Annotated in this window: 236 protein-coding genes (2 of these 236 running past the window's edge); 121 read left to right on the top strand and 115 right to left on the bottom strand. The window is 68.0% G+C overall.

Annotation, left to right across the window (positions count from 1 at the left end; genetic code table 11):
* The 7 genes from H074_RS20685 to H074_RS20655 all read right to left on the bottom strand — a co-directional run.
* On the bottom strand, nt 1–560 hold the start of the coding sequence (locus H074_RS20685) for an amidohydrolase family protein (RefSeq protein WP_007032007.1). Its footprint begins 625 nt before the window's first position; the window shows 560 of its 1,185 coding nt (coding positions 1–560); its start codon is at nt 558–560; its stop codon lies off the left edge, out of view.
* Entirely contained in the window at nt 557–1,690 is a 1,134-nt protein-coding gene (locus H074_RS20680; protein WP_007032006.1) for an MAB_1171c family putative transporter, read from the bottom strand. The genes H074_RS20685 and H074_RS20680 overlap by 4 nt, the downstream gene beginning before the upstream one ends.
* The gene (locus H074_RS20675) at nt 1,687–2,208 is read right to left on the bottom strand and encodes a hypothetical protein (protein WP_007032005.1); all 522 of its coding nucleotides are present in this window, start codon (nt 2,206–2,208) and stop codon (nt 1,687–1,689) included. Before H074_RS20675 ends, H074_RS20680 begins: the two co-directional genes overlap by 4 nt.
* Nucleotides 2,205–2,597, bottom strand: a complete 393-nt coding sequence (locus tag H074_RS20670; RefSeq protein ID WP_007032004.1) for a helix-turn-helix domain-containing protein — start codon at nt 2,595–2,597, stop codon at nt 2,205–2,207. The genes H074_RS20675 and H074_RS20670 overlap by 4 nt, the downstream gene beginning before the upstream one ends.
* A 413-nt stretch (nt 2,598–3,010) precedes the next feature.
* Nucleotides 3,011–3,463, bottom strand: coding sequence for a flavodoxin family protein (locus tag H074_RS20665; RefSeq protein ID WP_007032003.1), 453 nt, complete (start codon nt 3,461–3,463; stop codon nt 3,011–3,013).
* A gap of 1 nt (nt 3,464) precedes the next feature.
* A complete protein-coding gene (locus H074_RS20660; protein ID WP_039922968.1) occupies nt 3,465–5,111 on the bottom strand; it encodes a phospho-sugar mutase in 1,647 nt (548 codons plus the stop codon).
* A gap of 62 nt (nt 5,112–5,173) precedes the next feature.
* A complete protein-coding gene (locus H074_RS20655; protein ID WP_235096824.1) occupies nt 5,174–8,719 on the bottom strand; it encodes a WD40 repeat domain-containing protein in 3,546 nt (1,181 codons plus the stop codon).
* Between the two features lie 1,289 nt (nt 8,720–10,008).
* Here H074_RS20655 and H074_RS20650 point away from each other — a divergent pair.
* A complete protein-coding gene (locus tag H074_RS20650; protein ID WP_051071969.1) occupies nt 10,009–10,761 on the top strand; it encodes an AfsR/SARP family transcriptional regulator in 753 nt (250 codons plus the stop codon).
* Between the two features lie 69 nt (nt 10,762–10,830).
* Here the strand turns inward: H074_RS20650 and H074_RS20645 are convergent, their stop codons facing one another.
* Nucleotides 10,831–11,964 (bottom strand): nucleotide disphospho-sugar-binding domain-containing protein, encoded by a 1,134-nt coding sequence (locus H074_RS20645; RefSeq protein WP_007031999.1) that lies wholly within the window; start codon nt 11,962–11,964, stop codon nt 10,831–10,833.
* Between the two features lie 254 nt (nt 11,965–12,218).
* Between H074_RS20645 and H074_RS20640 the strand changes: the two genes are divergently transcribed.
* The 11 genes from H074_RS20640 to H074_RS20590 all read left to right on the top strand — a co-directional run bounded on the left by H074_RS20640 (nt 12,219) and on the right by H074_RS20590 (nt 21,702).
* The gene (locus H074_RS20640) at nt 12,219–13,247 is read left to right on the top strand and encodes a dTDP-glucose 4,6-dehydratase (protein WP_039922966.1); all 1,029 of its coding nucleotides are present in this window, start codon (nt 12,219–12,221) and stop codon (nt 13,245–13,247) included.
* A gap of 51 nt (nt 13,248–13,298) precedes the next feature.
* Complete coding sequence (locus H074_RS20635; protein ID WP_083920465.1) at nt 13,299–14,291, top strand: NAD-dependent epimerase/dehydratase family protein; 993 nt, start codon at nt 13,299–13,301, stop codon at nt 14,289–14,291.
* Nucleotides 14,270–14,869, top strand: coding sequence for a dCTP deaminase (dcd, locus tag H074_RS20630; protein WP_161630690.1), 600 nt, complete (start codon nt 14,270–14,272; stop codon nt 14,867–14,869). Before H074_RS20635 ends, dcd begins: the two co-directional genes overlap by 22 nt.
* Nucleotides 14,866–16,158, top strand: a complete 1,293-nt coding sequence (locus H074_RS20625) for an NAD(P)/FAD-dependent oxidoreductase (RefSeq protein WP_083920463.1) — start codon at nt 14,866–14,868, stop codon at nt 16,156–16,158. Before dcd ends, H074_RS20625 begins: the two co-directional genes overlap by 4 nt.
* A complete protein-coding gene (locus H074_RS20620) occupies nt 16,148–16,849 on the top strand; it encodes an HIT family protein (RefSeq protein WP_007031994.1) in 702 nt (233 codons plus the stop codon). The genes H074_RS20625 and H074_RS20620 overlap by 11 nt, the downstream gene beginning before the upstream one ends.
* 61 nt (nt 16,850–16,910) lie before the next feature.
* Entirely contained in the window at nt 16,911–17,927 is a 1,017-nt protein-coding gene (gene rfbB / locus H074_RS20615; RefSeq protein WP_039922961.1) for a dTDP-glucose 4,6-dehydratase, read from the top strand.
* A gap of 106 nt (nt 17,928–18,033) precedes the next feature.
* Nucleotides 18,034–19,140: a DegT/DnrJ/EryC1/StrS family aminotransferase gene (locus tag H074_RS20610; RefSeq protein ID WP_007031992.1), complete on the top strand. Its 1,107-nt coding sequence runs from the start codon at nt 18,034–18,036 to the stop codon at nt 19,138–19,140.
* A 32-nt stretch (nt 19,141–19,172) separates the two neighbouring features.
* Nucleotides 19,173–19,607: an NUDIX domain-containing protein gene (locus H074_RS38805; RefSeq protein ID WP_007031991.1), complete on the top strand. Its 435-nt coding sequence runs from the start codon at nt 19,173–19,175 to the stop codon at nt 19,605–19,607.
* A 199-nt stretch (nt 19,608–19,806) separates the two neighbouring features.
* A complete protein-coding gene (locus H074_RS20600; RefSeq protein WP_152521464.1) occupies nt 19,807–20,499 on the top strand; it encodes a carbohydrate kinase family protein in 693 nt (230 codons plus the stop codon).
* A 36-nt stretch (nt 20,500–20,535) separates the two neighbouring features.
* On the top strand, nt 20,536–20,859 hold the full coding sequence (locus H074_RS20595) for an antibiotic biosynthesis monooxygenase family protein (protein WP_039922959.1): 324 nt from the start codon (nt 20,536–20,538) through the stop codon (nt 20,857–20,859).
* A gap of 9 nt (nt 20,860–20,868) precedes the next feature.
* Nucleotides 20,869–21,702, top strand: a complete 834-nt coding sequence (locus tag H074_RS20590) for an SAM-dependent methyltransferase (protein ID WP_007031988.1) — start codon at nt 20,869–20,871, stop codon at nt 21,700–21,702.
* A gap of 38 nt (nt 21,703–21,740) precedes the next feature.
* Here the strand turns inward: H074_RS20590 and H074_RS20585 are convergent, their stop codons facing one another.
* From H074_RS20585 to H074_RS20565, 6 genes are read right to left on the bottom strand one after another with little or no spacing between them, the layout of a single operon-like run.
* Entirely contained in the window at nt 21,741–23,558 is a 1,818-nt protein-coding gene (locus H074_RS20585; RefSeq protein WP_007031987.1) for an AfsR/SARP family transcriptional regulator, read from the bottom strand.
* 32 nt (nt 23,559–23,590) lie between these two features.
* Nucleotides 23,591–24,001 (bottom strand): SRPBCC family protein, encoded by a 411-nt coding sequence (locus H074_RS20580; protein WP_235096823.1) that lies wholly within the window; start codon nt 23,999–24,001, stop codon nt 23,591–23,593.
* Entirely contained in the window at nt 23,998–24,318 is a 321-nt protein-coding gene (locus H074_RS39380; RefSeq protein WP_007031985.1) for an acyl carrier protein, read from the bottom strand. Before H074_RS39380 ends, H074_RS20580 begins: the two co-directional genes overlap by 4 nt.
* A 1-nt stretch (nt 24,319) precedes the next feature.
* Nucleotides 24,320–25,546: a ketosynthase chain-length factor gene (locus H074_RS20575; protein ID WP_007031984.1), complete on the bottom strand. Its 1,227-nt coding sequence runs from the start codon at nt 25,544–25,546 to the stop codon at nt 24,320–24,322.
* A complete protein-coding gene (locus H074_RS20570) occupies nt 25,543–26,784 on the bottom strand; it encodes a beta-ketoacyl-[acyl-carrier-protein] synthase family protein (protein WP_007031983.1) in 1,242 nt (413 codons plus the stop codon). The genes H074_RS20575 and H074_RS20570 overlap by 4 nt, the downstream gene beginning before the upstream one ends.
* Nucleotides 26,781–27,206 carry a cupin domain-containing protein gene (locus tag H074_RS20565; RefSeq protein ID WP_083920470.1) on the bottom strand — a complete coding sequence of 142 codons (426 nt, stop codon included), beginning with the start codon at nt 27,204–27,206 and terminating at the stop codon, nt 26,781–26,783. Before H074_RS20565 ends, H074_RS20570 begins: the two co-directional genes overlap by 4 nt.
* A gap of 216 nt (nt 27,207–27,422) precedes the next feature.
* On the opposite strand from H074_RS20565, the gene H074_RS20560 reads away from it, so the two are divergent.
* Nucleotides 27,423–27,728, top strand: coding sequence for a TcmI family type II polyketide cyclase (locus H074_RS20560; protein WP_235096822.1), 306 nt, complete (start codon nt 27,423–27,425; stop codon nt 27,726–27,728).
* Here the strand turns inward: H074_RS20560 and H074_RS20555 are convergent.
* The 6 genes from H074_RS20555 to H074_RS38800 are packed head-to-tail and all read right to left on the bottom strand — an operon-like array spanning nt 27,695 to nt 32,273.
* Nucleotides 27,695–28,567, bottom strand: coding sequence for an LLM class flavin-dependent oxidoreductase (locus H074_RS20555; protein WP_007031980.1), 873 nt, complete (start codon nt 28,565–28,567; stop codon nt 27,695–27,697). The two genes, H074_RS20560 and H074_RS20555, sit on opposite strands and share 34 nt — an antisense overlap.
* Nucleotides 28,568–28,596: 29 nt before the next feature.
* A complete protein-coding gene (locus H074_RS20550; RefSeq protein WP_007031979.1) occupies nt 28,597–29,523 on the bottom strand; it encodes an NADP-dependent oxidoreductase in 927 nt (308 codons plus the stop codon).
* A 51-nt stretch (nt 29,524–29,574) separates the two neighbouring features.
* A complete protein-coding gene (locus H074_RS20545) occupies nt 29,575–29,901 on the bottom strand; it encodes a putative quinol monooxygenase (RefSeq protein ID WP_007031978.1) in 327 nt (108 codons plus the stop codon).
* A 36-nt stretch (nt 29,902–29,937) separates the two neighbouring features.
* On the bottom strand, nt 29,938–30,216 hold the full coding sequence (locus H074_RS20540; RefSeq protein WP_161630689.1) for an antibiotic biosynthesis monooxygenase: 279 nt from the start codon (nt 30,214–30,216) through the stop codon (nt 29,938–29,940).
* Nucleotides 30,217–30,275: 59 nt separating this feature from the next.
* Nucleotides 30,276–31,922: an FAD-dependent monooxygenase gene (locus H074_RS20535; protein ID WP_007031976.1), complete on the bottom strand. Its 1,647-nt coding sequence runs from the start codon at nt 31,920–31,922 to the stop codon at nt 30,276–30,278.
* Nucleotides 31,923–31,946: 24 nt separating this feature from the next.
* On the bottom strand, nt 31,947–32,273 hold the full coding sequence (locus tag H074_RS38800; protein WP_007031975.1) for an antibiotic biosynthesis monooxygenase family protein: 327 nt from the start codon (nt 32,271–32,273) through the stop codon (nt 31,947–31,949).
* 196 nt (nt 32,274–32,469) lie between these two features.
* On the opposite strand from H074_RS38800, the gene H074_RS20525 reads away from it, so the two are divergent.
* The 7 genes from H074_RS20525 (at nt 32,470) to H074_RS20495 (ending at nt 40,209) form a co-directional block, all read left to right on the top strand.
* Nucleotides 32,470–33,483, top strand: coding sequence for a methyltransferase (locus tag H074_RS20525; RefSeq protein WP_007031974.1), 1,014 nt, complete (start codon nt 32,470–32,472; stop codon nt 33,481–33,483).
* 35 nt (nt 33,484–33,518) lie between these two features.
* Entirely contained in the window at nt 33,519–34,685 is a 1,167-nt protein-coding gene (locus H074_RS20520; RefSeq protein WP_007031973.1) for a glycosyltransferase, read from the top strand.
* A gap of 27 nt (nt 34,686–34,712) precedes the next feature.
* Complete coding sequence (locus tag H074_RS20515) at nt 34,713–35,579, top strand: SAM-dependent methyltransferase (RefSeq protein ID WP_007031972.1); 867 nt, start codon at nt 34,713–34,715, stop codon at nt 35,577–35,579.
* A 52-nt stretch (nt 35,580–35,631) separates the two neighbouring features.
* Complete coding sequence (locus tag H074_RS20510; protein ID WP_039922949.1) at nt 35,632–36,879, top strand: NAD(P)/FAD-dependent oxidoreductase; 1,248 nt, start codon at nt 35,632–35,634, stop codon at nt 36,877–36,879.
* Nucleotides 36,880–36,965: 86 nt separating this feature from the next.
* Nucleotides 36,966–38,252, top strand: a complete 1,287-nt coding sequence (locus H074_RS20505; protein ID WP_235096833.1) for an FAD-binding oxidoreductase — start codon at nt 36,966–36,968, stop codon at nt 38,250–38,252.
* A 29-nt stretch (nt 38,253–38,281) separates the two neighbouring features.
* Nucleotides 38,282–39,070, top strand: a complete 789-nt coding sequence (locus tag H074_RS20500; RefSeq protein WP_007031969.1) for a glucose 1-dehydrogenase — start codon at nt 38,282–38,284, stop codon at nt 39,068–39,070.
* Between the two features lie 17 nt (nt 39,071–39,087).
* On the top strand, nt 39,088–40,209 hold the full coding sequence (locus H074_RS20495) for an acyltransferase family protein (protein WP_063705424.1): 1,122 nt from the start codon (nt 39,088–39,090) through the stop codon (nt 40,207–40,209).
* A 394-nt stretch (nt 40,210–40,603) separates the two neighbouring features.
* Here H074_RS20495 and H074_RS20490 read toward each other — a convergent pair whose 3' ends face one another.
* Genes H074_RS20490 through H074_RS20480 form a run of 3 tightly spaced genes read right to left on the bottom strand, consistent with a single transcriptional unit; the run spans nt 40,604 to nt 42,784 of the window.
* The gene (locus H074_RS20490; RefSeq protein ID WP_007031967.1) at nt 40,604–41,389 is read right to left on the bottom strand and encodes a purine-nucleoside phosphorylase; all 786 of its coding nucleotides are present in this window, start codon (nt 41,387–41,389) and stop codon (nt 40,604–40,606) included.
* The gene (locus H074_RS20485) at nt 41,382–41,813 is read right to left on the bottom strand and encodes an ABA4-like family protein (RefSeq protein WP_007031966.1); all 432 of its coding nucleotides are present in this window, start codon (nt 41,811–41,813) and stop codon (nt 41,382–41,384) included. The genes H074_RS20490 and H074_RS20485 overlap by 8 nt, the downstream gene beginning before the upstream one ends.
* Complete coding sequence (locus tag H074_RS20480; RefSeq protein WP_007031965.1) at nt 41,810–42,784, bottom strand: hypothetical protein; 975 nt, start codon at nt 42,782–42,784, stop codon at nt 41,810–41,812. Before H074_RS20480 ends, H074_RS20485 begins: the two co-directional genes overlap by 4 nt.
* 75 nt (nt 42,785–42,859) lie before the next feature.
* Here H074_RS20480 and H074_RS20475 point away from each other — a divergent pair, with 75 nt between their 5' ends.
* Complete coding sequence (locus H074_RS20475) at nt 42,860–43,546, top strand: MerR family transcriptional regulator (protein ID WP_152521462.1); 687 nt, start codon at nt 42,860–42,862, stop codon at nt 43,544–43,546.
* A gap of 240 nt (nt 43,547–43,786) precedes the next feature.
* Here H074_RS20475 and H074_RS20470 read toward each other — a convergent pair whose 3' ends face one another.
* A complete protein-coding gene (locus tag H074_RS20470) occupies nt 43,787–45,553 on the bottom strand; it encodes a serine/threonine-protein kinase (RefSeq protein ID WP_007031963.1) in 1,767 nt (588 codons plus the stop codon).
* 211 nt (nt 45,554–45,764) lie between these two features.
* Here H074_RS20470 and H074_RS20465 point away from each other — a divergent pair, with 211 nt between their 5' ends.
* From H074_RS20465 to H074_RS20440, 6 genes are all read left to right on the top strand, one after another.
* Complete coding sequence (locus tag H074_RS20465; RefSeq protein WP_007031962.1) at nt 45,765–47,645, top strand: methylmalonyl-CoA mutase family protein; 1,881 nt, start codon at nt 45,765–45,767, stop codon at nt 47,643–47,645.
* Nucleotides 47,645–49,822: a methylmalonyl-CoA mutase gene (scpA, locus tag H074_RS20460; protein ID WP_007031961.1), complete on the top strand. Its 2,178-nt coding sequence runs from the start codon at nt 47,645–47,647 to the stop codon at nt 49,820–49,822. The genes H074_RS20465 and scpA overlap by 1 nt, the downstream gene beginning before the upstream one ends.
* Before the next feature lie 3 nt (nt 49,823–49,825).
* Nucleotides 49,826–50,824, top strand: a complete 999-nt coding sequence (meaB, locus tag H074_RS20455; protein WP_007031960.1) for a methylmalonyl Co-A mutase-associated GTPase MeaB — start codon at nt 49,826–49,828, stop codon at nt 50,822–50,824.
* 57 nt (nt 50,825–50,881) lie between these two features.
* A complete protein-coding gene (locus H074_RS20450; RefSeq protein WP_007031959.1) occupies nt 50,882–51,181 on the top strand; it encodes a hypothetical protein in 300 nt (99 codons plus the stop codon).
* A 238-nt stretch (nt 51,182–51,419) separates the two neighbouring features.
* Nucleotides 51,420–52,718 carry an amidohydrolase gene (locus tag H074_RS20445; RefSeq protein WP_083920459.1) on the top strand — a complete coding sequence of 433 codons (1,299 nt, stop codon included), beginning with the start codon at nt 51,420–51,422 and terminating at the stop codon, nt 52,716–52,718.
* Nucleotides 52,719–52,956: 238 nt separating this feature from the next.
* Nucleotides 52,957–53,799: an endonuclease domain-containing protein gene (locus H074_RS20440; RefSeq protein ID WP_051071967.1), complete on the top strand. Its 843-nt coding sequence runs from the start codon at nt 52,957–52,959 to the stop codon at nt 53,797–53,799.
* 42 nt (nt 53,800–53,841) lie between these two features.
* On the opposite strand, the gene H074_RS20435 is transcribed toward H074_RS20440, so the two are convergent.
* A complete protein-coding gene (locus tag H074_RS20435; RefSeq protein ID WP_007031956.1) occupies nt 53,842–54,294 on the bottom strand; it encodes a gamma-glutamylcyclotransferase family protein in 453 nt (150 codons plus the stop codon).
* Between the two features lie 127 nt (nt 54,295–54,421).
* Here H074_RS20435 and H074_RS20430 point away from each other — a divergent pair, with 127 nt between their 5' ends.
* The 5 genes from H074_RS20430 (at nt 54,422) to H074_RS41050 (ending at nt 58,244) form a co-directional block, all read left to right on the top strand.
* Nucleotides 54,422–55,825 (top strand): NAD(P)H-quinone dehydrogenase, encoded by a 1,404-nt coding sequence (locus H074_RS20430; RefSeq protein WP_007031955.1) that lies wholly within the window; start codon nt 54,422–54,424, stop codon nt 55,823–55,825.
* A 104-nt stretch (nt 55,826–55,929) separates the two neighbouring features.
* Nucleotides 55,930–56,370, top strand: a complete 441-nt coding sequence (locus tag H074_RS20425; RefSeq protein WP_007031954.1) for a hypothetical protein — start codon at nt 55,930–55,932, stop codon at nt 56,368–56,370.
* Nucleotides 56,371–56,682: 312 nt separating this feature from the next.
* On the top strand, nt 56,683–57,258 hold the full coding sequence (locus tag H074_RS20420) for a hypothetical protein (RefSeq protein ID WP_007031953.1): 576 nt from the start codon (nt 56,683–56,685) through the stop codon (nt 57,256–57,258).
* A gap of 147 nt (nt 57,259–57,405) precedes the next feature.
* Nucleotides 57,406–58,074 (top strand): class F sortase, encoded by a 669-nt coding sequence (locus tag H074_RS20415; RefSeq protein WP_039923032.1) that lies wholly within the window; start codon nt 57,406–57,408, stop codon nt 58,072–58,074.
* Complete coding sequence (locus H074_RS41050; RefSeq protein WP_167333174.1) at nt 58,071–58,244, top strand: hypothetical protein; 174 nt, start codon at nt 58,071–58,073, stop codon at nt 58,242–58,244. Before H074_RS20415 ends, H074_RS41050 begins: the two co-directional genes overlap by 4 nt.
* A gap of 472 nt (nt 58,245–58,716) precedes the next feature.
* Here H074_RS41050 and glpK read toward each other — a convergent pair whose 3' ends face one another.
* Nucleotides 58,717–60,228, bottom strand: a complete 1,512-nt coding sequence (gene glpK / locus H074_RS20410) for a glycerol kinase GlpK (protein WP_007031951.1) — start codon at nt 60,226–60,228, stop codon at nt 58,717–58,719.
* 13 nt (nt 60,229–60,241) lie between these two features.
* On the bottom strand, nt 60,242–60,997 hold the full coding sequence (locus tag H074_RS20405; RefSeq protein WP_007031950.1) for an MIP/aquaporin family protein: 756 nt from the start codon (nt 60,995–60,997) through the stop codon (nt 60,242–60,244).
* A gap of 249 nt (nt 60,998–61,246) precedes the next feature.
* Here H074_RS20405 and H074_RS20400 point away from each other — a divergent pair, with 249 nt between their 5' ends.
* Nucleotides 61,247–62,986, top strand: coding sequence for a glycerol-3-phosphate dehydrogenase/oxidase (locus H074_RS20400; RefSeq protein WP_007031949.1), 1,740 nt, complete (start codon nt 61,247–61,249; stop codon nt 62,984–62,986).
* Between the two features lie 99 nt (nt 62,987–63,085).
* Nucleotides 63,086–64,549, top strand: coding sequence for an aldehyde dehydrogenase family protein (locus tag H074_RS20395; RefSeq protein ID WP_007031948.1), 1,464 nt, complete (start codon nt 63,086–63,088; stop codon nt 64,547–64,549).
* Nucleotides 64,550–64,648: 99 nt separating this feature from the next.
* On the opposite strand, the gene H074_RS20390 is transcribed toward H074_RS20395, so the two are convergent.
* The 5 genes from H074_RS20390 to H074_RS20370 all read right to left on the bottom strand — a co-directional run bounded on the left by H074_RS20390 (nt 64,649) and on the right by H074_RS20370 (nt 68,353).
* Nucleotides 64,649–65,179, bottom strand: coding sequence for a GNAT family N-acetyltransferase (locus H074_RS20390; RefSeq protein WP_007031947.1), 531 nt, complete (start codon nt 65,177–65,179; stop codon nt 64,649–64,651).
* 21 nt (nt 65,180–65,200) lie between these two features.
* The gene (locus H074_RS20385) at nt 65,201–65,575 is read right to left on the bottom strand and encodes a DUF1707 SHOCT-like domain-containing protein (protein ID WP_007031946.1); all 375 of its coding nucleotides are present in this window, start codon (nt 65,573–65,575) and stop codon (nt 65,201–65,203) included.
* A 41-nt stretch (nt 65,576–65,616) separates the two neighbouring features.
* Nucleotides 65,617–66,081 (bottom strand): DUF1707 SHOCT-like domain-containing protein, encoded by a 465-nt coding sequence (locus H074_RS20380; RefSeq protein ID WP_007031945.1) that lies wholly within the window; start codon nt 66,079–66,081, stop codon nt 65,617–65,619.
* 46 nt (nt 66,082–66,127) lie between these two features.
* Nucleotides 66,128–67,918, bottom strand: a complete 1,791-nt coding sequence (locus H074_RS20375) for an acetyl/propionyl/methylcrotonyl-CoA carboxylase subunit alpha (protein WP_007031944.1) — start codon at nt 67,916–67,918, stop codon at nt 66,128–66,130.
* 150 nt (nt 67,919–68,068) lie between these two features.
* Complete coding sequence (locus tag H074_RS20370) at nt 68,069–68,353, bottom strand: SAV_915 family protein (protein ID WP_007031943.1); 285 nt, start codon at nt 68,351–68,353, stop codon at nt 68,069–68,071.
* 83 nt (nt 68,354–68,436) lie between these two features.
* Between H074_RS20370 and H074_RS20365 the strand changes: the two genes are divergently transcribed.
* Entirely contained in the window at nt 68,437–69,120 is a 684-nt protein-coding gene (locus H074_RS20365) for a hypothetical protein (protein ID WP_007031942.1), read from the top strand.
* A 75-nt stretch (nt 69,121–69,195) separates the two neighbouring features.
* On the opposite strand, the gene H074_RS20360 is transcribed toward H074_RS20365, so the two are convergent.
* Both H074_RS20360 and H074_RS20355 read right to left on the bottom strand, forming a co-directional pair.
* Entirely contained in the window at nt 69,196–70,560 is a 1,365-nt protein-coding gene (locus H074_RS20360) for a dicarboxylate/amino acid:cation symporter (protein ID WP_007031941.1), read from the bottom strand.
* A 100-nt stretch (nt 70,561–70,660) separates the two neighbouring features.
* Entirely contained in the window at nt 70,661–71,287 is a 627-nt protein-coding gene (locus H074_RS20355; protein ID WP_007031940.1) for a Maf family protein, read from the bottom strand.
* 166 nt (nt 71,288–71,453) lie between these two features.
* Between H074_RS20355 and H074_RS20350 the strand changes: the two genes are divergently transcribed.
* Nucleotides 71,454–73,259 (top strand): glycoside hydrolase family 3 protein, encoded by a 1,806-nt coding sequence (locus tag H074_RS20350; protein ID WP_007031939.1) that lies wholly within the window; start codon nt 71,454–71,456, stop codon nt 73,257–73,259.
* A gap of 57 nt (nt 73,260–73,316) precedes the next feature.
* On the opposite strand, the gene H074_RS20345 is transcribed toward H074_RS20350, so the two are convergent.
* From H074_RS20345 to H074_RS20295, 11 genes are all read right to left on the bottom strand, one after another.
* Nucleotides 73,317–74,930, bottom strand: a complete 1,614-nt coding sequence (locus H074_RS20345) for a DHA2 family efflux MFS transporter permease subunit (RefSeq protein WP_083920458.1) — start codon at nt 74,928–74,930, stop codon at nt 73,317–73,319.
* Nucleotides 74,911–75,537, bottom strand: a complete 627-nt coding sequence (locus H074_RS20340) for a PadR family transcriptional regulator (protein WP_007031937.1) — start codon at nt 75,535–75,537, stop codon at nt 74,911–74,913. The genes H074_RS20345 and H074_RS20340 overlap by 20 nt, the downstream gene beginning before the upstream one ends.
* Nucleotides 75,538–75,644: 107 nt before the next feature.
* Entirely contained in the window at nt 75,645–75,965 is a 321-nt protein-coding gene (locus H074_RS20335; RefSeq protein ID WP_007031936.1) for a hypothetical protein, read from the bottom strand.
* Nucleotides 75,962–76,168, bottom strand: a complete 207-nt coding sequence (locus H074_RS20330; protein ID WP_007031935.1) for a DUF397 domain-containing protein — start codon at nt 76,166–76,168, stop codon at nt 75,962–75,964. Before H074_RS20330 ends, H074_RS20335 begins: the two co-directional genes overlap by 4 nt.
* A gap of 197 nt (nt 76,169–76,365) precedes the next feature.
* On the bottom strand, nt 76,366–77,199 hold the full coding sequence (locus tag H074_RS20325) for a helix-turn-helix domain-containing protein (RefSeq protein ID WP_007031934.1): 834 nt from the start codon (nt 77,197–77,199) through the stop codon (nt 76,366–76,368).
* Nucleotides 77,200–77,317: 118 nt separating this feature from the next.
* Complete coding sequence (locus tag H074_RS20320) at nt 77,318–77,536, bottom strand: acyl-CoA carboxylase subunit epsilon (RefSeq protein WP_007031933.1); 219 nt, start codon at nt 77,534–77,536, stop codon at nt 77,318–77,320.
* On the bottom strand, nt 77,533–79,170 hold the full coding sequence (locus H074_RS20315; RefSeq protein ID WP_007031932.1) for an acyl-CoA carboxylase subunit beta: 1,638 nt from the start codon (nt 79,168–79,170) through the stop codon (nt 77,533–77,535). The genes H074_RS20320 and H074_RS20315 overlap by 4 nt, the downstream gene beginning before the upstream one ends.
* Nucleotides 79,171–79,226: 56 nt before the next feature.
* Nucleotides 79,227–79,892 carry a response regulator gene (locus H074_RS20310; protein WP_007031931.1) on the bottom strand — a complete coding sequence of 222 codons (666 nt, stop codon included), beginning with the start codon at nt 79,890–79,892 and terminating at the stop codon, nt 79,227–79,229.
* Nucleotides 79,889–81,040: a sensor histidine kinase gene (locus H074_RS20305; protein WP_007031930.1), complete on the bottom strand. Its 1,152-nt coding sequence runs from the start codon at nt 81,038–81,040 to the stop codon at nt 79,889–79,891. Before H074_RS20305 ends, H074_RS20310 begins: the two co-directional genes overlap by 4 nt.
* Nucleotides 81,041–81,108: 68 nt before the next feature.
* Nucleotides 81,109–81,927: an SRPBCC family protein gene (locus H074_RS20300; protein WP_007031929.1), complete on the bottom strand. Its 819-nt coding sequence runs from the start codon at nt 81,925–81,927 to the stop codon at nt 81,109–81,111.
* Nucleotides 81,928–81,979: 52 nt separating this feature from the next.
* Nucleotides 81,980–82,762: an NAD(P)H-dependent oxidoreductase gene (locus H074_RS20295; RefSeq protein ID WP_007031928.1), complete on the bottom strand. Its 783-nt coding sequence runs from the start codon at nt 82,760–82,762 to the stop codon at nt 81,980–81,982.
* Nucleotides 82,763–82,806: 44 nt separating this feature from the next.
* Here H074_RS20295 and H074_RS20290 point away from each other — a divergent pair, with 44 nt between their 5' ends.
* From H074_RS20290 to H074_RS41615, 5 genes are all read left to right on the top strand, one after another.
* Nucleotides 82,807–83,817, top strand: a complete 1,011-nt coding sequence (locus H074_RS20290; protein ID WP_007031927.1) for a GlxA family transcriptional regulator — start codon at nt 82,807–82,809, stop codon at nt 83,815–83,817.
* 61 nt (nt 83,818–83,878) lie between these two features.
* On the top strand, nt 83,879–84,577 hold the full coding sequence (locus tag H074_RS20285; protein WP_007031926.1) for a lysoplasmalogenase family protein: 699 nt from the start codon (nt 83,879–83,881) through the stop codon (nt 84,575–84,577).
* A gap of 67 nt (nt 84,578–84,644) precedes the next feature.
* A complete protein-coding gene (locus H074_RS20280; RefSeq protein ID WP_007031925.1) occupies nt 84,645–84,962 on the top strand; it encodes an ArsR/SmtB family transcription factor in 318 nt (105 codons plus the stop codon).
* Nucleotides 84,959–86,203, top strand: coding sequence for an SRPBCC domain-containing protein (locus H074_RS41620; protein ID WP_007031924.1), 1,245 nt, complete (start codon nt 84,959–84,961; stop codon nt 86,201–86,203). Before H074_RS20280 ends, H074_RS41620 begins: the two co-directional genes overlap by 4 nt.
* Nucleotides 86,124–87,158, top strand: a complete 1,035-nt coding sequence (locus tag H074_RS41615; RefSeq protein ID WP_007031923.1) for an alpha/beta hydrolase family protein — start codon at nt 86,124–86,126, stop codon at nt 87,156–87,158. Before H074_RS41620 ends, H074_RS41615 begins: the two co-directional genes overlap by 80 nt.
* Nucleotides 87,159–87,245: 87 nt before the next feature.
* Here the strand turns inward: H074_RS41615 and H074_RS20265 are convergent, their stop codons facing one another.
* The 5 genes from H074_RS20265 to H074_RS20245 form a co-directional block, all read right to left on the bottom strand.
* On the bottom strand, nt 87,246–87,683 hold the full coding sequence (locus tag H074_RS20265) for a VOC family protein (RefSeq protein ID WP_007031922.1): 438 nt from the start codon (nt 87,681–87,683) through the stop codon (nt 87,246–87,248).
* 58 nt (nt 87,684–87,741) lie between these two features.
* Nucleotides 87,742–88,392: a LysE/ArgO family amino acid transporter gene (locus tag H074_RS20260; protein ID WP_007031921.1), complete on the bottom strand. Its 651-nt coding sequence runs from the start codon at nt 88,390–88,392 to the stop codon at nt 87,742–87,744.
* A gap of 181 nt (nt 88,393–88,573) precedes the next feature.
* A complete protein-coding gene (gene trxA, locus H074_RS20255; protein ID WP_007031920.1) occupies nt 88,574–88,909 on the bottom strand; it encodes a thioredoxin in 336 nt (111 codons plus the stop codon).
* Nucleotides 88,910–89,305 carry a MerR family transcriptional regulator gene (locus tag H074_RS20250; protein WP_007031919.1) on the bottom strand — a complete coding sequence of 132 codons (396 nt, stop codon included), beginning with the start codon at nt 89,303–89,305 and terminating at the stop codon, nt 88,910–88,912.
* A gap of 42 nt (nt 89,306–89,347) precedes the next feature.
* Nucleotides 89,348–89,743: a nitroreductase/quinone reductase family protein gene (locus H074_RS20245; protein ID WP_007031918.1), complete on the bottom strand. Its 396-nt coding sequence runs from the start codon at nt 89,741–89,743 to the stop codon at nt 89,348–89,350.
* 58 nt (nt 89,744–89,801) lie between these two features.
* On the opposite strand from H074_RS20245, the gene H074_RS20240 reads away from it, so the two are divergent.
* Complete coding sequence (locus H074_RS20240; RefSeq protein WP_007031917.1) at nt 89,802–90,632, top strand: alpha/beta fold hydrolase; 831 nt, start codon at nt 89,802–89,804, stop codon at nt 90,630–90,632.
* Entirely contained in the window at nt 90,629–91,168 is a 540-nt protein-coding gene (locus tag H074_RS20235; protein ID WP_007031916.1) for a histidine phosphatase family protein, read from the top strand. Before H074_RS20240 ends, H074_RS20235 begins: the two co-directional genes overlap by 4 nt.
* A gap of 90 nt (nt 91,169–91,258) precedes the next feature.
* Here H074_RS20235 and H074_RS20230 read toward each other — a convergent pair whose 3' ends face one another.
* The gene (locus tag H074_RS20230) at nt 91,259–92,380 is read right to left on the bottom strand and encodes a C40 family peptidase (protein WP_200865799.1); all 1,122 of its coding nucleotides are present in this window, start codon (nt 92,378–92,380) and stop codon (nt 91,259–91,261) included.
* Between the two features lie 80 nt (nt 92,381–92,460).
* On the opposite strand from H074_RS20230, the gene H074_RS20225 reads away from it, so the two are divergent.
* The 5 genes from H074_RS20225 (at nt 92,461) to H074_RS20205 (ending at nt 96,092) form a co-directional block, all read left to right on the top strand.
* Nucleotides 92,461–93,285, top strand: coding sequence for a biotin--[acetyl-CoA-carboxylase] ligase (locus H074_RS20225; protein WP_007031914.1), 825 nt, complete (start codon nt 92,461–92,463; stop codon nt 93,283–93,285).
* A gap of 97 nt (nt 93,286–93,382) precedes the next feature.
* Nucleotides 93,383–93,967 carry a PH domain-containing protein gene (locus H074_RS20220; RefSeq protein WP_007031913.1) on the top strand — a complete coding sequence of 195 codons (585 nt, stop codon included), beginning with the start codon at nt 93,383–93,385 and terminating at the stop codon, nt 93,965–93,967.
* Complete coding sequence (locus tag H074_RS20215) at nt 93,967–94,899, top strand: hydroxymethylglutaryl-CoA lyase (protein ID WP_007031912.1); 933 nt, start codon at nt 93,967–93,969, stop codon at nt 94,897–94,899. Before H074_RS20220 ends, H074_RS20215 begins: the two co-directional genes overlap by 1 nt.
* Before the next feature lie 120 nt (nt 94,900–95,019).
* Nucleotides 95,020–95,820 carry a TNT domain-containing protein gene (locus H074_RS20210; protein ID WP_039922934.1) on the top strand — a complete coding sequence of 267 codons (801 nt, stop codon included), beginning with the start codon at nt 95,020–95,022 and terminating at the stop codon, nt 95,818–95,820.
* Nucleotides 95,817–96,092, top strand: a complete 276-nt coding sequence (locus H074_RS20205; protein WP_007031910.1) for a hypothetical protein — start codon at nt 95,817–95,819, stop codon at nt 96,090–96,092. Before H074_RS20210 ends, H074_RS20205 begins: the two co-directional genes overlap by 4 nt.
* Before the next feature lies 1 nt (nt 96,093).
* Here H074_RS20205 and hisN read toward each other — a convergent pair whose 3' ends face one another.
* Nucleotides 96,094–96,879, bottom strand: coding sequence for a histidinol-phosphatase (gene hisN, locus H074_RS20200; protein WP_007031909.1), 786 nt, complete (start codon nt 96,877–96,879; stop codon nt 96,094–96,096).
* A 42-nt stretch (nt 96,880–96,921) separates the two neighbouring features.
* On the opposite strand from hisN, the gene H074_RS20195 reads away from it, so the two are divergent.
* From H074_RS20195 to H074_RS20185, 3 genes are all read left to right on the top strand, one after another.
* Complete coding sequence (locus tag H074_RS20195) at nt 96,922–97,626, top strand: response regulator transcription factor (protein WP_007031908.1); 705 nt, start codon at nt 96,922–96,924, stop codon at nt 97,624–97,626.
* A gap of 1 nt (nt 97,627) precedes the next feature.
* Nucleotides 97,628–98,911 carry an ATP-binding protein gene (locus tag H074_RS20190; RefSeq protein WP_007031907.1) on the top strand — a complete coding sequence of 428 codons (1,284 nt, stop codon included), beginning with the start codon at nt 97,628–97,630 and terminating at the stop codon, nt 98,909–98,911.
* A 108-nt stretch (nt 98,912–99,019) separates the two neighbouring features.
* Entirely contained in the window at nt 99,020–99,490 is a 471-nt protein-coding gene (locus tag H074_RS20185) for a hypothetical protein (RefSeq protein WP_007031906.1), read from the top strand.
* Here H074_RS20185 and H074_RS20180 read toward each other — a convergent pair.
* The 8 genes from H074_RS20180 to H074_RS20145 all read right to left on the bottom strand — a co-directional run bounded on the left by H074_RS20180 (nt 99,468) and on the right by H074_RS20145 (nt 107,806).
* Nucleotides 99,468–99,881 (bottom strand): hypothetical protein, encoded by a 414-nt coding sequence (locus H074_RS20180; RefSeq protein ID WP_007031905.1) that lies wholly within the window; start codon nt 99,879–99,881, stop codon nt 99,468–99,470. The genes H074_RS20185 and H074_RS20180 overlap by 23 nt on opposite strands.
* A gap of 4 nt (nt 99,882–99,885) precedes the next feature.
* On the bottom strand, nt 99,886–100,518 hold the full coding sequence (locus tag H074_RS20175) for a helix-turn-helix transcriptional regulator (RefSeq protein ID WP_007031904.1): 633 nt from the start codon (nt 100,516–100,518) through the stop codon (nt 99,886–99,888).
* A gap of 135 nt (nt 100,519–100,653) precedes the next feature.
* A complete protein-coding gene (locus H074_RS20170; protein ID WP_007031903.1) occupies nt 100,654–101,301 on the bottom strand; it encodes a response regulator in 648 nt (215 codons plus the stop codon).
* A gap of 408 nt (nt 101,302–101,709) precedes the next feature.
* The gene (locus tag H074_RS20165) at nt 101,710–102,546 is read right to left on the bottom strand and encodes an NAD(P)H-binding protein (RefSeq protein ID WP_007031902.1); all 837 of its coding nucleotides are present in this window, start codon (nt 102,544–102,546) and stop codon (nt 101,710–101,712) included.
* A gap of 11 nt (nt 102,547–102,557) precedes the next feature.
* Nucleotides 102,558–103,916, bottom strand: a complete 1,359-nt coding sequence (locus H074_RS20160; RefSeq protein WP_007031901.1) for an MDR family MFS transporter — start codon at nt 103,914–103,916, stop codon at nt 102,558–102,560.
* A gap of 246 nt (nt 103,917–104,162) precedes the next feature.
* Nucleotides 104,163–104,702 carry a GtrA family protein gene (locus tag H074_RS20155; RefSeq protein WP_007031900.1) on the bottom strand — a complete coding sequence of 180 codons (540 nt, stop codon included), beginning with the start codon at nt 104,700–104,702 and terminating at the stop codon, nt 104,163–104,165.
* A 358-nt stretch (nt 104,703–105,060) separates the two neighbouring features.
* On the bottom strand, nt 105,061–105,561 hold the full coding sequence (locus H074_RS20150) for a GtrA family protein (protein ID WP_007031899.1): 501 nt from the start codon (nt 105,559–105,561) through the stop codon (nt 105,061–105,063).
* Nucleotides 105,562–105,571: 10 nt separating this feature from the next.
* Complete coding sequence (locus H074_RS20145; protein ID WP_007031898.1) at nt 105,572–107,806, bottom strand: sigma-70 family RNA polymerase sigma factor; 2,235 nt, start codon at nt 107,804–107,806, stop codon at nt 105,572–105,574.
* Nucleotides 107,807–108,063: 257 nt separating this feature from the next.
* Between H074_RS20145 and H074_RS20140 the strand changes: the two genes are divergently transcribed.
* The 10 genes from H074_RS20140 to H074_RS39375 all read left to right on the top strand — a co-directional run bounded on the left by H074_RS20140 (nt 108,064) and on the right by H074_RS39375 (nt 115,888).
* A complete protein-coding gene (locus tag H074_RS20140; protein ID WP_007031897.1) occupies nt 108,064–108,936 on the top strand; it encodes a nucleotidyl cyclase domain-containing protein in 873 nt (290 codons plus the stop codon).
* An 81-nt stretch (nt 108,937–109,017) separates the two neighbouring features.
* On the top strand, nt 109,018–110,391 hold the full coding sequence (locus tag H074_RS20135; protein WP_007031896.1) for a glycosyltransferase 87 family protein: 1,374 nt from the start codon (nt 109,018–109,020) through the stop codon (nt 110,389–110,391).
* Nucleotides 110,366–111,571, top strand: a complete 1,206-nt coding sequence (locus H074_RS20130) for a glycosyltransferase 87 family protein (protein WP_007031895.1) — start codon at nt 110,366–110,368, stop codon at nt 111,569–111,571. Before H074_RS20135 ends, H074_RS20130 begins: the two co-directional genes overlap by 26 nt.
* Nucleotides 111,572–111,624: 53 nt before the next feature.
* Entirely contained in the window at nt 111,625–112,809 is a 1,185-nt protein-coding gene (locus H074_RS20125; protein ID WP_007031894.1) for a 5-(carboxyamino)imidazole ribonucleotide synthase, read from the top strand.
* 10 nt (nt 112,810–112,819) lie between these two features.
* On the top strand, nt 112,820–113,317 hold the full coding sequence (gene purE, locus H074_RS20120) for a 5-(carboxyamino)imidazole ribonucleotide mutase (protein ID WP_007031893.1): 498 nt from the start codon (nt 112,820–112,822) through the stop codon (nt 113,315–113,317).
* A gap of 134 nt (nt 113,318–113,451) precedes the next feature.
* Nucleotides 113,452–113,901: a YbaB/EbfC family nucleoid-associated protein gene (locus tag H074_RS20115; protein WP_039922930.1), complete on the top strand. Its 450-nt coding sequence runs from the start codon at nt 113,452–113,454 to the stop codon at nt 113,899–113,901.
* Nucleotides 113,898–114,206 carry a YbaB/EbfC family nucleoid-associated protein gene (locus H074_RS20110; protein WP_007031891.1) on the top strand — a complete coding sequence of 103 codons (309 nt, stop codon included), beginning with the start codon at nt 113,898–113,900 and terminating at the stop codon, nt 114,204–114,206. Before H074_RS20115 ends, H074_RS20110 begins: the two co-directional genes overlap by 4 nt.
* Nucleotides 114,203–114,556, top strand: coding sequence for a hypothetical protein (locus tag H074_RS40305; RefSeq protein WP_152521461.1), 354 nt, complete (start codon nt 114,203–114,205; stop codon nt 114,554–114,556). Before H074_RS20110 ends, H074_RS40305 begins: the two co-directional genes overlap by 4 nt.
* Entirely contained in the window at nt 114,553–115,272 is a 720-nt protein-coding gene (locus tag H074_RS20100; protein WP_152521460.1) for a WXG100 family type VII secretion target, read from the top strand. Before H074_RS40305 ends, H074_RS20100 begins: the two co-directional genes overlap by 4 nt.
* On the top strand, nt 115,256–115,888 hold the full coding sequence (locus tag H074_RS39375; RefSeq protein ID WP_161630688.1) for a DUF3558 domain-containing protein: 633 nt from the start codon (nt 115,256–115,258) through the stop codon (nt 115,886–115,888). The genes H074_RS20100 and H074_RS39375 overlap by 17 nt, the downstream gene beginning before the upstream one ends.
* Before the next feature lie 15 nt (nt 115,889–115,903).
* On the opposite strand, the gene H074_RS20095 is transcribed toward H074_RS39375, so the two are convergent.
* Nucleotides 115,904–117,553: a class I adenylate-forming enzyme family protein gene (locus H074_RS20095; RefSeq protein ID WP_007031888.1), complete on the bottom strand. Its 1,650-nt coding sequence runs from the start codon at nt 117,551–117,553 to the stop codon at nt 115,904–115,906.
* 105 nt (nt 117,554–117,658) lie between these two features.
* On the opposite strand from H074_RS20095, the gene H074_RS20090 reads away from it, so the two are divergent.
* A complete protein-coding gene (locus H074_RS20090) occupies nt 117,659–118,831 on the top strand; it encodes an acyl-CoA dehydrogenase family protein (protein WP_007031887.1) in 1,173 nt (390 codons plus the stop codon).
* A 172-nt stretch (nt 118,832–119,003) separates the two neighbouring features.
* On the top strand, nt 119,004–119,432 hold the full coding sequence (locus H074_RS20085; protein WP_007031886.1) for a hypothetical protein: 429 nt from the start codon (nt 119,004–119,006) through the stop codon (nt 119,430–119,432).
* On the opposite strand, the gene H074_RS20080 is transcribed toward H074_RS20085, so the two are convergent.
* A complete protein-coding gene (locus H074_RS20080; RefSeq protein WP_007031885.1) occupies nt 119,380–119,838 on the bottom strand; it encodes a hypothetical protein in 459 nt (152 codons plus the stop codon). The genes H074_RS20085 and H074_RS20080 overlap by 53 nt on opposite strands.
* 183 nt (nt 119,839–120,021) lie before the next feature.
* Between H074_RS20080 and H074_RS20075 the strand changes: the two genes are divergently transcribed.
* Complete coding sequence (locus H074_RS20075; RefSeq protein ID WP_007031884.1) at nt 120,022–120,447, top strand: DoxX family protein; 426 nt, start codon at nt 120,022–120,024, stop codon at nt 120,445–120,447.
* Between the two features lie 63 nt (nt 120,448–120,510).
* Here the strand turns inward: H074_RS20075 and H074_RS20070 are convergent, their stop codons facing one another.
* The 3 genes from H074_RS20070 to H074_RS20060 form a co-directional block, all read right to left on the bottom strand.
* Nucleotides 120,511–121,218 carry a TIGR03089 family protein gene (locus tag H074_RS20070; RefSeq protein ID WP_007031883.1) on the bottom strand — a complete coding sequence of 236 codons (708 nt, stop codon included), beginning with the start codon at nt 121,216–121,218 and terminating at the stop codon, nt 120,511–120,513.
* A gap of 9 nt (nt 121,219–121,227) precedes the next feature.
* Nucleotides 121,228–122,553: an LCP family protein gene (locus H074_RS20065; RefSeq protein ID WP_007031882.1), complete on the bottom strand. Its 1,326-nt coding sequence runs from the start codon at nt 122,551–122,553 to the stop codon at nt 121,228–121,230.
* An 88-nt stretch (nt 122,554–122,641) separates the two neighbouring features.
* Nucleotides 122,642–124,180 carry an LCP family protein gene (locus H074_RS20060; RefSeq protein WP_007031881.1) on the bottom strand — a complete coding sequence of 513 codons (1,539 nt, stop codon included), beginning with the start codon at nt 124,178–124,180 and terminating at the stop codon, nt 122,642–122,644.
* Nucleotides 124,181–124,332: 152 nt separating this feature from the next.
* On the opposite strand from H074_RS20060, the gene rfbB (H074_RS20055) reads away from it, so the two are divergent.
* Nucleotides 124,333–125,316: a dTDP-glucose 4,6-dehydratase gene (rfbB, locus tag H074_RS20055; protein WP_007031880.1), complete on the top strand. Its 984-nt coding sequence runs from the start codon at nt 124,333–124,335 to the stop codon at nt 125,314–125,316.
* 4 nt (nt 125,317–125,320) lie between these two features.
* On the top strand, nt 125,321–126,193 hold the full coding sequence (rfbD, locus tag H074_RS20050; protein ID WP_007031879.1) for a dTDP-4-dehydrorhamnose reductase: 873 nt from the start codon (nt 125,321–125,323) through the stop codon (nt 126,191–126,193).
* A gap of 85 nt (nt 126,194–126,278) precedes the next feature.
* Here rfbD and H074_RS20045 read toward each other — a convergent pair whose 3' ends face one another.
* From H074_RS20045 to H074_RS20035, 3 genes are read right to left on the bottom strand one after another with little or no spacing between them, the layout of a single operon-like run.
* Nucleotides 126,279–127,367 carry a glycosyltransferase family 4 protein gene (locus H074_RS20045; protein WP_007031878.1) on the bottom strand — a complete coding sequence of 363 codons (1,089 nt, stop codon included), beginning with the start codon at nt 127,365–127,367 and terminating at the stop codon, nt 126,279–126,281.
* Nucleotides 127,360–129,873: a glycosyltransferase gene (locus H074_RS20040; protein ID WP_007031877.1), complete on the bottom strand. Its 2,514-nt coding sequence runs from the start codon at nt 129,871–129,873 to the stop codon at nt 127,360–127,362. Before H074_RS20040 ends, H074_RS20045 begins: the two co-directional genes overlap by 8 nt.
* A gap of 32 nt (nt 129,874–129,905) precedes the next feature.
* On the bottom strand, nt 129,906–130,844 hold the full coding sequence (locus H074_RS20035) for a glycosyltransferase family 2 protein (protein ID WP_007031876.1): 939 nt from the start codon (nt 130,842–130,844) through the stop codon (nt 129,906–129,908).
* A 19-nt stretch (nt 130,845–130,863) separates the two neighbouring features.
* Here H074_RS20035 and H074_RS20030 point away from each other — a divergent pair, with 19 nt between their 5' ends.
* From H074_RS20030 to H074_RS20015, 4 genes are all read left to right on the top strand, one after another.
* Nucleotides 130,864–131,931 carry a glycosyltransferase family 4 protein gene (locus H074_RS20030; RefSeq protein ID WP_007031875.1) on the top strand — a complete coding sequence of 356 codons (1,068 nt, stop codon included), beginning with the start codon at nt 130,864–130,866 and terminating at the stop codon, nt 131,929–131,931.
* A gap of 102 nt (nt 131,932–132,033) precedes the next feature.
* Complete coding sequence (locus H074_RS20025; protein WP_007031874.1) at nt 132,034–133,179, top strand: glycosyltransferase family 4 protein; 1,146 nt, start codon at nt 132,034–132,036, stop codon at nt 133,177–133,179.
* Between the two features lie 108 nt (nt 133,180–133,287).
* Nucleotides 133,288–134,151: a glycosyltransferase family 2 protein gene (locus tag H074_RS20020; RefSeq protein ID WP_007031873.1), complete on the top strand. Its 864-nt coding sequence runs from the start codon at nt 133,288–133,290 to the stop codon at nt 134,149–134,151.
* A gap of 58 nt (nt 134,152–134,209) precedes the next feature.
* Complete coding sequence (locus H074_RS20015; RefSeq protein WP_007031872.1) at nt 134,210–135,250, top strand: serine hydrolase domain-containing protein; 1,041 nt, start codon at nt 134,210–134,212, stop codon at nt 135,248–135,250.
* Nucleotides 135,251–135,334: 84 nt separating this feature from the next.
* Here H074_RS20015 and H074_RS20010 read toward each other — a convergent pair whose 3' ends face one another.
* Nucleotides 135,335–135,772, bottom strand: a complete 438-nt coding sequence (locus H074_RS20010) for a hypothetical protein (protein WP_007031871.1) — start codon at nt 135,770–135,772, stop codon at nt 135,335–135,337.
* 213 nt (nt 135,773–135,985) lie between these two features.
* The gene (locus H074_RS20005; RefSeq protein ID WP_007031870.1) at nt 135,986–136,438 is read right to left on the bottom strand and encodes an adenylyltransferase/cytidyltransferase family protein; all 453 of its coding nucleotides are present in this window, start codon (nt 136,436–136,438) and stop codon (nt 135,986–135,988) included.
* 110 nt (nt 136,439–136,548) lie between these two features.
* Here H074_RS20005 and H074_RS20000 point away from each other — a divergent pair, with 110 nt between their 5' ends.
* Nucleotides 136,549–137,445, top strand: coding sequence for a DNA-3-methyladenine glycosylase family protein (locus tag H074_RS20000; protein WP_007031869.1), 897 nt, complete (start codon nt 136,549–136,551; stop codon nt 137,443–137,445).
* A gap of 4 nt (nt 137,446–137,449) precedes the next feature.
* Here the strand turns inward: H074_RS20000 and H074_RS19995 are convergent, their stop codons facing one another.
* From H074_RS19995 to H074_RS19965, 7 genes are all read right to left on the bottom strand, one after another.
* On the bottom strand, nt 137,450–137,668 hold the full coding sequence (locus tag H074_RS19995; protein ID WP_039922927.1) for a hypothetical protein: 219 nt from the start codon (nt 137,666–137,668) through the stop codon (nt 137,450–137,452).
* Nucleotides 137,669–137,733: 65 nt separating this feature from the next.
* The gene (locus H074_RS19990; protein WP_007031867.1) at nt 137,734–138,090 is read right to left on the bottom strand and encodes a GntR family transcriptional regulator; all 357 of its coding nucleotides are present in this window, start codon (nt 138,088–138,090) and stop codon (nt 137,734–137,736) included.
* Between the two features lie 20 nt (nt 138,091–138,110).
* The gene (locus tag H074_RS19985) at nt 138,111–138,752 is read right to left on the bottom strand and encodes a hypothetical protein (RefSeq protein ID WP_235096818.1); all 642 of its coding nucleotides are present in this window, start codon (nt 138,750–138,752) and stop codon (nt 138,111–138,113) included.
* Between the two features lie 30 nt (nt 138,753–138,782).
* Nucleotides 138,783–139,328 (bottom strand): NUDIX hydrolase, encoded by a 546-nt coding sequence (locus H074_RS19980; RefSeq protein ID WP_007031865.1) that lies wholly within the window; start codon nt 139,326–139,328, stop codon nt 138,783–138,785.
* The gene (locus tag H074_RS19975) at nt 139,325–140,662 is read right to left on the bottom strand and encodes a coenzyme F420-0:L-glutamate ligase (protein ID WP_039923015.1); all 1,338 of its coding nucleotides are present in this window, start codon (nt 140,660–140,662) and stop codon (nt 139,325–139,327) included. Before H074_RS19975 ends, H074_RS19980 begins: the two co-directional genes overlap by 4 nt.
* 7 nt (nt 140,663–140,669) lie before the next feature.
* The gene (gene cofD, locus H074_RS19970; protein WP_007031863.1) at nt 140,670–141,677 is read right to left on the bottom strand and encodes a 2-phospho-L-lactate transferase; all 1,008 of its coding nucleotides are present in this window, start codon (nt 141,675–141,677) and stop codon (nt 140,670–140,672) included.
* Entirely contained in the window at nt 141,674–142,408 is a 735-nt protein-coding gene (locus tag H074_RS19965) for a GNAT family N-acetyltransferase (protein ID WP_007031862.1), read from the bottom strand. Before H074_RS19965 ends, cofD begins: the two co-directional genes overlap by 4 nt.
* A gap of 53 nt (nt 142,409–142,461) precedes the next feature.
* Here H074_RS19965 and H074_RS19960 point away from each other — a divergent pair, with 53 nt between their 5' ends.
* The 3 genes from H074_RS19960 (at nt 142,462) to dapC (ending at nt 144,171) form a co-directional block, all read left to right on the top strand.
* Nucleotides 142,462–142,653, top strand: a complete 192-nt coding sequence (locus tag H074_RS19960) for a hypothetical protein (protein WP_007031861.1) — start codon at nt 142,462–142,464, stop codon at nt 142,651–142,653.
* Between the two features lie 109 nt (nt 142,654–142,762).
* The gene (gene fdxA / locus H074_RS19955; RefSeq protein WP_007031860.1) at nt 142,763–143,083 is read left to right on the top strand and encodes a ferredoxin; all 321 of its coding nucleotides are present in this window, start codon (nt 142,763–142,765) and stop codon (nt 143,081–143,083) included.
* Complete coding sequence (gene dapC / locus H074_RS19950; protein WP_007031859.1) at nt 143,080–144,171, top strand: succinyldiaminopimelate transaminase; 1,092 nt, start codon at nt 143,080–143,082, stop codon at nt 144,169–144,171. The genes fdxA and dapC overlap by 4 nt, the downstream gene beginning before the upstream one ends.
* An 85-nt stretch (nt 144,172–144,256) precedes the next feature.
* Here the strand turns inward: dapC and H074_RS19945 are convergent, their stop codons facing one another.
* Complete coding sequence (locus H074_RS19945) at nt 144,257–144,865, bottom strand: TetR/AcrR family transcriptional regulator (protein ID WP_007031858.1); 609 nt, start codon at nt 144,863–144,865, stop codon at nt 144,257–144,259.
* Between the two features lie 79 nt (nt 144,866–144,944).
* Here H074_RS19945 and H074_RS19940 point away from each other — a divergent pair, with 79 nt between their 5' ends.
* Entirely contained in the window at nt 144,945–146,348 is a 1,404-nt protein-coding gene (locus H074_RS19940) for an FAD-dependent monooxygenase (RefSeq protein WP_007031857.1), read from the top strand.
* Here the strand turns inward: H074_RS19940 and H074_RS19935 are convergent.
* The 3 genes from H074_RS19935 to H074_RS19925 all read right to left on the bottom strand — a co-directional run bounded on the left by H074_RS19935 (nt 146,324) and on the right by H074_RS19925 (nt 148,965).
* On the bottom strand, nt 146,324–147,295 hold the full coding sequence (locus H074_RS19935) for a CHAD domain-containing protein (RefSeq protein ID WP_007031856.1): 972 nt from the start codon (nt 147,293–147,295) through the stop codon (nt 146,324–146,326). The two genes, H074_RS19940 and H074_RS19935, sit on opposite strands and share 25 nt — an antisense overlap.
* Nucleotides 147,296–147,554: 259 nt before the next feature.
* Nucleotides 147,555–148,541, bottom strand: coding sequence for a 2,3,4,5-tetrahydropyridine-2,6-dicarboxylate N-succinyltransferase (gene dapD, locus H074_RS19930; RefSeq protein WP_007031855.1), 987 nt, complete (start codon nt 148,539–148,541; stop codon nt 147,555–147,557).
* Nucleotides 148,542–148,569: 28 nt separating this feature from the next.
* On the bottom strand, nt 148,570–148,965 hold the full coding sequence (locus H074_RS19925) for a hypothetical protein (RefSeq protein ID WP_007031854.1): 396 nt from the start codon (nt 148,963–148,965) through the stop codon (nt 148,570–148,572).
* A 42-nt stretch (nt 148,966–149,007) separates the two neighbouring features.
* Between H074_RS19925 and dapE the strand changes: the two genes are divergently transcribed.
* Nucleotides 149,008–150,081 carry a succinyl-diaminopimelate desuccinylase gene (dapE, locus tag H074_RS19920; RefSeq protein WP_007031853.1) on the top strand — a complete coding sequence of 358 codons (1,074 nt, stop codon included), beginning with the start codon at nt 149,008–149,010 and terminating at the stop codon, nt 150,079–150,081.
* Here the strand turns inward: dapE and H074_RS19915 are convergent, their stop codons facing one another.
* From H074_RS19915 to H074_RS19890, 6 genes are all read right to left on the bottom strand, one after another.
* On the bottom strand, nt 150,082–150,969 hold the full coding sequence (locus H074_RS19915; RefSeq protein WP_007031852.1) for an aminoglycoside phosphotransferase family protein: 888 nt from the start codon (nt 150,967–150,969) through the stop codon (nt 150,082–150,084).
* On the bottom strand, nt 150,966–152,219 hold the full coding sequence (locus H074_RS19910) for a helix-turn-helix domain-containing protein (RefSeq protein ID WP_007031851.1): 1,254 nt from the start codon (nt 152,217–152,219) through the stop codon (nt 150,966–150,968). The genes H074_RS19915 and H074_RS19910 overlap by 4 nt, the downstream gene beginning before the upstream one ends.
* 120 nt (nt 152,220–152,339) lie before the next feature.
* Entirely contained in the window at nt 152,340–153,395 is a 1,056-nt protein-coding gene (locus H074_RS19905) for a chitinase (protein WP_007031850.1), read from the bottom strand.
* Nucleotides 153,396–153,598: 203 nt separating this feature from the next.
* Nucleotides 153,599–155,197 (bottom strand): M28 family peptidase, encoded by a 1,599-nt coding sequence (locus H074_RS19900; RefSeq protein ID WP_039922924.1) that lies wholly within the window; start codon nt 155,195–155,197, stop codon nt 153,599–153,601.
* A 91-nt stretch (nt 155,198–155,288) separates the two neighbouring features.
* Nucleotides 155,289–157,553: a M4 family metallopeptidase gene (locus tag H074_RS19895; RefSeq protein ID WP_085940976.1), complete on the bottom strand. Its 2,265-nt coding sequence runs from the start codon at nt 157,551–157,553 to the stop codon at nt 155,289–155,291.
* 280 nt (nt 157,554–157,833) lie between these two features.
* On the bottom strand, nt 157,834–159,156 hold the full coding sequence (locus tag H074_RS19890) for a helix-turn-helix domain-containing protein (protein WP_152521459.1): 1,323 nt from the start codon (nt 159,154–159,156) through the stop codon (nt 157,834–157,836).
* A 185-nt stretch (nt 159,157–159,341) separates the two neighbouring features.
* Between H074_RS19890 and H074_RS19885 the strand changes: the two genes are divergently transcribed.
* From H074_RS19885 to H074_RS19875, 3 genes are all read left to right on the top strand, one after another.
* Entirely contained in the window at nt 159,342–161,204 is a 1,863-nt protein-coding gene (locus H074_RS19885) for a glycoside hydrolase family 9 protein (RefSeq protein WP_007031846.1), read from the top strand.
* Between the two features lie 111 nt (nt 161,205–161,315).
* On the top strand, nt 161,316–162,101 hold the full coding sequence (locus H074_RS19880) for an LOG family protein (protein WP_007031845.1): 786 nt from the start codon (nt 161,316–161,318) through the stop codon (nt 162,099–162,101).
* Nucleotides 162,101–162,679 carry an LOG family protein gene (locus tag H074_RS19875; protein ID WP_007031844.1) on the top strand — a complete coding sequence of 193 codons (579 nt, stop codon included), beginning with the start codon at nt 162,101–162,103 and terminating at the stop codon, nt 162,677–162,679. Before H074_RS19880 ends, H074_RS19875 begins: the two co-directional genes overlap by 1 nt.
* A 173-nt stretch (nt 162,680–162,852) precedes the next feature.
* Here H074_RS19875 and H074_RS19870 read toward each other — a convergent pair whose 3' ends face one another.
* Nucleotides 162,853–163,527: a lysophospholipid acyltransferase family protein gene (locus H074_RS19870; protein WP_007031843.1), complete on the bottom strand. Its 675-nt coding sequence runs from the start codon at nt 163,525–163,527 to the stop codon at nt 162,853–162,855.
* 51 nt (nt 163,528–163,578) lie between these two features.
* Between H074_RS19870 and H074_RS19865 the strand changes: the two genes are divergently transcribed.
* Nucleotides 163,579–164,523: a glucosyl-3-phosphoglycerate synthase gene (locus H074_RS19865; protein ID WP_007031842.1), complete on the top strand. Its 945-nt coding sequence runs from the start codon at nt 163,579–163,581 to the stop codon at nt 164,521–164,523.
* Here the strand turns inward: H074_RS19865 and cydC are convergent.
* From cydC to H074_RS19845, 4 genes are read right to left on the bottom strand one after another with little or no spacing between them, the layout of a single operon-like run.
* Nucleotides 164,498–166,078, bottom strand: coding sequence for a thiol reductant ABC exporter subunit CydC (gene cydC / locus H074_RS19860; protein ID WP_007031841.1), 1,581 nt, complete (start codon nt 166,076–166,078; stop codon nt 164,498–164,500). The genes H074_RS19865 and cydC overlap by 26 nt on opposite strands.
* Nucleotides 166,075–167,634 (bottom strand): thiol reductant ABC exporter subunit CydD, encoded by a 1,560-nt coding sequence (gene cydD / locus H074_RS19855; protein ID WP_007031840.1) that lies wholly within the window; start codon nt 167,632–167,634, stop codon nt 166,075–166,077. Before cydD ends, cydC begins: the two co-directional genes overlap by 4 nt.
* A gap of 9 nt (nt 167,635–167,643) precedes the next feature.
* Complete coding sequence (locus H074_RS19850) at nt 167,644–168,636, bottom strand: cytochrome d ubiquinol oxidase subunit II (RefSeq protein ID WP_007031839.1); 993 nt, start codon at nt 168,634–168,636, stop codon at nt 167,644–167,646.
* Between the two features lie 3 nt (nt 168,637–168,639).
* The gene (locus tag H074_RS19845; RefSeq protein ID WP_007031838.1) at nt 168,640–169,818 is read right to left on the bottom strand and encodes a cytochrome ubiquinol oxidase subunit I; all 1,179 of its coding nucleotides are present in this window, start codon (nt 169,816–169,818) and stop codon (nt 168,640–168,642) included.
* Between the two features lie 140 nt (nt 169,819–169,958).
* On the opposite strand from H074_RS19845, the gene H074_RS19840 reads away from it, so the two are divergent.
* Genes H074_RS19840 through H074_RS19810 form a run of 7 tightly spaced genes read left to right on the top strand, consistent with a single transcriptional unit; the run spans nt 169,959 to nt 173,616 of the window.
* On the top strand, nt 169,959–170,276 hold the full coding sequence (locus tag H074_RS19840; protein WP_007031837.1) for a helix-turn-helix transcriptional regulator: 318 nt from the start codon (nt 169,959–169,961) through the stop codon (nt 170,274–170,276).
* Between the two features lie 43 nt (nt 170,277–170,319).
* Nucleotides 170,320–170,985 (top strand): permease prefix domain 1-containing protein, encoded by a 666-nt coding sequence (locus tag H074_RS19835; RefSeq protein WP_007031836.1) that lies wholly within the window; start codon nt 170,320–170,322, stop codon nt 170,983–170,985.
* Nucleotides 170,982–171,638: a permease prefix domain 1-containing protein gene (locus tag H074_RS19830; protein ID WP_007031835.1), complete on the top strand. Its 657-nt coding sequence runs from the start codon at nt 170,982–170,984 to the stop codon at nt 171,636–171,638. The genes H074_RS19835 and H074_RS19830 overlap by 4 nt, the downstream gene beginning before the upstream one ends.
* Nucleotides 171,635–172,309 carry a permease prefix domain 1-containing protein gene (locus tag H074_RS19825; RefSeq protein ID WP_007031834.1) on the top strand — a complete coding sequence of 225 codons (675 nt, stop codon included), beginning with the start codon at nt 171,635–171,637 and terminating at the stop codon, nt 172,307–172,309. Before H074_RS19830 ends, H074_RS19825 begins: the two co-directional genes overlap by 4 nt.
* Nucleotides 172,306–172,608, top strand: a complete 303-nt coding sequence (locus tag H074_RS19820) for a DivIVA domain-containing protein (protein WP_007031833.1) — start codon at nt 172,306–172,308, stop codon at nt 172,606–172,608. Before H074_RS19825 ends, H074_RS19820 begins: the two co-directional genes overlap by 4 nt.
* The gene (locus H074_RS19815; RefSeq protein WP_007031832.1) at nt 172,605–173,054 is read left to right on the top strand and encodes an SRPBCC family protein; all 450 of its coding nucleotides are present in this window, start codon (nt 172,605–172,607) and stop codon (nt 173,052–173,054) included. The genes H074_RS19820 and H074_RS19815 overlap by 4 nt, the downstream gene beginning before the upstream one ends.
* Nucleotides 173,047–173,616, top strand: a complete 570-nt coding sequence (locus tag H074_RS19810; RefSeq protein ID WP_007031831.1) for a DNA-3-methyladenine glycosylase I — start codon at nt 173,047–173,049, stop codon at nt 173,614–173,616. Before H074_RS19815 ends, H074_RS19810 begins: the two co-directional genes overlap by 8 nt.
* 63 nt (nt 173,617–173,679) lie before the next feature.
* Here H074_RS19810 and H074_RS19805 read toward each other — a convergent pair whose 3' ends face one another.
* Complete coding sequence (locus tag H074_RS19805; protein WP_007031830.1) at nt 173,680–174,474, bottom strand: enoyl-CoA hydratase-related protein; 795 nt, start codon at nt 174,472–174,474, stop codon at nt 173,680–173,682.
* 195 nt (nt 174,475–174,669) lie between these two features.
* On the opposite strand from H074_RS19805, the gene H074_RS39370 reads away from it, so the two are divergent.
* The gene (locus H074_RS39370; protein ID WP_005155393.1) at nt 174,670–174,837 is read left to right on the top strand and encodes a DUF3117 domain-containing protein; all 168 of its coding nucleotides are present in this window, start codon (nt 174,670–174,672) and stop codon (nt 174,835–174,837) included.
* Between the two features lie 90 nt (nt 174,838–174,927).
* On the top strand, nt 174,928–176,403 hold the full coding sequence (locus H074_RS19800) for a leucyl aminopeptidase family protein (RefSeq protein ID WP_007031829.1): 1,476 nt from the start codon (nt 174,928–174,930) through the stop codon (nt 176,401–176,403).
* Between the two features lie 8 nt (nt 176,404–176,411).
* Here the strand turns inward: H074_RS19800 and H074_RS19795 are convergent, their stop codons facing one another.
* Together H074_RS19795 and H074_RS19790 are read right to left on the bottom strand one after the other, a co-directional pair.
* Nucleotides 176,412–177,023, bottom strand: coding sequence for a phosphatase PAP2 family protein (locus H074_RS19795; protein ID WP_007031828.1), 612 nt, complete (start codon nt 177,021–177,023; stop codon nt 176,412–176,414).
* Between the two features lie 69 nt (nt 177,024–177,092).
* The gene (locus H074_RS19790; RefSeq protein WP_007031827.1) at nt 177,093–177,977 is read right to left on the bottom strand and encodes a LysR family transcriptional regulator; all 885 of its coding nucleotides are present in this window, start codon (nt 177,975–177,977) and stop codon (nt 177,093–177,095) included.
* 105 nt (nt 177,978–178,082) lie between these two features.
* On the opposite strand from H074_RS19790, the gene H074_RS19785 reads away from it, so the two are divergent.
* Nucleotides 178,083–179,327, top strand: coding sequence for an MFS transporter (locus H074_RS19785; protein ID WP_007031826.1), 1,245 nt, complete (start codon nt 178,083–178,085; stop codon nt 179,325–179,327).
* Between the two features lie 13 nt (nt 179,328–179,340).
* Here H074_RS19785 and H074_RS19780 read toward each other — a convergent pair whose 3' ends face one another.
* Nucleotides 179,341–179,991 carry an O-methyltransferase gene (locus H074_RS19780; RefSeq protein ID WP_007031825.1) on the bottom strand — a complete coding sequence of 217 codons (651 nt, stop codon included), beginning with the start codon at nt 179,989–179,991 and terminating at the stop codon, nt 179,341–179,343.
* A gap of 178 nt (nt 179,992–180,169) precedes the next feature.
* Here H074_RS19780 and sigE point away from each other — a divergent pair, with 178 nt between their 5' ends.
* From sigE to tatB, 4 genes are all read left to right on the top strand, one after another.
* Nucleotides 180,170–180,790 (top strand): RNA polymerase sigma factor SigE, encoded by a 621-nt coding sequence (sigE, locus tag H074_RS19775; RefSeq protein WP_039922921.1) that lies wholly within the window; start codon nt 180,170–180,172, stop codon nt 180,788–180,790.
* Nucleotides 180,787–181,464 (top strand): zf-HC2 domain-containing protein, encoded by a 678-nt coding sequence (locus H074_RS19770; protein WP_007031823.1) that lies wholly within the window; start codon nt 180,787–180,789, stop codon nt 181,462–181,464. The genes sigE and H074_RS19770 overlap by 4 nt, the downstream gene beginning before the upstream one ends.
* Nucleotides 181,465–181,867: 403 nt before the next feature.
* Entirely contained in the window at nt 181,868–183,409 is a 1,542-nt protein-coding gene (locus H074_RS19765; protein WP_007031822.1) for a S1C family serine protease, read from the top strand.
* 55 nt (nt 183,410–183,464) lie between these two features.
* Nucleotides 183,465–183,911, top strand: a complete 447-nt coding sequence (gene tatB, locus H074_RS19760; protein ID WP_007031821.1) for a Sec-independent protein translocase protein TatB — start codon at nt 183,465–183,467, stop codon at nt 183,909–183,911.
* Nucleotides 183,912–184,001: 90 nt separating this feature from the next.
* On the opposite strand, the gene H074_RS19755 is transcribed toward tatB, so the two are convergent.
* Genes H074_RS19755 through H074_RS19740 form a run of 4 tightly spaced genes read right to left on the bottom strand, consistent with a single transcriptional unit; the run spans nt 184,002 to nt 187,922 of the window.
* Complete coding sequence (locus H074_RS19755; RefSeq protein ID WP_007031820.1) at nt 184,002–185,147, bottom strand: Mrp/NBP35 family ATP-binding protein; 1,146 nt, start codon at nt 185,145–185,147, stop codon at nt 184,002–184,004.
* Nucleotides 185,148–185,156: 9 nt separating this feature from the next.
* Nucleotides 185,157–185,666, bottom strand: coding sequence for a DUF1003 domain-containing protein (locus H074_RS19750; protein ID WP_007031819.1), 510 nt, complete (start codon nt 185,664–185,666; stop codon nt 185,157–185,159).
* Nucleotides 185,659–186,966, bottom strand: coding sequence for a magnesium transporter MgtE N-terminal domain-containing protein (locus H074_RS19745; protein WP_039922920.1), 1,308 nt, complete (start codon nt 186,964–186,966; stop codon nt 185,659–185,661). The genes H074_RS19750 and H074_RS19745 overlap by 8 nt, the downstream gene beginning before the upstream one ends.
* 44 nt (nt 186,967–187,010) lie before the next feature.
* Entirely contained in the window at nt 187,011–187,922 is a 912-nt protein-coding gene (locus tag H074_RS19740; RefSeq protein ID WP_007031817.1) for an aminoglycoside phosphotransferase family protein, read from the bottom strand.
* Nucleotides 187,923–188,010: 88 nt separating this feature from the next.
* On the opposite strand from H074_RS19740, the gene H074_RS19735 reads away from it, so the two are divergent.
* Both H074_RS19735 and H074_RS19730 read left to right on the top strand, forming a co-directional pair.
* Nucleotides 188,011–188,871 carry a slipin family protein gene (locus H074_RS19735; RefSeq protein WP_007031816.1) on the top strand — a complete coding sequence of 287 codons (861 nt, stop codon included), beginning with the start codon at nt 188,011–188,013 and terminating at the stop codon, nt 188,869–188,871.
* A gap of 356 nt (nt 188,872–189,227) precedes the next feature.
* Entirely contained in the window at nt 189,228–190,034 is an 807-nt protein-coding gene (locus H074_RS19730; RefSeq protein WP_007031815.1) for a hypothetical protein, read from the top strand.
* 14 nt (nt 190,035–190,048) lie between these two features.
* Here the strand turns inward: H074_RS19730 and H074_RS19725 are convergent, their stop codons facing one another.
* From H074_RS19725 to H074_RS41285, 3 genes are read right to left on the bottom strand one after another with little or no spacing between them, the layout of a single operon-like run.
* Nucleotides 190,049–190,696, bottom strand: a complete 648-nt coding sequence (locus H074_RS19725) for a DUF4190 domain-containing protein (RefSeq protein WP_039923005.1) — start codon at nt 190,694–190,696, stop codon at nt 190,049–190,051.
* Nucleotides 190,697–190,746: 50 nt separating this feature from the next.
* Complete coding sequence (locus H074_RS19720) at nt 190,747–191,121, bottom strand: DUF4190 domain-containing protein (RefSeq protein ID WP_007031813.1); 375 nt, start codon at nt 191,119–191,121, stop codon at nt 190,747–190,749.
* Nucleotides 191,122–191,152: 31 nt separating this feature from the next.
* Nucleotides 191,153–191,416: a DUF4190 domain-containing protein gene (locus H074_RS41285; protein WP_200865797.1), complete on the bottom strand. Its 264-nt coding sequence runs from the start codon at nt 191,414–191,416 to the stop codon at nt 191,153–191,155.
* A gap of 80 nt (nt 191,417–191,496) precedes the next feature.
* Between H074_RS41285 and H074_RS19710 the strand changes: the two genes are divergently transcribed.
* The 6 genes from H074_RS19710 (at nt 191,497) to H074_RS19685 (ending at nt 197,811) form a co-directional block, all read left to right on the top strand.
* Nucleotides 191,497–192,699 (top strand): acyl-CoA dehydrogenase family protein, encoded by a 1,203-nt coding sequence (locus tag H074_RS19710; RefSeq protein ID WP_007031811.1) that lies wholly within the window; start codon nt 191,497–191,499, stop codon nt 192,697–192,699.
* A gap of 60 nt (nt 192,700–192,759) precedes the next feature.
* Nucleotides 192,760–193,275 (top strand): YflT domain-containing protein, encoded by a 516-nt coding sequence (locus H074_RS19705; protein ID WP_007031810.1) that lies wholly within the window; start codon nt 192,760–192,762, stop codon nt 193,273–193,275.
* Nucleotides 193,276–193,517: 242 nt separating this feature from the next.
* Nucleotides 193,518–194,840, top strand: a complete 1,323-nt coding sequence (locus H074_RS19700; protein WP_007031809.1) for an ABC transporter substrate-binding protein — start codon at nt 193,518–193,520, stop codon at nt 194,838–194,840.
* A complete protein-coding gene (locus H074_RS19695) occupies nt 194,837–195,787 on the top strand; it encodes a carbohydrate ABC transporter permease (protein WP_007031808.1) in 951 nt (316 codons plus the stop codon). Before H074_RS19700 ends, H074_RS19695 begins: the two co-directional genes overlap by 4 nt.
* Nucleotides 195,787–196,629 carry a carbohydrate ABC transporter permease gene (locus H074_RS19690; RefSeq protein ID WP_007031807.1) on the top strand — a complete coding sequence of 281 codons (843 nt, stop codon included), beginning with the start codon at nt 195,787–195,789 and terminating at the stop codon, nt 196,627–196,629. Before H074_RS19695 ends, H074_RS19690 begins: the two co-directional genes overlap by 1 nt.
* 3 nt (nt 196,630–196,632) lie before the next feature.
* Nucleotides 196,633–197,811: an ABC transporter ATP-binding protein gene (locus H074_RS19685; protein WP_007031806.1), complete on the top strand. Its 1,179-nt coding sequence runs from the start codon at nt 196,633–196,635 to the stop codon at nt 197,809–197,811.
* A gap of 22 nt (nt 197,812–197,833) precedes the next feature.
* Here H074_RS19685 and H074_RS39365 read toward each other — a convergent pair whose 3' ends face one another.
* On the bottom strand, nt 197,834–198,073 hold the full coding sequence (locus tag H074_RS39365) for a PspC domain-containing protein (RefSeq protein WP_083920456.1): 240 nt from the start codon (nt 198,071–198,073) through the stop codon (nt 197,834–197,836).
* A gap of 160 nt (nt 198,074–198,233) precedes the next feature.
* Between H074_RS39365 and H074_RS19675 the strand changes: the two genes are divergently transcribed.
* Nucleotides 198,234–199,160 carry a hypothetical protein gene (locus H074_RS19675; RefSeq protein WP_039922915.1) on the top strand — a complete coding sequence of 309 codons (927 nt, stop codon included), beginning with the start codon at nt 198,234–198,236 and terminating at the stop codon, nt 199,158–199,160.
* Nucleotides 199,161–199,240: 80 nt separating this feature from the next.
* Here the strand turns inward: H074_RS19675 and H074_RS19670 are convergent, their stop codons facing one another.
* Nucleotides 199,241–199,918, bottom strand: coding sequence for a TetR/AcrR family transcriptional regulator (locus H074_RS19670; RefSeq protein WP_007031803.1), 678 nt, complete (start codon nt 199,916–199,918; stop codon nt 199,241–199,243).
* Nucleotides 199,919–200,040: 122 nt separating this feature from the next.
* Between H074_RS19670 and H074_RS19665 the strand changes: the two genes are divergently transcribed.
* Nucleotides 200,041–201,564, top strand: a complete 1,524-nt coding sequence (locus H074_RS19665; RefSeq protein WP_007031802.1) for an MFS transporter — start codon at nt 200,041–200,043, stop codon at nt 201,562–201,564.
* Between the two features lie 46 nt (nt 201,565–201,610).
* Here H074_RS19665 and H074_RS19660 read toward each other — a convergent pair whose 3' ends face one another.
* The 3 genes from H074_RS19660 to corA form a co-directional block, all read right to left on the bottom strand.
* On the bottom strand, nt 201,611–202,447 hold the full coding sequence (locus H074_RS19660) for a ParB N-terminal domain-containing protein (protein WP_007031801.1): 837 nt from the start codon (nt 202,445–202,447) through the stop codon (nt 201,611–201,613).
* Nucleotides 202,444–203,091 (bottom strand): metallophosphoesterase family protein, encoded by a 648-nt coding sequence (locus H074_RS19655; protein ID WP_007031800.1) that lies wholly within the window; start codon nt 203,089–203,091, stop codon nt 202,444–202,446. Before H074_RS19655 ends, H074_RS19660 begins: the two co-directional genes overlap by 4 nt.
* A 177-nt stretch (nt 203,092–203,268) precedes the next feature.
* Nucleotides 203,269–204,357, bottom strand: coding sequence for a magnesium/cobalt transporter CorA (gene corA / locus H074_RS19650; protein WP_007031799.1), 1,089 nt, complete (start codon nt 204,355–204,357; stop codon nt 203,269–203,271).
* Between the two features lie 248 nt (nt 204,358–204,605).
* Here corA and H074_RS19645 point away from each other — a divergent pair, with 248 nt between their 5' ends.
* The gene (locus H074_RS19645; RefSeq protein WP_338022513.1) at nt 204,606–205,184 is read left to right on the top strand and encodes a MaoC family dehydratase; all 579 of its coding nucleotides are present in this window, start codon (nt 204,606–204,608) and stop codon (nt 205,182–205,184) included.
* A gap of 32 nt (nt 205,185–205,216) precedes the next feature.
* Nucleotides 205,217–206,320, top strand: a complete 1,104-nt coding sequence (locus H074_RS19640; RefSeq protein ID WP_007031797.1) for a DUF2332 domain-containing protein — start codon at nt 205,217–205,219, stop codon at nt 206,318–206,320.
* A gap of 186 nt (nt 206,321–206,506) precedes the next feature.
* Here H074_RS19640 and H074_RS19635 read toward each other — a convergent pair whose 3' ends face one another.
* Entirely contained in the window at nt 206,507–206,935 is a 429-nt protein-coding gene (locus H074_RS19635) for an NUDIX hydrolase (RefSeq protein WP_007031796.1), read from the bottom strand.
* 186 nt (nt 206,936–207,121) lie between these two features.
* Between H074_RS19635 and H074_RS41045 the strand changes: the two genes are divergently transcribed.
* From H074_RS41045 to H074_RS19605, 7 genes are all read left to right on the top strand, one after another.
* Nucleotides 207,122–207,283, top strand: a complete 162-nt coding sequence (locus tag H074_RS41045) for a hypothetical protein (RefSeq protein WP_005167589.1) — start codon at nt 207,122–207,124, stop codon at nt 207,281–207,283.
* Nucleotides 207,284–207,306: 23 nt separating this feature from the next.
* Complete coding sequence (locus H074_RS19630; protein WP_007031795.1) at nt 207,307–207,867, top strand: PH domain-containing protein; 561 nt, start codon at nt 207,307–207,309, stop codon at nt 207,865–207,867.
* 142 nt (nt 207,868–208,009) lie between these two features.
* The gene (locus tag H074_RS19625; RefSeq protein ID WP_007031794.1) at nt 208,010–208,873 is read left to right on the top strand and encodes a PHP domain-containing protein; all 864 of its coding nucleotides are present in this window, start codon (nt 208,010–208,012) and stop codon (nt 208,871–208,873) included.
* A complete protein-coding gene (locus H074_RS19620; protein ID WP_007031793.1) occupies nt 208,870–209,499 on the top strand; it encodes a MarC family protein in 630 nt (209 codons plus the stop codon). The genes H074_RS19625 and H074_RS19620 overlap by 4 nt, the downstream gene beginning before the upstream one ends.
* Nucleotides 209,500–209,670: 171 nt before the next feature.
* Nucleotides 209,671–210,531 carry a RecB family exonuclease gene (locus H074_RS19615; protein WP_007031792.1) on the top strand — a complete coding sequence of 287 codons (861 nt, stop codon included), beginning with the start codon at nt 209,671–209,673 and terminating at the stop codon, nt 210,529–210,531.
* 34 nt (nt 210,532–210,565) lie between these two features.
* Nucleotides 210,566–210,904 (top strand): hypothetical protein, encoded by a 339-nt coding sequence (locus tag H074_RS19610; RefSeq protein ID WP_007031791.1) that lies wholly within the window; start codon nt 210,566–210,568, stop codon nt 210,902–210,904.
* A 118-nt stretch (nt 210,905–211,022) separates the two neighbouring features.
* Complete coding sequence (locus tag H074_RS19605) at nt 211,023–211,682, top strand: hypothetical protein (protein ID WP_007031790.1); 660 nt, start codon at nt 211,023–211,025, stop codon at nt 211,680–211,682.
* A 39-nt stretch (nt 211,683–211,721) separates the two neighbouring features.
* On the opposite strand, the gene H074_RS19600 is transcribed toward H074_RS19605, so the two are convergent.
* Complete coding sequence (locus tag H074_RS19600; protein ID WP_007031789.1) at nt 211,722–213,116, bottom strand: Rv3212 family protein; 1,395 nt, start codon at nt 213,114–213,116, stop codon at nt 211,722–211,724.
* 35 nt (nt 213,117–213,151) lie between these two features.
* Nucleotides 213,152–214,744 (bottom strand): DEAD/DEAH box helicase, encoded by a 1,593-nt coding sequence (locus tag H074_RS19595; protein ID WP_007031788.1) that lies wholly within the window; start codon nt 214,742–214,744, stop codon nt 213,152–213,154.
* Nucleotides 214,745–215,203: 459 nt separating this feature from the next.
* On the opposite strand from H074_RS19595, the gene H074_RS19590 reads away from it, so the two are divergent.
* From H074_RS19590 to H074_RS19580, 3 genes are all read left to right on the top strand, one after another.
* Nucleotides 215,204–215,857, top strand: a complete 654-nt coding sequence (locus H074_RS19590) for a ferritin-like fold-containing protein (protein WP_039923002.1) — start codon at nt 215,204–215,206, stop codon at nt 215,855–215,857.
* 97 nt (nt 215,858–215,954) lie between these two features.
* The gene (locus tag H074_RS19585; RefSeq protein ID WP_007031786.1) at nt 215,955–216,185 is read left to right on the top strand and encodes a DUF3107 domain-containing protein; all 231 of its coding nucleotides are present in this window, start codon (nt 215,955–215,957) and stop codon (nt 216,183–216,185) included.
* Between the two features lie 114 nt (nt 216,186–216,299).
* A complete protein-coding gene (locus tag H074_RS19580; protein ID WP_007031785.1) occupies nt 216,300–217,580 on the top strand; it encodes a heparan-alpha-glucosaminide N-acetyltransferase domain-containing protein in 1,281 nt (426 codons plus the stop codon).
* Nucleotides 217,581–217,664: 84 nt separating this feature from the next.
* Here H074_RS19580 and H074_RS19575 read toward each other — a convergent pair whose 3' ends face one another.
* Complete coding sequence (locus tag H074_RS19575) at nt 217,665–217,991, bottom strand: DUF4873 domain-containing protein (RefSeq protein WP_007031784.1); 327 nt, start codon at nt 217,989–217,991, stop codon at nt 217,665–217,667.
* Complete coding sequence (locus H074_RS19570; RefSeq protein WP_007031783.1) at nt 217,988–218,755, bottom strand: TetR/AcrR family transcriptional regulator; 768 nt, start codon at nt 218,753–218,755, stop codon at nt 217,988–217,990. The genes H074_RS19575 and H074_RS19570 overlap by 4 nt, the downstream gene beginning before the upstream one ends.
* Before the next feature lie 50 nt (nt 218,756–218,805).
* On the opposite strand from H074_RS19570, the gene H074_RS19565 reads away from it, so the two are divergent.
* Nucleotides 218,806–219,714 (top strand): AurF N-oxygenase family protein, encoded by a 909-nt coding sequence (locus tag H074_RS19565; RefSeq protein WP_007031782.1) that lies wholly within the window; start codon nt 218,806–218,808, stop codon nt 219,712–219,714.
* Nucleotides 219,711–220,634 (top strand): alpha/beta fold hydrolase, encoded by a 924-nt coding sequence (locus H074_RS19560; RefSeq protein ID WP_007031781.1) that lies wholly within the window; start codon nt 219,711–219,713, stop codon nt 220,632–220,634. Before H074_RS19565 ends, H074_RS19560 begins: the two co-directional genes overlap by 4 nt.
* Nucleotides 220,635–220,870: 236 nt before the next feature.
* Here the strand turns inward: H074_RS19560 and H074_RS19555 are convergent, their stop codons facing one another.
* A complete protein-coding gene (locus H074_RS19555) occupies nt 220,871–221,407 on the bottom strand; it encodes a carboxymuconolactone decarboxylase family protein (protein WP_007031780.1) in 537 nt (178 codons plus the stop codon).
* A 168-nt stretch (nt 221,408–221,575) separates the two neighbouring features.
* On the opposite strand from H074_RS19555, the gene H074_RS19550 reads away from it, so the two are divergent.
* The gene (locus H074_RS19550; RefSeq protein WP_007031779.1) at nt 221,576–222,616 is read left to right on the top strand and encodes an amidohydrolase family protein; all 1,041 of its coding nucleotides are present in this window, start codon (nt 221,576–221,578) and stop codon (nt 222,614–222,616) included.
* Between the two features lie 94 nt (nt 222,617–222,710).
* Here the strand turns inward: H074_RS19550 and H074_RS19545 are convergent, their stop codons facing one another.
* Nucleotides 222,711–223,334: a TetR/AcrR family transcriptional regulator gene (locus H074_RS19545; protein WP_039922912.1), complete on the bottom strand. Its 624-nt coding sequence runs from the start codon at nt 223,332–223,334 to the stop codon at nt 222,711–222,713.
* A 322-nt stretch (nt 223,335–223,656) separates the two neighbouring features.
* On the opposite strand from H074_RS19545, the gene H074_RS19540 reads away from it, so the two are divergent.
* Together H074_RS19540 and H074_RS19535 are read left to right on the top strand one after the other, a co-directional pair.
* Nucleotides 223,657–224,514 (top strand): alpha/beta fold hydrolase, encoded by an 858-nt coding sequence (locus tag H074_RS19540; RefSeq protein ID WP_007031777.1) that lies wholly within the window; start codon nt 223,657–223,659, stop codon nt 224,512–224,514.
* Between the two features lie 81 nt (nt 224,515–224,595).
* Nucleotides 224,596–225,318: the 5' portion of a DUF3152 domain-containing protein gene (locus H074_RS19535; protein ID WP_039923001.1), read on the top strand. It continues 450 nt past the right edge of the window; 723 of the gene's 1,173 nt are visible here — the first part of the coding sequence; it begins with the start codon at nt 224,596–224,598; the stop codon falls past the right edge of the window.

Here is a 225,318-nt window from a genome sequence, read left to right as displayed (position 1 = left end):
ATCTGGCCGCCGCTGGCCATCACCTTGATCACGTCGGCGCCCGCGGCCGCGTTGGCGTCGATCAGGGCCCGGATCGCGTCGTCGTCGCCGACCTCGCCGCCGAAGAAGTGGCAGTGTCCCTTGAGGACGGTCAAGGGTGATCCCGCGGTCAGCAGACGTGGAGCGACGGCGCCTTCGGCTTCGAGCTCCGCCCGGATCCGCGCGCCCAGCGCGTCGCGATCGCCGAGATCCCGCACCGTCGTGACGCCGCTGCGCAGCAGTCGTCCCAAGCGCTCCTTGGCGTCCGCGCGGAGTGTGTCGTCGTCGCTCGCCAGGAAGTTCGGCAGCATCTCGCGGGTGGCGTCGAACGCCAGGTGCACATGGGCGTTGAACAGGCCGGGCAGCAGCGTCGCGCCGGGGAAGCCGAGCCTTTCGGCGTCCGGCGACGCCTGTGCCACGACCTCGGCGCGAGGGCCCGCCGCGAGGATCCTGTCGCCCTCGACGAGAACGGCGCCGTCTTCGAGCGGCGTGCTCGGACGCGGCAGGACCCGGTCCGCCGTCAGCAAAAGCTGTGCTGTCATGCCTCGCTCCTGGAGACCGCGGCGGAGAGCGCGAGCAACGGCCGCACGTCGGATTCGATGTCGGCGGCGCCGCCCGGGAGCACGAGTTTCGCGCGCCCGTCGGTCTCTTCGCCCGCGGTCTGCCTGGCGATCGCCGTCTTCAGCGCCTCCGCCGCCGCCCGTGGATCGTCGGCGGCGAGCGTGGTGAGATCGGTTTCCAGATAAGGGCTCAGCTGCACGAGTCCGTCCCGGATCTCGATCACGCGGCGGTAGTACCGGCGGTGGACCGTACGCGGGCGCCACCGCTCCCACGGTCCCTGCGGCGTGGTCCGGAGCACGATGTTCGGGTAGATCCCGGCCAGCGCCGTCCACAAGGGGGTGAGCTCGTCGTGGTGCAGCCGGTGCTGGCGCCGCCGTCGCAGCGCGGCGAACCGCGCGCGGACACCGGGATAGGTGATCCCGGCGAGGAAGAGCACGATCCCGAGGAGTACCAGCGGAACGGCGACGGTGAGCAGAAGCGGGATCGACGGCCCGAACGCCCAGGCGATCACGATGTAGAGCGCGCGGAAGACACTGCCCACGGAAAGGCAGATCAGTCCGGCGGCGCTGAGTTTCAGCCCGGTCTTCAGATGGCGGTCCGCGGTGCGGATGTACCGGAAGATCCACCAGGCGCAGGCGGCGAGGCCGTAGATCAGGTAGATCCCGGCCCCCAGGTAGAACAGCGCCACGCCGGGCACGTGCACGAGCTTCGGGCTCAGCGCCAGTCCTCGCACCTCCGGCGGGGTGATGGCCATGGCGACCAGCATCAGCGCGATCGCGCCGGACAGCGGGATCAGCTCGAAGAGGACCCGGCCCGGCCTGCGCGGGCCCAGCGCGGAGCCGAGGAAGACGATCAGCAGCGCGCAGACCCCGATGGCGAGCAGGACGTTGTTGACCAGGCGGCCGGTGCCTCTGCCCGTCAGGCCGTCGAGCCAGCCGGAGATGACCTTCTGCTGGGAGAGGAACGAACCGGCGACACAGGCGATCGTGATGGTGATCGCCCAGTTCGGCAGCAGCCGGGGCGCCCGGTACGTCTGGTAGATCCGCCAGGCGAGCGCGGTCGCGAACAGCACCATCGCCACGACGTTGAGAGGGGAGAACAGTGCGTTCACAGCCACCCTTGATGGTCGCCCAGTGCGCCTTGGACGCGGCGGACGTCATCGTCGTCGGCGCGACGGGGAATCGTGTAGTTCAAGACCGACGCCCATTCGAGGATGATGGTCGCCACGGTCTCGGCTTCCCATTCGTGCGCCTCATCGTAGGAGGTGCGGCGTAAAGCGCGGTGTACCGCGTCGCCGTCGAGTCCGGTGGCGGGGCCGCGCAGGAAGTCGGCGGGCTCGGCGTCTCCGCCGGGATGGTGATCGGCGAGCATATGTCCGAGTTCGTGCAGGATGATGTGATCCTGATGGGACTTCGTGGTCTCCTGCTGGAAGAAGATGTAGTCCGCCGAGCCGGTGGCGATCCAGCAGCCGAACGGGCCCGGGACCTCCAGCGGGTACGGCATCAGCCGGATCGGCCTGCCACGCTGTTCGCCGAGCCGCTCGCAGAGCACGCCGACGTCGAGCGGCGGTTCGATGTCGAGCCTGTTGAGCATCCGGCGGCAGCGTTTGCGGAGTTCCCGTTCCTTCATCGGCTTTCGCCCGGCTGCTCGCGCTCGGCCCGTTCGTACCGCTCGACGAGTTCCAGCAGGTCCATGACCTGACGCCGGCCTTGCGGGGAAAGCTCCTGCGCGCGCATGGCCATGAGCTTCGCCTCTCCGACGGGCTGGGGTTCCTGATCTTCGAAGAAGTAGGTGATCGGGACCCCGAACAGCTTCGCCAGCGCCTCGACGTAGTGGATCTTCGGGTTGATCCGCTTGCCCGTGGCGAGCTGCTGGAGGTACGCGGGCGACATGGAGGGGCCGCCGGCGCGATCGATCGCCGCGGACAGCTCGCGATAGCTGTGCGGGGCGCCTTCGTCCGCGCGCGCCGAATCGATCAGCGCGCTCAGTTTCCTGGCGAAGGTCTGGTACGGCGACATGATCCCCCTTCCGTTCCATAGCCCCGTTCTGTAGTCGGAGTGTAACGCGATACAGCCTGTCCGCAGCTGTTGACAGCGCACGTATGCAGTGGTTTACAGTTGTCAAGCGGTTTCGTGCCGTGCCTGGTCTCTTGCTCCGGAATCCGTGCCCTGGGGGTGTACGGACGCCGGAGTGAGAGGCCTTTTTCCCGGTGGGTGCACAAGATCGTGCCTGATGTAGTACGCTGAAGCAGTCAAGGTTGATCGCCATCACGGCGAACCCTTGACCTAGGCCTGTTGCCGGAGGTCGACCCCCAGGGCTTCCGGTGACAGGCCCCTTTACTTTCCAGCGCGATTCGTCACCTACTTGCGCGAGACATCGACTTGCTTGGGTCGGCGTCTCGCGCAAATAGGTAACGAATCGCGAAGAAGTCTCAGGGCATGAGCGTGGCGGCCAAGGTGCCGCCCAGTTCGAAACAGGCCTCGAGATCCGCTTCGCTCGGTTCGCCGGTGACGAGCACCGGGGGAGCCACGCGTTCCCAGCCGAGGCCGGTGGTGATGCCCTCGATTCCGCGCACGGTGCCGGACGTGTCGTTGTCGCCGTGCACGAAGAAGCCGAACGGCCGTCCCCGCGTGGAATCCAGGCACGGGTAGTAGACCGTGTCGAAGAAATGCTTCAGCGCGCCGGACATGTAGCCCAGATTCGCCGGGGTGCCGAGCAGGTAGCCGTCGGCCTCCAGGACGTCGGGCACGGTCGCGCCCAGCGCCGCGCGGCGCACGACGTCGACGCCCTCGATGTCCGGATGGTTCGCGCCGGAGAGCACGGCTTCGAACATCGCCTGCGTCGAGGGCGACGGCGTGTGGTGGACGATCAGCAGCTTCGGCACGTCACACCAGCCGGGACTCGATGTCGGTCCGGAGGGTGGCCAGCCGCTCGTCCGCGGCGGCCCGCGCCTCGGCGAGATCGCCGGTGACCGGCTCCTTGATCTGCAGGTACGCCTTCAGCTTCGGCTCGGTCCCCGACGGCCTGATGACGACCCGCAGGCCCTCGCCGGTCAGGCGGAGGACGTCGGCGTCGGGAAGGAGATCTTCCATCGTGACGCCGGTGCCGCCCAGCGACGCCGGGGGAGCGGCGCGCAGGCCCGCCATCAGGCGCTCCCGCACCGACAGGTCGGTGACCCGCAGCGAGACCTGATCCGTCACGTGCACGCCGTGCTTCACGGCCAGTTCGTCGAGGACGTCCAGCGGTCCGCGGCCCGCCGCGCGCAGGGAAGCGGCCAGGCCCGCGGCGAGCACGGCGGCGGAGATGCCGTCCTTGTCGCGCACGAAACCGGGATTCACGCAGAGGCCGAGCGCCTCTTCGTAAGCGAACACGAGCCCTTCGCCGGCGCGGACCAGCCATTTGAACCCGGTCAAGGTCTCCGCGTAGCGCGCCCCGGATTCCTTCGCGACTTCGCCGAGCATCGACGACGACACGATCGTCGTGGCCACCAGCGGATCGTCGGTGTCTGTTTTGTCTACAGTGGACAGAACATGCCAGCCGAGCAGGACGCCTGTTTCGTCCCCGCGCAGCATCCGCCACGAACCGTCCCGCTCGCGCACGCCCAGCGCGCAGCGATCGGCGTCCGGGTCGAGCGCGATCGCCAGGTCGGCGTCGATCTCGGACGCCAGTGCCAGCAAGAGATCCGTCGCGCCCGGTTCCTCCGGATTCGGGAAGGCGACCGTCGGGAAGTCCGGATCCGGTGTCGCCTGCTCGGCCACCACGTGGAGGTCGGTGAAACCGGCGCGCTCGAACGCGGCGCGCAGGGTCTCCGCGCCGACGCCGTGCAACGCCGTCGCGGCGACCCTTACCCCGCGTTCCGGGCCGCGAGGCAGAAGCGCGACCTTGGCGAGGTACGCGTCCCTGAGTTCGTCGCCCAGCACCTCGGCGCCCGGCTCGCGAGGCACGCTGATCGCCGGGGGAGCGGCTTCGATGGCCCGCTCGATCTGACCGTCCGAGGGTGGGACGATCTGGCCGCCCGTCGCGTCGTAAAGCTTGTAACCGTTGTCGGCCGGGGGATTGTGCGACGCGGTGATCTGGATGCCCGCGACCGCGCCGAGTTCCAGCACGGCGAACGCGAGCACCGGGGTCGGCAGCGGGCCGGGCAGCGCCTTCACCGCGAATCCGGCGGCCGTCAGCACCTCGGCGGCGGCCTTGGCGAAGGCTTCCGAACCGTGCCGCGCGTCGCGGCCGACCACCACGACCCCACCCGAATGTCCTTGCGCGGTCAGCCAGGCCGCGACCCCGGCCGTCGTCCGGGTGACGACCGCGACGTTCATCCCGTTGGGGCCCGCGCGCACCGGGCCGCGCAACCCGGCGGTGCCGAATTCGAGCGGCCCCGCCATCCGGTCCGCGAGTTCGTCCGCCGCACCGGCTTCGCCGCCCATCGCGCGGGCGAGGATGTTCTGCAGCTCGACGCGGGAATCGTCGTCCGGGTCGTCGGCGATCCAGCGGAACGCCCGATCCCGGAGATCCGAGGTCAAGGTAGTCGTCACCGAGTCAGCCTACGGGTACGTTGGAGAGGGTGCGATCGATCCCGGCCCGCCGTCCGGGTCTTTCAATCATCTTCCTTCCTGACGAATTGGCCTTGCTCGTCGCAAGGTGGTTCATAGGAGAACTGCGGCAGATGCTGAGCCCACAGTTCCCTGGTCATGGTGCCGTAGGTGGACCCGCAGATCCGCTGGATGGCGCGCTGGACGTCGAAGTCCCACACAAGTGTGGTGCTGTCGTTGCCGCCGGTGGCGAGAAATCGCCCGTCGGGGCGGTAAGCCATTGCCCAGATGGTGTCGGTGTGGCCGGTGAGCGGCCTGCCGATCGCGACAGGCCGGGCCGGGTCCGTGAGGTCCCACAGCACGATGGTCTTGTCGTAGCCGCTGCTGGCGAGCGTGTGGCCGTCGGGGGTGAAGGCCATCGCCCACACTGTTCCCTGGTAACCGGTAAGCGGTTCTCCAAGTGGTACGGCATGCGCCGGGTCGCTGACGTTCCAAAGCCGTACGGTGCGGTCGCTGCCTCCGGTGGCGAGAAGCCGGCCGTCCGGGCTGAACTTGGCGGCCCAGACGGCACCGGTGTGCGCGGTGAGAGGCTGCCCCGAAGGAACCGGATGGGACGGATCCCGGACGTCCCACAGGCGAGCGGAGGCGCCTCCCGCGGTGGCGAGGGTATGGCCGTCGGGGCTGAAGGACGTCGACCAAACGGTATCGGAGTGACCTCTCAGGGGCTGCCCGGTCATCTTCACGTCGAGTGGATCGCTGAGGTCCCAAAGCCTGACGGTCAGATCGCTTCCCCCTGTCGCCAAAAGACCGCCATCCGGGCTGAAAGCGATCGATCGGACAGCACCTTCGTGCCCGGTGATGGGGGCGCCCAGCGGCCGCGGGTGCGCAGGGTCGCGCACATCCCATAGCCGGATAGTCCGGTCGTCACTGGCGGTCGCCAGCATCCGTCCATCGGGACTGAACTTCAGCGCCCAGATGGTGTCCGAGTGCCCGGTGATGGGGGCGCCCAGAGCCGTCGGATGCCCGGGATCGGTGGCGTCCCACAGCCGCACGGTCTGGTCTTCGCTGGCGGTGGCCAGCACCTGCCCATCGGGGCGGTAGTCGACGCCGAGCACGCTCGCGGTGTGGTCGGACAGCCGCCCTGACGGCTTTTGCCAGAGCCGGACGGCATTGTCTTCGCTGCCTGCGGCGACCGTGTAGCCGCTCGGGCTGTAAGCCAGGGAGTACACGGCACTGTTACTGCCGAGAAGTGGTGGGCCGATGGGTACCGCGCGAGCCGGGTCGCGCACATCCCAAAGACGAATCGTCTTGTCGTAGCTGCCCGTCGCCAGCGTGCGCCCGTCGAAGCTGAACCCGAGTGCGCCGATCGCCCCGGTGTGCCCGGGAAGCGGTTTGCCCAGTGGGACGGCGTGGGCGGGGTCGCGAATGTCCCAGAGTCTCGCCGTTTTGTCATAGCTGCCGGTCGCCAGCGTGCCGCCGCGGGGACTGAACAGTACCGCCCAGACCGGGCCGGTATGGGCGGTGAGTGGCTCGCCCAGCGGGACAGGCCGCGAGACGTCGCGGGTGTCCCACAGCCTCACGGTCTTGTCCTGACTCGCGGTGGCGAGGGTGTGGCCGTCGGGGCTGAAGGCGAGTGAGCGGAGTGCGGCAGTGTGTCCGGTGAGTGGTGGTCCGAGAGATGTGGGGTGGGCGGGGTCGGTGACGTTCCAGAGCCGGGTGGTCTGGTCGTCGCTCGCGGTGGCGAGGGTGTGGCCGTCGGGGCTGAAGGCGAGTGAGCGGAGTGCGGCAGTGTGCCCGGTGAGTGGTGGTCCGAGCGAAAGGGGATGGGCGAGATCGGTGACGTTCCACAGCCGTGCCGTACGGTCCTGGCCGCCCGTGGCGAGAATTCCGCCGATCGGGCTCATCGCCACCGTGTACACCGCGCCGGAATGCCCGGTGAGGCTGGTGGCCAGCACGTCGTGCTGGGTCGAAACGAGCCTGGAACGCATCTCGGCATCGTCGGGGCGAAGTCGGTAGGCGACCAGGTCGAGTTGCGCCGACAAGGCCGGATCGGTGTCCCGGAGCCGGTCCGCTTCACTCACGATCTGCCGGTACTCGGCGTCGTCTCGTTGCCGGATGACCACCACGGCCACGGAGGCCGCGATCATCGCGAAGACGGTCACCAGTGCGACGGCGGCGCGGCGAAGCCACATCGCACGGCGCTGGTGCCGGGTTGATGCCGTCAGGAAGGTCCGGGTGGTCGCGGCGAGCTCGTCGTCACGATGCGCCAGCTGCTGCACGGCTTCCAACCGCGTGCCGCGGTACAGGAGCGAAGAGTCACGGTTGTGGGCATCCCAGATCCGTGCCTCCTCTTCCAGACGTTGCCGCTGTAGGAGGCCGGCGCGGTCGCGGTCGACCCAACCGCGCAGACGAGGCCAAGCCAGCAGAAGGGCCTCATGGGTGATCTCGACGAAATCGGTGCCCAATGTGACCAGACGCGCTCCCGCCAGCACCTCCATCGCACGCTCGGCGGCCGCGCGGTTCCGTGCCACTTCCATCAGATCGGCCCGATCGCGCTGGACACGCGTGTCGTGGGTGTCCTCGCTGATGTGCACGAGCCGGAGCAGGATCGAGCGGGCGGCCGATCTGCCTGCCGGATCCAATTCCGCCCATGCCTGCTCGGCGGTCACCGCCACGGCACCGTGGATCCCGCCGGCCGCGCGATATCCGGAAAGGGTCAGCTTCCCGGTCTTTCTGCGCTGCCAGGTGGCCAGCAAGGCATGGGAGAGCAAGGGTAACGCGCCCGCGTCGTAGGTTTCCTGGCCCGTCCGGCGCCGCGCCTGGCCGTTCCCGACCCCGAGGTCACGAAGGACCAGGTCCGCCAATCCCGGCTCTATCAGCAGGCCCGCCTCCTTTGCCGGGCGCAACACCGCCTCCCGGACTTCGCCGGCAGTCATCGCCCCCAGGACCGATTGTCGTTGTTGCAGGGCGTCGGCCAGCACCGGGTAGTCCAAGCACCGGCCGTAGAAGTCGGCCCTCAGACCGAGCAGCACCACGGCGGGAGCCGCTTCCCCCTCGGTCGCTGGAGTGCACGCGCTGTGCAGTACGTGGAGAAAGACCCGGCGCTCGTCTTCACTCCCGCAAGCGGTGAACACCTCCTCGAACTGATCGACGATGAGCACCAGTCTCGCTTGAGCCTGGCTCGCGCTTGTCCCGTGCGCGGCGAAGGCTTCTCGAACGGCCAAGGCAAAGGACTCGGCGTCGCCGTCCGGCGGAGCGGAACCATCCGTGCTCTCGCTGAGCATGGGTTTGAGCACCTCGGCCAGGCCGGGGACGAACCGGATCAATCTGGCCAGTGGGTTTGCTCCGGGGGTCATCACGACCACCGGCCACTCCGCCGATCTTTCGACCGGAAGTGCCCCCGCCGCCAGAGCCGGGATCAGCCCGGCTCTCAACAGGGAGGATTTCCCGGCGCCCGAAGCGCCCACCAGCATCACGATGCCACCGGTGGCCAGGGCGTCATTCAGGCCGGCGAGCAGCGCGTCCGAGCTTCGCTCTCGGCCGAAGAACCAGCTGGCATCCTGTTCCCGGAAGGCGGCCAGACCCCGGTATGGGCAGACCCCGGCATCCATGGTGGGCACCTGGGGGGAGGTATCGCCGGCCGGACGGGCTCCCTCCGGCGAGCCACCGTTCGCCGGACTGTCCAAGGCGCTGCGCCACAGTGCGCGCCACTCGTCCAAGTCGTACAGGCCTTTCGCGACCGGCCGTGGACGGGACCTGCGAGCCTGACCGATCAAGACGTCCAGTACCGGTGAGAGGGAACTGAACCGCGCGGGGACGTTTCGTCCACGCCGCCACTCGCTGATGCGGGGGATCGCGACCCGCACCGGTTGCCCGCGTTCGTCGATCGGATGGGTCCTCGCCACTGATTCGGCTACCCGCTTCAAGGGTGGATTCCCTGCCTCCGCGTACAGCAGAGCGAACCGCTCCGCGAACACTTGGCGTGCCCCTTGCCCTGTACTCGACGCACTCACTTCGGCCCCCCATCGCCCGCCGGGCTGCACCCGAACGCCTGCGGTCCCCCGACCGTCACTGGCCCAATGCTGGCCACAACCGGCGTGGAATTCAAGATCGAAGCGAGCCCGGATTTCGGAGCGAAAAACGACGGCATGGGGCGTGAAGTGCGGTTTTCCGCCCGGTCACGCCGACGGGAAGTGCTGCTTCGGTGGATCTTTGGAATGCTCGCCGAGGCGGCCATAGCGGTACGGCGCGGACCGGACGATCCGCATCGGCGGCCTCTGGAGCGGGTTCTCGTGACACAGGCAGGGGGGACTATGGGGCACGGCGATGTCGAGAGCACAATTGCACTGCCGTCACCCGCTTGGCGTCCACGTCCGGGACAACCGCGCTGCAATTCCCGGCAGCCTGCGCGGTCCGGCGCCAGGGAACTTCGCTCCTGAGGTGCACAGGTGCCCGGATCGTGGACTGGGTCGCGGCGGCGGGCGGATGGCGTCGCTCAGGCGGTGCGCCGGGTCAACTATTCGAACTTATTGAAATATCGGCCGCTTTCGTGACCGATGTGCGCACATATCGGTCAATCGGGTCGTATCGACGTCGCGTCGACAATTCTTCCATATTCAGGGACCGCCGTTGCTGACGATGATTGCCGCCTATTTCCGCAGCGACCATTCGGGTGGTGACGATGTTCGTTGCTGGCGTGTCCGGGCGGTCGTGTCTAGAATCGAACAGGTGTGCTGTACGTGCTGCACGCAACCGCTTGCCGCAATGCATCGAAGTTTCGGGAATGGCTCCGGATTCGAATGGTGGGAGCGGGTGGGAACCGTTTACTATTGGACGGGGGGCTTTTTTGCGTGATCAAGACGCGCTAGGTTTGAGGTTCAAGGTTCTGGGGGTTCTGCGAATGGAGTCGAATGGATACGAATTCGTGCCGACGGCGCCAAAGCTGCGTGCGCTGCTGACTCTCTTCCTGCTCAACGTGAACAAGCCGCTGTCGATCGGCGCCATGGTCAAGGAACTCTGGGGGGTCCGGCCGCCGGTAAGTGCTGTCAACACGCTCCAGACCTACGTCTTTCAGCTGCGTAGGTGGATGGCCGAGGTTGCAGGCGTCGAGCAAGGGCTTATCGCCAAGAAGATCTTGATCACCGACGGTGAGGGCTACCTGTTTCGACTCGGTCAGGAGATGCTGGACCTGCAGCGGTTCGAAGATCGTGCGCGAGCCGGGGCGCGGGAGCTGGGATTGGGAAACAATGCCGAAGCGGCGGCACTTCTCCGTGCAGCGCTGGACCTTTGGCGAGGCTCGATAGCTCTCGAGTTCCAGCCTGGTCAGGGGATTCAAGCTAGGATCGTTCAACTCGAGGAAAACAGGTTATATGTACTGGAGCAAAGAATAGATGCGGATCTCAGACTTGGGCGTCATCGTGAACTTGTGGGCGAATTGGCATCGTTGATCGTCGAGCACAGTCTTCATGAATCACTGCACAGTAAACTGATGATCGCGTTTCATCGGTGTGGCCGGACCGCCGACGCCTTGAACGTATTCCGTGATTTCCGTGAGCGGATTATCCAGGAGCTGGGAATAGAGCCGTCGCCGGAATTCCAGTCACTGCACCAGGCGGTACTGTCCCGCAGCCGCCTGCTCGATGCCCCGATCTGAGTCGTCGGCACGCCATCCGGTCCGTGCACAGGGTGCACGGACCGGATGGCGTCGGTCGCTCGTGCCTGCTCAGTGCCGGATCTTCACCAGGTCGCCGACCAAGTCGGCGGGGGAGGGCAGTGCCGCGATCTCGTCGCTCATCTTCCGTGCTTTCGAGCGCAACGTCTCGCTGCTCACCAGCTCCCGCAAGGTCGCTGTGTCCAGTTGCTCGGGCGGAGGTGCCAGCGCCACCCCACAGCCGGACACGACCGAAGCGTTGTAGAACTGGTTGAGCCCGTGCGGCAGGACCAGCTGGGGGACGCCTGCGGTCAGCGCGCCCATCGTGGCACCGGAGCCCGCGTGATGGACAAGGCCGACACAGACCGCGAGCAGTGCGTTCAGCGGAATCCAGCCGGCGGCTCGGACGTTGTCGGGAAGTGTTCCGAGCTCACCCGCGTCCGCGTGGCCCAGCGCGAGAACGAAGTCGGCGTCGACCTCGGCCGCAGCCTCGACGAGACCGCGCAGGCCGCCGACTCCACTCAACTGCGGGACGGTCGTGCCCAGGGTGACGCCGACCAGCGGGCGGAACGGCGGCGTCAGCATCCAGTCGGGCACTGTGCCGCCTGCGTTGTAGGGGATGTAGCGGACTTTCCAGCCATAAGTGTCGTCGAGGGCGATACTCGGCGGAGTGACGTTCATGACCGCGTCGCAACGCCGATCGCCTTTGAGGCCATGTCGCCGGTAGGCGTCGGCGAGGAACTCGTGCACCCGGTCCGACAGCGCCGCTTGACTGGCGAAATCGATACCGTGTTCGACTGCGGGGACATCCAGCTTCTGGGCGATGAGAGGGCCTGCCCCCTGGACGTGACCGTGCACGACGAGGTCGGGCTGCCATGCCTCGGCGAGCCGGATCCCGTCGTCGACGGCGATCTCGGAAAGCGTCGCGAAGAAGCCGGCCGCCGCATTGACGAAATACTCGTTGTCGAGCATGCGTTTCGAGGCCCACTGGACGTCGCTGGCCGCCGTGTGCTGCTTGACCACAGCGCCGACGTCCACCTCGGACGCGAGCCGGACCGACGGCAGTCCCGCACGGTTGACCGCATCCGAAGAGTCTCCGATACAGCCGAAGAGCACCTCGTGCCCGGACGCGCGAAGTGCCCAGGCGGTGGGAATCAAAGGGAACACGTGGCCCAGGCCGGGCAACGTCAAGAACAAAACCCGCACGCGGGAACCTCCAGACTTGGAGTGGTATTTCGTGCGAACCGGGAGTCCGTACGACCGGACTCCTTCATGGTTGCATGGCGGCATGTGACTTGGCGGTGCGTCACGGTTTCCTCAATTTCGGCTCACGTGGCAGTCACTTGATGCTCAGGTCGTGCGTGCTTCCATAAATTCAGGCGGTGCTGGTGCGTCGCCCGCACGACATCGACAGTCCGCCGGGACGGCAACGGTGACAAACACTAGGGAGCGTACTTCTCATGCGGAAGATTCTGGTGACTGGCGCTGCTGGATTCATCGGGAGCAACTATGTGAACTGGGTGCTCGAAAACGATGAAGACGCCACACTGATCGGCCTGGACGTGCTCAACTATCGTGGCCGTGAGGAGAATCTCTCGAAAGCGATCGAGTCGAAGCGATTCGAGTTCGTCGAAGGGAATATCTGTGACGATGAGCTGGCCCGCGAGTTGATGTCGAAAGTCGATCACGTGGTCAATTTCGCGGCCGAGTCCTTCGTGGATCGATCGGTGCTGGATCACCGTCCCTTCGTTCAGTCGAATGTCGTCGGGGTGGATGTGCTCATGAGGGCCGCCCGCGACAGCGGAGTGGCCAAGTTCCTGCAGATCAGCACCCCTGAGGTCTACGGTCCGAGATTGACCGACGCCGCGGTGGAGGATGACGCGTTGCGACCGAGGAATCCTTACGCCGGCTGTAAAGCGGCGGCCGAGATGCTGTCGCGCGCCTATCAGCACACCTTCGGCTTGCCGGTCGTGTACACCCGGGGTGCCAATGCCGTCGGACCTCAGCAGCACATCGAAAACGTGGTGCCGCTGTTCATCACCAACGCCGTCGACGGCGAGCCGGTCCCGTTGTACGGCAGTGGGGCCGCCGTCCGCGACTGGACACACGTGGACGACCTCAACGCGGCCAACCATCTGGTCCTCTGCGAAGGCGAGGTGGGCAACGCCTACAACATCGCGGGTGGTAACGAGCGCAGCCTCATCGACCTCGCGCGCGCGGTATTGAGCGAGCTGGGGCGAGAGGACGAAGACCTCCTCGAATTCATTGGGGACCGGCCGGCGCACGACTATCGCTACCATCTCGACACCACCAAACTGGCCGAACTGGGCTGGCGTCCCCGGCATTCCTTCGAAAGCACGATCGCCAAAACGGTCGAGTGGTACCAGAAGAATGAACAGTGGTGGCGCCAGGTCAAAGAGAGTAAACAGCTCAAGCAGTCGCGTAAGGAGATCTACGAACCCAAACGATCGGCTTCCACCGGCGCCTGAGGAACAGTGGACTCTCGAGCGACTGTGCGTTCGGTGCGGAGGTGACCGGAAATGACTGTGACCATGGTGACGGGTGGCGCGGGATATATCGGCAGGGTCCTGGTCGACGCGCTGCGGAACAGCGGGCGGCATGTTGTCGTGGTGGATCGGCTGCTCTATGGACCGATATCCCCGGACCTGGGAACATCCGGTGTCGACTTCATCCAAAAAGACATCCGGGATCTCCATGGAGCGGATTTGGTCGGGGTCGACGAATTGTTCGACCTCGCTGCGATAAGCACCGAGGCCGCCGCCGAACTCCTTCCCGAACTGACCTGGGAAGTCAACTACGCGGGCCGACGACGGCTGGCGGAGCTCGCCCGTCGGGCGGGTGTGGGCCGCTACATCCTTCCCTCGTCTTCCAATGTCTATGGATCAGGGAACCCCGCCCCGTACACCGAAGACGACGAGGTCGAGCCTCACGGCATCTACGCGGCCGCGAACCGGCTGGCCGAGCGGCGGATCATCCGGTTGCGTACGCCGGAGTTCACCCCGATCGTGCTTCGTCAGGCAACGGTCTTCGGCTGGTCCCCGTGCATGCGCTACGACCTGGTGATCAACGCGATGACGGCGAGCCTGGTCCGCGGTGAGGATTGCCGTGTGATGGGCGACGGAACGCAGCGGCGGCCGTTCGTGTGGATCGGCGACCTGGTCCGCACTTATCTTCGCCTGCTCGAAATCCCGGTGGACCGGGTCATCGCGACCCCGATCAACGTGGGATCGGCGGAGGACGACTATCCGATCGGCGAACTCCCCGCTCTTCTCGGGGAGATTCTCGGGGTCGAGGCGACTGCGGTCACCCACTACGGCGCGCCCGATCCGATGAGCCACCGGCTGTCGTACCGGCGACTGTGGGAGGTGACCGGTCTCAGCTGGGGATCGAGTCTCACCGACGGGGTGCGTGAGCTCGCGGATCGGATTCGACACGCTCCTGAGGGGGCGGACGAGCCCAGCGCCAGGCGAGCGAAATGGCTGGAGGCGACATGGTACTTACCGACGAATTGATCGCGGCCACGGTGCGGTCCGGAGAGGTGGTGATCAGCCCGTTCGACGTCCGGCGCTCACGCCCTGCCAGTCAGCTCCTCTCACTCGGCAACCGGTTCGTCAGGGCCGAAGCGGGCGATGCGCCGATCGACCCGTTCCGCAGGTCCACTGTGGAAGCCGCTTTCGGTGAACCTTTCCCGGCGGATACCGTGGAACTGTCGCAGGGTGAGTTCATCCTCGGCGCGACCGATGAGCTGGTGGCGCTCTCGCCGAGGTATTCCGGTCGAATCACCGGCATGTCCCACCTGGCCAGACTCGGGTTGGCGGTGCATGTGACGTCCGACCTGATCAGTCCAGGGTTCGGGTTCGGCGCCCCGACGGCGATCACCCTCGAACTGGTCAACCAGCATCCCCGGCCAGTGCTGCTCCGGAGCGGCATGCCGATCTGCCACCTGCAGATCCACGCGCTCGAGACGGCGTCGGCGCGGTCGTACGACCAAGTTCCCTCGGGGTACAACGGCAGCGCACAACCGACGGTGAGCCGTTACTGGGCCGAGTTCACGGTCGGCGAAGCGGGTTTGCCAGGAGGAGCGGAATGACCGAGCGCGGGGCCGACCTCGCGATCGTGGGCGGTGGCGTCGCCGCCCTCTGGCTGGCGGTGCGGGCCGCGCGATCGAATCTCCGGGTCGTGCTCATCACCTGTGGCCAGATCGGAGCATATGCCTCCACTCGTAACCAGGCATGGGTGCACAGTGGTGCCTTCTACGCGGCTAATGAGGCATGGGCGTTGGCCGAACACTGCATTGAGGGCAATGCCGACCTCCGTTCGTTGGCTGAGGATACCCCCGGTCTCATGGGCTGCGGTCCACGCGACGGGGAATGCTTGGTCAGGGACGCGGACCACTTGGCGGAAGTCGGGCCTCGGCTCCGGCACGCGGGTGTGGACTATCGGCTCGGCGCCCTCGCCTCTCCCAACACCAGTGTCGTCTTCGGTACGGTCGAACGGCCGTATGTGCTGCGCACGGCGGACAGCACGATAGACAGTTCCCTGTTGCTGGAGCGGTTGGCCTTCGACGCGGTTTCCGCAGGAGCGAGGGTGCTCGGTTCGCCTGGTCAACCGGCGCTGGAACGCCGCGGTGAGGCTTGGTCACTGCGCCAAGGAGACGTCGAAGTCGTGGCGGACCGCGTGGTCCTCGCCTTGGGCGCAGGACTCCCTGACTACCTGGGTACCTGGGTTCCCCAGTATTCGGGGCCGGTTTACGTGCCGACGGTGACACGGGTGGTGGTGCTGAGCGAGCTTCCGCTTTCCGCCCCGGTGATCCCGTTGTTCGATGCCGCACCGACCGTCGTCCCGGTCTGGCACCAGAGGCAGTGGCGGGGCGCCACGGTCTGCGTGCCGTTCGACAACGTACCGGGACGCCGTCCGGATCGCGTCGGTTTCGCGGAGGCGGAAGCGATCGTCAAACTGGCTGTCGAGCAATTACCAGGGGTCGGCGAGTATTTGTCCAGGCACGATGACACACCAGTGGGTGTGTACACCTGTGAAAAGCTCATTGTGTCCGGCCAGCGTGACGGTACCGAAGAAAGCAGGAGCTTTCGCGTCGACCAGTATCCGGACGGGTTGTACGCGTTTTATGCGGGGAAGTTCACCACGGCTTCGGTCGGTGCCCGTGCTTGCCTTCGGGAACTCGGGGTGCGGCCGAAGCCGGGTAAAGGCAAGAGTAATCGTGTCGGTTATTCGGACGGAAAAGTCGAAATGGCGCAACGTGCCGCCGTCGCACCACCGGGTTTCGAATTGCGAATTGTTCCAAATGGACTTTCACTGGTGCCGGCATCCGCACTTCCGGCGAGTCCGGTGAGGAAAGGAGAGATCGCCCATGACCGTTGAGGAAACCGTCGCGGCCACCGGCTGCGCGACGGCCGGATACGACGCGAACTGCTCTTTTTGTGCCGAGTTCGAACGTGGAGCGGCGGACTCGCGAAGCGCTGCGCGGAGCCTGGTCACGCCGTCCCGGCCGGAGCGGGTCATCTGGTCCGATGACGACCTGGTGGTGGTGCCGACACTCGGTCCTGTCGCGAAGGGGCACGTCATGGTGCTCACGCGCGAACACTATCTCTCCTACGCGCACGTTCCCCGCGGTCTGGCCGAGCGGGCCGAAGCGCTGGCCGAGACCGTGTGCCGCCGGATCTCCGGTCTCGGCACGCCCATCATGTTCGAACACGGTCCGATGAGTGAAGGTGCCACCGGCGGCGCATGCACGGATCACGCTCATTTGCACTGCGTGCCGATGGGTGAAGTGGACCTGAAAGCCGGCATCGACGAACGGTTGACCGGACGACGGATATCCTCTCTGGTCGAGCTGGCAGATCAGCGCCGGCGCAGGCAGCCGTACATCTATTACCGCTCGGGTTCAGGCGTGTCCTGGCTTTACGATGTGGACGTGGATCTGCCGTGTCAATTTCTTCGCAGGCTGGCGAATGCGGCCCTCGGTGATCACGAGGAATGGGATTGGCTGACTTTTCCCAAACTCGACCTGGTGTACGCCACTTTGGATGAGATATCCTGGAGTGATAAATGACGTACAACGCCACATTCGATTGTTTGTGGACAGTGTGTCCGGGGAGATGTAAGGTAGTCGCGTGACTACTATCCTCATAACCGGCGCAGCCGGATTCATTGGTTCCAATTTCGTTCACTATTGGCTGGACAATCACTCCGCCGATCGTGTGGTCGCCCTTGACAGTCTGTCGTATGCGGGAAATGAGGAGAACCTGGCCGACGTCCGATCGGACGTCGCCTTCGTTCAGGCTGACATCGGTGACGCCGAAGCGGTCTCCGCGGCTTTGCGGGAGCACTCACCTGACGTGGTGGTGAACTTCGCCGCGGAGTCGCACAACAGTCTCGCCGTGCTGAATCCCGGCCAGTTCTTCAGGACGAACGTCTTGGGAACCCAGGTGTTGCTCGAAGCCTGCCGGCAAGCCGGTGTCGAACGGTTTCATCACGTCTCCACCTGTGAGGTCTACGGTGACATGGCGCTGGACGACCCAGGGAGTTTCAGTGAAAGCAGTCCTTATCGGCCCCGCACTCCATACAGTGCCAGTAAAGCTGGCGGGGACCATGCGGTGCGCTGTTACCACGAGACCTTCGGCCTTCCTGTCACCATCACGAACTGCTCGAACAACTACGGACCTTTCCAGTATCCAGAGAAGATCCTGCCGCTTTTCACGGTGAAGGCGCTCGCCGGTGAGAAGCTCACGTTGTACAAGTCGAGCCAGAACCTGCGCGAATGGATCCACGTTTCCGATCACTGCCGTGCGATCGATCTGGTTCTGCGGAACGGCCGGGTCGGCGAGACGTATCACGTGGGTACCGGCGTCGAGGCGAGTATCGACCAGATCGCGAATGTGGTACTGGACGAGCTGGGGCTACCTCAGGATCGCAAGATGACCGTCCCTGACCGGCCAGGGCACGACCGGAGGTATCTACTCGACGCCGAAAAGATTCGGGCCGAGCTCGGCTGGACGCCGCAGCACGAGTTCGAGAAGAGTGTTCGCGAGACCATCCGCTGGTACGAGGCGAACGAAGCGTGGTGGCGGCCGCTTCGGGAGCGGGCGCGGGTCGTGGAAGAAGCATGGACGTCCGGCGAGAGTAAGTAGCGAAGGGGCGGCGTCGGCGCGGTCGGATCTGCTGGCTGCGCCGAGCCCGGCTTGTCCGTGCTCGTCGAGCGCCCCGGGGTCCGAGTGTGACGAAGGGGTGGGGAGTATGACTGACGCTGTCATTCCGCCGTTCAAGGTGGAACTCGGCGACGACGAGATTGGTGCCGCGCTCGCCGGTATCGAGGAGGTCCTCCGGGCCGGGCGCTTCGTTCTCGGACCCAAGACGAGCGAATTCGAGCAGACCTTCGCGTCGTTCGTCGCGGGCCGGGAAGTGGTCGCGGTCAGTACCGGTACGACGGCATTGGAGATCATCTTCCGGGGTCTCGAAGTGCAAGGCCGGGAAGTGCTCGTGCCTGCGAACACCAATTTCGCGACCGCTCGCGCCGTACTGGCGGCCGGTGGCAGACCGGTGTTCTATGACGGAGGTCTGTTTCTCTCGCCGTCTTCGATCGAGGCATCGCTGACGCCGGCTGTGGCGGCGGTGGTGGTCGTGCACATCGGGGGACACCTCAGCGCCGACCTGCCTCGGCTCCAAACACTGCTGCGGGACCGGGAAATCACCCTGGTCGAGGATGCGGCGCACGCGCACGGCTCGTCACTCGGCGGTGTGCCGGCGGGCGCCCACGGTGATCTGGCCGCGTTCTCGTTCTTCCCCACGAAAGTGGTGACCACCTTCGAAGGGGGTGCCGTCGTCGCACCGTCGCCTGCCTTCGCGCGAACCGTGCGGATCTATCGAGATCAAGGAAAGGGCTCGGACGGCCTTCATCAGGTGGAGGGCAACAGCTGGCGGATGTCGGAAGCCGGTGCCGTTCTCGGCATCGTGCAATTGAAGCGTTTCGAAGAAAATTTGAGTGCACGCGCGGAAGTCCTGCGACGGTATCGTGCCGGCCTGGCGGACGTCCCAGGGATTTCATTTCCCGTCGTTCCCGCCGGTTCCAGACTGAGCGGGCACAAGGCGATCGCACTGCTCGAGGAGCCCGGCCGCCGGGAGGCGGTCGCACGTGCCCTTGCCGCGGAAGATATTTCACTTGCCGGCGGGGTCTACTCGGTCCCGCTGCATCGACAACCTGTCTTCGCAGAGTTCGCGGGTAATCACAACTTTCCGCTTGCGGATTCCTTCGCGGCGGCTCACCTCTGCTTGCCGATCTGGGCATCGATGCGTGATGACGAGATCGATCGCACGATCGGCGCGCTGGCACGAGCATTGAAATGACCATTGCGAGATATGCTGGGGGAAGGTGGCGTATGAGGGTGATCTTCGCGCAGAAGGCGTTGATAGTGAATGAGGGGAGGCTTCTACTCCTCAGGAAGGACGCCCTGGATCCACGCCAGCCGTTGCGCTGGGATGTACCCGGAGGGCGAATGGAGTCAGGTGAGGGCCTTGACGACCACCTCAAACGTGAGGTTTTCGAAGAGTCCGGTTTGGATGTTCGGCTGGGGAAGCCCTTGGCCCTGTGGTCGTGGAAGATGAACGATACGACCGCGGTCGCGGTCGCACGGGAATGCTCGGTGATCGGGAAAGCGGCGGTCAGCTTCGCCGGCCATACCGAGAGCGATCACATCGACGAGTTCGATTGGGCTGACCTCTCCGAGGTCGCGGGCTACGATCTGATCCTCGATCTTCGCGCCCCCGTGCTCGGCGCGCTGGACACCCTCCGCTCGGTGGACGCCCATGGATAGGGACGCCTGCGTCGTGGTGGGAGACCTGTCGGTCGACATCTTGTCCTCCTTGCCCGATCCGGATGTGCTGACCCGTCTGGCCAGCGGAAGAGACGTCAACATCGACTGTGGGAGCGAGCTCCGCATCGGCGGGAGCGCTTGGCTGTTCACCGAATCGCTGACGGCGCAGACCGATGTCGTTCCCCTCGTGCTCTCCGCGGTGGGCGACGACCTTCCCGGAGAATTCGTCCGATCCCACATCGGGTCCACCGGCCTGCTCACCGAAGGAATCCAGCGAGTGGATGGACAACCGACGACGACTTGTGTGATGACCTACTTTCCGGAAAAGCAACGCCTGATGGTCTATCCCGGCCGTTCGGGACTTCGGATGAGCTCGGCGGACCACCTGGATTCCTTCCTTCGGCTCGTCGAGCCCTACGCACCCTCCTGCACCTGGTTGTCCGGTCACAGTTTGAACGGTGCGCAAGGTGAACGGCTCCAAGTGCTGCGGTCGCTCCGCGAGGAGATGGCGGCGCGAGGGAGCAAAGTCGTTCTCGACTTGGTCCCGCACCGTTTTCGCGACCTCGTCGGCGGACTGGCGAAGGTCGACGGGATGTTGGGACGAATCGACGGGGTGGTCGGCGAACTGGACACACTGGACGAGTTGCTTGACTCGCCACGCGGGTTGCGTGGGGCCACCGCCGACCGGATGAAGTATCTCGCCGAGGAGCTCGGTGTTCGCTATGGATTGGGCGTCGTGCAGAGCCGACTCGGCACCGACTCCTACGGACAGGCCGTCGCTCTGGACGGCACCTTGGTCGACTGGCAAGAAGAATCGATCGCCGATCGCGGTATGCGAGGCCTTGGCGATCGTCTCGCGGTCAAGGCCTTGACCACCGCGAAATATCTCTGAATTCGCACGACGTCCCTGCAGAACGGAGCACGATTCGTGGCAACGATCTCTGTCGAGCCAGAAATCTACACCGTGGTGAACGTGTTCACGGTGAACGAGAAGGACCAGCAACCGCTGTTGAAGATTCTGTCCGGTGTGACCGAGGGCATCATCAAGAGCCTTCCCGGTTTCATCTCGGCGAATTTTCATCTCAGCAAGGACGGAACCAAGGTGGTGAACTACGCGCAGTGGCGTTCGGAAGAGGACTTCCGTGCCATGCACAGGCATCCCGATCTGCAGGACCACATCCACCAGTGCCGACGGCTCGCGTCGATCGAACAGGTGCATTGCCGGGTGGCCTACACTGCCGAGCCGGTCTAGGGAGGGGCGATGCGGCCGAACGCGGGTTTGTCCGAAGTCGGGTTCACCGCGCTGGTGGTAGCGCTGGAACGGTACCGGGAGAGCCTCCGTGACGATCGGCTTTTCGCGGACGGCCAGGCGGAGTTGTTCGTACGGGCCGGATTCCCGTCGGGGCTGGACTCCGTTCCTTCGCTCGGTGAACGTGCGCCGGTCATGAAAGACTACATGGCGTTCCGCACGCGCTACTTCGACGACTGGCTGACCGACGCGACCGCACGACACGGTCTCGAGCAGGTGGTCGTCCTCGCCGCAGGGCTCGACTCCCGTAGTGAGCGGTTATCCCTGCCCGTCGACATTCCGGTTTTCGAAATCGACCTGCCGGAAATCATCGACTTCAAACGTCGTGTCCTGGAGCAGCGGGAAGAGACAAGGCAAAACGGGCGAGTCTTGATCCCGGCGGACCTCCGCACCGCCTGGCCGGAGCGGTTGATCGCAGCGGGGTTCGACCCCGGAACCGCGACGGCATGGCTGGTCGAAGGGCTGCTTCCGTATTTCAGCACGGAGGACAACGATCGGTTGCTGACCCGCATCGGTGAACTGTCGGCCCCGTCGAGCCGGCTGGGAGCCGAACATCTCAACAGTGTCATTTCGCGGACCGCGCGGTCCGGACCGGCAAAGAACATCGCCGCGTTGTGGAGATCGACCGTGGACGATCCGGCGGGCTGGCTGAAGCGGCATGGCTGGTCGGCGAAGGTGGCCGATCCGGCCGAGCTCGCCCGGCTGTGGAGCAGGACGTTGCCACCTGTACTCGATCGGGCGATCGTCGGCGAAGGCAGATTGTGGTGGGTCGACGCGGTGAAGTGAGTCGTGCGCCAGGTTTCGGCCAGGGGTGATGCCGCCATTCAGGACGCTTCGGCGGGCGTGGCGGCATCACCCTCTTGTTCCATCAGGAATATCCTGGTCGACTCCAGGAGGACATAGTGATCGCGGTCCAGGCCGGAGCTGCCCGCTAGTACCAATCGTTCGGCGAAGATCTCCTCCAGCACCATCTCGGTCTGTACCAGGTCCAGTTTGAGCAGCGGCGCCACGTCGTCCGCGGTGAACAACCTCGCCGCGTACCTGCCCAGTAGCCGCAGGATTCGCCGCGCACGGTCGCTGAGGCTCTCGTAGCTGCGCGTCAGCCTGCCGCGGAGATCGAGGTCTCCGCATTTGAACTCGTCGAGCCGGTACTGGCGATCCGCCAGTCTCGCCGCGAGCTTGTCCAAGGGCAGATGACCTTGTGTCGCGGCCTTCGCGCCCATCGCCCGGATGTTCAATGGCAGGTTCTCGCACAGGGACACCATTTCCCGGACGGTACGTCGCTCGATCTCCGTCTTGGGCATGCCGACCAGTCTGCCGAGCAGCGTGACCGCGTCTCCGGTGGGCAAGGGCTCGATGTCCACGGTTTTCCCGCCCAGCCCGTACAGCGGAGAGCGGCTGGTCACCAGTACCCCGCAGCGCGCGCCGGCCGGCAGCAGATGCCTGACCTGTTCCTCCGAAGCTGCGTCGTCGAGGAGAACGAAGACGTCGCGATCGGCGCACCAGCTCCGGAACAGCCTGCCGCGCGCCTCCACTGTGGCCGGTACCTGTTCCGCGCGGAAACCGATGGCGTGCAAGAACTCACCGAGCACCACCGACGGGTCCACCGGTTTCGCCCCCGCTTGGCGCAAAGTGGCGAAGAACTGTCCGTCGGCGAAGGTGCGTCGAAGCGTGTGGGCGTGGTGGACGGCCAGCGCGGTCTTTCCAACACCGGCCATCCCAGTGAGGGTAACCAGTCGCGAGCCATCACCGTGACGACCGAGCAGCCGCCCCAGAGTGGAGAGCTGCTGCTCGCGCCCGACGAAGTCCGTCGTGCCGGGCGGCAACTGTGCCGGCGCCACGAAGAAACCTTGGCCGGCCGATGGCACACTTGTCCGGTCCGAGGTGGTGAAGTCGCCGGCGAGAAGCCTGCGGTGTACCTCTTCGGCCGCGGGGGAGGGCTCGATCCCCAATTCGGTGGCCAGCGACCTGCGGAACCTAAGATAGACGGTGAGCGCTTCGTCACGGCGTCCCAGCCGATTGAGGACGTGCATGAGTTTGGTGTGGACACCTTCGTTCAAGGGTTGGGCGACCGCAAGCCCCTTGAGACGTCGCACCGCTTCGAGATGACGGCCCAGTTTCAGGCTGATGTCGATGTGAAGCTCGAGTGCTTGCGTCCGGGCCTCTTCGAGTTGTGTCGAGTAGGCCTCGAGCAGCGAGCCGCGGGGGACGTCGGCGAACGCCTCGGCGCGCCACAATGCCATGGCCGCGTCGAGTGCCCCTTCCGCCGGTTCGTAGTCGCCACTGTGAAAGCTCCTGCTCGCGGCCAGGAAACGGCGTTCGAAGGCGACGGCGTCGATGTCCTCCGCCGCCACTCTCAGTACGTATCCAGAACTCGCCGTCGACAACGTGGCCCCGTGCGGTTCGCCGCACCAGGCACCGTCGAGCACCTTACGGAGCTGATAGATGTAGGTCTGGATCGTCGCGGGCGCGGTGCGAGGCGGCTCGAACGGCCAGACCTCGTCGATCAGCTGCTGGACCGACACCACCTCGCCGCGGCGGATCAGCAGCAGGGAGAGAACGGTCCGGATTTTGGGGGGAAGATGAACTTCGTCCCCCCGTGGTGAGCGGACTTCGAGGTTGCCCAGCACACTGAACCGCACGGTAATACCTTTCGTTCCGGTGGATCGAGTGATCAGGCGCGGGCACGTGGTGACCGTCGGAATTCCTCTTCGACCTTCTTCTTCACGTGGGCCATCTGCGCGACCGTTCGCCGCTGGAGGTGCTCGGCCATTGTCTCGTCGTCGACCTTCGCGTCGGGGCGCATACTGAACTCCTGGGCCCAGCGCATTTTCGTTCCCGTTCCCGACTCGGTGTAGAACCAGCGGATGTTCATGAACCGGAACGGGCCGGTCTCGACCCGGTGCGCGTGCACTGTCCGGTTCTGCTCGTCGGCCGTGCGATCGGAGACCCAGGTCCAGGTGGTGCCGTCCGCGTCAGGCTTGGTGGACAGGCGGAAGCGGATGGTCGATCCCTCTCGGTGGAGGACGTTCACCGACTCGTACTCGCTGAATAGTGAGGGCCAGGATTCGACCTCGTTGGTCATTCGCCATACGAAGTCGATCGGTGCATCGATGTGGATGGTGTTGTCGATGTTGGCCGGCATTGCGAATCCTCCGTCAGTGCGGCATTGATCAGGTCGACGAGATTTTCGGGAGTGCGGTCTTCCGGTGCCACGTCGTCAGGAATCGTAAGATCGAATTCGTGGGATAGCCTGGCGATCACTTCGATGAGGGCGACAGAGTCGTATCCGAGATCGCGAAAGGTTCGCGACCGGACATCGGCGGCGCTTATCGTCTCGTCCGGTTCCCCGGCACATTCACGGGTGACAGCCAGCAACATTTCGACTGTGAAAGTCTGCACTTCATCCCTTTCTCAGTACCATGACGGAATTGAACCCCTTCGCGCCCCGGCTGATGACCATGGCGTGGTGACCGTGCAAGGGTCTGCTGCCGCCAGCTACGAGGTCGATGCCGTAGTCGGCGCTGACGTGTTCGGTGCCGATCGTCGGGGGAACGACCCTCGCGCCCAAAGCCAGCAGGGCTGTCGCGACGTCAAGGGCCGACCCGCCCGCGTACAGTCGGCCGGTCATGCTCTTCGGGGCGGTGACCGGAACCCCGTGCCGGCCGAAGATCGAGCGGATCGCTCGTGCCTCGGCATCGTCCGACTCCGGCACGCCCACAGCGTCCGCGAAGACGACACCGACGGAGGAGGGTTCGACATCCGCGTCAGAGAGCGCCGTTTCGATCGCCTTCACCAGCGTGCCAGGGCGGCCGCTGCCGGGTGGCGGATCGAATGTCGCGGAATAGCCGGCCACCTCCCCGTAGATCGTCGGAGCACCGCGTTCGCGCGCCATCACGAGGTCCTCCATCACGAGGATGGCTCCGCCTTCGCCTGGAACGTACCCGGAAGCTTCGGCGCTGAACGGGAGGTACGCGGTGCGGGGGTCCTCCCGGTGACTGAGGCGACCGTTGGGCAGTTGGGCGACCAGTCCCCAGGGACACTGCAGGGAATCGGCTCCACCCGTCACCGCGGAGATCATGGCACCGCTGCGGAGCAGCCGGCGCGCGTGCCCGATGGAGTCGAGACCCCCCGCCTGCTCGGTCACCACGGCGGTACTGTGGCCGCGAAGACCGTGACGGATCGAGATCTGGCCCGTGTTCACGGCGTAGAACCAGGCGAAGGATTGGTACGCGCTGACGAACCGAGGACCTTTGCCCCACAGTTTCGCGAGTTCACCCTGGCCGAACTCGAAGCCTCCCGCAGCCGTCGAGGTCACAACCCCCATGGCGTAGTCGGGGAGGGTCTCCGTGCTCAAGCCGGCATCACGCAGCGCGCTGTCCGACGCGGTGAGCGCGAGCTGGGTGACCCTGTCGGTCTGCGGTAGCAACCGGTTCGGGAGGTGCTCCTCCGGCGTGAAGGAGGAGATTTCGCCCGCCACGCGGACCGGGTAGCGCGAGGGCTCGAACCGGTTGATCCGGTCGAGTCCGCTACGCCCTTTGACAGTGGCCGACCAATAGTCCTCGGTACTCAGCCCGTTGGGAGCGACGACACCGATCCCGGTGATGACCGCCCTGACTCCGGTGCTCATGCCGCGCGTTCCAGGATGACCGCGCTCTGGAATCCCCCGAATCCGCTCCCGACGCAGAGGACCGCGTCGGTGTCCTGTTCCCGCGCGACCAAGGGCACGTAGTCGAGGTCGCACTCGGGATCGGCTTCGTGAAGATTGGCCGTCGGCGGTACCAGGTTGTGTTCGAGGACGAGCGCCGAGGCGGCCAACTCGATGGAACCGATGGCTCCCAGCGAATGACCGACCATCGATTTGATCGAACTGACCGGTGTCCGGTAGGCGTGGTCTCCGAGTGCTCGTTTGAAGGCGGCGGTTTCGTGGCGGTCGTTCTGCCGGGTGCCGGACCCGTGCGCGTTGATGTAGTCGATGTCACCGGCCCAGATCCGGGCTTCGGCCATGGCCGCCCGGATGGCTTCGGCCATTTCACGGCCTTCGTGGTGCAGACCGGTCATGTGGTGTGCGTTGCAGCGAGTCGCGTAGCCGGTGACCTCGGCCTGGATCCGGGCGCCGCGACGCCGGGCGTGTGCCAGCTCTTCCAGTACGAACACGGCGGCCCCCTCGGCGAGAACGAAGCCGTCCCTGTTCCGGTCGAACGGGCGGGAGGCCTCGCCGGGATACTCGTTGTTCGTCGATGTGGCCTTCAAGGCATCGAAGCAGGCCACGGTGATGGGAGAGATCGGCGCGTCCGAGGCGCCGGCAATGACGACGTCGACACTGCCTTCCCGGATGAGTTCGCAGCCGTAGCCGATCGCGTCCAGGCCGGAGGTGCAGCCGGTGGAGATGACACTCGCCGGACCTTCCGCGCCGACCGCCCAGGCGACCTCGGCCGCGAACGAGGTAGGGACGAGATAGTCGAACAGTTGAGGGACCGCTTTCGTATGGTCGACCAGCCATGAGCGGCCGGAGTCGCTCACCACGGCGTATTCCCGGTCGAGCCCCGTGGTGCACCCCACCGCGGTGCCGATGCCGACGCCGATCCGATGGGCGGGAAACTCGTCCACGGTGATTCCGCTGTCCAGCAACGCGTCCTGTGCGCACAGGACGGCGAAGCGCACCGCTCGGTCCAAGTGCCGTAGCTCGGCTGGACCGCCGTCGAAGTCGACTTCGCCCGCGATACGCGAACGGAAACCACTGGCGTCGAAGAGAGTGATCGGCCTGGTCGCCGTCCGTCCGGAACTGATGAGGTCCCAGAAGGCCCGGACCCCATTTCCGCCGGGCGCGAGCACGGCCATGCCGGTGATCACCACCCGGCGGGTCATCGGGAACCCCCCACCCTCGGCGGGGCGGCGTCCGGGAAGGGAACGGGCTCTGTCTCCACATGACCGATTTCGGGCCGAGGAGCCAGCGGGCAGATGTGGAAAACTCCGAACGCGTCGACATCGGAGAGGTTGTCGAAACGGTGGCGATGGCCGCGAGGGATCATCACGGCTTCCCCGGCGTTGAGTTCCATCGAATCGTCGCCGGTCCGTAGCGTGATTGCACCGTCGACGAGAAAGAGGAATTCGTCGGAATACGGATGATAGTGCTCCGCCACGAACTGATGTGCCGGCACCGTGATCGTGCCCATGAAACCTGAGGTAGACCCGACCGTATTGGGGGTGAGTATTGCTCTGACGATGCCGCCCTGTCGAACGGCTGGAGTGATTTTCGCGGCAGAGATCTTTGTGATTACTTTCGTCACCTTCAAGCCTCCTTGCCGACTGAAAGTTGTCGGCGAAAGCGAGTATTGCCAGGGCGGCTTGAAAGCGCAGTGAGGACGACTGGAGGGCGCTGATTAAGCTCGGGCCACTCGGTCGTCGACCGATCTTGGCCCCGCGTTCACTCACATTTCGGCAAGGTGGGGGCGTATATCGCTATCGAAGGAGACGGGATGCATCGAGCTCTCATGGTGTTGCGTATGGAGAAGCGGAACGCGGCCGAAATCGCGAGGGTGTTCGGAGAACATGACCAGACGGACTTTCCGAGGGAGATCGGCGTGACACGGAGAACGCTGTTCCGTTTTCATGATCTTTATCTGCATTTGATAGAATCGGAAAGCGACATTGTGGAAAGTCTTCGCGCCGCTGAGGGAAACCCGATCTTTCAGGACGTCAACGAGCGGGTGTCCCGGTTGCTGACACCGTATTCGCCCGAGTGGCGTGAACTGAGGGATTCGAGGGCGGAGGTCTTCTACTCGTGGGCCGCCTCGGTGAAATCGGGCTGATCGCGTAGGGCGTGCGCGAGCAGATCGACCTGTTCCGGGTCGGGGTTGACCGGCAGAAGGATCAGTTCGTCGTTGCCGGCCGCGCGGTAGTCCTCGATCGTGGCGCGGAGGCCCGCCACATCGGTGAGTGCGATGTCCGCTATCCGGTCCGCGAACGGGCCGGTGAACGAATAGTAGTCGAGAAGGTAGGACCGGGCCCGGTCCGGCGCGCCCCGTCCCAGTGAGAAGTAGCAGATCGCGTGGAGGCGGGGTGCGCCGGACCGCCCGCCGGATCGCCAGGCGGCACGGACCGCGGCGGCACCTTGGCGGAAGGATGGCAACCCGTTCGCCCCCGCGATCCAGCCGCTGCCGTAGCGAGCGGCACGGCGAAAGGATTGTGGGGCGAAGCCACCGAGAACGAGTTCCGGTGGTGTCTCGCAAGGGGATTCGCCCGTTTCTTCCGCCCAGGCCTGCTTGATTTCCTGAAGCATGACGTCGAGTTGTCGACCGCGAGCTTCGAAGGCGACCGGTGACGAGGCGTAATCGTCACGTCTACCTCCCGGCACCAAACCGAGCACCAGCCGACCACGGGAGAGCTGGTGCACCGAAGCCGCCTGTTTGGCCAGCAGCACCGCGTTCCCTCGGCACGGCGCGACGATCGCGGTCGTCGCCAGCTTGATCCGATCGGTCACCGCCGCGGCGGCCGCCAGGGAGATCAAGGGTTCGTACGAGTCGTAGACCAGCCGGTCGATCGCCGCCACGCTGGCGAAGCCGCAAGCTTCGGCACGCCGAGCCCACTCCACGACCTGGTCGGGCCGGGCGCCCGGGATGTTGGTGGGCAAGCCGATTCCAATGTGCATCAACGACCTCCTCGGCGGATGAGACACGATCACGGCGTCAGGACCAACCGACCGCGGACGCCGCCTTCCGCCAGCAACCGATGGGCGGTCGCCGCCTCTTCGAAGGGAAACGTCCGTGTCCGGCGGAGGGTGAGCACACCGCGCTCGACCAGCGAGACCAATTCGCGCAACCGGAGGCCATCGCTTTCGGTGTGGATCCGGTGGACCTGGATGTCTCGTTCGGGGCGCGGCGTCTTGGGTGGGGTGAGACTGGCGAAGGCACCGCCGTCACGGACGGCCTCCAGCATCGCCGGGCCGATGGTGGCGGCATCGAGCAACCCATCGACGCCGCCCGGTTCCAGCGCCGCCAGTGCCTTGACCGGGTGATCCGACCGCTCGATGAACCGAGCGCCGCGTTCGACGATGAATTCGCGGTCCTTGGCGGAACCGATGCCGATGACGTCGAGTCCCCGGTGGCGCCCCAGTTCGAGAGCGAACCCGCCGACCGCGCCCGCGGCTCCGGTGACGGCCATCGCCTGTCCTTTGTGGAGTCCCATCAGGTTGAGCGCCCGCGCGGCGGTCAAGGCGTTGACCGGAAGTGAGGCGGCGGAGGCGGGCGTGACTCCGTCAGGAGCGGGCGCCAGTGCGGAGGCGGCGAGCACGGCGAACTCGGCCTGCGTGCCGACCTTGGTGCGAAGCCAGTCCGACATGCCCACCACCACGTCACCCCGGACGAAGCCGGTCACGCCCGGTCCTACCTTGTCCACGATGCCGGCGATGTCCCAGCCGAAGACGTAGAGCGGACCGGCAGGCAGCATGGGGCCAAGACCGCCGGAACGGGCGACCAGATCGAAGTTGTTGATGGTCGCGGCCTGCGTTCGGATCCGGACCTCCCCGTCGCCGGGTTCGGGCAGCGGAACGTCGACGACCTTGAGTACCTCGGGCGCGCCGAATTCGGTGGTGCCTACAGCTCGCATAGTGACTCCTCGGTCATCCGGTCGAGTGGAGGGAGGTGATCGCCAGGGTTGTCATTCGCTCACCTGGTTCCGGTAGGCGATCCGGCATGCGGCCGGGTCGACGGCGGTGATGATCCCGCCGACCTCTTTGAAATACGTCTTAAGATCCGATCTCGCGCGCATCGCCTCGAAATCGGCCTGTTTCTTCCATTCGGTGATGCTGATGAGGCGGGTGCCGTCCGCGCTCAGGTGCATCGAGACCGAGACGCATCCCTCGTGTCGCCCCATGGCGTCGGCCCCCGCGGACATGGCGTCGAAGAGACGTTGTTGATCTTCAGGCTTCGTGTGAAAGACGTTGACCTGGGTGAAATGCGCTTCATCCGGTGGGATGCGGGACATCGCGGGGTCCTCTCGTTCGGGCTGGAGCGAGGCAACTCAGTCGCCGTCACTGGTGTAGGCGACTCGGCAAGCGAGCAATTCGACCTTGGTGACCAAGGCGCGGACCTGGGCGAAGTGCCCGGCACGGTCTGGCTTCGCCCGCATCCGGTCGAAGGCCGCGCTGTCCTCCCACTGCGAGTATCCGATGATCCTGGTGCCGTCTTCGCTCAAGTGGAGGTTGGCCGAGACGAGCCCGTGGAACCCGCGTAGTTCTTCCTCTCCTTCGATCAGCAGCTCGAGCAGCTTCTGCCGGTTCTCCACTGTCGTAGTGAACACACTGATAGTGGTGTAGTGCTCGGCTCTGGTAGAGATTCGCGACATTCCGGTGGCTCCGATCAGGTGGCTGGTACTTCGGCGCGTGCCGTCATCGTGCGGAGGACTTCATGCAAGGTTTCGTCTGCGTCCTGCACCGCGATGGCTGATCGCCACCCCACGAAGCCGTCCGGCCGGACCAGAAGGGCGCCGTGACCGCCGATGCCCGACGCGTCGAGGAAAGCTCCGCCGACATCCGAGAGTTCGCAATCCGGGCCGACCAGATGAGCGCGGAGCGGGATGCCGAGCCTGTCGGCGATCCGGTCGGCCGCTTCGGTCCACGCGGCGCCATGCGGCCCAGCGAGGAGGACGAAGGCCTCCCCGGTGAGGTCCAAGGACGACAGCCGTCGTCCGTTCAGGGACAGCCAGGCGTGCGGGAGGCGCGAGCCAGGACTGCCGTCCAGGTTCAGTTCCGGGTTCAGCACGTCGGTGGAAGTACCGCCCACCAAAGCTCCGGCGAGATAGCGGTACCCCGTGGTGATGACCGTCTGATGCACTTGCTGCCCGAGTCCGTCGCCACCGGGACCGCTCCAGCGCTCATGACGTAGCCAGGCCTGGTCGGCGGTGGCCTGGCCCACCGGCCGCCGTTCGGTTTCGTAGGTGTCCAGCAGTTCGGGAGCGGCCCAGCCGTTGAGCACCCCTGCCAGCTTCCAAGCGAGGTTACTGGAGTCCTGGATCCCGGCGTTGGCACCGAACCCCCCTGTCGGAGGAAGTACATGGCAGGCGTCGCCGACCAGGAAGACGCGTCCTGATCGATAGCTGTCGGCGATTTCGTGCGCCATCCACCAGCCCAACGTGGAGTCCACCCGGATCTCAAGATCGGCTACACCGGTCGCGGTGCGGATCAGGTTCGCGCATTCCGCGTGGGAGAGCCTGCCATCCGCGATCTCCTCGGGGCCGCAGAAAAGGCCGAAGATCCATCGCTTCTCGTCGAGTTTGAACAACATGCCAGGTGCGTCCGGATGAGAGAGATAGAGAATCAGGAAACGGCGACCACCCAGGATGGAGTCGAGATCCGCTTCGAAGAGCACGTTCAAGACGTGGCCGGCGGTGCCGTTCCCGGTCCGTCCGATACCGAGCGACGGCCGGATCTTACCGCCCGCTCCGTCGGCGGCGATGAGGTACTGCGCGCGAATGACCTGTTCCGCCCCTGTGGTGCGATCCCGGACGGTCGCCGTCACTCCGACACTGTCCTGGCTGAAGGAGGTCATCTCCGTGGTGAAGCTGATTCGGGCGCCGCGTCGCTCGGCTTCGCGTACCATGATGGGCTCGACCCGATCCTGGCCGCACCAGACCGGCTCCGCCGGGCTCACCTCGGTGAAGTCATCGGTGCCCGCCTCCATGACGATCACGTCGCCATCGGCGACGTCCTGAAGTGAACGTGCCCGCAGGATCACACGGGGAAGCTGATGTGGGGGCAGATCTGAGCGCGTCCAGTTCTCCCCGAGGATGACCTTCTCCGCGACGTCGTGAATCGCCTTCTGGATACCGACAGTCCGAAAGAGCTCGAGGGTACGCGAACTCACGTGGGTGGACCGCAGTAATTGCGATGTGGATGTGCTGCGCTCGATCAGCCTGCAATCGACTCCCTGCTGTCGTAAGAACAGGGAGGCAGCGAGCCCGGAGAGGCCACCCCCGACGATCAGCACGGCGACTTGGGTTTCGTTCATGAAGACGTTCCCCCTTCGCTTCGTTTACTGATTCTTCATCGCTGAGTAGACGACACTGCAAGGGAGGAACTGGATATCATCGGCCAGCTCACGTACCTGCTTGAGGTTTTCGCCGAGCGCCGGAGATTCGCGCAGGGCCGCGAGGTGCTTTTTCGACTCCCACTGCGCGTAGCTGATGATTCGCGCGCCGTCGTCGGTGACGTGGATGGTCGTGGAAACCAGGCCGGGAAAGCCATTCAAGATGTCTTCTCCGGCGAGAATCACGTCCAGCAGTTCCTGTCGCCTGCCGGGATCAGTGGTGAACACCATGATGTTCGTGACGTAATTCTGATCCGCTGAAATCGTGGCCATGGAATTCCCTTCCGGTGATCGTGCCCGGCAGCGTCGCAATGGCCGCTGAAGAAACTCTGTACGACGAGTGAAGCTTCCCCGCCGTCCGGCACGGCGCACGACCACACCTTCAGCGCTTCTCGATGTGCGCCCGGAACGGTGGGCGGTGCCGGTGAAAGTGCCATCCGCCGGCCTTACCCACGAGTAGGAGCCTTTGATGCAGGCGTCGAATCCGATCGATCAGGATGTCGCTTCTGTACTTGACGTGGCGGCCGGCTTCTGGCGATCACAGGTGTTGTTCACGGGAGTGAAGCTGGGCTTGTTCACCTTGCTGGCGCAGGAGCCGTCGACCCGGGAAGAAATCGTGCGCCGTCTGAACCTTGATCTGGCGGTGACCGGGGATCTGCTCGACGCGCTGGTGGCGATCGGGCTGCTGCACCGGGCAGACGGCCGGTACCGGAACTCGGCGGTCGTAGCTGCTTGCCTGGACGAGAGCAAACCCACCTACGTGGGCGGGTTCCTGAAGTTCATGAGCCGCGCGTTGTATCCCCAGTGGAGTTCGCTCACCGATCTCGCGCGTACCGGCGAGGTGCAGAAGAATTCGGATGCCTTCCGCGATCTCTATGCCGACGCCGCCCGGATCCGCGAGTTCATGTCTGCCATGGACTGCGCTTCCATGCCGGTCGTGCTCGAACTGACCAAGCGGTTCCCCTGGGCCGATCATCACACGTTCGTGGATCTGGGCGGGGCTCGCGGCAACCTCGCAGGGCACCTGGTGAAGGCACACGACCACCTCACCGGCGTGTGCCTGGACTTGCCAGTCCTGGAACCAGTCTTCCGCGAACACATGCATGCGCTCTCGACCGGCGATCGGGTGACGTTCCGAGGCGCGGACTTCCTCGTGGACCCCCTGCCGGAAGCAGACGTGCTGATCTTCGGACACGTGCTTCACGACTGGAACGAAAAAACGCGTGTTGCGTTGCTTCGCCGTGCCTTCGACGCGGTCAAAAGCGGTGGCGCGGTCGTCATCTATGACGAAATGATCGACGATGACCGCAGCGGCCCCGCGCACAACCTGCTCATGAGCCTCAATATGCGCATCGTGCGTGCCGGTGCCGCCGAGTACACGGCCGCGGAGTGCCGGTCATGGCTTTCCGAAGCGGGCTTTACCGATTTCTCGATTGAAGACCTCACTGCCACAGAGAGGCTTGTCGTGGCACGTAAGCGCTGAGGAGCGATCGGTAATTCTCACGACGAGGAGGAGTGATGCGGGTACTTTTCAGCACGGCGCCGCTCTACGGGCATTTCTTCCCGCTTGTCCCGTTCGCGTGGGCGTGGCGTAGCGCCGGGCACGAGGTTCTCGTCAGCACTACGCGCGACTTCGCGGACACGGTGATCTCCGCGGGGCTCCCGCCCGTGGTCACCGCCACCGATATCGGTCGTGACGATTACGCACGCAGTGCCGTCCGCTCGAGCACCTTGTCTGATGTAGACACAGCGATCCGCGCGAGCGGCAGAGGCTGGGGTGAGCTCGCCGGACGAATGATCGGGAACATGATCGAGGCTGTCGATCGTTGCGAACCGGATCTGGTCATCAGTGAACCGTGCGAGTTCGCGGGCCGCATAGCGGCCACCCAAGCCGGTATCCCGTGGATCAAGCACAATTGGGGCCTCGCAGTCTCACCACTCTTCGACATTGGAGCAGAAGAGCGCCTGCCGGAATACCGTGCCGTGGAGGGGCTGGCCCCTGCCCAGCCGCCGGCGGAAGTGATCTACACCTGTCCCGCGAGCGTGCAGCATCCTGGTGTTTCCGATGGCTTGACCATGCGCTACCTCCCATACAGCGGAACTGCGATTCTTCCCGATTGGGTGTTGTCAGTGCCCCGGAAGCCGCGGGCCTGCGTGACCTTCGGCAGTCTGCTGCCTCGGTACGGAGGGACCGGCCCACGTCGGCTCATTCCGGAACTGATCGATGAACTGCGGGAATTGGGTATGGAGGTCGTCCTGGCTGTGGACGAGCGCAACCTCGGTTCTTATGAGACCTCACAGGCCGGCGTTCTCCATGCCGGGTGGCTACCGCTCGACCAGGTTCTGCCCCGATGCGATCTGGTCGTCCACCACGGCGGCTCCGGTACGGCTATGACCGCATCGACCTGTGGGGTACCGCAATTGATCCTCCCACAGGCGACGGATCAATTCGGCACGGCTGACCGGCTGGCCGCGCGGGGCGTGGCCCTACGGTTGGCGCCAGACGAGACAAGCGGAACCGCCGTGCGAGATGCCCTGCGGACGTTGATCTTTGAGCCGGCCTTCGCGGCCGAGGCGCGGACCCTCGCCGACGAGTACGCCCGCCTGGTCGATCCCGCTTCGGTCGTGAACACACTGGCTCGCCGCATCACCGACCGGGCGGAAACGTCCCGGTGCGACCACTGAGGACCGTTGACAAGCGAAGGGAATACGTTGAGCGACTCCGCACGCCCGACTCCGCAGGATCAGATCCTGTCCTCTTATGACTTCTTCGATCCGGAAACTCTTTTGACCGCGCACAGTTCCTATATGAACCTCGGCTACTGGGCCGGTGAGTGCGCTACGGCCGATGACGCCAGTGTCGCGCTCGCCCATCTGCTCGCGGATTCTGCCGGATTCCGGCCGGGCGACCGGGTACTCGACGCGGGGTTCGGATTCGGTGACCAGGACTTCTACTGGCTGGAGAACTGGCGGCTGAAGAGCATCACGGCGTTGAACATCGGTGCCAAGCAAGTGAAGATAGCCCGCCGCCGGGCAGGTGAACGTAAGGTGAGTGATCGGATCGACTTCCGGCAGGCGTCGGCGACCGGCGAATCCCCTCGGCCCGGCGGGTTTGATCGAGTAGTCGCTTTGGAATCCGCGTTCCACTTCGACACGAGGGAAGATTTCTTCGCGCGAGCCCTCGAATCTTTGCGGCCCGGTGGCACGATCGCCACCGCGGACATCCTGAAGCGGGATTCGTTCGACTTCGAATCGATCAGTCCGGAGGACGAGGTCAAGATCAGGACGAGCCTGTTTTCCGGTGTACCGCCAGTGCGGAATTGGTATGGCGCGCGTGTCTATGCTGAGAAACTCGCTGAGGCCGGGTTCGTCGATGTGTCGGTCAGGTCCATTCGTGAGGAGGTCTTCGAGCCCTTTTTGGAGTATTCGCTCGCGATGCTGGAAGACGCCGAATTCCAGCAGCGCGTGGGTGCGGAGAACCTCGAGATGTCGCGCGGCATGCTGGCTGATGCACCACAGATCCGCCGATGCGTCGAAGGACTGGACTATGTCGTGGCAGTCGCGACGAAACCGGCCTGACCAATCGTTTTCGCGGAAACTCGGTTCGTCAATAAAAATTGGAGGAGTGCGCATGGCAGTGGAAACGCGGTCGACCGAGACCGCCGATGTCGTGATCATCGGCGGAGGGCCTGCGGGGAGTACCGCGGCCGGCCTGTTGGCCCAACAGGGGATTGACGTGATTCTGCTGGAGCGTGAGAAGTTCCCGCGTTACCACATCGGCGAATCGCTCATCACGGGCTGTGTGGGGGTGATCGACGAGCTGGGAATCCGGGACAGGCTGGAGAACTTCGGATTCGTCAAGAAATTCGGCGGAAGCCTGGTGTGGGGGAAGGGTGGGCGGTGGTCCTTCAATTTCGCTGAAGGGGATCCCGAGTTCACCAATGCCTACAATGTACGCCGCGCCGATTTCGACGCCATGCTCCTCGGTCGCGCGCGTGAACTCGGCACACGCGTCCTGGAAGAGGCAATCGTCAAGGAGGTGCTGCTCGAGGACGGCAGGGTGACCGGTGTTCGTCATGCGGTGCGCGGCGGCGCGGAGACGGAAATCCGCGCGAAGCTGGTGATCGACGCATCCGGTCAGGCGCGTGTCCTCGGCAGGCATCTCACCGAGGTGCACTGGCATGAGGACCTTCGGAATGTGGCCGTCTGGACTTATTTCCAGGGTGGTGTCAGTCTGACCGGCGAGGAAACGGGAAACATCTTCATCGAGCATGTGCCCGGCGGATGGTTTTGGTACATACCGCTGCACGACGGGACGCACAGTGTCGGATTCGTGACTCCGGCGAACGAAGCAGGCGAAACACGGCTGAGCATGCCTGAGTTGTTCACCACGAAGATCGCGGAATCCGTACATCTCAAGAAATACCTGGAAAACGCGACTCGGGTGAGTGCGTACCGCAACGCGCGCGACTGGTCGTACGCTTGTGACCGTTTCGCCGGGCCAGGATGGATGCTGATGGGCGACGCGGCCGCGTTCGTCGACCCGTTGTTCTCCACCGGTGTGACTTTGGCCATGCTGGCGGCACGCTCGGTCGCCCATGCCGTGCCGGTGATGCTGGGGAATCCCGAACGCGCCGAATCGATCGCCAGGGGCTACGAGAAGTCCTACCGGGAATTCTTGGAGAACATATTGTCATTCGTTCGGTTCTTCTATGACGCGGGGCTCAATCGTGAGGCGTACTATCAGTACGCCCAACAACTGGTCGACCCCAGCAGGCTCTTCTTCCCTCGCAAGGATTTCGTCACCCTGGTATCCGGCCTGAACTCGTTGAACCCGATCTTCGAACTGGACGTCACCGGCACAGGTACGCGGTCTTGACAGTCCGGAAGTTGTCGGAATTGCGCAGGGGCGTCGACGGCGCGGTCATCGCCCCCGGAGACCTCGGATACGACGAAGTTCGCCGGGTGTGGAATGCCGAAGTCGACCGTAGGCCGCTGTTCGTCGCCCGGCCGAACACCGCTGTAGACGTCCGGTCCGTCGTCGAGTTCTCAGCCAGGCGGGGGATACCGCTGGCAGTGCGAGGCGGTGGGCACAGCCATGCCGGTTTCGGGACCGCCGATGGCGCCGCCGTGCTTGACCTGCGCTCGCTGGGCGGTGTGCGCGTCGATCCGGTGAAACGGGAGTTGGTGACTGGAGGGGGAGCGCTCTGGGGGCCGGTGGACGCCGCGACACAACTGCACCACCTGGGAGTGACTGGCGCGGACGCGCCACAGGTCGGGGTCGGAGGTGTTCTGCTCGGTGGCGGTTTCGGCTGGCTGCATCGCTTGACGGGACTTACTTGCGACAGTCTGCTCGAAGCCGACGTCGTGACGGCGAACGGCGACCTCGTCACCGCTTCTCCTGAGCGAGAGCCTGCTTTGTTCTGGGCACTTCGAGGGGGCGGGGGCAATTTCGGGGTCGTGACGCGGATGGGGTTTCGGCTGCACCCCGTGCGCGAACTGGTCGGTGGCACGCTCCTCTACCCGCTGGGTCGTGGGCGGAGTGTGCTGATGCGCTATCAGGAACTCTGTGATTCCGCTCCCGACGAACTCGCCTTGCGGGTCACCTTGATGACGGCACCGAAAGCGGGGCACATCCCGGCGGAGCTCCGTGGAAAGCCGGCGATCTCCGTCGGCATGGCGGCCTTCGGCCCACCTGGCAAGCTCGAGACAGTGAAGCGGGGGTTCCGGCCGTGTGGCCCGGCGGCGGTGGACACGGTGCGCCCGTTGACCTATGCACAACTTCAACAGCCGGTCTACGGGAAACCCGATCGCCTGCGTGCCGACGGTCACAGTTCGTTCTTCGCGCGGCTGGACGAGCAAACCATCGACGCTTTTCTCGATCTGGCCGAAAGGTTTCCCAGCCCTCAGACGATGCTCCAGGTTCAGCACCTCGGGGGTGCGATCAGCCGTCTCGGTGCCGCGGACACGGCCTTTTCGTTCCGGCACGCGACCCATCTCGTGGCCTGCAACGTGCTGGCCGTTCGCGACGCGACGTCTGTTCCGCTGCGTTCGTGGACCATGACTGCGGCAAAGGCCATCCGGCGGCACGAATTGGGCGGGCCCTACGTGAATTTCGTGAACGGTGGAGAACCCGCAAAGGAACTTCATGCGGCGTATTCACCGGTCACGTATCGACGACTCGCTCAGGTCAAGGCCGAATACGACCCGGACAACCTGTTCCGGTTCAACGTCAATATCGGCACCACCTGATTTCTGCATGTCGCAAGAGCAGAGGAGGCATGATGACACGGGACCTGTCCCTTGCCGATCGGGTCGCCGTGGTCACCGGTGGTGGACGCGGGATAGGTGCGGCCTCGGCCATCGCGCTCGCCGAGGCTGGAGCCGACGTCGTGATTTCCGCCCGTTCCACGGTGGAACTCCACGAGGTGCGGGCCAGGATCGAAAGCGCGGGTCGTCGCGCCTTGGTCGTCGCCGCGGATCTGAGCGATGGGGATGAGGCATCAGGACTGGTGGAACAGGCGGTGCTTTCCTTCGGACGCTTGGATGTCGTGGTCAACAACGTGGGTGCCGCGATGAAGATCAAGCCGTTCAGTGAGCTCACTCCCGGCGACCTCCAGGCCGCTTTCGCTTTCAACGTCGGCACGGCGCACGCGGTCACCCGCGCGGCCGTTCCGTACTTGCTCGAAGGAACGGGCACCGTCGTGAACATCACCTCGACGGTGGGCAGGGTCGGAGGCCGGGGATGGCTTGCCTACGGGACAGCGAAGGCCGCACTCGCTCATTACACCAGATTGGCGGCGTACGACCTCGCGCCTCGGATCCGAGTGAACGCCGTTTCACCCGGGGTCATCGACACCTTGCCTCTGCGGCCGCTTTTGACCGATACCGAGCGCCGGCGAGAAGTGGAAGAAGCCACACCCATGCGGAAAATCGGCAGTCCCGAGGACGTCGCGGCAGCGGTTCTATACCTCGCTTCGCCCGCCTCGGCCTTCGTCACCGGGAAGATCATCGAGGTCGACGGGGGAGTAAACGACGTGCCGGTTCGACTGGGATTTCCGGATCTTTAGGCGGAAGCAGGGAAACGATGAACTCATCGAAAACAGTACCGACGCCGGTTCGTCTTCCTTCGCTCACGGGGTTGCGTTTCTTGGCGGCGTTTCTTGTCTTTTTCTGTCATTCTTCCATGCAGGGCTTCTATGGTGATCGGGACGTTGCGAAGGTACTCGCGGGTTTGGGTATCGGAGCTGGTTGGCTGGGTGTGTCGTTCTTCTTCGTGCTCAGCGGTTTCGTACTCACCTGGTCGGCGAGGCCGGATGATTCGGCATGGCGGTTCTGGCTGCGGCGGCTCGTGAAGATTTACCCGAACCATCTCGTCGTCTGGATTTCGGCGATCGTGCTGGCGCTGATTTTGGGTGCAAACGGGGAGATCACCGTCGGAAAAACAGTGCCCAGCCTCTTCCTCGTGCATGCCTGGGTTCCCGACGTCGAGGTGATCAATGCCTTGTCCGTGCCGAGTTGGTCTCTCAGTTGCGAAGTGTTGTTCTACCTGTGCTTTCCGCTTTTGCTGCGTTTGGTGAATCGGATCGATGTGCGGCGGCTGTGGCTGGCCGCGGGTGGCGTGGCCTTGCTTATCCCGCTCATCCCAGCCCTGTCCGAGGTGTTCCTGCCACGAGAGCCGAAAATGCCCTGGTTTCCGATGTCGGTGTGGGACTACTGGGCGGTGTACACGTTTCCGTGTGTCCGGCTTCTCGAGTTCGCCCTCGGTGTTCTCCTGGCGAGGATCGTGGTGACGAATCGATGGATCGACATACCGGTCGTACCTGCCGTCGGAGCGCTGGTGGTGGGCTGCGTCGTGCAATGGATGATGGTCCCTTCATCCTGGGCGATGGTCGTACCCACGGTGATCCCGCTCGCTTTGGTGATCGGCGCCTTTGCCGCGGCCGACGCGCGAGGACGGGTCACCTTCCTTTGCGGGAGGCCCATGACCTGGCTGGGCCGGATCTCGTTCGCCATGTATCTGATACACCTAGTGGTGCTGCATTTCGGTGGCATGATCGTCGGCAAGGCATGGAGTACGCCGGCCGCGCTGGCGCTCCAGGTGCTTTTCCTGGCGATTACTGTGGGACTCTCGTGGCTCCTGTACTCGACCGTCGAAAAGCCGATGGTGCTGCGCTTGGGTGTCCGGGAACTGACCCCAAGGGTGTGAAAGCCTCTTCTCTGGATTTGATCGTTATCTGGCTGTTCGCAAAGTGAATCCGTCTTGATTTTGCGTGGGTACCAGTTTGTGAACCCCGGCAAAGTTCGGGTTCACGACTTGCGCGTCTATTGCAATGCGAACGTCCGACAGTGTGCGGGAACGTTGACGACGTGGTTGCCTGCTCGACTGTGCCGCTGATCGACGGCGAGTCAGTCCACCGGGGATGCGTCAATGAACAGGTACGTGAGTACACGGCTCACGGATCTTGCGCCCACGTTGGAACCTGCGGTCACTTGGCCGGGCAGGCCAGCGAGCGCGTACCCTCGAAGGCCAGTAGCCGTGTTAGTGCAAGTCGGACGGCTACTGGCCTCGGGAACTGCAGAGGGGCCTTCACGCGCAAACCTCAGGCGCGGGAGACGAGTTCCTTGAGGAGGGTGCCCATACGGGTGGCGGACTGGCGGCCCGCCTCCAGGACCTCTTCGTGGTTCAGCGGTTCCCCGGTCATCCCGGCCGCCAGGTTGGTCACCAGCGAAAGCCCGAACACCTCGACCCCGGCGGCGCGGGCGGCGATGGCCTCCAGCACCGTCGACATGCCGACGAGGTCGGCGCCGAGCGTCCGCAGCATGTGGATCTCCGCCGGGGTCTCGAAATGCGGCCCGGTGAGTCCCGCGTAGACGCCCTCCTCCAGCGAAGGGTCGATTTCGCGCGCGATGTCGCGCAGCCGCTTCGAGTAGAGATCCGTCAGGTCGACGAAGTTCGCGCCGACGATCGGCGAGCGCGCGGTCAGGTTGAGGTGGTCGGAGATCAGCACCGGCTGCCCGACGCGGAAGCCCTCGCGCAGGCCGCCCGCGGCGTTGGTCAGCAGCACCGTCTTGGCGCCCGCCGCCGCGGCGGTGCGCACGTTGTGCACTACCGGGTCGATGCCCTTGCCCTCGTAGAAATGCGTGCGGCCCAGCATGATCAGCGCGTGCTTCTCGCCGACGCGGACCGACCGGGCGGTTCCCCCGTGCCCGACCGCGCCCGGCGCGACGAATCCGGGCAGTTCGCCCAGCGGGATCTCCGCCTCGGGCTCCCCGATGACGTCCGCCGCCGGGCGCCAGCCCGAACCGAGCACGACGGCGATGTCGTGCTTCTCGACGCCGGTGCGCTCGGCGATGGCGGCGGCCGCCGCGACCTCGTTCTCACTCATGCGACGAGCGTATCCGGGCAGTGCGCACGAGCAGGAACGCCACCAGCCCGAACGGGGACAGGAAGATCGTGAGCGCCAGGATCGGGCCGGTCACCAGTGGATGGATCCGGTGCTCGCGTGATTCGAGGTACATCCAGCGCGCGATGAACAGGTCGAAGGCGATCAGGTGCGCCCAGATCGTGGCCGCCCCGTACGGCGTGCCGGTGAACGCGCTGAGCGCGCCGAGGTCCGGCCTGCTGACCGCCGTCCAGAGTTCGCCGAGATGCGCGAGGGCGAGCGCGAAGTACGGGATCAGCGGCAGCAGCGGCGTCCAGGGCGAGGACATGATCCGGCGGGTCCACGACCAGCCCGGAAGGAAGATCATCAGCAGCCAGAACGGCGTCGCCAGCGGGAAGGTCCAGGTGAACAGGGTCTCGACGCTCATCGCAGCGAGGCCTCCAGCTCCCGGTCCTTCGCCGGCCGCCCGATCGCGATCAGCCCGCTGACCGCGACGCCCGCGATGAGCAGGGCGAAGGCGGTCAGGGTCTGGTCGTCGGGGGCGACGATCGACTGGCCGCGCAGGGCCTGCCAGGTGAGCAACGCGAGAAGGCCCGCGTAGCCGACGCCGGCGATCACCACCAGCCGCAGCCTGACGACGTCGTCGCGGAGCCGAGGGTAGCGCGCGGCCAGGACGCCGAGGGCGAGCGCGAGCAGCGGAAGCGCCTGGAGTCCGTGCAGGCCGAGGAAATGCGGGATCCGCAGGTCGCCGCCGACCGTGCTCCAGCCGAGGATCGGCAGGCCGGGGCCGCCGTCGGGGAGGCCGACGGTGTGCGCGCCGATCATCGCGGACTGGCCGGTCGCGTCGAGCAGGGCCTGCTGGTCCGGGGTCGGGCCGCTCATCAGCGTGGCCAGCGAGATCCCGATCATGCCGAGGACCGCGCCGATCCGGGCCGCCCACGCCGTCGCGCGGTCGGGGAGCCGGGTGAACAGGACGGCGATCGTCAGGACGAGGTTGACCGCCCACAGCACGGCGATCATCCCGCCCATGACCTGGAAGATCGTGTTGTCCAGCGGGGTCGCGTTGTTGAAGTGGCTCGCGCGGACGCGGGAGGCCTGGAACACCACCAGCACGTACTCGGCCGTGAAGATCACGACGAGCACGTTCGTCAGCACGCTCGCCGTCCGCCGGAACTTCGGCAGCAGCGAGACGAGCCAGCTCCAGCTGAAGAAGTACAGCGTGGCGGAGACGGCGAATTTGAACGGTTTCGCCCAGAGCGGCGCGCCGCTCAGCGTTCGCTGGTCGATCAGCATGGCCAGGACGCACAGCACGGTGATCACGGCGAAGGCCTGGGCGCAGCGATACGAACCGCGGTGCCAGGTGCGGGTTCTCACGCGGAGATCGGTCAAGATGGTCATGGATCCCTCCCAAAATGGATAGTCAAGCTCTCCGTTATGGGAAGCTAAACTATCCATCCTGAGAAGTCTTCAGGGATGACCCTTGAACCGTCCCCGAGATCGGAGAGCTCACGCGTGCGGATGGCCGAACTGAGCGAGAAAGCCGGGGTACCGGTCGCCACGATCAAGTACTACCTGCGGGAAGGACTGCTCCCGCCGGGCGAGCGGACCAGTCCCAACCAGGCGAAGTACGACGACGGGCACGTCCAGCGGATCAAGCTGATCAGGGCGCTGATGGACGTCGGTGGCCTTTCGCTCGCGACGGTCGGCGAGGTGCTCGCCGCGGTCGACGGCGGGGAAGCCGGCCCTCACCACGTCCTCGGCATCGCCCAGCAGGGCATCACGAGCTCTCGCCAGGTCGTCGACGAGGAAAGCCGGGAATGGGCGCTCGCCACGGTCCGGGACCTCGCCGAGCGCCGCGGCTGGCCGTGCAAGGAAGACGACGACCTGGTCATCCAGGCACTGGTCGGCGTCCTGTGCGCGATCCGGGAGGTCGGGCACGGCTGGTACCTCGACAAACTCGACGCCTACGCCGAGATCGCCGACCGGACGGCCGACCTGGACCTCGAAGGCATCGCCGGGATCGAGTCGCTGGAGCAGATCATCGAGATCGCCGTCGTGGAGACCGTTCTGGGCGACAGGCTGCTCTCTGTGTTGCGGCGGCTGGCGCAACAGCGTGCTTCGAAGGCGTACTTCGCCCGGCTAGCCTCCGACAGGAGCTGAAGGGGACTTGCCTTCATCTCACGCTGTGAGGTGCTTGCCTCACTTCGCATGCGGGGGAAGTCCCGTTCAGCCGCGTCCGGCTAGCCGTTGACGATGAGTGACAGCGCGATGTGGCTCGGTGGATGGACTCGGCAAACGGTGGGCCGTGACAGGTGTGTGGAAATAGGGACGTTGACCGTCCCTATTTCCACACACCTGTCATACATGCCCCACCCGCCTCTGAAGGCGTACTTCGCCCGGCTAGCCGTCGACGATGAGTGACAGCGCGACCGGTTCGAAGATCCCGGTCTTCGCGGAGTTCTCCTGCTCGATCGGCGAGGTCACCGAGAGGATCCACAGGTCCGTGCCACCGCTGAACAGGTCCATGTACGTCGTGCGCGTGATGCTCTCGTTCACGGCGTCCCTGTTCCCGGAGGCGCGCTCGGTCGTCCGGTAGGTGTACCGCTGGCTGCCGTCGCCCCGGCCGGGCACGGTCGTGGGACCGCCGATGGGGGCGATCTCCGGATGCTGGCTCTTCAGCCAGCTGAAGTAGGCGGGTGGCGGGCTGTCGGCCAGGAAACCGCTCAGCCGCTCGACCCGGATGACCTGGCGGCCGTCGGGTGAGACGTACTGGACCACGGTGCTCGGCACACCCCTGGTGATGTGCGGTGCGACGAACTTCTGCCAGCCTTCCGGGACGCCGATGCTGAACCGGCCGCCCTTGATGCCGTTCACCGTGCTGGCGTCACCCTGCTGCGTGATCAGTTTCGGCGGCGGCTGGGTGACGATCGTGTCGCCCTGCTGCACCTTTTCCGGCGGCCGCAGGTCCTGTCCGCCGACGGCCCTGGCCAGCACGAACCCGCCTCCCGCGGCAACCAGGAAGAGGATGGCCGACGCGAGCGCCAGCAGCACGGTGCCCACCGGGGACCGGCCCGGCCGGCGAGGCGCCACCGGCGTGACGGTCGGCATCGGCGCGAGTTCGCCGGGAGGCGCCGGTGCGGGCCGGTTCAGGAACGGCAGCGGGCCGGGGTCGGCGGCGAGTTCGGAACTCGTGCCCTCGCCCGGCTTCTCCGGTGCGACCGGCTTGATCACCTGGGTGTCGGTCGCGTCCAGGTGCGCGGTGGTCTTCTTGCCGTCGGGCGTGTGGAACAGCTCGGCGGGGAAGAGGTCGATGAGCGTCTTGGCCTGCAACGGGTACAGGCGGCGTCGCACCTCGCGCAGGGTGATCCGCTTCGACGGCTCCTTCTTCATGAGCGCGCCGATCACGTCGGCCAGCGGACCGGGGCCGGGCTTCGGCACCTTCCCGTTGACGACCTTGCCGACCGTTTCGAGCGGGTCGCCGTCGGCGTCGTAGGGCGGCGAGCCTTCGATGGCGGCGAACAGCGTCGCGCCGAGCCCCCACAGATCGGCGGCGGGGACGACAGCGCCGCCGGAGGCGACTTCGGGCGCGATGTAGGCGGGTGAGCCCAGCATCATCCCGGTGCGGGTCATGGTGGCTTCGGAGACGTTGCGCGCGATGCCGAAGTCGGTGAGCTTGATGCGGCCGTCACCCGCGACGAGGACGTTCCCCGGTTTGACGTCACGGTGGGTGATCCCGGCGGCGTGCGCGGCTTCGAGCGCGGACGCCACCGCGATGCCGACCGCCGCCGCCTGCTCGACCGTCAGCGGCCCGTGGTCGCGCAGGATGTGCGCGAGGCTGCGCGACGGCAGCAGTTCCATGACCACGAACGGTTCGTCGTTCTCGCGCGCGACATCGTGCAAGATGATCACGTTCGGGTGACTCAGGACCGCGATCGCCCGGGCTTCGCGCAGGGTCCGTTCGCGCAGTTCGTCGGCCTGTGAGGTCGGGACGCCGGGTGGGAGGCGGACCTCTTTGACCGCGACCGGACGGTGCAGGAACTCGTCGTAGGCCGACCAGACCGTGCCCATCGATCCTGAACCGATGACCGAGCGCAACCGGTATCGCCCGGCGACTACACGCTTCTCGTCGCCGGGACTCTCGCTGGACTCGGTGGTGTCGGACGGCACGGCCCAATTGTGTCGTATGCCCGCGTGACGGACCTATGCGCCGTGCCCTGTCGGAGTGAACGGGTGTACCCGGAACACGCCGTCGGCGCAGCGGCTCGGCGTCGGGGCTCGTGAGTGGTGAGGACGGTTAGAACCGTCCTCACCACTCACGAGGCTGGGCGCGACTAGCGTCACAGGTGATGCCACTTGAGGGCCGTTAGCATCGATGGTTATGACGGAAGTGGCCGAGACGGAGTCAGTGCCGACCCCTGGCGAGCCCGACGCGCCCGAGGAGTTGAAGCTCGCGGCGGAGTTCCCGGAAGCGAGCCGCGACCAGTGGCGGGAACTCGTCGCCGGTGTGCTGCGCAAGAGCGGCGCCATCGACGAGTCGTTCGACGGCCCGCCCGAGAGCAAGCTGGTCACCCGGACGTATGACGGCCTGGAGATCCAGCCGCTCTACACCGCCGATGACACGGTCGGTGGCACAGGGTTCCCCGGTCTTCCGCCGTTCGTGAGAAGCGCCCGGCCCGAGGGCGCGGTGACGACCGGCTGGGACATCCGTGCCCGGTACGCGCGCCGTGACGCCAAGGCCACGAACGCCGCGATCCTCGCCGACCTCGAAGGCGGCGTCAGCTCGATCTGGCTGCGCGCAGGCGCGACCGGGGTCCCCGTCGCCGATCTGGCCGACGCGCTGAACGAGGTCTACGTCGACCTCGCGCCCGTCATCCTCGACGCGGGTGAGGAGTACGAGGCCGCCGCGAACGAGTTGCTCGCCCTCTTCGCCGAACGCGAGATCCCGGCGAGCGCGGTCACCGCGACCCTCGGCGCCGACCCGATCGGGTTGACCGCGCGCACCGGCTCGGCGCATCCGCTCGCCCCCGCCGCGGAATTGGCGGCGCGCGTCGCCGCCAGTCATCCGAAGGTGCGGACGATCGTCGCCGACGGCCTGCCGTTCCACGAGGCGGGCGGCTCGGACGCGCAGGAACTCGGCGCGACCATCGCCGCGGGCGTCGCGTACCTGCGGGCGCTCACCGAAGCGGGGCTGGACGTCGACACCGCCGCGAACCAGCTCGAATTCCGGCTCGCCGCCACGGCCGACCAGTTCCTCACGATCGCCAAGTTCCGTGCCGCGCGGCGCCTGTGGGCCCGCGTCACCGAGGTCTCCGGTGGCAAAGGCGCGGGCATGCGGCAGCACGCGGTCACCTCGCCCGCGATGCTGACCCAGCGCGACCCGTGGGTGAACATGCTGCGGACCACGCTCGCCTGCTTCGGTGCCGGGGTCGGTGGCGCGGACGCGATCACCGTGCTCCCGTTCGACGCCGCGATCGGCCAGCCGGACGCGTTCTCCGCGCGGATCGCGCGCAATACGCACGCCGTCCTGCTGGAGGAGTCCAAACTGGCCGGTGTCATCGACCCGGCAGGCGGCTCCTGGTACGTCGAGAACCTCACCGAAGACCTGGCCAAGGCAGCATGGCGCGAATTCACCGCCATCGAGGCGGCGGGCGGGATCGAGGCCGAACTGACCTCCGGCGCGCTCGCCGGACGGCTCGCCGAGACCTGGGAGAAGCGGTCGAAGCGGATCGGGACCCGTCGCGATCCGATCACCGGCGTGAGCGAATTCCCCAACCTGACGGAAAAAGCGGTCGTCCGCGACCCCGTCGAAGATCTGCCGGGCGGCGGCCTTCCCCGGTACCGGTACGCCGAGGCCTTCGAGGCCCTGCGGGACCGGGCGGACGCGCACCCCAGCCGTCCTCGCGTCTTCCTCGCCACGCTCGGCCCGGTCGCGGCGCACACCGCGCGGGCGAGTTTCGCGGCGAACCTGTTCCAAGCGGGCGGGATCGAGGCCGTGAACCCCGGCGCTCCCGAGGACATCCCAGCCGTCGTCGCGGAATTCTTGGCCAGTGGAACGAAGATCGCCTGTCTCTGCGGAAGCAACGCTTCCTACGCGGAGGAAGCCGACAGCGTCGCGAAGGCGCTGAAGGAAGCGGGCGCCACGTCTGTGCTTCTCGCCGGAAAACCCGGCGACCACCCGGACGTCACGGGCTACCTCTACACGGGCTGTGACGCCCTGGAAATCCTGACCGGCACGTTGAACGAGCTCGGAGTGCAGTGATGACCATCCCGAACTTCGCCGGAATCGAGCTTGGCAGCCCAGACCCTGCCGACCGTCCTCAATGGACCGAAGCACTGCACGCCGCCACCGGCAAGGGCCCCGACGCGCTCGCGTGGGAGACACCGGAGGGCATCGGCGTCAAGCCGGTGTACACCGCCGACGACCTGTCCGGAGTGGACTTCCTCGGGACGTATCCCGGCGTCGCGCCGTATCTGCGCGGCCCGTACCCGACGATGTACGTCAACCAGCCGTGGACCATCCGCCAGTACGCGGGTTTCTCCACCGCGGAGGAATCGAACGCGTTTTACCGCCGTAACCTCGCCGCGGGCCAGAAGGGCCTCTCGGTCGCCTTCGACCTCGCGACGCACCGCGGCTACGACTCCGACCACCCGCGCGTCGCCGGTGACGTCGGCATGGCGGGTGTAGCCATCGACTCGATCTACGACATGCGCCAGCTCTTCGACGGCATCCCGCTCGACAAGATGAGCGTTTCGATGACCATGAACGGCGCCGTCCTGCCGGTGCTCGCGCTGTACGTCGTCGCGGCCGAGGAACAGGGTGTCACGCCGGACAAACTGGCCGGGACCATCCAGAACGACATCCTCAAGGAGTTCATGGTCCGCAACACCTACATCTACCCGCCGCAGCCGTCGATGCGGATCATCTCGGACATCTTCTCGTTCACCTCGCGGAACATGCCGAAGTACAACTCGATCTCCATTTCCGGCTACCACATGCAGGAAGCCGGGGCGACCGCCGATCTGGAGCTGGCGTACACGCTCGCGGACGGGGTCGAGTACCTCCGCGCCGGTGTCGAAGCCGGGCTGGACGTCGACAAGTTCGCGCCGCGCCTGTCCTTCTTCTGGGCGATCGGGATGAACTTCTTCATGGAGGTCGCGAAGCTCCGCGCGGCGCGGCTCCTGTGGGCGAAGCTCGTGAAGGGCTTCGAACCGAAGAGCGGCAAGTCGTTGAGCCTCCGCACGCATTCGCAGACCTCCGGCTGGTCCCTGACCGCGCAGGACGTCTACAACAACGTCGTCCGCACCTGCGTCGAGGCGATGGCGGCGACCCAGGGCCACACGCAGTCGTTGCACACCAACGCCCTCGACGAGGCCCTGGCCCTGCCGACCGACTTCTCCGCGCGCATCGCGCGGAACACGCAGTTGCTGCTGCAGCAGGAATCCGGTACCACACGCGTCATCGACCCGTGGGGTGGCAGCGCGTTCGTCGAGAAGCTGACCTACGACCTCGCGCGCAAGGCGTGGGGCCACATCACCGAGGTCGAGCAGGCGGGCGGGATGGCGAAGGCGATCGACGCCGGCATCCCCAAGCTGCGCATCGAGGAGGCCGCGGCGCGGACGCAGGCGCGGATCGACTCCGGCCGCCAGCCGGTGATCGGCGTCAACAAGTACCAGGTCGCCAGCGAAGACCCAGCCGAGCAGATCGAAGTGCTCAAAATCGACAACGCCGGCGTGCGCGCGCAGCAGCTGGAGAAACTGCGGCGGCTGCGCGAAGAGCGAGACGAGGACGCGACGCAGGACGCCCTGCGGCGGCTCACGGCCGGTGCCCAGGCCGACGGGAACCTGCTCGCGCTCGCCATCGACGCCGCCAGGGCGAAGGCCACGGTCGGGGAGATCTCCGACTCGCTGGAGAAGATCTGGGGGCGCCACTCCGGTCAGATTCGTACCATCTCCGGTGTGTACCGCGAGGAGGTCGGCAAGGCCGAGAACGTCGAGCAGGCGCGCGAACTGGTCGAAAGTTTCGCCCAGGAAGAGGGCCGCCGTCCCCGGATCCTGGTCGCGAAGATGGGCCAGGACGGCCACGACCGCGGCCAGAAGGTGATCGCGACCGGCTTCGCCGACATCGGCTTCGACGTCGACGTCGGCCCGCTGTTCTCCACCCCCGGCGAGGTCGCGCGGCAGGCGATCGAGGCGGACGTGCACGTGATCGGCGTTTCGTCGCTGGCGGCGGGACACCTCTCACTGGTCCCCGCGCTGCGCGCCGAGCTCGCCGACCAGGGCCGTGAGGACATCATCGTCGTGGTCGGCGGCGTCATCCCGCCGCAGGACTACGAGGAACTGCGCGCGGCCGGCGCGGCGGCGATCTTCGGCCCCGGCACGGTCATCGCCGACGCGGCGATCGACCTCATCGGACAGCTGACCGCACAGGAGTCCTGAGCGTTGCCGCGCAAGATCGACGTCGGGGAGCTGGCCAAGGGCGTCCTCGCGGGTGACCGGGGCGTGCTGTCGCGGGCGATCACGCTCGTCGAATCGAACCGCGACGACCACCGGGCGCAGGCGCAGGAGCTGCTCGTCGAGCTGCTCCCGCACGCGGGTGGCGCGCAACGGGTCGGCATCACCGGCGTCCCCGGTGTCGGCAAGTCGACCTTCATCGACCAGCTCGGCACGGATCTGACCGAGGCCGGGCACAAGGTCGCCGTGCTGGCCGTCGACCCGTCGTCGACGCGGACCGGCGGCTCGATCCTGGGCGACAAGACCCGGATGGCACGGCTCGCGGTGGATCCGAAGGCGTTCATCCGCCCTTCGCCGACTTCGGGCACGCTCGGCGGTGTCGCGCGGGCGACCCGCGAAACGATCGTGCTGATGGAAGCCGCCGGGTACGACATCGTGCTGGTCGAGACCGTCGGGGTCGGGCAGTCCGAGGTGACCGTGGCGAACATGGTCGACTGCTTCCTGTTCCTGACCCTGGCCCGCACCGGCGACCAGCTGCAGGGAATCAAGAAGGGCGTCCTCGAACTGGCGGACGTCATCGCGGTCAACAAGGCCGACGGCGACCACGAACGCGACGCGAAACGCGCGGCCCGCGAGCTCTCCGGCGCGTTGCGGATGATCTACGGACGTGACGCGGTGTGGACGCCTCCGGTGCTGACCTGCAGCGCGCTCACCGACGTCGGACTCGACGAGGTGTGGGCCGAAATCGGCCGTCACCGTGACGTTTTGACCGCCTCGGGCGAACTGGACGGGCGGCGACGGCGGCAGCAGGTGGAGTGGACCTGGTCGATGGTCCGCGAACAGCTGCTCGGGCGGCTCGCCGCGCATCCGGATGTGCGAGCGGTCGTTCCGGACGTCGAACGGGCGGTCCGGGACGGTGAGCTGACCCCGACGCTGGCCGCGCAGCGGATTCTGGAGGCGTTCTCCGGTCCTCCGCGTGGCGGCTGACGCGGGAACCCGGCAGAGTGCAGAATCGGATCCGCGCTACGCCGACGAAAGGGAGTCATGCCGAAAAGGTCTCGTCTCGGGCAGCTGGCCGGGCTGGTCGCCGCCGGGCTGGTCGTCTGCGCGCCCGCCGCGCAGGCCGTTGAGATCCAGGCGTCCGCGCCGGTGATCGCGCAGGCAGCGGCGGTCAACGAGGTGCCGTCGCAGGCGCCCCCGGGGCCGGTGCTCGACCCCGCCGAGACCGACAAGGCCAACAGCCAGGAGACCAAGAACAAGGTCATCGCGGGCATCGCCGCGGCCATCCTGCTGGGCCTGGTGATCCTCGGCCGTCGCTCCCGTGCCAAGAAGAAGAAGTCCTGAACCGCTACCGGTAAGTAGAAGGACTCTCCGCTTAGCCCGGGCAGAACTCTCACAGCCGTTCATCGCAGATCCGCTACCGGCCGTCTAGGGCTCGATCACTCGGCGAGCGGCTTGTCATCTGCATGGTGCACGATCTATCGCAAATGCGTATCACAGATCGAACGGCACCCAGCGTGCTTTCAGCGACCACTCGTACGGTGGTAGACGAAGGTGACTGGGTAGCGGGAGGAGGTGCGGCGTGACGGTGCTCGATTCACGTCCGGACATTCCAGGCGACCCCGAGGGTCGCGTCGTTGCCCCTATGGAGGCGTCCACCGCGCTGATCTCCGAGGTCGGCGTCAGCATGGCACCTGTGCATGATCTGGGTGCCGGGCGCGGCCCCTTCTGGCTCGACGACTGGCTCCGCGCGAACTCCACCGACGTCGTCGCGTGGCGTCGTCACATCCACGCGCACCCGGAGCTCTCCCGCCACGAGTTCGCCACGACCGAAATGGTCATGTCCCTGCTCCGCTCGGTCGGGCTCAAGCCATGGGTGCTCCCCACGGGCACCGGCGTGGTCTGCGACATCGGCAGCGGCGACCGCTGTGTCGCGCTGCGCGCCGACATGGACGCCCTGCCGCTGACCGAGGCCACCGGGCTCCCGTACGCCTCCAAGACCGACGGCGCCGCGCACATGTGCGGTCACGACGCGCACACCGCGATCCTCCTGGGCGCGGCGCGGGCGCTGGCGGGCGCGCCGGAGCTGCCGGGCCGCGTACGGCTGATCTTCCAGCCCGCCGAGGAGGTCATGCCAGGCGGTGCGCTGGACATGATCGCCGCCGGCGCGATGGAAGGCGTCGAGCGGATCTACGGGCTGCACTGCGACCCGCGGCTAGAGGTCGGCAAGGTCGGCCTGCGCGAAGGCGCGCTGACGTCGGCCGCCGACCTCATCGAGCTGCGGCTCACCTCGCCGGGCGGGCACACCTCGCGGCCGCATCTGACCGCGGACCTGGTGCACGCGCTCGGCACCGTGATCACGTCGCTGCCCGCGGTGCTCTCGCGCCGTGTCGACCCGCGATCCGGGACCGTGCTGGTCTGGGGCGCGGTGCACGCCGGGCAGGCCGCCAACGCCGTCCCGCAGGACGGGGTGCTGCGCGGCACGCTCCGCACCGCGGACCACGAGGTCTGGACGATGCTGGAGCCGCTCGTCGCGTCTTCGGTGGAGTCGCTGCTCGCGCCGACCGGTGTCGGGTTCTCCCTCGACTACCGCCGCGGCGTGCCGCCGGTCGTCTCCGATCCGGAGTCCCACGCGCTGATGCGGGCCGGGGTGGAGGCCGCGCTGGGCGAGGCCGCCGTGGCCGGAACCGAGCAGTCGTCCGGTGGTGAGGACTTCGGGTGGTACCTGGAGCACGTCCAGGGCGCTTTCGCGCGCCTCGGCGTGTGGTCCGGCGAAGGCCCGATGGCCGACATCCACCGGCCGACCTTCACCCTCGACGAGCGTTCGCTCCTGTGCGGTGTCCGCACGCTGGTCCACACGGCCTTGGCCACCCTGGCCTGAGTTCCGCCTCCGATCACGCGAGTTCCGTCTTCAATCACGCAAGTTCCGTCCCTGTGCGCGGATGTTCGCCCTAACGGGTCCGAGCGTCCGCGAACAGGGTTATCCACAGGCTGGGCGAGTTATCCACAGCTCAGGAAAACGGGTCTTCCCAAGGCCGATCTGATCTTCGATTCTCGAAGACGTGATCAACTGGGGAGGACGTCATGGGGTGGTCTCGCGTAGTGAGGCCGACAGGATCTTGGGGCGGCGAGCCGTCCTCGAAGGGCTGGCATGTGGTGTGCTGGCGCAGCCGTGGCGAGGCGTGGTCGTCCGTGCGGCGGATTTGCTCAAGTTGCCGACTCTGGCACAGGCGGCACTGCTCGCGGTCGGCGGCCCCGCGGTGCTTTCCGGCGCCACATCTCTTGCCCTGCATGGGATTTCGGCCGTGGACGGCACGACGGTCCACCTGACGGTTCCCTACTCGAGACGGGTCGAATCGAGGTCGGGACTCGTGGTGCACAGGGCGGAATTTCACCCGTCCGATGTCCTCGAACTAGACGGGCTTCCGGTGTTCTCGCTGGATCGTGCGCTGGCCGACCACCTCTGCGACGGTGACAAGCGAACAGCGTTCGCCGCGCTCGAAGAGGCGCTGCACAACCTCGCGCCGAACCACCGGGGAGTCCTGCACACCAACGTGCGGGATCGCCTCCTCGACCGCCGCGACCGACGAGGTATCCACAGGGCGCAGATTCTGCTCGCGCTCGCTACGGGCGAGGCGGAATCTCCGTCGGAGAGCATCCTTCGCTTGATCGTCGTGGAGGCCGGGCTGCCGGTACCGGTCGCCCAGTACGAGATCGGCACCATCGATGGGCGGAGGCTTTACGTCCTCGACCTCGCGTGGCCTGAGCTGCGTATCGCCCTGGAGTACGACGGCTACGCCGCGCATGAGGGCAGACAGGGCTACGACGCGGAGCGGGATGCCCGAATGGCGGCGCGCGGGTGGATCACGATCCGCGCGACGGCGGCTGACCTGCGGGATCCGGGACGGTTGCTGGCGGAGTTGCGCGGAGCGTTCGAGCGTCGCACGGCGCGACTCGCGTGATCGGCGCCGGGACTCGCGTGATCGAAGGCGGAACTCGCGTGATCAGCCGCTGATCCCCTGGCAGGGGCGGGTGCGGAGCGCGTCGACGTAGTCCGCGGGCGCCCCGGCGGCCTCGGCCGCGTCGGCCAGCACGCCGAGATAGCGCGCCGACGGGAGACCACCCTCATAGGCGTCCAGGACGTACAGCCACGCCAGGACGGAGCCGTCCATCGTCTGCACGCGGAGCCGGATCTTGGAGTGGATGCCCAGCTCGCCGCCTTCCCAGCGGTCGAGTCCGGGCTCGTCCAGCGAAGTGACGTCGTACAGCACCACGAAGACCCGGGAGCCCGGGTCTTCGACGATGGTCGCCAGCGCACCTTCCCAGCCGAGGTCCTCGCCGCCGAAGGTCAGCCTCCAGCCCTCCAGCCAGCCGGTGCCGGCCATGGGCGAGTGCGGAGCGCGCTCCAGCATCTGGGCGGGCTCCATATTGGATCCATACGCGGCATACAACGGCACGGCGACAGCCTAGCGACCCGTCGGTCACCCGGCTGGACGTACATGCCGTGTCCGGCCACTCAATCCGCCCAGCGGTCGCCCGCGTACGGTAAACGCAGTCACAGACACCACAGCGAGGAGGAGACCAGTGACCAAGATCGTGATCATGGGCGGAGGCCCCGCCGGTTACGAAGCGGCACTGGTCGCGGCCCAGCACGGAGCCGACGTCACCATCGTCGAACGTGACGGTCTCGGCGGCGCGTGCGTGCTCTACGACTGTGTCCCGTCGAAGACGTTCATCGCCTCTTCCGGCGCGCTCGCGAACATGCACGACCTCCGCGAACTCGGCATCAACACCGACATGGCCGACACCAGCGTCGACCTGCCGACCGTCCACGGCCGGGTGAAGGGCCTCGCGCTCGCGCAGTCCGCCGACATCCGCGCCCGTGTCCAGCGTGAGGGCGTCCGCGTCGTCATCGGCCAGGCCCGCTTCGACGACGAAGAGGCCGGGCTCGCCACGCACAAGGTCGCCGTCACCGCCCCCGATGGTTCGACCGAGGTGCTCGACGCCGACGTCGTCCTCATCTCGACCGGCGCCACCCCGCGGGTGCTGCCCGGCGCCGTGCCGGACGGCGAGCGCATCCTCGACTGGCGCCAGCTCTACGATCTGCGCGAACTGCCCGAGCACCTGGCCGTCATCGGTTCTGGTGTCACCGGCGCCGAGTTCGCCTCGGCCTACACCGAGATGGGCGTCAAGGTCACCGTCGTGTCCAGCCGCGACCGCGTGCTCCCGCACGAGGACGCCGACGCCGCAGCCGTGCTCGAGGAGGTCTTCTCCCAGCGCGGCACCACGGTCGTCAAACAGGCCCGCGCCGACAAGGTCGTGCGTACCGAAAAGGGCGTCGAGATCCACCTCGCCGACGGCCGCGTGATCGAAGCCAGCCACGCGCTGATGACCGTCGGTTCGGTGCCCAACACCGCCGACATCGGCCTGGAGAAGGTCGGCATCGAGCCCGGCCCCGGCGGCTTCATCGGCGTCGACCGTGTTTCCCGCACCAGCGCGCCCGGGATCTACGCCGCCGGCGACTGCACCGGGGTGCTCATGCTCGCTTCCGTGGCCAGCATGCAGGGCCGCATCGCGATGTGGCACGCGCTCGGCGAGGGTGTCGCGCCGATCAAGCTCAAGACCGTCGCCGCCAACGTGTTCACCCACCCCGAGATCGCGACCGTCGGCATCAGCCAGCAGGCGATCGACTCGGGTGAGGTGCCCGCCCGCACCATCATGCTCCCGCTCGCGACGAACGCCCGCGCGAAGATGGAAGGCCTGCGACGCGGTTTCGTGAAGCTGTTCTGCCGCCCCGCCACCGGCGTGGTCGTCGGTGGGGTGGTCGTGGCGCCGACGGCGAGCGAACTCATCCTTCCCATCGCGCTCGCCGTCCAGAACCAGCTCACAGTGGAACACCTGGCACTGACATTTTCGGTGTACCCGTCGCTGTCGGGGTCGATCACCGAGGCGGGCCGCCAGCTGATGCGCCACGACGACTTGGACTGATCGCCTCCGGCGAAGCAACCCTCGCGGGGGTGCCCGCGTCTAGCGCATGTCGGTGTTTCGTTGACAGCTAGGGGTTTTTCGTGATTCGCAGGGTTCTCGCCGGAGTGGTGGCGATCGGCGCGGCGGTGCTGGCGGGGTCGTCGCCCGGTCTCGCTCAACAACCCCAACCGGATCCCGGTGTCACGGTTCAGCTCAACGACGACACGGCCTACGAACTGGGGCTCGTCAACAAGTACGTGCACGGCGACTCCAACGTGGCGCTGGCGCAATGCCCCGGCGGCGACGGACTGAAGGCGCCGACGTCGACGACGTTCTCTTCGCCGGTGCTGAGCATCGGGAAGTACGACTACGGCCCGCTCATCGGGGTCCCGGCGAATGTCAGCGCCGACGTCGAACTCAAGGAGGGCACGGCGCCCGGCAGCTACCCGCTGACCGTCAATTGCAACGGAAAGTCTTATGCGGCAACGTTTTCCGTGCCCGCCCGGCAGGTGAGCGCGGTGCCGTCCGGTGCCGCTCACGCGGGTGACGGCAGCATGGCGTCCTGAGTTTGTCTCGTGAGTGGTAAGGACGGTTAGAACCGTCCTTACCACTCACGAGCCCCACCGCGTACTGGCCGGCCATGTGCCCCCCCCGCCACGTTTACCTTACCCCTCGATAACCGCCTCCGGATCTGGTCCGGGGGCGGTTTTTCTTTGCCCGGGTTTCGCGACCTTTTCGTGATGAAACCAGGCAACCTGACCCCAGGCCGAGGCGTCATGAGGGTGTCGGAAAACAGAGAGAACCGCCACTGGGGGAAACAGGGGCGCGGGATTTTTCTTTTCCGATTTCCATTCACATCATTTTTCAGGGGTAATCCAATGAAGCGCACCGTCATGCTCGCCGCCGGTACCGTCGCCGGTTTCGTTCTTCTCGCTCCGGGCGTCGCCCTCGCGACTTCTCCGTCGGCGACTCCTCCGTCGTCTCCCTCCGCTTCGCCGTCCCCCACGCCCAGCGAAGACCCGGACGGTCCCGGGCCGCACGCGTCGCCGGTCGGGATTCTCAAGGACCTGACCGTCTCGCCCGCCAAGGGCAAGCCCGGCGACCAGGTAAAGCTGGACTTCAACTGCGCCACCCGCGGCAACGAGTTCGGCCCGAAGGTCACTTCGGCGGCCCTCACCGTCAACTCCACGAAGTGGTCCGCGACGGTCAAGGACATCAAGCCGGGCAAGTACCCGGTGACGCTGACCTGCTGGGGCCAGAAGTCGACGGTCACCTTCGAGGTGCTCGGCAAGAAGAACCAGGTCGCGAAGGTGCCGGCCGGTGCCCCGCAGACCGGCGGCACCGAGGGGCCCGCCGACTACACCGGCGTCCTCGCCGCCGTCGGCGGCGGCCTCGCGCTGGTCGCGGGCGGGGTCGGCATCACGGCGTACCGTCGTCGTGCGGCACGGGCGTAGCGATCGCGATCATTTCGTGACCTGGGCGGGCAACCGTCCGGTCGCGCGTGGCGTCAGGCAGGCGTGGGGGTGAACGGCGAGCCGGTCCCGGTCTGGGGGCCGGGACCGGCTCAGTCGCCGCTGCACCGTTTCACTACAGGGGTGAACATGAAGTCGACATGGTGGCGGGGGCCCCGGGCACCGCTGGTGCTCGCGGTCGTCCTGCTGGCCGTACTGGCGACGCTGGCGTTCGTCCTGTCCGGTCCGGGGGAGACCGGCCAGGCCGCGCCGCAGGTGCCCGCGAGCCAGGCGGAAACGCCGTCGGCCGAGCCGGGTGAGTCCGGTGCGCCGGCCGACGGAGGGGGCGCGGTCGAGGGGATGCCGAAGGCCGATCCGGTCTCGATCGACGTGCCGAAGATCGAGGCGAAGTCCAGCCTGGTCCCGCTGGGGCTCAACGCGGACAACACCGTAGAGGTGCCGCCGGTGACCCAGCCGATGCAGGCGGGCTGGTACGAGAACGGGCCGACCCCGGGGGAGGTCGGGCCTTCGGTGATCCTCGGGCACGTGGACGGGAACAAGCAGAAGGGCATCTTCTTCCGGCTGAAGGAACTGGCGCCCGGCGACAAGGTCTCGATCGCCCGCAAGGACGGCACGACGGCCGAGTTCGCGGTCACGAAGGTCGAGCGGGTGGCGAAGGACAAGTTCCCGACGGACGCCGTGTACGGCGACACCACCGAGCCGGAACTGCGGCTCATCACCTGCGGCGGGGTCTTCGACAAGGCGTCGCGCAACTATCTCGACAACATCATCGTCTTCGCTCGGCTGATCGCGAGGTGAGCTCCAGCGCGGTCGCCGGACTCGGCGAGGTGAAGTCGATGGTGCTGGACCACGTCGGGAAGTTCGAGGTCACCTCGGAGGATCCGCTGATTTTCGGCGCCGTCGCGCACATCGACGACAAGGCGCGCCCGGCTTCGGGCCGTCATTTCCACACACCCGCCTCGTTCTGACTGTGTGGATTTGATTCGTCTGGTGATCAGAAATGCACACGGTCATCAGCGCCTCCTCACCATTCCCGAGTCTTTCGATCGGCAAAGGCAACCTAGTCCCATTCCCGGGAGTGTCGCGCCAGGGCAGGCTTTGGAATTCACAGCCAGTTGCTATGGCACGCACCGCGGTGACGTCCGCGGGCCTCGCCGGTCCTGTCACGCTCGAACTGCCCGCCGCCGGCGGGACGGCGACCGTCGAGTTCGAAATCGTCTGCCTGCCGCCCAGCAGCGCACCGTCGTCGAGCACGGGCGCGGTCCTCCCGGCCGCGTTGACGAAGCCGTGCGGCGGTGCTGTCGGGCTAGGCCTCGGGCAAGTACGTGAAGGCCCCCTTCACTGCGCTAGACGCAATGAAGGGGGCCTTCACGTACTCGGACGCGAGTGCCGCGCGATAGCAAAGGTCCCTTGCTCCCGGCACGGACCGCGACGCGGGGGTCAGTCTTCGTCGACCCAGTCGAACGTCTTCGTGACGGCCTTCTTCCAGTTCCGGTACTCGGACTCGCGGCGGCCCTCGTCCATCGACGGGTCCCACTGCTTGTCCTGCGCCCAGTTGTTGCGGATGTCGTCCTCGCTCTTCCAGAAGCCCACCGCGAGACCGGCCGCGTAGGCCGCGCCGAGCGCGGTGGTCTCGTTGACCACCGGCCGGATCACGGGCACGCCGAGGATGTCGGCCTGGAACTGCATGAGCAGTTCGTTGACGACCATGCCGCCGTCGACCTTCAGCGACTTCAGCGGGACACCGGAGTCCGCGTTCATCGCGTCGATCACCTCGCGTGACTGGAACGCGGTCGCCTCCAGGACCGCCCGCGAGATGTGCCCCTTGTTGACGAACCGGGTCAGCCCGACGATCGCGCCGCGGGCGTCGGAACGCCAGTACGGCGCGAAGAGACCCGAGAACGCCGGCACGAAGTACGCGCCACCGTTGTCCTCGACGGTGCGGGCGTGCTGCTCCACTTCGGCCGCGGAGCTGATCAGGCCGAGGTTGTCCCGCAGCCACTGCACGAGCGAACCGGTGACCGCGATCGAACCTTCGAGCGCGTACACCGTGTCGTTCGAGCCGATCTTGTAGCAGACCGTGGTGAGCAGCCCGTTGTCCGACATGACCTTCTCGGTGCCGGTGTTGAGCAGCATGAAGTTGCCGGTGCCGTAGGTGTTCTTCGCTTCACCCGGCGAGAGGCACGCCTGCCCGAAGGTCGCCGCCTGCTGGTCGCCCAGGATGCCCGAGATCGGGACCCCGGCCAGCGCGCCCTTCTCGCGGACCTTGCCGTAGGTCTCCGACGACGACCGGATCTCCGGGAGCATCGACAGCGGGATCGTCATCTCTTCCGCGATCTCGGCGTCCCAGGTCAGCGTGTCGAGGTCCATCAGCATGGTCCGCGACGCGTTGGTCGGGTCGGTGACGTGCACGCCGCCGTCGACCCCGCCGGTCATGTTCCACAGCACCCAGGTGTCCATGTTGCCGAAGATCAGGTCGCCGGCTTCGGCCTTCGCGCGAGCGCCGTCAACGTTGTCGAGGATCCACTTGATCTTCGGTCCGGAGAAGTAGGTCGCCAGCGGCAGGCCCACCTTCGCGCGGTAGCGCTCCTGTCCGCCGCCGAGCGCCCCCAGGTCGCTGACGATCTTGTCGGTGCGGGTGTCCTGCCACACGATCGCGTTGTACACCGGCTTGCCGGTGGTGCGGTCCCAGACCAGCGTGGTCTCGCGCTGGTTGGTGATGCCGACCGCGACGATGTCGCTCGCGACCAGGTCCCCCTTGGCGAGCGCGCCCGCGGCGACGGCCCGCGTGTTCTCCCAGATCTCTTCGGCGTTGTGCTCGACCCAGCCCGCCTTCGGGAAGATCTGCTCGTGTTCCCGCTGGTCGACGGCGACTACGCGGCCGGAGTGGTCGAAGATCATGCAGCGGGTCGACGTGGTGCCCTGGTCGATCGCGGCTACGTACGAAGTCATCGAAACTCCAGTCTCAGGTCAGGTTGTGGACGGCGAGGAAGAGCAGGGCGGCCAGGGCGCCGCCGGCCAGCGGGCCGGCGACCGGGATCCAGGAGTAGCCCCAGTTCGGGTTGGTCTTGTTCTTGATGGGCAGAAGGAACGCGTATGCGATGCGGGGGCCGAGGTCTCGGGCCGGGTTGATGGCGTAACCGGTCGGGCCACCGAGGGACTGGCCGATGACCAGCACGACGAACGCTACACCCGCGTAGCCCAGCGCGGAGTTCCCGAAGGTCGGCGTTCCGCCTTCGGCCATGGCGTTGGTGTAGACCGGGCTGAGCAGGATCCACGCGACCAGCACGAAGGTGCCGATGATCTCGGTGACGAGGTTCCACGCCTTGTTCGGGATCTGCGGCCCGGTCGAGAAGATGCCGAGCGTCTCGTCGCGGTTGGGGTGGTCGTCGAACTGCAGTTTGTAGGTGGCCCAGCAGAGCACGGCACCGAGGATCGCGCCGATCAGCTGCCCGGCGAAGTAGATCGGGACGTCCGCCCACTTCGTCTTGTCGGCGATGGCGAGGCCCAGCGTCACCGCCGGGTTCAGGTGCGCGCCGCTCGGCGCGGCGATGCTCGCACCGGTGAAGACCGCGAACGCCCACCCGAGGGTGATCATCACGACGCCACCGTTGTGGCCGTTGTTCTTCCGCAACACGTGGTTGGCGACCACGCCGTTGCCCAACAGGATCAGGACCGCCGTTCCCAGCAACTCCCAGACGAATATGGCTCCCGCGCTCACCGCTCGACCTCCACTGTGGACATACCGCATAGGACATTCCGCGCAGGGTCGAACACGGTGTGCTACGGCGCCCTTGCCGACCCACGTTCGTGGCACGTTACCGTCGCGTATTTGTTCCTTCCAGGCATCGCGGGAAGCAATCCTTCCAAGATCGACGAGGGTTACGCCACACGTGTCACCCGCATAACGGACCGGTCGTGGCCGATCGTGCGATGCTGGAGTCACAGCGGCACCAAGGAGGAATGTCACGTGGCAAGCTCTCAGCGCGAAGCCGAAAACAGCCCCGCCAGGCTGGGACCGCTCAAGCGGGAAGAGTCTTGGCAGCGGCTGGGTGAGGGCAAGTTCGACCTCGTCGTCATCGGTGGCGGAGTGGTCGGGGCGGGCACGGCGCTCGACGCCGCGACACGCGGCCTGCGGGTCGCCCTCGTCGAAGCGCGCGACCTGGCCTCGGGGACGTCGAGCCGGTCCAGCAAGCTCTTCCACGGCGGGCTCCGTTACCTCGAACAGCTGGAATTCGGTCTGGTGCGGGAAGCTCTGCGGGAACGCGAGCTGATGCTGACGACGATCGCCCCGCATCTGGTGAAGCCGGTCAGCTTCCTGTACCCGCTGACCCACCGGATCTGGGAGCGTCCGTACACCGCGGCCGGGCTGCTGATGTACGACACGATGGGCGGCGCGCGGTCGGTCCCCGGCCAGAAACACCTGAGCCGCGCCGGCGCGCTGCGGATGGTCCCGGCGTTGAAGCGCTCCGCGTTGATCGGCGGGATCCGTTACTACGACGCGCAATCCGACGACGCGCGCCACACGATGACCGTCGCCCGCACCGCCGCGCACTACGGCGCCGTGGTGCGCACGTCCACCCAGGTGGTCGGTTTCCTCCGCGAGGCCGACCGCATCTCCGGTGTCCGCGTGCGTGACGTCGAGGACGGCCGCGAGACCGAGGTCCACGCCTCCGCCGTGGTCAACTGCACCGGCGTCTGGACCGACGAGCTGCAGCGTCTTTCCGGCGGCCGCGGACGGTTCCGCGTGCGGGCGAGCAAGGGTGTGCACATCGTCGTCCCGCGCGACCGGATCGTCTCGGAATCGGGCATGATCCTGCGCACCGAGAAGTCCGTGCTGTTCGTCATCCCGTGGCGCAACCACTGGATCGTCGGGACCACGGACACCGACTGGAACCTCGACCTCGCGCATCCCGCCGCGACGAAGCACGACATCGACTACCTCCTCGAACACGTCAACACCGTGCTCGCGACACCGCTGACGCACGACGACATCGAAGGGGTCTACGCGGGGCTCCGGCCTTTGCTCGCAGGGGAAAGCGAAGAGACGTCGAAGCTTTCGCGTGAACACGCGGTCGCCCGGGTCGCGCCGGGACTTGTCGCGATCGCCGGCGGCAAGTACACGACCTACCGGGTGATGGCGGCCGACGCCGTCGACGCCGCGGCCGTCGACCTTCCCGGCAGGCCGCAGTCGTCCATCACGGACAAGGTGCCGCTGCTGGGCGCCGACGGCTACCACGCGCTGGTGAACCAGGCCGATCACCTGGCCGGCGAGCACGGGCTCCACCCGTACCGTGTGCGTCACCTGCTCGACCGGTACGGCTCGATGGTGCACGAAGTCCTCGCGCTCGGCGAAGGACGGCCGGAACTGCTGAAGCCGCTGGAGCACGCTCCGGACTACCTCGGTGTCGAGGTCGTCTACGCGGCCAGCCACGAGGGCGCGCTTCACCTGGAAGACGTGCTCGCGCGCCGGACGCGGATCTCGATCGAGTACGCGCACCGCGGCGTCGACTGCGCGGCGCAGGTCGCGACGCTGGTGGGCGAGGTGCTCGGCTGGTCGAAGGACCAGGAGAAGCGCGAGGTCGAGGTGTACAAGGCGCGGGTCGACGCGGAACGGGAGTCCCAGTCGCAGCCGAGCGACGAGGCCGCCGACGCGTTGCGTTCGGCCGCGCCGGAAGCGCGCTCGGGGATCATCGAACCGGTGAGTTGATGATCCCTGCTGCGTGGTGTGCCACGCGCGCAGGGATCATTGCCTGATCGAGTGAATCTGGCCTAGCGTCGGCCATCCCCGTATACGGAAGGTGGCCCCGTGGCTTTTCTCGACTCGTCGACGTGGACGGACCGGATCTTCGCGGGAGGCTCGTGGGTTCCCGGTACCGGCGGCACCCGGAAGGTCACGGAGCCCGCGACAGGCGCGGTCTTGGGCAGCGTCGGGCTCGCCTCGGCCGAGGACGCCGCGAAAGCGGCGGAAACCGCGGCCGAGGCGCAGCGGGCCTGGGCGGCGACACCGCACGTCCAGCGCGCCGCCGTGCTGCGCGAGGCGGCCCGGTTGTGGTCCGAGTACGCCGACGAGATCCGCTGGTGGAACGTCCGCGAGGTCGGCGCCGTGCCGGGCGTGGCGGGCTTTTCGCTGCACGTCGCGGAACAGGAGTGCTACGAGGCGGCGGCGCTGCCCGGCCGTCCGTACGGCGAACTCTTGCCGAGCGAAGAACCGCGCCTTTCGATGGCGCGCCGTGTCCCCGCCGGCGTCGTCACGGTGATTTCGCCGTTCAACATGCCGATCATCCTGGGCATCCGGTCGGTCGCCCCGGCGCTCGCGCTGGGGAACGCGGTCATCCTGAAGCCGGACCCGCGCACCGCCGTCACCGGCGGTGTGGTCCTCGCGCGGATCTTCGAGGAAGCGGGGCTGCCGCCGGGTGTGCTGCAGATGCTGCCGGGCGGCGCGGACGTCGGCGAGACACTGGTGACGCATCCGGCGGTCCGGGTCATCTCGTTCACCGGGTCGACCGGCGCCGGGCGCAAGGTCGGCGAACTCGCCGGAAAGCATTTGAAGCGGGCACATCTGGAACTGGGCGGGAACTCCGCGCTCATCGTGCTCGACGACGCGGATGTCGACGAAGCCGCCGGAGTCGCCGCGTTCGGCTCCTTCTTCCACCAGGGTCAGATCTGCATGACCACCGGGCGGCACCTGGTGCACGAGCGGCTCTACGACGACTTCGTCGAGCGGCTGGCGGCGAAGGCGGCCGCGTTGCGGGTGGGCGACCCGGCGCGGGACGAGGTCGCGCTCGGGCCGATCATCGACGCCGGCCAGCGGGACAAGATCCACGAACTGGTCACTTCCAGTGTCGCGGCAGGCGCGCGGGTCGCCGCCGGAGCCGAATACGACCGGCTGTTCTATTCCGCGACGGTCCTCGCCGACGTGCCGCCGACGGCGCCCGCGGTCGCCGAGGAGATCTTCGGCCCGGTCGCGCCGGTCGTGCGGTTCTCCGACGCGGAGGAGGCCATCCGGCTCGCCACGGCGAGCGAGTACGGGCTCTCGCTCGGAATCGTCACGCGCGATGTCCTCAAAGGACTGGAGCTCGCGGATCGCGTCCCGACCGGGATCGTCCACATCAACGATCAGACCGTCAGCGACGAGGCGAACAGCCCCTTCGGCGGCGTCGCCGCTTCGGGCACCGGAAGCCGTTTCGGCGGGGCTGCGGCGAATATCGAGGCCTTCACCGAGACGCGGTGGGTCACCGTCCGGAACCCACCCCCGACCTACCCCTTCTGACGTCCCGCCGACCGCCGCAATTCGTCACCTACTTGCCCCCGATCGAGGTCCGGCGCCGGTAAACGCCCAGGCAAGTAGGTGACGAATTGCGGGGGGAGGTCAGGCGGTGCGGTGCCAGCGGATGAGGCGTTCCCCGGTCGGGGCCGGTTCGAGTTCGGGTCCGACCAGGGTGAACCCGCATTTGCGGGCGACCGAGGCGGAAACCTCGTTCGTCTCCTCGTAGCGGTAGCTGACCTCGCGCAAGCCGAGACCGCCGAAACCGAAACGCAGGGCCGCGTTGAGCGCGGTGCTCGCGACCCCCTTGCCCCGCGCCGCCGCGCGCACCCAGACCGACGCCTCCGCGTACCCGGCGTCGAGACCGAGGTCCCGCAGGCCGACCTCGCCCAGCAGATCCCCGGTCGTCGGCTCGGCCACCGCCCACGAACAACGCTCGTCACCCTCCCACTGGGCGGCGCGCAGCGCGACGTACTCGGTCGCCTCGTCGAGGTTTCGCAAGCGGTAGTTCAGGACGTACTTGCGATGCGTCGGGTCGGCGAAGGCCGCGACCAGCGCCGGACGGTCGTCGAGGGCTTTGTCCGCCCGCAGTTGCCGCAGGTAGTACTCACCCGCGTTGATCTCCACCGGTTCCACCCTTCGAGGGTAACCGGCCGATCAGCGTCGGCGGCTCATGATCAGCGCGACCGCCAGCGGCAGCAGGAAGACCAGGAACGTCCCGCGGGTGAAGAAGAACAGCGCGATCGCGACCGCCGCGGCGATCGGCACGGCACTGGCCGTCAGCCATTTCGACGGCTGGACCTCGTTCTTCGCGGACGCCTGCGCCACGCCGGGCATCGGAGGGAGGGGGAGCAGCGCGCTGGGCCGGGGCGAGGGCAGGTCCGTGAACAGCGGTTCGAGTTCGCTCGCCATCCTCGCGGCGCTGACCTTCGCCGACCGCGAGCCGAACTCGTCGAGGTCGAGTCTGCCGGTGCGGACATGCTCTTCCAGCGCTTCGAGCGCGTCTTGGCGTTCGGCGTCGCTCAGCCGCATGTCCGGTCTCTCGGCACTCACGTCCCGAGTCTACGGGCGGATCAGCCGTCGAGTTCCCGTCGACGCTGCTTCCCGAGCTTCTTGTGGGAGTTCTCCCAGCCCTTGCCCCAGATGCCCTCGCCGACGGCGCTGATCCCGATCGGGACGAGGATGAACCACCAGGTGACGCCGGTGGTGATGATGAGCGCGATGGTGGCGATGAACAGGATCGGCAGCAGCGCACCCATGACACGTTGCGCCGGGGAGATGCCCGCCCACGGTGACGCCGGTTTCTCCGATTCACTCACGGCCTTCTTGGGCACGTCGAAGAGCGGATGCGGTTCGGGCAGGTCGAGGAAGACCTCGGACAGCTCGCCGCGCGTCTTGGCGGCCGTGATCCGGGCGGACCGCTCGCCGAACTCGTCGATGTCGATCCTGCCGACGCTCATGTGCTCGCCGAGCGCGGTCAGCGCGGACTCGCGATCCTGATCACTGATCCGCAGCTGCGGAGACGGAACCTCGCTCACCCTTTCGAGGATAAGCCGAGCGAGGCCCCGTCAACCACGACATTCGTCAGTCTTTGAGCTCGAACAACTGGGTGCCCTGTGTCACCGCGGCGCCGACCTCGACCGAAAGGCCGGTCACCGTGCCCGCCTTGTGCGCGGTGACCGGGTTCTCCATCTTCATCGCTTCGAGGACGACGACCAGCTCGCCCGCTTCGACCTGCTGGCCCTCTTCGACGGCGACCTTGACGATGGTGCCCTGCATCGGCGCGGTGACCGCGTCCCCGCTCACCGCGGCCTTGGTGCCGCCCGCACGCTTGCGCGGCTTGGCCTTCACGGCCGTCCCGCCGCCACCGGCGTCGAGCGAGAAGCCGCCGGGGAGCGACACTTCGAGACGGCGGCCGCCGACCTCGACGACGACGTTCTGACGAGGCTGCTCTTCCTCGGCCTCGGTGGCTTCCGGCGCCACGAACGGCTCGATCTTGTTCTCGAACTCGGTCTCGATCCAGCGGGTGTGCACGCTGAAACCGTTCTCGTCGCCGACGAAGGCCGGATCGTTCACGATCACGCGGTGGAACGGCAGGACCGTCGCCATCCCGTCGGCGACCATCTCGGCCAGCGCGCGGCGGCTGCGTTCGAGCGCGTTCTGCCGGTCCGAGCCGGTGACGATCAGCTTCGCGAGCATCGAATCGAACTGGCCGCCGATGACACTGCCGGACTCGACACCCGAGTCGACCCGGACGCCAGGACCGCTCGGCGCGACGAACTTCGTCACGGTGCCGGGCGCGGGCAGGAAGCCGCGGCCGGCGTCCTCACCGTTGATGCGGAACTCGATCGAGTGGCCCCGCGGTTCCGGGTCCTCGGTGATGCGCAGCTTCTCGCCGCGCGCGATGCGGAACATCTCGCGCACGAGGTCGAGGCCCGTGGTCTCCTCGGACACCGGGTGCTCGACCTGCAGCCGCGTGTTGACCTCGAGGAACGAGATCGTGCCGTCGACGGCGACGAGGTACTCGACGGTCCCGGCGCCGTAGTAGCCGGCTTCCTTGCAGATCGCCTTGGCGGATTCGTGGATGCGCTTGCGCTGCTCGTCGGTCAGGTACGGCGCGGGCGCCTCCTCGACCAGCTTCTGGTGGCGGCGCTGCAGCGAGCAGTCGCGGGTGCCGACGACGATGGCGTTGCCGTGCTGGTCGGCGAGGACCTGGGCCTCGACGTGGCGCGGCTTGTCCAGGTAGCGCTCGACGAAGCATTCGCCGCGGCCGAAGGCGGAGATCGCCTCACGCGTCGCGGATTCGAAAAGCTCCGGGATCTCCTCGCGGGTGCGGGCGACCTTCAGCCCGCGGCCGCCACCACCGAACGCCGCCTTGATGGCGACCGGCAGGCCGTGCTCGTCGGCGAAGGCGACGATCTCGTCGGCGTTCGCGACAGGGTCCTTCGTACCGGGCACGAGCGGAGCCCCGGCGCGCAGCGCGATGTGGCGCGCGGTGACCTTGTCGCCGAGGTCTCGGATGGCCTGCGGGCTCGGCCCGATCCAGGTCAGCCCGGCATCGATCACCGCTTGGGCGAAGTCCGCGTTCTCGGAAAGGAACCCGTAGCCGGGGTGGACCGAGTCCGCGCCCGACCGCTTGGCGGCGTCGAGCAGCTTGTCGAAGACGAGGTAGCTCTCGGCCGCTGTGGTGCCGCCGAGGGCGAAGGCCTCGTCCGCGAGACGGACGTGGGGTGCGTCACGATCCGGATCGGCGTAGACGGCCACGCTGGTCAGGCCGGCGTCCTTCGCCGCCCTGATCACCCGTACCGCGATTTCACCGCGGTTCGCGATCAGGATCTTGGTCACCGGACCACCTGTGCCGGCCTGCTCGGTCACGCCGTACCTCCTGCGTTCGCACGTCGGGCCGCCCCGATGCGGCTCCGCAGCAGTTTAGAAGAAGTTCCCGCCCCGATTAGTGAGAGCAAGGCCACCCAGTGTCCTCTGTTTATACCGCGGCCCCCGGTGGCTCAGTTCTTCTATCAGGCCTTACACGAGCGCCTCGCGGTGCCGCAGTTCTTCCGGAAGGTCGGAATCGAGCACGATCAGGTCGTACGGCTGGGCCTGGTGGATCCGGCCCAGGTGCTCGGACTTGACCAGTGCCCACGGCTGATGCGGCCCGCAGCACTCGACCAGGCGCTGCACGGTGCTGAAGGCGATCAACGCCATCCGGCCGTCCTTGGTCGGGCGGAGTTCGATCTCCGCGCTCGTGAAGTCCTTCGGCTTTTTCGCCGTGGGAAGGAACAGTGCGTTGGGCAGTCCGGGGTTCGTCACAGGAACAACATAGACGTGCACTCTGCGCTAGATCACTTACGCTCTCGGATATGCGGACTCAGGAAGCGCGGGCGCCGCGATCCGTGCTGTTCACCGCGCTGCTGGCGGTGGTGGTGACGGCGGGCGTGATCGTGGCCGTGGTCCTGCTCCGCCCCGCCGCTCCGACGCCCTCCAGCGACCCTGGCGTGCCTCCGGTGTCCGATGGCGCCCCGCCCGCGCCCGGCGTCAACTGCGGCGACTCGGCCTGCCGGGAGATCAGCGCGATGACCGTCGGCGGGCTGCCCGTCGTGCTGCTGGCCGACGACGCGGGGAAGCAGGGCGTGGTCCGGATCGGGGCGGACACGGTGTACCCGCTGATCGTCAACGACATGGGGGTCACCCTCAAGGGCGATTCTTTGCGCTGTGTCGACGGCGCGACGCCGGTCTGCCTGGTGCGCGGCGAAGCGGGCGGCGGCTCGGTGGGCGAATTGTTCGTCGCGCGCGGCGGGATCTGGCGGGATACCGGGAAGCCGTACTTCTCCGACGCCGGGACGGTCGCCCTGAACGACGTGACCGCCGACGGGATCGCGGACGTCATCGTCGTGCGGCACGAGTGCCCCGGCGCGCAATCCGGCTCGGCCCGGTGCCAGGCGGCGCCGGTGCTCGCGGAGGTCTACGACGTCGCCCGCGGCTCGGTGGGCTGCACGCGCCGGTACACCGCGCCGTCGGAACTGAGGGGATGGCCGGATGTCCGGCTGACGAAGGCGGATCTGCGGGCCTGCCCCTGAGGGGAGCAAGTACGTGAAGGCCCCCTTCATTGCGTCTAGCGCAATGAAGGGGGCCTTCACGTACTAAAGGGACGGTCAGGCGCCCGCAGTGGCAGGCTCTTTCACAGAGGTAGTAGCCGCTTCGCCGTTGTCAGTGGGTGAAGGGTCCGTCGGCGAGTTGAGCACGTCGTCGTCCAAGAGGCCTTCGCCACGGGCGACGACCACCGGCACGACGATCTGGCCGGCGACGTTGGTCGCGGTCCGCATCATGTCCATGATCGGGTTCACCGAGTAGATCAGCGCGATGCCGAGCGCCACTTGCTGCGCGTCGAGCCCGATGAACGCGGTGGTCAGGGTGAGCGCGGTCAGCCAGCCGGTAGTGCCCGCGGTGGCCAGCGCGCCGAGCACGGCGACCACGACGATCCCGACGTACTGCCAGATGTTCAGCGAGACACCGGACAGGTTCGCGATGAAGATGGCGCCGATCGCGGGGAACACCGCGGCGCAGCCGTCCATCTTCGTGGCGCTGCCCAGCGGAGTCGCGAAGGCGGCGTACGCGGGCTGGACGCCCAGGTTCACGGCGGCCTGCCGCGTGAGGGGCAGCGTCGCCGCCGAAGACTGGGAAGCGAACGCGAACTGGATCGCCGTGCCCGCCTTCGAGAAGAACGTCAGCGGGCTGACCTTCGCCACGAACTGGAGCAGGATCGGGTAGACCACCAGAAGCACCACGAAGCAGCCGACGTACACCGCGAGAGTGGTGGTGAACAGCGGCCGGAACAGTGCGTCACCGTAGTTCGAGACCGCCGCGCCGATCAGGCCGATGATGCCGATCGGGGCGAGCCGGACGATCCAGCCGAGGTAGCGCTGGATGATCTCGAAGACGCTGGTGGTGAAGTCGACGAACGGCTTGGCCCTGTCGCCGAGGCTGTAGGCCGCCGCACCGATCAGCACGGCGAGGAACAGCACCTGCAACGTCGAGCCTTCGGTGAAGGCGGCGAAGAAGTTCTTCGGCAGGAAGCCTTCGACGAAGGCGCTCCAGGAGCCCCAATTGTCGACGCTCTTTGTGGCCTTGTCCGCGTTCTTCGCGGTCGCGGCGACGCCTTCGCCGAGACCGCCGCTGCCCGGGTTGAACAGCTTCGCGACGGCGATGCCGATCAGCGACGCGATGAACGAGGTGATCGCGAACCACAGGACGGTCTTGCCACCCAGCCGGGCGGCCTTCTTGCCGCCGCCGAGGTTGCGCAGGCTGTTGATGCCGACCACGATCGCCGTGAAGACCAGCGGGATCACCGCGATCTGCAGCAGCGTCGTGAAGATCGTGCCGATCTGGTCGAGCAGGTCGGTCAGCCAGCTCGCCTCGGTCGTCCTGGCGAGGACGCCGAGCAGGGCGCCCACGACGAGCGAGCCGAGGACCGCCGCCGCGAAGACCCTTGGCCTTGTGTAGGTCCGAATGAAAGACACGGGGCGACTCCGGTGCGTGAAAGTTTCCTGATTTCCCGAACGTGAAGAACGTTCGGCGAGGCAGGACTCTTCCGGATCACCCGATCGTGTGGGAGTCGTCTCAGGATGCGGGACGTGTCCACAGATCGATGACGCTTACACCGACCTCCGACAGCAAGCGCCGGGTCAGCGGCAGGCTGATCCCGATGACGCTCGAGAAATCGCCGTCGATTCCCTCGATGAACCAGCCGCCGAGGCCATCCAGGGTGAAGCCGCCGGCCACCTGAAGGGGTTCCCCGGAAGCGATGTACGCCTCGATCTCTTCTTGCGACGGAGTGCCGAAGCGAACAGTGGTGCCTTCGGTTCCGGAGGCTTCTTTTGTCCTCTCGCCGTTCTCGACGCGGATGATCGCGTGACCGGTCAGAAGTTCACCGGTTTTGCCCGCCATCGACGCCCAGCGCTCGCGCGCGGCTTCCGGCGTGATCGGCTTCCCGACCATCTCGCCGTTGATCGACAGCATCGAATCGCAGCCCACGATGACCATGTCGGTGTGGCCGCCGAGCGCCTCGAAAACCGCCTCGGCCTTCGCGGCGGCGAGCGCGCGGACCAGCTCCTCGGGGGCCGGATCGGTCAGGGACGCGGCCACCGCGTCCTCGTCGACGCCGGAGACGACGACGCTCGGATCGAAGCCGGCGGAACGCAGGACGCCGAGGCGGGCGGGGGACTGGGAAGCGAGGACGAAACGCACCTGAGGAAGGTACTCGACGGCCCGCCGTTGCCTGATTGTGACCTGGGACACCCGAATGTAAAGCTAGTTTGTTGTGGCGCGCAACATATGGATTGTTCGAGCTACGGAGGAACCAATGTCGTCCCGCCTCCGCGTCAGAAGATCACTTCGCACGACGCAAACCACAGTGCTCGCAGGACTGCTCCTGGCCGGTTCGGCCCTCGCTCCGATGGCTGCGGCCAGTCCGGGGCCGCTGTACAGGAATCCCCATGCTTCGACGTCCGCGCGGGTGAACGACCTGCTCAAGCGGATGAGCCTCGACGACAAGATCGGCCAGATGACGCAGGCCGAACGCGGCGCGGTCACCCCCGAGCAGGCCGCCGCGCTCAAACTGGGATCCCTGCTCTCCGGCGGTGGCTCGGTGCCCGCCGGTAACACGCCGAACGGGTGGGCCGACATGGTCGACTCGTATCAGAAGGCGGCGGTTTCGACGCCGCTCGGCATTCCGACGATCTACGGTGTCGACGCCGTGCACGGCCACAACAACGTCTACGGCGCGACGATCTTCCCGCACAACATCGGCCTCGGCGCCGCCAACAATCCGCGGCTGGTCGAGAAGATCGGCCGCGCGACGGCGCTGGAAGTCGCCGGAACCGGTCCGCAGTGGGACTTTTCGCCTTGTCTGTGTGTCGCCCGTGACGACCGTTGGGGCCGGACGTACGAATCCTTCGGCGAATCCCCGCGCGACGCCATCGCGAACGCTTCGGCCATCACCGGCCTTCAGGGACGCAGGCTCGGCGAGAAACCGGGATCGGTGCTCGCGACCGCGAAGCACTACGTCGGCGACGGTGGCACGACGAACGGCGTCGACCAGGGCGACACCGAGGTCAGCGAACGCGAACTGCGCCAGATCCACCTGCCGCCGTTCCGCGAGGCGATCGACCGCGGTGTCGGCTCGGTGATGATCTCGTTCTCCAGTTTCCAGGGGGTGCGCATGCACGCCCAGAAGTACCTCATCACCGACGTGCTCAAGAAGGAACTGCGGTTCTCCGGTCTGGTGATCTCGGACTACAACGCGATCAACCAGATCGACGGCAAGGAAGGCTTCACCCCCGAAGAGGTGCGGCTCTCGGTCAACGCGGGCATCGACATGTTCATGGTCCCGTGGGACGCGCCGCAATTCATCTCCTACCTCAAGGCCGAAGTCGAGGCGGGCCGCGTCTCGCGCGACCGGATCGACGACGCGAACCGCCGCATTCTGGCGGAGAAGTTCAAGCTCGGCCTGTTCGAGCACCCGTACACCGACCGTTCGCTCCAGAAGACGTTCGGCGGCAAGGAACATCGCGAACTGGCCCGGCAGGCCGTCCGTGAATCCCAGGTGCTGCTGAAGAACGACGGTGTGCTGCCACTGGCGAAGAAGAACAACAAGATCTTCGTCGCGGGCAAGAACGCGAACGACATCGGCAACCAGGCGGGCGGCTGGACGCTCACCTGGCAGGGCCAGAGCGGCCCGGTGATCCCGGGCACGACCATCCTCGACGGCCTGAAATCGGGGGCGGGGAAGGGAACCACGGTGACCTATGACCGTGCGGGTAACGGAATCGACGGCAGCTACCGGGTCGCGGTCGCCGTGGTGGGCGAAACGCCGTACGCCGAAGGGCAGGGAGACCGCCCGGACGGCTTCGGACTCGACGCGGAAGACCTCGCCACGATCGCCAAGCTGAAGAACTCCGGAGTCCCGGTCGTCGTGGTGACCGTGTCCGGCCGCCCGCTCGACATCGCCGGCCAACTGCCGCGGTTCGACGGACTCGTCGCCGCCTGGCTCCCGGGCAGCGAAGGCGCCGGTGTCGCCGATGTCCTTTACGGCGACTACAACCCGACCGGGAAACTGACGTTCAGCTGGCCGGCAAGCGCGGCGCAGGAACCGGTGAACGCCGGTGACGGCAAGAAGGCGCTGTTCCCGTACGGCTACGGCCTGCGGTACCGCCGGTAGGGCCTCGTGAGTGGTAAGGACGGTTAGAACCGTCCTTACCACTCACGAGACTTGAGGTCAGGCGGCGCTGGCGGCGGGTTCGGGCACCGGCGGGTGCGGGGCACGCGGAGCCGGGCGGCGCATGGTGAGCGCGGCGAGCACGCCCAGCACCAGTACCGCGGCCGGAAGCAGCAGCGTCACCCTGGCCGCATCGGTGAGTCCATTGTGGACGGCTTCGAGCGCGAGCCGCTGAGCCTGCTCGGCGACGCCTGACGGCAGGCCAGGGAACGCCGTCGGCCCGGAGGAACCGAATTCCCCGGTCGACCCCGCGGCCTTCGCGATGCCTTCCGCGAACGGCGTCCGGTACCGCTCCGGCAACGCGCTCGCGGCCGACGCGGCTTCGTCGGCGATCGAAGCGCTGATCCGCGCCTGCAGCAGCACGCCGACGGCCGCGCTGCCGAGCACACCACCGACCTGGCGGGCGGTGTTGAAGATGCCCGACGCTGTCCCGACGAGTCGCGGCTCGACCGAACTCATCGCCAGATTTCCCATCGGCGCGAAGATGAACCCGATCCCGACGCCCGCCACCAGCAGCGCCGGGGTGAGCGTCCAAGCGTTCGCGCCCGGCCGGGCGATCAGCGTGACCAGGCCCATCCCCGATGCCAGTGCCGTCAGCCCGATGATCAGCAGGAACTTCCCGTTGACCTTGTCCGAAGCGCGGCCGACGAACGGGCCGATCATGCCCGCCAGCAACGACATCGGCGCGAACAGCAGGCCGGACATCGTCGGTGACTCGCCGAGCACGGCCTGGATGTAGATCACCAGCGGAAGGAACATGCCGGTCATCGCGAAACCGACGGTGACCCCGGTCAGCGCCCCGGCCGAGAAGTTGCGGTTCGCGAAGACGTCCAGCGGCAGCAGCGGTTCCCTGCGGTTGAACCGTTGCCACACCACGAAAGCGATCAGCAGCGCGATACCCGCGCCGATGATCTCGAACACGGTGATCGGCCCGAACACGCGGCCCCAGTCGTAGTGTTGTCCATTTTGGACGCCGTACACGAGGCTGAACAGGCCCGCGCCGGAGAGCAGGATCCCGGGAACGTCGAAGGAATGCGAGTGCTTCGGCTGCCAGTCCGGCACCTTGAGCAGTGCCAGCGCGATCGCGACCACGCCGACCGGCAGGTTGACGAAGAAGATCCATTCCCAGCCGAGGTGGTCGACGAGCACGCCACCGAGCAGCGGCCCGACGATGGCCGCGACCCCGGCGACCGCGCTCCAGAATCCCATCGCGGGGCCACGCTTCGACGGCGGGAACAGATGACTGATGAACGCGAGGGTCTGCGGCGTCATCAAGGCGGCGCCGAGGCCTTGCGCCGCGCGCGCCGCGATCAGCATTTCGACCGAACCGGACAGGCCGCACCACAGCGAGGCCAGGGTGAACACCACGAGCCCGGCCAGGTAGACGCGTTTCGGGCCGAAGCGGTCGCCGAGGCGGCTGGCGAACAGCATCGGCACCGCGTAGGTGAGCAGGTAGACGCTGATCACCCAGACGATCGCGTTCAGTCCGGCGCCGAGTTCGCGCAGCATCGCGGGAATCGCGATCGAAACGATCGTGGTGTCCAGCAGGATCATGAAGAAACCCAGGCACAGCGCGGAAAGCGCGGCCCAGGGGTTAACTTGTCTTGCGTTCATCGCTGTCGTCCTCGGTGACCAGGTTCAGGTGCGGCGTGCAGTGCCCCTGGAACCGGATGCGGCCGGATTCCAGGTCTTCGACCAGTTTTTGGGTCCACTCGAGCTCGAAGGCCCGCCGCGCGGTGGCGTAGGACCACTCGAGCCAATAGATCTCCGGGAGCTTGTGCTCGTCGACCAGGTTTTCGAGAACGACCTGGTCGGAGGCGATGGCGGCCTGAAGTCGCAGCACGCGGTGCTTGAGGTGGGTGAGTGACATTTCCGGGCCGAGTTCGTCGATGACGGCGAGCGCGCTGAGGTACTCGGGGTACTCCTCGGCGGGGGTGGCCAGCATGTCCTGCGCCCGGTCGACGAACTCGTCACGACCGGCCTCCGTCATCGCGTACACGGTCCGTTCGGGGCGCTTGCCGTCCCGTTGTGTCTCGACGACCTCGACGAAACCGTTCCGCACCAGGCGATCCACCGTGTGGTAGAGCGAGCCCGCCTTCACTTTGACGCGTGCGCTGACAAAGCGTTCCCGCATCAGCTGCGCCATTTCGTACGGATGCATGGGCCGCTCGTGAAGGAGCTCCAGCACCGCCATGGCGAGCGGGGTGAGCTTCGCGGCCATGAGTGATCCCCTCGGAAGATTCCGTGCCGATTATTCCGAGTGGACTATATTGCAGGCCCGGCCGGTCTTCAAGTGAGCTTCGTTGCTTCGGCCGGGCCTGGCTCAAGCTAGTTCAGCGGTCTCGGCCCGATTTCGCGTTCGAGGAAGCGGTGGTACTCGATGGCGGCGATCGAGTTCTCCAGTTGTTCGAACGTCGGCGCGGGAAGGGCGCCGTTGAAGACGATCGTCAGGCTCTTCCTCGGGATGTTGATGACGTACGGATCGACGTCGAGCTCTTCGCAGTGTCCCCGCAGGACGGCTGTCCAGTGGTCCAGGTCCTCGTCCTCACCGAGGTGCTCCCACCGCGCGACGATCCAGTTGCCGTTGATCAGCTGGCCCGCCATCTCCCGCGGATCGTGGACCATGTACGGCTCGGCGACGTCGTTCATCGGCCAAGGTGATCGAGGAGCGCGGCGAAGGACTCGGCCGGGAGCACCAGGATCGGCCGGGTCTCGTCCGGCATCGCCCACTGCTTGGTGTCCCGGATGCCGATCAGCCCGGGTGCGGAGCCGACCTCGACGCAGGCGTTCTCTTCCCAGTGCGTGTAGGTCGACTTGTGCCAGTCGGTCATGCGTTCGTGCCAGGTGGTCATAGGAGCGCCTTTCCCCAGTGACTGTTTCGGCAAGTAGACGGGTTGCGCGACAGCAAGGTTGGTGAGATCGGGTGATCTGTGCCGATCGGTCGGTGAGCGGCTCCGATGATCGCGTTCGGCGCACGAGAACGGACCTTCACCGACAGCTGCTTTACCCACGATGCACTCTCGGAGTGCATAAAGCCAAGGGTCTTTGGTCACCGAAGTGAATCGGCCGCGAGCTGTCGGTAGTCGGCGGCGATCCGCGTCAGATGCGAGCAGGCGATGGCCCCGTAGGTGGCGTAGCGCTCGACTTCGGCGAAGCTCTTCTCGTAGTCGGCGACTTCGCGTTCATCCGTGACGATCGCCGTGGCCGTCTGCGTCCCGAGGAGCACCGCGCGCGAGTCGTAGATGTCGAAACCGTGGAGGACGGGGACCGAAACCGGTGTGGTCCACGGGATCACGCCCAGCCGCACCCGGCCGCGGCGGGACAGCTCGCTGAGGTGGCCGAGCTGGGCCAGCATGGTCGCCGCCCCGCCCATGTTCCAGCGCAGGGCGCCTTCGGTGAGCACGAAGTGGAACTCACGGTTCGAGTCGAGGACCCGCTGGCGTTCCAGCCTGGCTTCGACCGTCTGGTCACGTTCGCAGTCCGGCAGGGAATCGCCGAACAGCGCGGTGATGTAGTCGCGGGTCTGGAGCAGGCCGAACACGATGGTCGGCTGGAAACTCCGGATGCGGGCGGAGGCCGTCTCGATCTTGCCGATGCGCTGCTGCATCCGCCACGCACCGCGCTGGAGGACGACGCGGGCGGACGACGCCTCTTCGCGGAGATCGCGCGTGATCGCGACCAGTGCCTGCCGGACCTTCGCGGGCGCGCGGTAGACGCGGCACAGCGCGACGACCTGGTCCTCGGTCGGCATGAAGGCGCCGGTTTCGACCCGTGAGACCTTCGACTGACTGAGGCCGGTGAGTCTCGCCGCTTCGGTACCGGACAGCCCGGCGGCATTGCGCAGACGGCGCAACTCGGTGGAAAGCTGGTCCTGGTTCGTCACGCACGGCTTTCTGGGGCGATCGCGGATACCGAAGACCCGGCGGACCGGCGAACCGGTCTGCCAGATCTGCCACGATAACCCGCGGAAGCCCGATCCGCGCCGTCCGCCGGGGTCCGTCTCAGCGCGGTAACGCGGAAGCCCGCCAGGCCCCCTCGCCGGGCGCGAGCGGGGCTCGCACGAGCGAAGCCTTGTCCGCCCACCACGAGTCCCGTTTCGGCGCCGGTTCCGGTGCTCGCGCGCTCGCCGCCGCCGCGACGACCGCGGTCAGCGCGGCGAGTTCGGCGTCGCTCGGATCGCCCTTGACGACCCGCAGCAGCGGGGTTTCGGGCGCGGTCACAGCGGGATGTTCCCGTGCTTCTTGGGCGGCAGCGTTTCTCGCTTGCCCTGGAGCAGCGAGAGCGCCTTCGCGATGTGGCCGCGGGTGTGCGCGGGCACGATCACCGAGTCGACGTAGCCGCGCTCGGCCGCCGCGTACGGGTTCAGGAGCGTGTCCTCGTACTCCTGGATCAGCTCGGCCCGCAGCGCGTCGACGTCCTTGCCGTCGGCGGCGGCCGCGGCGAGCGTCTTGCGGTGCACGATGTTCGCCGCGCCCTGCGCGCCCATGACCGCGACCTGCGCCGTCGGCCAGGCCAGGTTGATGTCCGCGCCGAGGTGCTTCGACCCCATGACGTCGTACGCGCCGCCGTACGCCTTGCGGGTGATGACGGTGACGAGCGGGACGGTCGCTTCGGCGTAGGCGTAGATCAGCTTCGCGCCGCGCCGGATGATGCCGTTCCACTCCTGGTCGGTGCCGGGCAGGAAGCCGGGGACGTCGACGAAGGTCAGCACCGGGATGTTGAACGCGTCGCAGGTGCGCACGAACCGCGCGGCCTTCTCGGAAGCGTCGATGTCGAGGCAGCCGGCGAACTGGGTCGGCTGGTTCGCCACGATGCCGACGCTGCGCCCGTCCACCCGGCCGAAGCCGACCAGGATGTTGGGCGCGAACAGCTCGTGCACCTCGAGGAAGTCGCCGTCGTCGACGATGCGGTTGATGACCTCGTGCATGTCGTACGGCTGGTTCGGCGAGTCCGGGATCAGCGTGTCGAGTTCGCGGTCGGACTCGGTGACATCTTCGAAGAACCCGCCTGGCGCGGCGCCGGTCTCGAAGACCGGCGCCTCGGACAGGTTGTTCGCCGGGAGGAACGAGAGCAGTTCCTTGACGTAGGCGATCGCGTCCTCGTCGTCGGAGCCGAGGTAGTGCGCGTTGCCCGAACGGGTGTTGTGCGTGCGCCCGCCGCCGAGTTCCTCGAAGGAGACCTCCTCGCCGGTCACGGTCTTCACGACGTCGGGGCCGGTGATGAACATGTGCGAGGTCTTGTCGACCATCACCACGAAGTCGGTCAGCGCGGGCGAGTAGACGTGCCCGCCCGCGTTGGCGCCCATGATCAGCGAGATCTGGGGGATGACGCCGGAGGCCTTGACGTTGCGGTTGAAGATCTCGCCGTACAGCCCGAGCGAGACGACGCCTTCCTGGATCCGCGCGCCGCCGCCCTCGTTGATGCCGATGATCGGGCGGCCGGTCTTGATCGCCAGGTCCATCACCTTGACGATCTTTTCGCCGTACACCTCACCGAGTGAACCGCCGAAGACCGTGACGTCCTGGCTGAACACGCACACCGGACGGCCGTCGACGGTCCCGTAACCGGTGACGACGCCGTCGCCGTAGGGCCGGTTCTTCTCCTGGCCGAAGTTGACCGAGCGGTGCTTCGCGAGCTCGTCGAGTTCGACGAACGAGCCCTCGTCCAGCAGCAGGTCGATCCGCTCGCGAGCGGTCTTCTTGCCTTTGGCGTGCTGTTTCTCCACCGCCCTCGCGGAACCCGCGTGCACCGCCTCGTCATACCGGCGGTACAGGTCGGCCAGCTTGCCGGCCGTCGTGTGGATGTCCGGTTCGTCCTCGGGCGGCGTCCCGAGCGGCTCCGTCGCACTGCTCATGAAACCGCAGCCTAGCTACTCGACGGTCACTTCGCGTGTGGCGTAGGCAACGTCCGTCACTGGACCGAGGCGCGCACCAGACCGGATTCGTAGGCCGCGATCACGAGCTGCGCCCGGTCCCGCGCCGCGAGTTTGTGCAGGAGATGGCCGATGTGCGTCTTCACCGTCGCCAGCCCGAGATGCAGGGCCCCGGCGATCTCGTCGTTCGACAGGCCGCGCGCGATCAGGCTCAGGACCTCACGCTCGCGTGTGGTGATGTTGTCCAGCGAGGCCGCGACGCGCCGCCCGGGATCGGGCAGCCGGGCGAACTCGGCGATGAGCCTCCGCGTGATCGATGGGGCGAGCAGTCCTTCGCCCGCCGCGACGACCCGGATCGCGGTCAGCAGCTCGGCGGGCGGGGGGTCCTTCAGCAGGAATCCGCTCGCACCGGCGCGCAGGGCCGAATAGACATAGGCGTCGAGGTCGAAGGTCGTCAGCATCAGCACGTGGACGCCTTCGGTGGCGGCCGACGCGCAGATCCGCCGGGTCGCTTCGATCCCGTCCAGCTCCGGCATGCGGACGTCCATCAGCACGACGTCGGGGCGTTCCTTCTCGGCCAGTTCCGCCGCCTCCGCGCCGTCGCTCGCCTCCCCGACGACTTCGAGGTCCGGCGCGCTGTCGACGAGCACGCGGAAGCTGCCGCGCAGCAACGCCTGGTCGTCGGCGATCAGTACGCGGATCATCGTGTCCCCACTTCCTTGGCGGCGTACGGCAGCCGGGCGCACACCCGGAATCCCCCGGTGGGCAGCGGTCCCGCTTCGAAGTCGCCACCGTAGACGGCGACGCGTTCGCGCATGCCGATCAAGCCGTGCCCGCCGACGGCCGGTGGCGAGCCTTCGCCGCGCCCGTCGTCGACGATTTCGACGCTGACCTCGCCGGGGCCCTCGGTGATCGTGACCCGGCAGGCCGACGGTCCCGCGTGCTTCACGACGTTGGTCACCGCTTCCTGGGTGATGCGGTAGACCGAAAGCGCGACGCCTTCGGGAAGGTCGTCCACCGTCTCCCCGGTCAGCTCGACGCGCACTCCGGCCTGTCCGGCGCGTTCGGCCAGAGTTCGCAGATCGGCGAGTTTCGGCGCGGGACCGAGCGCGGCCTCGGGCGTCCCGTCGCCGGAGCGGAGGACACCGAGCATCCGCCGGAGTTCGACGAGCGTTTCGCGGCTGGTGAGTTCGATGACCCGCAGCGCTTCGCGTGCTTCTTCGGGTTGTTCCCGCGCGACGTGGTTGCCGACGGCCGCCTTGACCGCTATCAGGCTCATGCTGTGCGCGACGACGTCGTGCATTTCACGGGCGATCCGCAGCCGTTCGTCGGAAACGGCCTGATCGGCCTGGGTTTCGGCGAGCTGGGCCAGATTCGCCCGCCGTTGCCGCGCCATCCAGCCCAGCGCCCACGAGCCCGCGACCCCGCCGCCCGCGAAGGCCGTCGACGCGATCGTGTTCGGCCCGAGCCGCAGAAGCTCGAAGATCATGACGACGACCAGGCCGAGACCCATCGCGATCAGCGAACGGGTCCGGGGATGTTCCAGCGCCACGGTGTACAGGGCGCATCCGGTGGCCAGGAGCGCGGCCGGGCCCAGCCCGTTGCCGGCGAGCAGGGCCGGGACCAGACCGGCCAGGCCGAGGCCGTAGGCGGCCAGGGGCCGGTGACGGCGCAGCGCGATCGCGATACCGCTGGCGGCGACCGTCGCCCACGCGAGCCACATCGGGAGGACGACGATGAACATCCAGGTCCCCGCGGAGAGGTTCCCGCCGACGGCGACGACGAGCACCAGCGCGAGGAGCGCGTCGATCGCGCGCGCGACCCGGCGGGGGAGCGCCGACGGCTGTTTCATACGGCGAACCTAGCCGGACGGGCGGCGTTCCCGCGTCCGTCCGGCGGAGGTCATCCCCTGGGTGGAGATCAGCTTCCGTGCGCCGCCGCGAAGAACTCCTTCAGCTTCTCGCGCCAGCTTCGCAACGCCTCGGGCACGGCGTCTTCGTGTCCGGCTGGGACGGTCTGGGTCACCTCGACCATGGTGCCTTCGAGGTCGGAGTGGCTGAACCCCCAGCGGACGACGCCGCCCTGTGGCAGCGAGAACTCCAGCAGCCGCGGGGGTTCTTCGCGGATGATCGTGCCCGCGGCCTTTTCGGCGGTGAGAAGGGCCCAGACATCGTCCAGGGGTTTCCAGACAAGGTCACGGCGGAAGCGGATCATCTTGCCGTCGCCGGTTTCCAGGACTTCGCCGTCCGCGAGCCCGAACTCCTCGACGTAGGCCTCGATCGGACCGACCCAGTCCTTCGGCTGCTCGTGTTCTTCGCCGTCGAGCGACGCGGTGAGCGCGACGAGGCAGCTGTCCCAGCCGGCGGCGGTGCGGCCGGCCGCGATCCGGGCGATGGCGGGTTCGCCCCGGCCGAACGTATGTGTGAACAGCAGACGGCTGCCGTCGCCGTCCGGGGTGATCTCCCAGCGCAGCACGTCGTCGTTCCAGCTGAACGCGAACAGGCGAGGTTCGTCGGCTTCGATGACCTCGCCCACTGTCGGAGCCTCTTCGCCTTCGAAGGTGAACTCGATCGTTCCACCCGGGCGCAGGTCGACGGTGACCGCCGCCGGGAACCACTTCGCGAGCTCCGACGGTTCGGTGACCGCCCGCCAGACGCGCTCCGGGCGGTGCGCGAGACGGCGTTCGATCCGCAGCGCGGGACGTTCTCCGACGGTTTCCAACCGGGCGCGAGGGTTCACGGTTACCTCCTAATGTGCCTCTAGGGGAATATAACCGCGAAGTGATATTTGGTCAAACGGTCCGTGAGGAAGACATGTGGACGCCGATGCCGGTCCGTCCCGGCGCGAGGTCGTCGCGCAGGATCAGCTCGTCGTCGTAGTCGCCTCCGTTCTGGCGCCGGAACGGGATCGGGTCCTGAGTGGACAGTGTGCGCAGACGTTCGCGCAGCGATTCGGCGGCGGTCTCGTACTGCTCGGGCGAAACGCGGTCGGCGCCGCAGATCGTCAGCGGGGGAAGGACGGACATGCCCGCGTACCAGAGTGTCCCGTGCTGCAACGGGAACAGCAGGTCGCCGATCTCGCCGTTCACGCCGCGCGGTCCGATCGTGGCCTCCGGCGCACCCGCGGTCAGTACGACCATGGCGCGTTTGCCGGCCAGGGCCCCTTCGCCGTAGCGCGCCGTCCGGCCGTCGGGACGCTGGACGCCGTAGGCGAAACCCTTGACGAAGACGCGGTCGAACCAGCCCTTGAGGATGGCGGGCATTCCGTACCACCACAGCGGGAATTGGATGATCACGGTGTCCGCCCACGTCAGCTTTTCGTGCTCGGCGCTGATGTCCTCGCCGAGTTCGCCGGTCTCGAAGGCGTCCTTCGATGTCGAGCCGACGATGAGCCGGTCCGTGGAAGCGGCCCGGCCGAAGTCGTCGGCGTCGACGACGGGCTTCCACTTCATCGCGTACAGATCGGATTCCCGGACGTCGGCGCCCTGCGCGCGGAGGGTGCGCAACCCTTCGTCGCGCAGCGAGCCGCCGAGGGAACGGGGTTCCGGATGGGCGAAGATCCACAGCACGTTCATGCCTCCCACCGTCGCGCGATCCGGCGGCCGAAACGAGTGGCCCGATGGACAACATGTGCAAGAATCGAGCCATGGGCTTTTTCGCGCATCCCGGCCGCCATCGGGTCGCAGTGCTGGTCCGGCACGGAATGCTGGTGATGGAGCTGGGCATCGTCACCAGGCTGTTCGGCACGGCCAAGTCGGCCGACGGCGAGCCGCTCTACGAGGTCGTCACCTGTACGCCGGAACCGGGGCAGATCCGGACCGACGCCGACGTCACCATCTCGGTCGGCTTCGGCCCGGAGGTGCTGGCCGAGGCCGACACCGTCGTCATCCCGGCGTCGTCCACCGAATACGAACCCTCGGGGCACGACCTCACCGAACCGCTCGCGCGGGCGTTGGAGCTGATCCGGCCGGAGGCCAGGATCGCGTCGATCTGCACGGGTGCCTTCGTCCTCGCCGCCGCCGGCCTGCTCGACGGCCGGAAGGCGACCACGCACTGGCGCTCGGCGCTGGACTTCCAGGCGAAGTTCCCGAAAGTCGCCCTCGATCCCAACGTGCTCTACACCGACGACGGGAACGTGCTGACCGCGGCGGGCGTCGCGTCCGGGATCGACCTTTGCCTGCACATGATCCGGTGCGATCACGGTGCCGCGGTCGCGAACGAGGTCGCGCGCGGAACGGTCGTCTCGCCGCATCGCGAGGGCGGGCAGGCGCAGTTCATCCGGCGTCCGGTGCCGGAGCCGCAGTCCTCGTCGACGGCGGCGGCGCGGGCCTGGGCGCTGGAAAACCTCGACAGGCCGCTGACGTTGCGCGAGCTGGCGGCGAAAGAGGCGATGAGCACGCGGACGTTCACGCGGCGATTCCGCGACGAAGTCGGGATTTCGGCGTTGCAGTGGCTGACCCAGCAGCGGATCGAGCGGGCCCGTCAGCTGCTCGAAGAGACCGATCTGCCGGTGGACAAGGTCGCCACCGAGGCGGGCTTCGGGACCGCCGCGTCACTGCGCCAGCATCTGCAGGCGGCGCTGGGAGTGTCGCCGAGCGCGTACCGGAACACCTTCCGTGAGGCCGTTTAGCGGAAGCCCCGAGCGCTGACCGACTGGTAACTTACCCGGAAATAAGTTCCGGAGGTGGTCAGTGAAGACCCTCAAGTTCGCCGAACGGGTGTTGTTCGGCGCCGCCGCGATCGGCACGGTGTACTCCGCCAGGACAGGCAATCGGAAGCTGCGGCTCGCGACCAAGCCGGCCGCCGTCCCGGTGCTCGCCGCCCGGGTCGCGCGTTCGCGGGGGCTCGCGCCGGGGGAGAAGGGCCTGCTCGTCGCCGCGTTGATCGCCGCGGGGGCGGGCGACCACTTCATGGGCAGGTCCGACGAGGACGGCGAGCTGATCAAAGGTGCGACGTCGTTCGGCGTGATGCAGGTGCTGTACTCCGCGCTGCTGTGGCGTCGCGGCGCTCGTCCGCGCGCGGCGACCGCGCCGCCCCGGCTGGCGGCGTGGGCGGCGGCCGCGGTCGCGATGGCGCTGCCGAAGCCGTCTCCGGTCTCTTCGGTGCTTTCGGTCTACGGAGGCCTGCTGAGCACGACGTCGACCCTCGCGGCCGACCCGGCCTTGGCGCCGAAGGCGAAGGTCTCGGGCGGGATGGTGGTTCCGTCGCGTGATCGCCGGACCTGGATCGCCGTCGGCGCGCTGCTGTTCTCCGCGTCGGATTTGGCGATCCTGATCCGCCGCAACTTCGTCACCAGCGAGCGGGTGCGGGCCAATCTGGAGACCTTCGTGCTGACCTCGTACCTCGCCTCGCAATGGTTGCTCGTCGAAGGCATGACCGCGGAAAGCTAGAAAGTTAAGCAATCACTTGACTAATGCCCGGCGTGGGCGGATAGTTAAGCATGTGCCTAACCAACGGATGGACCAGGTGTTCAAGGCGCTGTCCGACGGGACGCGTCGCGAAATGATCGAGCGCCTCACCCGGGGACCCGCCTCGGTGGGGGAGCTCGCGCAGCCGTTGTCGATGTCGCTGCCCGCCGTGATGCAGCACCTCCAAGTGTTGGAGGCGAGCGGGCTCGTCCGGTCGGAGAAGGCGGGGCGCGTCCGCACCTGCCACCTCGAACCGGACGGTCTGCGGCTGGCCGAGGAGTGGCTCGGCGGACAGCGCACCGGCTGGGAACATCGGCTCGATCGCCTTGGGGGCTTTCTGGACTCCGACGAAGGGAACAGGTCATGACCGTCAAACACGCCACTTTCACCCTCGAGCGCGTCTACCCCGTGCCGCCGGACCGCGTTTTCGCGGCTTGGGCGGATCCCGCCGCGAAAGCCGGCTGGATCACCGTGCCCGGGGGCGGGCATTCCCTGGACTTCCGCGTCGGCGGCCGCGAGACCATCAGCGGCCCCGCCGGCGGCAAGCGGATGGTTTTCGACGCGCGCTACGAGGACATCGCGGAAAACGAGCGGATCGTCTACGCGGGGACGCTCTCCGCGGACGACGTCCTGGCGACCGTGTCGGTCACGACGGTCCTGTTCGAGGCCGAAGGCGACGGCACCCGGCTGACGCTGATCGAACAGGGCACTTTCCTCGACGGCCACGAAGAACCGAGCTGGCGCGAACAAGGCACGGGAAACTGGCTCGACGACCTGGGGAAGTTTTTTCTGCAGTATGAACACATGCTGACCGCTGAGCTGATCGTCGACCACCATGTCCCGTCGGAACCCGCGCTGTCCCCGGACGGACTCCGGATCGCTTACCAGGTCGAGACCGTCACCAAAGGCGTCCCCGAAATCTGGCTCGCGGACAGCGGCGGAGAGCCCCGGAAGCTGGCCGAGGGCACCTCGCCGAAGTGGTTGTCGGACTCCCTCTACTTCCTGCGGGACGGCCAGGTCCACACGGTGGACGGACCGCTGTTCGCCTGGGAGAGCGAAATCACCGGGTTCGTCCCGATGCGCGACCGGATCGTGTTCATCGCAGAGGACGAGACGCCGGTCGCGGACATCTGGGTCTGGAGCGAAAGCCTTCGCCCGGCGCGGCTGCGGAGCTTCGACCCGAAGACCGGTGAGATCACCACACTGATCGAAGACCACGTGGTCGAGGTCGCCGGTCGTCAGGACGGCAAGGCGCTCGCCGTACTCACCTGGCCGACGCCCGAACTCGATCCCGGCGGGCTCGAACCCCGGCTTTCCCTGCTGGACCTGGAAACCGGGGAACGGCGAGATCTCGGGAAGACCTCGTTCGAGGTCACGAGCCCGGTCTGGTGGCGGGATGGCGACAGCTGGCACATCGCGTATCTCGCGACCCTGGGGAGGGTGGGTGGCCGGGGGGGTCTTCGATGTTCCCGCGGAAACGGGGGAGCATCGGAACCTGACACCGGAATCGGCCTGTCCGCTCAGGCTCGTGCAGGTCGAGTCCGGCCCTCCGCTGATGCTCGTCGCCGACGGGCTCGACACCGCCCTTCATCGGCTCGGGTCCGGTGAAGTGTCGTTCTGGCGCGGTCAAGCGGACGCGATCGCCTCGAACGGCGAGATCGTGGCCATCGTTCTGAGCACCGCCCACCATCCGAAGAATGTCCACAGTGGACCTTCGGGCGGAGCTTTGACGCGGATCAGCGACATGGCACCGGAATTCGACGGAATCGAGTGGGGGTCGCAGGAACGTTTGGCCTACAAGGCTTTCGACGGTCTCGCCCTGGACGGCTTGCTCGTCCTTCCGCCGGGAAAGACGCGGGACGACGGACCTTTCTCCCTGATCACGATCCCGCACGGCGGACCGTACGACCGGTACGCGGACGGGTTCCGCCTCGGCTGGTTCCCGTCCGCGCAGTGGCTGGCGTCGGCGGGGCACGCCGTCTTCCTGCCGAATCCCCGTGGGGGACAAGGCCATGGCCACGAGTTCGCCGCTTCGGTCGCCGGACGTGTCGGCCTCGAAGAATGGAGGGACATCGAAACCGGGATCGACCTCCTCGTCGCCGAAGGGGTCGCCGATCCGGACCGGCTGGGGATCGTGGGCGGGAGTCACGGCGGTTTCATGACGGCCTGGGCGGTCGGGCAGACCGGCCGGTTCAAGGCGGCCCTGATGGTGGCCGGAATCTGCGACTGGGGGATGCTCGCCGCGACCGGCGAATTCGGTCCTTACGATGCCGTGCTCGGCGGAAGCACCGGCTGGGAAGGGGAAGGTCCGCACCGGCACGATCGGCTGAGCCCGATCTCCCACGCGTCGAAGATCGAGACTCCCGTGCTGATCGTGCACGGTGCGGACGACACGAACGTCCCGTTGTCCCAGGCGGAATTCTTCCACCGCGCGCTACGCCATTTCGGCGTCGAACACGACCTCGTCGTCTATCCCGGCGAAGGACATCGGATCCACGGACGGGAATACCAGCTGGATCTGCTCCGCCGCTCCCGTGAGTGGTTCGCGCGGTTGCTTCATTGAGGAGCGGGGCGAACGTGGCGTGTCCTGGTGACGAGCCTCGTGAGTGGTAAGGACGGTTAGAACCGTCCTTACCACTCACGAGCCCCATCAATGGCTCCAGTCGGTCTGCGGCACCCCGGGGACGTGCGTGCCAAAAGTCCATTCGTAGCCTTCGAGATCGTCGACGCGGCAACGATAGTTACCCCATTCGGTGTTCGCCGGTTCCCAGAGCGGCGTCGCGCCGGCTTCGAGGGCGGACGCGAAGACGGCGTCCACGGCTTCCTGCGTCGGAAGGCTCACGTACAGACCATGGCCGACGGTTTCGCCCTTGCGTGCCGGGCGGTCGTAGTCCTCTTCCGCGCTGAACACGGTGATGGAGGCGCCGCCGAGCCGCAGTTCGGCATGCTGGATCAGCCCCTTGTCGTCGGGGAACTCCATGACGGTCTCGAAGCCGAAGGCGCGTTCAAGCCAGCGAAGCGCCTTCGGGGCGTCGCTGTAGGCGAGGTAGGAGTGGAGGGAGGCGGGACGTTCCTGGGTTTCGGTCATGAGGGCAGCTTCGCAACCCATGCGGACAGTCACGGTCCTCGATTCCAGGCCGTTTCCGTCACCAGAGCAGGCGCAGGCCGAGCACGGTGATGAGCACACTGGACGCCAGCGCGGTCACCAGGCGTCCACGGCGTCCGGTCAACGCCCTGCCGAGCACGGCGCCGCCGCCCGCGAGGAACAATTGCCAGCTGGCCGAGGCCGCGAACGCCGCGAGCACGAAGACGACGTGTTCCGCTCCGCTCGCCGCGGCCATGTCCTCGCTGCCGAGCGCGAGCGCCGCGAAGTACACCACCGTCGTCGGGTTCAGCAGGGTGATCCCGAGCAGGCTCACGTAGGCCTTCACCGGTCCGATCGCGACCGGGTCGGTCACCTCGGTTTTCGCGGAGTCGCGGAAGTTCCGGACTCCTGTGAATCCGATGTGGACGGCCAGCCCGAGCAGTACCACCACCGAAACCCAGCGCAGCGGTACGGCGATCGGCTCGATGACCGGGATGAGCCTGCCGCCACCGAGGACCGCGACCAGGGCGTAAAGCCCGTCGGCCGTGGCGACGCCCAGCGCGGCGTACGCACCGATCTTGAGTCCTGCCCTGGCTGTCAGTATCACCAGATAGGTCGCGACCGCGCCGACCGGAATGGCGATGCCATACCCGGCGAGCAGGCCCGCGACGAGCGCGACGCTCACGGTCGGACAGGTGTCGGCCTCCGCCATGACCCGGCCTGCTGCTGCACGCGCACCCGTCGGACGACGGAGGACGGAGGCAGGAGGGCGAGGGTCGAAGTCATGCGAGAAGGATGCGAACGAGCGACCCCTCGCGCAACACAATTAACGTCCTCGTGAGTGGTAAGGACGGTTCTAACCGTCCTTACCACTCACGAGGACGGAAGGGTGCTCAGACGCCGGCCGGTCGCAGAACGGCGTCCAGGTCGGCGAGCAGCTTGGCCTTCGGCCGGGCGCCGACGGTCGTCCACACCGGACCGCCATCACGGAAGAGAATCAGTGTCGGCAGCGACATGACCTGATAATTCCTGGCCGTGAGCGGGTTTTCGTCGGAGTTGAGCTTGCGGATGAGCAGCGAGCCGGCGCGTTCCTCGGCGATCTCCGCGAGCACCGGCGCGATCATGTGGCAGGGCGGGCACCACTGCGCCCAGAAGTCCACCAGGACGGGCTTGTCCTGGTCCAGGACGAGCTTTTGGAAGGTTTCATCAGTGACGACGGAAAGGGACATTCAGGTCTCCTCGTTTCGCGGCACGACGACGCACGGCCCCGGTGGCGTTTTCAGCGCGCCGGCGAGCTTGGTCAGCAGGCTGTCCCGGACGTCGTTGAGCCTGGCCAGACAGGCGTCCACCTCGGCGAGTTTGCGTTGGTAGACCTCGATCGAATCGGCGCACGAGTCGCCGGTCTCGTGCCCGGCGCGCAGACACTCGACGAACGGCCTGGTGTCTTCGAGACTGAGCCCGACCGCTTGCAGGGTGAGGATCTCGTTCACCAGGCGGTAGTCGTCCTCGTCGTACTCCCGGTAGCCGTTCGACGCGCGCCGTGCGTCGAGAAGCCCTTGTGACTCATAGAAACGCAGCGCGCGGGTGGTGGTTCCGGTACGCGCGGCGAGTTCGCCGATCCGCATGGTTCCGAGCGTAAACCTTGCCCTTGGCGTCAAGGCAAACGTTCAGTCGTCGAGATCGACCCGGATGGTGAGGAGGTTCGTGCCGATCGCCCGCACGGCGGCGCTGTTGAACCTGGGCAGGGCCTTCAGCCGGGCGCGGGGGTCGTCGTCCGGAATCAGGTGCGCCGTGCCGGTGTGCCACCGGCCCTTGAGCCGGACCCGGACCCGCGGATCGGCCTGGATGTTGCGGACGTACTGCGACTTCTCGCCGAACTCCGAGACGATCCAGAACTCGCGGCCCACCCGGCGGCCACCGATCGGCGTCCGCCGGGGGACCCCGGACTTGCGGCCGGTGGTCTCCAGGATCGGCTGATTCGGCAGGCGGACGAGGATCGGGTTGCCGACGTGACGCTGGAAGGTCGTGGCCACCCGGTGCTTGATCTCGTGATAGCGCGACATGAGGTCCAGGGTGCCCGACGCCGCCGGTTTTCGTCGTCCGCGTCAGTACGCTCGATCCATGGTGAACGAGTCCGACGTGGACCTGGCGGACGGGACCGCACTGCACACCTACGACACGGGCGGGTCCGGTCCGGTGGTCTTCTGGCACCACGGGACCCCGAACATCGGCGCCCCGCCGGTCCCGCTGTTCCCGGCCGCCGAGCGGCTCGGGCTGAGGTGGGTCTCCTACGACCGGCCCGGTTACGGCGGTTCGTCGCGGCGGCCCGGGAGGGATGTCGCGTCGGTGGCGTCGGACGTCGAGAAGATCGCCGATGCCCTGGGGATCGAGCGGTTCGCCGTCTTCGGGCATTCCGGGGGCGGACCGCACGCGTTCGCCTGCGCGGCTCTGCTGCCGGAACGGGTTTCGGCGATGGTCGGCGTCGCGAGTATGGCCCCGTACGACGCCGATGGGCTGGACTGGTTCGCCGGAATGGGCGCCGCGGGCGTCGACTCACTGACGGCCGCCTTGGCGGGAAGGGAAGCGAAGGAGGAGTACGAGGCATCGGCCGGATACGACGCCGAGATGTTCACCGCGTCGGATCACGCGGCCTTGTCGGGTGACTGGAAGTGGATCCTCGAGGTCGTCGGTCCCGCGATCGAGGGCGGGCCCGACGGGCTGATCGATGACGACCTCGCGTACGTCGCGCTGTGGGGTTTTCACCCGTCCGACGTCAAGGCGCCGGTCCTGCTCCTGCACGGCGGCGAGGACCGGATCGCGCCGTTCGCGCACGGCGAGTGGCTGGCCCGGCAGTGCGCCACGGCCGAATCGCGCACGTTTCCCGAGGACGGGCACATCTCGGTTCTCCGCCGGGGGGAAGCCGCGCTCGAGTGGTTGTCCGATCGCTCATGACCTGCGACATCATCCTTGTCCGGCACGCCGAGTCCGTTCCGCCTTCGCCGGGGGAGCCCGACGACCCGGAGCGGCCGCTGACCTCGGCGGGCGTGGCGGCCGCGGAACTGCTCGCGCGCGAGCTCGCCGCGATGAATCCGACGGCGGTCGTGTCGAGTCCGTACCGGCGAGCGGTCGCGACGGTCGCGCCGGCGGCCAGGAGAGCCGGGCTCGAGGTCACGACGCACTGGGAGTTGCGCGAGTGGGACTCGGGCCTGGAGCCGACACCGGACTACGCCGTGCACTACGAGCGCAGCTGGGCCGATCCGGATTTCGCACGTCCGGGCGGCGAGAGCCTGCGCCGGCTGACGGCAAGGGCGATGGCCGCCGTCGATCGGCTCGCGGAGCAGCACGCCGGCGGTGTCGTGCTGGTGGGCAGTCATGGGACCTTCGTGTCCCGCCTGCTGGCCGGACTCAGGCCGGGAATCGACTGGCCGTTCTCCCGGGACATGCCGATGCCCGCCGTCCATCGGCTGTGCTGGCCCCGCCAGAGCTGAGCAGCGACTGGTCGGGCCGGTGAACGTCCCGAATCCTCCACGCTCGAGCGTCACAGCCGTCCGTTGGAACCATCCACGCCACTCAAGGGCTCAGGCCGCGGGCCGTCCGGCACCCGTGTAGTCGTCGCCCTTCGAGTGATACGTGTGGATCTGGATCGCCTGCCCCTCGGTGGGCGCGTTGATCATCAGGCCGTTCCCGAGGTACAGCCCGACGTGGTGGATCCGCGTCGCCGGGTTCCCGTAGAAGACGAGGTCGCCGAGTTTCGGTTCCTGACCGCCGGGCACCTGCGGCAGAGCCCGGAACTGGCTGTCCGCGGTCCGTGGGAGCGCGACTCCGGCTTCGTCGTAGGACGCCTTGGTCAGCCCGGAGCAGTCGAAGCCCGCTGCGCCCGCCTCGGGGCCGTTGCCGCCCCACACGTACGGGAGGCCCAGCTGGCCGAGGGCGAACCGGGTCGCCTTCACGGCGGGGCTGGCGGATCGCGCCGGGTCGAGGGACAGGGTCGCGTACAGCTGGGCGTTGCCCAGGACGCGCTGGCGGAACAGTTCGGCGTCGTTGCCCTTCCCGCCCTGGTAGCCGGCGATGGCCTTCCACCAGCCGTTGCCGCCGCCGAGGTCGGCTCCGGAAGCGCACAGGGCGCGGCCGGCTGCGACCGAGGCGGAATCGGGGTCGGCGAGCGCGGGTTTCGCGATGCCGGGGATCGACGCGCCGTGCTTCTTCCACTGCTGTGCCGACAGGCCGAGCGGGTTTTCGCCGCCACGCCCGTGGTTCGAGCTCGCCGCGCCGATCCCGGCCAGCGTGACCCAGGACAGGTGGCAGTTCGGCTGCTCGCCGCGCAGCGCCAGTTCGCCGTTCGCGTAGCCGATGAGCGACTTCGCCGGGATGTCGAGCGGCCCGGCGAGCTTGTCGGCCCACTCTTCGAGCGGCCGGGCGCCCTTCGGTGTCTCCTGCGCCTTGACCGGTGCGCTGACTTCGAGGACCGACGGACCCGCGCCGCCGCCGACGGTGGCCGGATCCTGCTTCGCGGCGGGAACGGGCACCGGCTGGCGCCCATCGGCCGGTGCGGGATCGTTGCCGCCCGCGAGCAGCCAGCCCGCCGTCGCGAGTCCCGCGACCAGCGGGAGGGCGACCAGGCTTCGCATCGCCACGCCGTGCGCCCACGACTTCTTCCGGCTGGCAGAGGACGCGCTCGGGGCGGACTCGGGCTCGGTCACGCCGTCCAGGTTATTGGAGACCACCTCTGGGTAACGAGCGAACGCCTTGCACGTTAGGGGGACTCTCATATTCTGGACGAATGAGTGAGACGGGAGCGCTCGACGCCGGGCGTCTGAGCGCCGCGCTGTCCGGCCGGTACGCCACGATCCAGGTCGTGGCGAGTACCGGTTCCACCAACGCTGACCTGCGGGAAGCCGCCGCGAAGGGGGCCGAGGACCGCACAGTGCTGATCGCCGAAGAGCAGACGGCCGGTGTCGGCCGCCGCGCGCGGCACTGGTCCTCGCCGAAGGGATCGGGCCTCTACGTCAGTGTGCTGCTGCGTCCGGGCGGCGTGCCGTTCGCCAATTTGGGTTCACTTTCCGTGGTCGCGGGCCTCGCGGTCCGGGAGGTCGCCGAGAGCCTGGGTGTCGACGCCGTCCTCAAGTGGCCGAACGACGTCCTGGCCGGCCCGGACCGCGCCAAATGCGCGGGCATCCTCGCGGAGGCCGTCGCCGGCGACGAGACCACCGTGATCCTCGGCATCGGCCTGAACGTGCTGCCGCTCGGCGAGAACGTCCCCGCCGGGCCCGGCGGCCTGGCCGCTACCTCGCTGGCCGAGCAGGGGGCGACCGAGACCGATCGCGCCGAGATCGCCTCACGGCTGCTCACCGGGTTCGACGAACTCGAACGCCGCTGGCGGCTCGCCGGCGGGTCGCTGGCCGAGGCCGGTCTGCTCGGGGACTACCGGCGTTACTGCGCCACGCTGGGCCAGGATGTCGAGGTCCAGCTGCCCGACGGCTCGTCGTTGACCGGTCGCGCCGCCGACATCGATCCCGCCGGCCAGCTCCAGGTCGACGTTCCCGGTGGTGAGCGGTACACGGTGTTCGCCGGAGACGTCGTCCACGTACGGCCCGCCAAGGCCTGATCCGTGCGTCTCGATTTCCGGCGTCTCCTCTTCCGCCGGGACCGTTCGCCGGTACGGTGAGCTCACCAGCGCCGAACACACTTTGGGAGCGTCCGTCGTGGCCTATCCGGACGATTTGCTCAGCGAGAACGAGCACGTCGTGGTGCACAGTCACCCGCATTTCAAGATGCTGATCTTCCCGTTCCTCGCGCTGATCGTCACGCTCGGCGTGGGGATTTGGCTGGCCGTCATCGCGAAGGACGCGACGGCCCCGTGGGACCTGATCTCCGAGATCGCGATCGCCGCGGTCGGGCTCGGTCTCGTCGTGTGGCTCTTCCTGGCGCCGTTCGTCCGCTGGCGCACGACGCACTTCATCGTCACCACGGACAGGCTGATCGCCCGCGAGGGTGTGCTCAAGCGGACCGGGATCGACATCCCGATGTCGCGGATCAACAGCGTCCAGTTCGAGCACGGGCTGCTGGACCGCGTGTTCGGCTGCGGCACGCTGGTGATCGAGTCCGCTTCGGACGAACCGCTGAAGTTCGACGACATCCCCAAGGTCGAGCGCGTGCACACGGTCATCTACCGCGAAGTCAACGACAACCCGTACGACGACTACGCGCCGCCCGCCGCTGGTGCGCCGCAGCAGACCGAACCGCTGCCGCCGCAAGGACACCCGCCGCGTGGAAACCGGCGCCGCTGATGGGCACGCGAGAGCTGGGGCTGCCCGACCGCGTCCCGTCCGCCGCCGCGCTGCCGGAGCGGGTGACGATCTGGGAGGTCGGGCCTCGTGACGGCCTCCAGAACGAGAAGTCGATCGTCCCGGTCGAGGTCAAACTCGAATTCCTGGGCAAACTCGCCGATTCCGGGCTGACCACGCTCGAGGCGACCAGTTTCGTGAGCCCGAAATGGGTGCCGCAGCTGGCCGACGCCGAGCAGCTCCTGGCCGGGCTCGACAAGCGCGAGGGCGTCCGGTACCCGGTGCTCGTCCCGAACGAGCGCGGGCTGGACAGGGCGCTGGAGGCCGGGGTTTCGCATATCGCGATCTTCGCCAGCGCCACCGAGACCTTCGCCAAGAAGAACCTCAACTCGACGGTGGACGACCAGTTCGCGATGTTCGAGCCGGTCGTCACGAGGGCGCGGGCCGAAGGTCTCGACGTCCGCGGGTACGTGTCGATGTGCTTCGGCGACCCGTGGGAGGGCGCCGTCCCGGCCCCGCAGGTCGCCGGAGTGGGTAAACGGCTCCTGGACCTGGGCTGCTCGCAGCTCTCGCTCGGGGACACCATCGGCGTCGCCACCGCGGGCCAGGTCGAGGCGCTGATCGGGGAGTTCTCCGACGTCGACGCCCTGGCCGTCCATTTCCACGACACCTACGGCCAGGCGCTCGCGAACACGCTGGCCGCCCTTCGCTGCGGCGTGTCCACTGTGGACTCCTCCGCCGGTGGGCTCGGCGGCTGCCCGTACGCCGAGTCGGCCACCGGAAACCTCGCGACCGAGGATCTCGTGTGGATGCTCGACGGTCTCGGCGTCGAAACCGGCGTCGACCTCGACGCGCTGGTGGCGACGAGCAAGTGGATGGCCGGGAAGCTGGGCAGGCCGGCTCCGTCCCGGGTGGTCAACGCGCTCGCCGGCTGAGGTTCGCCGCGCTTTCGGGTATCCGCCGACGAGAACGCCGTCCGGCGCTAAGGTCGTAGCGCGTCCTGTCCGCTGCCTCCCCCGTTCATCGGTGGGAACCGATTCCTTGGGGGAGGTGCGGTGACCGATCCGAGCGAGGCCGGAACGGGCCCGATCCGGCTGCCTGCCGAGTACGACGCTCCGACACCACCACACGGGGTGCGCGCTCCGTACGCGCCTTCGCCGTGGCCGTCCTCGGTGGCGCCCTTGCGGGTGCCTTTCCCGCCGAGGCCCGCCGCCCCGCCACCCATGGGGGCGTTGCGGACGGAACGCGAGAGCGTGATCGCGCTGTTCCTCGTGCACATGTTCCCGATCGGGCACCTCCCGGTCGTGATGGGCAAACCCGCGCGTCAGCTGCCGCTGCCCGACGGCGGTTCCGGCCCGCAGGACCACCCCGAGGCGGACGTGCTCGACGACCTGGACGCGTTGTCCCATGTCAGCAGCGGTTTCCGGCGCTCGCCGACGACTCCGGCCGCCGTTCCGCCGCAGGCGTTGACCAGAGGACACCATCCGTGGGGCGAAATGTCCGAAGAGGACTGGAGAGAGCGCTTCGTGACCGGAACGGACTATCTGTGGCCGGACGGTGCCGACCCGGCGACGCCGACGATGCTCGAGGCAGGTACTCATCTCGACCGCTTCGGGGATCAGCACGGCCGGGTGTTCGCCGAGGACGCGACCCTGTTCCCCATGCGCTCGTTGCCGCCGGACCAGGCCGGTGCCTACCGGCGTTACCGCGTCGTCCGGCCGTTGCCGGTCTGGCGCTCGGTGACCGCCGGATGGTTCGGGCAGCCGGGCGGCGGAGTGCGCTTTCGCACGGTGCTGGGCGCCGATGAACTCGTCACGCTGGGCTTCCTGGCGGACGTCACGGGGGAGGTTCGGTGAACACGGGGACGATCTTGCGGTGGCTGGCAGCGCTGGGCGTGCCGCCCGAAGTGGTCTCGGTCGGCGCGGAGGTGGACAACGCCTGGTGCCTCATGCGCACGGAGGAAGAGGGAGCCGAGCCCGCCTGGGAGGTCTTCTGGCGGGAGCAGGGCAACCGGTACGACTGGGCGCGGTTCACCAGCGAACAGGTCGCCTGCCACTACCTCTTCGGACGTCTCGCCTGGTCGCAGGTCGCGCGCGGCGCCGTCGGCCTGCTGCCCGGCGCGCAGTGACTCAGCGCTTCAGGATCGCCAAGGCCTCGTCGTGGAGCAGGCCGTTCGTCGAAAGCGCCGAGCCGTTGTCGTAGCGCGCTTCGCCGTCGAGGTCGCTGAACCGGCCACCGGCTTCGGTGATCAGCACCTGGGCCGCGGCGACGTCCCACGGGTTCACGATGCATTCCGCGGTGACGTCGAGCGCGCCCTCGGCGACCAGGCAGTGGTGCCAGAAATCGCCGAAAGCGCGGCTTTCCCAGCACGCGTTGACGAGGTCGAGGTACTTCTCGCGTGAGTGGTACTCCACCCACGAGTTCAGGTCCGTTGTGGACAGATACGCGTCTTCGAGCGAGGCCACCTTCGACACCGAGATACGGCGTTCTCCGGCGGAGTCGCTCATCCAGGCACCGTCACCGGTGGCCGCCCACCAGCGGCGGCCGAGCAGCGGCGCGCTGATCATGCCGACCACGGGCGTGCCGTCTTCGACCAGCGCGATCAGTGTCGCCCAGACAGGGACGCCGCGCAGGAAGTTCTTGGTCCCGTCGATCGGGTCGAGCACCCAGGCGCGGCCGGTCGCGGCGGTGCCGCCGCGCTCCTCGCCGAGCACCGCGTCTTCCGGGCGGTCCGTGGCGAGGATCGCGCGGATGGCGTCCTCGACGGCGGTGTCCGCGTCGGTGACCGGTGTCCGGTCGGGTTTGCGTTCCACGGCCAGGTCGAGCGCGCGGAACCGGGCGGTGGTGATGGCGTCGGCGGCGTCGGCCAGCCGGGTGGCGAGTTCCAGATCATTCTCGTAGCCAGGCACGGTCACGATGGTTTCACGCCCGGCAGTCGTAGAGTTGACCAGGTGAGCATGGTGCTACTCGCCGAGGACGACCCGGCCATCGCCGATCCGCTTTCCCGCGCACTCCAGCGGGAGGGGTACGACGTGCGTGTCGTCGGCGACGGGCCCGCCGCTCTGGACGCGACCGAAGGCGACCGGGTGGATCTGCTGGTCCTCGATCTCGGCCTGCCCGGCATGGACGGGCTCGAAGTGTGCCGCCGCCTGCGCGCCAGCGGCACCGAGGTGCCCGTGCTGATGCTCACCGCGCGCACGGACGAGGTCGATTTCGTGGTCGGGCTCGACGCCGGCGCCGACGACTACGTCGCCAAGCCGTTCCGGCTGGCCGAACTGCTGGCCCGCATCCGGGCGCTGCTCCGCCGACGGGCACCCGACGTGCTCGAAGCCGGGGGAGTGCGGATGGACCTCGGTGCCCGGATGGTCACCGTGGACCTGCACGAGGTGCAGCTGGCGAACAAGGAGTTCGAGCTGCTCCGGGTGCTGATGAGCCGCGCGGGCCAGGTGGTCAGCCGTGACGAGATCCTCGCCGAGGTGTGGAACGACCTCGAATCGAAGACCTCGAAGACCCTCGACATGCACATGTCGTGGCTCAGACGGAAGCTCGCCATCGCGGCCGACGAAGCCGCGGGCCGGGCGGGCAAACCCGGCGGGAACGGCGACGGCGAACGGCGGATCGCCACGGTCCGCGGCGTCGGCTTCCGCTTCAACGCGGAATAGCATGCGACGACGCATCCTCCTGGCGATCCTGCTCGCCGTCGCGGTCACCGCGGCGGTGCTGGGCATCCCGCTGGGGATCACCGCGTGGCAGCTGGTCGAGAACCTCAACCGCGAGAACCTGGCATCCTCGGCCCGCGGGATCGCGGCGACGCTGGACAACGAGATCGCCGTCGGCCAGCCGATCAATCTCGACCTGGTCCGGGTGGGCGTCCCGCAGGGCGGTTTGCTGACCGTCCGCGCGCAGGGGCAGATCGAGAAGCGCTACGGCTCCGACCCGGGTACCGACGTGGTGTCCGAGCGGGCGCCGATCGCGTTGCACGGCGAAGTCGAGCTGGCCGTGCCCGCCGGGCCGATGCGCACCCGCCAGACCCAGGTGACGCTGCTGGTGGTGCTGCTGGTCGTGCTGTCGGTGGGCACCGGCACGGTGGTCGCGACGGTGACCGCGCGAAGGCTCGCGAAACCGCTGAGACACGTCGCGGATCGCGCGGTCAAACTCGGTGGCGGTGACTTCCGGCCGGATCCCAAGCGCTACGGCGTCGGCGAACTCGACATGGTCGCCGAAGCACTCGACGCGTCCGGTTCGGCGCTCGCGCAGCTCGTCCAGCGAGAACGCCAGCTCGTCGGCGACGTCTCCCACCAGCTGCGGAGCCGGTTGACCGCGTTGCAGCTGCGGCTCGAACCGCTCACCGTCCACTCCGACCAGGATGTCGTCGACGAGGCGAAGGCCGCGCAGGAACAGGCGGACCGGCTCGCCGAGGCCCTCGACGAGTTGCTGGCCGCCGCGCGGGCGGCGCGCGAGGTCAGCGCGGAACCGGTGAATCTGCCGGAAGTGCTCCCCGAGGTGTCCGAAGAGTGGCGACAGCTGCTTCGTGCCGAAGGAAGGCATCTGCGGATCCGCGTCACCGATGGGCTGAGGGCGAGGGCGACGCCCGGCCGCTTGCGCGAGGTCGTCGGCGTCCTGCTCGACAACGCGCTCCGCCACGGCGCGGGAACGGTCACGCTCGCCGCCCGGCGCGGCGACACGGAAGGCACCGTCGTCATCGAGGTCGCCGACACCGGATCGGGCGTGCCGGACGAACTGGCGCCGCACATCTTCGAACGCGGATTCTCCGGCGGCGGGTCGACCGGCGTCGGGCTGGCGCTCGCCCGCGCGCTCATCGAGGCCGACGGTGGCCGGCTGGAGCTGTCGAGCAAACAACCGGCGGTGTTCAGCCTCTTTCTGAAGGTGCCCCGACCGGGTGATGTGGCCGAAGTGCGGTGGCCGGCCGAGCGGGTCCCTCGCTGAAGAAACGCTCGAAGGATTTCCCGATCGGGCAAGGCCGCGGAAGCGCGCCGACCTACCGTCGGGAGGGTGCGTGCGACGGCGTTACGGTACCGCCCTCCGGTGAGTCCGGTGGCCGCGGCGACCCTGGAGATCGGCAAGGTGGCGGTCACCGTGCGGTTGTCGTTCGACGGCGCTCTGTACGGGTGTCGCCGGCCGCCCGGCGTGGTGGAGCGGATGGAGGCCGAAGCTCTGGACCTGCTCTCGAAGGGCTTGTTCGTCAGCGGGATCGACACCCCGGTCGCGACCGTCACCGGAGCGGCGGGCCACCGGTTCGTCCAGGAGCGCGCCGTGTTCCAGCCGCCGGACAGCCGGCTCTACCAGGGCCTGTGCGGGGTCGGCGCCAGCCGGAACGGGCTGACCTTGACCGGCATACTCGGCTACCGCCTCGAAGTCCGCGCGGGCTGGGCCCGGCGGGCCGGTGAACGCGGCCCGCCCGAGACGGCCGCCGAATGGTGCGAGCTCTTCGGCGGGCAGCTGGCGTCCATCGGCGGGGTGGTCCTGCGGCGGGCCTCGGTGCTCAGTCTCGGTACTCCGCCGTGATCGTGACGACGAACGCCGCACGGGCGGGCAGGCCGAGGCTGACCCACAGCCCGGTCGGATCGGTTTCCCCGAGGGCCATCCGCAACGGCTGCTCGTCGACCGTGAGGAACTCCGTCCCGAGCAGGACCCGCAGCGACCGGTCGAGCAGGGTGTGCTCGTCCCGTACCTTGTCCGCCTGCGCGGTGACCAAATAGGACAGTTCACACCGCTTCGCCCGCACGGCGCCGGTTCCCGGGCCGGCGCCGTGCAGGGCGAAGAGGAACAGATCGACGCTCGACATCCGCGTCCCGGTCTGCCAGGTGGGTTTCGGCGGATCAAGCCGGACCACCGTCCCCTCCGGCAGATGAGGTGCGATGAGCCGGCACAACGCCTCGTCGACCTGGGTGATCACGGTGTCAGATCAATCCCTCGCGCAGTGCGTAAGCCACCGCGTGCGAGCGGTTCCGGAGCTGGAACCGGTTGGTCACGTCGTGCAGGATGCTTTTCACCGTGCGCTGCGAATAGCAGAGCTGGTCGGCGATCTCCTGCGTCGAGAACCCCGACGCGACCAGCTTGAGCACCTCGGTCTCCCGGCTGCTCATGCCACCGAGGTGCAGGCCGCGCGGCTGCAGCACCTGGCGCTGCAGCCGTGAGACCCGGTGAAGCAGCCTGCCGAGCAAGTCGGGCGGCAGCGCGCCTTCCCCGGCCGCGGCCGCCTTGATCAGCCGGACCAGGACGTCGGCACCCGCATCGGAGCGGCGGGCGACCGCGCAGACGCCGTGCTCGATGGCGCCGAGGATCTCGTTGTCGTCGACTTCCCCCGCGATGAGCACGATGCGGGTGAACCCCTGGTGATGCAATGCGGACAGCAGTTGTGTCATCGCCTCGTCGAGGCGGTCGGTGACCAGGAGGGCCACCATGGTCGGGTCGGCGGTCTCCCCGTCCACCAGCCAGACGTCGTCACGGGAGCGGAGCGTCGCGCAGACGCCGTTGTGCAGGATCGGGTCGGTGGCGCGGACGACCACCGGTGTCCGGTTCGGTTCGAACATGTGATTCCCATTCCCCTCGAACGGTGCGAGGGTCCCACCCCTCGCACTGCTCACCTTGCCGGGTGAGGTGTCCCGGGCGCATGGGACTCCGGTCCCGAAATTGCCCGAAAAGCCGCCCTTATCGGGGTCGCTTTTTCAACGGCCTAACCCTGCTTCGCGGGCGCGCACGATCGCTTCGGCGCGGTCCGCGACGTGGAGTTTGCTGAAGACGTTCGAAATATGGTTTCGCACGGTTTTGGGGCTGAGACACAGAGTGCTGGCGATGACGGTGTTGCTGTGCCCGCACGCGATGAGCGAGAGGACCTCTCGCTCGCGGACGGTGAGTTCCGGGAACAGCGTGTCCGTGCTCGGCTGAGTGTGGTTGAAGAAGCCGAGAACTCGCGTCGCGATGTCGGGCCCGAAGATCGCTTCGCGCCTCGCGACGGCGTGAACGGCACGAATGATTTCGTCGGGTTCCGCGTCTTTCAGCAGATATCCGCGGGCTCCGGCGCGCATCGCGGAGAAAACGGATTCGCTCTCGTCCGCCATGGTCAGCATGAGCACGCCGACGTCAGGCCGTTCCGCGACGATGTGCCGGGTCGCTTCGGCGCCACTGATGTCGGGCAAATGCAGGTCCATGACCACGACGTCGGGCCCGAGGGCGCTCGCCGCGCTGATCGCGTGCGCGCCGCTCGCGGCCTCGCCGACCACGTCGATCAGCGGTTCGTTGGCGAGCAGCGTGCAGACCCCGAACCGGAACAGCGGATGGTCGTCGACCACGAGCACGCGAAGGCGTTCGTTCATACGGTTCCCCCTGTCTCCCCGACGCGGCACGTTAGCCAGAGGGCCGGTCACGGACAACGCGTGGTCCGGACAGCGGACCGGCGAGGATTAAACGCCTGATGAGTGTCGCGTATCGCGGAAGCTCGCCCAAGCGATTAACCCTTTCGGCCCAGGCCAGGTCTTGTTGAGGGGTAGGGCAAAGGTGTCCTGGTAGTGGTGGGGGCTCGTGAGTGGTAAGGACGGTTCTAACCGTCCTTACCACTCACGAGCCCCACCGCGGTCCGCCGCTCAGATCACCTGAAGTACGTGAAGGCCTCCTTGCCTACCCTGAAGGTAGTGAAGGAGGCCTTCACGGACTCTGAGCTCAAGGGGCCCTCATGGACCCGGACTCAGCGCGGTAGCAAAGGTCCCTTGCTCCCTTTCCGCAGGTCAGGCAAAGGCGGCGGCGTGCTCGCGAGCCCAGTCCGCGAACGTCAGCGGAGCCCGGCCGAGGAGTTCGCGAACGGTGTCGAACACGATCTCCTCGTTCCCGGCGGACTGCCGTTTGAGCTCGAAGATCCCATCGACCGCCGAAGCGGGCCAGCCGTACCCGAGCATCCGGGCCCGAGAATCGGCTTCGGGTTCTTCGACGTACGTCAGCGGTCGCCCGAGCGCGTCACCGAGGATCTCGACCTGCCGCCGCGTCGTGAGTGCTTCGCCGCCGGTGATCGGGTACGTCTTGCCCGCGTGCCCATCGGTGGTCAGCACGGTCGCGGCCACTTCGGCGATGTCGCGGACGTGCACCAGCGCGGACGCCGGATCGCCTTCGGGGACGCGGACGACCCCGTCGCCGCGCACGGCGTGCAGCCAGGCGAACCGGTTGTCCATGAACGTGCCGGGACGCAGGATCGTCCAGTCCGGTCCGGCCTCGCGCACTGCCCGCTCGGCCTCGGCGTGCACGAGCGAGATCGGGTCGGTCTGTCCGAAGTGGACGCCGGTGGTGGAGAGTTTGACGACGTGTGTGACGCCGGTGGCGGCCTTGAGCACGGCTCGTTCCTGGGCGAGCGGATCCGAGCCGTGCCCGGAGGTCAGGACGAACACGCGGTCGACGTCGTCGAGCAGCGCGGGATCGAAGGCGTCGAGGTCGCCGGCGGCGACCTCCGCACGCGGATCGACGCGGGCGCGGGCGGGGTCGCGTGTCAGGGCACGAACACGAGCGCCCCTGTCCAGCAGAGCCGGAACGAGCTCGCGCCCGATTTTGCCGGTGGAACCGAGAACGAGGATCATCGAAAGACTCCTTAGTGGTTGCGCCGCAACGAAACGCGCGGCAGGAAGAGGGAAGCGGCGAGGCCGACAGTCAATGCGGGGACCATCACCCAGAACACGCCGTTGAGCGCGGAGGAGTAGCCGGAGGGACTGTCGTCGGCGAAGGCGTTCGTGAACACCGCGCCGAAAACGGTCAGCCCGGCCGTGGTGCCGAGGGAACGCAGGAAGCCGACGGTCGCCGAAACGGCGCCGAGATCGGTCCGGGCGACGTTCTGCTGGGCCGCCATGGAAAGTACCTGCATGTTGAGCCCGGCCGCCGCGCCGAACACGACGAGATAGGCGACGACGAGTGGCAACGGCGTCGTTTCGTCCATTGTGGACATCGCGAACGCGGCGATGAGGCCGAGGATCATGCTGAGGATCGGTGCCCAGCGGTAGGCGCCGGTCTTGGCGATGACGCGGCCCGCGACCATCGACGACGCGGCGACCGCGAGTGTCATGGGCAGCAGCAGGAGTCCGGCCTCCGAAGGGCCGGCGCCACCCGCGGTCTGCAGGAAGAGTGCCAGGTAGTTGACCGAACCCAGGAAAACGAACCCGGCCGCGGCACTGGCCAGCACGCTCAGGCTGAACATCCTGGCGCGGAACAGCCGGAGCGGGATGACCGGTTCGGCCGCCCGGCGCTCGATGAGCAGGAAGGCGACGAGCAGCACCACGCCGATCGACGCCGACAGCGGCGTGGCCAGTGTCAGGCCGACGATCGCGCCGGACAGGATGACGATGCCCGCGAAATCGAACGGCGCGGTCGTCCGGCGTCGTTCGAGCCGAAGGAATCGCGCGACGACGCCGAGCGCGACCAGCCCGATCGGCACGTTGAGTCCGAAGATCGACCGCCAGCCTGCCAGGTCGGTCAGGACGCCGCCGACGACAGGGCCCGCCAGTGAGGACCCGGCGAAGCAGATCGAGAACCAGGCGAAGTAGCGGGCGCCTTCGCGACCCGGGAACAGTTCGCCGATGATCGCGGCGACCGCGACGAACAGGCCGCCGGAGCCGATGCCCTGCAGGACGCGGGCGGCGATCAGCAGTGGCATCGTCGGCGCGAGCGCGCAGGCGAGGGAGCCGAGGACGAACAGCGCGATCGCGACGAGCACGACGGGCTTGCGGCCGAAGAGGTCGCCGAGTTTTCCGTAGACGGGAGCGCTGACGCTGCCCGCCAGCAGATAGGCGGTGGTGACCCAGGCGAACGACGCGGTGCCGCCGAGTTCGCCGACCATCCGCGGCAGGGCGGTCGCGACGACCTGGGCGTCGAGCATCGCCAGGAACACGGCGGCGAAGAGCCCGACGAGGGCAAGGGTGTTTCGGGCGCGCGGAGGCGCGCCGAGAGTGGTGCTCAAGAAAGAGATCCGTTCACTGGAAGAAACGAGGGAACGCGAGGGACGCGGGGCAGTGCTCGAAAGCAGCCCGGGTCCCCGCCAAGACGGGAAAAGGCTCAACCGTCATCCGAACCGGATGCGGTCCTCTTCGCGCTTGGCGATCACCTCGTATTCGTCCCGCTCGACCGTACGAACCCGGCCGGCGTCATCAATGAAGGAACGTTGACATGGATGACCCTAGACAATCACATGTCTTTTGACAAGTACTTAGCGGAGAGGAACGACGTCGTCGTCCGGCTCGTCGCTGTCCCGGCGGCGTTTGCCCAGCTCATCCGGGAAGACCCACTTCTTGAAGCCCCAGAAGCGGAAGAACATCGCCAGCAGCATGCCGATGATCGATCCGCTGGTGAAGTCCGCGAACTCCTGGACGAACCGGGTCACGTGCGGCACTTCGAGATCGAAGATGTAGCGCGACGTGTAGAGCGGGATCAGGTTGACCACCACGGCGATGCCGCTGATCACGAAGAAGAGCGCCGCCTCGTGATGCCGCTCGCGGCCGCCGCGCGTCCGGAAGGACCACTCGCGGTTGAGGATGTAGGACACGATCGTCGCGACGATGATCGCGATGGCCTTCGCCGTGGTCGGCTTCGACTCCAGCACGCTGAGTTTCAGCAGGTACCAGACGCCGTTGTCGACCAGGAACGTCGTGCCGCCCACGATCGCGAACTTCAACAGCTCACGGTGCTTGATCAGCACGGATCGGAGCGGCTCGGGCGTCCTGGAGAGGACGGATTCGACCACGGTCACCGGATCAGTCTAATTCGCGTCACCCGTCGAACGGGTCGGCAGGGGATGGGCAGCGCGATATATGACCCTTTGGGTGTTTTCGGGGAACGTAAATCCGTGAAGGTCCCCTTCATTCGGCTCAGGGCTGTCGTGGCCCGGTCACAAGGTCACGCCACCCAGTGACGGTGCTCGCCATCGCGCCACGAAGCCGAGTGGGGAGGGTTCAGGACGTTCAACGTCCCAAATCTTCCCCGCTCAACCTCCGCCGGGTACCTGACCGACCACCCCGCCCGCCCCGGGGGAGCAAGGGACCTTTGCTACCGTCCGGTCGTCTGACCTGCGAAAAGAGAGCAAGGGACCTTTGCTGCCACCCGGCGGCTCAAGCCGCGGAATCGTCGGGAATGTCGGAAGTCTCCCGCCCGCCGCCCCGCAGCAGCCGCGGCCGCGCGCCGGCTTCCGGGAAGACCCACTTCTTGAACGACCACCAGCGGAACGCCGTGCCGAGCAGGGTCCCGATGATCACGCCGCTGACGAAGTCGGCGATCTCCTGAGCCAGCAACCCGACGTGTGGTTGCTCCAGCTTGAACACGTACCGCGAAACCAATTGCGGAAGCGCGTTGAGGCCGAGCGCGATAGCGCTGAGCAGGAAGAAGAGCGCCGCTTCGTGGGCACGCTCACGGCCGCCGCGGGAGCGAAAGGACCATTCGCGGTTCGCGACGTACGAGAAAACGGTCGCCACCAAGACACCGATGATCAGCGCGGTCACCGGTTTGTCGGTCAGCACGGTGAACTTCAGTCCGTAGGTGATCGTCATCGTGATGACGAAACTCGCGCCCCCGACCAAAACGAACCGCAGTAGTTCGCGATGCTTCCCCCGCATGCGGGCGACGCTACTGGAAAATACGGTCGACCACTCCGTTGGGCTGGGTGGACGGCTTGGACTTGCCGGGTTGCGGCGGCGCGCTCGTGGTCGTCGTCGGCTGGGCCGGTTCTTGCTGCGTAGGCTCCGAAGGCGTCACGGACGGCGAAGGCTTCTTCGGAGGAACAGGCCACCCAGGTCGCCCAGGCTTCGTCGTGTCCGGAGCGACCGAAGGCTTCGAAGTGACCGAAGGCAGCGAAGGCGCCGTAGTCGGCGGAAGCAGCGCGTTGTCGTCACACCAGTGGTGCCAGCAGCCGAAGTAGACCGCGACCGGCTTCGCCTTGGCGACACCGAGGGTGGCGTTCACCGTCACCGGCATGTTGTCCGCCGGACGGCCCTTCAGCAGCACCATCAGGTTCGCCTGGCGCCCCGGAGCCAGCGAGCCACGCGAAGTGCATGACGCACCTTCGCCGGTCGGAGTGCATCGGATGCCGGAGAAGCTCCACGAGTAGAGAACGCGGTGGTCGAGAGTGATCGTCACCGGCTTCGTCGACTCGCCGGTGTTCTTGACCTGGATGGTCACCCGCGGGTTGCGGTTCCAGGGGAGCGCGGACAGCCCGTCACTTTCGGCGCTCAGGACGAGGTCGTCCACGGGCGCTGGCGGCGCCGGCACCTTGACCTTCACCTCGACTCGAACGTTGATCTGCGCGCCCGCCGTCACCGAACCTTTGACCACGCTGCCGTCCTCGGCCGTTTCGTCCGCGAGCAGCCGGAACCTCAGCACCGCGGACTGTCCCGGTTCGAGGCCGGTACCGGTCCGGCAGGTCACCGTGCCGGTACCGCCGGGGCAGTTCACCGCGATCGGAGCGGGCGCCTGCTGCCGGAAACCGCTGGCGCCCATCGCGCCACCGCCGCCGGCGGCGGGAACGGCCCGCACGCCCTTCGGCAGAGTCAGCGAGACCGCCACGGGCTCGGACTTCGATCCGCCGTCGTTGCGCACGGTGATCGGCAGGTCGGCCGCTTCGCCGGGCTTGAGCTGGACACCGCCGGGCGGGGTCGACGCCGTCATCACCGGCGAAGGCGCGGGCGGTTCGGCGGGTGACGGAGTCGGGGCTGGAGTCGGCGCCGGAGCCGGAGCCGGAGCCGGAGCCGGAGCCGGGGGTGGCACCTGCTGAGCGGGAGGCACGGGCTGCTGAGCAGGCGGGACCGCGGGCGGCACTGCGGGCGGGACGGCCGGTGCGGGCGCGGGTGCCACGGCGGGCGGCGGGACCGCGGCGGCAGCCGGGACCTCCTGGGTGCCGCCACCGGCGGCGAGCGCCACCGCCACGGCGGCGACGATGGCCGCGCCCGATCCGGCCACCCCGGCGAACTGGCGCGGTCCGGCCGCGGCGGCACCGGCGGCCCCGCCCGAAGTCGAACCCGCGGCGGCGGCCGCGGTGACCGCGCTCGCCTTGCCCGCCCCTGTCGTCGCCAGGTAACCGAGAGCCGCGCCACCGAGCACGATCGGCGCGATGATCCCGCGCAGACCGGTGTTGACGTCGGCCAGTTCCGCGGCCAGCGCGCGGCATTTCTCGCATTCGTCCAGGTGGCTCTCCACCTGGGCACGTTCTCGTTTGGACAACCCGTCGCGGGTCCACGCGCCGAGCTTGTCCGCGCTCGCGCGGCAGCGTTCGGCGGAGTTCTCGGCCAGGTGGACCTGCAGGTAGGCCTGCCGCAGGCCTTCACGGGCGCGGTAGGCGAGCGCGGAGACACCGTTCGCGGTCAGTCCCAGCAGCGGCGCGACCTCGGCGGGGGTCTGCCCCTCGATCTCGGTGTGCCACAGCACCGCCTGCCACCGCTCGGGCAGCCGGGCGAACGCTTTCGCGGCGAGCGTGCGCTCAAGCCCGGCGACGGCGGTGTCGGAGAAGGGGACAGTCAGCGCTTCGCCGACGGCACCGCCGACGTCGGACATGTCCTCGTTCAGGTCGACGCGCTTGTCCTTGCGCGTCTTGTCGTAGGCGGTGTGCCGGAGCGCGGTCAGCAGGTACGCGCGGAAGGCGGCGTCGGGGCCTTTGCCGCCGCGCAGCGTGTCCAGCACCTTCGCGAAGGCTTCCGAAACGAGGTCGTCGGCTTCGGAACTCGAGCGGGCGAGCTGACGGGCGAGGTTGTGCGCCGCGCCGGCGTGACGCTCGTAGAGGGTTCCGTAGGACGCGATCTTCCCGTCACGCACCTCGGCGATCAGCTCGGCGTCACTCCTACCGGAGAGATCGGCGGGAACGGTGGACACGGGGCTCCTTCATCTGCTGGTTCGGCGGGTCTACTGTCTTAAACGCCCGAACCCGCTCAGTGTGACGGACTGGGCGACGCACGTCACCTCGCGGTCCCGTCGATGACCCGGAGAGCGCAACACCTTCACCCACCCTGGGTTACCGAAGAGTTCGGAAAGATCCTTGGAAAACGCCGTCACGCCCGGCGTGGACCGGCGTCCCCACCGTGAAGCGATCGCAAGATCGAAAAGATCGGAACGGAAAGGGGCGGTGGGCAGTGGACGTACCGGCCACCGGTGCGCCGTCCGGGGGGTCCGATGGGCAAGCCGCCTGGAACCGGTTCGAACGAGATCGCACGCTCCGCGCCCTGCGGGCCCGCTGGCGAACGGCCAGCCTGGCCGCGGGCTGGCGTTTCCCCAGTGACTGGGGCCTTCCCGAGGTCGACGCCGTCTGCGCGGCGGTGATCAAGAACGGCCGGGTCGCACCCGCGGAAGTGGCGGAGACCGCCCTCGCGGGGCTGGGCCGGGCACGGGCCGCAGCCGGCGCCGGGCTGGCCGAAACGCTCGCGGATCTCGCGGCGTTGCACGCCGTGCTCGCCGACCCGGACGCGGTGGACGGTTTCCTCGCACCGGATGTCGACTCCACACCCTCCCGGTTACTCCGGGTGACGGCGCTGGCGTGGGCGGACGTCGCGACCGATCAGCTGGTGAACACCGAGGTCACCGAACCGCTAACCGGGCTGCCCACCGCCGCGTACCTGAGGACCCGGCTGAGCGAGTTGTACCGCCAGGCCCGTCGTGACGAGCGGCCGGTCGCGGAGGCGCACACGCTGCTCGTGGTCTCCATGGACTTCAGTTCGGTCGCGGGCTGGCCCCGGCTGACCGGCATGATCCTGGTCGCGGACGCGCTGAAGCAGGTGTTCGACGGCGGGGAGAGCGTCGCCTCGATCGGGCCGTCCGTCGCGGGCGCCCTCGTCCCGAAGGACGTGAGGCTCGCTTCGTCCGGCGTCGCGCTGCGAAGGGCGCTCAACGAGCGGCTTTCCGTGGACGCCCAGTTGCGTGACACCGGCCGCCCGCAGATTTCGGCGGTCCGGCTCCCGGCGACCTACGATCTGGCGTGTGATCTGCTCGGCACCCTGGCGCGCTCCTGACGCGAGGTAGCGTAAGACGTTCTCCAGGTCACGGCCGACCCTGTCGACCAGCGACGACCCGGTTCATGATTTCCTGTTTGCGTGACCCGGACTGTTCCCGCCGACGCCAACGGCGACGTTTCGGCGCGCCTTCCGCAGCATCGCCTCTCGCTGCGGAAGTCGCTCGCCCGCTTGTCCGTCCGGCCGCGATCGATCCTGATCCTGTCGGTGATCCCGCTGGTCGCGATCGGTTTCGGTATCTGGGGCTGGCAGCACGACTGGGTGCTGGGCGTGGACAGTGCGGTCTACCGCGCCGGTGCCGAGACGCTGCTGAACGGCGACCCGCTGTACGACGCGAACACACTTCCGGTGGAGCCGTGGTGGGCGCTGCTGCCGTTCACCTACCCGCCGACGGCCGCGCTCCTGTTCATCCCGCTCGCGATGGTCCCGACGCAGGTCGCCTGGGGGCTCCTGACCGCGGTCTCGCTGCTCGCGCTGGCGCTGTGCGTCCGGATCGCCATCGGCGCGCTGCCGAAGCCCTCGACCGACGGCCCCCGCTGGTGGGCCTCGCCCGCCCGGTCGACGATCGCGTTCTTCCTGGTCTTCCTCGGACTCGAGCCGGTGTGGCGCACGATCTTCCTCGGCCAGATCAACATCATCCTGATGGCACTGGTGATGCTCGACATCCTGGTCATCGGTGCCAGGGGCAGCCGCTGGGGCGGCGTGCTCGTCGGTGTCGCGGCCGCGGTCAAGCTCACCCCGATCGTGTTCCTGGGGCATCTGTTCATCACCGGCCGCCGGATGGACGCCGTCCGCGGGCTCGTCACCTTCGTCGTGATGCAGGGCCTGATGTTCCTGATCATCCCGCACGACGCGGCCCGGTACTGGACCTACACACTGCCCGACACCGGCCGCATCGGCCCGGTTCACTGGGCGGGCAACCAGTCGCTGAACGCGCTGATGAACCGCTTCACCGAGCTCGCGCCCTGGGCGTCGAAAGCGGCGATGGGGATCGGCGCGCTGCTCGCGATCCCGGCGATCTGGCTGGTGCTCCGCTTCCATCGCAAGGGCCAGGCGCTCGCGGCGATGCTGGTGACGGCGTTCTGGATCCTGCTGATCTCGCCGATCTCCTGGACCCACCACTGGGTGTGGGTAGCGCCGCTGGTCGTCCTGCTGGTCTCGCGACTGCCGAAGACCACGCCCGCCACCGCGTGGAAACGTTGGCTCGGCACTTTCGCCGTGTTCTTCGTCTTCATCAGCTGCGTGCTGCTGATCCTGCCGAACGGCCGCAACGTCGAGCTGCACTGGAAGGTGTGGCAGAACATCCTCGGCAGCGCGTACATCTTCATGCCGTTGGTACTGGCGCTCGCGCTCGCCGGACGCTGGTGGTACCTGCGCCGGAAGCAGGGCACATCGGTCGGGAGCGACGCTGTGGGGAATAACGACGAGCATGCTGAAGTCGCGTCCGGCGGCTGAGCCCCGGGTCGTCGGGGCCGCGCTGGCGGGTGCGCTCGCACTGGCGATGCTCGCGCTGGGCGTCGTCGCGTGGCTCGGCGAATGGCACCTCGGCGCGGACAGCGCCGTCTACCGCGCCGGCGCTCTCACGCTGTTGAAGGGCGAACCGCTCTACACCCGCGAGGCGCTGACGACGCTGCCGCCGTGGGTGCTGCTGCCGTTCACCTACACCCCGGCCGCGGCGCCGTTGTTCCTGCCGCTCGCGATCGTCCCGGCCGGGCTGACCTGGGGCGTCGTCGGTGCGCTCTCCCTGGTCTGCCTGAGCGTCGTGATCTCCGTGGTCGCCCGCGCCTGCGGTGCCCACATCACCCGGTGGTGGGTCTTGCCGCTGGCGACGACGGGCGGGCTCGCGCTGGAGCCGGTGTGGAAGACGATCTTCCTCGGGCAGATCAACCTCATCCTGATGGCGCTGATCGTCCTCGACGTCCTCGTGCTTTCGGCGCGTGGTTCGCGCTGGGCCGGGGTGCTGATCGGGATTTCGGCCGCGATCAAGCTGACGCCGCTGATCTTCGTGCCGCATCTGCTGTTCACCGGCCGCTGGAAGGACGCGCTGCGGGCGCTCGGCACGTTCGTCGCGCTCGAAGCCGTGATGTTCGCGGTGATCCCCGGCGACGCCGCCCGATTCTGGACCGAGTCGGCGACCGACCCCAGCCGGGTCGGCTCCGTGCACTGGATCTTCAACCAATCACTCAACGGCTTGGTGAACCGCGCTTCGGAACTCGCGTCGTGGTCACTGGCGGTGGCCATCGCGATCGCCGCCGTCCTGGCCGTCCCCGCCGTCTGGCTGGTCGTACGCCTGCATCGCCGCGGTGACCCGGTCGGCGCGCTGCTGGTGACCGCGTTCTACGGGCTGCTGCTCTCGCCGGTGTCCTGGTCACACCACTGGGTGTGGACGGTGCCGCTGCTCGTCCTGCTCGTCATCCGCCGATCGTGGGTTCCGGCCGCGGGCGTCGCGGTGCTGTTCGCGAGCGGCGTGATCATGTTCGTGCCCAACGGCGGGGAGACCGAGTTCGGCTGGGGGCTGGGCTGGTCGCTGCTCGGCAACGTCTACGTCCTCACGGCTGCGATCGCCATCACAGGCCTGGCCGTGCGAGAGCTGCGACGCGGGTCCGCCCAGGTCGCGGCTGTGACGGCCAAGTAATCTGCACACCGCAGTGTTGAATGTGGCCTCAGCGGAAAAGAGAACTTCGGCCAGTGGACAAACGAACCGGTCTTCCGATCGTGGGCATGGTGGGCGGCGGACAGCTGGCCAGGATGACCCACCAGGCGGCGATCTCCCTCGGCCAGTCCCTGCGCGTGCTGGCCGCCGGGGAGAACGAATCCGCCGGCCTCGTCGCGGGCGAGGTCGTGCACGGGCACCACACCGACCTCGAAGCGCTGCGCTCGTTCGCCGCCGGGGTCGACGTGCTGACCTTCGACCACGAGCACGTTCCCGGCGAACACCTGCTGACACTCGCCATGGAAGGCGTCACCATCCGGCCCGATCCGGCCGCGTTGTCGATGGCGCAGAACAAGCTCGTCATGCGCGAGATGATGGCCGGGCTCGAGATCCCCGGCCCCGCCTTCGCCGAAGTGTCCTCTGTGGACGACGTGATCGCCTTCGGTGACAAGCACTCCTGGCCGGTGGTGCTCAAGGCGGCGCAGGGCGGCTACGACGGCCGCGGCGTCTGGATGCTCGACACCGCGCAGCACGCCCGCGAGACCGTCCCCGAACTGCTCGACGCCGGAACCCCTTTGCTGGTCGAGGAAAAGGTCGTCATGCGGCGCGAACTGTCCGCGCTGGTGGCCCGGTCCCCGTTCGGACAGGGCGCGGCGTGGCCGGTGGTGGAGACCGTGCAGTCCGGCGGGATCAACACCGAGGTGCTGGCCCCCGCGCCGGGACTGAGCGTCGAGCGCACGCAGGAGGCACAGGATCTGGCGCTGCGGATCGCCGCGACGCTGAACGTGACCGGCCTGCTCGCCGTCGAGCTGTTCGAGACCGATCAAGGTCTGCTGGTCAACGAACTCGCCATGCGCCCGCACAACTCGGGCCATTGGACCCAGGACGGTTCGAAGACTTCGCAGTTCGAGCAGCACTTGCGCGCCGTGCTCGACTACCCGCTCGGGGTGACCGACCTGATCGCCCCCGCCTGCGTGATGGCGAACGTCCTCGGCGCCCCCGAGACGCCCGAGATGGGACCGGACGAACGGCTGCACCACCTGTTCGCGCGGTACCCGGACATCCGCGTTCACCTGTACGGCAAGGGAGAACGCCCCGGCCGCAAGCTCGGCCACGTCAACCTGGTCGGTGAACGCATGGAGGAGCTGCGCGACCGCGCGCTGCTCGCCGCGCACTGGCTTTCCCACGCCGTCTGGCTCGACGGCTACGAGATCCACTAGGAGTATGAGTATGTCGCCGCAGGTGGGCGTGATCATGGGCAGCGATTCGGACTGGCCGACGATGGAAGCGGCCGGGCAGGCGCTGGACGAGTTCGGCGTCGAATACGAGGTCGGCGTCTACTCGGCGCACCGCACTCCGCAGCGGATGCTCGACTACGCGTCGTCGGCCGCTTCGCGCGGCGTGCGCGTGATCATCGCAGGCGCCGGCGGTGCGGCGCACCTGCCGGGCATGGTCGCTTCGGCGACGGTGCTGCCGGTGATCGGCGTGCCGGTGCCGCTGAAGTACCTCGACGGTATGGACTCGCTGCTCTCGATCGTGCAGATGCCCGCCGGTGTCCCGGTCGCGACGGTCTCCGTCGGCGGGGCGCGCAACGCGGGTCTGCTCGCGGTGCGCATCCTCGCGGCGTCCGACGAGGGGTTGCAGGCGAAGATGGCCCGGTTCCAGGCGGATCTGGAACAGCTGGTGCTCGACAAGGACGCCGCGCTGCGCAAACGCGTCGAAGGCTGACGCATTTCGTCCTCTGATTTCGCCGGAACCCACTTGCGGACGTAGATCGCCACAGTAGGGTGTCGGGTGGGCACTGTCGGTCAGAATGGTCGATGGTGGAGGAGGGACATGATGCTTCGTTTCGTGGTGCGCTCATGACGGCGCCGAACAGGCTGCGCGCTCTGCGCGAAAAGGCCGCAGACTTGGATACTCGGCTGGTCGCCGCCAGGCATACCAGCGCGTCCATCGATCGTTCGGTGACGGCCACCGTGACCGGCCGAGGCGAGCTGACCGACCTGCGAATCGCCGATTCCGCGCTTGACGGAGCACATATCCAGAAGCTCGGGTCCAGCATCGTGCAGGCAGTCCGAGCGGCTCGTGGGGCGGCGCACGAGGCGTCTGTACCTGAGCTGAGTGCGCTGTTCGGTTTGCAGCCACCGTCACCGCGGGAACCGACCCGATCCTGGTCGCCGTCTGCGTCGGAGCCGGCGAGTTCCGACTCCACGCCGAGTTCGCAGCGGCGAGTAGTCGATGACGCCAATCATGAGGAGAGCTACGAGGAGTTGGACTTCCTCTCCGACGAAGAGGCGGATGGTCGCTGGTGAACACTTACGATCGGCTCTACAACCTCGCAAAAGAGATCGACGCAAACGTCGCCGCCATAGAACGGGCCGCGGAAAGCGGCCGAGCGATGCCGTTGAGCAGGAAGATCGCAGCCGGACTCGGCACTGTCACGGTAGACGGCTCTGGGGCGTTGATTTCGGTCGATCTCGATCGGGATATGGCGATGATGCAAACCGGTGCCAGTCTCGCTGGTCATGTCCTGCGGGCGATCAATGAGGCGGAAAAAGCGGCAGCAGCCAGACGTGAAGCGATGATCGCGGACGCTACCAGGGTGGTGGAAAGTTGAGCCTCTCCGACCCGCTCGGATCAAACGGTTCAGGATACGAGGTCTACCCGGAATCGCTCCGCAAGACAACAGAGGACGTCTACCATGCCGCGGGTCTGCTCCGCGATTTCGCCGACCATGATCTGGGTGGGCTCGTTCTCGGTCCACACGATGTCGGAATGCTCGGCGACCGGGTGCATGTGGTTCAGGCATTCGCCGCGATGATCGCTGAAATACAAGACAAGAGCAGGAAGAACTTCGATCGTTTGATGGCGCTGGGTGGCTCGTTGGACAAGGCCGCAGACTACTATGACGCCCAGGATGACGAGTACTACAAGCGGCTTCGTGAGCTTGAAAAGGAGGCGAATTGACCATGGGTGGCCCGATTAATACCCTGCCGGAATATCCACACGAAGCCGACGCGAAAATTCGTGAATTCGCCAACCTTCCTTTTATTGGGCGTCCGGACATTCTGCATCTCCTGGATGACATCCGGGATCGGCTTTTGGGTAACCCTACTCGGATTCAGGAGATGGCTCTCCAGTTCGCGAACAACAAGACGATTCATGATGTTCGGAGTGACTTCGAAAGCGCTACCCAGTCATTGGCGGGCACTTGGTCCGGGCGGGCCGCGGACCAGTTGTCAGCTTACGCGTCCAGGGTGACTGGTGTACTTGAGAAGGAGCAGGAGGCCGTCGGCGCGCTGTCCGGCCTGCTTGTGGATGTTGCCCAAGTCATCGTTGATACTTACGCAAAGGCGATCGAATTTCTCGGTATTTGTGCCGGGCGGCTTGCGACGATCGACATCAAGATGCTGCTGGCAGCTGCCGCCTCGGTTGTTCCGGGGCTCAACGCCATTGTGTGGAGTGACGTGATCGATACCATCGTCGAGGCGTTCGGCACGTTGGTTGAGAACTTTCTTGCTTTGCTTGGGGTTGCGGCAGCGCAAAAGGGCAGGTTCTTCGGGGCGGCCGTCGGATTCGAACAGATTGCAACAAATTTCTTCGAGATACCGGAGATGTCTCCAAGTTCGGGGATAGATGATCAGAGGCAATGGAAGATTGAGCCTGATGCTGTTCCCGAGTGAAGATGGGAAGCGAAAACCAGTCCGCGTTGCCGTCATCCTTGCAAGCATGTTGTTTGTCACCGGGTGTGGTATCGGGAAGCCAAAGCCGCTTCTGAGTGGGCCGCCGGCGGCCGCGCAAGTCGGGCCTGCAATTCCGGTCGCTCCCGTTGAAAGGCCCCTGGAAAGTGCTCGGTTTTCTCGCTTCCCGTGTGGAATATTGGAGTCTGACCAGGTTGCCGCGCTCATTGTCGACCCGCCGGAAAAAGTAGCAAGGGGCGGCGGCAGGGAGGGTATGCTCGGATGTGCGTGGAGTGCTCCAAACAAGCCGACTCTTGGGATATACCACGCCGTAGTCAAGCCGAACAACCTGGCCGAACTGGTTGAGGTCAAGGAAGGGAATCCGCAACAGTATCCAGGCTGGCGTGAGTTGTCCATCGATGGAATACCTGTGGCCGAGTATGTGCCGCGGTACATTCCGGGGGCTTGTGACCTGTATCTGGGTATCAGTGACACGGAAATGCTGCTTGTCGAGTACGCGGTAAACGGCCCGAGTAGTTCTCAGTACTGGGGAGATGATTCGTGTGCCGGAGCACGTAAGGCGGCGGAGTTCGTGATCGCCAACCTTCGTAGAGCGTGAGCAACTGATCATCCCTCATTCGGCGAGTCGCTTCCGCAGTTCCCGTTTGAGTACCTTCCCGGCGGCCGAGACCGGGATCTGGTCGACGAAGTGGATCGCCCGCAGTCGTTTGTACGGCAGGACGCGTGCGCCGACGGCCTCCAGGAGTTGTTCGGCGGTGACGTTCTCGTCGTTGCGCACCACGAACGCGACCGGTAGTTCGCCGACCTCGGAGTCCGGTTTGCCGACGACGGCCGCCGCCGAGACGCCGGGCAGGGTGATCAGCAGCTCTTCGAGTTCGCGCGGGAAGACGTTGTATCCCTTGTACAGCAGCATGTCCTTCTTACGGTCTACAATGGACAAGTAGCCGTCCTCGTCGAGAACGCCGATGTCGCCGGTGTGCAGCCAGCCGTCGACGAGCGCGGCCTCGGTCTCCTCGGGGCGATCGCGGTAGCCGGTCATCACCTGCGGGCCGCGCAGGCAGACCTCGCCGCTTTCCCCGGTGGGCAACGGATCGTCGCCGCCTTCGGCCGCGACGATCTTGATCTCGGTGTCGGGGAGCGGAAGGCCGACCGAACCGACCTTTCGGACGGCGGAGCGGTAGGCGGGCGCGATGACGGCTCCCATGGTGACTTCGGTGAGGCCGTAGCCCTCGATGATGAGCACGCCGGGGAACCGTTTCCGCAGGGCGCGGATCATCTCGTGGTTCATCGGCGCCGCGCCGGAGCCGATGGTCAGTACCGAAGACAGGTCGGCTGTGTGAAACTCGGGGCAGGCGAGCAGTGCGGCGAACAGCGCGGGTGCCCCTCCGATCGTGGTGACGCGCAGCAGTTCGGCGTCGGCAACGTACGCGGCCGGGTCGAAGCGGTCGTGCAGCACGACGGTGCCGCCGTCGAGCAGTGGGACGTTGAGCGCTGCGATGGTGCCCATGGCGTGGAACCACGGCGTCAGGTTGAGGGCGACCCCTGTGCCGATCCGGGACGGCCATTCGTCCGGCCCGCCGAGCTGTTCGACGATCACCTCTCCCGATTCGTCGACAGCGGGGATCGCTCCGAGTTGCCAGCAGGAACTCTGCAGGCTGTTGACCACGACGTTCCGGTGCGGCAGGCAGACACCCTTCGACCGCCCGGTGGTGCCGCCGGTGTACGCCAGATGGGCGAGATCACGGTAGATGTCGATGTCCACGTCCGGTCGCTCGTCGGAGTGACCGGAGTGGAACTCCGTGAACTCGACCTCTCCCTGGCCCAATTCTTCGGGTGGGTGAACGACGATGCTCAACCGGACCGATGTCCGGTCACGGATCGAAGCGAGCACGCGCGCGACCGGGCCGACGGTGACGGCGGCGACCGCACCGGCGTCGGCCAGCTGGAAGGCGAGGTCGTCGGGTGGGAGCAGGGGGTTCGCCGGGCTGAAGGTGGCGCCGGCCAGCAGCGTCCCGTAGTACGCGATCGGGTAAGCCAGGCAGTTCGGCAGGTGGAGCGCGACGACGTCGCCTCGCCCGACGCCCTCGGCGCGCAGGGCGTTCGCGAACCGGCAGGCCGCGCTGTATGTCTCGGCGAAGGTGAGGCTCTGGTCTCCGTGGGCGAAGGCCGTGCGGCCGCCCCAGCGAGCAGCGGCGCCGGCGAGCACCGAGCCGACCGGGACCTCGGGATATTCGAGCGACCGGGGGAACGGGGTGAGCTCCATCACTCGAACGTACGGACTTTGCGGTCAAAGACACAAGCGCTCGTGATGTCGCACGATGTGAACGAGCGCTAACATCGGTCAAACTCCCAATCGCGGTTAGAAGAGGTGACGAAGGTGTCTGACGGCCCGGGTCTGTACCAGCTTGCCGAGGAGCACGAGGAGCTGCGGGCCGCGGTGCGTGCCCTCGCGGAGAAGGAGATCGAGCCCTACGCGGCCGAGGTCGACGAGAACGAGCGCTACCCGATCGAGGCGTACAACGCGCTGGTCAAGTCGGGTTTCAACGCGGTCCACATCGGCGAGGCCTACGACGGCCAGGGCGCGGACGCCATCGGCGCCTGCATCGTGATCGAAGAGGTCGCGCGCGTCGACGCGTCGGCGTCGCTGATCCCGGCCGTCAACAAGCTGGGCACCCAGCCGATCATTCTTTCGGCGTCGGAAGACCTCAAGAAGCTCGTCCTGCCGTCGATCGCCTCCGGCGAGACTTCGGCGTCGTACGCGCTCTCGGAGCGCGAAGCCGGCTCGGACACCGCGTCGATGCGCACCCGCGCGAAGCTCGACGGGGACCACTGGGTGCTGAACGGCACCAAGTGCTGGATCACCAACGCGGGTGAATCGTCGTGGTACACCGTGATGGCGGTGACCGACCCGAACGCCGAGAAGAAGGCCAACGGCATCTCCGCGTTCGTCGTGCACAAGGACGACCCCGGCTTCACCGTCGGCTCGAAGGAGCGGAAGCTCGGCATCAAGGGCTCGCCGACCCGCGAGATCCACTTCGAGAACTGCACCATCCCGGCCGACCGCATCATCGGCGAGCCCGGCACCGGCCTGAAGACGGCGCTGCGCACCCTCGACCACACCCGCCCGACCATCGGCGCGCAGGCGCTGGGCATCGCGCAGGGCGCGCTCGACGCGTCCATCGCGTACGTCAAGGAGCGCAAGCAGTTCGGCAAGTCGATCTCGGAGTTCCAGGGCGTCCAGTTCATGCTGGCCGACATGGGCATCAAGATCGAGGCTGCCCGGAACCTCGTCTACGCCTCCGCCGCGGCGACCGAGCGTGGCGACAAGCGCGGCGGTTACATGGCCGCGGCCGCGAAGGCGTACGCGTCGGACATCGCGATGTCGGTGACCACGGACGCCGTGCAGCTCTTCGGTGGCGCGGGCTACACGCGCGACTTCCCGGTAGAGCGCATGATGCGCGACGCGAAGATCACCCAGATCTACGAAGGCACCAACCAGATCCAGCGTATGGTCATGGCCCGCGCCCTGCTCAAAGGCTGAATCTGCCGTAAGTACATGAAGGCCCCCTTCTTTGCGCTAGACGCAAGGAAGGGGGCCTTCATGTACTTACGGGCTCGCGATCAGGTGACGAAATGCGCAGGTGAGATGCCCCCTCGGTGAGATGCTTCACGGAAGTGCGGCGATCATGGACCGGCGGTGTCACTCTCGAAGGATGTTCTGGTTCGCTCCGGTGTCGTGGACACCGCACGACGAGGCCGAGCTGATCGCCGGCTGGCGGTTGTGGCTCGAACTCGGGGATCGCACGTGGCCGTCGGCCGCGTGGGACGGGACGGCGGCCGACGTCGTCAAGCCGCTGCGTGAGCTGGTCGCGGCCTGCGACGAGATCGAGATGGGTTACCGCGAAGCCGTCGACGAGCCGTCGGAGGAGTTCATCCGGATCATCCAGTTCCTCGTGTGGACCGTCAGCACGGTGATCGAACTGTGGGCCGACGACGAGGTTCCGCTCGACGCCGAGCGGATAGCGTTGCTGCACGCCGATCTGGCCGGATTCGCGGAGCAAGCGGAGCGGGTGCTCGAGGTGCTGGCCGTCAGCGGGGGCTGGACGGGTCTGGCCGCGGAGCATCGGCGGACGGATCGCTGAGCGACTCCGGCTTCTCGACCCATGCGAACCGCGATCCCGCGAGGTGGTCGTCCAGCGGGCGGTCCAGGGAGAGCAGGGTCACCGGATTACCGAACGGATCCTCGCCGGGCGCGATTTCGTAGCCGAGCTCGATGACGGACTCTTCCTTCTCGTCGGACTCGACGTCGTGACGGGTGACACCGTCTTCGATCGACCACGTGCCCCCGAGAGTGCGATGGAACGTCAAGGCCAATTCGTCCGGAGTGAGCGTCGCCCAGTTGAAGCGGGACACCGCGAACTCGGTGCTCCAGCTCGACCAGTAGAGCCATCCGGACCCGTCATCGCGGAACGCCAGGTCGACGGACTCGACGCTGCCCGGATGCACGATCTCATCCGACCAGAGGCCGGTCAGCCGTTCGTCCCTCACGAAGGAGATCCTGCCGTACGGGGGTATAACCTCCGCGACCTTCCACAGAGGACATGCCGCCGACCGTGTCCGGTACCTGTCGGATACCTGTCGATCACGCTCCGGAGGTGCCGCCGGAGGCGCCCGGTGCCCTACCGTGATCCGGGTAAGTTGAATATTCACCGACCAGAAAGCTGATACCCGATGTTCGCTCGTTTCAAGGATGTCGCCCTCCTGCTGGGCCGGATCGGTGTCGGTGTGGTCTTCCTCGCACACGGCCTGCAGAAGTGGGAAAACGGGATCGACGGCACCGCGAAGTTCTTCGAGCAGACCGGAATCCCGCTCCCGACGCTCGCGGCGATCTTCGCGATCGCGGTGGAAATCGTGGGAGCCATCTTGTTCATCGTCGGTTTTCTGACGCCGCTGGTGGGCCTCGGCTTCGTCGTGGTCTCCGTCGGCGCTCTGCTCTCGGTGCACCTCGACAACGGTCTCACCGGTCAGGGCGGTTACGAACTCGTCCTCGTCCTGGCGGTCGCCGGGCTCGCGCTCGGCTTCAACGCCGGCAAACTGTCGCTCGATCACGCGCTCTTCGGACGCAAGCGTGAGGCGAAGCAGCTTCAGGACGCCTGACACCGATGCAATGAAGGAGTCTTTCATCGCGAACTTCGCGATGAAAGACTCCTTCATTGCACGTCAGGAGGGGAGATCCGCGGTCGTCCGCTCAGCTTCGCGCCGGGAAGCGAGTTTGGCCGGATCCGCGTCGGTGACCTGGACCAGGTGAGCGCCGGCCGCCAGCGGTGTCAGGAATCCCGAAAGAATCCCTTCCTCGCCCGTCCAATCCACAGTGGACAGAACGCGGTCATCGGCGGACAGTCCCAGGCCGGAAGCGCGAGAGCGCGCTTCGGCGAGTACTTCGTCCACAGTGGACGAACCCAGTGCCGGAGTGTCACCGGGCACGGGGAACAGCGGACTGAACTGGTCACCCGAGAGGCGGGCTTCGGTCAGGTAGTCCAACGCCCCGTCCGGCACGGAGCCGGCGGGCAGTCCGAGGCCCATCGGGTGCAGCGAGACGACGGCCGTCGCGGACGCGTCGGAAGCACCGCCCGGCGCGACGAAGGCCACCCGCGCGCCCGCGGTCTCCGTCACCACCCTGGCGCCGCACCACCACGCGCCCAGCAGGACACCGGCGGTCTGCCAATGCGACGGCAGCACCACGGCGACCTCGTCCCCCGGTTCGACGTCGAACTCGTCCACCAGCCAGTTCGCCGTCTTGGCGGCCCAGTTCACCGTGGTCGCCACGGACAGCTCGACCCGGCTGCCCTGCTTGTCGTCGTAGTGCGTGATCAGCGGTTTCGCGGGCGACCCGAGCACGGGCCGCAGCAGCAGTTCGGTGAGGCTCACGCCCCAACGCTAGTTCACGCAGGGAACGCTCGACGCGGCGAGCAGCGGAGCCGTGCCGGGAGCCCCGCCACCGCCGCCCCGGCCCACCAGGCCGGAGACGAAGGTCCGCACGGCGGCGGGGTCGATCTCGACGATGCTCTGGCCGTCCGCGCTGCGGCCGTTGATGTTCACCACCGGGATGGTCGTGAAGGTCAGGTCGCCCGACGCGATGCCCTTCGCCTGCTGCGCGAACTCCAGGAGGTCCAGTCCTTCGTCCAGGACGATCGACCGGCGCACGACGTCCATCAGGCCCGCCATCGTCGACGGGCTGGTCAGCGTCCCCGCCGAGAGCACCTGGTTCAGCGCCGAGGACAGGAACGTCTGCTGCCGCACGATGCGGTCGAGGTCGCCGCGCGGCAGGTTCTTCCGCTGCCGCACGAAGGAAAGCGCCTCACCGCCCGACACGGTCTGTTCGCCACGCCGGAAGTTCGCACCGGAGTCCTTGTCCTCGGTCGAGTGATTCAGGCAGACCTTGACGCCACCCAGCGCCTCGGTCAGCAGATAGAACCCGAGCAGGTTGACCTCGGCGTAGTGGTCGATGCGGATCTTCGTCAGGTCCTGCACGGTCTGGACCAGTGCCTTGCGGCCTTCCTGATCGGAATCGCGTTCGAGTTTCGCCTGATCGGTTTCACCGCGGTGCGCGTTCGCGTAGTTGGCCTTCGCGACGCCGTACGCTGAATTGATCTTGTTGGGGCCTCGGCCGGGGATGTCGGTCCAGGTGTCACGCGGGATCGAGACGCCGGACGGTTTCCCGCCGTTCTTGGGGATGCGCAGGATGATGATGGTGTCGGTGTTGACGCCCGGCTTCTCCTCGGTGCGCAGTTCCTTGAGCACCTTGAGCGGCAGCGGGTTGCCCTGCGCGTCGGTCCGCGCGTCGCTGCCCACCAGGAGGATGTCGTTCGCGCCGTCGTCGGCGGGTGGCGCGGCGGGATCGTCGGCCTTGCTCAGGGCGTTCGTCGTGGGGACGTTGTTCTGCAGCTGGTCCTTGGTGACGTACGCGTAACCCGTCGTGCCGAGGGCGAGCAGGGAGACGAGGCCGAGCGCGATCCGGCGGGTGATCCGGCCGGCGCGCCGCAGCGGTCGCCCGGGGACGGCGAGCACACCCGAGACCGTTTCGTCTTCGTTCTCGGCCGGGGCGGAAGGCTGGGGGAGCGGCGGATTCCGCGGGTATGGCGTCGGGACGAACCGCGGCTTTTCGTCACTCTCGGTGTCCGATTTGGGGTCCTCTTCGGACTTCGGCTGTTCGGCGTCCAACTGCTCAGAACGTTCGTTGACGCCCTCGGCCTCGTCGCTCATCCCTGATCACCTCCCCTGGCGCTGTCGCTGATCCGATCGTAGGAGAAGGCTAGGCCACCGTCAGGCTGGCCACGCTGAGTACCCGGAATTAATTGACGCAGGGCACATTGCCCGCGACGATCCGCGTCGTGGTGGGCGCCGCCGGAGTGCTGGAGGGTGGCTGAGCCGGCTTCGAGGGGGTCGACGTCTTCGACGGGGCCGTGGCCGCGCCGGCGGACGCGCCCTTGAAGTCCTTGCCGAGCAGGACCCGCACCTTGCCGGGCGCGACGGCACGGTCCGCCTCGGCCTGTACCGCGGTGCCGAAGACCTGCTTGATCAGGGCCAGCGCGTCGTCGTCGCCCGGCGCGTACCGGATGACCGTCGAGTTGCGGGTGCTGAGCTTGGTGTCGGCCGCGAGTTTGAAACCCTTGCCCTGCAAGAGGTTCCTGGTTTCGGTGGCCATCGTGGGCGAGCCCGACCCGTCGAAGAGTTCGACGGTGACCGCTTCCGCGCCCGGCAGGGTGGCGGGGGTCGAGGTGGGTGCCGTCTCGCCGTCGGCGGTCAGGCGGGCGACCTCGGCCTGCACCTGAGCCGGGTCCACCCGGAGCACGGCGGCGCCGCCGATGGTCGCGTCGCCCTGGGTCGGGATCGTGTGGAACTCGACGTTCCCGCTGGTCAGCCCGCGCATCTGCGCGGCGAACTCGGGCAGGTCCCAGCCGGCCGACAGCACGACCGACTTCTTCACCGCGTCGATCAGGTTCGCGATCTTCGCCGGGTTGATCAAGACGTCCGACGAGAGCACCTTGTTCGCCAGCCCCGACAGGAAGGCCTGCTGCCGCGCGATCCGGTCGAGGTCGCCGTTCTGCAGGTCGTAGCGCTGACGGACGAACGCGAGCGCCTGGACGCCCTCGACGATCGACTTCCCGGCGGGCAGGTCCACGCCGGACTTCTTCTCCTTGACCGCGTTGTTGAGACAGACCTCGACGCCGCCGATCGCCTTGGTGATCTCGTAGAAGCTCGACAGGTTCACCTCGGCGTACCGGTCGATCATCTTCGGTTTGCCGATGAACTTCTCCAGCGTCGCGATCAGGTTCTTGCGGCCGGCGTCCTTGGCCTTGGCGTCGACGTCCTTGAGATCGGAGTTGCCCTGTTGCTGCAGCGTCTTCGACGTGTCGTTGTAGGCGTACACGTACGCGCTGTTGAGCTTGTGCTTGCCGAAACCGCCGGTGATCTCGACCCAGGAGTCGCGGGGGAAGGAGATCGCGACCGCCTTCTTACCGTTCTGGGGGATGTGCACCAGGATCATCGTGTCGGTCTGGCGCTCGCCGTCGGAAACGCCGGCGTGCAGCATGTCGAGGACCTCGCGCGGCAGCGGGTTGCCCTGCGCGTCGGTGCGGCTGTCCTGGCCGACGAGCAGGATGTCGATCGCGCCGTCGAGTGGTTTCGCCGGTGGGTGACCGTCGTCCTCGAAGATGTTCGTGGTCGCGAAGCCCTGCGACGGGTCGCCGATGAACTGCCAGCCCCACCAGGTCAGCGCCAGGATCGTGATCGAGACCAGGCTGAACACGACCTTCACGCCACGGCGGGCGAACACCACGACGCCGTCACCACGGCGCGCCGGAATGGGTGGCCCGGGCCACTCGGTCACGTGCGGTCCTCCACGAATCTCCCCAGGGCACACGCGTGCCTCACCGGGTAACTGTACTGATCCCTGTGTTAGACGTCCGTAGGCTGGTGAAAGGTTGCCCCGGTCGTGACACACTCGGCCGGTCGGTGAAGTCGTAGAGGGAGGATCGCGGGATGCGAGTGCTGGTCACCGGGGGTGCCGGGTTCATCGGTTCGCATTACGTCCGGCAGGTGCTGACGGGGGCGTACCCGAGCTTGGCCGACGCCGAGCTGATCGTGCTCGACAAGCTGACCTACGCGGGCAACGAAGCGAACCTGGAGCCGGTGCGCGAGAACCCGCGCTACCGGTTCGAAAAGGGTGACATCTGTGACGCCGCCCTGGTCGGCGAGCTGATGCGGGGCATCGACCTGGTCGTGCACTTCGCCGCCGAGTCCCATGTGGACCGCTCGATCGCCGGCGCGGCCGACTTCGTGCTGACCAACGTGCTCGGTACGCAGACCTTGTTGCAGGCCGCGCTCGAGGCCGAGGTCGGGAAGTTCGTCCATGTGTCCACGGACGAGGTCTACGGCTCGATCGACGAGGGATCCTGGGCCGAAGACCACGCGCTGGAGCCGAATTCGCCGTACTCGGCGTCGAAGGCGTCCTCGGATCTGCTGGCCCGTTCGTTCTTCCGCACCCACGGATTACCCGTCTGTGTCACGAGGTGCTCGAACAACTACGGTCCGTACCAATTCCCGGAGAAGGTCATCCCGCTCTTCGTGACCAACTTGCTCGACGGCAAGAAGGTCCCGCTCTACGGCGACGGGCTCAACGTGCGTGACTGGCTGCACGTGGACGATCACTGCCACGGTATCCAGCTCGTCGCCGACGACGGCAGGCCGGGCGAGGTCTACAACATCGGCGGCGGCACGGAACTGACGAACCGCGAGCTGACCGAGCGGCTGCTGACAGCCGTCGGCGCGGACTGGGAGAGCGTCGAGCCGGTCGAGGACCGCAAGGGGCACGACCGCCGGTACTCGGTCGACATCACCAAGATCTCGGAGGAGCTCGGTTACGCGCCACGGAAGTCCTTTGAGGACGGTCTCACCGACACGGTCGCCTGGTACAGCGGAAACCGACCGTGGTGGGAGCCGCTGAAGAACCGCGCGGGGGAGTGAAGAGGTGCTGAGCATTCTCGTGCCGGGAGGATCCGGGCAGCTGGGGCAGGACCTCGCGGCGCTCGCCGCGGACGCCGCGACCCCGTCGTCATCGGAGCTGAACGTGCGCGACACCGGTCAGGTCGTCGCCGCGGTGACCGAATGGGCGAACCGGGCGCGGGCGGCGGGAGCGTCGCCGGTGGTGATCAACGCGGCGGCCTACACCGCGGTGGACGCGGCGGAAACCGATGAGGAACGGGCGTTCGCGGTGAACGCCGACGGCCCCCGGGTGCTCGCCGCGGCGTGCTCGTCACGCGGGGTGCCGCTCATCCACGTGTCCACGGACTACGTCTTCGCCGGTGACGCGACTTCGCCGTACGAGACCGGTGATCTTCTGGGCCCGCTCAACGCCTACGGCCGGACGAAGGCGGCAGGCGAGGACGCGGTGCTCGGCTCGGGGGCCCGTTCGTGGATCGTGCGGACGTCCTGGGTGTACGGCAAGACCGGCTCGAACTTCGTCAAGACCATGGCGCGGCTGGAAAGGGAACGCGAAGAACTGTCCGTAGTGGACGATCAGACCGGTTCGCCGACCTGGTCCCGCGATCTCGCCGCCGGGCTACTGGAACTGGCCGGTCGTGTCGCCGCCGGAGAAGGGCCCTCGCAACGGGTGCTGCACTGCACGGGCGGCGGATCGACGACGTGGTGCGGGTTCGCGAAGGCGATCTTCGCGGAACTCGGCGCGGACCCGGCACGGGTGAAGCCTTGTACGACGGCGGAATTCCCCCGTCCGGCGGCGCGTCCGGCGTTCGGAGTGCTGTCGAACGCCTCATGGCGTGAGGCGGGTCTCACGCCGCTTCGGGACTGGTCTGACGCGCTGAAGGCCTACTTCGCTTCCTGACCCCCACGCAATTAGTCACCTACTTGCCTGACCGCATTCGCGCGCCGGAAGGCCTACAGGGCAAGTAGGTGACTAATTGCGAGGGTCAGTGTTTCGTGCTCGCCTGGCGGTACGCGGCGACGGTCAGTTCGGCGCACGCGCGCCAGGTGAAGTTCGCGACGTGGGCGCGGCGCGCGGCCGAAGTGGCGACGGCGTGCGGATCGCTGACGGCCATCCGCAGCGCCTCCACGAGCCCGTCGACGTCCTCGTAGGGGACCAGACTCGCGCAGTTCCCCGCGACCTCGCGCAGCGCCGGGATGTCCGTGCACACCACGGGCACATCCGACGCCAGCGCTTCCAGCACCGGGAGGCCGAAACCTTCGTCGCGCGACGGCAGCACCAGTGCGCTGGCCCCGGCGACGACCCGCCGGAGGTTCACGTCCGACAGGTAGCCCACATGCCGCGAACGCGGGCCCACCGCGAACGAACCGGGGCCGACGAACACCAGATCCGGCAGATCCGGCGCGGCCTCGTGCGCCTGCTGGAGCCAGTGCAGGCCCTTCCGGGGTCCAGGGGCACCGGCGAAGAGCAGATACTTGTCCGGAAGACCGAGTTCCTTGCGGCGTTCCTGGTCCGGCGGGCGCGCGGTGAACCAGGCCGGGTTCACGCCGAGCGGGGTGACGATGATCTTGCCGCGGTCCACGTCGAGCCGTTCGGCGACCTGATCGGCCACAGCGTTGGTGGGTGTGCAGATCGCGTCGGCGAGCCGGGCCCCGCGCCGGACCAGTTGTGGCAGCTCGTGATCGCTCGGCGCGAGCTCCCCGGGAGCGTCCAAAAAGGCCAGATCGTGGATGGTCACCACGCCCGCCGCGCGGAACCGGCCGGGAAGCACGAAGTTGGTGCCGTGCACGACGTCCGTCGGCCCGGCGAACAGCTCCACCGGCGGCAGCTGCGAGCGCAGCCACGCCTTGCGCAGCAACCGCGCCGCCACCGGCATGCCACGGGCCCGGACGCCGTGCGGGAGCACGTGCCGCAGCCGTCGCCAGCCGCGCAACGTGAAAGCGACCGCGCGAGTGTCCACTTCGGACATCGACGCGAGCTCTTCGGACAGTGCGACGGTGTACCGGCCGATACCCGTCCTGGCACCGAGAAGCGGGGTCCCGTCGAGCAGGACGCGCAAGGGGCGGTCAGCCACGGCCGAGCCTCTGCTTGGCGACCTTGACCACCCGGCCGCCGACGCGCCGCACGAGTTCCTTCGGGCCGCCGTCGGCGAGGTACTCGCGGATCAGGTCGACGTCGCGGCGCAGCATTTCCTTGCCCCGCACCGGTTCGGTGACCACCAGGTCGCCGGAGCCGGGCAGCCGGTCGGCCGCGGGCCGCGGGTTCCGGCAGAACTCCACCAGCGGTTTCAGTGCTTCCGGCCAGGCGTAACGGCGGGCGACGGCGGCCATCCGCTCGACGCAGCCCGCGGCGAACTCCTCGTCGTACAGCGCCTTTTCCAGCGCGTCGGCCAGCGCGTCCACGTCCTCGGCCGGGACGACGACGCCGAGCCGTTCCTCGCGGACCAGGTCGGCGAACGAGTCGCCGTCGGTGGTGACGATCGGCAGCCCGGCCCACAGGTAGTCCAGCACCCGGGTGCGGAACGCGAACGTCGTCTCGACGTGCTCGTAATGCGTGGTGACGCCGCAGTTCGCGTCCAGCAGCCAGTTCTGGCGCTCTTCGTACGGCACCCACTGCTGATTGAAGAACACGTGCTTGCCGGTGAGCCCGAGCGTGTCCGAGAGCAGCATCGTGCGCGCGCCGATGTCCATCTCGGTGACCTCGGGGTTGGGATGCTTCATGCCGAGGAACACCAGGCGGACGTCGCCGCGGCGCTGCCGAAGCCGTTCGATCGCGCGGACCAGGGTCAACGGGTCGAACCAGCTGTATACCCCGCCCGCCCACAGCACGACGTGGTCGGTCTCGCCGATGCCGTCCAAAGTGGACCGAAGGCCGGGGCCGGTGCGGACCGGTGCCTGCGGCGACAGGCCGAACGGGACGATCGACAGCAGCGACTGGGTGGTCGGGTCGGCGTCGTACAGCCGCGGCGAGAGCCTGCCCATCGCGGCGAGGTGGCCCAGCCAGAAGTGACGCTGACGCTCCGACGCGCACAGGAAGAAGTCCCCGCGTTCCAGTTGCGCGTCGAGGACCTTGGTGACCCCGATGAGGTCCAGTGCCCGCTTGTCGTCGGGAACGCCCTTGCCCTGTTCGAGCAGTTCGAGGTGCATCGGGTCGTACAGGTCCGCGACCACGATCTTGTGCGCGTACTGCTTCTTGAGCGAGGGCGCGAGCTCCAGCACGTGCCCCTGCAGGACGATGATGTCGGCCCAGGCGATCGGGGTCTCCAGCTCGCGCCGGGTGGCCGCGCTGACCCGGAACGGCGCGGGCGGCGGATCGGCGAGGGGATTGACCGTCACCAGGTGGACGTCGTGTTCGGTGGCCAGGGTCGCGGCCATGTTCCACGCGCGGATCGCCGGACCCGCCATCCGTTCGGTGATCGCGTCGCCGGTGATCACCAGTACCTTGCGGCGCTGTCCGAAGAGCGCGTCGATGCCGAACGTCTCGACCAGGACGTCGTGCGCGGCGAGATACCGCGGCAGCGGATACGCGGGCTCCAAGGCCTTGCGCAGCAAGGGAAGCAGGTCGGCGTCGGTGCGGACGCGGGCGGCCTGTTCGGCGGCGCGGGACTCGGCGAGCGACGGCAGCAATTCGACGAACTGGTCGATCGCCAGCACGCCGGCCAACGTCGTCCTCGGCACCTCGACCGGTCCGGTCTCGGCCGGGCCGACACCCTGGGCGAGGTCGAATTGGGTGGCGTCGAGGTCACCGCGCGCCGTCGCCCGGCGGACGGCCAGCGCCAGCGCGGCGGGCAGCGCGCGAGAGAGCGTCTCGTCGGAGAGGTTCTTGTACAGTGCCGCCAAGGCGTTGCGCTCCAGCAGGAACGTCTCGCGTCCGGAGTCCGGAGTGTCCACTGTGGACATGGTGGCGTGGTGCTTGTGGTAGGTCAGCGACTCCGGCACGTAGCGCACGCGCCAGCCGCGCAGGTTCAGCCGCCAGCCGAGGTCGACGTCCTCGTAGAACATGAAGAATCGCTCGTCGAACCCGCCGAGTTCGGCGAATACGCCGGCGCGGACGAACATCGCCGAACCGGTCGCGAACAGGACGTCCTTGGCGATCTCGTGTTCGGCGGCGGGGACGTCCGACAGCGGGCTGCCGGCGTGGCGCTTGTAGCCCATGCCGAACCAGGTCAAGCCCGCGTCGACGAAGTCGGTGCCGGTGCCGTCCCAGTCGAGGACCTTGCTGGCTACCGCGGCGACGGTCGGCTGGGCGCGCAGTTCGGCGACGGCCGCGCCGACCCAGCCGGGAGCCGGGCGGGCGTCGTTGTTGAGGAAGGCGAGGACGGTGCCGGTGGCGTGCTTCGCGCCGAGGTTGCAGCCGCCCGCGAAGCCGGAGTTCGCCGGGGACTCGACGAGCTTGACGCCCGGGGCGGCGGCCTTGATCTCGGCCACGTCGGTGCCGCCGGAGGCGTTGTCGACGCAGATGACCTCGAGGTTCGGGTAATCGTGTTCGGCGAGTGCGCGCAGGCAGGTGACGGTGTCGGCGGCCCCCCGGTAGTTCACCACGATCACCGAGACGACCGGTTGCGTTTCCCCCTGCGCCAAAGCCGTACTCCCTGCACTCGATTGGACCAAGCTTAAAGCCCGGCCCATGCGTCCCAGACCGCGCCTCGGCCCAGTGTCGCCCGCCGTCCGATGGCCCGCCGCTCGACCAGCGTGCGCGGCAGGCGGGCGGCGACGGCGCCCAGGACGCGGCACCGGAGGCTCAGACGGAAGTTCGGTGCCTCCGCTTTCTTGTTTCGGCGGAGTCCTCGGAGGGGCAGAACCAGGGTCAGCACGGCGAACTTCACCAGCTGGCGGACCGCCACCGCGCGCGGAGCACACCGCAGAAGGGTCAGGAGGCGGTTGCGTTCATTCCACAGGTGGAACTGGACCGAACCCGGCCGGGTGCTCGCGCCATGCTGATGGGTGACCTCGGCCTCGGCGCCGACGACGTCCCAGCCCGCCAACCGCAGCCGCCACGCGGTGTCGGTGTCCTCGTAGTAGCAGAAGTACGAGGCCGGGACCCCGCCGACGGAACGCAGCGCCTCGACGTCCAGCACCGCCGCGCCCCCGCAGAAGCCGAAGACCTCGTCGGCGGGTTCCGGCAGGTCGGCGCCGTGGCCGTCGGTGGTCAGGCGGACGCCGGTGGACTGGACGGTCCCGTCGGCCAATGTCAGCCGGGCGCTCACGGCCGCGGCGAGCGGAGCCTTCCCGAGGGTGTCCTCGCAGGTCGCGAGCCACTCAGGGGCCGGGGCGGCGTCGTCGTTCAACCAGGCCATCAACGGAGTGTCCACTTTGTCCAGTGCGGCGGCCATGGCCCCCGCGTAACCGGTGTTGCGCCGCAGCCGGAGCACCTCGGGCTTCGACGGATGGGCGGCGAGCAGGGCGGACGTTCCGTCGTCGGAGGCGTTGTCGACGACCAGGGTCCGATGTGGGCGGGACTGCGTGGCGAGGGCGTCGAGGCAGGCGGTGATGTGCGCGGCGCCGCGCCAGGTGACCACGACGACGGTGGTGCTGGGTTCGGCGTCGGTCATGCCAGAGAGAATAGAGACCATGCCCGAACTGGTCGTGCTCGCCGAGCAGCTGCTGGCGCCGGTCCCCGGCGGGACCGGCCGCTACACCGGCGAACTGCTGCGGGCGCTCGCCGCGACCGCGCCGCCGGGCTGGACGGTGTCGAGCGTGGTCGCACGGCACACCGATGTCGATGCCGCGGTCGTCGAGGGCGTCGCGGGGCCGCGAGTGCTGCCGATCCCGCCTCGGGCACTGATCGCCGCTTGGCAGCTGGGCCTGCCGTGGTGGCCGGGCGGCGACGCGGTCCACGCGCCGACACCGCTCGCCCCCGCCCGGGTGCCGAAGGGGCGGACGCTGTCGGTCGCGGTGCACGACACCGTGCCGTGGACGCATCCCGAGACGCTGACGCCTCGCGGCGTCGCGTGGCACAAGGCGGTGATCGCGCGGGCCGCGTCGCGGGCGACCGCGCTGACCGTGCCCACGCAAGCGATTGCGGACGAGCTCACCGGGCTGGTGCCGGTTTCCGTGCCGTTGCGCGTGATCCCGCACGGTGTGCGGCCGCCGTCCGGGTTCGCCGAGGTCGCGCTGCCGGAGCGGTACGTGCTCGCGATCGGGACGATCGAGCCGCGCAAGGGTGTCGACGTGCTGATCGACGCCGTCGGCCGGATCGGGGTGCCGCTGGTGCTGGCCGGGCAGCCGGGCTGGGGTGGCATCGACCCGGCGGCGCTGGCGCGCGAGCACGGCGCCGACGTCCGGCTACTGGGGAAAGTGAGCGACGCGGAGCTGGCGTTCACGTTGCGCGGCGCGTCGGTGCTGGCGATGCCGAGCCGGGCGGAGGGGTTCGGGCTGCCGCTGATCGAGGCGATGGCGGCCGGGGTGCCGGTGGTGCACTCGGCTGTCCCGGCCCTGGTCGAGGTCGCCGGGGGAGCGGGTGTCACCGTCCCCGTCGGTGAGCGGCAAGCGCTTGCGGATGCCCTTCGAGACGTCCTCGACCATCCGGAGCGCGCGGCAGCGCTGCGTGACAGCGGTCTCAGCCGTTCGAGTGAGTTCACCTGGCAGCGTGCCGCTTCCGCCGTTTGGGGCCTCCACCTGCGCGATCAGGTTGCCTGACAAGAAGCAACCGGAGTTTCCCTTGGTTGAGAGAATCTGTCGGTTCTTCACCGCGGAGCTAGTGCGCCGCCGTACCCTCCTAGGGTGACCGATGACCCTCGCGTGCTGATCGACGCGACCGCCGTCCCCGCGGACAGGGGTGGCGTCGGTCGTTACGTGGATTCGCTGGTCGCGGCGCTGGACGAGGACGGCGCGCGGATCACCGTCGTCTGCCAGCCGCGGGACGCGGTGCTGTACGACCGGCTGGCGCCCGGCGCGCGGATCGTGCCCACCTCACCGTCGACTTCGACCAGGACGGCCCGGCTGACCTGGGAGCAGGCGACCCTGCCCCGGCTGGTCCGGCGGCTCGCCGCCGACGTCGTCCACTCGCCGCACTACACGATGCCGCTGGCCAGCCCGGCCGCTTCGGTGGTGACGCTGCACGACGCGACCTTCTTCACCGACGCGGTCCTCCACTCTTCGGTTAAAGCGCGCTTCTTCCGGGCTTGGACCGCGACGGCGCTTCGCCGCGCGACGCTGTGCGTCGTGCCGAGCATCGCGACGGCGGCCGAGCTGGAGCGCGTCGGCCAGGTGCGCACTGTGCGCACCTCGGAAGTGGAGATCATCCACCACGGCGTCGAACCGGATCGGTTCCATCCGCCTTCCCCCGCCGAGATCGAGGCCGCGCGCAAGGCCGTCGGGCTCGGGAAGACGCCGTACGTCGCCTTCCTCGGCGCGCTGGAACCGCGCAAGAACGTGCCCGCGCTGATCCGCGGCTTCGCACACGCCGTGATCGGCAGGCCGAACCCGCCGGCGCTGGTGCTGGCCGGGCAGCCGGGCTGGGATTCGCAGGTCGAACGCGCGCTGGACGCCGTTCCGCACCGGCTGCGGGTGATCCGGGCCGGATACCTGCCGTTCGACACGCTCGCCGGCTTCCTCGGCGGTTCCGAACTGGTCGCGTACCCGAGCCTCGGTGAGGGATTCGGGCTGCCGGTGCTGGAGGCGATGGCGTGCGGCGCGGCGGTGCTCACGACACGGCGGCTTTCCCTGCCGGAGGTCGGCGGGGACGCGGTCGCTTACTGCGGTGTCGGTGCCGGAGACGTCGCTGCGGCCATCTCCGAGCTGCTCGACGCCCCTTCACGGCGCGCCGAGCTGGCCGAGGCCGCGCTTCGGCGGGCGAAGGAGTTCTCGTGGGCCACGACCGCGGAGCGGCACCGGGAGGCTTACGCGAAGGCTTGGTACCGGCATGCGCAGCGGCGGGCGGGCTGAGAGGTTACTGCTGGCCTCGTGAGTGGTAAGGACGGTTCTAACCGTCCTTACCACTCACGAGGTGGGTGGGGCCGGAGTCGCGTTCGGTGACGGGTGGACAATGGCCGCGTGACTGAGCACCCCAGCTACGGCGACGGGATCGCCGTCGTGACCGTGACGTACTTCCCCGGCGAAACCCTCGAGAAGTTCCTCGACACGCTCGAGAAGGCGACGGATCGGGACGTCCAGGTCGTCGTCGCCGACAACGCCTCGACGGACGGCGCGCCGGAGAAAGCCGCCCGCCGGGACAACGTCAAGCTGCTCAGCATCGGCGAGAACGTCGGTTACGGCACGGCCGCCAACCGAGGTGTCGCGGAACTCGACGACAGCTACGGCTGGGTCGTCGTGGTGAACCCGGACCTCGAATGGGAACCCGGTTCGCTCGACGCGTTGCTCGAGGTGGCCGAGCGCTGGCCGCGCGGTGGCGCGTTCGGCCCGCTCATCCACGATCTCGACGGCACGGTCTACCCGTCGGCCCGGCTGCTGCCGTCGTTCGGCCGCGGGATCGGGCACGCCGCGTTCGGCAAGATCTGGCCGGGCAACCCGTGGACGCGGCAGTACCGGCAGGAGACCGGCACCCCGGTCGAGCGCACGGCCGGCTGGCTTTCCGGGTCCTGCCAGCTGTTCCGTCGCGAGGCCTTCGACTCGGTCGACGGGTTCGACACGCGCTACTTCATGTACTTCGAGGACGTCGACCTCGGTGACCGCCTGTCCCGCGCGGGTTGGCTGAACGTGTACGCGCCTTCGTCCAGTGTCATGCACATCGGCGGGCACTCGACTTCGCAGGCTTCGGCGAAAATGCTGCGCGCGCACCACGAAAGCGCGTATCGCTACCTCGCGGACCGTCACCGCGGTCTCCTGTGGAAGCCGGTCATGCTCGCGGTGAAGGCGGGCCTCGCGCTGCGGCTCAAGCTCGAAACGCGCCGGAAGTAGCCGTTCCGGTCACCGGAACTCACGCGACGTGGCTTCCCGTCGTCGTTACCGTCGGTGCATGGACTTCGCCGCACTGGACGCCTGGTTGACGGAACGCGCCGGGGAGGACCGCTTCTCCGGGGTCGTGCTGATCCGGCGTGGCGACGAGACGCTGTTCGAAAGCGGTTACGGCCTGGCCAGCCGCCGTTGGTCGGTGCCGAACGCGCCGGACGTCCGGTACGACACCGCGTCGATCACCAAGGTCGTCACCGCGCTCGCGGCACTGCGGCTGGCCGACGAGGGACGGCTGGACCTCGACCGCCCGATCGGCGAGATCATCGACCTCGGCGGCACGGCGATCGCGACCGGGGCGACGACGCGGCATCTGCTCACGCACACGTCCGGGATCGCCGACGACGCCGACGAGGAAGCGGGCGAGAGTTACGAGGCGTTGTGGGTCGGCAAACCGGTGTACTCGGTGATGGACACGCGGGACCATTTGCCCAATTTCGCTTACCGGACAGCGAATTTCGCGCCGGGCGAGGGCTGCCGGTACTGCAATTCGGGGTACGTCCTCGCCGGGCTGGTGATGGAGGAGATCACCGGAAGGCCGTATCGAGACCACGTCCGCGAGACCGTGCTCGACCGAGCGGGGATGACCGATTCGGGTTTCTTCGACCGGCGCGATCCTGAGCCGAGGGTCGCCGAAGGCTGGGACCCGATCCTCGACGGCGAGCGGATCACCGGCTGGAGGCAGAACATCTTCAGCTACCCGCCGATCGGTTCACCCGATGGGGGTGCGTACTGCACCGTCGGTGACCTGGTTCGGCTTCTGCGGGCGATCCGCGAGGAACGGCTCTTGAGCCCTGAGCGCACGGAGGAGTTCCTCACGCCGCAGGTGCTCCACAGCAGTGGCGTCTGGTACGGCTTCGGCCTCGAATTCGTCCTGGCGCCGGACGGCTCGGTGCGGCACTACTACAAGGACGGCGGAAACGTCGGTGCCTGCTCGCTCATGCGGCACTATCCGGCCGAAGGGCTGGATGTCGCGATGCTGTCCAACGCCACGTACGGCGGGGGTGCGGCGATCAAGGAGATCGACCGGATGATCCAAAGCGCCTGAGGCGGGTGCCCCGAACCTGCAATGAAAGGCCCCTTCATCGCAGAATTTGCGATGAAGGGGCCTTTCATTTCACGCGCGTAAGGGCTAGATGCCGTCCAGCCGCCGTGAAAGGTTCGACCGCCCCGAAGGGTTCTGCTTCACCGTCGGCACCAGGCCGCCGACCTCGTTCTCGACAGTGTCCGGCTCCGGCTGTTCGATCAGGGGGCTTTGCACCGGCGCGGCGGGCGGCCGTCGGGTGAGCGGGGTCGTCGCCTGCGGTAGAGGCCTGGTCGGCTGGGGGGTGCCGGGACGACGGGGATACGGCTGCGGCTGAGTCGAGCCTTCGCCCCGCGCCGGGGGCAGGTCCAGCCGCGTCGTCGGTTCGTGTCCCGCGAGCGGGTGATCGTTCTCGGCGATCAGTGAAGCCGGTAGCTGAGTGGTGGTGTCCGGGTCCGACGAACGGTCGATCTCGGAGACCACCGATCGGGGGATCTGCTGGGTGTTCGCGGAGTCCATCGGAGACGTCGCGTTGTCCGGTGTCACGACGAAGGCTCCACGCGCGCTTGCGCGTGCGAGCAAGGCGTCCGCCCGAGCACGGGGGTCCATTCCCCTAGGCCTCCCGACTGACCTGGGGCCCTCTGGGTTCAGGGCCGACTGTGTGTTGTCTAGGGTAGGCCCTAGGAGCGGCCGCCGTAAGCAGACCCGCAAACGTCTTGCGACAAAAGTTGCCGAGCACACGGCCGGCCCCCTGGGAACTCAGGCTTCCATGTCCGAGAGGATCCGGGTGCTGGAGTCGGCCTTGTCCGTGCCGCCGATGCCGTAGATCATCGAGATGTTGTTCCGGGCCCCGGCCTCGACCTCGTCGGCCGGGAGCTCGTCGACGTTGCGCCGATCCCCGCCGTTGCAGAACTCGAGTTCCGTGTCCGGGTACGCCGCGCGGATCAGGTCGAACGATTCGTCGATGCCCGGCCCCTGCTCGACGGCGATGTACACGTCGTCGACGATGCGCAGCGCGCGGACGATCCGGGCACGGATGTCCTCGGTCTGGATCACCCTGCCCTTCTTGAGGACTTGCTGGTGATCGTTGTTGACGATGACGATCAGGTAGCCGGAGCGCGCCTGCGCGGCCTCGAACAGGTCGAGATGGCCCTGGTGGAGCGGGTTGAAGTACCCACTGACGATCGAGGCCTTCGCCGGTCGCGATGTCATCGTCGGTGTCCTCCGTCGGCTTACGGTTGGGGGGGCATCAGCTTAGCGTCGGCGGTGCCGATCGCCGGTGGCCCGCGTAACCCTAGCCGAGTGCCGGGTAGTTTCAGCGTGTGCGATTCCGTCCTGCCTTCGAGCTGGACCTGGACACGGTGCTGGGTCCGCTGAGCCGTGGGTCGCGTTCGCCCAACGTCGTCCGCACCGAGGGCGGGGTCACCTGGCTGGCCGCCAACACCGCGGACGGCGCGGGCACGCTCGCGCTGCTGCGGCGCGCGGACGGCGAGATCGAGGCGGAGGCCTGGGGCCCCGGCGCGGACAGGCTGCTGGAAGGCGTCCCGGCGATGCTGGGCGCGCACGACGACGACTCCGGATTCGTCGCGCACCACGACGTCATCGCGTCGGCGCGGCGCCGGAACCCGGGGCTGCGCCTCGGCTCGACCGGCCGGGTGTGGGACGCGCTGGTGCTCGCCGTGCTGGAACAGAAGGTGACCAGCGCGGAGGCCCTGCGATCGTGGGGTGAACTGTGCCGCTGGTTCGGGGAGCAGGCGCCAGGGCCGGGGCCGTCACGGCTGCGCGTGCCGCCGACACCGGTCGCCATCCGATCCATTGTGGACTGGAAATGGCATCGCGCCGGGGTGGACCTGAAACGGCGGACGACGCTGATCGCCGCGGCCCGCGTCGCGCCGCGGCTGGAGAAGGCCGTCGAACTGAAGGGTGTCGAAGGCCGGGCCTGGCTGCGGAAGGTGCCCGGCATCGGTGTGTGGACCGCCGCGGAGGTCGCGCAACGCGCCTGGGGAGACCCGGACGCGGTGAGCTTCGGCGATTACAACATCCCGTCGATGGTCGGGCACGCGCTCGTCGGCACGAAACTCGACGACGTCGGGATGTCCGAGGTGCTGGCACCGTATTCGCCGCAGCGGCAGCGCGCGGTGCGCTATCTGTCGACGGCCGGATTCCGCCGTCCGAGGTTCGGGCCGAAGATCGAACTCCGCGACTACCGCGCGATGTGACGGCCTAGTTTCCCCAGCCCTGCGGCGGGTAGGTCTGCTGCTGGCTCGGGTACTGCGGCGGCTGCTGAGGATACTGCTGGTGCGGGACGTGGGGCGGGTACTGCTGCGGTGGGTACACCGGGGGTTTCGGCTTGCTGAGCGTTTTCACCAGGAAGAAGATCCCCACGCCGACGGCGGCGAGGAACAGGACGATGATCAGCAGCATCAACACGGAGACTCCCATTCCGTGAGGTTAACCGGTCGATGATCCTCGTGAGTGGTAAGGACGGTTCTAACCGTCCTTACCACTCACGAGGTGCCCAGCGCGGCGTCGATGATCGCCTTGGCCTCGTCGCGGCCGAGACCCAGCTTCCTGGTCAGCGCGGCGTAGTCGGCGGCCGCCTGCCTCGCCCGCTCGCGGGTCTCGTCGCCGACGGCGCTCACGAACGTCCCCGCCCTGCCGCGGGTCTCGATCAGGCCCGCTTCTTCGAGTTCGCGGTAGGCCTTGGCGACCGTGTTCGGGGCGATGCCGAGGTCTTCGGCGAGTTTCCGTACGGTCGGGAGTTTCGCCCCGACGGGCAGCGTGCCGTCGTTGATCCGCTCCGCGTAGGCGGTGCGGACCTGTTCGAAGGGCGGGACCGAGGAGTTCGGGTCGACCCTGACCATGCGGTTTCTCCCTGCTGGGGTTACTGGCTGGGCGGGACCACCTGGGTGCGATCGCCGCCGCCACCGGGCACGACCTGGGTGGCGTCACCGGCGCCGCCGGGCACTACCTGCGTCCGGTCGGCGCCCGCGGGCGAGACGACCTGGGTGCGGTCGGCGGCCGCCTGCTGCTGCGGGGACACGACCTGCGTGCGGTCCGCGCTGCCGTCGATCGGCGGTCCGGCCTGCGGAGGAGGCGGCGGGAAACCGGGCGCGGGCATGGGCGGCTGGGACGCGCCGAACGGGTTGGGCGCCGGGGCGCCGGGCGGCGGCGGAAAACCCGCCGGGGCCGGGGCAGGGGGCGGCGGGAAGCCGGGTGCCTGGCCGAAACCGGGCTGAGGCGGAGGGAAACCGGGCTGCTGCTGCCAGTTGCCCTGCGGGGCGGGGCCACCGGCGGGCGGGGGAGGCGGAGGGAAACCGGGAGCCGGGCCGCCACCGCCGAAGTTCGGGTTCTGGGGGAAGGTCATCGGCGGCTTCTTCGCCTGGTTGACCTTCACGATGATCACCACGATCACGATGATGACAATGATGATCGCCAGGATCAGCAGGACCCAGCCGGCGCCGTCACCGTCCCCGCTGCTGTGGACCCGGACCCGGTCCAGGTATGGCGTCAGCGTCGTCAGCATCATTCCCCCTTCAGGACGTCAGCCGACACCCTAACGGCCGGGAGCCGCGGGCACGGCGGCTTCCATCAGTTCGGCGAGATCTTCCGACCCTTTCGGCAGGGAATTCACCGGCCACCAACGAAGATCGTCCGATTCGTCGCTTTGGACCGGTTGTGCTCCCCGTGGTGCGCGCACCACGAAACGCACGTCGAAATGCCGGGTCGGCACGCCGAGCGAGCACGTGATCGGGTGGACGTCGAGATGCACCGGGGCCGGGTCGATCACGAGGTCCTCGATGCCGGATTCCTCGCGGGCCTCACGAAGAGCGGCCTCCGTGAGCGTCGGGTCTCCGGGTTCGCAATGCCCGCCGAGCTGCAACCAGCGCCCGACTCGCGGATGCAGGGTGAGCAGCACGTTCTCCGCGTCGGCGTCGAGAAGGACGGCCGACGCGGTGATGTGCCCGGCCGCGCATTCGCGACGGCAGACGTCGTCGCGGGCGGCGAGGAAGCCGAGATAGGCCTGTCGCAGGGATTCCTGGGCGGCGTCCACCGGTCGCCAACCGGACAAAGTGGACACAACGTCGTCGTGCAGGGTCACAGTTCGAGAAGTCCTTCACCGGGTTCGACGGGACCGCGCGCGGGCGGGAGGGCGGCGGGATGTCCGATCGCGACCGCGCCGAGCGGCTCCCAGTGCTCGTCCAGGCCGAGGACGTCGCGCACGATGTCCGCCGCGAAGATGGTCGACCCGATCCAGCACGAGCCGAGGTCTTCGGCGGCGAGCGCGACCAGCAGACCCTGCACGGCCGCACCACCGGCGACGGTGAACATCGTGTGCTCACAAGCGTTCCGGCGGTCGTCGCGGTAGGTGTGCGCGCCCTCGGCGACGAGGAACGGCACCACGACTTCGGGCGCGTTGTACAGGATGTCGCCGCGGCTGAGCCGCTTCGCGACCTGTTCAGGCGTGAAGTCGTCGCCTTCGAGATCGGCCTGCCACGACGCCTTCATCGCGTCGAGAAGCTTGCGGCGCAAGCCTTCCTCGCGCAGCCACACGAACCGGACCGGCTTCGTGTGGTGCGGCGCGGGCGCCGTCAGCGCCGTCCCGACCGCTCGGCGCAGCACCTCGGGATCGACCGGTTCGCCGGTGAACGACCGGATCGAACGCCGCGCGAGCACGGCTTCCCGGCGGCCTTGGGCGATGGATTCGTTGGTGCCGAGACGGAACAGGTCCTCCTCGACCGGCCGGAGCAGTTTGCGGGCGGTCGAACCGTCGTCGGTCAGCCGAAGGCCGCGCACGACGGCGACCGGCGTCCCGCCGAGCTTGCCCTTGACCAGATCCGCCGCGGCGGCGAGTTCGTCGGCGATCGCCACCTCGGTGACGGCGAGTTCGTTGCCCTGGCTGTCGACCTCGCCCGCGTACGAATGCAGCACCCGCAGACCGGACGCGCCGATCGCGGCGTCGGTCTGGCCGACCCGCCACGCGCGGCCCATCGTGTCGGTGACCACGACCGCGACCTCGACACCGAGCCGTTCCCGCAGCCCGTTCCGCAGCGCGAGCGCGGAGGCGTCCGGATCGGACGGGAGCAACGCGACCTCACCGGAGGCCACGTTCGACGCGTCCACGCCGGACGCCGCCTGCACGATGCCGAGCTTGTTCTCGGTGATCACCGTCCGGTTGATCCGCGCGATCACGCGGACGGACTCCTCCTCGACGAGCTTGCGCCGGGCGGCGTCGCGCTCCTCCGGATCGGCCGGGACGCGGATCAGCATGCCTTCGGCCTTGGAGACGATCTTGCTCGTCACGACCAGGACGTCGCCCGAACGCAGCCACGGGGCCGCCTCGACGATGGCCCCGGTCAGGTCGTCGCCGGGACGGAACTCCGGCAGCCCTTCGACCGGCAGGATCTCGATCTTCGCGGAAGCATGGTCAGGCAGTTTTTCGTCAGGCAACAGAAACTCCGGCCAGGTCGAAGGCCGCGCGCACCATCGCCGCGGTCGCGTCCACATCGGACATCAGCAGGGGCACATCTCGGACGGCGACGCCCGGCACGTCGACGGTTTCCCCCTCGGCGACCAGCCAGCCGTCGAGCACGCCCTCCGGAGATTCCTTGCGGGAACCGTAATGCCGCCCGACGGCCTCGGCGGAGGTCTCCACGCCGATCGCGCTCAGGCACGCGTCGGCCATACCGCGCAACGCCTTCCCGCCGATGATCGGCGAGACGCCGACGACCTTGGCGCGCGTCTTCCGCAGCGCGTCGCGGATTCCCGGGACGCCGAGCGTCGTGCCCACCGAGACCACCGGATTGGACGGCGCGAACAGCACGATGTCGGCGGCCGCGATCGCGTCGAGTACCCCCGGCGCCGGCTTGGCCTCGTCGGCGCCGACGGCGATGATCGAATGCGCCTTCGGCTCGGCGCGGTAGCGCACCCACCACTCCTGGAAGTGGATCGCCTTGCGCTGGTCCGAAGCTGTGTCCGAGTCGGGGTCGTCGATCACGACATGCGTTTCGACGCGGTCGTCCGACATCGGCAGCAGGCGCACGCCCGGCTGCCAGCGATCGCACAGCGCCTCGGTGACCTGTGACAGCGGATAGCCCGCGCGCAGCATCCGCGAACGGATGAGATGGGTCGCGATGTCCTTGTCGCCCAAACCGAACCAGGTCGGCTCGGCGCCATAGGCGGCGAGCTCCTCCTTGACCGTCCAGGTCTCGCCGGCGTGGCCCCAGCCGCGGTCGGTGTCGATCCCTCCGCCGAGGGTGTACATGCAGGTGTCCAGGTCCGGGCAGATGCGCAGACCGTGCATCCACACGTCGTCCCCGGTGTTCACCAGCGCGGTCACCTCATGCGGCGATTCCGGCGCGGAACCGGTCGCGGGCAGACCCAGTGCTTGCTTGACGCCCAGCAGGAAGCGGGCCCCGCCCACTCCGCCGACCAAAATGACGACCTTCACGACGGGCGATCCTCGCACGCGCCGGGACCCGGGGCCCAGTAGCGGTACCTGTGGTGCTCCGTACAGCCCAGGCTCTCGTACAGCTTCAGCGCGCCGGAATTCGCCACGGCGACCTGCAGCAGCATCCCGGTCGCGCCCTGGCCGGCGCCCCATGTGCCCACGGCGTTCATCAGCCCGCGTGCCAGTCCCCGCCGCCGGAACTCCGGCCGTACCTCCAAACGGGCGATGTGCAGCCACTCGCCGACGATCGCGCCGCGGACCGCCCCGGCCGTGACGCCGTCCGCTTCCACGATCCCGAAGCCGACCTTGCCGGTGCCGAGGACATGCCGCGGCGCCTCCGGTGGCTCGGCGCTGCCCGCCGTCATTTCCCACCATCCGGACGTCGGCTCGTCGAGAATCACCGCTCCCGCCGAGGTCCCTCGCGATAGTGGCCCCGTCAGCAGGCGAACCTCGTGCGCGGGGCGGTGTTCCACATAGTGGACCCAGCCGTGCGCCGAGATGGCGGCTTCGGTGGACGTGTTCTGGATCACCTGAACGACCGGCGGGATGGCATGATCGAGGGCGAAGTCGCAGACGGCCCGCAGGGCCTCTGGCAGCGGTTTTCCCGGGTCACCGATCGCCAGGGCGCTGTTGGCGCGGGCGGTGAACCCGCCCGCCCAGCGCAGCCTCCAGTCGCCGATCCGGCTCTCCGTCAGGGGAGTCCAAGCCTGACTACAGGTGAGCTCGAGCATTTCCGCACTGTTCACGGTTAGATTGTGCCAAGGAAGGCAGTGGAGGGACCCCGATGAGCATCGCGCGCAAGGACGACAGGCACAACGAAGACCTGGTCCGCGAGATCTCTGACGGCTTCAACCGGGCGTTGGGCGCGGAAAAGGCCGTCGAGCAGGACGCGGAAGCGGCGAAGCCCGCCGCACCGAAGTTCGTCATCACCGGGGACAGCAGGGCCACTCCGCCGCCGCGCCGGAAAGACCGCTGAAAGCCCATATCCGGCCTACGGATAAGGGTGGCCTAAGCGGGCCGGTCGCGCCCGTGGGCGCGTAATGTCCGTTGAAGACTGGTGAAGCAGAGATAAGCAGGAGTACGCAGTGACCTACGTGATCGCCGAGCCCTGCGTCGACGTGCTCGACAAGGCGTGTATCGACGAGTGCCCCGTGGATTGCATCTACGAGGGTGACCGCATGCTGTACATCCACCCGGACGAATGCGTCGACTGCGGTGCCTGCGAGCCGGTCTGTCCCGTCGAGGCGATCTACTACGAGGACGACGTCCCCGACGAGTGGAACGCCTACACCAAGGCCAACGTCGACTTCTTCGACGAGCTCGGCTCGCCCGGCGGTGCCTCCAAGGTCGGCAAGACCAGCCACGACCCCGCCTTCATCAAGGCTCTTCCCCCGCAGGGCGAATGAGCCGGGTCGCTCTTCCTGATTTCCCCTGGGACTCCCTCGCTGAAGCCAAGGCAAAGGCCCAGGCGCATCCCGGCGGCATCGTCGACCTGTCGATCGGCACGCCGGTGGACCCGGTCCCCGAGAGCATCCGCGCGGCGCTCGCGTCCGTGTCGGAGATCCCGGGGTATCCGACCACGCACGGGATCCCCGAGCTCAGGGCCGCCGCGATCGACTCGCTTTCGCGGCGGCACGGTATCGAGGGTATTCCCGAAGCGGCCGTGCTGCCGACGATCGGTTCGAAGGAGCTGGTCGCCTCGCTGCCGCGGCAACTGGGGTTCGGCCCCGGTGACCTCGTCGTCATCCCCAAGGTGGCGTATCCGACCTACGAGGTCGGGGTGCTGCTGGCGGGTGCTTCCCTGCTGCGCGCGGACAGCACTTTCGCGCTCGGTCCGCAGCGGCCTTCGATGCTGTGGATCAACTCGCCGTCCAACCCGACCGGGCGCGTACTCGGGGTCGACCACCTGCGCAAGGTCGTCGAATGGGCGCGGGAACGCGATGTCGTCGTGGTCTCCGACGAGTGTTACCTGGCGCTGGGCTGGGAAAGCGAGCCCGTGTCGATCCTGCACCCCTCCGTGCACGGCGGCTCCCTCGACGGTCTGCTGGCCGTCCACTCACTGTCGAAGTCCGCGAACCTCGCCAGCTACCGCGCCGGGTTCGTCACCGGTGACCCGAAGCTCGTCGCCGGGTTGCTGGAGATCCGCAAGCACTCCGGGCTGATCGTGCCGCGGCCGGTGCAGGAGGCCATGGTCGCCGCGCTGCGGGACGACGAGGCGCTTGCCGTGCAACGGGAACGCTACGCGCGCCGCCGGCTGGTGCTGCGGAAGGCGCTGCTGGACAGCGGTTTCGAGATCTCGCATTCCGAGGCGGGGCTGTATCTCTGGTCCACACGCGGCGAATCCGCGCTCGACACGGTCGACTGGCTCGCCGAGCGCGGCATCCTCGCCGCGCCGGGCACGTTCTACGGGCCGACCGGCGGGAACCACGTCCGGATCGCCTTGACGGCGACGGACGAGCGCATCGACGCGGCCGTGGAGCGGCTCGCTTCCTGATCGCGGCGCGGGCTGAAGGGGACTTTCCCCGCATCCGACGCGGTGAAAGCGCCCTTCGTCGCGTCGGATGCGGCCATGGGCCCCTTCAGCCCACGTCGCGGCCCGTGAAGCCCCGGTAGGCGAACCGCGTCAGCGCCTCGATGGCTTCCTCTTCGGAGACCGATGACGGGTCCAGCAGCCACGTGTGCGCGAAACCGTTGACCAGTTCGCCCATCATCGCGAGCGAGAGCCGTTCCGACGCCGGCAGTTCCATACCCGCCGCGGTGATGTATCCGAGGTGGTCGAGGATGTCGGCCGCCTGATCGGCACCGAAGCGCGCGTAGGTGCGCGCGAAGTCGTCGCTGACCATCGCGGCCTGGCGCAGCGCGAGCATCGTCGCGGCGTTGTCGCGATGGAAGTTCCAGTACTCGCGGACGTGCCAGCGCACGGCTTCCGGGTCGGTGAAGTCGGCCTTGTGCTCCGGTGAGGCCGCGTTGACGTCGCTCGCCGCCGCGAGGTCCGCGAGGAGTGCTTCGAGCAGTTCTTCCTTGCTCGCGAAGTGGTTGTAGAACGAACCCGCGGCACGTCCGGCTTCCGCCGTGATGTCGGTGATCTTGGTGTTCAAGTACCCCTTCGCCGCGAAAACGCGCTTCGCCGCCTCCTTGAGCGCGGCCTCGGTCTCCGCCGCCTTCTCCTTGCGGCTCGTCGCCGTCATCGGCACCTCCTTGACACGGAAGGCTAGCAACGGTCAAGCTGAATCTATATTCACTGAATATGCATTCACTGGAGGAGAGATGACCGAGGTGCTGATCGCGGGAGCCGGGCCGACCGGGCTCACGCTGGCCATCGACCTCGCACGCCGCGGCGTCGGCGTGCGGATCGTGGAGAAGGCCGAGACGTTCTTCGAGGGCTCACGCGGAGACGGCCTGCAGCCGCGCACGCTGGAGGTCTTCGAGGACCTCGGCGTGCTGGACGCGGTGCTGGCAGCCGGGCAGGCGCCGGTGCCGATGCGAATCCACTTGGGCGGTGAGGTCGTCGGGGAGCGGATGATGGCCGAACTCGTCGAACCGACCCCGGACGTGCCGTATCCGAACGGTTTCTTCCTCGGCCAGTCGCGGACCGAAGGGATCCTGCGCGACCGGCTCGCCGAATTCGGTGTCCAGGTCGAGCTCGGCACCCCGCTGCTCGGCTTCGAGCAGGACGCGGACGGTGTGACCGCCGAGCTGCCGGGCGAGCGGGTCCGGGTCGAGTACCTCGTCGGCGCGGACGGCGGGAAGAGCTTCGTGCGCAAGGCGCTGGGGATCGCGTTCGAGGGCACCACCGACGAATCGGTCCGCATGCTGCTGGGCGATGTCCAGGCCGAGGGGCTCGATCGCGCGTACGGGCATTGGTTCGCGAAGCCTGAGGATCCGATGTCGGGGATCGTGCTAACACCGCTGCCCGGCGTCCCGCACTTCCAGTTCGGCGCGCCGCTGGGCGAGGAGGAGGTCGAGGCGTCGCTCGACACGTTGCAGTCCCGGCTCGACGAGCTGTCCGGCGGTGGGGTCCGGTTGCACGATCTCGCCTGGTCGACGGTGTGGCGGCCCAACATCCGGCTCGCCGGGCGTTTCCGGGACGGGCGGGTGTTCCTCGCCGGCGACGCCGCGCACGTCCACCCGCCGACCGGTGGGCAGGGACTCAACACCGGCGTCCAGGACGCGTACAACCTGGGCTGGAAGCTCGCCGACGGTTCACCGGAGCTGCTCGACAGCTACGAGTCCGAGAGGCGCGGGGTCGCCGCGCGAGTGCTGAAGATCAGCACTGAAATCCTCGAGAAGTACAAAGAGGGCGCGGATGACGCGCACGAGCGCGGCGAGAACACGCGTCAGCTCGACATCGGCTACCGCGGCGGCCCGCTCGCGCCCGCGGCGACCGGCCGGATCCGGCCCGGCGACCGCGCCCCGGACGCGCCGCTGAAGGACGCGAACGGCAAGTCAGTCCGGCTGTTCGAACTGCTGCGCGGCCCGCGGGCGACGGTGCTGGTGTTCGGCGACGGCCCAGCGCCCGAAGGCGCGCGGCGGATCCTGCCCGCGGGCAGCCCGCTGTCCGATGTGGACTTCGAGGACGTCGGCGGGCATGCCTTCGCCGCGTATGAAGCCGGGAACGGGCGGCAGGTGTCGATTCGCCCGGACGGCTACATCCGCGGGCTCACCGCCTGAGCGGCCTCGTCGACCTCGGCCCAGACGTCGCGCCACACGGCACGGACCTCGGCGCGGCGCAGCAGTTCCTTCTCCGCGACCCGGCCCGCGATGAAGGCGACCTCGGGGTCGACGGAGGCCACGACGCCGCGCATCCGATCGGCGGCGACGCAAGCGTCCTGGTGGTCGCCGAGGACGGTCTGGAAGTTCTTCGTGGCTTTGATCAGCCGTTGGATGCGCTCCGCTTGCTTCTTCTTCGCGGCGGGCTTGGCCATCTCGGCGGCGTAGCGGAGTTTCTTGCCGTAGATGCGAAGCGCGTGAAGGTCGTCGTCCGGAGGATCGGCGGGAAGCGCCTTCACCGCCTTCGCGAGCTTTCGATGCGGCTTCGCGAGACCGGCGACGAGATCGGCCGAGGTCGGGTCGGCCTCGGAGGCGGGCTCCTCGGCGGCTGGCTGCCGGGCGAGACGGCCGATGTCCTGCAGCATCGAGGCGTACCGGGGGCTGGCGAGCGCGCGGGTGAGCCGCCGCTTCGCGACACCGCGTTCGGTGACGAACTTCGAGACCAGACGGCGCGCGGCCGGTTGGTCGCGCACCTCGAATTCGGCGACGACCTCGCGGAGATGCCCGATCAAGACGTCGTAATCGCGGACGTCGCCGAGGGATTGGCCGAGCCAGCCGAGTTCGGCGCGCACAGGCTCGGCGTCCGGGCCGACGAGGCGGCCCGAGAGCTTGAGGACGCTTCGCATGCGGCGCAGCGCGACCCGCATCTGGTGCAGGTCTTCAGGGTCGGCACCGGATTTGGTGCCCGGCTCGTGCGCGAGGAGCGCGCGGATCTCGATGTCGAGTTTGACCCGGACGTGGGTGGCCGCCGGATCGCCCGGCCCGGCTTTCGCGGGGCGGTCGCCGAGCCCGAGCGCGGCCGGAGTGGTCGAAGGGACGTTCTTGCGCGGCAGGGCCTCGGCTGTCACAAGATGAATTCTAGGTGAACAGGCAAGGTGGTCCAGGTCGTGAGAGAAGCAAGGGACCTTTGCTACCGCTCCCCGGGGGAGAGTGGTAGCAAAGGTCCCTTGCTCTCTTTTCGCAGGTCAGGTCTTCGGGTGACGCAGCCGGGCATGTCGCGAAAGCCACTTTCGGGACATCAGACGTCGCGAAAGTGGCTTTCGCGACACCCGCCGGACCCCGCCGGACCCAGGCGGTAGCAAAGGTCCCTTGCTCTCTTTTCGCAGGTCAGTTGGCGTGCAGGGCCGCGTTCAGCTCGATGCCGACGCCGGTGCGCGCGACGACCTCGACGGCGCCGGTCCCGGAATTCCGCCGGAACACCGCGCCCGAGATGCCGGACAGCTCCAGCGCCTTCACGACCTTGCCCTCGAAGGTCACCTTCGTGCCGGCCGTGACGTACAGGCCCGCTTCGACGACCGAGTCGTCGCCGAGCGAGATGCCGACGCCGCCGTTCGCGCCGATCAGGCAGCGCTCGCCGATCGAGATGGTCTCCTTGCCGCCGCCGGACAGCGTGCCCATGATCGATGCGCCGCCGCCGACGTCGGAGCCGTCCCCGACCACGACGCCCGCCGAGATCCGGCCCTCGACCATCGAGGCGCCGAGCGTGCCGGCGTTGAAGTTGATGAAGCCCTCGTGCATGACCGTGGTGCCGCTGGCCAGGTGCGCGCCGAGGCGGGCGCGGTCGGCGTCGGCGATGCGGACGCCGCTGGGCACGACGTAGTCCACCATCCGCGGGAACTTGTCCACGCCGTAGACGGTGACGTTGCCGCGCCCCCGCAGCCGCAGCCTGGTCGCCTCGAAGCCCTCGACGGGACACGGCCCGTGGTTGGTCCACACGACGTTCGCCAGCAGGCCGAAAATGCCGTCGAGGCTCGCGCCGTGCGGCCGGACCAGACGGTGCGACAGCAGGTGAAGGCGCAGGTAGACGTCGTGCGTGTCACCAGGGGCGTCGGCGAGGCGGGCGATGGTCGTGCGGACCGCGACGACCTCGACACCGCGGTCGGTGTCCGGGCCGAGCTGGGCGGCGGCTGCCTCGCCGAGAGCCTCTGAGGCCTCTTCGGCGGTCAGCCGTACCGTGCCGGCCTTGCCTTCGGCGGACTCGGTCAGCTTGGGCAGCGGGAACCAGGTGTCCAGCACCGTGCCGTCGGTCGTGACGGTGGCCAGTCCGACGCCGGTGGCGCCGGTCGTTTCGGGGTCAGGGGTCTGCTCGCTCACGACCTGAACGGTAACCCAGTGACCCGCGTCAGCCGCCGACGAGGCTCTTCACACTGGTCAGCGCCGTCGCCATGTCGGCGAGAGCCTGGCCGCACGGGCCGCCGGGAGCCGCCTGGTCCTGGCAGTTCGCGGTGCGGAAGGCGGAGATCGGGCGATCGAGGACGTCCGCGTGCGACGACAGGTCCGGGCGGTGCTTGCGGATGCTGCCCGCGGCGCTGGAGAGTTCGGTGACGTACTTCTGGCAGCCCTTGGGCGATTCGGTCCCCGGCGCCAGATAACACTGGTCGGTGGTCAGCGCCTTGAGCTTGATCGGCAGCACGTCCGGCGCGGTGCTCTGGGTCGGCCGGACCTTCACCGGGACCTCATTCGATCCACAGCCGCTGAGTACCAGGAGAAGGGCGAGCAGGATCGCTTTGGTGCGCACGCCTTCACGGTAGCCCCGGACCCCCGGCGGTACGGTGCGGGCATGCCTTCGCTCGATCTGCACGCCGATCCCGTCGACCTCACCGCCGCGCTGGTGGACATCTTCAGCGTCTCGGAGGAGGAGAAGGTCATCGCGGACACCGTGCAGGCCGCGCTCCAGACGCAGGCACCGCATCTCGAGGTGATCCGCAACGGTGACGCGGTCCTCGCCCGCACGAACCTCGGCCGCCCTTCGCGGGTGCTGCTGGCCGGGCATCTCGACACCGTTCCGGTCAACGAGAACATGCCCGTGCGCCGCGAGGGGACCGGTGACGACGAGATCCTGCACGGCCTGGGTACCGTCGACATGAAGAGCGGGGACGCCGTCTTCCTGCACCTCGCCGCCGCCCTCCGCGAGCCGAGGCACGACATCACCTTCGTGTTTTACGACTGCGAAGAGATCGAAGCGACGAAGAACGGCCTCGGCCGCATCGAGCGCGAGCTGCCCGAGTGGCTGCAAGCCGACCTCGCGATCCTCGGCGAACCGTCGAACGGCGGGATCGAGGGCGGTTGCCAGGGCACGATGCGGATCGAGATCCGTGTCGAAGGCGTCCGGGCGCACACCGCGCGCGGCTGGATGGGCGTCAACGCGATCCACGGTCTCGCCGAACCGCTGCGCAGGCTGGCCGAGTACACGCCGCGCGTGGTCGACATCGACGGCCTCACCTACCGCGAGGGCTTGCAGGCCACGAAGATCGGCGGCGGTGTCGCGGGCAACGTCGTGCCGGACGAGGCCGTGCTCACGATCAACCACCGCTTCGCGCCCGACCGCTCTTCGGCGGAAGCCGAAGCGCACCTTCGCGAGGTCTTCGAGGGTTACGACGTCAAGATCGTCGACTTGTCACCAGGGGCATTGCCCGGGCTGAGCGCTCCTGCGGCGGCCGAACTGGTCGCCGCGGCAGGGGGCAAGGCGGTCGCGAAGCTGGGCTGGACCGACGTCGCGCGCTTCGCGGCTCTCGGGATTCCGGCGGTGAACTTCGGTCCCGGCGACCCGACGCTGGCGCACACCCGGCAGGAAAACGTGCGGGCGGGCGAGATCCGGCAGGTCGCTTCGGTGCTGCGCGAATTCCTCGGCTGATCAGCGGCTCAGGGTGAGCAGCTCGTCGAGAGCCTGCTCCAGGCCGCCGTAGGTGAGGTGCGCGATGGCGAACATGGGGGCGATCACGCGGCTCCAGGCATACAACCTGTCCCCGTCGAGCCCGCACGCGTTCGCCACCACGTGACAACGGGCCTCGACCCCTTCGCGTCCGGCGCCGCCCACCACGTAGTCAACGGCGTCGAAGCACGGATCACCCACGCACGCCTTCGGGTCGATCGCGATCAGGCCGCGTGCCGCGCCGTCCAGGACGTTGCCGGGATGCAGATCGCCGTGGAGCAGCACGACGTCGGCCTGCGTGTCCAGCAACGTCTCGCAGCGCTCGATCGCCCGCTGCCAGGTGCCCGGGCCGATCCGGGCGGCGATGGCCGGTTCGGTGATCCTCCGGCCGATCCGGTCGAAGGACTCCTCGAACCGCCCGCGCAGGCTCCACGGCCAGTCCGCGGGCGGGGCGACGGCGTGCAACGCGGTGAGCAGCTCTCCCCATCGCACTGGCAGGGTCGACGGCGGCAGGTCCTCGGCCGCGGTGCCCGGCCGGATCTCCTCCAGCACCATCGCGCCGGCGTCCGCGTCGGCGGCCAGGACGGCGGGCACCCGGCCCGACGGCGCGAACACCCGCAGCATTTCGAGCTGTTTGGTCAACAGTGCCCCATCCGGGCTGAGTTTGAGCACCGCCGGTGTCCCGTCGGACCATCGGCAGCGCAGGACGACGGACGAGGCTCCGCTGTCGAACAACTCGCCGAGCACGAAGTCCCAACGGGCGGCCAGCCGCGCGGCGAGGGCGGGAACCCCGGCGAGCCACCCTTCGGCGTCGGCACCGAATCGGCCTGTCAAACGAGCGCTGATGTCTTCCAAGTCCACTTCGGTCACCGTGGAACGTCCTCCTCGGCTCCGAGGAGGAGCAGACCACGCCGCAGTAGGTCCGCGGCCTCTTCGAAGCGCCCTTGATCGCGAAGGAGTTCCCCCGCCTTGTCGATTGAAGCGGCCAAGACGCCGCGAGCGTCGCGGAGAGCGGCTACGTCGATGGCGTGCGCGAAGCCTGCTTCGGCTGCTTCGAGGTCTCCGCGGGCCAGTGCCAGCGAGCCCTGCTGGAACGCGAGTGACGCGGAGAGCGGCGAGTCCCCGGGGATGGCTTCGGCCGCTTCGGCGAGCAGTGCGGCGGCATCGTCGAGACGACCGAGTACGCGGCAGACGTCGGCGAGTTCCAGCGTGACGGCGTGATCGGGCGCAGCCGCTCGTGACGCGCGAAGGTCCGCGAGAGCACCTTCGAGGTCGTCAGCACGCCGGATCAGCGCCCGCGCGAACAGGCATCGGGCCAGCACCGGCCGCAGGGCGCGTTCGTGGAGCAGGTCGTGCAGCACCGACACGGCGACGACCGCCTCGGCCACCCGCCCTTCGTCGAGATAGGCCTCGACCAGCCGTCGCTGGTTCTCGGCGAGCTCGGCCAGGATCTCCTCGCCGCCGCGAGCCAGCCGAAGCGCTTCGCCCGCGTGATGCGCGGCCAGTGCGGTCTCGCCGAGGCGGAGCTGTCCGTCGGCGAGGTACCCGTGCAGGGTCAGCAGGAGCACCGGATGCGGATGACGGTCGAGGCTCGCGTCGAGCGCGGTCCGGAGCAGGTGCATCGCGTGATGCGGCTCGCCCCTTCCGATCAGGACGTCCGCCCGCAGCGCGGCGGCCAGTTCGCGGTACGGCGGGATGTCGTCGGCGAGTGCGGTTTCCGCGGCGGCCACCAGCCGCGGCAGGGTGGCACCCTCGGTGAACCGCGCGAGCCACAGCCAGGCGAGTCCGGCCTGGCGGACGCGGCCGATCTTCTCGGCCCGCCGCGCCAGCCGCCGCATCTTCGGAGCCGAACCGTTCCCCGCGAGGAAGTCCGTCGCGGCCGCCGCGATCTCCAGATCGAGCCGGACGTCGTCGCGGGGCGAAGTCACACCGAGCAGCTCGCCGGTGTCCACTCCGAGCCGCGCGGCGAAATGGCGCAACGCGTCACCCGACGGCGTCCGCGCGCCCGTCTCGACGGACGAAACGTACGCGGCGGTGTAGTGCGGTTCGGCGAGCTCGCGCTGGGTGAGGCCCCGTTCGGCGCGCAGCCGCCGCAGCCGTCCGCCGACCTCCTCGCCCATGACCGAGAACGATACGGGCGAACGCGCCGATGATCGCCCGCTGGGCACCGGCTCGTGAGTGGTAAGGACGGTTAAAACCGTCCTTACCACTCACGAGGCCCATCACTCACTCGCGCCCTTTCAGCGGCCCTGCAGGGACTTCACGTTCTGACCGAAGGTCCAGTTCCGCGAACCGTCCCAGTTGATCGACCAGGTCATCAGGCCCTTGAGCGCCGGAATGCTGCGGTACGCCTGGGAAACCAGGCTCGGTGACATGTAGCCGCCACCGGCGCCCGCCTGCGCGGGCAGCCCCGGAGCCTGCTTGTCGTAGGGAACGCGGATCGTCTGGCCCTGGATCACCAGGCCCTTGTCGAGGCAGTTGGTCTGCGCGACGAAGCCCTGAACCGTCCCGGCCTGGTACGAATCGCCGGAGCAGCCGTACATGCTTCCGTTGTAGTACTGCATGTTCAGCCACCACAGCCTGCCGTTGTCCGCGTACTTCTTGATGATCGGCAGGTACGCGCCCCAGATCGAGCCGTAGACGACGCTGCCGCCGGTCACGTAAGCGGTCTCGGGTGCCATGGTGAGCCCGAAGTTCGGCGGCATCGCGGCGAGCACGCCGTCGATGATGCGGATGAGGTTCTGCTGCGACGCGGAAAGCGTGTTGATGTTCCCGTTGCCGGTGAGGCCGGTTTCGATGTCGATGTCGATCCCGTCGAAGTTGTACTTCTTCAGGATCGGCACGATGGTCGCGACGAATTTGTCCGCCACGGTGGCCGAGTTCAGGTCGATCCCCGCGGTGGCGCCACCGATGGACATCAGGATCGTCGCGCCCGCGTCCTTGGCGGCGCACATCTCGGACGGGGTCGCGACCTTCACAGTCGCGTCCATCCCATCCTCCCATTTGGCCGTTCCGTCGGACAGGATGACCGGAAAGGCCGCGTTGATCACGTTGTAACCGTTGGCCTTGATGCGGGCGTCGGTGATCGGGATCCAGCCCAGCGGCGGGTGGACGCCGTTCGAAGCGCCGTCCCAGTTCTCCCAATAGCCTTGCAGGACCTTGCCGGCGGGCTTCGATTTGACCGCGCAGACCTCGGCGTCCACCGACGCCTGTGCCGGGGTCAGGACGACGAGTGTGGTGACGGCGAGTACCGCCGCGCCGGTGATTGCGAGCAGCCGTGAGACGCGACCGAACATACCCAGCTCCCATCTCGAAAGCGGTTTGAACGAACAGGAAGCGGCCGTTCGGCTCAACATAGGTCGCCGTGCATGAGTGGCGCTACCGACGATCGGGTGGTCTAGACCAGATATCGAAGAGTTGTCCGGAAATCTCCCCCACGCACGAGGGCCATCTCACGAGGCCGGGTGCCCTCGTGAGATGGCCCTCGCCATTCGGATGGTCAGACGGTGATCGTCCAGCTGTCGAGCGTGCCGGTGTCGCCGGAGTAGGCGTCGTAGACCACGAGTGTCCAAGTGCCGGAAGCGGCTTCGTTGGTCACGGGGACTGAGTAATTCCTGGTGCCGAGATCGGTGCAGGGCAGGTAGCCGGTGGGCTTGACCGAGTACGTGCTGCCGTCGGGAGCCTTCAGGCTGATGCGAAGGTCTTCGGAGCAGGTGTGGGTACCGGTGATCGAAACCTTCACCGGCGACGTCGCCGTACCCGTCGCGCTGGACGTGATCGGGCTGTTGACCGTGGCGTAGTCGTTGAGCGCGTAGTCGGTGCCGTTGGTGAACGTGCGCACGCTGACGTCGCCGACGGTCAGCGTGTACTGCGCCGTACGGTCCACCGAGGCCCCGTCACCGGTCACGGTGATCGTGCTGGTGCCGTTGGGCGTGCTCGCCGACGTCTGGATGGTGAGCGTCGAGGAGGCGCCGGACTGGACCGAGGCCGGGTTGAACGTCGCCGTCGCCCCGGCGGGAAGACCGCTGGCGCTCAGCGAAACCGCCTGCGCCGAACCGGAAGTGGTCGCGGTGTTGACCGTGACGGTCGTCGACTGTCCTGCTTGGACAGTGCCCGAAGTCGGGGAGAGGCCGAGCGAGAAGTCGTTGCCCTGCGGCGCGCCGACGGCGAGCTTCCAGAGCGCGTAACCGATCGCGTCGCTGTTCTTCTCCAGCGGGGTGTCCGGGATGTTGGACGTCGTGTCGCAGGCGCGGTGGTAGCAGTTGTCGAACGGGGCGCCCGCGGTGCCGCCCCATTTCTGTTGCTGCGCGGCGCTCTTCGTGTAGCCGGCGCCGGTCGCGAGACCGCCGACCGGGATGCCCGCGCTCTTGAACGACGCGTGGTCCGAACGGCCGTCGCCCTCGGTGTCGCCTTCGGTCTGGATGCCGATCGAGGTGAAGTACTCGTCGAACACCGCCTTGACCGAAGCCACGTCGTCATAGACGAAGTAGCCCCAGTTGCTGGAGCCGATCATGTCGAAGTTCAGGTAGGTCTTGATCTTCGTGCGCTCGGCCTGCGGAAGGCTGCTGACGTAGAACTTGGACCCGCGGAGGCCCGACTCCTCGTCGGCCCACCAGCCGAAGCGGACCCGCTTGGCCAGCGTGGGGTTCTCGCGGGCCAAGGTCAGCGCGACTTCGAGGATCGAGGCCGAACCCGAGCCGTTGTCGTTGATGCCGGGGCCGGCGCTGACGCTGTCGAGGTGCGCGCCGAGCATGATGACCTGGCTGGCGTCACCCTGCGGCCATTCCGCGACGATGTTCTGGCTCGAACCCGCGCAACTGGTGCAGGTCTGCAGCGTGACGTTGTAGCCGGCGTCTCGCAGTTTCTGCGACACATAAGACACCGACGCCGTGTAGCCCGAACGTCCGGAAGCCCGGTTGCCGCCGTTCTGGTTGGCGATGGTCTGCAACGCGTTCAGATGCGACTTGATGTTCGCGAGCGAGATGTCCGGCGCGGCGTTGATGCTCGCGGCCGTGACCGCCTGCGCGGGCGCCGTGACGACGCCGAGTACGGCGGCCATGCCGACGATGGCCGTTCCTATTCGCTTTCCCCACTTCATGCCGGGGTTTTCCTTCCTGGAGGGGGTTTGCGTGAAGGACTCCTTCCCTCGGCCGAGCCGAGGGAAGGAGTCCTTCACGCGCGAGGGCGAGCTAGACCGTGATCGACCAGCTGTCGAGCGTGCCGGTGTCGCCGGAGTAGGCGTCGTAGACCACGAGCGTCCAGGTGCCGGAAGCCGCTTCGTTGGTCACCGGGACCGAGTAGTTGCGAGTGCCGAGCTCGGTGCAGGGCAGGTAACCGGTCGGCTTGACCGAGTACGTGCTGCCGTCAGGAGCCTTCAGGCTGATGCGAAGGTCCTCCGAGCAGGTGTGGGTACCGGTGACCGTCACCTTCACCGGCGACACGGCGGTGCCGGTCGCGGTCGAGGTGATCGGGCTGTTCACCGTGCCGTAGTCGTTGATCGGGTAGTCGGTGTCGTTGGCGAACGACCGCACGTTGCCGCCGGTGCCGACGGTCAGCGTGTACTGCGCGGTGTGGGTGCCGCTGGCCGCGGTACCGGTCACCGTGATCGTGCTGGTGCCGTCAGGGGTGCTCGCCGACGTCGCGATGGTGAGCGTCGAGGAGGCGCCGGACTGGACCGACGCCGGGTTGAACGTCGCGGTCGCCCCGGCGGGGAGGCCGCTGGCGCTCAGCGAAACCGTCTGCGCCGTACCGTTGACGGTCCCGGTGTTCACGGTGACGGTGGCGGACTCGCCCGCCTTGACCGTTCCCGAGGCCGGGGTGACGCCGACCGAGAAATCGGGACCCTGCGGGGTGCACGAGGTGGGCTCACCGGACGCCGCGGTGACGCTGATGGCCTCCCACGCCGCCTTGGTGGTGTTGAACTCGGTGCAGGAGTTCGGGTACAGCGCGAGCGCCGCTTCCAGGGTCGCCTTGCGGGCGGCCTTGTGGTTCCAGCTGGAGGTCTTCTTCAGCAGGCCGTTGTAGAAGATCTTCGCGGCCTTCTGGATGCCCAGACCGGTGATCGAGGTGTTGTTGCACGTCGGGCTCGCGGGCTTGCCTGCCGGCGCGGTGCCCTCGGCCAGCAGGTAGAACCAGTGGTTCTGCGGGCCCGCCGCGGCGTGCACCTCGGTGTTCGGGATCGAGGACGAGTAGCAGTTGGGGTTACCCGAGATCTTGCTCGGCTGGTACATGTAGCGGATCGGGCCCTGGCCGACCAGGTTCACGCCCTCGCCGACCTCGTAGTCCGGCGTGTCCTTGGCGTTGTTGGCGTAGTGCTCGGTGATGGCGCCGAAGATGTCACCGGTGGACTCGTTCAGCCCGCCGTTCTCGTTGCCACTGCCCGCGCCGCCCGGCGTGGTCTGGAAGATGGCGTGGCCGTACTCGTGCGCGACGACGTCCATCGAGGTGGCCTGGCGCTGGTTGTCCTGCGAGTGGCCGAAGGTGGTCGAGGAACCGTCCCAGTAGGCGTTGACCTGGTTGAGGCCGACGGAAGCGGGGAAGCCGCCGCCACTGCCGTTGATGCCGTTGCGGCCCAGCCACTCGCCGAGCATCTTCCACTCGGTCTGGACGCCGAAGAGGGTGTCGACACAAGCGGTTTCGAGGTTGGTGCCGGAGCCGTTGCCCCAGTTGTCGTCGGGGCCGGAGAACACCGCGCCGTTCTGCGGCTTGCAGCTGATGTTGGTGCGCTGCGGGTCGCGCATGGAGTAGGTGCCGCCGGAGTTCGTCGTGTCGATGGTGACGTTGCCGACGTAGTAGCTGTTCCCGGCGCCCAGCGTGCTGACGTCGTTCGACGTGGTCTTGGCGGCGGTCTGGATGTTGGACATCTTGACGTCGTCACGGGTGTCGAGGATCGCCCCGGTGGCGCCGTCCACGAAGACGTGGAGGTTGCTCGGCGCCGACGCCTTGGTGCCCGCGACGACGACCTCGTAGGCGAGCTTGGGGGAGTTCCCCGCCAGCACGACGAGCTTCGGCGCGACGACACTGTCTACTTTGGACAGCTGGCCACGGGCGACCTCGGTCGCCTTCGCCGCGGAGATCTTGGCCTTGGTCTCGACCGAGATCGCCGAGGTCTCCGCGGCGCTGGTGCCGCGGACGCGCCCGGCGCCGTCGGCCACCACCACCGCGTCCCCGCCGACGACCGGCAGGCCACGGTAGGTTCGTTCATAAGCGGCGTAGAAGAGTCCTCCGCCACCCGGTGTCATCCCGACGCGGCGGAAGCCCTCCTGCGGGCCCTTCCGCAAGTGGTCTACACCAGCTGCGGCGGCCTGGTCGGCCGCGCTCGCGGCCACCGCGTCGGGGCTCGCGGGCTGGATGGTGGCGGTGGTCGCGTTCGCCGGGGTCGCCGGGAACGTCATGCTCAGGGCAAGGCCGGCGACAGCCGCCAACCCTGTTCTGAGCCCTCGCTGAACGGTCATGTGAACCTTCCATGGGCAGGACCGTGTACCCGGCACGGGCCAATGGCGCGGCGGGGAATTCGACCGGATCGGGAACACGGCGGGGACGGGGAAGCGTGTCCATTCGGATAACTGGAGTTATCTCGATGGACACGTTCGAAGTAAAGGAGCTGCTCACAGGGGGCGTCAATGGGCCGGATGGCCTAGTGGCACGCGCGAAGATCATTCCGCGATGAGTGAAATCCCTGTGTAGTAAGCATTTTCCCGCCGGTCGCGATATATGGCGACTTTCGTATGGTTTTCAGTCCGCCGGCCCGGAATCGGACATAGCGGCCGCGCGCACACCGCGCCGATAGGCCTCCGCCGCTTTTTCGATTAATCCGCGGGCGCGCAACGTGTCACCCAAATGCAGCGAGGTGGCGACGAGCGCCCCGCGTAGTTCGGACTTTTCCTGTGCGGTGGCGGCTTCTTCGAGCAACGCGGTCGCCTCGGGCAGATCGCCGCGGGCGCGCGCGATGAGTCCCAGTAGCCGGAGAACCTCGGTCCTGGCCTCGATATCGGGGGATCGATCCAGAAGCGGCCGGATCCCTTCGGCGAGTTCGGCGGCCTCGTCGAGTTCCCCTTGGCGGCGGCGGACGTCGGCGAGTTCGATGGTCGCGCCGAGCACGCCTTCCCGCGAACCGGCCTTGGCCAGGAGGTCGCGGGCGAGCCGCAGTTCGGCGTGCGCCTCGTCGAGTTTGCCCAGCCGTCGCCAGAGGAAGCCGCGGGCCCAGCGGCTCCGGGCGGCGTCACGGTCGTAGCCGATCGAAGTGAACAGACGCAGTGCCCGTGAAAGGTCCTTCTCCGCGCGGTCGACCAGGCCGATCTCCTGCCACAGTTGCGCCGCCTGCCGGTGATACCGCGCGGAGATGTCCTTGCGGTGAGCGAACGGGAGGACGCGACGGCCTTCTTCGACGGCCCGCCGGGCGCGGCGCAGCGCCCCCATTTCGATGAGCGGGTGGATCAACGCGGTCACCAGCGCCAGTTCGGCGTCGGGGTCGCTCGCGCCCGTGGCGCGGAGTTCGGCGAGCGCGGTTTCGACGAGCGCGACCGACGCGCCCAGGTCGCCCGAAAGCGCGCGGCAGGCGGCGACGCGGTTGACGATCATCGCGCGCAACCGGGGCGAAGCGGCGTCGGCGAGTTCCATGGCGTGGGTGAAACCCTTGTCCGCCAACGGGATGTCGTAGCGCTGCCACTGGACTTCGCCGAGATAGAAGCGCGCGTGGCACTGGACGTCCGGCATCCGGTACTCGGCCGCTCGCCGTTCCACGCGGGTGAATTCGCTTTCGGCGGCTTCGAGTCCGCCTTTCTGCAACTCGCGATACGCGGTTTCGAGCGCGTCGGTGAGTTCCTCGGCGGCGCCCGGTGGTCTGTCGAAGCGGAGTTCGTCCGCGGTGAGGCCGAGGCGTCGCGCGAGGTGGGACACGACGTCGTCCGAGGGCAGGCGGCGGCCCGATTCGACCTTGGCGAGGAAGCCTCGGTCGTAGCGGGGCTCGGCCAGCTCGCGCTGGGTCAGCCCGCGTGCCCGGCGCAACCGCCGGATCCGCGCGCCGAGTGGTTCTGCCCCGTTCGGCTTGGACGGCACCCCGACCACGGTAGACGATTTCCCGGCGCGTATCCGGGTTGAGCAGGACGGATACCCGCCAACAACGCCCGGATCCGGTGACTTTCGACCGGCGAAACGGACATATTGACTGGTGGCGTTCCGGGCGCTAGCGTCTTGCGTAATAAAAAGGAAACTTTCTTAACTAATTCACGAGCGGGGCGCCGATGATGGTGAGTTCCTGGTCCCGGACGGTGGCCGCGGTTTCGGCACTGGTCCTCGGGGGTTTGACGGTTCCGGCGGTTTCGGCCGCGGCGGCGGTTCAGGGTGAGGTCCGGGTCGACCAGGTCGGCTACGGCATCACCGAGACCAAGCACGCCTACCTCCTGTCCAGCGCGCCGGGCTCGTTCTCGGTGATCGACGAACGCGGCCGGACCGTCCATCGTGGACGGACCGGTCAGTCGCTCGGCGCGTGGAACGCGAAGTACCCGGCGGTTTACCAGCTCGACCTGTCGAAGGTCTGGCTGCCTGGCAAGTACCGGATCGAGGTCACCGGCGAGACCAAGGCGACGTCGCCGACGTTCCGGGTGGACACCAAGGACCGGCTCTTCACCCCGCTCGTCCGCGCCACCAACGAGTTCTTCCAGGCGCAGCGCGACGGTGACGACATCATCCCCGGCCGCCTCGGCCGCAAGCCCTCGCATCTGGCCGACAAGCAGGCCACGGTCTACGACTGGCCGGTGTTCGTGGGTGAAGGCGGCGACGAGATCGCCGAACCGCTGAAGCCGATCGGCGGCCCGATCGACGTCGAGGGCGGCTGGGTCGACGCGGGCGACTTCGTCAAGTTCACCTCGAACACGGCGTATTCGCTGGCGGAGCTGGGTTACGTGCTCCGCGAGGACTACGACCGGGTGCTGGCCAAGGAGGTCAACCTCGGTCTCGATTGGCTCGACAAGATGTGGGACGAGAAGAGCAAGACGCTCTACGCCCAGGTCGGGATCGGGACGGGCAGCGACAAGTTCGGTTTCCTCGGCGACCACGACGTCTGGCGGAACCCGCACGACGACGACGCGCTCGACGTGAAACCCGGTGACCCCGAGTACTTCGTCAAGCACCGGCCGGTCTTCCCGGCGAACCCCGGCGGGTCCGCGCTCAGCCCGAACCTCGCCGGCCGCGTCGCCGCCGCTTTCGCGCTCGGCGCGCAGGTCGAGGCCAAGCGGAACCCTTCGCTGGCAAGGAAGTACCTCGCCGAGGCGGCCTCGGTGTTCGCGCAGGCCAAGACCGAGAACGTCGGCGAACTGGTCACCGCGTTCCCGCACGCGTACTACCCGGAATCGTCGTGGCGGGACGACATGGAACTCGGCGCGACGCAGCTCGCCCTGGCGGCCAAGGCCTTGCGGGACCCGCGGTCCGCCGAGTGGACGCGGCAGGCGGCGCACTGGGCGAAGGCCTACATCGACCTCGAAGAGAAGAGCACGCTCAACCTGTACGACACCAGCGCGCTGGCGCACGCCGAACTGGCGAAGCTCCTGCGGCACGGTGCCCCGGGTGCGGCGCTCGGCCCGAAGGAGCTGATCGGCGACCTCCGGCGTCAGCTCGACGAGGGTGTCGCGAGCGCCGCTGAGAGTCCTTTCCGGACCGCCGTCTCGGTGAAGGACTTCGACGCGGCCAGCAAGAGCTTCGGTTTCGCCGCGACCGAGCGGCTCTACGCCGACGTGACCGGTGACTGGCGGTACGCGGCGTTCGGCTCGCAGCAGCGGAACTTCACCCTCGGCGCGAACGCGTGGGGTGTCTCGCTGGTCGTCGGGGTCGGCACGACGTCGCCGAAGTGCCCGCACCACCAGGCGGCCAACCTCGCGGGTGAGGAGAAGGTGCTCTACGGCGCGGTCGTGAACGGGCCGAACGGCGCGGAACACTTCGCGGACCTGCCGTTCCCGGCCGGGGCGAAGGAGTGCACGAAGCCGTTCGACACCTTCGACACGACCGAGTCGCGCTATACCGACGACCTCGCCTCGTGGCCGAGCAACGAGCCCGCCATCGACTTCACCTCGACGGCCATGCTCGCGTTCGCGCTGACCGGACGTTCCTGACCGTGATCGCGGGGCCCGCTGCCCGGCGGGCCCCGCGTTCGCGTACCCGACAACTCCTGTTCGCGGCGATGCTGCCGCTCCGGACGGTGACGACGTCGTAGTCTTGGCGGGGTGAGTGAGACAAGTGAGTTCCCCGACGGCCAGTACCCGGAACGTCCGATCGAACGCCACCAGGGCCCGGTAGTGCTGCGACGGGATCGCCGTGACCAGGGCAGCACCACCGACCAGCGCCTGCTGGACTCGCGGGGGCCGAGCGACTGGGTGCACACCGACCCGTGGCGCGTGCTGCGGATCCAGGCGGAGTTCGTCGAGGGCTTCGGCGCGCTGGCCGAGGTGCCGCGCGCGGTGACGGTGTTCGGCTCGGCGCGGACCAAACGGGACCACCCGGAGTACGAACTCGGCCGCAAGATCGGCGGCGCGCTCGCGAACGCGGGCTTCGCGGTGATGACCGGCGGCGGCCCCGGCGCGATGGAGGCCGTGAACCGCGGCGCCAACGAAGCGGGCGGAATCTCCGTCGGCCTCGGCATCGAGCTGCCGTTCGAGCAGGGCCTGAACCCGTGGGTCGACCTCGGCGTCAACTTCCGGTACTTCTTCGCCCGCAAGACCATGTTCATCAAGTACTCGCAGGCGTTCATCTGCCTGCCCGGCGGCTTCGGCACGCTCGACGAGCTGTTCGAGGCGCTCACCCTGGTGCAGACGAAGAAGGTCACGAAGTTCCCGGTCGTGCTGTTCGGCAGCGACTATTGGGGTGGTCTGTACGACTGGATCGCCGGCTCGCTGCTGGGCGAGGGCAAGATCGGCCAGAAGGACCTCGAACTGCTGCACGTCACCGACGACATCGAAGACGCCGTACGCGTCGTGCAGGAGTCGTACAAGGCGTGGGAGGACACCCACTGATGGCGGCGCCGCGCCGGATCTGCGTCTTCTGTGGCTCGTCGATGGGCTTCGACTCGCGGTACGCGGAAGAGGCTCGTGCCTTGGGCACGCTGCTGGCCTCGCGGGGTATCGGGCTGGTCTACGGCGGGGCTTCGGTCGGGACCATGGGCGTCATCGCGGATGCCGCGCTGGCCGCGGGCGGCGAGGTGATCGGCGTGATCCCCGAGGCACTGGGCAGCGTCGAGATCGCGCATGCCGGTCTGACCGAACTGCACGTCGTCGCCGACATGCACCAGCGGAAGGCGAAGATGGCGGCGCTGTCCGACGGCTTCCTCGCGCTGCCCGGCGGTGCGGGGACGCTGGAGGAGCTGTTCGAGGTCTGGACGTGGGCGCAGCTCGGGCTGCACGAGAAGCCGATCGGGCTGGTCGACGTCGGCGGGTACTACGCGCCGCTGCTGAAGTTCGCCGACCACATGGTGTCGGAGGGCTTCTTGTCGGCGGGGTACCGGGACATGCTGTCGATCGACTCGGACGCTTCGGTGCTTCTCGACGGCTTCGCGGACTACGTGCCTCCTCCGAGGCCTAAGTGGGCTAAGTAGGGCTTCACGGTTTGGGCGATGGCGTGACTCGCGTGAACGGGTACCGGACTCGCGTGATCAGGGACGGAACTCACGTGACTGGAGGCCGCACTCAGGTGTGCGGTCCTTGATCACGCGAGTTCCGTGTCTGAGCACGTGAGTTCCGGGCTTGATCACGTGAGTGCGGTGACGCGTCAGGCAGCGCTCTGATCAGGCCTTTTGTGGTACGAGTCGACGTATTCCTGCCCCGAAAGCTCCAGGATCGCGTACATGATCTCGTCGGTCACCGAGCGCCGGATCGCCGGCGACGAGTCCTGCCCCTCGTACCGCGAGAAATCCAGCGGCTCGCCGTAGGTGACCGTGATCTTCGCCCGCCGCGGGATCCGCTTCCCGGCGGGCTGCAGGTTCTCGGTACCGGAGAGCGCGACGGGCACGACCTTCGCGCCGGTCGCCAGCGCCAGGGCCGCGACACCGGTGTGGCCGCGGTGCAGCCGCCCGTCCAGCGAGCGGGTGCCTTCGGGGTAGATCGCGAACGCGCCGCCCGCGTCGAGCACCTTCCGCGCCGCTTCCAGCGCGGCGAGACCGGCCTGCGCGTTGCCGCGTTCGACCGGGACGTAGCCGAGACCGCCCAGGAAACCCGCCATCAGTTTGCCCTTGGGGCCGCGGCCGGTGAAGTACTCCGCCTTGCCGAGGAACTTGACCTGCCGGGTCGTGGTGAAAGTGATCACGCCGGTGTCCAGCGCCGCCCGGTGGTTGGGTGCCAGCAGCACCGCACCGGTGGCGGGGACGTTCTCCGCGCCTCGGATCTCCGGGCGGTACAGCGCTCTGACCAGCGGGCCCAGCACGAATCGGACGAGTAGCGGTAGCAAGGTTCCTCCATCGACGGGGTGTCGGACTCCAGCATGGCACGATCACTACTCATGAGTTGGTTCGAGCGGCGCACGTGGCAGAATCCCGGTTGGACGCTCGACGACATCGTCGCTGCGAAGGGTGACCGGACGGTTTCGGTCGTGCTACCGGCTCTTGACGAAGAGGACACCGTCGCCGAGGTCGTCGGCACGGTCCGGCCGTTGCTGGGCACGGTCGTCGACGAGCTGGTCGTGATGGACTCCGGTTCCACCGACGCCACCACCGAGCTCGCCGCACGCGCCGGAGCGCGGGTGGTGCACCGCGAGGACGTGCTCCCCGGCCTGCCGCCGGTGCCGGGCAAGGGCGAGGTGCTGTGGCGGTCGCTGGCCGCGACGACCGGTGACGTCGTCGTATTCCTCGACTCCGACCTCGTCGACCCGGATCCGGCGTTCGTGCCGACCCTGCTCGGGCCCTTGCTCTGCGAGGACGGCGTTCACCTGGTCAAGGGTTTCTACCGGCGGCCGCTGCGGCTGGAGAGCAGCGGCGGCGGCCGGGTCACCGAGCTGCTGGCGCGGCCGGTCCTCTCGGCGCTGCGCCCGTCGCTCTCGGGGCTCATCCAGCCCCTGGGAGGCGAGTACGCCGCGACGCGCGAGTTCCTCGAGTCGGTGCCCTTCGCGGCCGGATACGGTGTCGAGATCGGGCTCATTCTCGACGCCGAAGCGCGCTACGGGCTCGAAGGGCTCGCGCAGGTCAACCTCGGCGTACGCAAGCATCGCAACCGCTCGCTGCTTCAGCTGGGTGTGATGGCGCGCCAGATCCTCGGGACGGCGCTCGCGCGCTGCGGCATCAAGTCCGACGACCCCGCCCAGCTCACCCAGTTCGCGCAAGTAGGTGACGAATGGCTGCCGGAGGTGGCCGAGGTGTCGGTGAGCGACCGGCCGCCGATGCGGGAAGTGCGCGGTCTACCCAGACCCCGCCCCACCACCACCCTCAAGGGACAGGCTGCGCCTGACTGATTGCATTCATACGTAGGACCTCGTCGAACCCGGCCACCTGCGACTCACGATGCGTCACCAGGACGACAGCGCCGCGCGCGGCCGCCAGCACGTCGGCCAGGACGGCGTCGCCGTGTGCCGGGTCCAGCCCCTCGACTGGCTCGTCCAGCACGAGGATCGGCGGCGCGGCCAGCACCGCCCGCGCGAGCACGAGCCGCTGACGCTGCCCACCCGACAGCGCGTCGCCGTCAGAACCGACTTCGCGATCCAGCGGCAGGTCGAAACCGGCCGTTCCACACGCCGAGAGCAGCTCCGGGTCGGACGCGCCGGGCTTCGCGATCAGCAGGTTCTCCCGGACCGTCGTGTGGAAGACGTGCGCGTCCGCGAGCGCGCCGGAGATCACGGCGGGCAGCAGCGCCGGGTCGTACTCGTCGAGTGGTCTTCCGTTCAACACCGCGCGCCCGGAGGTCGGCGGCACCTGCCCGAGCAGGACATTCAGCAGCGTCGTCTTCCCCGCCCCGCTCGGCCCCAGGATCCCGACCCGTTTTCCCGGCGGCAGGTCGAGGTCGACGCCGTCCAGCGCCGGGGCCCTGCCTTCGAAGCGAACGCCGACGCCTTCGAGCCGGAGGTGTCCCGGCTCGGGCACCGCGGTCCCGCGCGCGGGCGGCGGTTCGGCCAGCAGCGCGCGCACCCGCTCGGCCGACGCCCGGACCTCGACCCAGCGCTGGGCGGCCGCGGTCAGCGGGAGGACCAGCTCGAACACGGCCAGCGCGCCGAGGGCCAGTGCCGCCGTCAGCGGCGGCGAAACCCCGGCGGTCAGCGCCATCGCGACGCAGGTCAGCAGCTGGACGAGGAGCCCGGCCGCGGTCAGCAGACTCGTGCGGTTCGCCGTCGCCCGGTCCCTCAAGGCGAGGGCGTCGACGGCGGCGTGCGCGTCGTCCACAGTGGACTGGTGCACGCCGTAGGCGATCAGTTCCCGCCGACCGGTGATCAGTTCGACCGACCGTTCGGCGAGGTCGGCCCGTGCCGGAGCGCTCTTCTCCGCCGCCGCGCGAGTGATCCGGACACACAGCCGCGGCAGGCCGATCCCCGCGACGGCGAGCCCGGACGCCAGCACGAGTCCGGCCGCCGGACTGATGATCAGCGCGACCGTCGCCGCCGCCGCGCCGACGAAAGCGGCGACACCGGCGGGCAGCAGGCAGCGGAGGATCGCGTCCTGTACGGCGTCCACATCGGACACCAGACGTGTGACGAGGTCGCCGCCGGAGTGCCGGGAGACCCGATGCGGCAGCAACGACGTGTACACGCGGGTCCGCAAGGCGCCGAGATAACGCAGGACGACCTCGTGTCCGGCGAGCCGTTCCGCGTAGCGCAGGCCACCGCGTAGCAACGCCAGTGTCCGGACGGCGACGATCGCCACCGTGAGCGACGCCAGCGGCGGCTGTTCGGCCGCCTTCAACAGCAGCCACGCGGCGGTGGCCATCAGGGTCAGCCCGGCGAGTTCCGCTCCGGCCGCGATCAGCCCGGCGCGGACCAGTCGCACGGCGTCCTTTGTGGACACGCCCCAGACGTTCACACCAGTTCCCGTTCTCTTACGGCGCCATCGTGGACTTCGAGGACGCGGGTGGCCAGCTCGGCCATCGCGGGCCGGTGCGCCACGAGCACCGCGGTCCGGCCGGTGAGCAGTTCACGGGTCGCGCCGAGCACGGCGGCTTCGGTCCCCGCGTCGAGCCTGGCGGTCGGCTCGTCGAGCAGTGCGAGCCCCGCCTCCGTGCGGGCCAAGGCCCTGGCGAGGCCGAGCCGTTGCCGCTGCCCGGCCGAAAGCGGTGCGCCCAGTTCGCCGATCCGCGTCCGGTAGCCGTCGGGCAGGCCGCGCACGACCTCGTCGAACGCCGCCGCGCGCGCCGCCGCCTGGACGTCCGGCACCTGGCCCATGGCGATGTTCTCCTCGACGGTCCCGGTGAACAACGTCGGCCGTTGCGGCACCCACGCCGTCCCGGCCCGCCACGCGGCCGGATCCAGTTCGCGCAGGTCGACGCCGTCGACGAGGACCCTGCCGGACGTCGGCGTCACGAAACCCAGCAGGACCGCCAGCAACGTGCTCTTCCCGGAACCGCTGGGGCCGACGAGAGCGACGTGCTCGCCTGGCTCGATCGTCATGTCCACTTCGGACAGTACGGTCTCCTCGCCGTATGCCACGCTCACCTTCTCCAGCACGATCCGCGGCGCATCGCGGCGCGCCACCCGTGAACCCCGGACGACGTCCGCCGAACGGACGGCCAGCGCCTCGCGCAGCGTGGCGAGCCCCTCCGCGCTGGCGTGGAACTTCGCCCCGGCCGCCCGCAGCGGCAGGTAGGCCTCGGGTGCGAGCAGCAGCACCAGCACCGCGGTGTGCACGACCATGCCGCCTTCCAGCAGGCGGAAGCCGATCGGCACCGCCACGAGCGCCACCGAAAGCGTCGCCACCAGTTCCAGCACCAGCGCGGACAGGAACGCGACCCGCAACGTGCGCATCGTCGCGTCGGTGTGCGCGTCCGCCATCGCCCGCACCGTCTTCGCCTGCGCCTCCGCGCGGCCGAACACCTTGAGCGTGCCGAGCCCGCGCACGACGTCGAGGAAATGCCCGCCCAGCTTGGAAAGCAGCGACCATTGCTTGGCGGTCTTCGCCAACGCGAGCTGCCCGACCAGGATCGCGAACACCGGGATCAGCGGCAGCGTCGCGGTGATGATCAGCGCCGACGACAGATCCGCGATGAACAACCGGACGAGCACCGCGAGCGGCACGATCGCCGACAGCACCACTGCCGGCAGATAGCCGGTCAGGTAGGCGTCGCCCGCGTCGATCCCCTTGGTCACCAGGGTCGCGACCTCACCGGGATTCTCCGCCTCCGCACCGAGAAGGCGTTTGCGCAACCCTGCCTTGACCGTCGCCGCGAACCGGCCGCCGACGGAACCTTGGATGCCCGCGAGCAGCGCCCGCACCGCGATGGCGGCCACGAGCGCCCAGGTCACGCCGCCGCCGGTGAGCAGCGTCGCGAGGCCGTCCGCCTGGACGAGGATCGCCGCGGCGGTCAGCGTGCCGAGCACGGCCAGGACGCCGAAATGGCGTCGCAGCCCGGGAAGGGGAAGCATCTCAGGCTCCTAGAAGTGCAGCGGCGAACGCTGGTCGACCCGGCTGTCGTGCCTGCGCCAGGTCACCCACTGCACGGCGGCGATCGCCACCAGCGCGGGAGGACCGACGATGGTCAGCAGGCCGAGCATCTCGGTGGTGGTGGCCGCTTCCGTCAGGCTCAGCGAGAAGCCTCCGTCCACAGAGGACGCCAGAGCGTCCGGCAGGCGCAGGGTTCCGACCGCCAGCACCGGCGACGCGGACAGCGCCATCGTCGCGACCAGCGCCGTCTTGTGCCGCCCCGCGCGCAGAGCGGCGGCCGCGACGCCCAGCGCGCCGAACGCCAGCACGATCGCGGGCAGCACGGACCACGACGCGGTGGTCTCGACGGCGCCCCAGGCGACCGCCACGACCAGGAACGCGAGTGCCGGCGCGAGCAGGGCCTTGGCGATCCGGTTCGCGCGGGCGGTGAATTCGGCGGGTGCCCGGACGGCGAGGAAAGCCGCTCCCTGCAGGGCGAACAGCGCGACGAACCCGGCACCCCAGAGGAGCGCGTACGGACTGAAGACCGCGAGGACACCGCCGGTCGGCTTCCCGGCCGCGTCGAGCGGAAGCCCGAGGACGAGGTTACCGAGGAACAAGCCCCAGGACACCGCCGTCATCCAGGCGCCGACGGTGATCGCCAGCGTCCAGGCGCCGCGGCCCGCGTCCGGCCGCCTGCTGCGCAGCTGCACAGCCGCGGTGAAAGTGACCAGACCGAGCAGCAGGGTGACGACCGGGAGATACGCCCCGGAGAACACTTTTCCCTCAAGATGTGGGAAAGCGCCGAACAGGACGCCGACCGCGGCCACCAGCCACACTTCGTTGGCCAGGAAGAACGGGCCGAACGCGCCGAGCACGCGCCGTCGTCCGGCCTCGTCACGGCTGAGCCTGCCGAGCAGCATCCCGACGCCGTAGTCGTACCCGGCCAGCGCGAAATAGCCGGCGGTCAGGAAACCGAGCACACACCACCAGAGGATCACCATCGGTCAGACTCCGCTCAGGACGGGAAGTTCGGGACGGGGCGCGGCGGCCTCTTCGACGGGGTCCGGACCGCGTTTCGCGACCCGCGACATCAGCACCCAGTCGGCGATCGCGAGTACGAGGAACAACAGCGTGAAAGCGATGAAGGAGAACAGGATCTGCCCGGCCGGGATCGACGCGACGGCGTCGGCGGTGGTCAGCCTGCCGCGGATCAGCCACGGCTGACGGCCGATCTCCCGCACGAGCCAGCCGGAGATCGCCGCGATGAACGGCAGCGGGATCGCGAGCACCATCACGTACAGCAGCGGCCGCACCTTGGTGATCCAGTTCCGGAACAACAGCAGCGTGCCGAGGATCGAGGCGAGGAAGGCGATGAAGCCGATCTGGATCATGAAGCCCAGCGGGGCGCCCACCAGCGGTTCCGGTGTTTCCAGCTTGCCGGGATGGTAGTCCCCGAGCGGCCCGAACTGGCCGAAGCCGAAGCCGATCACCAGCGTGCTGCCCACCAGTGAGGTGAGCACGCCGATCCGCATCGAGCGGCGGAAGAACTCGATCTCCTTGGTGCGCTTGATGAAGTGGTACGCGCTGACGCCGACCACGAAGAAGCCGCCGGTCATGAGCGCGGCGCTCAGCACGTGCGGGAGCGACATGGTCAGCGCCGGGTTCGTGAACAGCGCGCCGAAGTCGTCGAGCTTCAGCACGCCGTTCTCGACGTGCGTGCCGACCGGGTTCTGCAGGAACGAGTTGGCCACCATGATGAACAGCGCCGAGGCGTACGCGGTCAGCGTGACCAGCCAGATCAGCGTCAGGTGGACCCATTTGTTCAGCTTCGAGAAGCCGAAGATCCACAGCCCCAGGAAGGTCGATTCGGCGAAGAACGCCACCAGCGTCTCGATGGCCAGCGGCGCGCCGAAGACGTCGCCCGCGACCGCGGACAGGCCGGTCCAGGTGAGCCCGAACTGGAATTCCATCACGATTCCGGTGACGATTCCCAGCGCGTAATTGATCACGTAAAGCTTGCCCCAGAAGCGAGTCATCCGCGTGAGTTCCGGCTTGCCGCCGAATGCGGAGCGTGTCTGCATCACCGCGACGAGTGTCACGAGCCCCAGTGTGAGCAGCACGAACAGGAAGTGGAACGAGGTCGTCGTCGCGAACTGGAGTCTCGCGATCGGGAGTGCGTCCATGCCGGAGCACTGTATACGTAGGCTGGCTACATGTAGGCACTAAATCTATGAAATCGGGGTGATCTCGGGGACATTCCCTGAGGCCGGTCCGGGAAAGGGACGACTACCCTGGTATGCGGCGATGTGTAGACTGTCTATCTATGAAGGCCGACAGCCTGCGCGGGCACCTCGACGCGTTGCTCCTCGCCGTCCTCGACGGCCGGAAGCTGCACGGGTACGCCATCATCGAGGCGCTCCAGCTCCGCAGTGACGGTGCGCTCGACCTGCCGACGGGCACCGTCTACCCGGCGCTTCGCCGGTTGGAGCGCGCCGGATTCCTCGCCAGCGAATGGGACGTCGTGTCCGGCCGCAAACGTCGTACGTACAAGCTCACCCGCTCCGGGCAGAAGGCCTTGGCGGCGGAACGGGCGGAGTGGCAGGAGTTCACGACTGTGATCGGTGGTGTGCTCTTCCAATGAGCTCTCGCCGGGGAAGAGCGGCTCGAGCTAGGGGGAGCACGGCATGAGCGCGATCGAGGCCTACATCGGCCACCTGGACAGACGGTTGAGCGGGTCGGCCGGGGCGAAGGCCGATCTGCTCACCGAGGCGAAGGACAGCCTGACCGACGCGGCCGAGGCGTATCGCGAGGGCGGCGCCGGGGAGTCGGAAGCCGAACGCCGTGCCGTCGCGGACTTCGGTCCCGCCGCCGTGATCGCCCGCGAGTACCAGGCCGAACTGGCGTTGCGTGGGGACGTCGGCACCTTGTGGAAGGTCATCGTCGGGGTCCCGCTGTTCCAGGTGAGCTGGGAGCTGGCGCGGGTCTTGACCTACGGCGACTGGGGCAGGCTGAACAAGCCGACCCTGGATTGGTACTTCTTCGTCGTCGATCTCTCCGGCGTTTTCGTCGTGGTCTCGCCCGTGATCGGGGCGATCGCGCTGCTGGGCACCCGCCTGCTGGGGCGCAGGCTGGACGGGACACGCCTGGCGGGCTTCGCGCGCTGGACCGTGGCGGCCGCGGCGATCGCGAACCTGGTGGCGATGCTCCTGCTCGCCGTCGGCACCGTGGTCCTCGACCCGTCCAGGATGAACATGAGCCTGCCGTGCAACGTGCTGTCGATCGGCTGGGCGGTCTTCAGCTTCTGGCTGCTCTCACCGGTTTTCCGATCCCGGCCCCTGGTCGCCGCATGACCGCCATCGAGGCCTACATGGGCGAGCTGGACAGGCGGCTGAGTGGGTCGCCGTCGGCGAAGGCCGATCTGCTCACCGAGGCCGAGGACGGCTTGACCGACGCGGCCGAGGCCTACCTCGCGGGCGGCGTCGACGAGGCGGAGGCGGAACGCCGGGCTGTCGCGGATTTCGGCCCTGTCGACCTCATCGCGCGGGACTATCAGGGGGAACTGGGGCTGCGGCGCGACATCCGTGTCCTCTGGGAGCTGATCGTCGGTGTCCCGCTGCTGATCCTCGCCTGGGATTTCGCGCGCGTGCTGAGCTCCGGCGACTGGTCGCGGCTCGGCGAGCCGCCGTCCTGGTACCACCGCGCGATCGGCACGGCCGACACGCTGGCGGCGCTGTCCCCGATGGTCGCGATCGCCGGGCTGATCGCGGCACGGTTGCTCTCGCGCCGTCCCACCGGTCCGCCCGCCGCTCGCGCGGTCTCATGGTCGCTGGCAGGCGCGGTGGGGCTGAACCTGCTCGCGGTCGCGACGTACGGCGGCGCGACCGGACTGCTGGAACCCGCCCGCCTCATCATCAGCGTGCCGTGCGCGGCCCTGTCCGGAACCTGGATCCTGTTCAGCATGCGGCTGACGGTCGCCGCGCGGAGTCGGAGAACCACGGCATGACGGTGATCGAGGCTTATCTCGGGGAGTTACGCACCCGCCTGGACGGTCCGGCGTCGGCCAAGCGGGATCTGCTGCGCGAGGCGCGGGACGGGCTCAACGACGCCGCCGACGCGTACCGCGACGGCGGCTGGAGCGAGGACGAGGCGCAGCGTCGTGCCGTCGCCGATTTCGGGCCGGTGCACCTGATCGCACGGGACTACCAGGCCGAACTGGGGATGCACAGCGGCACCCGCACCCTGTGGAAGCTGATCCTCGGCGTGCCGATGATGCAGCTCGCCTGGGAGTTCGCCCGCAAGTGGACCTTCGGCGACTGGTCGCAGCTGGCGACGTCGACCCCGGGTTGGTACAAGTACGTCGCCCAGTTCACCCACGGTTCGGTGTACATCGTGCCGATACTGGGAGTGTTCGCTCTCGTCTGCATGCGCCGGCTTTCCCGGCGGATGGACGGTGCCCGGCTGGTCAGGACCGCCGGCGTGCTGATCGGCGAGGCCGTCGGGCTGAACCTGGTTTCGGTGGCGCTGCTGGTGATCGCCACCGGGGTCATCGACGCGTCGAGACTGTTCCTGTCCGTGCCCTGCGGGATCCTGATGGTGCTCTGGGTGGTGCTCAGCGTGCGACTCGCGTTGCTGGCGCGACGATCGTGGCGTTCGTGTGCCACGATCGTGGCGTGACGACCGCCCTGATCTATCTCGTAGTCATGCTGCTGGTGGCCGCCGTGGTGTTCTTGCTGGCCGCCGTGGTGTTCGGCAGGGGTGAGGAGCTGGCCCCGCTGCCGCCCGGCAGCTCGCCGACCCGGCTGCCCGCCGAGGACATCACCGCCGAGGACGTCCACGCCGTCCGCTATCAGATGGTGCTGCGCGGCTACAAGATGTCCGAAGTGGACTGGGTGATGCGGCGGCTCGCCGTCGAGATCGAGGAACTGCGGGCCAAGGTGGCCGAGCTGGAGGCCGAGCGAGAGGGCGTCAGGTGACCGATGTCGTCGTCTCCGTCGACGTCGCGGTACCGGCCGGGACGGCTTGGCTCGCCCTGACCGACTGGGAACGCCAGGGCGAATGGATGCTCGGCACCGAGGTCAAGGTCGTCGAGGGCAACGGGCGCAGCGTGGGTTCGAAACTGTCGGCGTTCACCGGTGTCGCCGGGATCGGGTTCACCGACACCATGGAGATCACCAGCTGGGAGCCGCCGCTGCGCTGCGTCGTGCGGCATCTCGGCAAGATCGTGCAGGGCACCGGGGTGTTCCAGGTGATCGAGAAGGGGCCGCATTCCTCGACGTTCGTCTGGGCGGAGCATCTACGGCCGCCGTTCGGCGTCGTCGGACGGCTCGGCTGGCCGGTCGCGAAACCGGGATTCGAACTGGGACTGCGGCTGTGCTTGCGGAGATTCGTGAAGTACGCGGAGGGGTACCGGGTTGGCTGAGGCGGGTCTGCTGGGCGCGGACGGGATCAAGCGGTGTTCGTGGGGCAACTCGGCCCCGGACTACGTCGAGTACCACGACACCGAATGGGGCGTCCCGCTCCACGGCGACGAGGAACTGTACGAGCGCCTGTGCCTGGAGTCGTTCCAGTCCGGGCTTTCGTGGATCACGATCCTGCGGAAGCGGGAGTCGTTCCGGAAGGCGTTCGAGAAGTTCAAGCCGAAGAAGGTCGCCGCCTTCACCGACGACGACGTCGCCCGCCTCATGGAGGACGCGTCGATCGTGCGGAACCGGGCGAAGATCCTGGCGGCGATCAACAACGCGCGGGCGATCGAGGACCTCGACGGTTCGCTGGACGACCTGCTGTGGTCGTTCGCGCCCGATTCGCATGTCCGGCCGCGGCGGATGGCGGACGTCCCGGCGATCACCGACGAGTCGAAGGCGATGGCGAAGGAACTCAAGAAGCGCGGCTTCGTGTTCCTCGGACCGACGACCTGTTACGCGCTGATGCAGGCGACGGGGATGGTCGACGACCACGTGAAGGACTGCTTCCGGGCCGCTTAGACGCTCGTGAGTGGTAAGGACGGTTAGAACCGTCCTTACCACTCACGAGACGTGCCCCGGCGGCTACTTGCCCTGGAAGTTCGGCTTGCGCTTGCCCACGAAGGCCTCGACGGCCTCGGTGTGGTCGGCCGTCGCGCCGAGCGCGGTCTGGGCCTCGTCCTCGGCCGCCAGTGCGGTTTCGAGGGACGACTCGGCGGCGACCGACAGCACGTTCTTGATCTTCGCGTACGCGACCGTCGGACCGGCCGCGAGCTTCGCGGCGACCTTCTGCGCGCGGGCGGCCAGTTCCTCGTCCGAGACGACCTCGCCGACCAGGCCGAGCGTCAGCGCCTCGGCGGAGTCGACTGTGCGCGCCAGCAGCATCAGTTCGGCCGCACGGCCGAGACCGATCAGTCGCTGCAGCGTCCACGAAGCACCCGAGTCCGGGCCGAGGCCGACGTTCGCGAAAGCCATCAGGAAGTTCGCCGACGTCGCGGCGATCCGGAGGTCGCTCGCGTAGGCGAAGGCGGCGCCCGCGCCGGCGGCGGGGCCGTTCACCGCGGCGATGACCGGCTTCGGCATCCCGACGATGGTCTTGACGATCGGGTTGTAGTGCTCCCTGACGGTGTGTAGCGGCGCCGGGTCACCCGCTTGCAGTAGTCCTACGTGCTCCTTCAAGTCCTGCCCGGCGCAGAACGCCTTGCCCGAACCGGTCAGCACGACCGCACGGACGCTGTCGTCGGCCGCGGCCTCGGTCAGGCCCGCCAGCAGCAGTTCCTTGAGTTCGACGGTCAGCGAGTTGTACGCCTGCGGCCGGTTCAGCGTGAAGGTGCGCACGCCATCGGCGTCGGCGGTCAGCAGAACGTCGGATGTGGTCACGGGATCTCCTAGTCGGCGAAACTGCGGTCTGAGAGGAGTCTTTCAGCCTCGCGAGCCGCATACCAGCACCGATACGACGGCAAAAGATCGGTCCGCGTTCGCGCTCGGCCGCTGATGAGGGACAATGGACAGTAGACCCGGCTGGCTTTGACGAGCGCGACCCGGGCGCGCCGGTTGAGACGGAGGGAGCACGCTATGGCGGCCATGAAGCCCCGGACCGGAGATGGTCCCCTCGAAGTGACTAAGGAGGGGCGGGGCCTCGTGATGCGCGTACCACTCGAAGGTGGTGGGCGTCTCGTCGTCGAACTCTCCGCGGAAGAAGCGAAGGATCTCGGCGCGGCCTTGCAGGAGGTCACCGGCTGAGCCGGACCGCACCAACGTTCAACCACCCGCACCCCGGTCTCCCCTCGGAGACCGGGGTCGCGGTTCATCTGCGCCCGGAGGTCGCTCACTGTGCGTAACCCGCTACCCCCCGTTCCGGGGAAGCTGCTCGAACTCGAGGTCCCGGACGACCTGAGGCGCGGTACGCCGCTGGCCACGCTGATCGCGGCGCCGTCCGAAGAGGATGGTGACGCCGGACTCGCGGAGATCGGCGGCGTGCGGCCCACCGGCAAGGCCGGTGACGTGCAGACCGTGCCGACCGGCGGCGTCCGCTGGCTGGCCGGCGTCGGCGACGGCGAGCCGCGGCAGTACCGCAAGGCCGGTGCCGCGCTGGTCCGCGCCGTCTCGTCGACGCTGGAAGAAGACGTCAACGCCGGTCAGAAGGCGTTCCGCGCCTTCGCCGTCGAACTGCCCGAGGACGCGGGCGCCGAGCACATCGAGGAACTCGCGTTCGGGCTGCTGCTCGGCGGCTACCGGTTCACGGTGACGGCCGAGGAGCCGAAGCCGAGTCCGCGGACCGTGCGCTTGATCACACGCCACGAACGCGCCGTGCCCGCGTACGCGAAGGCGCTGGAGCGGATCCGTGAACTCGCCGCGGCCGCCGCGTTCGCACGCGACCTGGCCAACACGCCGTCGAACATCAAGACCCCCGCCTGGCTCGCCGACACGGCCGTCCGCGTTTCCGGCGGCATCCCGAACCTGACCGTGACGGCGCGGGACGAGAAGTGGCTGGCCGAGCAGGGCTTCGGCGGCGTCCTCGCCGTCGGTGGCGGATCGGCCGCGCCGCCGCGGCTGATCGAACTCGAGTACCGGCCGCGCGGGGCGACGACGCATCTGCTGCTGGTCGGCAAGGGCATCACCTTCGACACCGGCGGCCTTTCGATCAAACCGGCCGACGGTATGCACCTCATGCGCACCGACATGGCGGGTGGCGCGGCGATCATCGCCGCGGTCCGCGCGATCGCCGCGCTGCGCCTGCCGGTCAAGGTGACCGGGCTGGTGCCCGCCGCCGAGAACCACGTGTCCGGTTCGTCGTACCGGCCCGGCGACATCGTCCGGCACTACGGCGGAAAGACGACCGAGGTGGGCAACACCGACGCCGAGGGCCGCATGGTCCTGGCCGACGCCCTCGTCTACGGCATCAAGAAGCACAAGCCGGACGCGGTGATCGACGCGGCGACCCTGACCGGCGCCATGAAGGTCTCGCTCGGCGTCCGCACCGGCGGTGTCTTCGCCACCGACGACGCGCTCGCGGAGCGGGTCACGAAGGCGGGCGAGCGGGTCGGCGAGGCATGGTGGCGGATGCCGCTGCTGGAGGACCTGGCCGACACCGTGCAGGGCTCGCTCGGTGACGTCCGGCAGGCGCCGGGCGGCCCCGGCGGCATCGTCGCGGCGCTGTTCCTGCGTGAGTTCGTCGGCGACGTGCCGTGGGCGCATCTCGACATCGCCGGTCCCGCGCGGGCCGACAAGACCTACGCCGACGTCGTTCCGGGAGCCACCGGGTTCGCGGCGCGGACGCTGGTCGAACTGGTCGCTTCGTACGCCTGACCTGCGGATCACCCGCGGGGCGGGAGCAAGGGACCTTTGCTCTCGCCCCGCGGGCGCACCCTGGGCATGGGCTGGGTCGGCGCGTCACCGGCATGGGCGGTGAGCCTGCGGGCCAGCCTGGTCGCGGGGCCTGTCAGGTACCGGAACACGAGCCACGCCGTCACGGAGCCGAGGACGAGTCCGGCGAGAACGTCGTGCGGGTAATGCGCGCCGACGAAAACCCGCGAGAAGCCCATCAGCAGGGCGACCGGGAACACCCACGGCGCGAGTCGCCGCCAAGCGAGTGCCAGTCCGACGGCGGCCGCCGCGGCGATCGTGGAGTGGTTGCTCGGCAAGGACCAGTCGCCGATCGGCGGGCAGTCGACGAGGGTGACGAGGTTCCGGCACGGGCGGTCCTCGTGGATCACGCTCTTCGCCACTTCGCTGATCAGGTACGCGATCGCTGTCGCGGCGGGCACCAGCAGCGACACCGCGAGCCGGGTGGGCGAGGTGCGAGCCCGCCAGAAGACCCAGGCCATCAACCCGGCGAAGATCAGCAGTCCCGCGTCGGTGAACAGGATGCCTGATGCCTGAAGCCAGCTCGGGCTCTGACCGGCCAACTCCACGATGTCGTCGTACATTCACCCCAAGTTAGCGAAAAGGCTTCCCTGCCGGGGTGGACGAACGGCAGTGACCGACCCTGACGATCGTCACCAGCGCTGTGCGCGGACCCGCTCCCGGAACCGCAGCACGGCGGGCGGCAGGACGACGTCCTTGCGCCAAGCCAGCCCGATGGTCCGGCCGACCGGCGGCACCAGCGGGACTTCGACGACGCCCGCCGGGCTGCCGGGCTCGAAGCGGGGGAGCAGCGCCACCCCGAGCCCGGCAGCGACCAGCCCTCGGACGGTGTCGGACTCCTGTCCCTCGAAGGCGATCTTCGGTTCGAAGCCGGCCGCGGCGCACAGATCGTCGGTGATGGTGCGGAGGCCGTAGCCGGTCTCGAGGAGCACGAACTCCTCGTCCTTGAGGTCCTCGATGGCGGCGCTGGGCCGGTCGGCGAGACGGTGTGACGTCGGAACGGAGAGAAAGATCTCCTGCTCGGCGAGCACGGCGGTGTCGAGCAACGGGTCGTCGACGGGCGCGGGCGCGAGCAGCGCGAGATCGAGTTCGCCGCTGGTCAGCCTGTCGACCATGTCCTGACGTGAGCCCTGGACCAGGGTGAACCGGACGCCCGGATGGTCCGCGCGATAGCCGCGGAGCAACGTGGGGACCAGCGACCTGCCGAGCAGGTGCAGGAAGCCGAGGACGACGTGCCCGGATTCGGGGTCGACCTCTTCACGGGCCTGGCGGACTCCGGCGTCGACGGCGGCGAGCGCGCGTTCGGCGGCGTCGGCCAGCAGTTCGGCGGCACGGGTGAGCCGGATGCCGCGGCCGTCCGGGACCGTCAGCGGGGCGCCGAGGGCCTCGCCGAGCGCCGAGATCCGGCGGCTTACCGTGGGCTGCGGGACACCGAGCAGTTCGGCCGCGCGTGTGACGTTCGTCGTGCGGCGCAGTGCGGTGAGCAGCGCGAGCTGGGGGGCTAGCTGGGCGGTCATCCTTTCATTCAGCACGGTATCGATTGTGGCAGATGATCGTATTAGACGTATCGTTTAGCCGGGCTTAGCTTCGGGACCGTGCCTTCCGCCGGAACCACCCGCCGCGTGACGATCGCCGTCGCCGCGGCCGGGATCTCCTCGTTCGCGCTGCTCTACGCGCCGCAGCCGGTGCTGCCGCAGCTGGCCGAGCAGTATCACCTCGATCCAGGTGGCGCTTCGCTCGCGGTGAGCGTCGCGACCGGAGCGCTCGCGATCGCCGTGCTGCCGATCGCGGCGCTTTCCGAGGTCGTGGGACGGCGTCCGGTGATCATCACTTCGGTGGTCGCGTCGGTCGTCTTCGGTTTCCTGTTGCCGCTGGCGCCCAGCTACCCGGCGCTGCTCGTGCTGCGGGCGCTGCAAGGGGTCGCCATCGCGGGGTTCCCCGGGGTGGCGGCGGCCTATCTCGCGGAACGGCTCGGCAAGGCCGGGCTCGCGGCGGCGGTGGGCGCGATGATCGCCGGTAACACCGTCGGCGGCATGGTCGGGCGGCTCGCGGCCGGGTTCACCGCCGGGCCTTTCGGTTACCGCGGCGCGCTGATCGTCGTCGCGGTGATCGGCCTGGTCTGCACGGTGGTCACGGTGCTGGCCCTGCCGCCGGGGGAGCAAGGGACCTTTGCTACCACTTCGGCGAATCACCGCAGGTCAGAGCGATTGCGCGAGCAAGGCAAGGCGGTGCTGGCCGGGCTCGGCGCGGCGGTGCGGAAGCCGGTCCTGCTGGTCCAGTACGCGGTCGCGCTGCTGGCGATGGGCTCGTTCGTCGCGCTGTACAACGCCGCCGGGTTCCGCCTGACCGGTGAGCCGCTGAACCTCTCGCCCGCGATCGCGTCGCTCGTCTTCCTCGCCTACGCGATGGGCTCGGTCTCGTCGGCGACAGCGGGCAAGCTCGTCGGCCGGTTCGGACGTCGCCGGGCGCTCTCCGGCGCCTTGCTGCTCACGATCGCGGGCGCCGCGCTGACACTGTCCGACTCGCTGCCCGTGGTCATCGCCGGGTTCGTGGTGCTGACCGGCGCGTTCTTCGCCGCGCACGCCGTCGCCAACGGCTGGGCCGCGGCCGAGGCGCCCGAGAACGCCCGGGGCCAGGTGGGCGGGCTTTACACGCTTTCGTACTACCTCGGCAGCAGCATCGGCGGCGCCGTCGGCGCGACCGTCTACGGGCATTCGGGCTGGACCTGGCTGATCGCGCTCACCGCCTGCTGGCTCGCCCTCGCCGCGGTGGCCGTGGTCGCGGTGGTCCCCAATTCCGTGAAGGCCCCCTTGAGGGACTCTGAGTCCCTCAAGGGGGCCTTCACGGAACAAGCACTCCGGCGGTAGCAAAGGTCCCTTGCTACGCGATCGCGGCGACCAGCAGCCCGCCGCCCACCGGCAACAGCGCCGGGACCAACCGCTCGTCCTCCCGGAAGGCCCGCGCGACCTCCCGGAGCGCGAGGGTGTCCGGATCACGCCGTGAGGGATCGGTCACCCTGGTCCCGGAGACGTTGTGGAACGCCAGTATCCCGCCGGGCCGGAGCAGCGCGACGGCCTTTTCGTAGCAACTCGGGTACTCGACCGGCGCCGAATCGACGAACACCAGGTCGTAGCCGCCGGGGGTGAGCCGGGGGAGGACGTCGAGCGCGCGCCCCATGATCAGCCTGGTCCGTCCCGGCGGGTACCCGGCCTCGCGGAACGCCGCCCGCGCCGCCCGGTGGTACTCGGGCTCGATGTCGATCGAGGTGAGGATCCCGTCGTCGACCATGCCGCGGAGCAGGCACAACCCGCTCACCCCGGCCCCGGTCCCGACCTCGACGACGGCTTTCGCCCGCAGCGTCGTGGCGAGAAAACGCAGAGTCGCACCCGCGCCCGCACTCAGCGGACCGCACCCCAGATCGGCCGACCGCGCCCGCGCGGTGGCCAGTACCTCGTCGTCGGGGACGTACCCGTCGACGAGGTCGGCGTCGGCGGCCTCGGCAGGCGAGCCCGCATGCGTCCCGGAATTCACACGCGGAGGTTAGCGCTGCCTATCGTCAAAAGAGCGAAGACTCCCTGGTACCGACTTCTCAGCCTCCTCTCAGTCCCGTCTCACTAGAAACATAAGCAGGCCGGACAGACTGGTCCTCGACAACGGGAACACCGTGCTCATCGCCCGCGTTGGGTGGAGTAGTTGGGAGAAGACGCTGATGGAGGTGCCTACTTCCCCGATGCAGGACACGATGCAGGACCAGCACGCGGACCAGGTCACGCCGGTGACGGTGGACGACGCCGCATGGACGCCGCCCTCGTGGGACGAGGTCGTGCGTGAGCACGCCGACCGCGTGTACCGGCTGGCGTACCGCCTGACCGGTAACGCCCACGACGCCGAGGACCTGACGCAGGAGACCTTCATCCGGGTCTTCCGCTCGCTCGCGTCCTACAAGCCCGGCACGTTCGAAGGCTGGCTGCACCGCATCACCACGAACCTCTTCCTCGACATGGCCCGCCGCCGCTCGCGTGTGCGAATGGAAGGCCTCCCCGAGGACACCGACCGCATCGTCGGCGACGACCCGAGTCCCGAGCAGGTCTACTCGGACACGCATCTCGACCCGGACCTGCAGGCCGCGCTCGACGAGTTGCCGCCCGAGTTCCGCGCCGCGGTCGTGCTGTGCGACGTCGAAGGCCTCTCGTACGAGGAGATCGGCGCCACCCTCGGTGTCAAGCTCGGCACCGTGCGCAGCCGGATCCACCGTGGCCGCCAGGCGCTCCGCGCTTCTTTGGAGCGTCGTCGCGCCGCGGCGCACGAGTCTGCGAAGGTGGGGGTATGACCGCACCGCGAGGTTGGGGACTCCCCGAGTCGCATCTGCTTCCGGACGCCATCGTCGCCTTCGTGGACGGCGAGCTGACCCTCGGCGCCCAGGACAGGGCCTCGGCGCACATCGCCCGCTGCCAGGCGTGCGCGGCCGAGGTGGCCGCGCAGCGCCAGGCCGTCGCGGCCGTGAAGCAGGCGGGAGCCCCGTCGATGTCGGCGGGTTTCCTGGCCAGCCTGTGCTCCATCCCGCAGAACACCGAACTTCCCGGCACACCGGACAATCTGGCGATGACAGCCGACGGTCAGCTGGTGGCCATCCAGCGGCCCGACAGGGTCGCCGGCCTTCGCGACACCGGGGTTTTGGGCGGTACAGCGCCGTTGGGATCATCGGCGCCGCTGGGCCAGTCGCCGAACGTTCTCGGCGGCGGGCGGTTCGGCCTCGCCCGGCGGAAGTACGCGCAGGGCGCCGGAGTGGTCGTTTCGGGCCTGGTGCTGAGCGCGCTGGCCCTCGTCGCGACCTCCGGTGACGGCATCGAAGACCAGCCGAACCCCGGCCCCGTACCGCCGCAGGGCGTCAACGCCGGACTGCTGCCCGCGCAGCTGGGCGGCGGCGCCAAACCGGAACCGCCGCGCAGCACCGCGCCGAGCCCGAGCACGTCCAGCGTGCCCGTGCCCGTTTCGGCCCGCTGACCTGTTTATCAGGGTTTGACGAAGCAGATCGTCGCGCTCTGGAACTTCGAAGTCCCGTAGCCGGCCTACGAGGTCTTCGTCTCTATGTCGTCGAAACACAGCCCGGCCTTGGCGTTGATCGCCAGGCACAAGACGACGCCCTCCCCGCGCGGCGGCGTCGGGACGGCGTACTTGTAGAAACCTTCCTTGCAGTTCCCATCGCCCTTGTCGACGCCGGTGAGGAGTCCCAGGGTTCTCCGACCTGACCGTTGGACCGCCAGAAATGAGACATGTCTGCCTCACGTGTCACATTTCTGCCCTGTCCGGGGAATCAACGCGCACTTCACTGTGGTCACGGCAGAATCCAGGGTGAGGCTTGGCGTACTCTCGCGTCCGGCCAACCTGATCTCAGCCCCGGGGAATGATGACCGAGCAGCCGAACGCGAATCCGCAGCAGCCTGGTGACCCGGCGGGGGATCGGCTGGCGCCGCGCCCGCTGGCCCGGCCCGCCGTCGATCCGGCGCAGGCGGCCACGTTCGGCAGGCCGCGTGGCGTCGACGGTGCCTTCGACAAGCTGTACCAGCCCGGCACGAACGGGCAGTCCGCGCCGGGCCTGAATCTGGCGCCGCCGACGCCGGAATCGCTCGCCGAGGCCTTCCGCCGCCCGCCGGGCGCCGAAGGTGTCGTGCTGGAACGGCCGCACGGGACCCACGGCTCCGAATCGTCCGCGAACGGCGCGGAAGGTCCGCTCTGGACCACGACCGCGGACCCCTGGCGCGACCCAGGCTCCGGCGCGGTGCTCGCTGGGCCCGCCGTGCAGCAGGACTCGGAAGAGGAGAAGGACGCGAAGCGCCCTCAAGGTGCGTTGCTGAGCCTTCCGGAGGTCCTCTTCGGGCGGCGTGTGCAGACGAAGGCGCTGGCGATGCTCGCCGCCGTCGCGCTGGTCATCGGCGCCGCCGGCGGGCTGATCGGCTGGTGGTTCGCCGACACCGGCTCCGGACTGACCGGCCAGGCCAGTATCTCCGAGGCCGACGCGGCCAAGGAACGTCCGGCGGGCTCGATCGCGGACATCGCCCACCGGGTGGCGCCCGCGGTGGTCTCGCTCGAGGTGTTCAAACCCGGCGCCGACGCCGGCCAGCAGGGCTCCGGCGTCGTCATCGACACCCAGGGCTACGTGCTCACGAACGAGCACGTGATCTCCGCCGCGACGGCGGACTCGGCCACCAAGGTCACCGCCGTGTTCTTCGACGGCAGGCGCGTCGAGGCGAAGGTCGTCGGCGCCGACGCCAAAACCGACCTGGCCGTGGTCAAGGTCGACGTCAAGAACCTGACCGCGCTGCAGGTCGGGAAGTCGTCCGACCTCGCCGTCGGGGACTCGGTGATCGCCGTCGGTTCGCCGCTGGCGCTGCAGAACTCGGTCACCGCCGGCATCGTGAGCGCGCTCAACCGCCCGGTGACCGCGGGCGGTGACGGCGGCAGCGCGCCGGTGATCTACGAGGCCATCCAGACCGACGCCGCGATCAACCACGGCAACTCGGGCGGCGCCCTCGTCGACGCGACCGGGGCGCTGGTCGGGATCAACTCCGCGATCCGCTCGTCCAGCGCCGAAGGCGGCAGCATCGGCATCGGGTTCGCCATCCCCAGTGACTACGCGGTGAAGATCGCGAAAACACTGATCAAGGACGGCAAGGTCGTCCACCCCGACATCGGGATCAACGCCTCGTCCACCGTCGCGGGCTCCAGCACCATGGGCGCGCAGGTCCGCAATGTCGCCCCTGGCGGCCCCGCGGCCTCTGCCGGGATCAAAGAAGGCGACGTCATCACCGAAGTCGGCGGGCGGCTCGTGCGCGACTCGGCGGAACTTCTCGTCGCGGTCCGCGCACGCGAAGTCGGCGAAGTGGTTCCTGTCCGCCTTGTCCGGGATGGGTCTTCACTTGTCGTGGACGTGAAACTGGCCTCGGACTAGCGAGTTCGGCCGGGTACCCTGAACGGGGAAGACGCCGAGGCGGAGGTTCACACGGGTGTTCGAGAGTGTCGGCTGGGGCGAGATCCTCATCATCGTCGTCGCGGGTCTTTTCATCCTCGGTCCGGAACGGCTGCCCGAAGCGGCGTCCTGGCTGGCGAAGAGCGTCCGCAAGGTCCGCGACTTCGCGACCGGGGCCAAGACGCAGCTGCGCGAGGAGATGGGCCCGGAGTTCGATCAGCTGCGCAAGCCACTGGAGGACCTGCGGGGCCTGCGGAACTTCGACCCGAAGCGGGTCGTCACCCAGCACCTGTTCGACGGTGACTCGGATCCGCTGGGGCTCAACAACATCAACGGCACGAACGGTGCCAACGGGACGAACGGTGCCAACGGGACGAACGGTGCCAACGGGGCTTCGAAGCCCAACGGCTATCCGGCGACGGCTTCGCAGCCCGAGCCGCTGAAGCCGGGGGAGCGCCCTCCTGTCGACCCGGACGCCACCTGACCCTCGCGCAACTACCGCAATTCGTCACCTGCTTGCGGTCGTCGCGTGTCGCAACCACCGCAAGTAGGTGACGAATTGCGAAGAGGGGTGTCAGCGGCCGGCGGGCGTGACGTTCAGCATCATCCCGGCCAGCCCGCGAGCCCGGACGGTCAGCTTCTTCGCCGCCTCCTTGAGCACGAGTGACGCCGGCGCGTCCGGCTCGGCCAGCACGATCGGAGTGCCCGAGTCGCCATTGGAGACCACGCGCGGGTCCATCGGGACCTGGCCGAGCAACGGCACGGTCGACCCGACCGACTTCGACAGCGAGTCGGCGACGGACTGCCCGCCGCCGGATCCGAAGATCTCCATCTTCTGGCCGTCGGGCGTTTCGAGCCACGACATGTTCTCGATGACCCCGGCCACCCGCTGCCGCGTCTGCAACGCGATCGCGCCCGCGCGCTCGGCCACCTCGGCGGCAGCCTGCTGCGGAGTGGTGACGACCAGGATCTCCGCGTTCGGGATCAGCTGCGCGACCGAGATCGCGATGTCACCGGTGCCCGGCGGCAGGTCCAGCAGCAGGATGTCCAGATCGCCCCAGAACACGTCGGCGAGGAACTGCTGCAGCGCGCGGTGCAGCATCGGCCCGCGCCACACCACGGGGGTGTTGCCCGGGGTGAACATGCCGATCGAGATGACCTTCACGCCGTGCGCCTGCGGCGGCATGATCATGGTGTCGACCTTGGTCGGCTTCTCCCGCGCGCCGAGCATCCGCGGCACCGAGTGCCCGTAGATGTCCGCGTCCACCACGCCGACGGAAAGCCCGCGTTCGGCCATCGCGGCCGCGAGGTTCACCGTCACCGAGGATTTGCCGACGCCGCCCTTGCCGGACGCGACGCAGTAGACGCGCGTCAGCGAACCCGGCTGCGCGAACGGGATCACCGGCTCCGTGGCGTCACCGCGCAGGGATTTTCGCAGCTCCGTGCGTTGCTCGTCGCTCATCACGTCGAGCTCGACCCGGACATCGCTGACGCCGGGGAGCTTCTTGACGGCTTCGGTGGTGTCGTTGGTCAGCGTCGCCTTCAGCGGGCAGCCGGCGACCGTCAGGTAGATCCCGACGGTGACCACACCGTCCGAGCCGACCTCCACGTCCTTGACCATGCCGAGTTCGGTGATCGGTTTCTTGATCTCCGGGTCGTACACGGCCTTCAGCGCGGTGCGGACATCGTCGACGCTGGGGAGTTGCTGCGTACTGGTCACACGTCCATGTTACGTACCGGTAGGCGTGCGGTCGGGTTTGGCCTTCCGCGGCTTGGCATCAAGATCCTCACGGAGCCTGTCGAGTTCGCCCCGCAGGAAGTCCCGCGTGGCGACCTCACCGAGCGCGATCCGCAGCGACGCCAGCTCCCGCGCGAGGTACTCGGTGTCCGCCTTCGTCTGCGCGGCGCGATTCCGGTCTTCCTCCAGCGAGACGCGGTCGCGGTCGTCCTGCCGGTTCTGCGCCAGCAGGATGAGCGGCGCGGCGTAGGCGGCCTGCGTCGAAAACGCCAGGTTCAGCAGGATGAACGGGTACGGGTCCCACCGCAGCGAGACCGCGACCAGGTTCAGCACGATCCAGACGATGACGATCAGCGTCTGCCAGAACAGGTACTTGCCGGTGCCGAGGAACCGCGCGACCCGTTCGGTGAACCGGCCGAACGAATCGGGGTCGATGTTCAGCCTGAACCGGCTCTGGCCGCGGGGCTGGTCCAGCCGCCGCCCGGACATCAGTTCAGGCACGTTCGGTCTCCTCGGTCTCCGCGGTGATCTCGCCGGTGATGTCGTGCAGCCCGGTCTCGCGCCAGTCCTCCGGGAGCAGGTGGTCGAGCACGTCGTCGACGGTGACCGCGCCGAGCAGGTGGTCCTCGGCGTCCACCACCGGCCCGCAGGTGAGGTTGTAGGCCGCGAAGTAGCGCGTGACCTCGGACAAGCTGGCCTTCGGCCGCAGCGCGGGCAGCTGGGAGTCGATGGCGCTCGCCACCATCTCCGCGGGTGGTTCGCGCAGCAACCTCTGGAAGTGGACGACGCCGACGAAGCGCCCGGTCGGTGTCTCCGTCGGCGGACGGCACACGAACACCATGCTCGCCAGCGCCACCGGGAGATCCGCGTTGCGGATGTGCGCGAGCGCCTCGGCGACCGTGGCGTCCGGCGTCAGCACCACCGGCTCGGGCGTCATCAGACCGCCCGCGGTGTCGGAGGAGTACTCCAGCAGCCGCTTCACCGGCGCCGACTCCTCGGGTTCCATCAGTTCCAGGAACCGGCTCTGCTCGGCGGGTGCCAGTTCTGCCAGCAGGTCGGCGGCGTCGTCGGGGTCCATCGCTTCGAGGATGTCGGCGGCGCGCTCCTCGGCGAGGTAGGACAGCAGTTCCTTCTGGTCGTCCTCGGGCAGCTCTTCGATGACGTCGGCGAGATGCTCGTCGTCCATCGCGTCGGCGACCTCGTGCCGCCGCTTCAGCGGCAGATCGCGGACCGTGGCGGCGACGTCGGCCGCGCGCATGGTGTCGAACAGCATCAGCAGCTGCGCCGCGCCCTGGGTCTGGCCGGTCAGGTCGGTGAGCCCGAGTCCGGACACCTCCGACCACGGCAGCACCTGCATCGCCGAACGCCGCCTGCCGAGACCGAGCCTGCTCGACCGTTCGCGGATCGCGAGTTTCGCGAGCACCCAGTCCCGCGTCCGCGTCGGCTCCATAGCGGCGTCGACGACGGTGACCCGGGTGTCGGAGCCGGCGAGCGTGGCGTACGCGTCGAACAGCTGCCCGACCACCAGCACCTCGTTGGGCCGCTGATGGAACCGCCGCATGTTCACCGATCCGGTCGCGAGCGTGACCGCGCTGGGCTCGATCGAAGTCACGCGCAACATCGGCACGAACACGCGGCGCCTCGTCGTCAGCTCGACCACGATGCCCAGGATCCGCGGCGGCTGCTGGTCCAGGCGAAGGCCCGCCACCAGGTCCCGCACCTTGCCGATCGATTCACCATCGGGTCCGAAAACCGGCAAACCGGCCAGCTGAGCTGCGAATACCCTGTTCACGGCTGCCATGCCCGAAGGTTATCGGCTCCCGGGGCGGGAGACGATTCGTGTGATCACCGCAATGCCCAGGCGGCGATTCCTGGAACGGCGGCGTAGGCCGGGTCTTCGGCGATGGTCTCGGGCGAGGTGCTCTCGGCGAGGTCTTCGTGCAGCCAGGTCCAGTTCTGTACCGCGCGCACCAGCGTCCACGCCCGCGTGCGTTCGGCGTCCACCCCGGCGGCCTTGGTGAACCACGCGATCTTTTCGTCCATTGTGGACTCTTCCGCGCGGTTCCAGAGGATCGAGATCGCGCCGAACTCGAGATCACCCGAAAGCGGCTTCGGGTCGATCACCAGCCACGGTTCGCGTTCCCCGGCGAGGACGTTTTCGAAGTGCAGGTCCTCGTTCACCATCAGCTCACCGGCTTCCGGCCCGAGGTTCACGCAGATTTCCACGGCCGCGTCGATGTACTTGCGGTCGAACGGTTCGCCCAGCTCGCTCCAGGTCTCCGGGAGTTCGGTGACCAGCTCCGCGGCTTCCTCGCGAAGTGACCGCTGCAGCGCTTCGGGCGCGGGGACGGCCAGCCGTCGCGCCAGCGCGCCGACCGTTTCGACCGCTTCTTGGATCGGCTCCGTTTCGAGCGACCGGGTGGCGTCGAGCCGCTCCAGGAGCAGCACGCCGTCCTCGGGCACGTTGTCGTACATCAGGACCGCGCCCTGGCCGGCCCAAGTGGACAGTGCGAGCGGTTCGTCGTCGGACTCCTCGTGCGGCCAGCCGAGCTTGAGGATCGCGGGGGAGCCGTCCGCGCGGCGCACGGGCTGCGCGACACCGACGAAGCCGTGCATGGCCTCGCCGTCGTATTCGAGCTGCCACTTGGCGGTGTACTTCTCGGCGAGGAAGGGGAGGGAATCGAGCCACTCGGCGGCTCCTGGGCCGAGTTCGGCGGCGCGGTCGAGGAACTTGGGCGGGATCTTGAAACCGGTCACGGACCCACCTTGGCAGGCTTGTCCACCGTGTTTCCCTCCTGACCCGCCGGGCGTACCGTGAACAGCGAGAACAACCCCGGGAGCAGCCATGGTGGTGGAGATTCTCAGTGCGGTCGCCGTCGCGGGCGGTGCTTGGCTCGCGGCCAGTCTTCGCGTGGTGAAACAGTACGAACGCGGTCTCGTGTTCCGGTTCGGGCGGGTCCGCCCGGCCATCCGGGAGCCGGGGCTCGCGCTGCTGGTGCCGATCGCGGACAGGCTGCAGAAGGTCAACATGCAGATCGTCACGATGCCGATCCCCGCGCAGGACGGCATCACCCGCGACAACGTCACCGTGCGGGTGGACGCGGTCGTGTACTTCAAGGTGATCGACCCGGTGCTGGCCGCGGTCAACGTGCAGGACTACCGCTCGGCCGTCGGCCAGGTCGCGCAGACCTCGCTGCGGTCCATCATCGGCAAGAGCGACCTGGACGACCTGCTGTCCAACCGCGAACGGCTGAACGAGGGCCTGGAGCTGATGATCGACAGTCCGGCGCTGGACTGGGGGATCCACATCGACCGGGTCGAGATCAAGGACGTCGCGCTGCCGGAATCGATGAAACGCTCGATGTCGCGCCAGGCCGAAGCCGAACGCGAACGGCGGGCGCGGGTCATCTCGGCCGACGGGGAACTGCAGGCGTCGCACAAGCTCTCGCAGGCGGCCGCGACCATGGCCGACACTCCGGCGGCGTTGCAGTTGCGGCTGCTGGAGACCGTCGTGCAGGTCTCGGCGGAGAAGAACTCGACGTTGGTCCTGCCGTTCCCGGTGGAACTGCTGCGCTTCCTCGACGCGAACACCCCGAAGCGGGAGGCGTCGGCTCCGGAGGCTTCAGCTGCTTCGGAGGATTCCGCGGCCAACGGTCAGGTGGCGCCAGCGCCTCGGGAACCGGGAGACGCGGAGCAGCGCCCCTGAGGCATGAAGAAGCCTCAGGCGCTTGCATCAGAGGCGACACTGGGGCGTTCGTCACTGACGGTAGCATCTTCGGGTGCCGTCCGTCGAGACCGAAGAGTCCATGGTCTGGAACCTGCTGTCCGAACCCCGGATGGCTCCTTATCTCGAGGGGGCTTCGGGAGACAAGGTCGCGGCCTTGCGGGCTGTACGAGTGGAGTGCACGAACATCTTCCGCCGCTTTCGAGGTTGTCGGCCATCTCGAGGTGCTCCTTCGTAACGCTCTGGATCGGTGTCTTCGCGAGTACTTCCGCGAGGACCAGTGCGGCATTCCGTGGTTCTTGCCGCCGACTCCCGGAGGGGACCATGTAGCGGAGGCCGTGGCCACCGTGCGGGAGCGGCTGCGCCCCCAGCGGAAGGAAACCCGGCATCAGATCATCGCCGGGTTGAGCTTTGGCTTCTGGTCCGGCTTGCTCGGTCCCAAGTACGAAGAGCTCTGGCGTGACTGCCTTCATCGCGCTTTTCCGAACTCGTCGGGGAAGCGAAAGCAGGTCGCCGTCGCGGTCGAGCGGGTCCGTAAGTTTCGGAACCGGCTCGCGCATCACGACTCGACGGACAATGTCGACATACCCTTCGAGCTTCGCCAGATCTTCGACCTGGCCGCGTACATCGATACGGATGCCGCGCGATGGCTGAAGCGGTGCAGCGGATTGATGACCGTCTACGCGCAGCGACCGGTCACGATCGATGACACCGTCATAGTGGCGGCGAAGCAAGCTTGGCCGCAGTATGAGAGCTGTGCCGCTTACGTGTGCCAATCCGGGCGGGCATTCCGGCCGATCGAGCGTGTGGCGTTCTACGCGGATCGTGAGGTGAAGCTCGACGTTCCAGCTGTGCTTCACCGCCGGGACAATGTCGAATGGTCTTCGGAAGAGGCAGCGCGGCTCGGTGCCTCGGACGATCGGTTCGACCGCAAGATCGCCAAGGTCATCGAAACGTCGGACGCGACCTGGACGGATGGCCGCTATCAGGTCTTCTTGCTGACTGGTCCGGGCCATCCCGACCACCGGCAGTTGCGTGCGACGCTGCCTCATCACGGCACCGGCAGAGGCTCGGCCTTCGTTCAACGGCAGCGGTATGTCTCCCTGCACTCATTGGAGAACGCGGCGACCACGGCCGATCTCTAGCTCCAAGTTGCGCGCTAGTCCAGCTCGCCATTCACACCGAGAATGATCATCGTGCCGCCGAAACCGACGTACAGCGCGATGACGATGTACGCGATGACCACCGCCGCGAGCGCCATGCCGCGTCCGCCCGCCTCGCCGCGGTTCGCTTTCGCCAGCCCGATGTGCCCCAAGATCAGCCCGACGATCACGGTCACGCACGAGCAGATCCCGACGAGCGAGCACACCAGTCCGGCGATCGCCATCCCGTTGTCCTGCGACCGCGGCGCCGCCGAGGCCGCGTACGGGTTGTACGGCTGGCCGTAGGGCTGCGCCGGGTATGCGGCAGGCAGAGGCGCCGGTGTGTACACCGGAGGAACCGAAGCGTCCGGAGTCGCGTAGGAGGGCTCAGGCGGCGGGACGGGCTCGGCGGTCAGCGGGTCGATGGCCTGCGCGAACGGCTCTGCAGGAGGAGCAGGAGGCGCGCCGGGCGAAGGCACCTCGAACGGAGCGGGCGGCTCGAACGGCGGAGGCGGTGTGAAGGGCGCCGGCGGCTGAAACTGCTGGGGTTCCGCCGGGGTCGACACCGTCTCGGACGTCGAGGACGCGGAAGTCGGGTCCGAGAAGGTGTTCGAGTCGGTGTAGGACGACGTCGACGGTGTGTCCTGCGAGTCGGAACTGCTCATCCGGTTGGCCCCCTGGTTCGTGCGGGACACCACCGTATCCTCCGAACGGGTCACGAGACGCCCGCGGCACCGATCGCGAGCACCACGAACACGAACCACAGGATGACCGGGATCAGCCACAGCGCGGTGACGACGTATCCGATGATCATCCCGGCCTGCGCCATGCCCTGGCCGCCCGCTTCGCCGCGCTTGGCCTTCCCGAGCGCGATGTGCCCGAAGATGATCCCCAGGATCGCCGGGAAGCACATGATCAGCCCGATCAGCGAGCACACCAGCGACGCCACGGCCATACCCTGGTCCGGCGGCCGCACATAGGTCTGCTGGACGTAGTACTGCTGCTGCGGCGGCTGGTAAGGCTGGAGACCGTAGGGCTGCTCGAACTGCCCGGACGGCTGCTGCCCGTACGGGTTGTGCGGATTCGTCATTCTGGTCCCCTCGTCGTCCAGGACCGTATCGCTACCGGAAAGCGCCGTGTTTCGCGGTGATGTTCAGCAGGTAGCCAACGGCGAACGCGGCGACGTGGCCCATGACGATCCCCGGGATCACGGATACCAGTCCGATCAGCCCGAAGAGTGAAAAGATCAGGGCGGCCGTCGCCAGGCCGGAGTCCTTGCTCCGCGCCGGAGCCTGGTTCGGAAAGGCGTACTGCTGTCGCGGTGGGAATCCGCCGAAGGACTGCTGGGTCATGGTCACGGATGGCGTACGCGTGACTGCGCTCATAGCGAGGTCCCTCCGCAGACGTCATACTCACCGGTAACCCAGCGCCGGGAGCCCGGTGCGCGCGAATTTAGGGAGCAGAGATGGCTCGCCTCGCCCAGACCGCCGGCTTGACCGACGTGCAGTCCGAAATCCTGGCCACGGTCCGCCAGTTCGTGGACAAGGAGGTCATCCCGCGCGCGCAGGAGCTCGAGCACTCCGACACCTATCCCGCCGACATCGTCGAGGGGATGAAGGAGATGGGCCTGTTCGGGCTCACCATCCCGGAGGAGTACGGCGGCCTCGGCGAATCGCTGCTGACCTACGCGCTCGTGGTCGAGGAGATCGCGCGCGGCTGGATGAGCGTCTCCGGCGTCATCAACACGCACTTCATCGTGGCCCACATGATCTCCCGTCACGGGACGCCCGAGCAGAAGCAGCACTTCCTGCCGCGGATGGCGACCGGTGAGGTCCGCGGCTCGTTCTCGATGTCCGAGCCGGACCTCGGTTCCGACGTCGCCGCGATCAAGACCCGCGCCCGCAAGACCGACGACGGTGCTCACTATGTCATCGACGGTTCGAAGATGTGGCTGACCAACGGCGGCAGCTCCAACCTGATCGCGCTGCTCGTCAAGACCGACGAAGGCGCCGAGAAGGCCCACCAGAACCTCACCACGTTCCTGGTCGAGAAGCCCGAGGGCTTCGGCGAGGTCGCTCCCGGCCTCACCATCCCCGGCAAGATCGACAAGATGGGCTACAAGGGCGTCGACACCACCGAAGCCGTTTTCGACGGCTACAAGATCGGCGCCGACAAGGTCCTTGGCGAAGCGCCGGGCAAGGGCTTCGCGTACATGATGGACGGTGTCGAGGTCGGCCGGGTCAACGTCGCCGCCCGCGCCTGCGGCATCGCGATCCGCGCGTTCGAACTGGCGGTGGAGTACGCCCAGCAGCGCAAGACCTTCGGCAAGGCGATCGCCGAGCACCAGGCGATCGCGTTCAAACTCGCCGAGATGGCCACCAAGGTCGAGGCCGCGCACCTGATGATGGTCAACGCCGCCCGCCTCAAGGACTCCGGCGAGCGCAACGACGTCGAGGCAGGCATGGCGAAGCTGATCGCGAGCGAGTACTGCGCCGAGGTCACCCAGGACTCCTTCCGCATCCACGGCGGCTACGGCTACTCCAAGGAGTACGAGATCGAGCGCCTCATGCGCGAAGCTCCGTTCCTGCTCATCGGCGAGGGCACCAGCGAGATCCAGAAGACCATCATCAGCCGCGGCCTGCTCCGCGAGTACAAGTCCCGCTCCTGAACGTTCGCGCCTTTCGCCCGTCCTTGAGAAGATGGACCTGGACGGGCGAGAGGTGATTTCGTGAGTGCTCCCTTTGGCGGAAGCGACCGGGCCGCGGGTGGGCTGCCCAGGCTGCCGACACCGCCTTCCGGCTGGCCGATCGGTTCCTACGCGACGTACGGCGAAGCCCAGCAAGCAGTCGGCTTCCTCGCGGAGAAGGAGTTCGGGGTCAGCGACGTGACCATCGTCGGCGTCGACCTCATGCTCGTCGAGCGCGTCGTCGGCAGGTTGAGCTGGGGCCGTGTGCTGGGCACCGGTGCGGTGTCGGGCGCGTGGTTCGGCCTGATCATCGGGCTGCTGCTGGGCATGTTCAACAACCAGGGTTTCGCGTGGCAGCCCATGATCGGCGGGCTCGTGCTCGGCATCCTGGCGTGGACGGTCTTCGCGGCGATCAGCTACGGCATGTCCCGCCGCGACTTCTCCTCCGCGAGCCAGCTGGTCGCCGGCCGCTACGACGTGCTGTGCCAGCCGCGTTCGGCCGAACAGGGCCGCGAGCTCCTCGCCCAGCTCGCGTTGGGTGGTCGTCCCACCGGATGACCCGGGCCGGACCACTGACGTTCGGCGGTACTGGTTCACCTGTTCGTCGTGCGGTCCGCTGAATCGTTACCGATACTGCTTGCGGGCGGTGATCGCCCGGAATAGGTTGCACAACACCAGTCGGGCGGTCATGTACTCCAGCGTGTCCGCCCGAGCACTAGCACGTCGGGGTGCTGGCGCGCGGGCTTCTTCAACGCGTCTCATGCCGCCGCTCCCCGGGCGTGCGCGGGTGAGGAGGCCTCATGGGGAAGAGGATGAGCGCGAGCCGGAGGGGCCGCTCACCAGGCCGCACCGGCTCGCTACTCGGCGCGACAGCGCTGACGGTCGGCCTGCTGGCGGGCTGCGGTTCGGATGCCGGACTGAAGATCAACGTCTATTACGCGCCCGAAGACAACTTCCAGTCCGTTGTGGACGATTGCACCAAGGCTTCGGGCGGGCGGTACGAGGTCGTCTACAACAAACTTCCGCGACCGGCCGACGGCCAGCGGGAACAGATGGTGCGCCGCCTGGCCGCCGGGGACGATTCGCTCGACGTACTGGGGCTGGACGTCACCTGGGTCTCGGAGTTCGCCGAGGCGGGCTGGGTCGACGAATGGACGGGTGAAGCCAAGGCCGAGGCGACCGCGGGTGTCCTGCCGGGACCGCTCGAAACCGCCACGTGGAACGGAAAGCTCTACGCGGCGACCAAGAACACCAACGTCCAGTTGCTCTGGTACGACGACAGGCTGACCCCGACGCCGCCGAAGACCTGGGACGAGATGATCGACCAGGCCAAGGCGCTCAAGGCACAGGGCAAACCGGCGAACGTCGTGTTCACCGGCGCGCAGTACGAGGGCCTCGTCGTCATCTACAACACGCTCGTCGAGTCGGCGGGCGGAAAGATCCTTTCCGACGACGGCAAGTCGGTCGTGATGGACGCCGGTGCGATCAAGGCACTGGAGATGCTCAAGAAAGTCACCACGGCCGGGATCACCGACCCGTCGCTGACCAACTCCAAGGAGGACGAGGTCCGCCAGGCCTTCCAGCGCGGCAACGCGGCCTTCGAATTGAACTGGCCGTTCGTCTACGCCTCCTACGCCAAGGAGAAGAAAGACGAGCTGAAGCACTTCAAGTGGACCACCTATCCGGAGTTCGAAGCGGGCAAGCCCGCCAAGACCACGATCGGTGGCTACAACCTGGCGGTCAGCTCGACTTCGAAGCACAAGGCCGAGGCCTACGAGGTCGCCCTGTGCCTGCGCAACGAGAAGAACCAGAAGTTCTCCGCGCTCAAGGACGGCGTCCCGCCGACGATCGAATCGCTCTACACCGACACGGTCCCGCTCGACGCGACAGCGGGTGTGAGCGACGACAACCCGAGCATGGACACGAAGTACCCGATGCGGGAAACGATCCTGGAGGCGCTCAAGGACGCCGCGGTGCGTCCGCTGACACCGGCCTACCAGAACGCCTCGACTGTGTTGTCGAAGGTGCTTTCCCCGCCTTCTGAAATCGACCCGCAGAAGACGGCGGAGAAGCTGAAGGAACAGCTCGCCGACGCGCTCCAGTCGAAGGGAGTGATCCCGTGACCGTGCAGGAAGTCGCCGGTTCGGCGACCGCGAGCGAACCCGGCAAGAAGGCCAAACCCGTTCTCAGTGAAGGAAAGAAGGCCGAGCGCAGGCTCGGCCTGTGGTTGTGCGCCCCGGCGGCGCTCGTGATGATCGCGGTCACCGGGTACCCGATCATCTATTCGATCTGGCTCTCGCTGCAGCGCTACGACCTCAGGTTCCCGGCGCAGCAGGAGTTCGTCGGTCTCGACAACTACATCGCGGTGCTGTCCAACGGTTATTGGTGGACGGCGTTCGGGACGACGATGGGCTTGACCATCGTTTCGGTGGTGATCGAGTTCGTCCTCGGCATGGGCCTGGCGCTGATCATGCACCGGACGCTCGTCGGACGGGGTCTCGTGCGGACGGTCGCCCTGATCCCGTACGGCATCGTGACGGTGGTCGCGGCGTTCTCCTGGTACTACGCCTGGACGCCGGACACGGGCTACCTGGCCAACCTGTTCTTCCCGGACAGCGCGCCGCTGACCGAGTACTGGCCCTCGCTGGCGATCATCGTGCTGGCCGAGGTGTGGAAGACGACGCCGTTCATGGCGCTGCTGCTGATGGCGGGGCTGGCGCTGGTGCCGGACGACCTGCTGAAGGCCGCGGCGATGGACGGCGCGACGGCGTGGCAGCGGTTCACGAAGGTGATGCTGCCGGTGATGAAGCCGGCGATCCTGGTGGCGCTGCTGTTCCGCACCCTGGACGCGTTCCGCATCTTCGACAACATCTTCGTGCTCACCAACGGAGCGCAGGACACGTCTTCGGTGTCGATGCAGACCTACAACAACCTGGTCAAGGGGTTGAACCTCGGGATCGGGTCGACGATGGCGGTGCTGATCTTCATCACGGTGGCGATCATCGCGTTCATCTTCATCAAGGTGTTCGGCACGGCCGCACCCGGCAGTGACAATGGGGGTAAGCGCTGATGGCCATCGGTGGAGCGGTCACTCCCGGCCGCAAACTCAAATGGGGCCTCGTCGACATCCTGGTCCTGGTGTTCGCGCTGTTCCCGGTGCTCTGGGTGGTCTCGCTTTCGTTCAAGACCAAGGAGACCTTGAGCGACGGGAACTTCATCCCGTCGGAATGGACGTGGCAGAACTACGCGGACATCTTCGAGACCACGGAGTTCATCAGGGCGCTGGTGAACTCGATCGGGATCGCGATCATCGCGACGGTGATCGCGGTCGTCCTCGGCACGATGGCGGCGTACGCGATCGCGCGGCTGGACTTCCCCGGCAAGCAGGTGCTGGTCGGGATGTCGCTGCTGATCGCGATGTTCCCGCAGGTCTCGCTGGTGACGCCGCTGTTCAACATCGAACGTGAGCTGGGCCTGTTCGACACCTGGCCAGGGCTGATCCTGCCCTACATCACGTTCGCGCTGCCGTTGTCGATCTACACGCTGTCCGCGTTCTTCCGGGAAATCCCGTGGGAGCTGGAAAAGGCGGCGAAGATGGACGGCGCGACCCCGGCGCAGGCGTTCCGGAAGGTGATCGCGCCCCTGGCGGCACCGGGGGTGTTCACCACCGCGATCCTGGTGTTCATCTTCTGCTGGAACGACTTCCTGTTCGCGATCTCGCTGACCTCGACCGAGGCCTCGCGCACGGTGCCGGCGGCGTTGTCGTTCTTCACCGGGTCCTCGCAGTTCGAAGACCCCACCGGGACGATCTCCGCGGCCGCCGTGGTGATCACCGTCCCGATCATCCTGTTCGTGTTGTTCTTCCAGCGTCGCATCGTGGCGGGGCTGACGTCCGGTGCGGTGAAGGGCTGACCCATGGCTGAAATCGTTCTCGAAAAAGTGTCCAAGTCCTACCCCGACGGCGCCCTCGCGGTGTCCGAAGTGGACATCACGATCGCCGACGGTGAGTTCATCATCCTGGTCGGCCCGTCCGGCTGCGGCAAATCCACGACCCTGAACATGGTCGCGGGCCTGGAGGACATCTCCTCCGGTGAACTGCGCATCGACGGTCAGCGCGTCAACGAGAAGGCGCCCAAGGACCGTGACATCGCGATGGTGTTCCAGTCCTACGCGCTGTACCCGCACATGAGCGTGCGGGAGAACATGGCGTTCCCGTTGCGGCTGGCCAAGGTCGACGACCGGACCGTGCGGGCCAAGGTCGAGGAGGCGGCGCAGATCCTCGATCTGACCGGGCATCTGGACCGGAAGCCGGCGAACCTCTCCGGCGGGCAGCGGCAGCGCGTCGCGATGGGCCGGGCGATCGTCCGCAACCCCAAGGCGTTCCTGATGGACGAGCCACTGTCCAACTTGGACGCGAAACTCCGCGGCCAGATGCGGACCTCGGTGTCGAAGATCCAGAAACAGCTGGGCACGACGACGCTCTACGTCACCCACGATCAGACCGAGGCCATGACCCTCGGCGACCGGGTCGTCGTGCTCCGGGCGGGCCACGTGCAGCAGATCGGGTCGCCACAGTTCCTGTACGACAACCCGGCGAACCTGTTCGTGGCCGGGTTCATCGGCAGCCCGTCGATGAACTTCGTGCCCGCGACGCTGGAGAACGGGACCGCCCGCAGCGCGCTGGGTGACATCCCGCTCACCGACCGGGTACGGCAGCTGGCCGAAGCCGCCGACGCGCCGCGTGAGGTCATCGTCGGCATCCGGCCGGAGCACTTCGAGGACGCCGCGCTGGTGGACGCCGCCGCCCGCCAAGGGGCGACGTTCACCGCCCACGTCGACGTCCTCGAGTCGATGGGTTCGGAGAAGTTCGCGCACTTCTCGGTCGAAGGTGAGGCCGCGTCGTCGTCCGACCTCGCGGATCTCGCCGCCGACAGCGGATCCGCGGACGTCCCGGGCTCCGAGTCACAAATCGTGGCCCGGCTCTCCGCGGCCTCTTCGGCGGCGGAGAACAGAGGCGTGGAACTGTGGTTCGACGCGGACAAGATCAAGCTCTTCGACGGGGCCAGCGGCAAGAACCTGACCTACACGGAGTGACCCCGGCTCGTCCTGCCCGGGATCAGTACTCGCTCTCGGGCAGGGCGAGCCACAGCACGAGATAGACGATGAACTGCGGGCCGGGCAGCAGGCAGGACAGCACGGCGAGCAGGCGGACCTTGCCCGGCGTGGTGCCGAAACGTTTGGCGATGCCGGCGCAGACGCCACCGATCATGCGGCCATGGCGCGGTCGGGTCAGCCGGGCGGCTACGGGGTTCGTCACGGGTCTTCCCTCTCTGTCATCACTGTGTGTGAAACCCATTTTCGTCCCGCGGCGGCCCGGCCGCATCCCGCCGCGGGACGAAACGCACCCCTAAGGGCGTGAAATCGCGGTAAAGCGTCCACCTGGGAAAACGTGGCGGACCCTGTGTTCTTCGCCCGTAGGGGGTGGTGTTCCGGGATCTTTTGACGATACTGCTCCGGTGCCCCCGAAGAGACTGAGCGCGGTGCTCTGCGGCCTGTTCCTCACCGCGGCCTGTGCCACGCCGGAACCGGCGGTGACGCCGTCGCCGACCACGGCGGGCGACGAGGCCCTGACCGCTTCGGAAGCGCTCGGGGAATACTCGTCGCTCGATTACTGCAGCCTTGTCGACCAGCGAAAAGTGATCGGCGGCGGAAACGCGGTCAAACCGCCGTTGACCTCTTTCGAGTTCTGCCGCCTCGAATTCGTCGAGGGCGCCAATCGCTACACCGTGACCACCGGCCCGATCACCTCCGGGCAGGATCCGAACAATCAGCCGTACGAATACGCCGGGCCGTTGCCGGAAGGCGTCAGCGTCCAGCGGTCGACGTTCCACGAGGACACCGTCTGCACCCGGCTGCTGACCTTCGCCGACGGGATCAGGCTGTCCATCGCCGTCACCTCCGACGACACGGCCCCGGCCGATCAGGCCGACCGCTGCCGGATCGCCGACGCGACGGTCGACGGCGCGGCGGGGGTGATCTCCGCGCGCAAGGTCGGGCGGCTGAACCTCGACCAGCGCTCGTGGGGCCGCGTCGCCCCGTGCGCGGCACTCGACCAGCACGAACTCGACGCCGCGGCGGGGCCGGAGACCAAGCCGGCCCCGGCGCTGTCCGGGCACAGCTGCATCCGCGGCAAGGTCAGCTTCTCGTTGTCGGTGGGCGCGGACACCACGCCGGGCGCGACGGAGGCGCTGGGCGGACGGCAGGTCCAGGTCGCCACGTCCGGCGCGTTCTGCCAGGTGACCACGCACCGGCCGATCCCGGGCGCCCCGGACCGGGTCGAGCAGGCGATGCTCTCGGTGGTCGGCGTCGACGGGGCGCCGGAGGAAGCCACCTGCGCGGCGGCGCGAGAGGTCGCCGTCGCGGTGTTCCCGAAGCTCCCCTGACGCAATTAGTCACCTACTTGCGGCGCCTGCGAACGTCACGCGACGCTCACTGGCCGCAAGTAGGTGACTAATTGCGTGAGTTAGCGGAGTTTGGGCAGCCGGAAGGAGCACATGACTTCCTCCAGTGCCTCGACGTCGAGCGGCGGATGCGGCAACGGGGTGGCGCGGCCGGGTTCGGCGCGCAGGCCGTCCAGGAGCATCGCGAGGCAGCGGCGCCACAGGTCCGGCTGGATACCGTGCGTGAACTCGATGACGGAGCCGATCATCTGGTGCAGGAGCGGCATGTCCGTCGGCACGATGTCGGCACGGAGGGCGCCGGCCGCCTGAGCCCGTTCGACGAGCTGTGTGATCAACGGCACCATGCGGGATTTCGCCTCGGCGACACGCTCCTGGCCGAAGACGTTCGACAGCATGACTTCGCGTAACCCGCGGTCGCCGGCGTGCAGTTCGGCCGCGCGCCAGGTGAAGCTCGCGAAGCCCTCCCAAGGATCTTCGGCGCGAAGCGCTTCCTCGGCGAACTCGCGGATCGTCTCGAACTGGTCGACGAACATGGCCTCGACCAGGTGTTCCTTGCTCGGGAAGCGGCGATAGACGGTGCCGACGCCGACGCCGGCGTGATGTGCGACGTCGTCGAGAGTCGCTTCGAGTCCGCGCTCGCCGAAGACATCGCGTGCCGCCGCGATGATGCGCTGCCGATTGAGTTCAGCGTCGCGCCGCAGCGGCCGCGCCGGTGCGGCGGGAGCGAGGTCCCGAGCCATTCATCCAGCTTAACAAATGAAGTAGAGGACAGTTCTCCACTTCTTGTGTACCTTGAGCGGCGAAAGGGGAGATACCTACTCCACATAGCTTCTTCGTCACTATCGGTGAGGAAACCGCCCGTATGTCTGACTCATCCACCGCTGTCGCCACGCCGCCGGGGGACGCGGCCGCGCAGCACGCCAACCCGCACCACGCCAGGAGATGGCTGATCCTGGTGATGATCGGTCTCGCCCAGCTGATGGTCGTACTCGACGCCACCGTCGTGAACATCGCGCTCCCGTCGGCGCAGCGGGACCTCGAGTTCTCGAACGACGCCCGCCAGTGGGTCGTCACCGCCTACGCGCTCGCGTTCGGCAGCTTGCTCCTGCTGGGCGGGCGGCTCGCGGACCTCTTCGGCCGCAAACGCGCGTTCCTCGTCGGGCTCGCCGGCTTCGCCATCGTGTCCGCGATCGGTGGGGCGGCCAGCAGCATCGAGATGCTGCTCGTCGCCCGTGCCGCACAGGGTGTCTTCGGTGCTCTTCTCGCACCGGCGGCACTTTCGCTGCTGACCACGACCTTCACCGACCCGAAGGAGCGCGGCAAGGCCTTCGGCGTCTTCGGCGCGATCGGTGGTGGCGGCGCGGCGATCGGCCTGCTGCTCGGCGGCGTGCTGACCGAGTACCTCGACTGGCGCTGGTCGATGTACGTCAACATCATCTTCGCGGTGATCGCGTTCGCCGGTTCGGCCGTGCTGCTGAAGAACTCCGAGACCGAAGGCCCGCGCCCGAAGCTCGACATCCCGGGCACGATCACCGCGTCGGCCGGACTCTTCGCGTTGGTTTACGGCTTCGCGAACGCCGAGCGTGACTCGTGGTCCTCGATCTCGGTGTGGGGCTTCCTCGCCGCCGGTGTCGTGCTGCTCGCCGCGTTCGTGGTGATCCAGCAGCGGGTCTCACATCCGCTTCTGCCGCTGCGGGTGCTGCTGGACCGCGACCGCGGTGGCTCGTACCTGGCGATGTTCCTGCTCGCCATCGGGATGTTCTCGATCTTCCTGTTCCTCACCTTCTACATCCAGCTGAACCTCGGGTTCACGCCGGTGCAGAGCGGGGTCGCGTTCCTGCCGATGGTGGCCACCCTGATGGCGAGCGCGACCTCGGCGACGGCCGTGCTCCTGCCGAAGTTCGGCGCGAAACCTTTGGTGTCATTGGGAATGCTGATCGCGGGCGCGGGTCTGTTCTGGCTCTCGGCCATCGACACCACCAGCACCTACGCCGGCGGGGTGCTGTTCCCGCTGATGGTCATGGGCGTCGGAATCGGTCTCGCCATGGCGCCCGCGATGAGCGTCGCGACCTTCGGCGTCGACACGCACGACGCCGGTGTCGCGTCGGCGGCGGTCAACACCGCGCAGCAGGTCGGCGGCTCGATCGGGACCGCACTGCTGAGCACGCTGGCGGGTAACGCGGCGACGTCGTTCCTGGCCGGGAAGGTGCCTTCGCCGCAGCTCGCGGCCGAAGCGGCCGTGCACAGTTACACGACCGCCTTCGTGTGGGGCGGGTGGATCTTCGTCATCGGCGCGGTGATCTGCGGGCTGCTGCTGCGGTCCGGTGCCCCGGCGAAGGCGCCGGAAGGCGCCGCGGAGGGTGCTCCGGTCGCGGTGCACATGTAGCTCGCGTGTCGTGAGTGTTCCGGGGCGATTCGACGAACCGGAACACTCACGACTGCCGCCGCACCGCCTCGAAGACCTCGTCGTCCCACCGGTGCGTCCGGATCAGCCGGTACCGTTCGCACGCCACCCACAGGTACGCCTCGGCGTCGGTGCGGTCGCCGATCAGGTCCGCCTGCCGCAGCATCGCCACCACCGGCACGAACTCCTCGTCGAACCATCGCTGCGCCAGTGTCGCTCGGTCCGAGTAGGCCCCTTCGTCCTGCATCAGCCGGAAACCCCACGCCTCGACGTGCTCACCGAGCCGCGCGTAGTCCCACGGATCCGTGAACACCACCGAAGCCCGCGCGTGCCCCGAAAGCGGGACGCGTTCCAGGAACAGCCGCCGGTAGTCCTTCACGATCAGGTCGCCGCGGTACCGGATCCCGCTCGGGTCCAGTTTGGTCCGCACCTCGGTGACCATCGCCTCTATTGTGGACAGTCGCATCGCGTGGGCCACCGAAACGCGGTGGTGTCCGTCGATGATGAAGTGCAGTTCGCCGACGCGGTACACCTCGATCGGCGGGATGGACTCGCCACGTCTGGTCGCGAGCGCCAGCCGTTCCCAGCGTTCGCGGACGCGGCCGGACGTCGGGCGGAACCGGCGGTCGAAGTCGCGGCCGCGGTCCACACTGCCGACGATCGAATCGAGCCGGATCACCCGTGCCCCGATCTTCCGCTCGCCGAGATAGCCGAGCGCGTCGACCACCTCGTGGAACGGCAGCATGATGTTGACGTCGTCGGGCTCGCGGCGAAGCCAGTTCGCCAGCCTCGACAACACCTGACGCCGTCGCGCGCGGAGGAAGTCGTGTTCCGCGTCCGCGCGGGGAAAACCGGTGTCCTTCACAGTAGCTCCATGATCCGGTGCCCGACCACGTTGCGTACCGTGGTCCCGCCGAGCACCCGGTCCGGCACGGGTTCACCGTGCGGGTGGATGTGCCCGTGCAGCAACCATTTCGGCCGCAGCAACTCGATCGTGCGATGGAGACAGTCGAACCCGCGGTGCGGCGGATCCTCGCGGTCGCCGCAGTGCCGCGGCGGTGCGTGGGTGAGCAGGACGTCGACGTCCCGTCCGTCCCGCCAGCGGCGGAACCGGGCCCGGCGCACCAGCCGCCGGGCCCGCCGCGCCTGCTGGCGTTGTGTCCACTGGTTCGGGCCGTCGTTGTACCGGACCGAGCCGCCGAGCCCGGCGAAGCGGAGCCCGCCGACGTCGACGACCCGGCCGTCCGCGTTCACCCCGCCCGCCGGCCCGGGCCACACGGCGGGGAAACCGTCCTTCATGGACAGTCCGCCGTAGCGCGTGTAGCCGGACAGGTCGGGGTCGTGGTTGCCGGGGACGAACACGCACGGCACGTCGAGCGCGCCCGCCAGGAACTCGAGGTAGTCGTAGGGCAGGTCGCCGGCGCCGATGACGAGGTCGGCCGGGTGGTTGCGGACGGCGGACGTCCACAGCCGCTCCTCGACCTCGTCCGCGACGACCAGCGCTTTCATGCGCTCCAGGGTAATCCCGGAGGCGCTACTTGGTGCCGTGCGCGAAAGCGGGGTCCTTGGCGATGATCGCGATGACGACGCCGAGCCAGACGACGCAGAACGCCAGCGCCCAGAATTTGAGGTTGGTCAGGATCCTTGGCATGGGGAACTCCAGGTACTACCGGAAGCGGGAAGAGGTCAGAGCCAGCGGTTCTTCCTGAATATTCGGTAGAGCAGGATGCAGACGCCGAAGATGATCGTCATCGCCACCGGGTAGCCGAAGCGCCAATGCAGTTCCGGCATGTAGTCGAAGTTCATCCCGTAGATGCCGGCGAGCGCCGTCGGGACCGCGATGATCGCCGCCCACGCGGTGATCTTGCGCATGTCGGTGTTCTGCTGAAGCGTGATCTTCGCCAGTGTCGCGTCGACCAGGGTGGTCAGCAGTTCGTCGAAGTTCGCGACCCGCTCCGCGACGGTCGTCAAGTGGTCGGAGACGTCGCGGAAGTAGGACCGGACCTCGTCCGGGATGAGCCGCGTGTAGCCCTCGGCCAGTCGCTGCAGCGGTGTCCCCAGCGGCATCACCGAACGCCGCAGTTCCAGCACCTCGCGCTTCATGAAGTAGATCTGCTCGGCGCTGACCTTGGAGCGCGGCGCGAAGACCTGCGTCTCCATCTCGTCGATGTCCGACTCGATCCGCGTGGTCACGTCCAGGTAGTGGTCGACGACATGGTCCGCGATCGCGTGCAGCACCGCGGACGGCCCGAGGTCGAGCCGCTCCGGGTCCTGGTCGAGTTCGCGGCGCAGCCTGGCGAGCCCCGAGTGGTTCCCGTGCCGCACGGTGATCACGAAGTCGCGGCCGAGGAACGCCATCAGCTCACCGGTCTCGACGATCTCGTTCGCCGTGGTCGGCGACTCGTGCTCGACGTACCGGACCGTCTTCAGCACCATGAACAGCGTGTCGTCGTAGCGCTCCAGCTTGGGCCGCTGGTGTGCTTCGAGCGCGTCTTCGACGGCCAGTTCGTGCAGGCCGAAGGTGTCCGCGATGCCCTGGATCTGGACCGCGTCGGGCTCGTGCAGGCCGATCCAGACGAACCCGGCGTGCCGCTTGCGCACCTCTTTGATCGCCTCGGCGTGCGTCCAGCGGCCGGGCAGGCGCTTGCCCTCCACGTACACCGCGCAGTCGACGACGTACGCCGAAAGAGGGACGGGCAACGGGCGTTCAGGGACGCTCTTGGCACGACCGTTGTTCCGGCCGCGAAGGCCACCGAGCGAGGGAATGGCAGGCATGGGATCTCCTGGGCAGACGTCGTGCGTTGTGCGCGAAGACGACGGGCCAAGCGGTCGGGGGGCCGCTCGGCTAGGCCAGCGTTCCCGGTTTCGTCAGCCCTGCCAGGTGGGGATCCGGCGAGGTGTGAAGGCGGAAACGCTGCGACTACTAGGAAGCGGACTATCGCCACTGGACATCGGGTTCCTCACCTCCTCGGCTCGGCGGACGGTTACGCAGTGGTGTGGGTCGCGTTGACGAGCCGACACCAATGATCGAGGGTACTCCTCAACACGAAGGCCTGTCGTTCCAGGCTCACGCCGCGTTACTCGTTCAGGAGGAATGGGTGCAGTTCGGTCGCTATTACGAAGAGTTCGAGGTCGGTGCGGTCTACAAGCACTGGCCGGGCAAAACGGTCACCGAGTACGACGACCACCTGTTCTGCCTCATCACCATGAACCACCATCCGCTGCACCTCGACGCGCACTACGCCGAGGAGACCACCGACTTCGGCAAGAACGTCGTGGTCGGCAACTACATCTACTCGCTGCTGCTGGGGATGTCGGTGCCGGACGTGTCCGGCAAGGCGATCGCGAACCTCGAGGTCGAATCGCTGAAACACGTGAAGCCGACCTTCCACGGTGACACCATCTACGGCGAGACCGAAGTGCTGGACAAGACGCCGTCGAAGTCGAAGGACGACCGTGGCGTCGTCTACGTCGAGACCCGCGGCTACAAGCAGGACGGCACGATCGTCTGTGTGTTCCGTCGCAAGGTGATGGTGCCGAAACGGTCTTACGGTGACACCAGGGGCGGCGAACAGCCAGGTCGCCCTGTCCCGCATGAATGACGGGTGTCACGAACGGAAGAGGGAGCGCGTCGATGCCCATCGGGCTGGATGAGATCAAGAGCCGCCTGCGGAAGTTCGCGACGGTCGAGGCGGCCGGTGTTTCGCCGCTGTACGAGCACCTGGCGGCGAAGGCGTCCGAGGACGACGACGTCGCCGGGCTGCTGACCGACGCCCGGGGCGGTGAAGCCCGCGGAACGCTGCTCATGGCGACGGCTCACCGGCTCATCCAGGCCGACCCCATCCACCCGCTCTCGCGGTACTACCCGTCCGTCGGCGGTTTCGACGGCGTGGATTCGGAGACGTGGCCGCTGTTCCGCTCCTTCCTGCTGGAGCGGGCGGACAAGGCGCGGGCGATCATCTCCTCGCGGTACACGCAGACCAACGAGGTCCGCCGTGCCGCGCTGCTCTACCCCGCCGTGACGGCGGCGGCGAAGGAGGCGGGCGGCAAGATCGCGCTGCTCGAGGTCGGTTGCAGCGCGGGCCTGCTCCTCGGCCTGGACAAATACGCCTACCGCTACCAGTGCGACGGCGGTGAACAGCTCACCGCCGGGCCCGCGAAGACCGCGGTCGGCCTGCACTGCGCGCTGGACCTCGCGCCCGGCGCCGTCACGCCGAAGGTGCCGAAGAAGCTGACGATCACCGCACGCGCCGGCCTCGACCGCGCCCCGGTGGACCTCGCGGACGAAGACGAACTGGCCTGGCTCGAAGCCTGTGTCTGGGCTGACCAGCCGGACCGGATCCGGCTCCTGCGCACGGCTGCGGCGGCGCAGGGCAAGCAGCGGCCGGAGCTGATCGCCGGTGACGCCGTCGACGATCTCGCCTCGGCGGCCGCCACCCTGCCCGCCGACGCCCCTCTCGTCGTGCTGACCAGTCACGTGCTGGCGTACCTGGGGGAGCGGCGGACGGACTTCCTCGAGGCCCTCCGGAAGCTCGCCGCGGACCGGCCGTTGTGGTGGGTCAGCGAGGAGTTCTACGCCGCCGCGCTGGAGCCCCTGGTGCCCGGCAGGACCGATCTGGCCGAACCAGCGGACCAGGCCGTGCTCGGCCTCGTCCGCTGGGACGGCGGGGTCCCGGACGTGCGAGCGCTGGCCAGAACGGCCCCGCACGGGCAGCGGATGACCTGGCTGCCGGTTTAGGCCCGGCCTGGTTGTGTGCGTGGTCCGTGAAGGCCTCCTTGAGGGACCCAGGGTCCCTCAAGGAGGCCTTCACGGACCTGTGATCTTTCGGCTCTCCGAGATGTCGGGAAAGCATCGGCGAGGATAATTTTCACCTCACGCGTCGCTTTATCCCCGCGTCTTTCGCCGGACCGGGCACGACGGGTGTCAAGACGATGGGGTATTCCCGGTCGGCAGCACTCCCCAGTCGCGGAGAGTGACGAACAGGAGTTCGGCCAAGCGGCCGTCTTTGTCGAGTTCGATCAAGGTTTCGGCGTCGATCCACCGGGCGTCGTCGGCGTCGTCCCCGGCACGGAGAGTGCCGCCGGTGACCGCGCAGGCGTAGTCGTGGATGTCGTAGTGGCCGCGGCGGGCGTTACCGACGTATGTGCCCGGTATCACGTCGAGCCCGGTCTCTTCGAGCATCTCACGAATGACGGCCGCTTCGTCCGTTTCGCCTGGTTCCACGCGGCCGCCGGGGACCGACCAGAGTCCACGTCCGGGTTCATTCGCGCGCCGGATCAGCAGAATCCGCCCCAGTTCGTCGTGAACGATGCCGCCGACACAGCGGACGGTGCTGCCCGAAACGGTGTTCATTCCCGAATGGTAGACGCGGGCTTCCTGACAATGGCTGTCCTGTACACGGAGAGTAGCCGTACGGTACACTTCCCCCTGCCGGCTGACCCAAGCGCGGGACTTCCCTCCCGCGCGGGTGGAAGGTGCGGTACAAAATGAATGGTCAGTATCCGCAGTCAGTCACCGTAAGAGACAGGATTGATCGCTGTGAACGCGAAAAAGCTCCTCACTTTCGCAGGAATCGCGTTGGTGCTGTTCTTCGTGATCGCGCAGCCAGGTCAGGCCGCGGGCCTCGTGGGAAACATCATCGGCTTCCTTCGTGACTCGGCCGAATCGGTGATCACCTTCGTCAGCAACGTCTTCAGCTAGCGGACGGCGGATACTCTATCGGTATGTTCGCCCCACGCGATCCAGACGAGTATCTCCTCGACACCGAGCGTCGGGTCATCAGGATTCGCCGTCACTGGGCGGTGCTCCTGTGGGACACCTTCGAGGCGGTGGCCTTGCTGGCCGTCTGCGTCCTGGTGTCCTACCTGCTGCCGCCTGCCGCGTGGGTCATCCAGAACATCCTCTGGTACGCCGCGTTGCTCGTCATCCTGCGCTTCGCGTACGTGGTGATGGAGTGGTGGGTCGAGCGGCTGGTCGTCACCGACAAACGATTCGTGATGACCACCGGTGTCTACACCACCAAGGTGCTGATGATGCCGATCACCAAGGTCACCGACCTCACCTACGAACGTTCGGCGTGGGGCCGGATGATGGGGTACGGGACCATGGTGGTCGAGTCCGCCGGTCAGATCCAGGCGCTGAACCGCATCGACTACCTGCCAAAGCCGGAAGAGTTCTACGACACGATTTCCGAGCTCGTCTTCGGCGACAAGCAGAAGCAGGCCGAGCGTTTCTCGATGATCAAGGCGCAGCGTGCGGCACGCGGCAAGAAGAAGGTCGGTTAGCGCGGGTCCCGGAGTCGCGCGCCTTTGGCCGGCGGGCCTCAGGGGCGTGATGGCAGGGCGCCGTCGCCGCGGACTGCAACGCAGGTCACCCGGTCGCGCCCTGGCAGCGCGGCCCTGAACAGCGCGATAGATACTGGCCGCGATGCGCATCGACCTGCACGCCCACTCCACCGCCTCCGACGGTACCGACAGCCCTGCCGGGCTGGTCGCCGCCGCCGCGAAGGCGGGCCTCGACGTAGTCGCGATCACCGATCACGACACCACGGCCGGCTGGGCCCCGGCCGCCGAGGCACTTCCGCCAGGGCTCACCCTGGTTCCCGGCGCCGAGCTGTCCACGATCTCCGTCGATCCGGTGACCGGGCGGCACATCAGCGTCCACCTGCTCGCGTACCTCTTCGACCCGGAATCGCCGGCGGTCGTCGCCGAACAGACCCGGCTGCGGTCGGAGCGGCGATGGCGGCTGCGCGTGATGGCCGAGCGGATGGCCGCGGACGGTCTCCCGGTCGATCCCGACGAGGTCATGTCGCTGCTCCCCGAGGACGGTTCGGCCGGACGGCCGCACCTCGCGCAGGCCCTGGTCCGCGCCGGCGTCGTCTCATCGGTGAACGAGGCGTTCGGGAGCTACCTCGGCAACGGCAGCGGATACTTCGTGGCGCGGCAGGACACGCTCGTGGAGGACGCGATCGACATGATCGCGGAGGCGGGCGGGGTCACCGTCATCGCGCATCCCTTCGCCTACACGCGTGGCGCGACCATCACCGTCGACGTGCTCGCCGGACTGGCCGCGCACGGGCTCACCGGCGTCGAGGTCGACCACCCGAACCACGACGAGGAGACCCGCGTCCAGCTGCACGGGCTGGCGGGGGAGCTGGGACTCGTGCGCACCGGGTCGAGCGACTACCACGGCACGAACAAGACCATCGATCTCGGCGACGAGACCACCGATCCGCTCGCGCTCGAAGAACTCGTCGCGCGGTCGACCGGATACCAGGTCGTGACCCGGTGACGATCACGGACTTCTTCGACGCGCGCCTGTTCATGAGCGCGACGATCACGCTGATCGTCATCATGGACCCGCCCGGCACGGTGCCGGTGTTCCTGAGCCTGACCGGCCGCAAGTCGGTGGCGTTCCGCGCCAAGGCCGCGCGGCAGGCGGTGCTGGTCTCCCTGCTGGTGATCTCGCTGTTCGCCGTCGCGGGACAAGCGATCCTGTCCTACCTCGGCATCGGGATCCCGGCGCTGCAGGGCGCGGGCGGGCTGTTGCTGCTGCTCATCGCCCTGCAGCTGCTCACCGGCAAGACCGGCGGCGAGGCCGAAGCGGCGGGCGACGACGTCAACGTCGCCCTCGTGCCGCTCGGGACGCCGCTGCTCGCCGGTCCCGGTGCGATCGCCGCGACCATCGTCTTCGTACGGCAGGCCGAGGGGCACGTCGGCGCGTACGTGGCTCTCGCGCTTTCGATCGTGACGGTGCACTTCGTGCTGTACCTGTGCATGCGGTACTCGGGCGTGGTCATCCGGCTGATCAAGGAAAGCGGGATCACGCTGCTGGCGAAGATCGCCGGTCTGCTGCTGGCCGCGATCGCGGTCGAGCTGGTGGCGAACTCGGTGAAGGGCTTCATCTCGGGCACGTGACGGTCGTTCCCAAGTACATGAAGGCCCCTTCCTTGCGCCTGTGTACAGGAAGAGGGCCTTCATGTACCCAGGCCCAGGCGCGAGCGGTAGCAAAGGTCCCTTGCTTCCTTCCTGGGGATCCCCTCGAAAAGTGTCGGTGGGGGTGCGTAGCGTTGCAGGCGGGGTGATCCGATGGAGCAGATTGGTTTCGACTTCGGCGTCGAAGCGCCGCGCAAGCTGACGAAGGTCTCGCCCGCGCGCCTCGCGACGTTCGAAGATTGCCCGCGCCGCTACCGCATGTCGTATCTGGACCGCCCGTCCCCGGCACGCACCGGCGCATGGGCGCACAGCACGCTGGGTGCGGTGGTGCACAACGCGCTGCGGGCGTTGTTCGACCTGCCGGTGACCAAGCGCGTCCCGCAACGGGCGATGGCGCTCGTGGCCGAGCACTGGAAGGACGCCGGGTTCGAAGACGCCGACCAGGCCGCCCGGTACCGGGCCAGGGCCAAGGCCTGGGTCGCGGAGTACGTCGAGCACAACGACGTCAGCGTCGATCCGGTCGGGCTGGAGCGCTGGGTTTCGGCGCCGGTCACGCTCGAGCCGGGCAGCGGACCCAGACACATCATCGAGGGCCGCGCCGACCGTATCGATCAGCGCGGCCGGGAACTGGTGATCATCGACTACAAGACCGGCCGTCGTGAGCCGGACGAGTACGAGGCGCGCTCTTCGCAGGCTTTGGCGTTGTACGCGGTCGCGGCCGCCAGGACGCTGCGGACGCCGTGCTACCAGGTCGAGCTGCACCACGTGCCCACCGGAACCATCGCGGCGGCCGAGCACACCGAGCAGAGCCTCCAACGACATCTCCAACGCGCCGACGAGACCGCCGGGGACCTGCGGCTGGCGACGGATACCCTGGACGCCGGCGGCGACGAGGACGTGTTGTTCCCGGCACGCCCGGGCCGCCGTTGCTCTTGGTGCGACTTCCGCCCCAGTTGCGCGGCAGGCCAGGAGGCCGGGCCCGCGGCTCAGCCGTGGGAGCTGTTGGCGCCCTAGATTCCCGAGACCCGACGATTGGACAGGCGAGGACGTGTCGTCACCGGACACAGAGGAGCTCGCGATCACACCGCCGCCCGTGGAGCAGCCCGCGACGCCCGAACGCGGCCGGTTCTGGCGCGGGCTGACCGGATCGCTCGCGGCGGGGATGGCCGTGCTCGCGGTGTGCGTCGTCGTGATCGCCGGGATCTGCCTGTTCACCGGTGCTCCCGGGCCGGGGCCGTTGATGCTGATCGGACATCCGGTCGCGGCGGTCGTCGCCTTGCTGGCACAACGGGTCGTCGATACACGTAATGGCCGCGTCGCCGGCTTCGCGGGTCTCGGCGTCGTGGTGAGCGTGACGGCCGCGCTGAGCCTGTTCTGGTGGAGCTGAACACGGCAGGAAAGTGCCACTCTGATCGAAAAACCCTTCCGTCCCCGCGAAACTGTGGCTCACTGGGCATGTCGTAGATGAACACGCTGCCCCGCAGCGAGGACGAAGGGCGCCGCTGATGACCTACCCACCCCAGCCAGGACAGCCCGGTTACGGCCAAGGCGGGCAGCAGTACCCAGGGCAGCAATACCCGGGGCAGCAATACCCGGGGCAGCAATACCAGGAGGGCGGCGGTTACGACCAAAGCGGCGCGTACCCCCAGCAGCAGTACCCCGGCTACGGCCAGCAGCACTACGGTCAGAACCAGCAGTACCCACAGGGCTTCGGCGGGCCGCCCGCGCCACCGAAGAACAACAAGACCGGCCTGCTGGTGGGTATCGCAGCCGCTGTCGTGGTGCTGGTCACGCTGGGCATCACCGGGTTCGTCGCTCCCGGCTTCTTCCTCGGTGACGACAAGGCAGACAAGGCGGCCGGCCCTGAAGGGACCGCGCAGGCGATCGTCGACGGCATCAACGCCCACGACAAGGCCGCGTTGACGGCGCTCAAGTGCGGGAATGCGGAGAAGGACGTCGAGCAGGCCATCGAACGAGTCGGCGACGTTTCGAACGCCACGCTCGGCGAGGCCACGAAGGTCTCCGAAACCGAGTACACGATGGCCGTCACGCTGAACGTCGAAGGACGAACCCGCACCGGCACCGGCACGCTCGCTCGCGAAGGTGACAAATGGTGCTGGAAGGAGATCGGCCGGTTCCGCACCAAGACCTCGACGACGCGATGACGGCGGCGGGAGCAAGGGACCTTTGCTACCGCCGGCTGGTCACTTGAGCGCGACCAGGGTGGGGCCGCGCTGCTCCAGCAGCACCGGCCCGACCGAGGAAAGCAGCACCGGGCCGGTGTAGCCGCGCCGGTCGACGCCGACGGTGCGGATCGTGGTGCCGCTCGTCTCGTCGAGCACGGCGAGCCCGCCCTGGATGGGTACGACCAGCTGTTCTCCGAAGGTCACACCCGGGCCGGTGGAGTTGTTCAGCGTCCAGCGCGGGGTGAGGTCGTCCCGTGAGAACGCCATGGTCTTCGAGCCGGTGAACCAGTAGACGCCCTGCGCGGTCCACGCGGTCGTCATGGTGCCGCCCACCGGATCCTGCGCGATGTCCGCGTCGGGCACGTCGAGTGGATACGCCGATTTCTGCAGGCCGTCGCCGCCGTAGATGACCAGCAGTTTCTGCTCGGGAAGCACGATCAGCGCGAGATCGCCGGACATCGCGACGACCTTCGCGTTCTTCCCGGCGAGCACGGTGCTGTAGTCGACCTTCGGGTCGTCGGCCTCGTCGTTGGTCGCGCGGTAGACGGTGAAGCGGTCGGCCGGGTCGCCGGGGCAGTGCTCGATCACGCCGATCTTGCCGGCCGCGGCGGCCACCGTGCCGTAGGTGCAGCCCGTCCTCGGCTGCTTGTTCGGGTTCACGATGGCGGGGACCTGGCCGTACTCCATGCTCTTGACCAGGTCGTCGCGCCAGGTGTTCAGCAGTTTCTTTCCGGTCGTGGTGACATGCGATCCGTCGACGACCAGCCTGGTCCCGAGTTCGGCGTCGCCGTTGCGCTGCGCCGTGCGGCGGCCGGTGCCCGCGTCGAGCTGGGTGACCTCGCTGCAGCCGGTGTCCTTGCGGTACACCGCGTCCACCTTGATCCCGGCGAGCGCGACGGTGCACAGTTCGAGATCGCGCGAGTAACGCCACCGGACGTCGCCGGTGTACGGATCACGGCCGAGTACCTCGCCCTTGTCCGCGGTGACGACGCTGTTGGCTTCGCCGATCGGGACAGGCGTCGACGAACTCGGAGCCTGCCACAGTTCGCTCAAGGAGCCGGGCACTTGCGCGGGCGCGGGCGGGAGCCCGGGCGGCAGGGTGGCGGCGACCTGCGCGACCGTCGCCGCGTTGTCGCTGTTCACGCCGATGACGATGCCGGTGACCGCGACGACCACCACGATCGCCGCGGCGATCACGCGGTCCCGCGTGCGGTTCCACGGCGAGCGCCGGGCGCGTTTCCCGCCCAGCGGCGGCTCGGTGGCCACCGGCTGAGCGGGTTCGGCGTCCAGCACGTCTTCCGTGCCGATCGCGTTTTCGGCCGTCTCCGGCTCGCTGCCGTCCGGCTGCTCGGGATCGGCGGGCACGGGCCGCGCCGGTTCGTTGTCCGGCGCGGCGTCCCAGCGTTCGCTCACGTGCCCCTAGCTCCCCACGTCCGCAGTATGAAAGCTCAGTCTGCCGACGCAGGTGTATCAGAAGTCGCCGAGGGACGGCGACGACGGCGTCGGCGAGCCGGACGCTCGGCGCTGTCGCCTGCCTCCTTCTCGACCGCCGGGCCGCTGACCTCCGGGCTCGGCTTCGCGCCACCGCGGCTGCGGCGACGGGTCCGCGTGCGGCCCTCCGACGGGGTCTCGCTCTCGGTGCCTTCCGCCGAGGCCGCCGCGGCGTCCGCCGCCTCGATCTTGGCGGCCGCGTCGGCGCCACCGCGAGTCCGCTTGCGCGGTGCGCGATTCCGCTTGCGAGGAGCCTCTTCGTCCTTCGAGGCCGAGCCGTGGCCACGGCCCCGGCGCTTGCCGCCCAGGTCCTCTTCGGCTTCGGCCGAAAGACCGGCGCGGGTCCGCTTCGACAGCGGCAGGCGGCCGGTGGTCCCCTCGGGGATGCCCAGGTCGCTGAACAGGTGCTTCGACGACGAATACGTCTCGGCGGGCTCGGGCATGTCGAGGCCGAGGGTGTCGGAGATCAGCTTCCAGCGCGGCTCCTCGTCCCAGTCGACGAGGGTGATCGCGACACCGGTGCGCCCGGCGCGGCCGGTGCGGCCGATGCGGTGGACGTAGGTCTTCTCGTCCTCCGGCGTCTGGTAGTTGATCACGTGCGTGACGTCGTCGATGTCGATACCGCGGGCGGCGACGTCGGTGGCGACCAGCACGTCGACCTTGCCGGAGCGGAACGCGCGCAGGGCCTGCTCGCGGGCGCCCTGGCCCAGGTCACCGTGCACGGCGGCGGCCGCGAAGCCGCGCTCGACGAGTTCGTCGGCGACCTTCTGCGCGGTGCGCTTGGTGCGGGTGAAGATCATCGTCAGGCCGCGGCCCTCGGCCTGCAGCGCGCGGGCGATCAGCTCGGGCTTGTCCATCGAGTGCGCCCGGTAGACGAACTGGGTGGTGCGCTCGTGGATGGCGCCGGCGTCGTTCTCCTCGGCGCGGATGTGCGTCGGCTGGGTCAGGAACGTGCGGGCCAGCGTGATGATCGGACCCGGCATGGTCGCCGAGAACAGCATCGTCTGCCGCTTGTCCGGGACCATCCGGAGAATGCGCTCGATGTCGGGCAGGAAGCCCAGGTCGAGCATCTCGTCGGCCTCGTCCAGCACCAGACCGCGGACCTTGCCCAGCACCAGGTGCTTCTGCTCGGCCAGGTCCAGCAGACGGCCGGGCGTGCCGATGACGACGTCGACGCCCTTGCGGAGCGCCTCGATCTGCGGCTCGTACGGGCGGCCGCCGTAGATGGCCAGCGTGCGGATGCCGAGGTGCTTGCCCGCGCCCTTGAGGTCGTTCGCGACCTGGACGCACAGCTCACGGGTCGGCACGACGACCAGCACCTGCGGGGTGCCGTCGCCGGGGACCTCGACGCGGTGCAGCAGCGGGACGCCGAAGCCCAGCGTCTTGCCCATTCCGGTGCGGGCCTGGCCGATCAGGTCGTCGCCGGCCATGGCCAGCGGCAGCGTCAGCGCCTGGATGGCGAAGGTGCGCTCGATCCCAGCCTCGCCGAGGGCCTTCACGATCTCCGGCTTGACGCCGAAGGAGGCGAAGGTGGGGGATTCGGGTTCCACCGGCGCGCCCGCCTGCAGCGGGTGCGAAGTGTCCAGAGCGGCCGGACCGGTCTCGCTGTGCTCCAGCGCGACGGCCTCCGGGGCGCCGGTGGTGGTGTTCTCTTCGGTTGTGATTTCGTTCGTGGTCAGGGTGCTCGCCTCTCTCGTGACCAGCGCGCACTGCCCTGGTCACCGATCGACACTCGACCACGAAAATTCGCTCGGCTCCGCGCTACTGGCGCTGAAGCGGCCCTTCGTGGGAATGCCGCAGGATGGCGTGCACGCACATCAATTCTTGCTGACCGGGACCACATCGGCTGTCCTTCAGCCGCAGCGGCGTCCCGATCCGGGACGGAAGATCCGTCGTATCCGGCCGTCAGTGTACCTGGTCTGCGGTTTTCGGAAAGTCCCCATCGTGTCGAGAGGTGGGACAGGTCTCTTTCCGGCCGGGCGGGTGTGTTCGGCGATACCCTTTCCGCCGTGACGGAGGCAAAGCAGATCAGTGAGGGCGTAGTCGATTTGCTCGGCGTACTCGCCTATGGGGAATTGTCCGCATTCGATCGCATGGCCGAGGACGCGCGCACCGCGCCGACGCTGTCCGGCCGGGCCGCGCTGGCCTCCATGGCGGCCGCCGAGATCGGGCACTACGACCTGCTCGCCAAGCACCTCGGGGGGCACGGCGTCGCGATCGAGGACGCGATGCGGCCGTTCGTCGGGCACATCGACGCCTGGCACGCCTCCACGGCGCCGCGTTCCTGGCTCGAGTCGCTGGTGAAGGCCTACGTCGGTGACGGGCTCGCGGCGGACCTCTACCGCGAGATGGCCACCTGGCTCGACCCCGAGACCAAGGATCTGGTGCTCACCGTGCTCGCCGACACCGGACATTCCGCGTTCGCCGAACGCGAGGTCGCGGCCGGGATCGAGGCCGATCCGAAAGCGCGGGACAAGCTCGCGCTGTGGGGCCGCCGCCTGCTGGGCGAAGCGCTGACGCAGGCCCAGTACGTCGTCGCCGAGCGGGACGGGCTCGCCGAACTGATCGTCGAAGGTTCGGGCGACCTCTCGGGAATCGCCGCGCTGTTCCGCCGGTTGCAGCAGGGGCACACCAAGCGCATGCAGGTGCTGGGGCTCGGCTGAGTTACATCCGAAGCACGCTTTCCCGCTGAGGATGCATCGGCACAAGTCGGCTAGCCTTGGCGGACCAGTAATTTCGAACTTCAAGCGGAGGTCCCACGTGGAGGTCAAGATCGGCATCAAGGACACGCCGCGAGAGCTCGTGGTGTCCAGCGGCCAGTCGCCCGACGAGGTCGAGGAACTGGTCGCGAACGCCTTGAGGGCCGGCGACGGGATCTTCCGCCTCGACGACGAAAAGGGCCGTAAGTACATCGTGCCCACCGACCGGATCGCCTACGTCGAGATCGCACCGTCGGACGTTCGCAAGGTCGGCTTCGCTGTCGGTGGCTGACCCGATCGGGTTGTAGTCGGATGTCACAGTGGCGTCACCACCGCGTCTCAGCCAGCTCTCAGATTTGATCGTCACGCTATGGCGGGGACGGCAGGGGGCTAGCCGAGAAATGAGGTGGACGGCGTCACTGTGATGGACCGCGCGCTGGTCGACGGCGCGCGCACTGTTCCCGGACAAGGCAAACGGGTCGCGGGGCGGCTGACCGGCATCGACGTCGCCCGCGGCCTGGCAGTACTCGGCATGTACGCGGTGCATGTCGGCCCCGAGCCCGCCAAAGGCGGCGTCGGGGTGCTGTTCAAACCGTTCGAAGGCCACTCCGCGGCGTTGTTCGCGGTACTGGCCGGGGTCTCGATAGCGCTGATGTCCGGCGGGCGCCGCCCGAAGCTGGGCCGCGACCGGACGCGCGTCGCGCTCAAGCTGGCGACCCGCGCTCCGCTCTTGGTGGCGCTGGGACTGTGGCTGACCAGCCTCGAGACCGGTTACATGGTGATCCTGGCCTACTACGGGGCCTGTTTCCTCTTCGCGATCCCGTGGCTGCGCGCGGGCGCGAAGGCGCTGGCGATCGCGGCGGTCGTCGTCGCCGTGGCCGGCCCGCTGCTCTCGCATCTGATCAGAGCGCAGCTGCTGCCCCGCGACCTGCTCTTCTTCGCGCCGGACCTGACCGCGGACGATGTCACTTCGACAGGGCTCTTGAAAGCCGCGACCGTCCTCGTCCTGACCGGTACCTTCCCCGCGTTGACGCTGATGGCGTATGTATTCGCCGGGACGTCGATCGGACGGATGGACCTGACCTCGCGCAGCGTGTGCCGACGGCTGTTCTTCGGTGGATCCGCGCTCGCGGTGGGCGGGTACCTCGTGTCCTGGATCGCGACCGGCCCGCTCGGCGGCATGCGGGCTGTCTACCGCTCGCTGGAACCGGCCGCCGCGCAGGCGGGGATGACGCCGCCGGAATTCTTCCGGCTTCACCAGACCTGGATCCACGGCACGCCGCCGACCACCAGCTGGGCCTGGGAACTGCTGCCGACGGGCACCTCGTACACGCCGTTCGACCTGCTGATCTCGATCGGGATCGCGGCGGCGGTGATCGGCGGCTGCCAGTTGCTGATGCCGAAGTTCGAACGTGCGCTGCGGCCGCTTTCGGATCTGGGCGGGCGGGTGCTGAGCGCGTACGTACTGCATTTCGTGGCGATCGCGCTGCTGTGGGACGAGAGCGACGGTGATTCGATCTTCAGTGTGCTGCACTTCGTCGAGTTCTCGGTGGTCGCGCTGACCGCCGCGGTGCTGTGGCGGAAGTTCGTCGGGCGGGGGCCGCTGGAATGGGCGATGAACAAGCTGTCGAGCTGGCCCAAGTACCTGATGCCCCCGGCGCGAGTACCCGCTCAACGGCGGGGCTGAGGGGGCCTTTCACCTCGTCTGACGCGACGAAGGGCGCCTTCCCCGCATGACATGCGGGGAAAGCGCCCTTCAGCTACGTGGGGGTCAGGCGTTGAGGTCGTTCAGTTCTTCCAGTGAGGTCGGCACGTGGAAGGGCGGCGTGCTGGTGCCCATGATGCGGTAGCGGTCCCACGGGTCGGGGTCGGAGAGTTCGCCCTTCGCGCTGTACTCGCCCGCGCGGATCTCGACCGCGGTCTTCTTGCCGCCGGCGGCCGCGGACACCTGCTCGTTGGTGGCGACACGGCCGTACCAGCGGTAGTACCCGTCGATGGGCTGGAAGTAGCCCCTCAGGTCGACCGTGGCCGCGATCTCGGTCCCGTCGATCACGAGGACCGCTTCGCCGGAGTAGCCGTCTTCGTCGTGCTCGCTCATTGTGCCTCCGAGTCTCGTCGCATTTGGACGACCTTGTTCTCTTCGAGCGGCAGATTCGGGTCGATGACGATGCCCTGCTGCCGGGAGAGGCCGTCGATCGCGGCCCAGATGATCTGCGTCAGGTATTCGACGACGCTGTCGCGGCCCATCGAGCGCCGGTCCAGCCACCATTCGCCGGTGCTCTGCACCATGCCGACGATGCCGTGCGCCCACGGTTCGGCGGCGCCGGAGTCCATGTTGAACATCCGCATGTAGTCGCCGAGCAGCGCGGTCAGCGCGGTGGCGATCAGTTCCTTGTCCTCGGCGACGACGTCGGATTTGACGAGCACCTTCTCCTGCAGGCCACCGCGCGCGAGCAAGCGGTACAGGTTGGGGTGCTCCTCGATGACGCTGAAGAACGAGTCGAGCGCCATCCGGATCCGGGGGACCGGGGCCAGTTCGGAGTTGATGGCCGGGATCAACCGCTGGAAGAGGATCTCCGTGCCGCGTTGCCCGAGCGCGACGTACAGATCCGCCTTGTCGTCGAAATGCCTGTACAGCACGGGTTTCGTGACGCCCGCTTCGGCTGCGACGTCTTCCATGCCGAGGTCCGGGCCGTGCGTGTCGAGAGCGCGGAGGGCGGCCTCGACGAACTCCGCGCGACGCGCGATCCGGTGCTTGCGCCAGCGGTCGCGGCGGGCGTCGCCCGTGTCGGCCTCACCCGCCGTGGGGTGCTTGCTCGACTGCTTGCTGTTGCGCTTGACACGTTCGATCACCCCGGTCATGCTACCAGAGGTAACTGTTACCACGGGTTACAGATAGGGGTGTGTCGGCAATGACGCGGGCGCTGAAGGAAACAGACCGGGAGAAGACGGCCGAGCGGCTGCTCAAGTCCTCCGCGAACAAGTTCTACGATCCCGACGTCGACATCGACTGGAACGCCCCGCTCGTGGACGGGAAGCGCTACATCCCGGCACACCGTTCTTCGCTCTACGGCACCAAGTTGTGGGATTCGCTGTCCGAAGAGCAGCGCGTCGAACTCGGCAAGCACGAGGTCGCGAGCGTCGCCACGACGGGGCTGTGGTTCGAAATCCTCCTGATGCAGATGCTGCTCAAGGAGGTCTACGACGAAGACCCGACCAGCTCGCACGCCCAGTACGCGCTGACCGAGATCGCGGACGAATGCCGTCACTCGACGATGTTCGCGCGGATGGCTTCACGGATCGGCTGCCCGTCCTACGGGCCGGTGCCGTGGTTGCGGCGGCTGGCGAAACTGATGCCGACGATCAGCTACGGCCCCGCGCGTTACGGCGCGATCCTCGTCGCCGAGGAGGTCCTCGACCGGCTTCAGCGCGAGCAGATGAACGACCCGGACATCCAGCCGCTGGTGCGCATGGTCAACCGGATCCACGTGCTCGAGGAAGCCCGGCACGTCACCTTCGCCCGCGAAGAGGTGACTCGCGGGATGGCGAAACTGTCGAAGAAGGAAATCCTCTACCAGCAGTTCATCATCGCGCTCATTTCGTACTTCGTGACGCGGGCCTTCATCAACCCGCGCGTCTACAAGGCCGTCGGCATTCGTCCGCGTGACGGCGTCGAAGCCGCGCTGAACAACCCCAACTGGCGCGAAAGCATCCAGTGGGCGGGAGAGAAGATCATGCCTTTCCTGCAGGAATCCGGTCTGGTCGGCAAGCCGGGCATGTACTTCTGGCGCAAGTCCTTCCTGCTGCCGGGGAAGCGATGAGGAGCGTCAAGCAGCGCGACGCCGTCTCGTGGGACCCGTCGCGGGAACACCGGTTCGTGACCGGCGACGGCACCGCCCTGCACGTCGAGACGAGCGGGCCCGCCGACTCCGAACTCACGCTGGTACTCGTGCACGGCTGGACGCAGGACCACCGGACCTGGGACGGCGTGGCGTCGCGGCTCGGCGACTCCGTCCGGATCCTGCGCTACGACCTGCGCGGCCACGGCGGTTCCGCGCCGGCGAAACCGGGGACGGCCACGATCGCGACCCTCGCCGACGATCTCGCCGAGCTGATCCAGGACCGCGTCCCGAACGGGCCGCTCGTGCTCGCCGGACACTCCATGGGCGGCATGACGATCATGGAACTGTCCCGCAGGCATCCCGACCTCGTGGCCCGGCGCGTCGCAGGGGTCGCGTTCGTCGCCACGTCGTCCGGTGAGATGGACCGGATCACCCTCGGCCTGCCGGGGATCGCGGGCAGCGGCGCGGCGAGGTTCGAACGGAGGCTCGCGAAGCTGCTCGCGAAGAACCGCCGGGACGCCTTGCCGCTGCCGCTGTCGGTGGTGCGGCCCGGTGCGCGGCTGCTCGTCTTCGGGCGACGACCCCAGCGTGCCGACGTGGACTCGGTCGCCGAGCAGTTGCTGTGCGCGCATCCGGCGAGCGTCGCGGGTTTCCAGGACGCGATCTCGCGGCACGACTGCCGTGTCACGCTGGCCGCGTTGCAGGGCAAACCGGTGATCGTGCTCGCGGGGGAGCGGGACAGGCTCTGCCCGCCGCCGCACGCCAAGGTCATCGCCGACGAACTGCCGGACGCCGAATTCGTGCGCTACCCGGGCGCCGGGCACATGCTCCCGCAGGAACGGGCACAAGAGGTTTCGGACCGCATCGCAGCCCTCGTACGCCGCGCCGCGAGGGTCTGAAAGGGGAGCAAGGGACCTTTGCTACCGCTTCTCTCGACACTGAGGCAAGTGGTAGCAAAGGTCCCTTGCTCTCTTTTTGCAGGTCAGGGCTTCGGCCGGGGTATCCGAGGATGTCGCGAAAGCCACTTTCGGGACATCAGGCGTCGCGAAAGCCACTTTCGGGACATCAGGCGTCGCGAAAGTGGCTTTCGCGACGTGGGCCGCGGCCAAGTGGTAGCAAAGGTCCCTTGCTCTCGTCAGAGGTTCGTGTAGCCGTTTGCCAGGAGACGGACGCCTGTTTCGCGGTAGGCGTCCTGGTCGTCGATGGCGACCGTGGCGAGCCCGTCGACGTAGCGGTTGAACATGCAGAAAGCGGCCGCGATCAGGACCGTGTCGTGGATCTCGACATCCGTCGCGCCCTCCGCGCGGGCGCTCTCGATCAGATCTTCGCCCACGGATTTCCCGCTCTCGCGGACGGCGAGCGCGACGTGCAGAAGCGCCCTCACCTTCGCCGACACGGGTGCACCGTCGACGTCCTTCCAAGCCGCTTCGACGACCGGCATGCCACCTTCGAGCGCTTCGGCGGCGACGGCCGCGTGACTGCGTGAGCAGAACGTGCAGTCGTTGCCGCGCGAGACGACCGCGCCGATCAGTTCGCGCTCGCCCACGCTGAGGCTGCTCGGGCCGCGAAGCAGGACCTCGGCGAGTTGCCCGAGCGGTGCGGCGGTCTCCGGCCGGTACGCGAACAGAGCGGTGATGCCGGGCAGGTTCTCGTCGAGCGCGATGTGGGGCATGGTGACTACTCCTCGCGGATCGGCAACGCGGTCGCTCGATTCATAGCCGACGCCGGGCCCGGTCCGGTGCCGCTGGATGGATCAAAGCGGTAGCAAAGGTCCCTTGCTCTTCTCGCGGGGCCGTCGTCCGTGGTTGAGTCGACTCGACAAAGTCACGAGGGGGACACCGTGATCGTCAGAGTCCGGGGCCGTGCGCTTCCCGATGGCGAGTACGTCGATCTCTACGCCGACGGCGACCGCTGGACCACCGATCCGGTCCCCGGCGCGGACCTGGTCGCGGAGGGCTGGCTCCTGCCGGGGCTCGTCGACGCCCACACTCATCCCGGAGCCGAGGAACCCGGTGACCCGATGGACGAGGAGATCCTGCGCGCCGACCTGCACCGGCACGTCGACGCCGGGGTCACGATGATCCGCTCGCCAGGGCTGCCCGGTGAGCCACCCGAGTGGTTCGGCGCCGAACCCGGCTTGCCCCGCGCGGTGCACGCCGGGCCGTGGATCGCCCAGCACGGTCAGTTCTTCGACGGCTGGGGCCGGCGCGCCACGCACGCGGAGCTCCCCGCACTCGCCGCGGCGCAGGCGAAACGCACCGGCTGGGCCAAGATCATCGCCGACTGGCGGACCGGCGACGACGCCGTGCCGTCCGACGTCATGATCGCGGTCGTCGAGGCGGTGCACGCGGTGGGCGGCCGTCTCGCGGTGCACTCCCAGCACGCCGCCGGCGGCGAAGCCGCGGTGGCCGCCGGAGTCGATTCCGTCGAGCACGGAATGTGGCTCGACCCCGGCTACCTGCCGGACATGGCGGCCCGCGGAACCGCGCTCACACCGACGCTGTCGGTGTTCCAGTCGGCGCTGGGGAACATGCGGAACCGCGAGGACACTCCACGGAAACGCTGGTTCGTCGGCGGGGCCGAGGCGCATCCCGCGCTGGTCGTGGCGGCGGCGGAGGCCGGGGTGAAGATCCTCGCCGGTACGGATTCCCGGCCGCATGGTCGCGTGGGCGTCGAGATCCGCGCCCTGGCGGAGGTCGGGCTGCGAACGCACGACGCCCTCGCCGCCGGCTCGTGGGCCGCGCGCGAATACCTGGGGTTGCCCGGGCTGGTTCCGGGCGCGCCCGCCGACGCCGTCGTCTACGCGGAGGATCCGCGCGAAGACCTCGGGCAGCTGGAGCATCCCATCGCGGTCATCTTGCGGGGCGTCCGCGTCCGGTGAGCTGATGTGATCTTTTCGACCGGGGAGACGCAATTCGTCCTCTACTTGCGGTCGTTGCGCGTACAAGGACCGCAAGTAGAGGACGAAACGCGGATCAGTGCTGCAGCGGGAAGCCACCGCCGATACCCCGCCAGGCGAGGTTGGCGGTGAGGGCAACGGCCTCTTCGCGGCTCATCGACTTGTGGTGCGCCAGCCAGAACCGCGCGCTGACCTGCGAGAGGCCCACGAGACCGACGGCGAGCAGGCGCGCCTTGTCCTCGTCGAGGCCCGCGTCGGCGGTGATGGTCTCGGTGATCGCGTCGACGCTGGCCGACGTCGCCCGGTCCACCGCCTCCTGCACGGCTGGCTCGCCGCGCAGGTCGGACTCGAAGACCATGCGGAACGCGCCGGCGTCGTTGTTGACGAAGTCGAAGAACGCCCCGACGGTCGCAGGCACGCGCTGCTTGTTGTCCGTCGTGGAGTCGAGCGCGTCCTTGACCCGGCGCACCAGTTCGTCGACGTGGCTCTCCAGCAGCGCGATGTAGAGGTCGAGCTTGCCGGGGAAGTGCTGGTAGAGGACCGGTTTGCTGACTCCGGCCTCTTCGGCGATTTCGTCCATCGCGGCGGCGTGGTATCCGTTCGCGGCGAACACCCGCTGCGCGGCGGCCAGCAGCTGGGCGCGGCGTTCCGTTCTGGGCAGGCGGACGCCTCGCGCCTGCAGTCGCGCCATTTCTGTCATCGTTCCTCCAGTTCGAGGCACTCGTCTCCGCCGAGAACGCATCAGCCTTGTTCGAGGCAATCCTTACCGCCGAGAACTCATCAGCGCAGTCGAGCGGGGCTCCGCGGGGCGGGGTCACCGCCGCGTGAAGTGAGCTCGAGATTACTCGCCGGTACGGCCGGACCGCCAAGGGTCGGGCATCCTTGATCCTGTGTCTTCTTCAGTTTCCCGTGCCGCCGGGGGCCGCTCTCCGCTGACCCACGTGCCGCTGTCGCGCAGGTCATTGCCGTCGTTGGATCCCGCGCCACCCCCTTGGCCCGGGGAAACAGTAGGTGTCGGCGGGGTGAAATTGCACACCCGCCGGACGCCGGGCGGTCCCGAGACGGCCGTCTACGTCCACGGGCTCGGCGGTTCGTCCACGAACTGGACGGACCTCGCCGCGCTGCTGGCGCCCCAAGCGGGAGGCACCTCGGTCGATTTGCCGGGTTTCGGCTATTCGGAGCCGCCCGACGGTTTCGACTTCAGCCTCGACGCGCACGCCGAGATCGTCGCGAGCCACATCGAGAGCCTCGAAGCGGGGCCGGTGCACCTGTTCGGCAACTCGATGGGTGGCGCAGTAGCGCTGCTCGTCGCGGCCCGCCGTCCGGAGCTGGTGAAGACGCTGACGCTGATCTCGCCCGCGATGCCGGATCTCCGTCCCAGTATGAAACGGCTGTCCGACCCGCGGATGGCGTTCGCGTACCTGCCGCTGATCGGCCCGAGGGTGCGCCGTCAACTGGCCGCGCTCGGCCCGCGCGAACGCGCCATGCAGGTCATCAAGCTGTGCTTCGCCGACCCGGGCCGATTCGCCGAAAGCAGGCTGGACGAGCTCGAAGAGGAGCACAGCGCTCGCGCCGGGTTCGCCTGGGCGGCCCCCGCGCTGGCCCGCAGCACGTTCGGCATCTTCCGGACGTGGTCCGCCCGCGGGCCCGCGTCGCTGTGGGCGGTCGCCCCGACCGTCGACGCGCCGACGCTCGTCGTGTGGGGGCAGCACGACCGGGTGATCTCCGTCCGGCGCGCAGAGCGCACCGCTCGGCTACTTCCGCACGCCCGGTTGCTCGTTCTGCCACGAACCGGCCACGTGGCGCAGATGGAACGCCCGAATGTCGTAGCGAAGGCCGTTTTGGGAATGTGGGAATCGGTCGAATCGGGCACCTGGTAGCCCATTCGGGTGGGCGGGGAACGCCGCGCGAAGCGCCGGTCGCTCACAACATCACAGTTCGGTTATGGCACCCTGGTGCGCGTGGATCGGGTAAAGCAAGGCGCGCAGGGCGAAGGTCGGCGGTCTCAGTACTCCGCAGCCGCCCGCCGTCCGCCGCGCGCCCAGCCCCGGACCTCCGATGTGCCGCGCACCGGGCAGTACCGGCCCACGCCGCCGCCATCGCAGCGGCTCGACGAAGATCGCTATCGTCCCGGCGGCCGCCGGACCAGCGCCGAGCCGCTCAGCGCGTCCTGGAAGCCGCACGAGCCCGGCGCCGCCAAGGCCAAGGTGGCCAAGCGCAAGGGCAAGGGCGGCATCGGCCAGTTCGCCAAGACCTATGGCTGGCGCGTGTACGCGCTGCCGATCCTCGTGGTGATCACCGCGCTGGTCGTGTTCAACACCGCCACCGGCCCGGCCGAGCCGATCGCCTCCGACGGGACGAGCATCGCGGTGGCCGACGGTTCCGCCGGCAACGGCGGCGAACCGGGCGCGGGTGTGGACGGGGGTGGTGACGTCCTCCCGGAGAACCCGGCGAAACCGGTCGACCTCAAGATCCCGACCGCCGACCTGCCCAAGGGCGGCAACTTCACGGAGTCCGGCAAGGGCACGTACCACGTCGTGCCGGGAAGCAGCCAGAAGGTCGGAACGGGCACGCTGTACACCTATACCGTCGAGGTCGAGGACGGCATCGATTCGTCCAGCTACGCGGGCGACGACAGCTTCGCCAACGCGGTCGTGGAGACCCTGAGCAATCCTCAAAGCTGG

Source organism: Amycolatopsis decaplanina DSM 44594 (assembly GCF_000342005.1).
Classification (GTDB): Bacteria; Actinomycetota; Actinomycetes; order Mycobacteriales; family Pseudonocardiaceae; genus Amycolatopsis; species Amycolatopsis decaplanina.
The sequence above is the reverse complement of the archived record's forward strand: the minus strand, read 5'-3'. Positions and strand labels throughout refer to the sequence as shown.

Excerpts from the sequence above, each read along its gene's own strand:
- H074_RS20675 (WP_007032005.1), bottom strand. The coding sequence starts at position 2,208 with ATGAAGGAACGGGAACTCCGCAAACGCTGCCGCCGGATGCTCAACAGG.
- H074_RS20670 (WP_007032004.1), bottom strand. The coding sequence starts at position 2,597 with ATGTCGCCGTACCAGACCTTCGCCAGGAAACTGAGCGCGCTGATCGAT.
- H074_RS20655 (WP_235096824.1), bottom strand. The coding sequence starts at position 8,719 with ATGGATGCCGGGGTCTGCCCATACCGGGGTCTGGCCGCCTTCCGGGAA.
- H074_RS20650 (WP_051071969.1), top strand. The coding sequence starts at position 10,009 with ATGGAGTCGAATGGATACGAATTCGTGCCGACGGCGCCAAAGCTGCGT.
- H074_RS20640 (WP_039922966.1), top strand. The coding sequence starts at position 12,219 with ATGCGGAAGATTCTGGTGACTGGCGCTGCTGGATTCATCGGGAGCAAC.
- H074_RS20635 (WP_083920465.1), top strand. The coding sequence starts at position 13,299 with ATGACTGTGACCATGGTGACGGGTGGCGCGGGATATATCGGCAGGGTC.
- dcd (WP_161630690.1), top strand. The coding sequence starts at position 14,270 with ATGGTACTTACCGACGAATTGATCGCGGCCACGGTGCGGTCCGGAGAG.
- H074_RS20625 (WP_083920463.1), top strand. The coding sequence starts at position 14,866 with ATGACCGAGCGCGGGGCCGACCTCGCGATCGTGGGCGGTGGCGTCGCC.
- H074_RS20620 (WP_007031994.1), top strand. The coding sequence starts at position 16,148 with ATGACCGTTGAGGAAACCGTCGCGGCCACCGGCTGCGCGACGGCCGGA.
- H074_RS20610 (WP_007031992.1), top strand. The coding sequence starts at position 18,034 with ATGACTGACGCTGTCATTCCGCCGTTCAAGGTGGAACTCGGCGACGAC.
- H074_RS38805 (WP_007031991.1), top strand. The coding sequence starts at position 19,173 with ATGAGGGTGATCTTCGCGCAGAAGGCGTTGATAGTGAATGAGGGGAGG.
- H074_RS20590 (WP_007031988.1), top strand. The coding sequence starts at position 20,869 with ATGCGGCCGAACGCGGGTTTGTCCGAAGTCGGGTTCACCGCGCTGGTG.
- H074_RS20580 (WP_235096823.1), bottom strand. The coding sequence starts at position 24,001 with ATGACCAACGAGGTCGAATCCTGGCCCTCACTATTCAGCGAGTACGAG.
- H074_RS20575 (WP_007031984.1), bottom strand. The coding sequence starts at position 25,546 with ATGAGCACCGGAGTCAGGGCGGTCATCACCGGGATCGGTGTCGTCGCT.
- H074_RS20570 (WP_007031983.1), bottom strand. The coding sequence starts at position 26,784 with ATGACCCGCCGGGTGGTGATCACCGGCATGGCCGTGCTCGCGCCCGGC.
- H074_RS20560 (WP_235096822.1), top strand. The coding sequence starts at position 27,423 with ATGGAGAAGCGGAACGCGGCCGAAATCGCGAGGGTGTTCGGAGAACAT.
- H074_RS20555 (WP_007031980.1), bottom strand. The coding sequence starts at position 28,567 with ATGCACATTGGAATCGGCTTGCCCACCAACATCCCGGGCGCCCGGCCC.
- H074_RS20550 (WP_007031979.1), bottom strand. The coding sequence starts at position 29,523 with ATGCGAGCTGTAGGCACCACCGAATTCGGCGCGCCCGAGGTACTCAAG.
- H074_RS20545 (WP_007031978.1), bottom strand. The coding sequence starts at position 29,901 with ATGTCCCGCATCCCACCGGATGAAGCGCATTTCACCCAGGTCAACGTC.
- H074_RS20535 (WP_007031976.1), bottom strand. The coding sequence starts at position 31,922 with ATGAACGAAACCCAAGTCGCCGTGCTGATCGTCGGGGGTGGCCTCTCC.
- H074_RS38800 (WP_007031975.1), bottom strand. The coding sequence starts at position 32,273 with ATGGCCACGATTTCAGCGGATCAGAATTACGTCACGAACATCATGGTG.
- H074_RS20525 (WP_007031974.1), top strand. The coding sequence starts at position 32,470 with ATGCAGGCGTCGAATCCGATCGATCAGGATGTCGCTTCTGTACTTGAC.
- H074_RS20520 (WP_007031973.1), top strand. The coding sequence starts at position 33,519 with ATGCGGGTACTTTTCAGCACGGCGCCGCTCTACGGGCATTTCTTCCCG.
- H074_RS20510 (WP_039922949.1), top strand. The coding sequence starts at position 35,632 with ATGGCAGTGGAAACGCGGTCGACCGAGACCGCCGATGTCGTGATCATC.
- H074_RS20500 (WP_007031969.1), top strand. The coding sequence starts at position 38,282 with ATGATGACACGGGACCTGTCCCTTGCCGATCGGGTCGCCGTGGTCACC.
- H074_RS20495 (WP_063705424.1), top strand. The coding sequence starts at position 39,088 with ATGAACTCATCGAAAACAGTACCGACGCCGGTTCGTCTTCCTTCGCTC.
- H074_RS20490 (WP_007031967.1), bottom strand. The coding sequence starts at position 41,389 with ATGAGTGAGAACGAGGTCGCGGCGGCCGCCGCCATCGCCGAGCGCACC.
- H074_RS20485 (WP_007031966.1), bottom strand. The coding sequence starts at position 41,813 with ATGAGCGTCGAGACCCTGTTCACCTGGACCTTCCCGCTGGCGACGCCG.
- H074_RS20480 (WP_007031965.1), bottom strand. The coding sequence starts at position 42,784 with ATGACCATCTTGACCGATCTCCGCGTGAGAACCCGCACCTGGCACCGC.
- H074_RS20475 (WP_152521462.1), top strand. The coding sequence starts at position 42,860 with ATGACCCTTGAACCGTCCCCGAGATCGGAGAGCTCACGCGTGCGGATG.
- H074_RS20465 (WP_007031962.1), top strand. The coding sequence starts at position 45,765 with ATGACGGAAGTGGCCGAGACGGAGTCAGTGCCGACCCCTGGCGAGCCC.
- scpA (WP_007031961.1), top strand. The coding sequence starts at position 47,645 with ATGACCATCCCGAACTTCGCCGGAATCGAGCTTGGCAGCCCAGACCCT.
- H074_RS20450 (WP_007031959.1), top strand. The coding sequence starts at position 50,882 with ATGCCGAAAAGGTCTCGTCTCGGGCAGCTGGCCGGGCTGGTCGCCGCC.
- H074_RS20420 (WP_007031953.1), top strand. The coding sequence starts at position 56,683 with ATGAAGCGCACCGTCATGCTCGCCGCCGGTACCGTCGCCGGTTTCGTT.
- H074_RS20415 (WP_039923032.1), top strand. The coding sequence starts at position 57,406 with ATGAAGTCGACATGGTGGCGGGGGCCCCGGGCACCGCTGGTGCTCGCG.
- glpK (WP_007031951.1), bottom strand. The coding sequence starts at position 60,228 with ATGACTTCGTACGTAGCCGCGATCGACCAGGGCACCACGTCGACCCGC.
- H074_RS20385 (WP_007031946.1), bottom strand. The coding sequence starts at position 65,575 with ATGCGGCTGAGCGACGCCGAACGCCAAGACGCGCTCGAAGCGCTGGAA.
- H074_RS20345 (WP_083920458.1), bottom strand. The coding sequence starts at position 74,930 with ATGAACGCAAGACAAGTTAACCCCTGGGCCGCGCTTTCCGCGCTGTGC.
- H074_RS20340 (WP_007031937.1), bottom strand. The coding sequence starts at position 75,537 with ATGGCCGCGAAGCTCACCCCGCTCGCCATGGCGGTGCTGGAGCTCCTT.
- H074_RS20335 (WP_007031936.1), bottom strand. The coding sequence starts at position 75,965 with ATGAACGACGTCGCCGAGCCGTACATGGTCCACGATCCGCGGGAGATG.
- H074_RS20330 (WP_007031935.1), bottom strand. The coding sequence starts at position 76,168 with ATGACCACCTGGCACGAACGCATGACCGACTGGCACAAGTCGACCTAC.
- H074_RS20315 (WP_007031932.1), bottom strand. The coding sequence starts at position 79,170 with ATGAGCAGTGCGACGGAGCCGCTCGGGACGCCGCCCGAGGACGAACCG.
- H074_RS20310 (WP_007031931.1), bottom strand. The coding sequence starts at position 79,892 with ATGATCCGCGTACTGATCGCCGACGACCAGGCGTTGCTGCGCGGCAGC.
- H074_RS20305 (WP_007031930.1), bottom strand. The coding sequence starts at position 81,040 with ATGAAACAGCCGTCGGCGCTCCCCCGCCGGGTCGCGCGCGCGATCGAC.
- H074_RS20295 (WP_007031928.1), bottom strand. The coding sequence starts at position 82,762 with ATGAACGTGCTGTGGATCTTCGCCCATCCGGAACCCCGTTCCCTCGGC.
- H074_RS20290 (WP_007031927.1), top strand. The coding sequence starts at position 82,807 with ATGGACAACATGTGCAAGAATCGAGCCATGGGCTTTTTCGCGCATCCC.
- H074_RS20280 (WP_007031925.1), top strand. The coding sequence starts at position 84,645 with ATGGACCAGGTGTTCAAGGCGCTGTCCGACGGGACGCGTCGCGAAATG.
- H074_RS41620 (WP_007031924.1), top strand. The coding sequence starts at position 84,959 with ATGACCGTCAAACACGCCACTTTCACCCTCGAGCGCGTCTACCCCGTG.
- H074_RS20265 (WP_007031922.1), bottom strand. The coding sequence starts at position 87,683 with ATGACCGAAACCCAGGAACGTCCCGCCTCCCTCCACTCCTACCTCGCC.
- H074_RS20260 (WP_007031921.1), bottom strand. The coding sequence starts at position 88,392 with ATGGCGGAGGCCGACACCTGTCCGACCGTGAGCGTCGCGCTCGTCGCG.
- trxA (WP_007031920.1), bottom strand. The coding sequence starts at position 88,909 with ATGTCCCTTTCCGTCGTCACTGATGAAACCTTCCAAAAGCTCGTCCTG.
- H074_RS20250 (WP_007031919.1), bottom strand. The coding sequence starts at position 89,305 with ATGCGGATCGGCGAACTCGCCGCGCGTACCGGAACCACCACCCGCGCG.
- H074_RS20245 (WP_007031918.1), bottom strand. The coding sequence starts at position 89,743 with ATGTCGCGCTATCACGAGATCAAGCACCGGGTGGCCACGACCTTCCAG.
- H074_RS20240 (WP_007031917.1), top strand. The coding sequence starts at position 89,802 with ATGGTGAACGAGTCCGACGTGGACCTGGCGGACGGGACCGCACTGCAC.
- H074_RS20235 (WP_007031916.1), top strand. The coding sequence starts at position 90,629 with ATGACCTGCGACATCATCCTTGTCCGGCACGCCGAGTCCGTTCCGCCT.
- H074_RS20225 (WP_007031914.1), top strand. The coding sequence starts at position 92,461 with ATGAGTGAGACGGGAGCGCTCGACGCCGGGCGTCTGAGCGCCGCGCTG.
- H074_RS20215 (WP_007031912.1), top strand. The coding sequence starts at position 93,967 with ATGGGCACGCGAGAGCTGGGGCTGCCCGACCGCGTCCCGTCCGCCGCC.
- H074_RS20195 (WP_007031908.1), top strand. The coding sequence starts at position 96,922 with ATGGTGCTACTCGCCGAGGACGACCCGGCCATCGCCGATCCGCTTTCC.
- H074_RS20190 (WP_007031907.1), top strand. The coding sequence starts at position 97,628 with ATGCGACGACGCATCCTCCTGGCGATCCTGCTCGCCGTCGCGGTCACC.
- H074_RS20175 (WP_007031904.1), bottom strand. The coding sequence starts at position 100,518 with ATGTTCGAACCGAACCGGACACCGGTGGTCGTCCGCGCCACCGACCCG.
- H074_RS20170 (WP_007031903.1), bottom strand. The coding sequence starts at position 101,301 with ATGAACGAACGCCTTCGCGTGCTCGTGGTCGACGACCATCCGCTGTTC.
- H074_RS20165 (WP_007031902.1), bottom strand. The coding sequence starts at position 102,546 with ATGATCCTCGTTCTCGGTTCCACCGGCAAAATCGGGCGCGAGCTCGTT.
- H074_RS20150 (WP_007031899.1), bottom strand. The coding sequence starts at position 105,561 with ATGCGGGGGAAGCATCGCGAACTACTGCGGTTCGTTTTGGTCGGGGGC.
- H074_RS20130 (WP_007031895.1), top strand. The coding sequence starts at position 110,366 with ATGCTGAAGTCGCGTCCGGCGGCTGAGCCCCGGGTCGTCGGGGCCGCG.
- purE (WP_007031893.1), top strand. The coding sequence starts at position 112,820 with ATGTCGCCGCAGGTGGGCGTGATCATGGGCAGCGATTCGGACTGGCCG.
- H074_RS20115 (WP_039922930.1), top strand. The coding sequence starts at position 113,452 with ATGACGGCGCCGAACAGGCTGCGCGCTCTGCGCGAAAAGGCCGCAGAC.
- H074_RS39375 (WP_161630688.1), top strand. The coding sequence starts at position 115,256 with ATGCTGTTCCCGAGTGAAGATGGGAAGCGAAAACCAGTCCGCGTTGCC.
- H074_RS20095 (WP_007031888.1), bottom strand. The coding sequence starts at position 117,553 with ATGGAGCTCACCCCGTTCCCCCGGTCGCTCGAATATCCCGAGGTCCCG.
- H074_RS20085 (WP_007031886.1), top strand. The coding sequence starts at position 119,004 with ATGTTCTGGTTCGCTCCGGTGTCGTGGACACCGCACGACGAGGCCGAG.
- H074_RS20075 (WP_007031884.1), top strand. The coding sequence starts at position 120,022 with ATGTTCGCTCGTTTCAAGGATGTCGCCCTCCTGCTGGGCCGGATCGGT.
- H074_RS20065 (WP_007031882.1), bottom strand. The coding sequence starts at position 122,553 with ATGAGCGACGAGGCCGAGGGCGTCAACGAACGTTCTGAGCAGTTGGAC.
- rfbB (WP_007031880.1), top strand. The coding sequence starts at position 124,333 with ATGCGAGTGCTGGTCACCGGGGGTGCCGGGTTCATCGGTTCGCATTAC.
- H074_RS20035 (WP_007031876.1), bottom strand. The coding sequence starts at position 130,844 with ATGACCGACGCCGAACCCAGCACCACCGTCGTCGTGGTCACCTGGCGC.
- H074_RS20030 (WP_007031875.1), top strand. The coding sequence starts at position 130,864 with ATGCCCGAACTGGTCGTGCTCGCCGAGCAGCTGCTGGCGCCGGTCCCC.
- H074_RS20015 (WP_007031872.1), top strand. The coding sequence starts at position 134,210 with ATGGACTTCGCCGCACTGGACGCCTGGTTGACGGAACGCGCCGGGGAG.
- H074_RS20005 (WP_007031870.1), bottom strand. The coding sequence starts at position 136,438 with ATGACATCGCGACCGGCGAAGGCCTCGATCGTCAGTGGGTACTTCAAC.
- H074_RS19995 (WP_039922927.1), bottom strand. The coding sequence starts at position 137,668 with ATGGGAGTCTCCGTGTTGATGCTGCTGATCATCGTCCTGTTCCTCGCC.
- H074_RS19990 (WP_007031867.1), bottom strand. The coding sequence starts at position 138,090 with ATGGTCAGGGTCGACCCGAACTCCTCGGTCCCGCCCTTCGAACAGGTC.
- H074_RS19985 (WP_235096818.1), bottom strand. The coding sequence starts at position 138,752 with ATGCTGACGACGCTGACGCCATACCTGGACCGGGTCCGGGTCCACAGC.
- H074_RS19965 (WP_007031862.1), bottom strand. The coding sequence starts at position 142,408 with ATGCTCGAGCTCACCTGTAGTCAGGCTTGGACTCCCCTGACGGAGAGC.
- H074_RS19960 (WP_007031861.1), top strand. The coding sequence starts at position 142,462 with ATGAGCATCGCGCGCAAGGACGACAGGCACAACGAAGACCTGGTCCGC.
- dapC (WP_007031859.1), top strand. The coding sequence starts at position 143,080 with ATGAGCCGGGTCGCTCTTCCTGATTTCCCCTGGGACTCCCTCGCTGAA.
- H074_RS19945 (WP_007031858.1), bottom strand. The coding sequence starts at position 144,865 with ATGACGGCGACGAGCCGCAAGGAGAAGGCGGCGGAGACCGAGGCCGCG.
- H074_RS19940 (WP_007031857.1), top strand. The coding sequence starts at position 144,945 with ATGACCGAGGTGCTGATCGCGGGAGCCGGGCCGACCGGGCTCACGCTG.
- dapE (WP_007031853.1), top strand. The coding sequence starts at position 149,008 with ATGCCTTCGCTCGATCTGCACGCCGATCCCGTCGACCTCACCGCCGCG.
- H074_RS19910 (WP_007031851.1), bottom strand. The coding sequence starts at position 152,219 with ATGGGCGAGGAGGTCGGCGGACGGCTGCGGCGGCTGCGCGCCGAACGG.
- H074_RS19905 (WP_007031850.1), bottom strand. The coding sequence starts at position 153,395 with ATGTTCGGTCGCGTCTCACGGCTGCTCGCAATCACCGGCGCGGCGGTA.
- H074_RS19900 (WP_039922924.1), bottom strand. The coding sequence starts at position 155,197 with ATGAAGTGGGGAAAGCGAATAGGAACGGCCATCGTCGGCATGGCCGCC.
- H074_RS19895 (WP_085940976.1), bottom strand. The coding sequence starts at position 157,553 with ATGACCGTTCAGCGAGGGCTCAGAACAGGGTTGGCGGCTGTCGCCGGC.
- H074_RS19885 (WP_007031846.1), top strand. The coding sequence starts at position 159,342 with ATGATGGTGAGTTCCTGGTCCCGGACGGTGGCCGCGGTTTCGGCACTG.
- H074_RS19875 (WP_007031844.1), top strand. The coding sequence starts at position 162,101 with ATGGCGGCGCCGCGCCGGATCTGCGTCTTCTGTGGCTCGTCGATGGGC.
- H074_RS19865 (WP_007031842.1), top strand. The coding sequence starts at position 163,579 with ATGAGTTGGTTCGAGCGGCGCACGTGGCAGAATCCCGGTTGGACGCTC.
- cydD (WP_007031840.1), bottom strand. The coding sequence starts at position 167,634 with ATGCTTCCCCTTCCCGGGCTGCGACGCCATTTCGGCGTCCTGGCCGTG.
- H074_RS19850 (WP_007031839.1), bottom strand. The coding sequence starts at position 168,636 with ATGGTGATCCTCTGGTGGTGTGTGCTCGGTTTCCTGACCGCCGGCTAT.
- H074_RS19845 (WP_007031838.1), bottom strand. The coding sequence starts at position 169,818 with ATGGACGCACTCCCGATCGCGAGACTCCAGTTCGCGACGACGACCTCG.
- H074_RS19840 (WP_007031837.1), top strand. The coding sequence starts at position 169,959 with ATGAAGGCCGACAGCCTGCGCGGGCACCTCGACGCGTTGCTCCTCGCC.
- H074_RS19835 (WP_007031836.1), top strand. The coding sequence starts at position 170,320 with ATGAGCGCGATCGAGGCCTACATCGGCCACCTGGACAGACGGTTGAGC.
- H074_RS19830 (WP_007031835.1), top strand. The coding sequence starts at position 170,982 with ATGACCGCCATCGAGGCCTACATGGGCGAGCTGGACAGGCGGCTGAGT.
- H074_RS19825 (WP_007031834.1), top strand. The coding sequence starts at position 171,635 with ATGACGGTGATCGAGGCTTATCTCGGGGAGTTACGCACCCGCCTGGAC.
- H074_RS39370 (WP_005155393.1), top strand. The coding sequence starts at position 174,670 with ATGGCGGCCATGAAGCCCCGGACCGGAGATGGTCCCCTCGAAGTGACT.
- H074_RS19795 (WP_007031828.1), bottom strand. The coding sequence starts at position 177,023 with ATGTACGACGACATCGTGGAGTTGGCCGGTCAGAGCCCGAGCTGGCTT.
- H074_RS19790 (WP_007031827.1), bottom strand. The coding sequence starts at position 177,977 with ATGACCGCCCAGCTAGCCCCCCAGCTCGCGCTGCTCACCGCACTGCGC.
- sigE (WP_039922921.1), top strand. The coding sequence starts at position 180,170 with ATGGAGGTGCCTACTTCCCCGATGCAGGACACGATGCAGGACCAGCAC.
- H074_RS19770 (WP_007031823.1), top strand. The coding sequence starts at position 180,787 with ATGACCGCACCGCGAGGTTGGGGACTCCCCGAGTCGCATCTGCTTCCG.
- H074_RS19765 (WP_007031822.1), top strand. The coding sequence starts at position 181,868 with ATGACCGAGCAGCCGAACGCGAATCCGCAGCAGCCTGGTGACCCGGCG.
- H074_RS19745 (WP_039922920.1), bottom strand. The coding sequence starts at position 186,966 with ATGGCAGCCGTGAACAGGGTATTCGCAGCTCAGCTGGCCGGTTTGCCG.
- H074_RS19735 (WP_007031816.1), top strand. The coding sequence starts at position 188,011 with ATGGTGGTGGAGATTCTCAGTGCGGTCGCCGTCGCGGGCGGTGCTTGG.
- H074_RS19725 (WP_039923005.1), bottom strand. The coding sequence starts at position 190,696 with ATGAGCAGTTCCGACTCGCAGGACACACCGTCGACGTCGTCCTACACC.
- H074_RS19720 (WP_007031813.1), bottom strand. The coding sequence starts at position 191,121 with ATGACGAATCCGCACAACCCGTACGGGCAGCAGCCGTCCGGGCAGTTC.
- H074_RS41285 (WP_200865797.1), bottom strand. The coding sequence starts at position 191,416 with ATGAGCGCAGTCACGCGTACGCCATCCGTGACCATGACCCAGCAGTCC.
- H074_RS19710 (WP_007031811.1), top strand. The coding sequence starts at position 191,497 with ATGGCTCGCCTCGCCCAGACCGCCGGCTTGACCGACGTGCAGTCCGAA.
- H074_RS19700 (WP_007031809.1), top strand. The coding sequence starts at position 193,518 with ATGGGGAAGAGGATGAGCGCGAGCCGGAGGGGCCGCTCACCAGGCCGC.
- H074_RS19690 (WP_007031807.1), top strand. The coding sequence starts at position 195,787 with ATGGCCATCGGTGGAGCGGTCACTCCCGGCCGCAAACTCAAATGGGGC.
- H074_RS19685 (WP_007031806.1), top strand. The coding sequence starts at position 196,633 with ATGGCTGAAATCGTTCTCGAAAAAGTGTCCAAGTCCTACCCCGACGGC.
- H074_RS39365 (WP_083920456.1), bottom strand. The coding sequence starts at position 198,073 with ATGGGTTTCACACACAGTGATGACAGAGAGGGAAGACCCGTGACGAAC.
- H074_RS19670 (WP_007031803.1), bottom strand. The coding sequence starts at position 199,918 with ATGGCTCGGGACCTCGCTCCCGCCGCACCGGCGCGGCCGCTGCGGCGC.
- H074_RS19665 (WP_007031802.1), top strand. The coding sequence starts at position 200,041 with ATGTCTGACTCATCCACCGCTGTCGCCACGCCGCCGGGGGACGCGGCC.
- H074_RS19655 (WP_007031800.1), bottom strand. The coding sequence starts at position 203,091 with ATGAAAGCGCTGGTCGTCGCGGACGAGGTCGAGGAGCGGCTGTGGACG.
- corA (WP_007031799.1), bottom strand. The coding sequence starts at position 204,357 with ATGCCTGCCATTCCCTCGCTCGGTGGCCTTCGCGGCCGGAACAACGGT.
- H074_RS19645 (WP_338022513.1), top strand. The coding sequence starts at position 204,606 with ATGATCGAGGGTACTCCTCAACACGAAGGCCTGTCGTTCCAGGCTCAC.
- H074_RS19640 (WP_007031797.1), top strand. The coding sequence starts at position 205,217 with ATGCCCATCGGGCTGGATGAGATCAAGAGCCGCCTGCGGAAGTTCGCG.
- H074_RS19635 (WP_007031796.1), bottom strand. The coding sequence starts at position 206,935 with ATGAACACCGTTTCGGGCAGCACCGTCCGCTGTGTCGGCGGCATCGTT.
- H074_RS19630 (WP_007031795.1), top strand. The coding sequence starts at position 207,307 with ATGTTCGCCCCACGCGATCCAGACGAGTATCTCCTCGACACCGAGCGT.
- H074_RS19625 (WP_007031794.1), top strand. The coding sequence starts at position 208,010 with ATGCGCATCGACCTGCACGCCCACTCCACCGCCTCCGACGGTACCGAC.
- H074_RS19615 (WP_007031792.1), top strand. The coding sequence starts at position 209,671 with ATGGAGCAGATTGGTTTCGACTTCGGCGTCGAAGCGCCGCGCAAGCTG.
- H074_RS19605 (WP_007031790.1), top strand. The coding sequence starts at position 211,023 with ATGACCTACCCACCCCAGCCAGGACAGCCCGGTTACGGCCAAGGCGGG.
- H074_RS19575 (WP_007031784.1), bottom strand. The coding sequence starts at position 217,991 with ATGAGCGAGCACGACGAAGACGGCTACTCCGGCGAAGCGGTCCTCGTG.
- H074_RS19570 (WP_007031783.1), bottom strand. The coding sequence starts at position 218,755 with ATGACCGGGGTGATCGAACGTGTCAAGCGCAACAGCAAGCAGTCGAGC.
- H074_RS19565 (WP_007031782.1), top strand. The coding sequence starts at position 218,806 with ATGACGCGGGCGCTGAAGGAAACAGACCGGGAGAAGACGGCCGAGCGG.
- H074_RS19560 (WP_007031781.1), top strand. The coding sequence starts at position 219,711 with ATGAGGAGCGTCAAGCAGCGCGACGCCGTCTCGTGGGACCCGTCGCGG.
- H074_RS19555 (WP_007031780.1), bottom strand. The coding sequence starts at position 221,407 with ATGCCCCACATCGCGCTCGACGAGAACCTGCCCGGCATCACCGCTCTG.
- H074_RS19545 (WP_039922912.1), bottom strand. The coding sequence starts at position 223,334 with ATGACAGAAATGGCGCGACTGCAGGCGCGAGGCGTCCGCCTGCCCAGA.